The organism is Cellulomonas sp. P24 (genome assembly GCF_024704385.1).
Taxonomy (GTDB): domain Bacteria; phylum Actinomycetota; class Actinomycetes; order Actinomycetales; family Cellulomonadaceae; genus JAJDFX01.
The window spans coordinates 4,011,715-4,242,400 of sequence record NZ_JAJDFX010000002.1; the positions used below are offsets into that span (position 1 = coordinate 4,011,715).

The 230,686-nt window shown below is 70.0% G+C and carries 198 protein-coding genes, 4 tRNA genes, 9 pseudogenes, 3 riboswitches and 1 other annotated feature (2 of these 215 running past the window's edge); of the genes and pseudogenes, 149 read left to right on the forward strand and 62 right to left on the reverse strand.

Annotated elements, in window-relative coordinates:
* The 10 genes from LJB74_RS18725 to LJB74_RS18770 all read left to right on the forward strand — a co-directional run.
* Positions 1-411, forward strand: partial view of a response regulator transcription factor gene (locus tag LJB74_RS18725; protein WP_259309944.1) — the 3' portion only. 264 nt of this gene lie to the left of the window's left edge; only the last 411 of its 675 coding nucleotides appear in the window; the start codon falls outside the window, past its left edge; the stop codon is at positions 409-411.
* Positions 412-446: 35 nt separating this feature from the next.
* Positions 447-1,748, forward strand: a complete 1,302-nt coding sequence (locus LJB74_RS18730) for a cell wall metabolism sensor histidine kinase WalK (protein WP_259309945.1) — start codon at positions 447-449, stop codon at positions 1,746-1,748.
* 45 nt (positions 1,749-1,793) lie between these two features.
* A complete protein-coding gene (locus tag LJB74_RS18735) occupies positions 1,794-4,544 on the forward strand; it encodes a bifunctional lysylphosphatidylglycerol flippase/synthetase MprF (protein WP_259309946.1) in 2,751 nt (916 codons plus the stop codon).
* Positions 4,541-5,851, forward strand: coding sequence for an esterase family protein (locus LJB74_RS18740; protein WP_259309947.1), 1,311 nt, complete (start codon positions 4,541-4,543; stop codon positions 5,849-5,851). The genes LJB74_RS18735 and LJB74_RS18740 overlap by 4 nt, the downstream gene beginning before the upstream one ends.
* A 152-nt stretch (positions 5,852-6,003) precedes the next feature.
* Complete coding sequence (locus tag LJB74_RS18745) at positions 6,004-6,741, forward strand: ABC transporter ATP-binding protein (RefSeq protein ID WP_259309948.1); 738 nt, start codon at positions 6,004-6,006, stop codon at positions 6,739-6,741.
* A gap of 95 nt (positions 6,742-6,836) precedes the next feature.
* Positions 6,837-7,715 (forward strand): ABC transporter permease, encoded by an 879-nt coding sequence (locus LJB74_RS18750; protein WP_259309949.1) that lies wholly within the window; start codon positions 6,837-6,839, stop codon positions 7,713-7,715.
* Complete coding sequence (locus LJB74_RS18755) at positions 7,708-8,679, forward strand: ABC transporter permease (RefSeq protein WP_259309950.1); 972 nt, start codon at positions 7,708-7,710, stop codon at positions 8,677-8,679. The genes LJB74_RS18750 and LJB74_RS18755 overlap by 8 nt, the downstream gene beginning before the upstream one ends.
* Positions 8,676-9,224 carry a hypothetical protein gene (locus tag LJB74_RS18760; RefSeq protein ID WP_259309951.1) on the forward strand — a complete coding sequence of 183 codons (549 nt, stop codon included), beginning with the start codon at positions 8,676-8,678 and terminating at the stop codon, positions 9,222-9,224. Before LJB74_RS18755 ends, LJB74_RS18760 begins: the two co-directional genes overlap by 4 nt.
* A gap of 44 nt (positions 9,225-9,268) precedes the next feature.
* Complete coding sequence (locus tag LJB74_RS18765) at positions 9,269-9,949, forward strand: response regulator transcription factor (RefSeq protein WP_259309952.1); 681 nt, start codon at positions 9,269-9,271, stop codon at positions 9,947-9,949.
* Between the two features lie 2 nt (positions 9,950-9,951).
* A complete protein-coding gene (locus tag LJB74_RS18770; protein WP_259309953.1) occupies positions 9,952-10,911 on the forward strand; it encodes a HAMP domain-containing sensor histidine kinase in 960 nt (319 codons plus the stop codon).
* Positions 10,912-11,110: 199 nt separating this feature from the next.
* On the opposite strand, the gene LJB74_RS18775 is transcribed toward LJB74_RS18770, so the two are convergent.
* Positions 11,111-12,415 (reverse strand): ISL3 family transposase, encoded by a 1,305-nt coding sequence (locus LJB74_RS18775; protein ID WP_259310414.1) that lies wholly within the window; start codon positions 12,413-12,415, stop codon positions 11,111-11,113.
* A gap of 159 nt (positions 12,416-12,574) precedes the next feature.
* Here LJB74_RS18775 and LJB74_RS18780 point away from each other — a divergent pair, with 159 nt between their 5' ends.
* Complete coding sequence (locus LJB74_RS18780) at positions 12,575-12,877, forward strand: thioredoxin family protein (protein ID WP_259309954.1); 303 nt, start codon at positions 12,575-12,577, stop codon at positions 12,875-12,877.
* Positions 12,878-13,029: 152 nt separating this feature from the next.
* Here the strand turns inward: LJB74_RS18780 and LJB74_RS18785 are convergent, their stop codons facing one another.
* Positions 13,030-14,394 (reverse strand): ATP-binding protein, encoded by a 1,365-nt coding sequence (locus LJB74_RS18785; protein ID WP_259309955.1) that lies wholly within the window; start codon positions 14,392-14,394, stop codon positions 13,030-13,032.
* Positions 14,395-14,521: 127 nt separating this feature from the next.
* Entirely contained in the window at positions 14,522-15,172 is a 651-nt protein-coding gene (locus LJB74_RS18790) for a response regulator transcription factor (protein ID WP_259309956.1), read from the reverse strand.
* 419 nt (positions 15,173-15,591) lie between these two features.
* Here LJB74_RS18790 and LJB74_RS18795 point away from each other — a divergent pair, with 419 nt between their 5' ends.
* The 6 genes from LJB74_RS18795 to LJB74_RS18820 all read left to right on the forward strand — a co-directional run bounded on the left by LJB74_RS18795 (position 15,592) and on the right by LJB74_RS18820 (position 22,824).
* Positions 15,592-16,077: a hypothetical protein gene (locus LJB74_RS18795; RefSeq protein WP_259309957.1), complete on the forward strand. Its 486-nt coding sequence runs from the start codon at positions 15,592-15,594 to the stop codon at positions 16,075-16,077.
* A 46-nt stretch (positions 16,078-16,123) separates the two neighbouring features.
* The gene (locus tag LJB74_RS20945) at positions 16,124-16,966 is read left to right on the forward strand and encodes a 4Fe-4S dicluster domain-containing protein (protein WP_259309958.1); all 843 of its coding nucleotides are present in this window, start codon (positions 16,124-16,126) and stop codon (positions 16,964-16,966) included.
* Positions 16,967-16,983: 17 nt separating this feature from the next.
* Positions 16,984-18,927, forward strand: coding sequence for an NrfD/PsrC family molybdoenzyme membrane anchor subunit (gene nrfD / locus LJB74_RS18805; RefSeq protein WP_259309959.1), 1,944 nt, complete (start codon positions 16,984-16,986; stop codon positions 18,925-18,927).
* Positions 18,928-19,599: 672 nt separating this feature from the next.
* Positions 19,600-19,854, forward strand: a complete 255-nt coding sequence (locus LJB74_RS18810) for an SHOCT domain-containing protein (protein ID WP_259309960.1) — start codon at positions 19,600-19,602, stop codon at positions 19,852-19,854.
* The gene (locus LJB74_RS18815; protein ID WP_259309961.1) at positions 19,854-20,450 is read left to right on the forward strand and encodes a sulfocyanin-like copper-binding protein; all 597 of its coding nucleotides are present in this window, start codon (positions 19,854-19,856) and stop codon (positions 20,448-20,450) included. The genes LJB74_RS18810 and LJB74_RS18815 overlap by 1 nt, the downstream gene beginning before the upstream one ends.
* Before the next feature lie 1,654 nt (positions 20,451-22,104).
* Complete coding sequence (locus LJB74_RS18820) at positions 22,105-22,824, forward strand: PspA/IM30 family protein (RefSeq protein WP_259310415.1); 720 nt, start codon at positions 22,105-22,107, stop codon at positions 22,822-22,824.
* Between the two features lie 162 nt (positions 22,825-22,986).
* On the opposite strand, the gene LJB74_RS18825 is transcribed toward LJB74_RS18820, so the two are convergent.
* Positions 22,987-23,637, reverse strand: a complete 651-nt coding sequence (locus LJB74_RS18825; protein WP_259309962.1) for a DUF3105 domain-containing protein — start codon at positions 23,635-23,637, stop codon at positions 22,987-22,989.
* 822 nt (positions 23,638-24,459) lie between these two features.
* Between LJB74_RS18825 and LJB74_RS18830 the strand changes: the two genes are divergently transcribed.
* The 6 genes from LJB74_RS18830 to LJB74_RS18855 all read left to right on the forward strand — a co-directional run bounded on the left by LJB74_RS18830 (position 24,460) and on the right by LJB74_RS18855 (position 32,565).
* A complete protein-coding gene (locus tag LJB74_RS18830) occupies positions 24,460-26,205 on the forward strand; it encodes a permease (RefSeq protein WP_259309963.1) in 1,746 nt (581 codons plus the stop codon).
* A 235-nt stretch (positions 26,206-26,440) separates the two neighbouring features.
* The gene (locus LJB74_RS18835) at positions 26,441-27,178 is read left to right on the forward strand and encodes a response regulator transcription factor (protein WP_259309964.1); all 738 of its coding nucleotides are present in this window, start codon (positions 26,441-26,443) and stop codon (positions 27,176-27,178) included.
* A 53-nt stretch (positions 27,179-27,231) separates the two neighbouring features.
* On the forward strand, positions 27,232-28,317 hold the full coding sequence (locus LJB74_RS18840; RefSeq protein WP_259309965.1) for a cell wall metabolism sensor histidine kinase WalK: 1,086 nt from the start codon (positions 27,232-27,234) through the stop codon (positions 28,315-28,317).
* Between the two features lie 303 nt (positions 28,318-28,620).
* On the forward strand, positions 28,621-29,037 hold the full coding sequence (locus LJB74_RS18845; RefSeq protein ID WP_396125197.1) for an ArsR/SmtB family transcription factor: 417 nt from the start codon (positions 28,621-28,623) through the stop codon (positions 29,035-29,037).
* On the forward strand, positions 29,034-30,092 hold the full coding sequence (locus LJB74_RS18850; protein ID WP_259309966.1) for a cation diffusion facilitator family transporter: 1,059 nt from the start codon (positions 29,034-29,036) through the stop codon (positions 30,090-30,092). The genes LJB74_RS18845 and LJB74_RS18850 overlap by 4 nt, the downstream gene beginning before the upstream one ends.
* Positions 30,093-30,192: 100 nt before the next feature.
* The gene (locus tag LJB74_RS18855; protein WP_259309967.1) at positions 30,193-32,565 is read left to right on the forward strand and encodes a bifunctional diguanylate cyclase/phosphodiesterase; all 2,373 of its coding nucleotides are present in this window, start codon (positions 30,193-30,195) and stop codon (positions 32,563-32,565) included.
* Positions 32,566-32,773: 208 nt separating this feature from the next.
* Here the strand turns inward: LJB74_RS18855 and LJB74_RS18860 are convergent, their stop codons facing one another.
* The 6 genes from LJB74_RS18860 to thiC all read right to left on the reverse strand — a co-directional run bounded on the left by LJB74_RS18860 (position 32,774) and on the right by thiC (position 38,498).
* Positions 32,774-33,007 (reverse strand): hypothetical protein, encoded by a 234-nt coding sequence (locus LJB74_RS18860; RefSeq protein WP_259309968.1) that lies wholly within the window; start codon positions 33,005-33,007, stop codon positions 32,774-32,776.
* Complete coding sequence (locus LJB74_RS18865) at positions 33,004-34,407, reverse strand: MFS transporter (protein WP_259309969.1); 1,404 nt, start codon at positions 34,405-34,407, stop codon at positions 33,004-33,006. The genes LJB74_RS18860 and LJB74_RS18865 overlap by 4 nt, the downstream gene beginning before the upstream one ends.
* Before the next feature lie 124 nt (positions 34,408-34,531).
* Positions 34,532-35,341 (reverse strand): bifunctional hydroxymethylpyrimidine kinase/phosphomethylpyrimidine kinase, encoded by an 810-nt coding sequence (gene thiD / locus LJB74_RS18870; RefSeq protein WP_310650871.1) that lies wholly within the window; start codon positions 35,339-35,341, stop codon positions 34,532-34,534.
* A gap of 11 nt (positions 35,342-35,352) precedes the next feature.
* The gene (gene thiE, locus LJB74_RS18875) at positions 35,353-35,964 is read right to left on the reverse strand and encodes a thiamine phosphate synthase (RefSeq protein WP_259309971.1); all 612 of its coding nucleotides are present in this window, start codon (positions 35,962-35,964) and stop codon (positions 35,353-35,355) included.
* 21 nt (positions 35,965-35,985) lie between these two features.
* Positions 35,986-36,843, reverse strand: coding sequence for a hydroxyethylthiazole kinase (thiM, locus tag LJB74_RS18880; RefSeq protein WP_259309972.1), 858 nt, complete (start codon positions 36,841-36,843; stop codon positions 35,986-35,988).
* Positions 36,840-38,498, reverse strand: a complete 1,659-nt coding sequence (gene thiC, locus LJB74_RS18885; RefSeq protein ID WP_259309973.1) for a phosphomethylpyrimidine synthase ThiC — start codon at positions 38,496-38,498, stop codon at positions 36,840-36,842. The genes thiM and thiC overlap by 4 nt, the downstream gene beginning before the upstream one ends.
* Positions 38,491-38,599, reverse strand: a riboswitch (TPP riboswitch). Its footprint overlaps the gene before it by 8 nt.
* 195 nt (positions 38,600-38,794) lie before the next feature.
* On the opposite strand from thiC, the gene LJB74_RS18890 reads away from it, so the two are divergent.
* The 4 genes from LJB74_RS18890 (at position 38,795) to LJB74_RS18905 (ending at position 41,905) form a co-directional block, all read left to right on the forward strand.
* Entirely contained in the window at positions 38,795-39,340 is a 546-nt protein-coding gene (locus tag LJB74_RS18890) for a flavodoxin domain-containing protein (protein WP_259309974.1), read from the forward strand.
* 393 nt (positions 39,341-39,733) lie between these two features.
* Complete coding sequence (locus LJB74_RS18895) at positions 39,734-41,029, forward strand: NAD(P)/FAD-dependent oxidoreductase (protein ID WP_259309975.1); 1,296 nt, start codon at positions 39,734-39,736, stop codon at positions 41,027-41,029.
* A 15-nt stretch (positions 41,030-41,044) separates the two neighbouring features.
* On the forward strand, positions 41,045-41,359 hold the full coding sequence (locus LJB74_RS18900) for a TusE/DsrC/DsvC family sulfur relay protein (RefSeq protein WP_259309976.1): 315 nt from the start codon (positions 41,045-41,047) through the stop codon (positions 41,357-41,359).
* Between the two features lie 30 nt (positions 41,360-41,389).
* Complete coding sequence (locus LJB74_RS18905) at positions 41,390-41,905, forward strand: DsrE/DsrF/DrsH-like family protein (protein WP_259309977.1); 516 nt, start codon at positions 41,390-41,392, stop codon at positions 41,903-41,905.
* Positions 41,906-42,419: 514 nt separating this feature from the next.
* Here the strand turns inward: LJB74_RS18905 and LJB74_RS18910 are convergent.
* A complete protein-coding gene (locus LJB74_RS18910) occupies positions 42,420-45,395 on the reverse strand; it encodes an EAL domain-containing protein (protein ID WP_259309978.1) in 2,976 nt (991 codons plus the stop codon).
* On the opposite strand from LJB74_RS18910, the gene LJB74_RS18915 reads away from it, so the two are divergent.
* Positions 45,372-48,389 (forward strand): EAL domain-containing protein, encoded by a 3,018-nt coding sequence (locus LJB74_RS18915; protein WP_259309979.1) that lies wholly within the window; start codon positions 45,372-45,374, stop codon positions 48,387-48,389. The genes LJB74_RS18910 and LJB74_RS18915 overlap by 24 nt on opposite strands.
* Positions 48,390-48,423: 34 nt before the next feature.
* Here LJB74_RS18915 and LJB74_RS18920 read toward each other — a convergent pair whose 3' ends face one another.
* The 3 genes from LJB74_RS18920 to LJB74_RS18930 all read right to left on the reverse strand — a co-directional run bounded on the left by LJB74_RS18920 (position 48,424) and on the right by LJB74_RS18930 (position 52,232).
* Positions 48,424-49,857, reverse strand: coding sequence for a GGDEF domain-containing protein (locus LJB74_RS18920; protein WP_259309980.1), 1,434 nt, complete (start codon positions 49,855-49,857; stop codon positions 48,424-48,426).
* A 506-nt stretch (positions 49,858-50,363) separates the two neighbouring features.
* Positions 50,364-51,680 (reverse strand): hypothetical protein, encoded by a 1,317-nt coding sequence (locus LJB74_RS18925; RefSeq protein ID WP_259309981.1) that lies wholly within the window; start codon positions 51,678-51,680, stop codon positions 50,364-50,366.
* 126 nt (positions 51,681-51,806) lie between these two features.
* Positions 51,807-52,232, reverse strand: coding sequence for a hypothetical protein (locus LJB74_RS18930; RefSeq protein ID WP_259309982.1), 426 nt, complete (start codon positions 52,230-52,232; stop codon positions 51,807-51,809).
* Positions 52,233-52,590: 358 nt separating this feature from the next.
* Between LJB74_RS18930 and LJB74_RS18935 the strand changes: the two genes are divergently transcribed.
* From LJB74_RS18935 to LJB74_RS19000, 14 genes are all read left to right on the forward strand, one after another.
* On the forward strand, positions 52,591-53,379 hold the full coding sequence (locus LJB74_RS18935) for a nuclease-related domain-containing protein (RefSeq protein WP_259309983.1): 789 nt from the start codon (positions 52,591-52,593) through the stop codon (positions 53,377-53,379).
* Between the two features lie 450 nt (positions 53,380-53,829).
* Positions 53,830-55,038, forward strand: coding sequence for an SIR2 family protein (locus LJB74_RS18940; RefSeq protein ID WP_259309984.1), 1,209 nt, complete (start codon positions 53,830-53,832; stop codon positions 55,036-55,038).
* A 26-nt stretch (positions 55,039-55,064) separates the two neighbouring features.
* The gene (locus tag LJB74_RS18945) at positions 55,065-56,780 is read left to right on the forward strand and encodes an ATP-binding protein (RefSeq protein WP_259309985.1); all 1,716 of its coding nucleotides are present in this window, start codon (positions 55,065-55,067) and stop codon (positions 56,778-56,780) included.
* A 181-nt stretch (positions 56,781-56,961) separates the two neighbouring features.
* Positions 56,962-57,879, forward strand: a complete 918-nt coding sequence (locus LJB74_RS18950; RefSeq protein WP_259309986.1) for a hypothetical protein — start codon at positions 56,962-56,964, stop codon at positions 57,877-57,879.
* A 464-nt stretch (positions 57,880-58,343) separates the two neighbouring features.
* Positions 58,344-59,900, forward strand: a complete 1,557-nt coding sequence (gene mobF, locus LJB74_RS18955; RefSeq protein WP_259309987.1) for a MobF family relaxase — start codon at positions 58,344-58,346, stop codon at positions 59,898-59,900.
* Between the two features lie 65 nt (positions 59,901-59,965).
* Positions 59,966-61,951: an ATP-dependent RecD-like DNA helicase gene (locus tag LJB74_RS18960; RefSeq protein ID WP_396125239.1), complete on the forward strand. Its 1,986-nt coding sequence runs from the start codon at positions 59,966-59,968 to the stop codon at positions 61,949-61,951.
* On the forward strand, positions 61,948-62,334 hold the full coding sequence (locus LJB74_RS18965; protein WP_259309988.1) for a hypothetical protein: 387 nt from the start codon (positions 61,948-61,950) through the stop codon (positions 62,332-62,334). The genes LJB74_RS18960 and LJB74_RS18965 overlap by 4 nt, the downstream gene beginning before the upstream one ends.
* A 60-nt stretch (positions 62,335-62,394) precedes the next feature.
* On the forward strand, positions 62,395-62,670 hold the full coding sequence (locus tag LJB74_RS18970) for a hypothetical protein (protein ID WP_259309989.1): 276 nt from the start codon (positions 62,395-62,397) through the stop codon (positions 62,668-62,670).
* Positions 62,671-62,709: 39 nt separating this feature from the next.
* On the forward strand, positions 62,710-63,423 hold the full coding sequence (locus LJB74_RS18975) for an SOS response-associated peptidase (RefSeq protein WP_259309990.1): 714 nt from the start codon (positions 62,710-62,712) through the stop codon (positions 63,421-63,423).
* Positions 63,424-64,022: 599 nt separating this feature from the next.
* The gene (locus LJB74_RS18980; protein ID WP_259309991.1) at positions 64,023-64,301 is read left to right on the forward strand and encodes a hypothetical protein; all 279 of its coding nucleotides are present in this window, start codon (positions 64,023-64,025) and stop codon (positions 64,299-64,301) included.
* 699 nt (positions 64,302-65,000) lie between these two features.
* Positions 65,001-65,117: a sequence feature (AL1L pseudoknot), on the forward strand.
* A gap of 141 nt (positions 65,118-65,258) precedes the next feature.
* A complete protein-coding gene (locus LJB74_RS18985) occupies positions 65,259-65,489 on the forward strand; it encodes a DUF2188 domain-containing protein (RefSeq protein ID WP_259309992.1) in 231 nt (76 codons plus the stop codon).
* 6 nt (positions 65,490-65,495) lie between these two features.
* A complete protein-coding gene (locus tag LJB74_RS18990) occupies positions 65,496-66,056 on the forward strand; it encodes a hypothetical protein (RefSeq protein WP_259309993.1) in 561 nt (186 codons plus the stop codon).
* Entirely contained in the window at positions 66,049-67,413 is a 1,365-nt protein-coding gene (locus LJB74_RS18995) for a hypothetical protein (RefSeq protein ID WP_259309994.1), read from the forward strand. Before LJB74_RS18990 ends, LJB74_RS18995 begins: the two co-directional genes overlap by 8 nt.
* 110 nt (positions 67,414-67,523) lie before the next feature.
* The gene (locus tag LJB74_RS19000) at positions 67,524-68,267 is read left to right on the forward strand and encodes a hypothetical protein (protein ID WP_259309995.1); all 744 of its coding nucleotides are present in this window, start codon (positions 67,524-67,526) and stop codon (positions 68,265-68,267) included.
* A 57-nt stretch (positions 68,268-68,324) separates the two neighbouring features.
* Here the strand turns inward: LJB74_RS19000 and LJB74_RS20950 are convergent, their stop codons facing one another.
* Entirely contained in the window at positions 68,325-69,050 is a 726-nt protein-coding gene (locus tag LJB74_RS20950) for a hypothetical protein (protein WP_396125198.1), read from the reverse strand.
* On the opposite strand from LJB74_RS20950, the gene LJB74_RS20955 reads away from it, so the two are divergent.
* From LJB74_RS20955 to LJB74_RS19020, 3 genes are read left to right on the forward strand one after another with little or no spacing between them, the layout of a single operon-like run.
* The gene (locus LJB74_RS20955) at positions 68,997-70,199 is read left to right on the forward strand and encodes a tyrosine-type recombinase/integrase (protein ID WP_396125127.1); all 1,203 of its coding nucleotides are present in this window, start codon (positions 68,997-68,999) and stop codon (positions 70,197-70,199) included. The genes LJB74_RS20950 and LJB74_RS20955 overlap by 54 nt on opposite strands.
* On the forward strand, positions 70,196-72,403 hold the full coding sequence (locus tag LJB74_RS19015; protein ID WP_259309996.1) for a site-specific integrase: 2,208 nt from the start codon (positions 70,196-70,198) through the stop codon (positions 72,401-72,403). Before LJB74_RS20955 ends, LJB74_RS19015 begins: the two co-directional genes overlap by 4 nt.
* A 12-nt stretch (positions 72,404-72,415) precedes the next feature.
* Positions 72,416-72,937, forward strand: coding sequence for a plasmid pRiA4b ORF-3 family protein (locus LJB74_RS19020; RefSeq protein ID WP_259307742.1), 522 nt, complete (start codon positions 72,416-72,418; stop codon positions 72,935-72,937).
* A 210-nt stretch (positions 72,938-73,147) separates the two neighbouring features.
* On the opposite strand, the gene LJB74_RS19025 is transcribed toward LJB74_RS19020, so the two are convergent.
* Entirely contained in the window at positions 73,148-74,326 is a 1,179-nt protein-coding gene (locus tag LJB74_RS19025; protein ID WP_259307743.1) for a S1 family peptidase, read from the reverse strand.
* Positions 74,327-75,363: 1,037 nt separating this feature from the next.
* Entirely contained in the window at positions 75,364-76,527 is a 1,164-nt protein-coding gene (locus LJB74_RS20960; RefSeq protein ID WP_396125199.1) for an ArdC family protein, read from the reverse strand.
* A gap of 79 nt (positions 76,528-76,606) precedes the next feature.
* Between LJB74_RS20960 and LJB74_RS19030 the strand changes: the two genes are divergently transcribed.
* The 6 genes from LJB74_RS19030 (at position 76,607) to LJB74_RS19055 (ending at position 84,741) form a co-directional block, all read left to right on the forward strand.
* Positions 76,607-77,689, forward strand: coding sequence for a tyrosine-type recombinase/integrase (locus LJB74_RS19030; RefSeq protein ID WP_259309997.1), 1,083 nt, complete (start codon positions 76,607-76,609; stop codon positions 77,687-77,689).
* Positions 77,690-77,706: 17 nt separating this feature from the next.
* Positions 77,707-78,054: a helix-turn-helix transcriptional regulator gene (locus LJB74_RS19035; protein ID WP_259309998.1), complete on the forward strand. Its 348-nt coding sequence runs from the start codon at positions 77,707-77,709 to the stop codon at positions 78,052-78,054.
* A gap of 134 nt (positions 78,055-78,188) precedes the next feature.
* Positions 78,189-80,408 carry a hypothetical protein gene (locus LJB74_RS19040; protein WP_259309999.1) on the forward strand — a complete coding sequence of 740 codons (2,220 nt, stop codon included), beginning with the start codon at positions 78,189-78,191 and terminating at the stop codon, positions 80,406-80,408.
* 214 nt (positions 80,409-80,622) lie between these two features.
* Positions 80,623-80,793: riboswitch (M-box (ykoK) riboswitch) on the forward strand.
* 259 nt (positions 80,794-81,052) lie between these two features.
* Complete coding sequence (locus LJB74_RS19045; protein WP_259310000.1) at positions 81,053-82,696, forward strand: NRAMP family divalent metal transporter; 1,644 nt, start codon at positions 81,053-81,055, stop codon at positions 82,694-82,696.
* A 24-nt stretch (positions 82,697-82,720) separates the two neighbouring features.
* A complete protein-coding gene (locus LJB74_RS19050) occupies positions 82,721-84,034 on the forward strand; it encodes a magnesium transporter MgtE N-terminal domain-containing protein (RefSeq protein WP_259310001.1) in 1,314 nt (437 codons plus the stop codon).
* Positions 84,035-84,594: 560 nt separating this feature from the next.
* Entirely contained in the window at positions 84,595-84,741 is a 147-nt protein-coding gene (locus tag LJB74_RS19055) for a hypothetical protein (protein ID WP_259310002.1), read from the forward strand.
* Between the two features lie 121 nt (positions 84,742-84,862).
* On the opposite strand, the gene LJB74_RS19060 is transcribed toward LJB74_RS19055, so the two are convergent.
* The 3 genes from LJB74_RS19060 to LJB74_RS19070 form a co-directional block, all read right to left on the reverse strand.
* Positions 84,863-85,048, reverse strand: a complete 186-nt coding sequence (locus LJB74_RS19060; RefSeq protein WP_259310003.1) for a hypothetical protein — start codon at positions 85,046-85,048, stop codon at positions 84,863-84,865.
* Between the two features lie 407 nt (positions 85,049-85,455).
* The gene (locus LJB74_RS19065; RefSeq protein ID WP_259310004.1) at positions 85,456-85,914 is read right to left on the reverse strand and encodes a hypothetical protein; all 459 of its coding nucleotides are present in this window, start codon (positions 85,912-85,914) and stop codon (positions 85,456-85,458) included.
* Between the two features lie 446 nt (positions 85,915-86,360).
* The gene (locus LJB74_RS19070; RefSeq protein ID WP_259310005.1) at positions 86,361-87,191 is read right to left on the reverse strand and encodes a phosphatase PAP2 family protein; all 831 of its coding nucleotides are present in this window, start codon (positions 87,189-87,191) and stop codon (positions 86,361-86,363) included.
* A gap of 67 nt (positions 87,192-87,258) precedes the next feature.
* Here LJB74_RS19070 and LJB74_RS19075 point away from each other — a divergent pair, with 67 nt between their 5' ends.
* Together LJB74_RS19075 and LJB74_RS19080 are read left to right on the forward strand one after the other, a co-directional pair.
* Complete coding sequence (locus tag LJB74_RS19075; protein ID WP_259310006.1) at positions 87,259-89,868, forward strand: cation-translocating P-type ATPase; 2,610 nt, start codon at positions 87,259-87,261, stop codon at positions 89,866-89,868.
* 64 nt (positions 89,869-89,932) lie between these two features.
* Complete coding sequence (locus LJB74_RS19080; protein WP_259310007.1) at positions 89,933-90,517, forward strand: Chromate resistance protein ChrB; 585 nt, start codon at positions 89,933-89,935, stop codon at positions 90,515-90,517.
* Positions 90,518-90,878: 361 nt separating this feature from the next.
* Here the strand turns inward: LJB74_RS19080 and LJB74_RS19085 are convergent.
* The 8 genes and pseudogenes from LJB74_RS19085 to LJB74_RS19120 all read right to left on the reverse strand — a co-directional run.
* Positions 90,879-91,343 (reverse strand): annotated as a pseudogene (locus LJB74_RS19085) (IS30 family transposase); the annotation flags it as partial.
* 175 nt (positions 91,344-91,518) lie between these two features.
* Complete coding sequence (locus LJB74_RS19090; protein WP_259310008.1) at positions 91,519-92,778, reverse strand: transglycosylase SLT domain-containing protein; 1,260 nt, start codon at positions 92,776-92,778, stop codon at positions 91,519-91,521.
* Complete coding sequence (locus LJB74_RS19095; RefSeq protein ID WP_396125200.1) at positions 92,778-94,631, reverse strand: type IV secretory system conjugative DNA transfer family protein; 1,854 nt, start codon at positions 94,629-94,631, stop codon at positions 92,778-92,780. Before LJB74_RS19095 ends, LJB74_RS19090 begins: the two co-directional genes overlap by 1 nt.
* Positions 94,628-95,740 carry a DnaB-like helicase N-terminal domain-containing protein gene (locus LJB74_RS19100; RefSeq protein WP_259310010.1) on the reverse strand — a complete coding sequence of 371 codons (1,113 nt, stop codon included), beginning with the start codon at positions 95,738-95,740 and terminating at the stop codon, positions 94,628-94,630. The genes LJB74_RS19095 and LJB74_RS19100 overlap by 4 nt, the downstream gene beginning before the upstream one ends.
* The gene (locus LJB74_RS19105) at positions 95,740-97,089 is read right to left on the reverse strand and encodes an ATP-binding protein (protein WP_259310011.1); all 1,350 of its coding nucleotides are present in this window, start codon (positions 97,087-97,089) and stop codon (positions 95,740-95,742) included. Before LJB74_RS19105 ends, LJB74_RS19100 begins: the two co-directional genes overlap by 1 nt.
* On the reverse strand, positions 97,086-98,516 hold the full coding sequence (locus LJB74_RS19110; protein WP_259310012.1) for a valine--tRNA ligase: 1,431 nt from the start codon (positions 98,514-98,516) through the stop codon (positions 97,086-97,088). Before LJB74_RS19110 ends, LJB74_RS19105 begins: the two co-directional genes overlap by 4 nt.
* Complete coding sequence (locus LJB74_RS19115) at positions 98,513-99,670, reverse strand: hypothetical protein (protein WP_259310013.1); 1,158 nt, start codon at positions 99,668-99,670, stop codon at positions 98,513-98,515. The genes LJB74_RS19110 and LJB74_RS19115 overlap by 4 nt, the downstream gene beginning before the upstream one ends.
* A 1-nt stretch (position 99,671) precedes the next feature.
* Positions 99,672-99,983, reverse strand: a complete 312-nt coding sequence (locus LJB74_RS19120) for a DUF6112 family protein (RefSeq protein WP_259310014.1) — start codon at positions 99,981-99,983, stop codon at positions 99,672-99,674.
* Positions 99,984-100,342: 359 nt separating this feature from the next.
* Here LJB74_RS19120 and LJB74_RS19125 point away from each other — a divergent pair, with 359 nt between their 5' ends.
* The gene (locus tag LJB74_RS19125; protein ID WP_259310015.1) at positions 100,343-100,582 is read left to right on the forward strand and encodes a hypothetical protein; all 240 of its coding nucleotides are present in this window, start codon (positions 100,343-100,345) and stop codon (positions 100,580-100,582) included.
* A gap of 95 nt (positions 100,583-100,677) precedes the next feature.
* Here LJB74_RS19125 and LJB74_RS19130 read toward each other — a convergent pair whose 3' ends face one another.
* The 14 genes and pseudogenes from LJB74_RS19130 to LJB74_RS19190 form a co-directional block, all read right to left on the reverse strand.
* On the reverse strand, positions 100,678-102,972 hold the full coding sequence (locus LJB74_RS19130) for a BTAD domain-containing putative transcriptional regulator (protein ID WP_259310016.1): 2,295 nt from the start codon (positions 102,970-102,972) through the stop codon (positions 100,678-100,680).
* A gap of 96 nt (positions 102,973-103,068) precedes the next feature.
* Positions 103,069-103,794 (reverse strand): annotated as a pseudogene (locus LJB74_RS20965) (LysM peptidoglycan-binding domain-containing protein); the annotation flags it as partial.
* Positions 103,791-104,246 (reverse strand): pilus assembly protein TadG-related protein, encoded by a 456-nt coding sequence (locus tag LJB74_RS19135; protein ID WP_259310017.1) that lies wholly within the window; start codon positions 104,244-104,246, stop codon positions 103,791-103,793. The pseudogene LJB74_RS20965 and the gene LJB74_RS19135, both read right to left, overlap by 4 nt.
* Positions 104,243-104,683, reverse strand: a complete 441-nt coding sequence (locus LJB74_RS19140) for a TadE/TadG family type IV pilus assembly protein (RefSeq protein ID WP_259310018.1) — start codon at positions 104,681-104,683, stop codon at positions 104,243-104,245. The genes LJB74_RS19135 and LJB74_RS19140 overlap by 4 nt, the downstream gene beginning before the upstream one ends.
* A complete protein-coding gene (locus LJB74_RS19145) occupies positions 104,680-105,135 on the reverse strand; it encodes a TadE family protein (protein WP_259310019.1) in 456 nt (151 codons plus the stop codon). Before LJB74_RS19145 ends, LJB74_RS19140 begins: the two co-directional genes overlap by 4 nt.
* A 15-nt stretch (positions 105,136-105,150) precedes the next feature.
* Entirely contained in the window at positions 105,151-105,381 is a 231-nt protein-coding gene (locus LJB74_RS19150; protein WP_259310020.1) for a hypothetical protein, read from the reverse strand.
* 22 nt (positions 105,382-105,403) lie between these two features.
* Positions 105,404-106,312 carry a type II secretion system F family protein gene (locus LJB74_RS19155; protein ID WP_259310021.1) on the reverse strand — a complete coding sequence of 303 codons (909 nt, stop codon included), beginning with the start codon at positions 106,310-106,312 and terminating at the stop codon, positions 105,404-105,406.
* The gene (locus LJB74_RS19160; protein ID WP_259310022.1) at positions 106,309-107,130 is read right to left on the reverse strand and encodes a type II secretion system F family protein; all 822 of its coding nucleotides are present in this window, start codon (positions 107,128-107,130) and stop codon (positions 106,309-106,311) included. Before LJB74_RS19160 ends, LJB74_RS19155 begins: the two co-directional genes overlap by 4 nt.
* 90 nt (positions 107,131-107,220) lie before the next feature.
* Positions 107,221-108,795: a CpaF family protein gene (locus LJB74_RS19165; protein ID WP_259310023.1), complete on the reverse strand. Its 1,575-nt coding sequence runs from the start codon at positions 108,793-108,795 to the stop codon at positions 107,221-107,223.
* Positions 108,792-109,565: a hypothetical protein gene (locus LJB74_RS19170; RefSeq protein WP_259310024.1), complete on the reverse strand. Its 774-nt coding sequence runs from the start codon at positions 109,563-109,565 to the stop codon at positions 108,792-108,794. Before LJB74_RS19170 ends, LJB74_RS19165 begins: the two co-directional genes overlap by 4 nt.
* Positions 109,562-110,248 (reverse strand): SAF domain-containing protein, encoded by a 687-nt coding sequence (locus LJB74_RS19175; protein ID WP_259310025.1) that lies wholly within the window; start codon positions 110,246-110,248, stop codon positions 109,562-109,564. Before LJB74_RS19175 ends, LJB74_RS19170 begins: the two co-directional genes overlap by 4 nt.
* A gap of 29 nt (positions 110,249-110,277) precedes the next feature.
* The gene (locus LJB74_RS19180) at positions 110,278-110,976 is read right to left on the reverse strand and encodes a hypothetical protein (protein ID WP_259310026.1); all 699 of its coding nucleotides are present in this window, start codon (positions 110,974-110,976) and stop codon (positions 110,278-110,280) included.
* Positions 110,977-111,182: 206 nt separating this feature from the next.
* A complete protein-coding gene (locus LJB74_RS19185) occupies positions 111,183-111,776 on the reverse strand; it encodes a hypothetical protein (protein WP_259310027.1) in 594 nt (197 codons plus the stop codon).
* 233 nt (positions 111,777-112,009) lie between these two features.
* A complete protein-coding gene (locus LJB74_RS19190; RefSeq protein ID WP_259310028.1) occupies positions 112,010-112,885 on the reverse strand; it encodes a hypothetical protein in 876 nt (291 codons plus the stop codon).
* A 551-nt stretch (positions 112,886-113,436) separates the two neighbouring features.
* Here LJB74_RS19190 and LJB74_RS19195 point away from each other — a divergent pair.
* Together LJB74_RS19195 and LJB74_RS19200 are read left to right on the forward strand one after the other, a co-directional pair.
* Entirely contained in the window at positions 113,437-113,727 is a 291-nt protein-coding gene (locus LJB74_RS19195; protein ID WP_259310029.1) for a helix-turn-helix domain-containing protein, read from the forward strand.
* 125 nt (positions 113,728-113,852) lie between these two features.
* Positions 113,853-115,040: a site-specific integrase gene (locus LJB74_RS19200; RefSeq protein ID WP_259310030.1), complete on the forward strand. Its 1,188-nt coding sequence runs from the start codon at positions 113,853-113,855 to the stop codon at positions 115,038-115,040.
* A gap of 210 nt (positions 115,041-115,250) precedes the next feature.
* Here LJB74_RS19200 and LJB74_RS19205 read toward each other — a convergent pair.
* The 3 genes from LJB74_RS19205 to LJB74_RS19215 all read right to left on the reverse strand — a co-directional run bounded on the left by LJB74_RS19205 (position 115,251) and on the right by LJB74_RS19215 (position 115,530).
* Positions 115,251-115,325 (reverse strand) — tRNA-Val (locus tag LJB74_RS19205).
* Between the two features lie 13 nt (positions 115,326-115,338).
* Positions 115,339-115,409: transfer RNA gene (locus tag LJB74_RS19210), tRNA-Cys, on the reverse strand.
* Between the two features lie 49 nt (positions 115,410-115,458).
* Positions 115,459-115,530: transfer RNA gene (locus LJB74_RS19215), tRNA-Gly, on the reverse strand.
* Between the two features lie 146 nt (positions 115,531-115,676).
* Between LJB74_RS19215 and LJB74_RS19220 the strand changes: the two genes are divergently transcribed.
* Complete coding sequence (locus LJB74_RS19220) at positions 115,677-116,828, forward strand: chorismate-binding protein (protein WP_259310031.1); 1,152 nt, start codon at positions 115,677-115,679, stop codon at positions 116,826-116,828.
* Between the two features lie 58 nt (positions 116,829-116,886).
* Positions 116,887-117,756 carry an aminotransferase class IV gene (locus tag LJB74_RS19225; RefSeq protein ID WP_259310418.1) on the forward strand — a complete coding sequence of 290 codons (870 nt, stop codon included), beginning with the start codon at positions 116,887-116,889 and terminating at the stop codon, positions 117,754-117,756.
* 100 nt (positions 117,757-117,856) lie between these two features.
* Here the strand turns inward: LJB74_RS19225 and LJB74_RS19230 are convergent, their stop codons facing one another.
* Positions 117,857-118,285 carry an SsgA family sporulation/cell division regulator gene (locus LJB74_RS19230; protein ID WP_259310032.1) on the reverse strand — a complete coding sequence of 143 codons (429 nt, stop codon included), beginning with the start codon at positions 118,283-118,285 and terminating at the stop codon, positions 117,857-117,859.
* A gap of 175 nt (positions 118,286-118,460) precedes the next feature.
* Here LJB74_RS19230 and LJB74_RS19235 point away from each other — a divergent pair.
* From LJB74_RS19235 to LJB74_RS19330, 20 genes are all read left to right on the forward strand, one after another.
* Positions 118,461-118,532, forward strand: a tRNA-Val gene (locus LJB74_RS19235).
* A 268-nt stretch (positions 118,533-118,800) separates the two neighbouring features.
* Entirely contained in the window at positions 118,801-120,810 is a 2,010-nt protein-coding gene (gene thrS / locus LJB74_RS19240) for a threonine--tRNA ligase (protein WP_259310033.1), read from the forward strand.
* Between the two features lie 25 nt (positions 120,811-120,835).
* Positions 120,836-121,420: an HIT family protein gene (locus LJB74_RS19245; RefSeq protein ID WP_396125201.1), complete on the forward strand. Its 585-nt coding sequence runs from the start codon at positions 120,836-120,838 to the stop codon at positions 121,418-121,420.
* Positions 121,421-121,427: 7 nt separating this feature from the next.
* The gene (pgsA, locus tag LJB74_RS19250) at positions 121,428-122,060 is read left to right on the forward strand and encodes a phosphatidylinositol phosphate synthase (RefSeq protein WP_259310034.1); all 633 of its coding nucleotides are present in this window, start codon (positions 121,428-121,430) and stop codon (positions 122,058-122,060) included.
* Entirely contained in the window at positions 122,057-123,028 is a 972-nt protein-coding gene (locus tag LJB74_RS19255; RefSeq protein WP_259310035.1) for a phosphatidylinositol mannoside acyltransferase, read from the forward strand. Before pgsA ends, LJB74_RS19255 begins: the two co-directional genes overlap by 4 nt.
* Positions 123,025-124,242 carry a glycosyltransferase family 4 protein gene (locus LJB74_RS19260; protein ID WP_310650873.1) on the forward strand — a complete coding sequence of 406 codons (1,218 nt, stop codon included), beginning with the start codon at positions 123,025-123,027 and terminating at the stop codon, positions 124,240-124,242. Before LJB74_RS19255 ends, LJB74_RS19260 begins: the two co-directional genes overlap by 4 nt.
* Positions 124,239-124,916 (forward strand): hypothetical protein, encoded by a 678-nt coding sequence (locus LJB74_RS19265; RefSeq protein WP_259310036.1) that lies wholly within the window; start codon positions 124,239-124,241, stop codon positions 124,914-124,916. Before LJB74_RS19260 ends, LJB74_RS19265 begins: the two co-directional genes overlap by 4 nt.
* Before the next feature lie 69 nt (positions 124,917-124,985).
* Entirely contained in the window at positions 124,986-125,888 is a 903-nt protein-coding gene (gene pdxS, locus LJB74_RS19270) for a pyridoxal 5'-phosphate synthase lyase subunit PdxS (RefSeq protein WP_259310037.1), read from the forward strand.
* Positions 125,885-126,460, forward strand: a complete 576-nt coding sequence (locus LJB74_RS19275) for an NUDIX hydrolase (protein WP_259310038.1) — start codon at positions 125,885-125,887, stop codon at positions 126,458-126,460. Before pdxS ends, LJB74_RS19275 begins: the two co-directional genes overlap by 4 nt.
* 34 nt (positions 126,461-126,494) lie before the next feature.
* A complete protein-coding gene (locus LJB74_RS19280) occupies positions 126,495-127,688 on the forward strand; it encodes a pyridoxal phosphate-dependent aminotransferase (RefSeq protein WP_259310039.1) in 1,194 nt (397 codons plus the stop codon).
* A gap of 23 nt (positions 127,689-127,711) precedes the next feature.
* Positions 127,712-128,323, forward strand: a complete 612-nt coding sequence (gene pdxT, locus LJB74_RS19285) for a pyridoxal 5'-phosphate synthase glutaminase subunit PdxT (protein WP_259310040.1) — start codon at positions 127,712-127,714, stop codon at positions 128,321-128,323.
* 91 nt (positions 128,324-128,414) lie between these two features.
* Complete coding sequence (locus tag LJB74_RS19290; protein WP_259310041.1) at positions 128,415-129,173, forward strand: YebC/PmpR family DNA-binding transcriptional regulator; 759 nt, start codon at positions 128,415-128,417, stop codon at positions 129,171-129,173.
* 94 nt (positions 129,174-129,267) lie between these two features.
* A complete protein-coding gene (ruvC, locus tag LJB74_RS19295; protein ID WP_259310042.1) occupies positions 129,268-129,840 on the forward strand; it encodes a crossover junction endodeoxyribonuclease RuvC in 573 nt (190 codons plus the stop codon).
* A gap of 149 nt (positions 129,841-129,989) precedes the next feature.
* Positions 129,990-130,619: a Holliday junction branch migration protein RuvA gene (gene ruvA / locus LJB74_RS19300; protein WP_259310043.1), complete on the forward strand. Its 630-nt coding sequence runs from the start codon at positions 129,990-129,992 to the stop codon at positions 130,617-130,619.
* A 46-nt stretch (positions 130,620-130,665) separates the two neighbouring features.
* Positions 130,666-131,730 carry a Holliday junction branch migration DNA helicase RuvB gene (gene ruvB, locus LJB74_RS19305; protein WP_396125240.1) on the forward strand — a complete coding sequence of 355 codons (1,065 nt, stop codon included), beginning with the start codon at positions 130,666-130,668 and terminating at the stop codon, positions 131,728-131,730.
* A gap of 151 nt (positions 131,731-131,881) precedes the next feature.
* Positions 131,882-132,277, forward strand: a complete 396-nt coding sequence (yajC, locus tag LJB74_RS19310; RefSeq protein WP_259310044.1) for a preprotein translocase subunit YajC — start codon at positions 131,882-131,884, stop codon at positions 132,275-132,277.
* 95 nt (positions 132,278-132,372) lie between these two features.
* Entirely contained in the window at positions 132,373-134,214 is a 1,842-nt protein-coding gene (secD, locus tag LJB74_RS19315; RefSeq protein ID WP_259310045.1) for a protein translocase subunit SecD, read from the forward strand.
* Positions 134,214-135,305: a protein translocase subunit SecF gene (gene secF / locus LJB74_RS19320; RefSeq protein ID WP_259310046.1), complete on the forward strand. Its 1,092-nt coding sequence runs from the start codon at positions 134,214-134,216 to the stop codon at positions 135,303-135,305. The genes secD and secF overlap by 1 nt, the downstream gene beginning before the upstream one ends.
* 5 nt (positions 135,306-135,310) lie before the next feature.
* Entirely contained in the window at positions 135,311-135,841 is a 531-nt protein-coding gene (locus tag LJB74_RS19325; RefSeq protein ID WP_259310422.1) for an adenine phosphoribosyltransferase, read from the forward strand.
* 101 nt (positions 135,842-135,942) lie between these two features.
* Entirely contained in the window at positions 135,943-138,264 is a 2,322-nt protein-coding gene (locus tag LJB74_RS19330) for a bifunctional (p)ppGpp synthetase/guanosine-3',5'-bis(diphosphate) 3'-pyrophosphohydrolase (protein WP_259310047.1), read from the forward strand.
* On the opposite strand, the gene LJB74_RS19335 is transcribed toward LJB74_RS19330, so the two are convergent.
* The 3 genes from LJB74_RS19335 to LJB74_RS19345 all read right to left on the reverse strand — a co-directional run bounded on the left by LJB74_RS19335 (position 138,213) and on the right by LJB74_RS19345 (position 141,562).
* Positions 138,213-138,875 carry a hypothetical protein gene (locus LJB74_RS19335; protein ID WP_259310048.1) on the reverse strand — a complete coding sequence of 221 codons (663 nt, stop codon included), beginning with the start codon at positions 138,873-138,875 and terminating at the stop codon, positions 138,213-138,215. The two genes, LJB74_RS19330 and LJB74_RS19335, sit on opposite strands and share 52 nt — an antisense overlap.
* 159 nt (positions 138,876-139,034) lie before the next feature.
* On the reverse strand, positions 139,035-140,624 hold the full coding sequence (locus LJB74_RS19340) for a DUF349 domain-containing protein (RefSeq protein WP_259310423.1): 1,590 nt from the start codon (positions 140,622-140,624) through the stop codon (positions 139,035-139,037).
* A 167-nt stretch (positions 140,625-140,791) separates the two neighbouring features.
* Positions 140,792-141,562: a peptidylprolyl isomerase gene (locus LJB74_RS19345; RefSeq protein WP_259310049.1), complete on the reverse strand. Its 771-nt coding sequence runs from the start codon at positions 141,560-141,562 to the stop codon at positions 140,792-140,794.
* 184 nt (positions 141,563-141,746) lie between these two features.
* Between LJB74_RS19345 and LJB74_RS19350 the strand changes: the two genes are divergently transcribed.
* The 5 genes and pseudogenes from LJB74_RS19350 to LJB74_RS19370 all read left to right on the forward strand — a co-directional run bounded on the left by LJB74_RS19350 (position 141,747) and on the right by LJB74_RS19370 (position 148,323).
* The gene (locus LJB74_RS19350; protein ID WP_259310050.1) at positions 141,747-142,463 is read left to right on the forward strand and encodes an MBL fold metallo-hydrolase; all 717 of its coding nucleotides are present in this window, start codon (positions 141,747-141,749) and stop codon (positions 142,461-142,463) included.
* Positions 142,464-142,468: 5 nt separating this feature from the next.
* Positions 142,469-143,844: pseudogene (gene hisS / locus LJB74_RS19355) on the forward strand (histidine--tRNA ligase).
* 67 nt (positions 143,845-143,911) lie between these two features.
* Positions 143,912-145,645 (forward strand): FAD-dependent oxidoreductase, encoded by a 1,734-nt coding sequence (locus LJB74_RS19360; RefSeq protein WP_259310051.1) that lies wholly within the window; start codon positions 143,912-143,914, stop codon positions 145,643-145,645.
* Between the two features lie 51 nt (positions 145,646-145,696).
* Positions 145,697-147,508: an aspartate--tRNA ligase gene (gene aspS, locus LJB74_RS19365; protein WP_259310052.1), complete on the forward strand. Its 1,812-nt coding sequence runs from the start codon at positions 145,697-145,699 to the stop codon at positions 147,506-147,508.
* Entirely contained in the window at positions 147,505-148,323 is an 819-nt protein-coding gene (locus LJB74_RS19370; RefSeq protein WP_259310053.1) for a GNAT family N-acetyltransferase, read from the forward strand. Before aspS ends, LJB74_RS19370 begins: the two co-directional genes overlap by 4 nt.
* 3 nt (positions 148,324-148,326) lie before the next feature.
* Here the strand turns inward: LJB74_RS19370 and LJB74_RS19375 are convergent.
* The 4 genes and pseudogenes from LJB74_RS19375 to LJB74_RS19390 form a co-directional block, all read right to left on the reverse strand.
* A pseudogene (locus LJB74_RS19375) lies at positions 148,327-148,946 on the reverse strand (FMN reductase).
* Positions 148,943-150,124: an LLM class flavin-dependent oxidoreductase gene (locus LJB74_RS19380; RefSeq protein WP_259310054.1), complete on the reverse strand. Its 1,182-nt coding sequence runs from the start codon at positions 150,122-150,124 to the stop codon at positions 148,943-148,945. The pseudogene LJB74_RS19375 and the gene LJB74_RS19380 overlap by 4 nt, the downstream one beginning before the upstream one ends.
* Positions 150,125-150,237: 113 nt before the next feature.
* Positions 150,238-150,531 carry a hypothetical protein gene (locus LJB74_RS19385; RefSeq protein ID WP_259310055.1) on the reverse strand — a complete coding sequence of 98 codons (294 nt, stop codon included), beginning with the start codon at positions 150,529-150,531 and terminating at the stop codon, positions 150,238-150,240.
* 104 nt (positions 150,532-150,635) lie between these two features.
* Positions 150,636-152,870, reverse strand: a complete 2,235-nt coding sequence (locus LJB74_RS19390; RefSeq protein ID WP_310650875.1) for an MMPL family transporter — start codon at positions 152,868-152,870, stop codon at positions 150,636-150,638.
* A 63-nt stretch (positions 152,871-152,933) separates the two neighbouring features.
* Between LJB74_RS19390 and LJB74_RS19395 the strand changes: the two genes are divergently transcribed.
* From LJB74_RS19395 to nusB, 28 genes and pseudogenes are all read left to right on the forward strand, one after another.
* Complete coding sequence (locus LJB74_RS19395) at positions 152,934-154,316, forward strand: replication-associated recombination protein A (RefSeq protein WP_259310057.1); 1,383 nt, start codon at positions 152,934-152,936, stop codon at positions 154,314-154,316.
* Between the two features lie 243 nt (positions 154,317-154,559).
* On the forward strand, positions 154,560-155,186 hold the full coding sequence (rpsD, locus tag LJB74_RS19400; protein WP_259310058.1) for a 30S ribosomal protein S4: 627 nt from the start codon (positions 154,560-154,562) through the stop codon (positions 155,184-155,186).
* Between the two features lie 149 nt (positions 155,187-155,335).
* Positions 155,336-155,695, forward strand: a complete 360-nt coding sequence (locus LJB74_RS19405; RefSeq protein WP_259310059.1) for a DUF948 domain-containing protein — start codon at positions 155,336-155,338, stop codon at positions 155,693-155,695.
* Positions 155,692-155,949, forward strand: coding sequence for a hypothetical protein (locus LJB74_RS19410; RefSeq protein WP_259310060.1), 258 nt, complete (start codon positions 155,692-155,694; stop codon positions 155,947-155,949). Before LJB74_RS19405 ends, LJB74_RS19410 begins: the two co-directional genes overlap by 4 nt.
* A gap of 190 nt (positions 155,950-156,139) precedes the next feature.
* Positions 156,140-158,824 carry an alanine--tRNA ligase gene (gene alaS, locus LJB74_RS19415; protein ID WP_259310061.1) on the forward strand — a complete coding sequence of 895 codons (2,685 nt, stop codon included), beginning with the start codon at positions 156,140-156,142 and terminating at the stop codon, positions 158,822-158,824.
* A 19-nt stretch (positions 158,825-158,843) separates the two neighbouring features.
* A complete protein-coding gene (ruvX, locus tag LJB74_RS19420; RefSeq protein WP_259310062.1) occupies positions 158,844-159,440 on the forward strand; it encodes a Holliday junction resolvase RuvX in 597 nt (198 codons plus the stop codon).
* The gene (mltG, locus tag LJB74_RS19425; RefSeq protein WP_259310063.1) at positions 159,437-160,582 is read left to right on the forward strand and encodes an endolytic transglycosylase MltG; all 1,146 of its coding nucleotides are present in this window, start codon (positions 159,437-159,439) and stop codon (positions 160,580-160,582) included. Before ruvX ends, mltG begins: the two co-directional genes overlap by 4 nt.
* Positions 160,561-161,568 (forward strand): shikimate dehydrogenase, encoded by a 1,008-nt coding sequence (locus LJB74_RS19430; RefSeq protein WP_259310064.1) that lies wholly within the window; start codon positions 160,561-160,563, stop codon positions 161,566-161,568. The genes mltG and LJB74_RS19430 overlap by 22 nt, the downstream gene beginning before the upstream one ends.
* A 124-nt stretch (positions 161,569-161,692) precedes the next feature.
* Complete coding sequence (locus tag LJB74_RS19435) at positions 161,693-163,363, forward strand: GspE/PulE family protein (protein ID WP_259310065.1); 1,671 nt, start codon at positions 161,693-161,695, stop codon at positions 163,361-163,363.
* A 317-nt stretch (positions 163,364-163,680) separates the two neighbouring features.
* On the forward strand, positions 163,681-164,814 hold the full coding sequence (locus LJB74_RS19440; protein WP_396125241.1) for a type IV pilus twitching motility protein PilT: 1,134 nt from the start codon (positions 163,681-163,683) through the stop codon (positions 164,812-164,814).
* Positions 164,814-166,043, forward strand: a complete 1,230-nt coding sequence (locus tag LJB74_RS19445) for a type II secretion system F family protein (protein ID WP_259310067.1) — start codon at positions 164,814-164,816, stop codon at positions 166,041-166,043. The genes LJB74_RS19440 and LJB74_RS19445 overlap by 1 nt, the downstream gene beginning before the upstream one ends.
* Positions 166,044-166,108: 65 nt before the next feature.
* Complete coding sequence (locus LJB74_RS20715; RefSeq protein WP_310650876.1) at positions 166,109-166,546, forward strand: prepilin-type N-terminal cleavage/methylation domain-containing protein; 438 nt, start codon at positions 166,109-166,111, stop codon at positions 166,544-166,546.
* 216 nt (positions 166,547-166,762) lie between these two features.
* Positions 166,763-167,206: a prepilin-type N-terminal cleavage/methylation domain-containing protein gene (locus tag LJB74_RS20720; RefSeq protein WP_310650877.1), complete on the forward strand. Its 444-nt coding sequence runs from the start codon at positions 166,763-166,765 to the stop codon at positions 167,204-167,206.
* A gap of 193 nt (positions 167,207-167,399) precedes the next feature.
* Entirely contained in the window at positions 167,400-169,208 is a 1,809-nt protein-coding gene (locus LJB74_RS19460) for a hypothetical protein (RefSeq protein WP_259310068.1), read from the forward strand.
* A complete protein-coding gene (locus LJB74_RS19465) occupies positions 169,208-169,972 on the forward strand; it encodes a type II secretion system protein J (protein ID WP_259310424.1) in 765 nt (254 codons plus the stop codon). The genes LJB74_RS19460 and LJB74_RS19465 overlap by 1 nt, the downstream gene beginning before the upstream one ends.
* Entirely contained in the window at positions 169,969-171,858 is a 1,890-nt protein-coding gene (locus LJB74_RS19470) for a hypothetical protein (RefSeq protein WP_259310069.1), read from the forward strand. Before LJB74_RS19465 ends, LJB74_RS19470 begins: the two co-directional genes overlap by 4 nt.
* Entirely contained in the window at positions 171,855-172,646 is a 792-nt protein-coding gene (locus LJB74_RS19475) for an A24 family peptidase (RefSeq protein ID WP_259310070.1), read from the forward strand. The genes LJB74_RS19470 and LJB74_RS19475 overlap by 4 nt, the downstream gene beginning before the upstream one ends.
* 93 nt (positions 172,647-172,739) lie before the next feature.
* Complete coding sequence (gene pilM, locus LJB74_RS19480) at positions 172,740-173,798, forward strand: type IV pilus assembly protein PilM (RefSeq protein WP_259310071.1); 1,059 nt, start codon at positions 172,740-172,742, stop codon at positions 173,796-173,798.
* Positions 173,795-174,487, forward strand: a complete 693-nt coding sequence (locus LJB74_RS19485) for a fimbrial assembly protein (RefSeq protein WP_259310072.1) — start codon at positions 173,795-173,797, stop codon at positions 174,485-174,487. The genes pilM and LJB74_RS19485 overlap by 4 nt, the downstream gene beginning before the upstream one ends.
* Positions 174,487-175,275, forward strand: coding sequence for a hypothetical protein (locus tag LJB74_RS19490; RefSeq protein WP_259310073.1), 789 nt, complete (start codon positions 174,487-174,489; stop codon positions 175,273-175,275). The genes LJB74_RS19485 and LJB74_RS19490 overlap by 1 nt, the downstream gene beginning before the upstream one ends.
* Positions 175,276-175,413: 138 nt before the next feature.
* The gene (aroC, locus tag LJB74_RS19495; RefSeq protein WP_259310074.1) at positions 175,414-176,604 is read left to right on the forward strand and encodes a chorismate synthase; all 1,191 of its coding nucleotides are present in this window, start codon (positions 175,414-175,416) and stop codon (positions 176,602-176,604) included.
* A 218-nt stretch (positions 176,605-176,822) separates the two neighbouring features.
* Positions 176,823-177,302: pseudogene (locus LJB74_RS19500) on the forward strand (shikimate kinase); the annotation flags it as partial.
* Positions 177,299-178,440: pseudogene (gene aroB, locus LJB74_RS19505) on the forward strand (3-dehydroquinate synthase). The pseudogenes LJB74_RS19500 and aroB, both read left to right, overlap by 4 nt.
* A gap of 25 nt (positions 178,441-178,465) precedes the next feature.
* The gene (locus LJB74_RS19510; protein ID WP_259310075.1) at positions 178,466-178,906 is read left to right on the forward strand and encodes a type II 3-dehydroquinate dehydratase; all 441 of its coding nucleotides are present in this window, start codon (positions 178,466-178,468) and stop codon (positions 178,904-178,906) included.
* A 623-nt stretch (positions 178,907-179,529) separates the two neighbouring features.
* Positions 179,530-179,652: a hypothetical protein gene (locus LJB74_RS19515; protein WP_259310076.1), complete on the forward strand. Its 123-nt coding sequence runs from the start codon at positions 179,530-179,532 to the stop codon at positions 179,650-179,652.
* Between the two features lie 48 nt (positions 179,653-179,700).
* Entirely contained in the window at positions 179,701-180,114 is a 414-nt protein-coding gene (locus LJB74_RS19520) for a hypothetical protein (RefSeq protein WP_259310077.1), read from the forward strand.
* Between the two features lie 131 nt (positions 180,115-180,245).
* Positions 180,246-180,809, forward strand: coding sequence for an elongation factor P (gene efp, locus LJB74_RS19525; RefSeq protein WP_259310078.1), 564 nt, complete (start codon positions 180,246-180,248; stop codon positions 180,807-180,809).
* 1 nt (position 180,810) lies between these two features.
* Complete coding sequence (gene nusB, locus LJB74_RS19530) at positions 180,811-181,227, forward strand: transcription antitermination factor NusB (RefSeq protein WP_259310079.1); 417 nt, start codon at positions 180,811-180,813, stop codon at positions 181,225-181,227.
* A 7-nt stretch (positions 181,228-181,234) separates the two neighbouring features.
* On the opposite strand, the gene LJB74_RS19535 is transcribed toward nusB, so the two are convergent.
* On the reverse strand, positions 181,235-183,442 hold the full coding sequence (locus LJB74_RS19535; protein WP_259310080.1) for a bifunctional diguanylate cyclase/phosphodiesterase: 2,208 nt from the start codon (positions 183,440-183,442) through the stop codon (positions 181,235-181,237).
* Between the two features lie 72 nt (positions 183,443-183,514).
* Complete coding sequence (locus tag LJB74_RS19540; protein ID WP_259310081.1) at positions 183,515-185,428, reverse strand: DUF6541 family protein; 1,914 nt, start codon at positions 185,426-185,428, stop codon at positions 183,515-183,517.
* Between the two features lie 148 nt (positions 185,429-185,576).
* Here LJB74_RS19540 and pyrR point away from each other — a divergent pair, with 148 nt between their 5' ends.
* The 13 genes and pseudogenes from pyrR to LJB74_RS19605 all read left to right on the forward strand — a co-directional run.
* Positions 185,577-186,194 carry a bifunctional pyr operon transcriptional regulator/uracil phosphoribosyltransferase PyrR gene (gene pyrR / locus LJB74_RS19545; protein WP_396125202.1) on the forward strand — a complete coding sequence of 206 codons (618 nt, stop codon included), beginning with the start codon at positions 185,577-185,579 and terminating at the stop codon, positions 186,192-186,194.
* Positions 186,191-187,187, forward strand: a pseudogene (locus LJB74_RS19550) (aspartate carbamoyltransferase catalytic subunit). The gene pyrR and the pseudogene LJB74_RS19550 overlap by 4 nt, the downstream one beginning before the upstream one ends.
* Positions 187,184-188,491: a dihydroorotase gene (locus LJB74_RS19555; RefSeq protein WP_259310082.1), complete on the forward strand. Its 1,308-nt coding sequence runs from the start codon at positions 187,184-187,186 to the stop codon at positions 188,489-188,491. The pseudogene LJB74_RS19550 and the gene LJB74_RS19555 overlap by 4 nt, the downstream one beginning before the upstream one ends.
* A 186-nt stretch (positions 188,492-188,677) precedes the next feature.
* Positions 188,678-189,058, forward strand: a complete 381-nt coding sequence (locus LJB74_RS19560) for a hypothetical protein (protein ID WP_259310083.1) — start codon at positions 188,678-188,680, stop codon at positions 189,056-189,058.
* Positions 189,055-190,308 (forward strand): glutamine-hydrolyzing carbamoyl-phosphate synthase small subunit, encoded by a 1,254-nt coding sequence (gene carA / locus LJB74_RS19565; RefSeq protein ID WP_259310084.1) that lies wholly within the window; start codon positions 189,055-189,057, stop codon positions 190,306-190,308. The genes LJB74_RS19560 and carA overlap by 4 nt, the downstream gene beginning before the upstream one ends.
* A 3-nt stretch (positions 190,309-190,311) precedes the next feature.
* Entirely contained in the window at positions 190,312-193,659 is a 3,348-nt protein-coding gene (carB, locus tag LJB74_RS19570; RefSeq protein ID WP_259310085.1) for a carbamoyl-phosphate synthase large subunit, read from the forward strand.
* Positions 193,656-194,567: an orotidine-5'-phosphate decarboxylase gene (gene pyrF / locus LJB74_RS19575; protein ID WP_259310086.1), complete on the forward strand. Its 912-nt coding sequence runs from the start codon at positions 193,656-193,658 to the stop codon at positions 194,565-194,567. Before carB ends, pyrF begins: the two co-directional genes overlap by 4 nt.
* A 100-nt stretch (positions 194,568-194,667) precedes the next feature.
* Positions 194,668-194,979: an integration host factor, actinobacterial type gene (gene mihF, locus LJB74_RS19580; protein ID WP_259310087.1), complete on the forward strand. Its 312-nt coding sequence runs from the start codon at positions 194,668-194,670 to the stop codon at positions 194,977-194,979.
* 116 nt (positions 194,980-195,095) lie between these two features.
* The gene (gene gmk, locus LJB74_RS19585) at positions 195,096-195,662 is read left to right on the forward strand and encodes a guanylate kinase (RefSeq protein WP_259310088.1); all 567 of its coding nucleotides are present in this window, start codon (positions 195,096-195,098) and stop codon (positions 195,660-195,662) included.
* A gap of 102 nt (positions 195,663-195,764) precedes the next feature.
* Positions 195,765-196,037 (forward strand): DNA-directed RNA polymerase subunit omega, encoded by a 273-nt coding sequence (rpoZ, locus tag LJB74_RS19590; protein ID WP_259310089.1) that lies wholly within the window; start codon positions 195,765-195,767, stop codon positions 196,035-196,037.
* A 22-nt stretch (positions 196,038-196,059) separates the two neighbouring features.
* Complete coding sequence (gene coaBC / locus LJB74_RS19595) at positions 196,060-197,253, forward strand: bifunctional phosphopantothenoylcysteine decarboxylase/phosphopantothenate--cysteine ligase CoaBC (RefSeq protein WP_259310090.1); 1,194 nt, start codon at positions 196,060-196,062, stop codon at positions 197,251-197,253.
* A 97-nt stretch (positions 197,254-197,350) separates the two neighbouring features.
* Entirely contained in the window at positions 197,351-198,559 is a 1,209-nt protein-coding gene (gene metK, locus LJB74_RS19600) for a methionine adenosyltransferase (RefSeq protein WP_259310091.1), read from the forward strand.
* Positions 198,560-198,664: 105 nt separating this feature from the next.
* Positions 198,665-198,973 (forward strand): annotated as a pseudogene (locus tag LJB74_RS19605) (primosomal protein N'); the annotation flags it as partial.
* A 234-nt stretch (positions 198,974-199,207) separates the two neighbouring features.
* Here LJB74_RS19605 and LJB74_RS19610 read toward each other — a convergent pair.
* The gene (locus LJB74_RS19610; protein WP_259310441.1) at positions 199,208-199,867 is read right to left on the reverse strand and encodes a hypothetical protein; all 660 of its coding nucleotides are present in this window, start codon (positions 199,865-199,867) and stop codon (positions 199,208-199,210) included.
* A 308-nt stretch (positions 199,868-200,175) separates the two neighbouring features.
* Between LJB74_RS19610 and LJB74_RS19615 the strand changes: the two genes are divergently transcribed.
* From LJB74_RS19615 to LJB74_RS19670, 13 genes and pseudogenes are all read left to right on the forward strand, one after another.
* Positions 200,176-200,766, forward strand: coding sequence for a hypothetical protein (locus LJB74_RS19615; RefSeq protein WP_259310442.1), 591 nt, complete (start codon positions 200,176-200,178; stop codon positions 200,764-200,766).
* Positions 200,767-200,815: 49 nt separating this feature from the next.
* Positions 200,816-201,499, forward strand: coding sequence for an HAD family phosphatase (locus LJB74_RS19620; RefSeq protein ID WP_259310092.1), 684 nt, complete (start codon positions 200,816-200,818; stop codon positions 201,497-201,499).
* 10 nt (positions 201,500-201,509) lie between these two features.
* Complete coding sequence (gene fmt, locus LJB74_RS19625) at positions 201,510-202,457, forward strand: methionyl-tRNA formyltransferase (protein WP_259310093.1); 948 nt, start codon at positions 201,510-201,512, stop codon at positions 202,455-202,457.
* Positions 202,454-203,991 (forward strand): annotated as a pseudogene (locus tag LJB74_RS19630) (RsmB/NOP family class I SAM-dependent RNA methyltransferase). Before fmt ends, LJB74_RS19630 begins: the two are co-directional and overlap by 4 nt.
* Positions 203,992-204,026: 35 nt before the next feature.
* Positions 204,027-204,695: a ribulose-phosphate 3-epimerase gene (gene rpe / locus LJB74_RS19635; RefSeq protein ID WP_259310094.1), complete on the forward strand. Its 669-nt coding sequence runs from the start codon at positions 204,027-204,029 to the stop codon at positions 204,693-204,695.
* 145 nt (positions 204,696-204,840) lie between these two features.
* A riboswitch (FMN riboswitch) is annotated at positions 204,841-205,002 on the forward strand.
* A 146-nt stretch (positions 205,003-205,148) separates the two neighbouring features.
* On the forward strand, positions 205,149-205,589 hold the full coding sequence (locus LJB74_RS20725; RefSeq protein ID WP_310650898.1) for a deaminase: 441 nt from the start codon (positions 205,149-205,151) through the stop codon (positions 205,587-205,589).
* Positions 205,499-206,251 carry a RibD family protein gene (locus tag LJB74_RS19640; RefSeq protein ID WP_310650878.1) on the forward strand — a complete coding sequence of 251 codons (753 nt, stop codon included), beginning with the start codon at positions 205,499-205,501 and terminating at the stop codon, positions 206,249-206,251. Before LJB74_RS20725 ends, LJB74_RS19640 begins: the two co-directional genes overlap by 91 nt.
* Positions 206,251-206,922 carry a riboflavin synthase gene (locus LJB74_RS19645; RefSeq protein WP_259310095.1) on the forward strand — a complete coding sequence of 224 codons (672 nt, stop codon included), beginning with the start codon at positions 206,251-206,253 and terminating at the stop codon, positions 206,920-206,922. The genes LJB74_RS19640 and LJB74_RS19645 overlap by 1 nt, the downstream gene beginning before the upstream one ends.
* A complete protein-coding gene (gene ribA, locus LJB74_RS19650; RefSeq protein WP_259310096.1) occupies positions 206,919-208,253 on the forward strand; it encodes a GTP cyclohydrolase II in 1,335 nt (444 codons plus the stop codon). Before LJB74_RS19645 ends, ribA begins: the two co-directional genes overlap by 4 nt.
* On the forward strand, positions 208,250-208,717 hold the full coding sequence (ribH, locus tag LJB74_RS19655; RefSeq protein WP_259310097.1) for a 6,7-dimethyl-8-ribityllumazine synthase: 468 nt from the start codon (positions 208,250-208,252) through the stop codon (positions 208,715-208,717). Before ribA ends, ribH begins: the two co-directional genes overlap by 4 nt.
* A gap of 61 nt (positions 208,718-208,778) precedes the next feature.
* Positions 208,779-209,042 carry a phosphoribosyl-ATP diphosphatase gene (locus LJB74_RS19660; protein WP_259310098.1) on the forward strand — a complete coding sequence of 88 codons (264 nt, stop codon included), beginning with the start codon at positions 208,779-208,781 and terminating at the stop codon, positions 209,040-209,042.
* A 59-nt stretch (positions 209,043-209,101) separates the two neighbouring features.
* On the forward strand, positions 209,102-209,950 hold the full coding sequence (hisG, locus tag LJB74_RS19665; protein WP_259310099.1) for an ATP phosphoribosyltransferase: 849 nt from the start codon (positions 209,102-209,104) through the stop codon (positions 209,948-209,950).
* A 107-nt stretch (positions 209,951-210,057) separates the two neighbouring features.
* Positions 210,058-210,435, forward strand: a complete 378-nt coding sequence (locus LJB74_RS19670; RefSeq protein ID WP_259310100.1) for a PH domain-containing protein — start codon at positions 210,058-210,060, stop codon at positions 210,433-210,435.
* Between the two features lie 11 nt (positions 210,436-210,446).
* Here LJB74_RS19670 and LJB74_RS19675 read toward each other — a convergent pair whose 3' ends face one another.
* Entirely contained in the window at positions 210,447-211,622 is a 1,176-nt protein-coding gene (locus tag LJB74_RS19675; RefSeq protein WP_259310101.1) for a DUF3866 family protein, read from the reverse strand.
* A 106-nt stretch (positions 211,623-211,728) separates the two neighbouring features.
* Here LJB74_RS19675 and LJB74_RS19680 point away from each other — a divergent pair, with 106 nt between their 5' ends.
* From LJB74_RS19680 to lnt, 9 genes are all read left to right on the forward strand, one after another.
* Positions 211,729-212,715 (forward strand): YafY family protein, encoded by a 987-nt coding sequence (locus LJB74_RS19680; RefSeq protein ID WP_259310102.1) that lies wholly within the window; start codon positions 211,729-211,731, stop codon positions 212,713-212,715.
* Complete coding sequence (locus tag LJB74_RS19685; RefSeq protein ID WP_259310103.1) at positions 212,708-213,688, forward strand: YafY family protein; 981 nt, start codon at positions 212,708-212,710, stop codon at positions 213,686-213,688. The genes LJB74_RS19680 and LJB74_RS19685 overlap by 8 nt, the downstream gene beginning before the upstream one ends.
* Positions 213,689-213,712: 24 nt before the next feature.
* On the forward strand, positions 213,713-214,045 hold the full coding sequence (locus tag LJB74_RS19690) for a hypothetical protein (RefSeq protein WP_259310104.1): 333 nt from the start codon (positions 213,713-213,715) through the stop codon (positions 214,043-214,045).
* A gap of 97 nt (positions 214,046-214,142) precedes the next feature.
* Positions 214,143-214,463 carry a Sec-independent protein translocase subunit TatA gene (gene tatA / locus LJB74_RS19695; RefSeq protein WP_259310105.1) on the forward strand — a complete coding sequence of 107 codons (321 nt, stop codon included), beginning with the start codon at positions 214,143-214,145 and terminating at the stop codon, positions 214,461-214,463.
* Between the two features lie 45 nt (positions 214,464-214,508).
* Complete coding sequence (gene tatC / locus LJB74_RS19700; protein WP_259310106.1) at positions 214,509-215,330, forward strand: twin-arginine translocase subunit TatC; 822 nt, start codon at positions 214,509-214,511, stop codon at positions 215,328-215,330.
* Positions 215,327-216,238 carry a diacylglycerol kinase family protein gene (locus LJB74_RS19705; protein ID WP_259310107.1) on the forward strand — a complete coding sequence of 304 codons (912 nt, stop codon included), beginning with the start codon at positions 215,327-215,329 and terminating at the stop codon, positions 216,236-216,238. The genes tatC and LJB74_RS19705 overlap by 4 nt, the downstream gene beginning before the upstream one ends.
* 73 nt (positions 216,239-216,311) lie before the next feature.
* Positions 216,312-219,209 (forward strand): RNA helicase, encoded by a 2,898-nt coding sequence (locus LJB74_RS19710; RefSeq protein WP_259310108.1) that lies wholly within the window; start codon positions 216,312-216,314, stop codon positions 219,207-219,209.
* Positions 219,210-219,273: 64 nt separating this feature from the next.
* Positions 219,274-220,917, forward strand: coding sequence for an amidohydrolase (locus tag LJB74_RS19715; protein WP_259310109.1), 1,644 nt, complete (start codon positions 219,274-219,276; stop codon positions 220,915-220,917).
* 337 nt (positions 220,918-221,254) lie between these two features.
* Positions 221,255-222,817: an apolipoprotein N-acyltransferase gene (gene lnt / locus LJB74_RS19720; protein ID WP_259310110.1), complete on the forward strand. Its 1,563-nt coding sequence runs from the start codon at positions 221,255-221,257 to the stop codon at positions 222,815-222,817.
* A gap of 120 nt (positions 222,818-222,937) precedes the next feature.
* Here lnt and LJB74_RS19725 read toward each other — a convergent pair whose 3' ends face one another.
* The gene (locus tag LJB74_RS19725; protein WP_259310111.1) at positions 222,938-223,282 is read right to left on the reverse strand and encodes an RNA polymerase-binding protein RbpA; all 345 of its coding nucleotides are present in this window, start codon (positions 223,280-223,282) and stop codon (positions 222,938-222,940) included.
* 165 nt (positions 223,283-223,447) lie between these two features.
* On the opposite strand from LJB74_RS19725, the gene LJB74_RS19730 reads away from it, so the two are divergent.
* Together LJB74_RS19730 and LJB74_RS19735 are read left to right on the forward strand one after the other, a co-directional pair.
* Positions 223,448-224,434, forward strand: a complete 987-nt coding sequence (locus tag LJB74_RS19730) for an aldo/keto reductase (RefSeq protein WP_259310112.1) — start codon at positions 223,448-223,450, stop codon at positions 224,432-224,434.
* Between the two features lie 520 nt (positions 224,435-224,954).
* Positions 224,955-225,242, forward strand: coding sequence for a hypothetical protein (locus LJB74_RS19735; protein ID WP_259310113.1), 288 nt, complete (start codon positions 224,955-224,957; stop codon positions 225,240-225,242).
* On the opposite strand, the gene LJB74_RS19740 is transcribed toward LJB74_RS19735, so the two are convergent.
* The 3 genes from LJB74_RS19740 to LJB74_RS19750 all read right to left on the reverse strand — a co-directional run bounded on the left by LJB74_RS19740 (position 225,231) and on the right by LJB74_RS19750 (position 229,619).
* Entirely contained in the window at positions 225,231-225,404 is a 174-nt protein-coding gene (locus tag LJB74_RS19740; protein ID WP_259310114.1) for a hypothetical protein, read from the reverse strand. The genes LJB74_RS19735 and LJB74_RS19740 overlap by 12 nt on opposite strands.
* Positions 225,405-225,510: 106 nt before the next feature.
* On the reverse strand, positions 225,511-226,164 hold the full coding sequence (locus LJB74_RS19745) for an MBL fold metallo-hydrolase (protein ID WP_259310115.1): 654 nt from the start codon (positions 226,162-226,164) through the stop codon (positions 225,511-225,513).
* 53 nt (positions 226,165-226,217) lie between these two features.
* Entirely contained in the window at positions 226,218-229,619 is a 3,402-nt protein-coding gene (locus LJB74_RS19750; RefSeq protein WP_259310426.1) for a pyruvate carboxylase, read from the reverse strand.
* A 154-nt stretch (positions 229,620-229,773) separates the two neighbouring features.
* Here LJB74_RS19750 and LJB74_RS19755 point away from each other — a divergent pair, with 154 nt between their 5' ends.
* Positions 229,774-230,544 (forward strand): ParA family protein, encoded by a 771-nt coding sequence (locus LJB74_RS19755; protein WP_259310116.1) that lies wholly within the window; start codon positions 229,774-229,776, stop codon positions 230,542-230,544.
* 51 nt (positions 230,545-230,595) lie between these two features.
* On the opposite strand, the gene LJB74_RS19760 is transcribed toward LJB74_RS19755, so the two are convergent.
* Positions 230,596-230,686 carry the final stretch of a MerR family transcriptional regulator gene (locus tag LJB74_RS19760; RefSeq protein WP_310650879.1) on the reverse strand. It continues 506 nt past the right edge of the window, so 91 of the gene's 597 nt are visible here — the last part of the coding sequence; its start codon lies beyond the right edge, outside the window; it ends in the stop codon at positions 230,596-230,598.

A 230,686-nucleotide genomic window follows, 5' to 3' on the forward strand; every position in this document is an offset into this window, starting at 1 on the left:
GACGCACTGGACATCGGCGGCGACGACTTCATCACCAAGCCCTTCTCCCCGGTCGTCCTGGCCGCCCGGCTGCGGGCACTGCTGCGACGCGCCGGCGAAGGACCCGAGCCCTCCGTCGGCGTGGGGTCGTTGCGGCTGGAGCCTGCCAAGCAGCGGGCGTGGCTCGGCACCGACGAGCTGCGGCTGACCGCACGAGAGATGGCACTGGTCCGCTACCTCGTCCACCGGGCCGATCACGTCGTCAGCAAGACCGAGATCCTCGATCACGTCTGGGACCAGGCCTTCGAGGGCGACGCGAACGTCGTCGAGGTCTACATCGGGCGCCTGCGCCGCAAGCTCGCGCCGAGCCCCGACGTGGTGATCGAGACGGTCCGCGGACTCGGATACCGCTTGAGCGGGCGACCCTCGTGAGGGGTCCCCGCCCAGGGGTGCGTACCTCGACCACTATGTACGCGACCGCGGCCGTCGCGATCGTTCTCGCCCTCGCCGGTCTCGCGCTCGTCGCCCTGCTGCGCACAACCCTGACCACGGGTATCGACGCGTCTGTGCGCACGCGCGCCGACGAGATCGCTGCACTGGTGCAGGCAGGCACGTTGGCGACTGTTGTACCCGCGGCGCAGGACGAGGGCAGCGTGGTCCAGGTGCTCGACGGGACCGGTGCGGTGATCGCGGCCTCCGGCAACATCCAGGGTGAGCCGGCGCTGGTGGCGCCCTCGGTGGGGGGAGCCCTCCACACCGCGGCGGGCCTACCGATCGGTGCCGGCGACCGGTTCCGGGTCCTGACCACACAGGTCGGGACCGACACGGTCATCGTCGCTCAGTCCCTCGGCCCTGCCGACCGCGCGGTGACCAGTGCGGGCACGCTGCTGGTTGAGGTCCTCCCGGTCGTGCTGGCGCTGGTGGCACTGATCACCTGGCTAGGTGTGGGCAGAGCCCTGGCACCGCTCGAGCAGATCAGACGCAGGACCGCGACCATCGGCGCCGGCGAGGTCACCGCGCAGGTTCCTCTCCCACGGACCCGCGACGAGGTGTACCGCCTCGCCCAGACGATGAACGCCATGCTCGAACGCATCGGGGAGGCAAGCGCACGCCAACGCCGGTTCGTCGCCGACGCCTCCCACGAGCTGCGCAGCCCGCTGGCGACCATGCAGGCGGTGCTCGAGGTCGCCCAGGGACGCGACGAGCTGGCCATGTGGACCGTCGCCGGAACCGAGCTCCAGGCCGAGCAGGTCCGCATGCGCCGCCTGGTGGAGGACCTGCTGCTGCTGGCGCGCCTGGATGGGAACGCCCCGGTCGTCCGCAACGAGGTCGACCTTGACGACCTCGTTCACGAGGCAGCCGACGCCCTGCGCCGTACCGGCACGGTCCAGGTCGCTGTCGACCCGTTGCCGGCGCTGAGGGTGCGCGGGGACCGCGCCCAGCTCGCCCGTGTCCTGCAGAACCTCACCGACAACGCCCAACGGCACGCCACCTCCACCGTCCACCTCGCGCTGCTCCGCCGCGGTGACCGGGCCGTGGTCCAGGTCCGAGACGACGGACCTGGGGTCGCCCCGGTGGACCGCGAACGCATCTTCGAGCGTTTCACCCGACTGGACGAGGCCCGGGCCCGCGACCGTGGCGGCAGTGGCCTGGGTCTGGCGATCAGCCGCGAGATCGCCCGCTCGCACGGCGGATCGCTGCAGGTGCTCGACGGCGAGGCCGGCACCGGTGCGGTGTTCGAGGTCGACCTGCCGCTGTGGAACGGATGAGCTCTCTCACGCTCGTCTCAGGTCACCGCTTCTAGCGTTCACGGTGTGACTGGCGCGGCGATCAACCCCAGGCAGCCGCGCTTGTCCCCGGTCGGGGAGGCGCTGCGGCGCAGCCCGGTCAGTCTTGCGGCAACCGCAGTGTTCTTGCTGATCGGCGGGTTGACGGGGACGCTGCACCCGGGTCAACGCCACCCGAGCTCGATGATGCTGCTGCACGGCGCCCGCTCGCTCGACCACCCGCTGTCCGTGCTTTCCTCGCTGCTATGGGCACCGGGACTCCTTGAGCACCTGTGGGGCACCCTCACCCTGCTCACGCTCGGCGTCCTCGCCGAGCGGCGCCTCGGCTCCGCCCGGTACGCGCTCGCCGTGCTCAGCACGCACGTCGTGGCCGCGGGGGCGGTCGTCCTGGGCGCCTGGGTCATCGGGGGCTTCTTCCCGGCGTGGACCCGGGCGTTCCTCACGATGGCCTACGGCGGCCCCGTGCTCGGGGTGGTCGGCGCGGTGCTGGTGGCGAGCGCGACGCTGCCGACACTGTGGAGGCGCCGGGTCCGGGTGGGCAGTCTCGCACTGTTCGCCACGATGGTGCTGTTCTACGGGGGAGCCCTCGCGGTCCTGCTGCTGGCGGCCACGGTGGCAGGGCTGGTACTCGGGCACATCACGCACCCGGCCCGCCCGAGAGCAAGTCCGGTCGGCTCGGTCCACGAGGCGCGCGTGCTGGCGTCGGTCGTCGTCGCAGCAACCGGTCTCGGCCCCCTGCTTGCGACGCTCACCCCCGCCCCTGCCGGTCCGTTCGCGATGCTGGGCTACCTGGTGGCAGACGTGCGCCACGCGCGCCCGAGCGTGGTCGCGGCGTTGTGCCGCGATGCTCCGGGAACAGCCGGGTGTGCGATCGGCCACGCCACCCTGCACCCCAGCGTGGGCGCAACGCTCATGGCCATCCTGCCGGCGCTGCTGCTCCTGGTCTTCGCCGATGGCCTACGACTGGGCCGACGTATGGCGTGGGTCGGCGCGTTGGCCATGGAAGGAACTCTCGCAGGCGTCGCCGTCACCGACTACGTGCTGACCCTCACCGACGCCGGCCCGACGCTGCCCATCGCCTACCGCTTCGACGAGAGTCCTGTCCTGATGCTCACCCAGCTGGTCCTGCCCAGCCTCGTGCCGGTCACCGCGGTCGCCGTCATGCTCATCCTCCGGCGCGCCCTGTTCGCAGTCACCGCACCCCGCAGGGAAACCGCTCGGCTCGGCATCAGGCTGGCCGCGCTGGTGACCGCAACCGCCATCCTTTACGTGGGCGTGGGGCAGCTGGCAGCCGGCCAGTGGACCCTCGCCCCGACCCCCTGGTCCCTCGTGGCCGACTTCCCGCTGCGCCTGGTCCCCGCCGTGCTCACTGTCGGGGTATCTCCTGACCTCGTCCCGACCGGACCTGTCGCACAGGCACTGGGCGACTGGACCGGAGTCGTGCTGTGGGCGAGCCTCGCCGCCGTCATCCTGCGCTCGTTCCGATGGACCCCCACCGGCGCTGACCAGCGCGGCCGAGCGATGGCGATCCTCCTCGAGCACGGGGGCGGCTCTCTCGCGTGGATGGGACTGTGGGCGGGCAACACCTACTGGTTCAGCCCCGCCGGTCGCAGCTACGTCGCCTACCGCCTCGTGCGGGGGGTCGCCCTGACCCTTGCCGACCCCGTCGGCCCACCGTGCGAACGCGCCGACACCGTGCGTCAGTTCGCCGCATTCTGTGAGTCGATCGGCGCCATCCCGTGCTTCTACTCCGCCTCTGCCGAGCTGGAGAGCCTGTGCGCCGAGCGGGGCTGGCACAGTGTGCAGATCGCCGAGGAGACCATTCTTCCACTGGGGTCGCTGGCCTTCACGGGAAAGAAGTTCCAGGACCTACGCACCGCGCTCAACCGGGCGGACCGTGAGGCCGTGCACGTCGAGTGGCTCGACTACCGCACAGCTTCGCGAACCACGACCACCCAGATCCGGGCAATCTCCCACGACTGGGTCGCCCAGCAGTCGTTGCCCGAGATGGGCTTCACCCTCGGCGGGCTCGACCAGCTCGATGACCCGCACGTGCGCTGCGAGGTCGTGGTCGACGACGCCGGACTGGTGCACGCGGTCGCGTCGTGGTTGCCGATCTTCCAGGGCGGTGACGTGATCGGATGGACGCTGGACGTCATGCGGCGACGCACGGGCGCGTTCGCGCACAGCAGCGAGCTCCTCATCGCCCGCGCGGCCCTGGACCTCCAGCAGGAGGGATACACCATCCTGAGCCTGTCCGGTGCACCACTCGCGCGCGCCAACGAGCAAGCAACGACCGACCACTCGCGCGACGCGGACGCCCCACGCGGGGCCGGTGTGCTAGACCGGCTCCTGGACCGCGTCGGGACCCGCCTTGAGCCGGTATACGGATTCCGGTCACTGCTGCGGTTCAAGGCGAAGTTCACGCCGCAGTTCCGCCCCATGTACCTCATCTACGCCGACGCCGCCTCCCTGCCCACGATCGGCCGGGCGGTCGCTCGCGCCTACGTCCCGCACGCATCGCCCAGGATGCTGCTGCGCGTCGTGCGAACCATCGTGCTCGGACGCCCGCGCACCGCCCGACCCGCCTCGACACGCACCCGCCCGCCCGGCTCTACCGCGTCGACACGTCCGTGCACCCCACGGACTGCGACGGCCTCCACCCACGGCCAGCTCGACCCATGGGAGCACCCGATGACCGACCAGACCAGCACCCCGATCCCCGCTCCACAACCCTCTGCGACCCCAGGCGCGGCCGGAGAGGTCTTCCTTCGATGAGCGCATTGACCGGGTCGCTCCTGCGCCTTCCCGTCCTTGCACCCGGCGTGCTGGTCACCGCGTACTCGCTCAGCGCGCTCAGCGTCCTCTACCTGGCGGCTCGCCGCGCCCCGCGCTGGTGGGCACTTGCACCCGGAGCGCTAGCGGCCGGTGGGCTCACCGGCGCCCTCGTGCTGTGGGTCGTCGAAAAGCCGGTCGACATGTTCGGCACACCCCTGGGGTGGAGCACCCGCGCCTGGGTGGTCGCTTGCTTCGCCGTGCTCGGCCTCGTGTCGGTGAACCTGCGTCGCACGACGCTGCGCCGCAAGGCCGTTTCCCTGGCGGGTGCGATCACGGTAGTGCTCACCACGGTGCTCGGGGTGAACGCGATCTATGGACTCAACCCCACCGTGGGTGCGGTGCTCGGGCTCACCGCGGACCGGCCGGTGACGCTCCCAGCCGTCGCACGCGCCAACCTCTCGGCACCGTCGGCGTCACCGGCCCCGCTGTGGCAAAGCTGGCACGCCCCATCAGGCACCCCGACCCACGGCACGATCGGCACCGCGGTCATTCCCGGGACCGTCTCGGGATTCGCAGCACGCCCAGCCGGGATCTACCTCCCCCCTGCCGCGTTGACGACCAACCCCCCTGCTCTCCCTCTCGTCGTCCTGCTCATGGGGCAACCGGGTAACCCGGACCCGCACTCCATCGCCGCTACCCTCGACCGATACGCGGCGGTGAACCACGGACTTGCCCCGATCGTGATCGTCGCCGACCAGCTCGGCAGCCCGACCGTCGACACGCTGTGCTTGGACACCGCGCGCTATGGACACGTGGCGACGTACGCGAATACCGATGTCGTCGCCTGGGCGCGGACCCACCTGAACATCCGCACCGACCGGGCGAGCTGGACGATCGCGGGCTACTCCAACGGAGGCCAGTGCGCCATCTCCTTCGCCGCCTCACACCCCGAGCTGTGGGGCAACGTGCTCGACATCTCCGGTGAGGAGTACCCAGGCGCCGAGCATGCCTCCCGAACCCTGACGGAGATCTTCGCCGGCAACCAGGCCGCCTATGACGCCCACAAGCCGGTCGCGATCCTGTCCCACCACCACTACCCCGACACCACAGCGATCTTCACCGTGTCCACCGACGACACCTCCTACATCCCCGGAGTCAAACGGGTCGCCGCCGCCGCCAGTGCAGCCGGGATGAACGTCACCCTCCACGAGATCCTCAACGGAGGCCACGGCGCCGGTGCCCTCGACGGGGGCCTGGAGAAGGGATTCCGCGTCCTGTACCCGCGCCTGGGACTGAGCCACCCCTGACGGCCGGCGCCATCAGCGGGCACCTTCGCACGGCCAACCAGAACACACCGGACCGGACCTGCCATGAACGTCGCGCGCGCGGCGAACCCGCCCTGTGGAACCAATGAGCTCTCTCACGCTGGTCTCAGGTCACCGCTCCTAGCGTGGCGATCATGACTGACGCGGCGATCCACACTCAGGGACTGAGCAAGTCCTACGGCGACAAACCCGCCCTGCGCCACCTGGACCTCACGGTCGCCACGGGGGAGATCTTCGGACTGCTCGGGCACAACGGCGCCGGCAAGACGACCACCGTGAACCTGCTCACCACGCTGCTCGAGCCCACCGGAGGGGCCCTGCGCATCGGCGGGCTGGACGGTGCACGTGACCCTAACGGTGTCCGGCGCCTGATCGGGTACCTGCCAGAGAACGTGCAGTTCTACGACAACCTCACGACGGTGGAGAACCTGCGGTACTTCGCCCGGTTGTCCGGGCTGCGCCGACCGGACGGGCGCATCCGAGAGGTCCTGGAGTACCTGGACTTCACCGGCCACGACCACGAGCGCGTCGGCACGTTCAGCAAGGGGATGAGACAGCGGGTCGGGATCGCCCAGGCGATCGTGCACTCACCGCAGATCTTGTTCCTCGACGAACCGACGTCGGGCCTGGACCCGCAAGGAGTACGCAACCTGCGCGAGATCATCGTCGGGCTCAACCGCGACCTCGGCATGACGATCTTCATGAACACCCACCTGCTCGCCGAGGTCACGCGCACCTGCACCTCGATCGGGATCCTGAGCGCTGGAGAGCTCGCGTACCACGCGTCAATGGAGGAAACCACGCGCGCGTTCCCCGGGGAGGAGTCCCTGGAGGACATCTACCTGCAGATCGAGTCCCAGAGGGCCGCATGAGCGCCCCGGCCCCACCGGTGGCACCGAACCCACCTGCCACGCCGCGACCTTCGAGCGCAGCCCGCCGAGGGGGGGTGTCTGGGTCCTGGGGCGCGGTGATACGCCACGAGCTGGTCAGCTCACGGCGCGAACGGACGGTCCACACGCTGCTGGTGGTGTTCCTGGCCATGGTGTCGGTGTCGAGCCTGATCGGCTGGCTCACGAACCAGACCGTGACCCGCGTCTGGCAGCAGACCACCGACGCGGGTCTGACCCACGCACCGAATCCGTTCACCGGTGCACCACCCCTGGCCTATGCCAAGAACGTCGTGATCTACGTCATCCTGATCGGTGCGCTGCTGGCCATCGTCCTGGGAGCCACCTCGTTGCTGCGCAGTCGCCGGTCACACACGGTGGACCTGCTGCTCTCTCGGCCCGTAGACGTGCGCGTGTACCTCGCAGCGAAGGTGACCGGTCTCGCGGCGCTGCTCGGGACGATTCTGGCGGCTGCGGCGGCGGTGACCTGGGTCAGCATCGCCGTGATCCTTCACCACCCGCTCGGGGTCGGCCCCACGCTGCGCCTCGCCGGGTTCTACACCGTCGCCGGCATCCTGCTGATGGGCTTTGTCGTGATGGGGATGATCTCCGGGCTCTACGCCCGGACCCAGACCTCAGCGGTGCTGAGCCCGATCGTCGTGTGGAGCGTGATCGTGTTCGTCGTTCCCCAGCTCGGCACCGCCGCACTGCCGGTCTCCCTGCTGAACCCCGTGCCGTCGATCGTGACCACCGGTGGTGGGTTCTCGGTCGTGCACACCCTGCTCGGTCCGTTGTCGGTGACCGAGCAGTTCAAGACCATCTCCGGTGCCCTGCTCGGCACCAGCCCCACGGGGGGCGCCATCCCGGCGCTGGCCACCGTCATCGCCTTCCTCGCCCTGGGTCTCGCGGTGCTGCTGCGGACCCGGCGTGACGTCCTCAGGAGAGACCTCCGTGACTAGCACCCTCGTCGTCGCGCGCAAAGAGCTCCTGGACCTGCGCCGCAGCCGCCTCCTGCTCGTCCTGCTCGGATTCCTGGCCGTAGCCGCGACCGTTTCCGTGCTCGTCCAGGCGGCCCAGTTCCGCGTCAGCATCGACCAGTACCACCAATACGTCGCCGCGCTGCGTGCCTCCAGCAGCACCCTCACCGCCGCACCACCCCAGCTGTTCCCCCTGCAGCTGCTGCGCGGAAGCGTCGAGTACATCGAGGTCATCGGCGCCCTGTTCGCGATCGTCGCCGGGTACGGAGTCATCGCCAAGGAGAAGCAGCGCGCCACCATCGAGCTGCTGTTCACCCGCCCCGTGGGTCCCCACGCCGTCGCCGGAGGCAAGGTCCTCGCACTGGCGAGCGCATGGCTGGTCGCGGTCGGCGGCATCCTGGTCGCGGTCACCCTCGCGCTCGTGCTGGTCGGCAACGCACCCCTGCAACCGGTCGATCTCGCCCGACTGGCCCTGACAGGTGCAGCGGCCTGGTTCTACCTGGTGCTGTGGAGCTGCCTGGCGATGGCCATGGCATCGGTGACCCGCAGACCGACCACGGGACTGATCATCGTCTTGGTCCTGTGGCTGGTGGTCGTCCTCGTCGTCCCCCAGATCGGCGACACGATGGACCCCGACAACCAGGTCCCCGGCGGGCTCTTCAAGAGCCTGCAGATCGCCAAGGCCGACGAGCACGCCGTGATGGCGCACTTCGCCTCCTACGACGCGGTCCGCAACGGACTCGAGCTGTCCTCCGTCACCAAGCACGTCGAACGGCTCACGTTCGCCCTGCTCGGCATCAAGGACACCTTCAACCAGCTCCCCGTCGCCCAGGTCCTGACCAAGACCCTCGCGAACTCCCTGTCGCTGCTGGCCGGGTTCGCCCTGGCCACCGGCTTCGCCGTCCTCGCCACCACCCGTCGCACTCTCCTTCGGAGGCAGTCATGAACCGCACCGCCATCGTCGCCATCGCCACCCTCAGCGGTGCCCTGCTCCTGGCAGGGTGCGGATCCTCGCCCACACCACTGACGTTCACCTCGGGTCCTGCGTCGGTGGTGCTGCCGGTATCCAGCGACCCGATCGTGAACACCGCCACCGCACCCACCCTGTCGATCACCTACGCCGCAGCCGAGAACAACATCGACCAGACCACGAACAAGAACATCGCCGACCGCCTGGAGCTGACCCTAAAGAACACCGGCACGACCCCACTGACCGGGTTCGAGGTCTACTACACGATGACCGACACCAAGACCGGAAAGTCCGAGGCCTACTACGAGAAGCTCACCGGACTGATCCTGTCCGCCGGACAGTCTTCGACGGTGTACTTCGACAACAAGACCGACCCCGGGCACTACCCCGAGAACACCTTCAGCATCTACCGGACGTCGAACAATCAGGTCGACTTCGCCATCCAGGTCTCCGCCACCGGTGCCAAGATCGCCACCGCCACCGCCACGAAGTCCCCCGGAACCGGTGAGAAGGTCGACTGACCCATGACACCCGGGGAGCATCGCGCATCGAGGATGATGGCCGCATGAGGGTCCTGGTCGTCGAGGACGACGTCCGCCTGGCAGACGTCGTGCGCCGGGCGCTGGGCGAGGCCGGATACGCGGTCGACGTCGCCCATACCGGACCAACCGCCCTGGAGGCCTTCGAGATCGAGACCTACGACCTGGTCATCCTCGACCTGATGCTCCCCGGCACCCCGGGGGGCGGCATGGAGGTCTGCCGCCAGATCCGCACCACCAGCACCGACGTGCCCGTCCTGATGCTCACGGCACTGGACTCACCCCGCACCAAGGTCCAAGGCCTGGACGCCGGAGCCGACGACTACCTCGTCAAACCGTTCCACCTGGCCGAGCTCCTCGCCCGCGTACGGGCCCTGATGAGACGCGCACCCCGGGCAGACCCACCGGTCCTGCACGCCCAGGGCGTCGCCCTGGACCCCGCAACCCGCAGCGCCACCCGAGCCGGGCAGCGGATTCCCCTCACCGCCAAGGAGTACGCGGTCCTGGAGTACCTGCTGCGCAACGCCGGTCACGTGGTCAGCTCCACCCAGCTCATCGACCACGCCTGGGACGCGAACTACCAGGGGATGAGCAACGTCGTGCAGACCTACATCCGCTACCTGCGCGTCAAGCTCGCCCAACCCGGGCTGCCGGACGTCATCGAGACCCGGCGCGGCTACGGCTACCTGATCGCGGCCGACTCATGATCGTGCGCCGGACCGTCCTGCGACTCACCCTCACCTACACGGCGATCCAGCTCAGTTTGTACGCCCTGGTCGCCATCGGGGTGTACGCGTTCGTCACCGGCACGTTCGACTACGACTCCGTCCGCGGGGACGGGACCGCCGCCGTCACCGGGGTCGACGCCGGGTTCGCGCACCTGCGTACTGGGCTCGTCCTGTGCTTCGCCGTGCTCGCCGTCGTCGTCCCCTTCCTCAGCTACGCCATGGCCCGGCGCGCCCTGCGCCCACTGCAGGCCAGCTACACCGCCCAGCAACGGTTCGTCGATGACGCCTCACACGAGTTCCGCACCCCGTTGAGCATCCTGCAGGCCGAAATCGAGCTCGCACTGAGCCGCCCACGCACCCCCGCGGAGTACGTGCGAGTCCTGGACGACGCACTGGACGAAGTCGCCGGGCTCACCACCCTCACCGGGGACCTCCTGCTCCTCGCCCGCGGCTCATCGGCCGAGCTGTCCGAGGCGTTCGAGGTCCTCTCCCTCGCCTCCGTTGCCAGAGCGGCCCTCGCGCGAGCGGGTCAGAGCGGGCCCGACCGGCCCACCGCGACGATCCAGGACACCGACGACGTGCTCGTCACCGGCTCACACGAGCTCCTCGCCCGCGCCGTGGGAAACCTCATCGATAACGCCATCCGGCACACCCCGACCACCGGCACCATCACCATCACGCTCACCCACGGCCCCGACACCGCCACGATCCGCGTCACCGACACCGGAACCGGCATGTCGCCCGACGAGCAACGACGTGCCTTCGACCGGTTCTGGCGCGCCGACGAAGCCCGCTCCCAACCCGGGCACGGCCTCGGACTGCCCCTGGTCCAACAGATCGCCACCGCACACCGCGGCCACGCCACCCTCACCGACACCCCAGGCGGCGGAACCACCGCCTCCCTGGTCCTGCCCCGCCACACCCGACCGAATGAGCTGTAGCCTCTCCGGCGCTGACCGCTTCCGGCCGCAGACCCCGCCTCGATGCTCCGAATGCGACATCGGATAGCGCGATGCCACGACGACGAAGACGCTGTCCACACGCCACTCGCGACTGTCGAACCGAAGGGCGATCGCCGTGATCGCTCATGCGGTGGGCTTCGGACACGCAGCGATCTGCGGACCGCGGCAATCGGGCTCATCACGGACGAGGGTGAAATCGCGGTCCAGACCCGCCGGTCTCTAGCAGCGATCTGGCGATGTAGTTGGCGAGGTTGCGGAAGCCGAGGGCGGAGCCGCGCAGGTGGTCGAGGCGCCCGTTGATCGCCTCGGTCGGTCCGTTGCCGGTGCGGGGTCGGGCGACGTAGGCCAGGACGTCGGCCGCGCACTTCTTCAGGGTCCGGCCAAGGGCGATGAGTTCGGTGAGGGCAGCGCGGACGCCGCGGCTCAGCGGGTCGATGAGGTTGCTCGTGAGCTGCTGGCCCTCGGCGCGGTCGGGTTCGCGGTGGGCACCGATCATGCGCCGGTGGATGCCCCGGGTGGCCTCGACCTGGACATGCTCGTCGACGCCGAACAGGGCGTTCAGCCGCTGATGCTGATGCTGACGGTTGGTGAGCAGGTCGGCGCCGGTGTGCAGGGTCTGGCGGGCGTGGTGGAGCTGGTCACCGGCGCGGCCGCGGTGGCCGTGGAGGTCTTGCTGGACGCGGCGCCGGCAGCGGTCCAAGGCGTCGCCGGCGAGGCGGACGACGTGGAACGGGACCATGACCGCGGTCGCTTCGGGCAGTTCCTCTGTGGTGGCGGTCCTGAAGCAGGTGAACCCGGCCATCGCGACGACCTCCACGTCTTCGCGCCTGCTCGTAGGGCGGTCGGCGAGCCAGGTCATGAACGCCCGCTTGGAGCGGCCCGGGACCATGTCCAGCAGGCGGCAGGGTCCGGTGCCGTCGCGGATCGGGGTGAGATCGATGATCACGGTGACCTTGTCGCCGCGGCGGGTGTGGCGCCACACGTGCTCGTCGACCCCGATCACCGCGACGCCGCCCAAGCGCGCGGCGCCGTCGATCAGGCCCCGGCGGCCCTCGGCCAGGACCGCGTCGTTGGCTGTCTTCCACGAGACCGCTGACGCTTCGGCGATCCGGGCGACCATGAGGTGACCGACCACCAGCCCTTCAGACACCTGGCGAAGCGCCCGACGGGACCGCTTGGCGCGTGGATCGGCAGCCGCCGTGGTGTCCTGGCGCCAGACGTGACCGCACCCGGTGCACCGGTGGCGGCGGACCGTGACCAGCAGGGTCGTCGGGCGCCAGCCCAGCGGCTCGTGGGCCAGCTCGCGCGTGACCGTGTCCCGGACGCTGCCCTCGCAGCGACGGCGCCGGCACCACTGGTCCGGCTCGGTGACCCTGCAGGCCGGCGCCGCTCGGTCCGGCTCGAGGCGCTGCCCGAGGACCTCCGAGCCGAGCTCGTCCAGGCGGGCGAGCGTGGTCAGGTCAGGCCAGGCGAAGGTAGTCAGGCACGTCGAGGTCTTCCCGATGGGCAGTGTGAGAACTCCTACCCTCGGGAGACCTCGACCTCCACCTGGTGGCCGAGCCGCCGCCCCTCGATCGCGATGTGACGAAGAGCCGCGCCCTGGGATGACGGTGGCAGTGCCGCAACAGCGCAAGATGGAGGCATGCGCATCCAACTGCTCTACTTCGACGATTGCCCCAACTGGCAGGTAGCCGACACGCGCCTCCGCGAAGCGCTCGAGACCCTGGGCCGCCCAGTCGAGGTGGAGAAGGTCCTCGTGACCACCCCCGAGCAAGCCGAGCACTGGGGCTTCCACGGCTCCCCGTCAGTCCTCATCGACGGCGAGGACCCCTTCGCCCAGCCAGGCGCGTCGGTCGGACTCTCGTGCCGGCTCTACCGGACACCGCAGGGCGTCGGTGGCTCCCCCACGGTGGACCAGCTGGTCGAGGTCCTCTCCCGCGCATAGCGTCTCGTCGCAGCGACCGGTCAGAAGGCTCCGCCTCCACTTACACCCTCAACCGCGAAGAGCCGGCAATCGGTCGGCCTCGGACGAGACGCGCTGATCCGTGGACGCCACCGATTCGACCCCGTGGGGCCGTCAGCAGCACCACAGCCGGGCTACTCGCAGCCGTTCCACTCCCGCGCCCGTTGGCTCGTGCTCGCGGTACGGTCACCTGCGGATCCTGGGTCCTTCCGGCGCGCCGGGACTCGTGCGCTCACCACCGTTCCCCCAGTGGGTCCGGGTCGGACCGTGAAACTCCCGTCAAGAAGACTGAGGCGTTCGCGCATGCCCGGAATCCCGAGACCTCCGGTCTGGGTCGGCAACCGAGAGGTCGTGTCGACGCCGACACCGTCATCGATGACGCTCAGCGTGATGTCCGCCCCGAACCTCAGATGCACCACGGCGTGGTCTGCGTGCGCATGCCTCACGGAATTGCTCAACGCCTCTTGCGTGACTCGAAAGAGTGTCAGCTCTGTCTGTGCAGGCAGCCGGATCTCGGTGCCGTGGACGCGGACCTCGACGGGGAGCTTGCACCGTTCTTGCACCTCGGCCGCCAGGTGCTTGAGTGCCGCGACGATGCCCAGGTCGTCGAGCACGGGCGGTCGAAGCCCACGGATCACCTTGCGCAACGCCGCCACGACCGCATCGGCCAGCTCGCTGTCACGGCGTACCTGGGCTGCCGCGTCGGCAGGAAGACTCGCCGCATCAGCCAGCTCACCGAGCGACCGCACGAGGAACATCAGCGTCTGGAGCGGATCGTCATGCAGCTCCCGAGCCAGGCGACGTCGCTCCTCCTCCTGCACGGTCAGCAATCGCGCGGTGTAGTCACGCTGTTCCTCCTGCCGATGCCGTTCATGGGTCACGTCGGTGAGTTCGACCTGGGTGGTTTGCGTGTCCGTCGTCAACGAAACCAGGCGGGTGCTCTTGATGTACCAGTGCGGCACGCCGAGCGGATCGGTGAGCGAGAAGGGCTCTGTCGCCTCGGCCCCCGCCTGCTCGACGGCGGGCAGAGGTAGCTGTGTCAGCGCGCGACCACGGGTGTCACCGAACAACGCCCGGGCAGCCGCGTTCGCCTCGGAGACGATTCCCGAGCCGTCGACGATCAGCAGCGGGTCTCGCTGCTGCTCGAAGAGCGCGCGATAGCGCCTCTGAGCGATCTCGCTCGACCGCAGGGCAGCTTCGGCACGGCGACGGGCACGGAGCTCGCGCTCGACCCGTTGGCCGACGACGATCGCGACGGCATTGACCACGAGAAGGACGCTCACCTCGATCCACGCCTTGCGCAGATCGTCTGCATGTTCCATCGCGACGTCGGGGACCATCAGGAAGGTGGCCCACAGTGACGTGGCGACGGCGCCGCGCACACCAAAGTTCAAAGCCGCGTAGATGACGGGGACAAGAAGCAGAATGGCGGTGATCGACGGCGGATACCCCAGCGGAAGACGCGCTCGAAGATCGTCGAGAAAGCCGACGTGGAACACGGCAACCGCAGCGACACCCGCCTGGACGATCCAGAACTGCATCCGGTGAATAGGTGGCCGCAAGCCCCACAGCCGCCCGAGAACGCGTCGCCGCGTCACGGCCAACTTGCTGGTCAGCCGGATGGCGTCAGCCGCGGACATCGCCCACCGTCACCAGCTTCAGCGTCAGCGCGCGAACGATCGCCTCAGATCGTGAGCCCACGCCCAGCTTGGCGTAGAGGTTGTTGCAGTGGCGTTCAACGGTCCGAGGGCTGATGAACAGCCGCGTGGCGACCTCCTTGTTGTGCAGACCCGACACGAGTAGCGAGAGGACCTCCAGCTCCCGATCGGTGAGCTCGGATCGGGTGTCGACCCGGCGGCCACTGAGCACCCGCGCGGCCAGGCCCGCCTGAAGAACGGTCGCACCGTCGGCGACGGCACGGATGGCGTCGACGAGCTCCCGCCCCGGCGCGGTCTTGCGGATGTACCCGGTCGCGCCGGCCTCCAGAGCACCGCGCACGTACTCGTCTTCGTCATAGCCGGTCACCATGAGCACACGAACGTCCGGATGATGCGTGTGGATGCGTCGCGTCGATTCCACACCACTCATGCCGGGAAGCCCGATGTCCATGAGCACGACGTCGGGCCGCTGCTGGTTGACGATGCTCATCGCTACCTCGCCGGAGTGGGCCTCGCCGACGACGAGCAGATCGGTGTGCTGGGCGAGGATCTGACGCGTGCCGTCCCGGTGGAGCGCATGGTCGTCCACCACGACGACCCGGATCGGCGGCTGATGCACAGGTCGACGCTACGCCTCAGTCGCTCGACGGCGATGGCGGCAATCACCCATCCGCGTGGGTGGAAACCGCCATCGGGGTGCGCGAAGTGCACCGCCAACGTGCGTGGGAACGCCCTGGTGACGCCAACCGGGGCACCCGACCATGGTCCCGGACGCGGTGATCCCCCAGCGGGCTCACCGGGGTTGCCGATCGCTGAGCTGCGATCCTGACGAAACGGAGACGGACTGTGAGACTGGTTGGATCATCGGGAAGATCGGGTCGTGCCCGCCTGACGCGGGGCCTGCTCGTCGGAGCTGTCGCGGGAACCGTGGCCGTGACGACCGCAGCGTGCGGCGGCAGCGCCGCCGGTCAGACCGCGCCGGCCGCAACGTCGTCCGCCGCTGGTCATGCCCCCGCCGCCGCGTCGGCAAACGTGGCCATGACGCTGCAGCTCGATGCGGATTCAGGGCCCGACGGCTGGGTCACCCACAAGGCGGGTTGGCCGCGCTACGTCGCCGGTGACGGCACGAGCGTTCCGACCGACTTCAAGGGCAACTTCGCCCTGCCCGCGAACACCACCGTGACCCTCACGATCGCCGCGCACGACGACATGCTCAGTGCGCTTCCCGACGGCTCGACCTACAACACGGTCGCGGGCGGAACCGAGACGGTCGACGGCAAGACCGTCACCACCATCGCGAACACACAGATCGCCCACACGATCACGGTCCCGAGCCTCGGGATCAACATCCCGATCCCGATGGCGCCGGAGAAGGGGACGACCACGGTGACCTTCACCTTCAAGACCGGTGCCGCCGGCACCTACGCCTGGCGCTGCCTGACCCCGTGCGGTGACGGGACGGACGGCATGGGCGGCGCGATGGCGACCACCGGCTGGATGAAGGGCACGTTCACGGTCGCCTGAGCAGGCCGACCGCCGGACAGCTGGACAGCACCAGAAAGGAACGACCGTGGCGCGCACCAACAACCCGGAGGAGCAGGTTACTCCCGCTCCTCCGGGAGGGGACCAGGAGAGCCGGCCGACCTCGCTCAGCAGGCGTCAGCTCCTCACCAGGCTCGGAGCGCTGGGAATCGTGACAGCGGGGATCAGCGCCGGCTTCGACCTGCTGAGCTACCGCGACGACGCCGAGGCGGCAACTCTCCCGGCCGCCGAGCACGCCTGGGTCATGGTCATCGACCTGCGTCACTGCGACGGTTGCGAGAGCTGCACCATGGCATGCCAGCAACGACACCAGCTGCCGAAGGAACAGACCTGGATCAAGGTCTACCCGATGACCGACAGCGCCGGCGGCACATTCCACATGCCACGACCCTGCATGATGTGCGAGGACCCGCCATGCATGTACGTATGCCCCGTGGGCGCCACGTTCCGCACCGACACCGGTCTGGTCCTCGTCGACCAGAACGTCTGCATCGGCTGCCGGACCTGCATGGCCGCGTGCCCCTACGAGGCGCGGTACTTCAACTGGACCGAGCCGGCGCCGGTCAAGCGCTTGCCCTTCCCACCCACACCTGAGATGCCGGTACCGCAGAAGGTCGGCACCGTCGGCAAGTGCGTGTTCTGCGCCGACCGCCTCCCTCACGGAGAGCTTCCTGCCTGCGTGTCGGGCTGCCCGATGGGCGCCCTGTACATCGGAGATCTGGTCACCGACGTCGCCACCAACAGCGTGGGACAGACCGTGCAGCTGTCGACCTTCCTGAAGGACAACGACGCCGTCCGATTCAAGGAGGAACTCGGAACGAACCCTCGCGTGTACTACATCCTCGGCCACGGCCAATCCATCGGGGCGTGAACACGATGACACTCGACATGACGACCAACCGCGACACCACGCACGAGGGGGTCCAGGTTCGCGCTGATGTGCGTGAGGCCGCCTTGCGATCCCTGGGGCGCCCCGGGCGCGGGTACTGGATCCTGATCGCCGCCCTCAGCGCGGTCGTGGTGCTCGGCCTCGTCGCCTGGATCATTCAGCTACGCCGAGGTCTCGGCTCCGCCGGCTACAACGACGAGGCATTCTGGGGGATCTACATCGCCGACGTCGTCACGTTCGTCGGCGTCAGCTACGGCGGAGCGGTGGTGTCGGCGATCCTTCGGCTCACCGGAGCCGACTGGCGGGCGCCTTTGACACGCCTTGCCGAAGGGACGGCCGTCGTGACCGTCATCGTCGGTGGAGGATTCATCATTCCCCACCTCGGTCGACCCGAACGAATCTGGGAGCTTGTCACCCGACCGAACCTGTCGTCGCCGATCTTCTGGGACTTCATCGCCGTGTGCACCTACGCGGTGGGGTCGATCGTGTTCTTCGCGCTCCCGCTCGTGCCGGATACCGCGATCGCGCTGATCACGGACCGCATGCGGGTCGGTCGCCGAGCGCGGCTGTACAACGCGCTGTCTCGAGGATGGGTCGGATCGCCGAGACAGCGCCGAGTCCTGCACGGGGCTCTCCGGGTGGTCTCGATCATGATCATCCCGCTGGCGGTCTCCGTGCACTCAGTTCTCGCCTGGGCGTTCGCCCTCGTCAGCCGGCCCTGGTGGCACGAGAGCATCTGGGCGCCGTACTTCGTCGTGGCAGCCCTGTACTCGGGAGTCGCGCTCGTCATCCTCGTCGTGGCCGGGTTCCGTCGCGGATACCACCTCGAGGCCTTCATCCACGAGCGGCACTTCGTCCGACTCGGCTACATCCTCGCCGTCTTCTCGATGACCTACCTGTACCTGACGTTCGCCGACATCCTGCCCGGGGCATACGTCGGGGAACCCGGCACGAGTGCGGTCTTCCACGAGCTGCTCGTCGGCCACTTCGCGCTCTGGTTCTGGCTCTTCGTCGTCTGCGGGGGAATCGTCCCGCTCCTGCTCATCGCGCTGCCATGGACCCGCACCGTCCCGGGCCTAGTCGTCGCCGCCTCATTCGTCGCCCCATCCATGTGGCTCAAGCGCATGCTCATGGTGGTCGACCCTTCCACCTACGACCGTGTCGACGGCACGTTCGGCACGTTCCACTTCAGCTGGATCGCCATCTCGATGACCCTCGCCGGTGTGGCCGCCGTCCCCCTCCTCATCATGCTGCTCTTCCGCATCTTCCCCCTGCTGTCGATCGACGAGATGGAAGAGATCACCGGCGCGACCCAACCTGCACCTCGAGTCGAGCTCGACGTGCCAGCCACGTCGCATCCGAGGCGCCCAACCGTCCGAGTCGGCGCCGTGATCCTGATCCTACTCGGTGGAGGTGTGCTCGGCGTCGCCTCCGCGCGCCCTGCCCAAGCGGACACCGTCACCTCACCACCGGCGCTCAGCGTCAGCGCCAAGCTCACCGGCGACACCGTCGAGCTCGCAGCGACGGTCGTCGCGAGTGACGGCAGCCCGGGTGGCAACATGTCGGTCTCGTTCTACGTCGTCACCACAGAGTTCGGGCCCCAAGGCCAAGACGTTCCGATCGGTACGGTGGTGACCGATGCCTCCGGTGCGGCGCACCTCTCCTACCGTCCGACCCTCAGCGGCGCCGACACGTTCGTGGCAAGCGTCAACCCGGCGGGGAGCAAGGTCGTCACTGCCAAGACGACCGTCCACGTGACCCAGGCCGTATCCGCCTACACGCCTGCACCGACGAAGCCCTTCTCGACAGTAGGCAAGAACGTCGTCCTCGCCCTCCTGCTCATCGTGGCGGCCATCTGGATCGCCCTTGCCGCCCAAGTGGGCCGTGTGCGCCGAGCCTGCCGACGCGCGAGTCCGTCCGCGCCGTCTACACCCGCTGCCTGAGCGGCTCGCGAACCCGACGAACCGGCGAGGCACGGTGCGGTTGAGCGGCCGAGCACTTCCGCCGCCGTACGCGTGACACCTCCGACACGCCCGACCGAGGGGAGGCTGCCGTGCCCGCGTGGCTCCCGGCCGTCGCCGCCGCTGGAGGACTCCTCTGCGGCATCTTGACCTGGACCTCGCTTCTCTCGTCGATCGTGTGGGCCACCTGGCCGTCCGTCGGTGAACGTCGACCCGCTGTCGACGAGCCACCCCCACATCGTCAGATCAGCGGGGCGGAGAATCCTCTCGACTTCTTCGATCGCCGGTTCGCCGAGGGACACATCGACCTCGAGAGCTACGCAGCCCAGCGTGCCGTGCTCGTGCGCTTGTACGCGCACTACCTGGAGCGCCGCGATCCTCCAGGGAATAGGGACGCCCTCGGTCCGGGCGCACGCGACGAAGATACGCGGGGGTGAGGCGTCCCGTGCGATGCCGACCTCCCCGGAGGTTCGCAGTGCCGCTCGCGTCGCTCCTCCGCTCCCATGGCGGTTCGGCGGGCGTGCGCCGCGAACTTTGTCGAACCTTCGCCGTTCCACGCGGGGATCTATGTACTGCCCCGCGAGGCTGGAGTCATCGGTGGAATCGGGCCGCGAGCGAGGGAGTCTCGACATGATGGGCTGGTACGGAAGCGGCATGAGCGGTGGCCTGTGGGTCGTCATGGGGCTGTTCTGGATCGTCCTGATCACGGCGATCATCTGGCTCGTCGTGCGATTGCTGCCATCTGGCGCCCGCACCGGCGCTACGCCGGTCACAGCCTCAGGCCCGGTGAGTCCTCAGCTGCCGTCTCCGCTGGAGATCCTGGACGGGCGACTCGCTCACGGCGAGATCGACCTGGAGACCTACCAGGCCCATCGTGCGGCACTGGTCGCGGCCCGGGGAGGCCAGTGATGTCGGCCCCGGTTCGCCGCGGGCGGCTGATTGCGGCACTGGTCGGAGCGGTCACGCTGCTCCTCGGATCCGTCGTCGCCGTTGTTGCCGGGTCGGGTGCCCTTGGTGACAGTGCCGCGCCCAGCGCGTATGCGATGGTCCGCGGCTTGACGTCGGACTCCTCCACCCGGGTTCCCGAGCTCCCCGGAACGGTCGTGAACGTCTCTCTGGGAAACATGGGCGGCGCGATGATGGGCGGACGTTCCGGCATGGGGGGTGAGGCGATGTTCTTGAGCGTGGACCGGAGCGCGGTTCCTGCCGGGACGGTGTCGTTCGTCGCGACGAACATCGGGAGCATCGACCATGAGCTCGTCGTCCTGCCGCTCGCCGACGGCGTGGCGCCGGGTTCGCGGAGCATCGGGCCCGACAACAAGGTCGACGAGACGGCCAGCCTCGGTGAGGCCTCGAACTCCGGTGGCGCCGGCGCGGGGGAGGGGATCACTCCGGGTGCGTCGGGGTGGGTCCGCCTGACCCTTGCGCCCGGACGCTACGAGCTCGTGTGCAACATCGCCGGGCACTACGCCGACGGCATGTACACCGTGCTCACCGTCGGTTGAGGCGCCCTCCGTGGCACGCTCGATGAGGTGACCCCGGCCCTCCGCGCCCAAGGGGAGCGGGGAATCCCCTGGTCGTCGCGGGTCGAGGGCGAACCTTGCCGTCAGCAGGAGCGAGTGAGTTGTACGGAAGGGAGCACGCGTGAGCGATCAGCTCGGCACGATCGCGGTGATCGGTACCGGTGTCCTGTTGGCGATCCTTGGTGTGCTGGTCGGCATCTTCGTGGCCGTCGGGCGCAGGGACGCGCGGCGACGTCGCAGGGAGTTGCCCAGCGGCGCGAGTGACCGCGCCCGCGTCGAGCTCGACGCAGAGTCGACCGCTTCGCTGCGCAGTCGCGCGAACGCGTCTCTCGTCGCGATCGACGACGCGCTCAGGAACTGGGAGCAGGAGCTGGGCTTCGCCCAGGCGCAGTTCGGATCCCAGGCGGCCGCCCCGCTGGAGTCGGCCGTCGCGGCCGCGAAGGTGAGCGTGGCGCGTGCCTTCGCCCTGCGGGGCGAGCTTGATGACGCCGGGCCGTCGAGCGAACCTCGGACCCGGATGGTCGCGACCGAGATCATCCGCATCTGCCGTGAGGTCACCCACGATCTTGAAGCTCATGCGCACGACTTCGACGCCGAGCGCGCGGCCCAGGCCCGGGCCCCGGCCTTGCTCGACGAAGCTGCCCGGCAGGAGCGACTGCTCGGGGCGCGCAACGCTGCTGCCCGAACGAGCCTGCAGACGCTGGCGCGCTCGTACTCCGAGACCGCGCTCGCCCCGTTCAGCGCCCACCTCGAGCGTGCCGACACCCTTGCGGGTGAGGCTGCCGCGAGTCTCGTGACCGCGCGCGCAGCGCTCGCCCGCGATGACCGCACAGCTGCGGTCGCAGCCGTCCGGGCCGCACGGTCCGCCCTGGACGAGGCGGCCGGGCTTCTCGATGTGGTCGATCGACTGCCTGCCCAGCTCCAGGACGCGGCAAGCCACCTGGGCGACGCTGTCACGGCGCTGCGCGAGGAGATCGCCCAGGCCGAGCGGCTGGCACCGGCGGACCCCGCGGTCATCTCCGCAACGGCCGCGGCCACGACCGCGATCGCGATCGCGGCGGCGCAGCACGCCAGCAGTGGTACTGATCCCCTCGGTACGCTGCGCGTCCTGACAGAGCGGCAGGCCGAGCTCGCCGCAATCGTGACCCCATTGCGCCAGCGCGCGGCGACAGCCGAGGAGGCGCACGCGCGCCTCTCCGAGCTCCTCGGGCACACCGACGCCCAGATCGGCGCGGTGAGCGCCTACATCGACACGCACCGCGCCACCATCGGTGCAGAGGCTCGCACGCGACTGGCCGATGGCGTGCGCCACGCCCAACGGGCACAGGCTCTGGCAAGAAGCGAGCCCGAGGATGCGCTCACAGAGGCGCATCGCGCCGCGCAGCTCGTCCACGATGCCCAGGTTCTCGCGGAACGCGACGTGTCCCCCCTCCACGGAGCACGGACCGCAAGACCCCGGCGGAGCCTCGCCCAGCGCGTCTGGGACTGCCGAGATGATGCTCGGCGGAATTCTCATCGAGCAGATCCTGCGAGGCCGCGGTCGCGGCTTTCGCGGCCGGGGCTGCTGACCCGACCGCCAACCCCACGTCCCGATGCTCCTTGCGGGACGACGGCACCACCGACGAGAGGAACGACGATGGCAGAGAAGCAGACGGTGCTCGGTCGCATCACCCAGCTCGCGAAGGCGAACATCAACGCGCTGCTGGACCGCGCCGAGGACCCGGGCAAGATGATCGACCAGCTGATCCGCGACTACACGAACAACATCGCCGAGGCGGAGGACGCCGTCGCCCAGACGATCGGGAACCTGCGTCTGGCGGAGCAGGATCACGCGGCGGACGTCGCGGCGGCGGCGGACTGGGGGCGCAAGGCGCTCGCGGCGTCGACGCGTGCGGACGAGCTGCGGGCCGCGGGCAGCACGGCGGACGCCGACAAGTTCGACAACCTCGCCAAGGTCGCGATCGGCAAGCAGATCGCCGCGGAGCAGGAGGCCACCACGGCCGAGCCGATGATCGCCTCGCAGACCGAGGTCGTCGAGAAGCTCAAGTCGGGGCTCGCCGCGATGAAGGACAAGCTCGCCGACCTGAAGACCCGCCGTGACTCGCTGGTCGCCCGGCAGAAGAGCGCCGAGGCCCAGTCCAAGGTCCAGGGCGCGCTCTCGGCGATCAACGTGCTCGACCCGACGAGCGAGATCTCACGCTTCGAGGACAAGGTGCGGCGCGAGGAGGCCAAGGCCGCCGGTCAGGCCGAGGTCGCGGCGTCCTCGCTCGACGCGCAGTTCGAGGAGCTCGAGGTGTCCAGCGCCGCCGTGGAGGTCGAGGCGCGCCTCGCCGCCCTCAAGAACCCGACCTCCTGAGCCGACGGGCGACGAGCGGTCGGCGCACCGGATGTCGCGCCGGACTCGTTGTTCAGAGCGAGGTGCTTCATCGGCAGCCCCTCACGTCAGTTGCCCGTTCCCGTCCGGTCCGCCGATGCAACCGCACTCGCACGAGCAGCGACACGCCCAGGCGCGGCAGCGTCATGGTGCGTCGGGCGTCCCGGTTCCGCCGGAGCATGCGGCCCCCGGTTCGGGGGTCTGGGGGCCGTTCACGTACTCCTTCAGGAAGACGGGAAGTCGCGGATCCTCGGCCGAGGGAAGCTGGAGCTGGACTCCCCACGCGCTGGCGACCACCGGTGTGGGGAGCCCGGACCGCGGGCTCACCAGGACGTAGCTGTTCTTGGCCGCGAAGGCCCGCAGCGTGGCGAGCTGGGCCGCGGGCAAGTTCGGGTCGTGGGTGATCCACACGGCGCCGTGCTCCAGGGAGTGCACGGCGTTCTCGTCGGCGACCGGCTGGGAGTAGTACCCGCAGTTCTCGTCGATCGCGGAGTGGTCGCCGCCGACCGGGGGGTTCTGCGCGTAGGTGACCTTGCCCTCGACGTGGTTGCGCGACAGACCGGTGAACGTCTTGACGCCCTCGATGGGGGACTTGGCGGCCGCGTTGACGCTCGCGGTCTGCTGGTTCGCGTTCACCATCACGGCGATCGTCGTGCCTGTCAGCCCGAGGACCACGACCCCGGCGACCGCAGCGATGATCACGGTGCGCTTGCGCTCGGACCTCTTCTGGGTCTTCCTGATCTCGGCCACGCGTGCCTGGCGGTCGGTGAGCTCGGTTCGTTGTCTGCGGGTCATCGGTTCAATGCTCTCTGAGTGTGGGTGGCGCGGTCGGAACGTCCGCAGTGCTTGAGGCCAGGGGTGGGGGGTCGCCGGGTGTCCCGAAGGAGCCGCCCGGTGCCACGCCGCGATGATCGGGGTCTCCCGGGAAGATCCTCGCCACAGCCCATAGTCCGAAGGCGATGGACAGCATGACCACGCCAGCGAGAACGAGCCATCCGCTGGTTGCCACGTGGGCTCTCCCTTCTGGTCGTCGCCGCGTCAAGCATCGAGGGCGAACCCGATGTCGATGGTGCACGGCTGACGAAGATTCCCTGAAGAGGCACACGGCCAGGACTCTCGACCGGACACCGTCTCCACGCTCTGTCGCGGGCCGTCACCTGCTCCGACACCCTGCATCGCAGTCGGATCGCTCGTTGCGCGGATGCGGCACTGTCCTGCGGCGCGAGCGAGCTCCACCTGCTCTCCCGCCCGGATCCTCGACTTGCGGGAATACCCCTAGGGGGTATGGTGGTTCGTAATACACCGAAGCGTGTCGACATCGGGCCTGCGCTCGCACCGGCTCTTGCGGGTGCGCGACGAACGGGCCGTCGGCGGAATCGCGAAAGCACTCGTCGGTGAGGAGGTGCAGGCGCATGCCAGCTGCTGGGGATGGTTGTCCGGTCGACTCGGGGGTACCCGAGTGCGGGACGGGCCTGACGGGTCGTGTGCGTTTTGTCGTTTCTGAGCTGCGGGACGTCTGGCGTGAGCTGCGCGTTCACGTGCACCGCGCGCCCCGATCGGGAGAGGCGACACCGCACGACGACGGGCCACACCAAGGCACGCAAGGGAGAACGTGACATGGGGTTTCTGGGAACGATCGCCTCGAGCCTGGCCGAGGGCTTCTGGATGTTCTACGACACGCTGTGGGCGCTGGTGCTCGGGTTCGCCCTGTCCGGGGCCGTGCAGGCATTCGTGTCGAAACAGCAGATGCAGCGGGCCCTGGGTGATCACCGACCGAAGACGATCGTGCGGTCCAGCTTCTTCGGGATGGTCAGCTCCTCGTGCTCCTACGCGGCGAGCGCGTTGGCCAAGAGCTTGTTCGTTCGCGGTGCGGACTTCACGTCCTCGATGGTCTTCATGTTCGCCAGCACGAACCTGGTGCTCGAGCTGGGTGCCGTGCTCTGGTTGCTGATCGGCTGGCAGTTCGCCGTCGCGGAGTTCATCGGCGGGTTCATCATGATCGCGCTGCTGGCACTGATCCTGCCGCGCGTGATCGACGTCGCCGCCCTGGACGCCGCACGAGAGCGCCTGCGCACCGGCTCGGCGCGGAGCACCGCCCATGAGGAGCACGCCGGCGCCGGCGCCCACATGGCCACGCCCTGGCGCCGCCGGATCACCTCCCGGGCGGGCTGGTCGGACGCCTCGGGCTACACGATCAGCGACGTCACGATGCTGCGCAAGGAGCTTGTGATCGGCTTCGTCGTGGCGGGGTTCGCCTCTGTGGCCGTACCGACCGGTGTCTGGAAGGCCCTGTTCCTGACCGGGCACGGGATCTGGTCCGCGCTCGAGAACGTCATCGTCGGCCCGGTCCTGGCATTCATCAGCTTCGTCTGCTCAGTGGGCAACGTGCCCCTGGCCGCCGCACTGTGGAAGGGCGGCATCAGCTTCGGAGGCGTCATCGCCTTCGTGTTCGCCGACCTGCTCGCCCTGCCCCTGGTGCTCATCTACCGCAAGTTCTACGGCACCCGTCTTGCCCTGCGGCTCTCGCTGGTGTTCTGGGCGGTGATGAGCCTGGCCGGACTGATCACCGAGGGGATCTTCACTGCCCTGGGACTTGTCCCCGGCACCCTCATCGGTGACATCGCCACCGTCCACTTCGGCCCGAACTACACCACCATCCTCGACATCCTCGCCGTGATCGTCTTCGGGTACCTGTACTACCTGTACAAGAACGCGGCGAAGTTCGGAGGCGGCGGCGGGTACGCGAAGGACCCCGTGTGCGGCATGCAGGTGCGCACCGCCGACGCCCCGGCCCACACCGCCCACCAGGGCTACGACTACTACTTCTGCTCCGACAAGTGCCACGACACGTTCGAGGCCGACCCCGCCAAGTACACCGACGGCCAGCCCGCGCCGGTCGTGAGCCAGACGGCACCAGCCGGGGCGACGGGCGCTGATGCGGGCGCCATGGTGACGGACCCGGTGTGCGGGATGAGCATCGACCCGCACACGGCCGCCGGGCACGCGACGCACGACGGCGTCGACTACTCGTTCTGCTCGGACGGCTGCCGGAGGGACTTCGTCGCCGATCCCGCCCACTACCTGACGCCGACCGGCTCCAGCGGACCACGGGCCGACCCAGACGACGCCCGCACCCCCGCCACCGACCCGGTGGCCCGACTCGGGCGCAATGAGAACAAGGAGAACGACATGATGGAGAACTCCCAGAAGATGACCGATCCCGTGTGCGGCATGGGCGTCGACCCAGCCACGTCGGCCGCGAACTTCGAGCACGACGGCACCACCTACTACTTCTGCTCCACGGGCTGCGCCACCACATTCACAGCAGACCCGCACAAGTACGCCAGCGCCACGACGTCCTGACGCTCGCCCCGCCGGGGGAGGCCGGGAGGATGCGGTCACCCCGGCGGGGGCTTGGACCCGCGTGGGAGATGCAGCGCGCGGAGTCCGGCGGCAACTCGATCAACTCGGGTCTTCGCAGAGCGCCGGGGCAGCGGCACGGTGCATGCGATGTGCAGGTGATGAAGATTTGATGTTCGCCGAGGCCGGTAGCGGTTCAGGTGCCGCCTTCAGGCCTGACGGGCGCCACGATGGGGAGATGACATCCGCCGCCTCCGTGCCTGCCAGAGGCGCTACAGGACGCACACGGGTTCTCGTCGTCGACGACGAGCAACCACTCGTTCAGATCATCGCGTCGTACCTGGACCGCGACGGCTTCGAGACCAGGACAGCCGGTGACGGCGCAGAGGCGATCGCGCTAGCGCGCGAGTGGGACCCCGCCGTCGTCGTGCTCGACCTCGGGCTACCTCAGGTTGACGGAATCGAAGTCTGTCGCGCGGTGCGGACGTTCTCCGACTGCTACATCGTCATGCTCACCGCGCGCGTCGAGGAGGTCGACAAGCTCATCGGGCTCTCGGTCGGGGCCGACGACTACCTCACCAAGCCGTTCAGTCCGCGCGAGCTCGTCGCCCGGGTGCGCGCCATGCTCCGTCGGCCACGGCACCACACCACGTACGGCTCGCCCGCACCCCAGGTGTCAGTGTTCGGGTCGATGTCCATCGACGTCAGTGGGCGCGAGGTCCACGTCGAGGGTGTCGCGGTGGATCTCACCCGGACCGAGTTCGACGTCCTGGCTGCCCTGGCTGCGCGCCCACACATGGTCTTCTCGCGCGCCCAGATCGTCGAAGCCGTCTGGGGTGCAGGTTGGGTCGGCGACGAGCACCTCGTCGACGTCCACATCGGACACCTGCGACGCAAGCTCGGCCAGCCTTCGAGTCCGGCCGTCTTCATCCGCACGGTGCGAGGCGTCGGCTACCGGATCGGACCCGGGCGATGACTCGAACCGGGGGCAGGTGCCGGGGACCACGCGACCTCGGCACGCGTCTCCTCGTGGCGATCATCGTCGTGGTGCTCGTCGGCGCGGCCACCGCTTGGGTCGTGGCCTCCGCCGTCGGCCCTGTCGTGTTCCACGCGCACATGGCCCGCGCCGGAGCGACGAGTCCCGACGCCATCGTCCACGCCGAGCGGGCATTCCGCACGGCCTCGACACTCACGCTCGCGCTCGCGCTACTGACCGCCCTCGTTGCATCCGTTGTCGTCAGCATCTTCCTCACCCGGCGCATCACCCGTTCGCTGAACCCGGTCACCCGCGCCGCCGGGCAGATCGCCGCCGGTGACTACTCCGCCCGCGTCCCCGACGTCGACATGGGGATCGAGTTCGACGATCTCACCGACGCCTTCAACACGATGGCCGCCGACCTCGCCCGGATCGAGCGCGGTCGCTCCCAGATGCTCGGCGACCTCGCCCACGAGATGCGGACCCCGGTCAGCACGCTCGGCGCCTACCTCGAGGCGATCGCCGAAGGACACGAGACTGCCAGCCCGTCGACCGTGGCCATGCTGCGCGATCAGGTCACCCGGCTCGCCCGCCTGAGCGAGGACGTCGCCCTGGTCACCACCGCCGAGGAAGGCCGCCTCTCGATGCGACGGGCACCGGTCGCCGTTGCGCAGGTCGTTCGCGCGGCGACGGCTCAAGCCGCCGCAGGCTACGCCGACGATGGCATCGACCTCGCCCTACGCGTGGCACCGCTCGCGGAGGACGTGGTGGTCGACGCTGACGCCGACCGGCTCTCCCAGGTGCTGACGAATCTCCTCGACAACGCCCGCCGCTACACGCCGACTCACGGGCACGTCACCGTCACAGCAGACCGATCGTGCGACACAGCCGTCATCATCGTCTCGGACGACGGCGACGGCATCGCCGAAGAACACCTGCCGCACCTGTTCGACAGGTTCTACCGAGTCGACACCGCACGCGATCGAACCCACGGCGGCTCCGGAATCGGGCTGTCGATCGCCCGGGCCATCACCGAAGCGCACGGCGGTGCCATCACGGCCCACAGCGACGGACCGGGCCGCGGCGCACGCTTCACCGTCACACTCCCCACGGCGTCCACGCACTGCGCAGGCACATGACAGCCCGAAGATGCCGTCGCCCAGCCCCACACTCCGAATTCCGCTCTCCACCGCCCACCAGCCGCGTCGTATCCCTCCGTGCAGCGCGCCCACGGTCGCCCAGTGCCCCACAGGTGCCGGCCGCGGCACAGGCATCGCGCGGTCCGTTCTGCCGAATGCCTTGCTCCGCGGGTGCAAGTCCGGTGCCGGGCTGACGTCGGAGTCGGCGAGCTGAGAGGAGCACCTGCTCCGAGCGGCCCTGAACACCACGGCCCGCGCTGGTCACCCTCAAGCCAGACCTGAGACCGTCGACAACGCCGGCGCATGTTCTATCATCTGCGTATGGATGCAGGTATGCAGCATGAGCCGCTGGAGCACGAGCAGGCACTGCTGGCGGTCGAGGTGTTCCGGATGCTTGCCGATCCCACGCGGGTGCAGCTGCTGTGGGTGCTGATCGGTCGGGAGCTGGCGGTCAACGAGCTGGCGGCGCTGGTCGGCAAGCCGGGACCAGCCGTCTCTCAGCATCTGGCGAAGCTGCGGCTCGGGCGGTTGGTACAGACGCGGCGTGAGGGCACCAGCGTGTTCTACCGGATCGCCAACGAGCACATCGCCAGGCTGGTCACCGACGCTGTTCACAACGCCGAGCACGCCGCGACCGAGACCCCGGCGCACCACGGCGCGGTGTCAGTCCCGGCGCGGTCGGACGGGACGGACGCCCGTGCCTTGCGGGGTGTGCAGTGAGTCGCGACGACGGCACGCGCCACGACCATGCTCGCGCGGACGGGCACGGTCACGACCATTCGCACGATCACGGTCACGACCACACCCACGGGGTACGCGGGGTTCTGCATGGGCTGTTCTTCCCTCACAGCCATGATGCGGCGGACGCGATCGACGACGCTCTCGAAGGGAGCGTTCACGGCATCCGTGCGGTCAAGATCTCGTTGCTCGGACTCGGGCTGACGGCGCTGCTCCAGCTTGCGGTCGTGATGGTCTCCGGGTCGGTGGCGCTGCTCGCCGACACGGTGCACAACTTCTCCGACGCACTGACCGCCATCCCGCTGTGGATCGCGTTCGCGCTGACCCGGCGGCGCCCGAGTGCGAGATACACCTACGGCTACGGCCGCGCGGAGGATCTTGCCGGGCTGTTCATCGTTGCGATGATCGCCTTGTCGGCCGTCGTCGCAGGAGTGGAGTCGGCGCGCCGCCTGATCCAGCCGATGGCGGTGGCGAATCTCGGATGGGTTGGAGTGGCCGGTCTGGTGGGCTTCGCCGGCAACGAGCTCGTCGCGGTCTACCGGATCAGGGTCGGGCGCCGCATCGGCTCCGCGGCGTTGGTCGCCGATGGCATGCATGCGCGGGCCGACGGGCTGACCTCCCTCGCCGTGGTCGTGGGGGCGGCGGGTGTCGCGGCGGGAGTCCCACTCGCAGACCCGGTGATCGGGCTGCGGATCACCGTCGCCATCCTGGTGGTGCTGCGCGGTGCGCTGCGCGAGGTGTTCCGCCGGTTGATGGACGGTGTCGAGCCCGGCCTCATCCACCGCGCCGAGCATGCCCTCGCCGACGTCCCGGGCGTGATCGCCGTGCGCCGGGTCCGGATGCGGTGGATCGGGCACGGGTTGCACGCCGACGCGGTGCTGGACATCGACCCGGCGACATCGTTGGCCGACGCGCACCGGATCGCTCATGACGGCGAGCACGCGTTGACAGGGGCGTTGCCGAAGGTGGCGGAGGTCGCCGTCCACGCCTACCCCCACCCGAGTCTCGGTTCCGGGCACGGGCCGCACTTCACGTAGACGCGCGGAACCCGGCTCGTGACACCTCGCCCCGAGCGCCTCGCTCAGACCCGGTACGCGGTACTCCTCATGTTGGTCGCGCGTGCGTCGATGTAGTGGCGTGAACCTTCTGTGGCGTGCCTACCTTGTGGGCGGCGCTCTGGTCGTTGCCGTCTACCTCGCGGTGCCCGACGAGATCGAGCGCGACCTCGTGTACGTGGCGGTGGGTCTGTCCAGTGTGATGGCGATCGCCGTGGGGGTCCGGGGCAACCGACCCAGGCGGGCGTCGGCGTGGTACTGGATGGCGGCAGGCCAGCTGTGCTGGGTCGTGGGGGACGGGCTGTACTCCTGGTACCAGGATGTGGCAGGAACCACCCCGTTTCCGTCCCCGGCCGACGCCTTCTACCTGATCGCTTACCCGCTGATCGCGATCGGGCTGGTCGGCCTGATTCGTGTGCGTGAGCGTGGGCTCGACGTCGGCGGGGTGATCGACAGCAGCATCGTCACGGTCGCGTTGGGGCTGCTGTCCTGGGTCGTCCTTGCGGGTCCGATCGCGCGCGACGCCGGGCAGTCGATGACCGCACGCGTGATCGGCGTGGCCTACCCGGCAGCGGACATCCTGCTGCTCGCCTTCCTGGTGCGGCTCCTGGTCGGGCCCGGTGCCCGAACCGTGGCGTTCCGCCTGCTCACCGCGGCGACGGGACTGCTGCTGGTCGCCGACACCGCGTTCGCGGTGCTCAATGCCAACTCGTCCTACCAGGGTGGGGCAGTGGACCTGGCGTGGCTGGCCTCGTACGTCCTGTGGGGAACGGCCGCGCTGCACCCGTCGATGACGGCGATGTCCGAGCCCGGCCTGGCGCCCGCCCCGCTCACGGCGCGCCGGTTGGCGGCGCTGACCGCTGCCATCCTGATCGCCCCGTGCACGCTCGCGGTCGAGCTCGTCCGCGGAAGGCCCGTCGACGCCTGGCCGGTCACGCTGTGCTCGGTCGTGCTGTTCGCCCTGGTCGTCGCACGCATGCAGTTCGCGATGCGTGAGGTCCGCGCGTCGGCCAAGCAGCGTGACATCGCCCAGGACGACCTCGCCCACCAGGTCGCGCACGACTCGCTGACGCAGCTGGCGAACCGCTCCCACGCGGTCCAGATGATCGAAGCCGCCCTGAACCGGGCCCAGCGCTCCGGGAGCCTGGTCGGGCTGCTGTTCGTCGACCTGGACCACTTCAAGGCGGTCAACGACACCCACGGTCACGCCGCGGGGGACGACGTCCTGCGCGAGATCGCCCGGCGCATGCAGGGCAACGTGCGTGCGGGCGACACCGTCGGACGTCTCGGGGGTGACGAGTTCGTCGTCCTGGTCGAGGCCCCGGACACCGAGGCTGGCGTCGTCGACCTCGCCGAACGCCTCGTCAGAGCCATCTCCGCCCCGGTGCGCACCGTAGGACGTGAGGTGGTCGTCACGGCCAGCATCGGGATCGCGGTGGTCCGCGACGGCGGCACCGACGCGGACGTGCTGCTGTACGAGGCGGACGCGGCGGCCTACCGCGCGAAGTCTCAAGGACGCGGTCGCGCCGAGATCTTCGACGACGCGCTACGCCGCGAGCACCTGGCACGTGTCGAGCTGGAAGCCGCCATCCGGACCGGTCTGGACCAGGGGCAGTTCGTGCTCCACTACCAGCCCATCGTCGAGGTGCGGTCCCGCGGCACGACGAGCTACGAGGCGTTGGTGCGATGGAACCGTCCCGGCCACGGCCTGGTCGGTCCCGATGCGTTCATCCCGACCGCCGAGCTGTCGAACCTCATCTGCGACCTGGGCCGCTGGGTCCTGGGCGAAGCGACCCGACAGCTCGCCGCATGGAGCACGCCCCATCCGGGCGACCTGACCGTCGCCGTGAACATCTCCGGGCGACACCTCGCGAGCACGGAGATCCTCTCGGACGTCACCAGGGCACTTGACGCTGCCGGACTGCCGGCCGATCGCCTGGTGCTGGAGATCACCGAGACGGTGCTGGTCGACCAACCGGTGGCCCTGGCGCACCTGCGCGCCCTGCAGGAGCTCGGGGTCGGGATCAGCATCGACGACTTCGGCACCGGCTACACCTCCATCGGACAGATGCAGAACCTCTCCGTCGACAGCCTCAAGATCGATCGCAGCCTGGTCGCCTCCTCCACTCCCGGCGCCGATGAGCTCGTCCGCCTGGTCGTCCACGCAGCCCACGCCTTCGGGCTGACGGTCGTCGGGGAGGGCGTCGAGCTGCAGACCCAGCTCGACTCGCTCGAGCAGGCGCAGTGCGACCTCGCCCAAGGCTTCCTCTTCGCGCGCCCCCGACCAGCCGACGAGCTCACGATGCCCCCCAGCGTCACGATGAATCAGCGCACCGGACGCGGTAAACTCGGGCGCGAAGACCCGCTGCCGGCCCCCTGTGCAGCGGGTCTTCGCCTCGAGCGGTCGGTTTCGCAGCAGGGGGTCACGGCTACGGCCGAAGCAGTGCGCCGGTAGGCAACGCGGGGCCGCCCGACCGGACGGACTCGAACCGGGCGACGATCACCGAGGCTCGGGGCGCCGTTCGCCGCTCGTCACTCGCTGGACTCTCGTACGACCCGAAGGTGCCGGTCAGACTCCTGGCGCCGCGAAGCGACCGACAAGCTGCGCATTCGCCGGATGGCAGTTGGACATCGCAGAAGCTCCGTGCTGCCGACCCTGGCACTCACTGATCGAACGGCGCATCGTCGATCGTCGTGAGCAGGCGGTCTTCGATGTCGGCGACCAGTGCGGCGCGGGCATCGGCGAAGGCCGCCGCGGCGTTCTCGCCCAGCCGGTGCACGACCTCCGCGAGCTGTTCGTCGGGTGTGGCACCGGCCCAGGCCGGGTCACCCTGGACGTCGGCGATCGCGCGCGCCAGTTTAAGGTTGCTCAGGTCATGATCGCGGCTCGGGGTCATGGTTGCTCCTGGGGGTGTCGCAGGGTTAAGGACCCGATCTCCGGGGGCATTGCTGTTGGCGCCTGCTTGTTGGGCCGGGGTGAGCGTGAGGCGCCTGCGGCTCCGAGGGCGGTCAAGATCCCGGCGAGGGTGAGCAGTGCGGCGACGGCCGGTTCGGTGCCGAGGGCATGCTGGAGCACTGGGAGGTAGTACGGGTACAGGGCGGGGGCGACGATCGACATGCTGTAGGTGAGCCCGTAGCCGCTGGAGCGGACCGCGGGCGGGAAGTGCTCGGTGAGGTAGGCGGCGACGGGGCCGTAGACCGAGACGGTGGTGACCTCGAGCAGGACTACCAGCAGCACGAGCGAGCTCGGGGTGTGCTGGCGGAAGATGGCGAGGTAGGTCAATGGCGCGAGGACCGCGGAGATGACACCGAAGGTGATGAAGAAGGTCCGTCTCCCGGTGAAAGTCGACAGGTGCCCGCACGCCACCATGGCCAGGGCCGATGCGGCGGTTGCGCACAGCATGGTGAGGGTGACGTGTTGGTCGCTGAGGTGGGCGACGGTCTTGAGCTGGCCGGTGAGCACTGCGACGGCCATGTCGGTGAACAGCCACAGACCGGTCATCAGGACCAGCAGGTGGCGCAGGCTGCGCCCGTTGTGGCCCACCAGCACGAGAGAGAGCGGCCGGGATGCCCGAGCTGAGGGTGCGGCGTCGGGATTGTCCGTGACGTGCAGGTGGTAGAAGACGAGCATCGCCAGCGCCATCGCCGCGCCCATCGCGAACGGGATCCGCCAACCCCAGGTGCTGTACGTCTGGGGCCCGAGCAGGTTGAGCATGAGGAGGACGAGGGCGGCGATGGTGGCGTTCGCCCAGGGGGACATCCACATGATCAGGCCACTGACCAGCCCGCGCCGACGCTCAGGTGTCCACTCGATGGCCAGGGGGACGGCCGAGGTGTATCCGCCGCCGATGAACACACCGCTGAGGAAGCGAAGGCCCAGGATCGCGTAGAACGTGGCGGGCCCGAGGATCTCGCGGCCAGGGACCAGGGCGACGAGGGCCGTGGTGACGGCGACACCGGCCATGGTCACCTTCGTGGTGGCGGCTCGCCCGACTCGATCGGCCACGGGGCCGAAGATCGCCGAGCCGAGGGGGCGTCCGATGAGGGTTGCGACGAAGACCAGGCCGATGGCCGCGGTCAGATCTCCAGGCCCGTACAGGTGGGCTGCGGCCGGGGCCAGGGCGATCACGGGCAGGAAGATGTCGAACTGGTCGACGTAGTTGCCGAGCACACCGCCCCGAACCGCGCTACGGGCCGCACCCACCGGCGTGGGGGCGGCTCGTGACGGGGACGGCGGACCGCTCGGGTCCGTCGTCGCGGATGCGGGGGAGGCCGACGGCGTGGTGCGTGAGGACATCGGACGGTTGCCTTCCTTCGTGTTGCGGCCGGCGGCCCCGTGGTCGCCCCGGGTGGTGCGAGGCAGGCGGGGCCGGCAGCTCCGGTGTCAGTGCGGTGCCGGTGGGAGCACCAGGGCCATGGCGTCAGGGCGCTGTCGGGGGTGTCGTGGCCTGCGGCCACAGGGCGTGGAAGTGGTGCACGGGACCGGGGCCGTGGCCGACGTCGAGGGCCTCCGCCGCGCGCAGTGCCGCGGTCAGGTAGTCCTTGGCGTCGCCTATGGTGCTGGCCCAGTCGGGTCGGCCTGGGCGAAGGGCTGTGATCGCGGAGGAGAGCGTGCACCCGGTGCCGTGCGTGTTGCCGGTCACCACGCGCGGCGCCGCGAACCGGGTGATTGCCCCCTCGATACTCAACAGGTCGGTGCACTGCGGACCGTCGAGGTGGCCTCCTGTGAGCAGGACACCTGGGCACAGTCGTGTGAGCCTGCCGAGCTGGTCGACGGCGTCTGCGACGGTGACGGCCGGCGCCTCACCGAGCAGGTCGGCGGCCTCGGCGGTGTTCGGAGTGATCAGGTCGACGAGCGGCAGGAGCAGCTCACGCAGGGCATCGGTCGCCTCGAGACTGAGCAGCCTGTGCCCGCTGCTGGCCACCATGACGGGATCGAGCACCACGTAGCGAGGTCGGTGCCAGCGCAGCGCGCCGGCGACGGCTTCGACGACCTGTGTGGTGCCGAGCATCCCGATCTTGACCGCATCGATGCGCACGTCGGCGAACAGCGCCTCGAGCTGGGCGCTCACGAACGCCCCGGAGATCGGGTGGATCGCTGCCACGCCGCGGGTGTTCTGGGCGACCACGGCGGTGATGACGCTCGTGCCGTAGACGCCCAGGGCGGAGAACGTCTTCAGGTCGGCCTGGATGCCCGCACCACCGCTGGGGTCGGTGCCAGCGATGGTCAACGCGTTGACGATCATGGGCGGGCACGCCGCAACGTGGTGGCCACGGCACCGGGGTCAGGTGCGTCGCAGATCGCCGAGACTACCGCGAGCCCGTCGACCCCGGTCGCCCAGACCGACGGTGCGTTGCGGGTGTCGATGCCGCCGATCCCGACGCAGGCAAGGGCGGTGCAGGACCGCAGAGCCGCCAGCGTATCCAGCCCCAGCGCGGGCTGGGCGTCGGTCTTGGTGCGCGTGGGAAACACGGGGCCGATGCCGAGGTAGTCCACGGTCCCGCTGGGCAGTGCGTGCACGTCGGCGATCTCCTCGGGTCGGTGGACCGACTGCCCGATGAGGAACCCCGGTCCCGCCAACCGGCGCGCGTGGCGGGCGCCCAGGTCGCCCTGACCGAGGTGGACGCCTTGAGCACCGCACGCCAAGGCGATGTCGAGGCGGTCGTTGATCAGCAGCGGGACACCCGTGCCAGCCAGTACGTCGCGCAGCTCGGTGGCCAGCACCATCAGCTCGCGTGCGGACGCGTGCTTGTCGCGCAGCTGGACGGCGCTGACCCCGCCGGTCACCGCGGCACGGACCGTGGCCCCGATGTCGCGCCGGTGAGTGTTCTGCGCCCCGATGACCAAGTACACCGACAGGTCCACGGCCACCGTTCAGCCGACGTGGGTGCGCAGGGTGGGGGCGTCCAAGCCGTCCAGGGCATCGAGCAACGAGACGGCGAAGCTTCCAGGACCGGCGCTCGCCGCGGCGGCGACCTCTCCGGCCACGGTCAAGATCGTCGTTGCGGCGCCCGCAGCGATCAGCGGGGAGCTCTCCACGGCGCAGCAGGCCGCGACCAGGGCCCCCAGGGCGCACCCGACGCCGGTCACGCGGGTCATCATCGGGTGACCGGAGTGCACCTCCAGCACCTGGGTCCCGTCGGACAGGTAGTCCACGGCGCCACTGACGGCGACCGTGGTCCCCACCCGCCGGGCAAGCTCGGCCGCACGTTCCAGGGCATCCACCGAGGTGGTCGTCGAGTCCACCCCACGCCCCGCAGCACCGGCGGCACCGGCCAGGGACAAGATCTCCGAGGCGTTGCCGCGCACGACCGCCGGGCCCTGCGTCACGAGCTCGGCCGCGAACCGCGTCCGGTACCCGAGCGCACCGACGGCGACCGGGTCCAGGATCCAGGGGGTGCCGGCACGCTCCGCTGCGGCGACCGCTGCCCGCATCGCGGTGACCTTGTCGGGCGACAGCGTCCCGAGGTTGACCAGCACGGCGTCGGCCACCCGGGCGAACTCCGCGGACTCCTCGGAGTTCTCCACCATCGCCGGCGACGCACCGACGGCCAGCAGGACGTTCGCGGTGAATCCCGCCACCACGATGTTGGTCATGCAGTGCACCAGTGGCCCGCGCGTGCGGATCGCACCCAGGATGCGGATCGCGTCCTGGGCGGACGCGCGCGCACCGGTTGAGAGCGCGGCTCCGGAGGACGACGGGACGGTGGCGGGCTCGGGGACCGTGCTCATCGCCGCACCCCTTCGACGGGCACGTACACCGAGGTGCCCAACCGTGTGAACGCGGCGGACCTTTCGGCCATGCCCGCCTCGATCGCCTCCACGCTGGTCAGGCCGTTCTCGCGGGCGTAGGTGCGCACGTCGGCAGAGATACGCATCGAGCAGAACTTCGGACCGCACATCGAACAGAAGTGCGCGGTCTTCGCGGGCTCGGCCGGCAGCGTCTGGTCGTGGAACGCCCGTGCGGTGTCGGGGTCCAACGACAGCGCGAACTGGTCGTCCCAGCGGAACTCGAACCGGGCCCGGCTCAGCGCGTCGTCACGTTCCTGGGCGCGCGGGTGCGCCTTGGCCAGGTCTGCGGCGTGGGCCGCGATCTTGTAGGTGATGACCCCGGTCTTCACGTCGTCGCGGTCGGGGAGCCCGAGGTGCTCCTTGGGGGTGACGTAGCACAGCATCGCGGTCCCGGCCTGGGCGATCATCGCCGCGCCGATGGCCGAGGTGATGTGGTCGTAGGCAGGTGCGATGTCGGTCGCCAGCGGGCCGAGCGTGTAGAACGGCGCCTCCTCGCAGAGCTCCTCCTCGAGCCGGACGTTCTCGACGATCTTGTGCATCGGGACGTGACCGGGACCCTCGATCATCACCTGCACGCCGTGGGACTTCGCGACCCGGGTGAGCTCACCCAGGGTGCGCAGCTCGGCGAACTGGGCCTCGTCGTTCGCGTCCGCGATGGACCCGGGGCGCAGCCCGTCACCCAGGGAGAACGTGACGTCGTAGCGGCGCAGGATCTCGCAGAGCTCGACGAAGTGCGTGTACAGGAAGTTCTCCTGATGATGCGCCAGGCACCAGGCCGCCATGATCGACCCGCCTCGGGAGACGATCCCCGTCACGCGACCGGCGGTCAGGGGCACGTACCGCAGCAGCACCCCGGCGTGGACGGTCATGTAGTCCACGCCCTGCTCGCACTGCTCGATCACGGTGTCGCGGTAGACCTCCCAGGTCAGTGCAGCCGGATCACCCTTGACCGTCTCCAGCGCCTGGTAGAGCGGCACCGTCCCCACCGGCAGCGGCGAGTTCCGCAGGATCCACTCCCGGGTCAGGTGGATGTCCTTGCCGGTGGACAGGTCCATCAACGTGTCCGCGCCCCACCTGGCCGCCCACACCGTCTTCTCGACCTCCTCGGCAATCGAGGAGGTCACCGCCGAGTTCCCGATGTTCGCATTGACCTTCACCGCGAAGGCCTTGCCGATGATCATCGGCTCGCTCTCCGGGTGCCGATGATTGGCAGGGATCACCGCCCGCCCACGCGCGACCTCCTCGCGCACGAGCTCCGGCGCCAGGCCTTCACGCGCGGCCACGTATGCCATCTCCGCGGTGATGATCCCCGCCCTGGCCCAGGCCAGCTGCGTGGCGGCGCCGTCAACGGGCGCGGGACGATCCCACCGGTCACGGGTCCGCGGCAGGCCGGCCTCGAGGTCAATCTCGGCTGTCGCATCGGTGTAGGGGCCCGAGGTGTCGTACAGGTCCAGGTGCTCACCGTTGCTCAGGTTCACCCGCCGAACCGGCACCCGCATCCCCGCAAACTCCGGGACCTCGACGTGATGCTTGGTGCTGCCGTGGATCGGACCAACGGTCACCGTGGACACGGGTGCAGAACTGGTATGGCGCATCGTGACGCTCTCCCTACGCCGGCATGACCCGGACAGGTTCAACGGTCGACGGCCCTAGCCGTCCTCTCAGCCCGCTGGTGCGGACTCCCGTGGTGGACTAACGCGGCGAGACTACCTCACCCGCGACCGACCCGGCACAGCCTCACCCCACCAGGTCGTCCACGGCGATCGACACCACGATCGACTCGCACGGCAAGCGGTGGGCACCCCGCGTCCAGGGACCTCGGGCCCACCACTCGTCCGAGGGCCCGGTTGAGCATGAACGGTCAACCAGTCGCAGAGCGGAGGCGTGGGGCATGCAGGTCTTGGTCGCAATCGCCTCACGACACGGCGCCACGCGGGAGATCGGCTCGGTCATCGCTGACGCCCTGCGGGCCGGCGGACATGACGTCGTCGAGGCCGATCCGGCCGATGTGGCCCTGCTCGACCCCTACGCCGCCGTGGTGCTCGGTTCGGCCATCTACAACGGGCGCTGGCTGCCCGAGGCGCGCGAGCTCGCCCAGCGCACCGCGACGGCGCTGTCCCATCGCCCGGTCTGGTTGCTCTCCTCGGGCCTGGCCGCTGTACTTCCCTCTGGGGTGAGCTTCCCGACCGAGATGCGCGACCTGAGCGAGCGCATCGCCGCGCGCGGACACAGGAAGTTCGCCGGTCGACTCGACCGCTCCGTGCTGTCGTTCGCCGAACGGACCATCATCGCCGCCGCACGCGGACGCGACGGCGACTACCGCGACCTCGACGCAATACGTGCCTGGGCGGCTGAGATCGCCGCCCAGCTCGACGAGGCGTTCGCGCCGCCCGAGGCGGACACCCGTGCCCGCAGGCGCCGCGACGGTGACAGCTGAGCGGGTCCTCGGACCGGTCGAGTCGTCGACCGGTGGAGCGGCCATCCAGCACGTCGCACCGCACTCAGGGGTGGACCCTTCCGTGGCGTGACGAGCCGCCACACAGGGCTAGGACCAGCCTCGAGGCGCGGTCACCTCGCCACATGTCGGCCAGCCCCAGCGACCGTGAGAGTCGCGCGCCGACCCCGCCGTCGGCTGCGACGACTCGATCCCCGGGACCACCGGCACGCCACCCCAGGGGACTGCACCCGGCCACCGATCCGACTCGCACGCAGCGGGCGTTGATACCCCTGGGGGTAGGTAGGACCTTCGGACCGTGTTCGCGACCGCGTCCGTGAATAACGTGTCTAGTGCGAGCCCGGCAACCCAGCCGCATGGAACGAGGAGTCAGACGTGAAGCAGAGACTGTTGGTTCTAGGTGCCGGGACGGCCGGGACCATGATCGTCAACAAGCTCAGGAAGCACCTGGCCGCGAGCGAGTGGGACATCACGGTCGTGGACCGTGACGACATCCACCCCTACCAGCCCGGGTTCTTGTTCCTGCCGTTCGACATCTACTCCCCGGACCAGATCAACCGGCCCCGACACGCATTCCTCGCACACGGCGTCGACCTCGTGATCGGCGAGGTCGACCTGATCGACCCGGACGCCCAGACGGTCTCCCTCACCGACGGCCGGAACCTGGGATACGACTACCTCGTGATCGCCTCGGGCACCTCGCCGCGGCCCGACCAGACGCCGGGGATGCTCGACGAGGAGTGGCGCAAGAGCATCTTCGACTTCTACACGTTCGACGGCTCGGTCGCCCTGTCCCGGGCGCTGAAGGACTTCGACCACGGGCGCCTGGTCGTGCACATCACGGACATGCCGATCAAGTGCCCGGTCGCGCCGCTGGAGTTCACGTTCCTGGCCGACGCATGGTTGCGCGAGAAGGGACTGCGCGACCGCGTGGAGCTCGTCTACGTGACACCGTTGCCGGGAGTCTTCACCAAGCCCATCGCCTCCGAGGCGCTCGGCGCGATTCTCGCCGGCCGCAACATCACCGTCGAGTCGGACTTCCTGGTCGAGCACATCGACACCGAGACCAAGACGCTGGTCTCCTACGACGAGCGTGAGGTGCCATTCGATCTCCTGGTGACGATCCCCCTGAACATGGGGGCGGACTTCGTCGCCCGCTCGGGCCTCGGGAACGAGCTCAACTACGTGCCGGTGAACAAGCACACCCTGCAGTCCACCGCCCACGCGAACATCTTTGCGGTCGGCGACTCCTCGGACATCCCCGCATCCAAGGCCGGATCGGTCGCCCACTTCTCCGTGGAGATCTTCGTCGAGAACTTCCTGGAGCTGATCGCCGGCAAGCCCATGACCGGGGCGTTCGACGGCCACGCCAACTGCTTCATCGAGACCGGCGACCGCAAGGGCCTGCTGATCGACTTCAACTACGACACCGAGCCGCTGACCGGCAAGTTCCCCCTGCCGGTCGTGGGCCCGATGGACCTGCTCAAGGAGACCTGGGCCAACCACCTCGGCAAGCTCGCGTTCCGCTGGATCTACTGGAACATCCTGCTCCCCGGGCGCCGACTGCCGATCTCCTCCCACATGTCGATGCTCGGCAAGATTGTCCCGACCGCCTCCCGCACGTCCGCGGACAAGAACACCGCGTCCACCCCCACAAGCGCCAACCGCTAGACGAGAGGAACCGCCATGACTGTCACCACGCTCGGAGGCCGTCCGATCACCGTGAACGAGGAGGGCTTCCTCACCGACCCCTCGCAGTGGGACGCCGAACTCGCTCCGGTCCTCGCCGCCCAGATCGGCATCACACTCACCGACGCGCACTGGGCCGCACTGAACTTCCTCCGCAAGGACTTCGCCGCGCAAGGAGAGACCCCGACGCTGCGTCGGGTCTCGACCGTCGGGGGCATCCCGATCAAGGAGCTCTTCGCGCTCTTCCCCCAGAAGCCCGCCAAGAAGATGGCCTACATCGCCGGGCTGCCCAAGCCGCACGGCTGCGTCTGACCCGCCGTCGACCACGAGAAAGAGACCACGATGAGCACTCCAGACACGTCCCCGGCGATCGTCCCGAACTTCGACACGACCGGTGACAGCGGCCGCAAGCTCGCCATCATCTGCTCCAAGGGAAGCCTCGACATGGCCTACCCCGGACTGATCCTCGCCAACGCCGCCCTCGGTGAAGGGGTCGAGGTCCACCTGTTCTTCACCTTCTGGGGCTTCGACATGATCACCAAGAAGACCATGGGAAACCTCCAGTTCACGATGCTCGGCAACACCGCGACCCACATGCCGCAAGGCCTCGGCGGCCTGCCGGGAATGACCGCGATGGCGACCACCAAGCTGAAGAAGACGATCGCCGACCTCGACATCCCCGAGGTCCCCGACTTCCTCGAGCAGATCGTCGCCTCCGGTGGCCATCTGTGGGCGTGCCGGCTGTCCGCCGACATGAACAAGCTCACCGAGACCGACCTCTACGACGACGTCGAGGCCATCATCAGCGCCAGTGACTTCATCGAGATGACCGACGGCGCGCAGCTGCTGTTTATCTGACCGGACGAAGACGCCCTGCGGCCCGCGAGTGGTCGACCCACCTGCGACGCGCGTCACACCCTGAGCAGGGAGTGCATCGAAGAACCTGCAGAGGCACCGATGAGGGGTGCACAGCTGCCTTCGCGCGCGCCGACCACCATCGGCGCGCGCGTAGGCGTCGAAGCCGGTCGCAGCCTGCGGTGTGCCCGCGTCTCGTCGCCGGTGGCTCGGGCCCCACGGCCCAGGTCGCCGCCGATCGTGGTCGGACAGGCCCACCACATCAGACGAGCCACCGCCCTGGCGAATGCCAAACACGCCAACCGTTGCCCGGCGAGGCAGGCGGGGAAGGCGACGTGCACCGCCGACCAAGACTCCAAGGGCTTCCCAGTCCTGCCACGGACAGGGGCAGTCAAGTCGACGCGGGCAGCTCAACCGCCGTTGCAGCCGATGGCGTCTGCGCGCGGCGTGCGCCGATCGAGCGCCGCTGGCCCACTCCCGCGCAGTGCGCGTGGCTGGCCCCCAGGCTATGGGGCGTTCACGGCTCCACGGCGAGGGCCCTGGGCGCTTCGAGCTGGTCGGAGAGGTCGCGTTCGAGCAGGTCTTCAGCGTGATCGCTCGTCACTGCGGGCATGAAGAGGTACCCCTGTCCGGTTGCGCAGCCGATGCTTTGCAGGAAGGTGAGTTGGTCTCCGGTCTCGACGCCTTCGGCGACCACGGCCAGACCCAGGGACTTACCCAGTCCGACCAGCGCGGTGATGAGCTCGGTCGTGTGGTCGCCGCTCGCGAGGCTGCGCAGGAAGGAGCGGTCGATCTTGAAGGCGTCGACAGGGAATCGATGCAGCGTCTCCAGCGAGGAGTACCCGGTCCCGAAGTCGTCGATGTGCAGTCGCAACCCGGCCTGGTGCAGCTCGCGCATCATGCGCAGCGCCGTCTCGGGTCGGCGCATCAGCACGCCCTCGGTGACCTCGAGCGTGAGCCTGTCGGGCGCGAGCTGGTGGCGGTGTAGGGCTTCCAGGACGCGAGGCAGCAGGTCCCGGTGCCAGAACTCGCGGTCGGAGATGTTGATGGCCACGTTGACGACCCGCGGGCCCCAGTGCGCGAGCTGTTGGCAGACCTCCTCGAGGATCCAGTGGCCGAGCTGGATGATCAAACCGGTCTCTTCCATGGCGGGAAGGAACTCGTCGGGCATGACAAGGCCACGATCGGGGTGGCGCCAGCGGATGAGGGCCTCGAACCTGTCGGTGTGGCCTGAGGTGAGGTTGACGATCGGCTGGTAGAAGACCTCGAACTGGTGTTCCTCGAGGGCCCGATGGATCTCGGCGTGAAGGATCTGTTGGTGGACCGCGTGTGCACGCATCGCCTCGTCGAAGAAGGCGACCGTCCCTGGTTCGTCTCCCTTGGCCCGGTACATAGCGGTGTCCGCGTCGCGCAAGATGTCCTCGCCCGAGGCGTACTCCACGGAGCTGGTTGCGATTCCGATGCTCGCCCTGATAGCGACGTCGGGCCCGTCCAGGTCCAGGGGTCGTGCGAGGGCGGCCTGAACCCGGTGCGCGACCTGGAGCGCACCTGCGGGGTCGGTGTCGTGCAAGAGGACCGCGAACTCGTCGCCGCCGAACCGTGACCCGGTGTCCACCGCCCGGAGTTCGTGGCTGATCCGGTCACCGACGGCCGTCAGGACTTGGTCGCCCGTCTGGTGGCCGAGGGAGTCGTTGATCAGCTTGAAGCCGTCCAGGTCCAGGAACAAGACCGCGAAGGGTGTCCCGGATCTGTCTCTGCCGGCGATCGCCACGTTGAGGCGTTCGAGGAAGAGCCGGCGGTTGGGGAGCCCGGTGAGGGCGTCGTACAGCGCACTCCTGGTCACCTCCTGCTGGAGATGCTGCGACTTCAGGGCTGCACACAACAGCGCCGCCCAGTGTTGATAAGTCTCACGCTCGGACGTGGAGTCCACGGTCCCCACGACGGCCAGCAGGCCCCAGTCGCGTGCTGCGGTGCGGACTGGGACGACCACACAGATCTCACCCTCGGTGGCGGCGAGGAGATCGATGAGTGCCACTGGGGGGAATGCCTGGACGGTGGTGCGGCTCGCGACCAGGCCAGGGAGTGTGTTCCCGGGGTCGTACGTGCCGACGACGTCGAGGAGTCCGTCCGAGGGTTCGCCCTCCCACAAGGCCAGGACGGCGGCTTTGATGTGCGTACCGGCGAGCCATCCAAGATCGCGCGGATCGATGTTCTCGGTGTCAAGTAGCCCGGCGTCCACCACGTACTGCTCCGTGATCGCGGCTTCGGTGGCTTCGGCCCGGCTGAGGTATGCACCGGTCTGGGCCTTCCACAGTGCTGCGCTGACGCGAGCGGATGCTGAGGCGTGCACACCGGGGGCCACGACCCGCTCGGCGTAATCCGCAACGGCGTCGATGATCCGGCGCCGAGTCTCGGGGTGAGCGGTCAGACCCCGAAGTGCGACCGTCAGGGCCCGGATCCCGGACTCGGTCACCGGTTCTCCGGAGGTCACCAGGTGCTCGGCGTGCGCGAGGGCCGCAACGACTGCATCGTGAGCGGGTCCGGAGACGAGGTCGCCGCCGCTGAGCAGCTCGGTGAAAAGCACGTCCTGAAGCTCATCGCGCAGAAGATCGGGCGAGAGGGCGGGCGAACCATCGGCCGTCAGCAGCTCGCTGCGGTGCCCGCCGCCGGAGCACCCGCACGACGCGCGCACCGCCAGGACGACGGACTGCGGTGTAAAGACCGAGTTCGGCACCACCTCATCCCGCACCGCCGCCATCACCAAACGACCGGCGAGTGAGCCGACGTCGCCGAAGCGCTGGTTGACGCTCGTCAAAGGGGGAGAGCTGAACGCTCCTGCCTCGATGTTGTCGAACGCCGCGATCGCCAACTCGTCAGGAAGCACCATCCCAGCTCCGGTGAGCACGCCGAGGAGCCCGAGGGCGTTGCGGTCCGTAGCGACCATCATCGCTGTGGGGCGTCGAGCGCACGCGAGCAGGGCGAGGCCAGCGCTGCGCCCGCCAGATTCGCCGTTGTCTGGCGCCGCAAAGACGGTCGTAGGATCGAACTCCAGGTCGTACGTGTCCAGAGCCTGCCGGTACGCGTCGTACCTGGCTCGGATGTCCTGCTGGGCAAGGTTGCCGACGAACCCGATCCGGGTGTGGCCGTGCCCAATCAGGTGCTCGACCGCCGTGAAGGTCCCGCCGTGGTTGTCGGGCATCGCCACCGGTGCGTCGAAGTCGCCCATCAGAGTGCTCGACAGGACGACGGGTCGCCCGCCGTCGCGCAGCTGACGTAGGTACGGTGCGCCGACCGCCGTGGTGATGGAGACGACGCCGTCCACGTGCGACCACGCCACCGGGGTCGCGAAATCGCCCGGTGCGCCAGCCTCATCACGCGGTGCGGCCTCGGTGAGGGTCTCCACGACAACCAGGCGCCCACCGGTTCCGGCGACCTCCCGGGCCAGGCCGGCCAGCAGCTCTCCGAAGTAGTGCCCACCCAGGCTCGGGGTCAACACCAGCACTGTTGTCGGGTTGTTCACCATGAGCCCTTCCCGTGCACTGTCGGCGGCCGGCTCCACACCGAGCCTTGTTCCTCTATCGGCGCGTTGCGCTGCGCGCATGATCGCGTGCACGTCCAACGTCCGGCCGGGTGCGGTCGCGGCCTGAACCCTCACGTGTCTGCCGTCGCGGCGTCCAAGCTCTCGGGACACAACCGGACATCCGGGATGGTTCAGGATTCGCGCTCACTCTCGGCTCTCCGGCTGCCGATGACTGTCGAAGGGTCGTCGATGGCGATGCGGCCGAAGGCGCCGAGCCGGAGGCAGGAAGTGGGCCTGGTGGGCGGGAGTACGGTACGTCTGATCGATCGTCGACGGGTGCCCGGGCGAGCCCAAGACCCGCCACCCGGCACGGCGACACGTGACCGGTCCGTGCCCGGGCCGGGGAGTACGCGCACGTTCGTGGCATTCCTGGTGGCCGATGCCTGCGGTGTGCTCATCGTGCCGGCCGCACCAGACGGCGCATGGTTGTGGGCATACGTCGCAACGGGAGTTCTTGCACTGGCGGGGCTTTGGGTGGGAGTGCGCGTTCACCGCCCTGAGCACCGCGGCGCGTGGCACATGCTGTTCGCCGCAATGTCACTTTCCCTGGTCGGCGATGTGGCTTCCTCGCTGGTCGACGCGCACGGAGCCCTACTCACGGGTGCGAGCGTGCCTCTCGCCCTGGACCTTCTCGGCTATGTGGTCCTGACGTCGGCTGTGGTCGCGTTGACGTGGACGTCGGGCACCGTTGGCCTGATCACGCTCGCCGACGCCTGGATCGCGGCGATCGCTGCGGGCCTGTGCTTGTGGGCGGCGCTCCTGGTGTGGTTCCCCCAGACCCGCAATGCCGGTGGCGTCCTCATCTTGACAGGATTCGCCCTGGTGGCCGTCGTTGGACTTGCGGCGCTGTTCTCCCTGGTGTTCTCCGGGCGCACGCGGGTGTGGTCCGCCTGGCTGCTCATCGCCGGGGTGGCAGCGCTGATGGTCTCGGGAATGGCTGGTGGTGTCGCTCTGCTCGCCGGTGGCGACCAACTCGGCGGCTGGTACGGGGGAGGGCTACTTGCCGGATACGGACTGCTCGGTGCCGCCGCACTGCACCCCTCGATGACCTTGATAATCCGCAGGCCGAGCGACCTAGCCCGTGTGCGTGCGGGCAGCGGACTGCCCGAGGTCGTTCTGGTGGGACTGGCGTTGGCGATGCCTTCGATTCTTCAGCTGCTGGGCCTCTCACGCCCCACGGGTTTCTCCCCTGCTTCCGAGCGGTCTGTGGACCTGACCTTCGCCGCCGTCGAGGTAGCCCTGGTCGCCCTGGTCGCGCTACGCATGACGCTGGCCAGCCGTGATCGTCGGCGCGCGGAATCGGAACTGCTGCGCCTGGCCGTGGCAATCGAGCAGACCGGTGACGCCGTGTGGATCTGCGACGCCCGCAACCGTGTCCGGTATGCGAACCCCGCATTCACGGCGATGTCCGGGTGGCCAAACCAGGAGATACTCGGCCGCGACCAGCGCGTCGCGGACGGGGGCCAGCACCCACCAGAATTCTGGTCAGGAGTCGCCGACATCGTCCACGGCACCGGGATGTGGCGTGGGGCAGTGACCTACCGACGCCGCGACGGCCACCTTGTCGAGGTGGACGCAACCATCTCGGCGATCCACGGCGAGAACGGCACCATCACCGGGTACGTGCACACCGACCGCGATGTCACCCGCGAACGTGGACTGCAATCTCAAGTCGACAGAGAGACACGCGAACGTGCCGCAGTCAGGGCGTCTCTTGCGCACATCGAGAGCGATTCGAACGTGCATGACATCGCCGCTGCGGCATGCGCCGAGCTGCGCGCGCTCGACGGCGTCCAAGCCGCCGCCGTCATCGACCTTGCAGTGGGAGACGAGTCGATCCTGGCGATGTCAGGTGTCGACCCTCGGGCGTTCGAGCTGAACCCGACCGGGGTGAATGCACTGGGCGAGTACCTGCGCGCGAACCTTGCTGGTGGACCGTGCTTGCTGGCCTACTCCTCTCACCCCGGCTCACCCCACCCGCACGCGCATGAACCGGCAGAGGACCTGCCGCGGATGATTGCGTATGCCCCGCTCACCTCCGGGGGCCACGTCTTCGGCGCCCTGGCCATCTCCGCGAGCAGATCGAGCGCAGCACGTGACCTAGGGGCTCGGATACCGCTGCTGGAAACGCTCACATCCGCCCTGGCTCCGCTCCTGCGGCCCGGGCTTGACGACCTGCACGCCACCAACGACGCCGCCGCCGCAATCGGCTCGATCCTGGACCAGGGCTTGTTCAGCCCGGTCTTCCAGCCCATCGTCGAGGTCGCAACCGGCACAACGGTCGGCTTCGAAGCCCTGACCCGGTTCACCGGTGGGGTCCGCCCGGACATCGTGTTCGAGCGCGCCCACCGCGCTGGTCTGGGCATCGAGTTGGAGAGGGCCACGCTGAACGCGGCGCTGCACGCAGCACGCGACCTGCCTGTGGGTGCCTACCTCACGTTGAATATGTCGCCCGCGTTCGTGACGAGCGGAGAGCCTGCCGGTCTGCTGAAGGGCGTCACCCGGAGCCTGGTCATCGAGGTGACCGAGCACGAGGTCATCGAGGACTACGCCGCGTTGCGCGCCCACCTCGCCGCGCTGCGTCCTGGCGTGCGGCTGGCGATCGACGACGCCGGCGCGGGGTACGCGAGCCTGCGCCACATGCTCGAGCTCGAACCCGAGATCGTCAAGCTCGACATCGCCATCATTCGCGACGTCGACACCGACCCGGGCCGCAACGCACTCGTGGATGGCATGAAGTACTTCGCCGACAAGCGCCAGATCACGCTCATCGCCGAAGGCGTCGAGACAGCCGCCGAACTCGCCGCCCTGCGCGAGATCGGCATTCCTCACGCCCAGGGGTTCTTCCTCTCCCGCCCTGCCCCTGCGAATGTCCAGGCACGCGCATTCAGCCTCCCGAGGCCGTGAGTGGACGCCATGCCCGTCGCACAGGCCTAGGGGTTCACCAGGGTCGGTCCGCGTGCACGGCGCGGGTCAGCTCCTCGGGCACGGTGTGCTCGACGGCGAGGACAGTGCGGTCTCGGCCGGTCTGTTTGGCCCGGTACAGGGCGGCATCGGCGCGTGACATCATCGCTTCGATCGTCTCCGAACCGTCCCAGCAAGCCAGCCCCGCCGATACCGTCTGACCATCGGGAACCGACGCCCGCAGCCGTTCCAGGACCTCCAGTGCGCTCGGCAGGTCGCACCCGGGAAGGGCGAGGGCGAACTCCTCACCGCCCCAGCGCACCAAGAGGTCCTGCGGTCGAAGCTGCGAAGACCAGGACTTCGCCAGAGCGGCCAGCAACCTGTCCCCGGCGAGGTGACCACGAGTGTCGTTGTAGTCCTTGAAGGAGTCCAGGTCCAACACGGCGATGCACAGGACTTCGGGCCCGGCCATCATCTCGGGAAGCTCGGCGCGCCACACCCGACGGTTTGCCATCCCGGTCAGTGCGTCGGTGGTCGCCCGTCGGCGCAGCACCTCATACAGATCCGCTCGTTCCAGGGCTGAACCAAACTCATCGACGAGCATCTCGAGCGTATGAATGGTCTCGGCCCCAGCGGCCGGGCGTGGCTCGGACCAGGTGGCCACAACGACTCCGCTCACGACACCGCCGTGGCTGAACGGCTGAGCGAGAAGTGCCCGGGCGCCCGTCAAGGCGACCAGGCGGGGGTTGACCCGCGAGTCCCCATCCACGTCACCGATGTAGACGGGCTCGCCGGTCTGGAAGGCGAGCACCGACGCCGACGGTTCCGCCCGGCTCACCTGCACAGCCTGGAAGGGAACCCCGGCCGTCGCGGTGATTGTCAGGTGCTCTGGTCCGTCGGACTCGATGAGTAGAACGCAGGCCGCTCCGGACACGTTCATCACCGCCTCGCATGCGGACGATCGCGGGTCGGGGCTCTCGCGGATCTGACGTGCCGCACCTGCGATCGCGGCGATCGTCGCTTGACCGCGCTGGGCGGCGCGCTCACTTCGCGCCAGCTTCCCGACAAGCCGGGCCGTCGCCCAAGCGATCAGTACCGAGACAGCCAAGAAGACAGTGACCAGCCGCACGTCCTCGCGGACAAGGTGAGCAGTCGTGTCGGCCCGACGAAGCGTGAACGCGGCAATCGCCTCAAGCACAAGAGCACCGCCCACTTGCCTAGGCCGCTCATACAGCGCCATCCACACCACCGGGATCACCAGCGCGATCAGCCCCCCGGAATGCACCGAGCCCGTTCCCTGGACCAAGAGCATGAGCCCGGCGAAGGTGCCGGCCAGAACGCCCCACTCGACCCAGGCCGGAACCCGGCGAACCATCAGGACGACGACAGCCGGGAGCATTGCCGAGACCACCCCCAGACCGAGCGCGAGCGCACGTCCATCTGACACGTCGCCATTGGCCAGCGCCGTCAACGGCACCGAGGACGCGGCAAGTGCGAACGGAAGGACCTGCCTGATGGAACCGATGACCTGCCCGTCCGACCGGTCGTTCGCCTCGCGTGCAAGACCTCCTCGTACGAGCGACGCGACGGCCGAACGGCGCGTCGCGGTCCGTCGGGAACCTGGGCCGGTCTTCACAGCTCCAATACCTCCCCAGGCAGGTCAATCGGATCTGGCGTCGTTCAGCAGGCGCCAGCACGAGTATCGGCCCAATTCGGACCGAACCTGAGCAACGGCCCGCCCCCATGGACAGCGGCGTCCTGTGCCGGGTGGAACTTCGAGATGCTGTCGGCGACTGCTGCGCGGCCGACTTGTCTGGAAGTCGGGCGCTCGCATGTCGCCGATGACCGGACGACGCGGCGATGCGCACGCACGGCGGCGCGCTCAGCGCGCCAGCCGATCCGACCCAGTGGGCTTCCGTTGTCGGGCCGGGGGGCGGGTCTTCACTCGCGGGCGCCCCGCTAACTCCTCGGGGCGTGTCATCGAGCAGGTCCGTCTCCGATCTCGCGTCGGGCGATGGATGACTGGTCCTGGGTCCGGGCCTCGAGCCCTGCGCGGGGTGGCGTGTAGCCGGGCGCCATCGCGCGGATGGGGTGGTGCTGGACGACGTCGTACAGCTCGGTGATCCGGGACGTGGCTGACTCGGGTGGGGTGACGAGGCGTCCGGTGAGCTTGGCGGTGGTCAGGGTGGGGTCGTTTGTGACGTCGTCTCCGGTCAGGGCGCGGGCGGGGATGTGCAGTTGGCCGCTGTGGGCGAGGCGGGTGAAGGTCCGGGTGTTCCACTCGGCGATGTCGGCCATGACCTGGGCCGCACCGTTTAGTGCGGCCCCGGTAGGTCGCTCGCTGAGCCGGGTCGCCCCGCCTGCTGTCGGTCCGGTCAGGGGCGCAAGGGTCTGCAGGAGGTGCCCGATGGCGACGAGGTCGTCGCGCACGACGTCGTCGCAGGGGGCTGGAGTGATGAATGGGCGTAGGCGCACGGCGAGGTCCTGCCAGGTGCGGCCGTGTTCCAGGAGGCCATCGGTCGCTGGGTCCAGGACCCGGGACTGCGGGCCGTGGACGACGTCGGCGCCGTAGAACGCGGCCGCATGGGCGTGGATGGCAACACCGGCGGTGGCGAGGTCGCGCAGGGTCCCGATCGAGTGGTCGGGGTGGCTGACCAGTTCCCAGGACTTTCGCCGTAGTCGGAGGAGTCGGTCGCTGAGCTCGACGATCGGGTCACTGGTCCTGATCGGGTTGCCGAGTAGGCCGACGTCGTCGAGGCTCCCCGTCTCGACCGATGTGCCCCTTCCGGAGGCGGCGTCGCGGGCGTGGGTGCGGACACGTCCCATGCCGGGCAGTTGCCGGCGGACGTGGGTCCCTGGGATGCCGGCTTGAATGGCGCGCAACGCGAGAGTGTCCTCCATCGCGAGCATCGCGCGTGCGAGGTCGCCGACCCTGGCCAAGGCGGTGGCGCGGGGTCCGGGGTCCTCGATCAGGGCGGCATCGGGGGAGCGGGGGTGCCCGTTGGGGTCGTGGTGGACGGCGATGAGGTCACTGGCCGCGCGCACGAACTTCGCGGCCCGTGACCAGTGGCTGGTCAGCCCGGGCTGGCTGGTGAGGGTCGCGTCCCGCAAGAAGGGCAGCGGGCGCTCGTGTCCGGTGAGCTCGTCGATGGCGAGGGCCATGGACACGGCGGCGCGTTCGGTGGCCTCGGGGTGAATCGAGGCGAGGACTCCGGCGCGTCGGGCGGGTGTGACGAGGTGCCAGACGTGGTCGCCGAGGGCGTCGAGGGCGTCGCGGTAGTGGCCCAGGACCACGTGCGCGTCGGTGCGGTTGTTGAAGGGGGAGGCGTTGGACCAGGGCCGACCCGTCGTAGATGGCGCGGGCCGCCAGGTCCATCAGGTCCCCGTAGGTCGCCGGTCGGGCGATGGTGGTCGGGGTGGTCATGGCATCCGTCCGGTGACCTTGGCCCGCCCGGTGAACAGTTTGGGGGTGACCCGGGCCAGGCACAGCAGGTCCGGGACGTCCAGGTCGGTGGTCGCCAACGCGATGGCTCGGTGCAGGGCGGCGGTGGCGAGCTGGTCGATGATCAGTCGCGCCCGGGGTTCACCCTCGGTGGGGTCGAGCTGGCCGAGGTCAACCGCGGCGCATCGGGCGGGCAGATCGGGGTGGGCCCACTCGAGCTCGTCCTGGGCTTCGCGGAAGTCCATCGCCGCGTAGGCCAGGTCGACTGCCACGCCCAGGGGGACGGCGAGGCCGAGGTTGATGGCCGCGTGCCCGGCGGCGTAGGTCAGGGTCCAGATCCCTTCCCAGCCCGGGTCGGCTTGGTCGGTCAGGACTTCCGCCGGCGCGGTCCAGAGTCTTGTCATCGCCCACCACCTCCACGCTGTTCCCGGGTGGGCCCATGCCTGCCCGCTCCTGTCACGGTGAGGGCTGGTGTCCTTGCTGCGCCGGTGGGTCCCCGGATCTGTGGACGACGTGGCTCTCAACAACAGGTATGCGGATCCGACCGCAACACGCGAGGCGCACACCGCCCGAGGCCGTGGGAAGCACAAGGCGACGAGACCAGTGACGCTGACGACGCCGACAAGGCTCGACTCGTGGGGTGAACCGATGCCGCTGAACTTAGGGCTGACCGTCGTGATCGGGCGGTTGAGCGACGGGCCGAATGCCGCCGGGCCTCAATGCTCCCGTCGGGCAAGCCGATGACACGGTGTGCTCACGGCGATGAAGAAGCAGGTTGACGCAAGAAGTAACCGTCGGCGCGCAGGGGCGAGAGCCCGTCGGAAGTACGCCGCCCTGCGAAGGACTTGGCTGCGCCGTCACCGCAAGCTGTGGGCGTTGGCCACTCTGGCAGCCGTCGCCTTCTGGTTCGCGTTCTCATGGTTGATGAGACTGTTTCCCGGCGATCTGACGTGGGCAAGGGCCGCCTTCGCTGGTGCGCTCGGTGCGACGCTCATCGCGTTGCGCCAGTCCCCGCCGGTCTCGATCGCGAGCTGGCAGGAAGGCGCCTACGGCGAGGAAGCGACCGCGAAGCAGCTGCGAGTTCTGGAGAAGGAAGGCTGGGTCGTCCTACACGACCTGGTCAACGGCTCGGCGAACCTCGACCACGTCGTGCTTGGCCCTGGTGGAGCGTTCTGCCTGAACTCCAAGTGGTCGGGCTATCGGCTGGAGCAGACGGCCGAAGGGCGCTTCGTGGGGCGGCACCAGTACGACGAGGACCTGTACCGCGACGTCGAGTCGATGCTCCGCAAGGCTCGCGCGGAAGGCGCGGCGTTGAGCGGCCAGATCACGCAGCGGTGCGGTCAGAAAGTGTGGGTGCAGCCGGTCATCGTCTGGTGGGGAGACGTGGCAAGCGGCGGCAAGTCGCTTGACGGGGTCGGCGTCGTTCAAGGCAAGCACCTCGCTGATCGCCTTCGCGCGTTCAAGGGCGGTCGCCCCGTTCCGCAGTTCGACCAGGTCGTCGCCGCTCTTCAGCCGGGTCGCCACTCCCAGCGCCGTGTCGTCGTGACCTGATTGGCGGCGGGGTCCGAGCAGAGCCGCGGGCACAAGGTAGGTCCAGTCCGATCTGCGGAAGGCGATCGGGCCGGTCGTGGCCACCCCGGAGTCGAGCAAGTCGTCGCCGAAGCTGACTCGCCGCGCATGCACGTCCGTTTCGGCTCCCCAGAGGGCCGCGAGGAGCAAGCAGAGGCCGGGACACCTCTGGCACTCGTGGGCCAGTGTCTGCCCTCGCAAGGCAGCGGCTCCGTGTCTGGCCGCGATCCCGCGGCGTGCCCCTTCGCGCGGCACGGGGCGCACACGCATTCTCGAATATCCTGAGCGACGGTCTCGTCGCGAATTGGTGGCCGTACCCAATCCGGACACGGTTGGCCTGAGCTACGCTGACGGATGACGTTCGACCGGTCGCGGTGGTCGTAGCCACTAGGGCAACGTGTCGGAATGGCCCCGAGCCTAGGAGACCGAGAAGTGAGTGATCAGGCCAATGGAGTCGCGGGGCTCGTAGAGCTGCCTTCTGAGGTGCTTGGCCCCTTCACGCGCGCCTGGCAGTCGTTCGCTGTTGGCGAATCGGAGGATGATGCGGCCCAAGCATCGCGCGAAAACGCAGAGAGCGCAATGCGTGAGGAACTCGGCCTAATAGTAAATGCTGAGCACCTCGTAGTGTTGGCAGGCTCAGGTACATCGTTCAGTGTTACGCCAAAGAAGGGAGCGAACGCAAAAACGGCTCCGGGCATGGCGGACCTCTGGGCGACCGTAGAGGCGCTTCCCTCTTTCAAACACGCCGCAACAAAACTCAAGGCCGAAACCCTAGCAACCGAGAACCTTGAACTAGTGCTCTCAGAAGCGGCATCCCGCCTGTCATTCGAGAAGAGCGTTGACCTCCAGAGCTTTGTTGAAGCGGCCGAGATTGCCGTCTGGGAACAGTGCAACTTCGTTGACGACCATTCCGACCTGACGACCCATGAACTGTTCCTCCGAAAAGTCGCACGGCGCTCCACGCGGCTGCAACGGACTCAGGTATTCACCACGAACTATGATCTCGCTATTGAGACCGCCGCCCGCCGAGCACGATTCAACTTGATTGACGGCTTCGGTTATGGTGGACGCGAATTCGACGGCGGCTCGTTCGATCTGGACTATGTTCGTCGCCGACCGCATGAGCAATTGGCGCTCGAGCCGAGCGTATTCCATCTACTCAAGCTTCACGGTTCAGTTGACTGGGATGGCTCCGGTGGTGTTGTACGAAAGACTAGCGGGCGGCCGTCGAATCCCGTGCTCATCTATCCGTCCGTGGCCAAGTACCGACTTTCCTACCAGCAACCGTATCTGGAGTTCATGTCTCGGTTTCAAATTGCGTTGCGACAATCGGACGTTGGCCTGATTGTTGCCGGGTTTGGGTTCAACGACGAACACCTGGTGGCTCCGATCGAAGCCGCACTCAGGAGCAACATCGGCATGCGCGCCGTTTTTGTCACGCCGGGAGCGCGAGAGTCGGACCGATCAGAGACAATCGCGTGGATCGAAGACCTAATTCTCCGGGGCGATCGCCGCCTAACGCTCCTGCGCGCTACCTTCGCAGAACTGGTGAAGTGGCTCCCCGACGTCCCTCTACTCGAAGAGCGCGACGCGCACAACGAGCGCACTTCACAACGTCGACCGGTTGACATTCGGCCGTGAGACTCCACCCATTCACACCCGAGCGGATGATAGGCGTCGTCTTTCAAATCGAAGGGTCCTACGCGGACGTCAGCTTCGTCGCTGCGACACGACTCCCCAAGTCGCACTTTGGCGAGTATCTCGGGCGCGGTGAAGTTGGCGAGTTTGTCCTTATTGACGTAGGCGGCAGCGCGGCCTTTGGTCGCCTCCTTCGCGTTGGAGCCCCAACAACGAACGCTGATATCCTCAGCCAAAGCGAGCGCAGGCTTCCTGCCGACGGCCGCATTCAGCTCTTGAGCACGCTTCATCTCGACGGGCGATCGATTCGCGGAATTGTGAAGTACCCGAAGGTGGGTGACCCCGTCTATGCGGCCAGTGCCGAGGCGATTCTCTCGGTCCTAGGTGCTGTGAGCGGACCCTCGCGGCTTGTACTCGGCCGCCTGTCAGTGGATGAGTCGGTAGAAGTAGCGGTTCCGCTCTCTAGGCTGTTCGGCCGCCATTTGGCGATCGTGGGATCGACTGGGTCTGGAAAGAGTTGGACCATGGGACATATCGCCGAGAGTACCGCCCTCCTTGGCGGCAAGATGATCCTAATCGACGCTACCGGAGAGTTCCATACGCTCGGGAGCCGCGCAACGCATCTTGCTTTCGGTGCGCTTGACGATGAGCCAGACAGGACGAAGCTGGTCGGGATTCCGCACCATATGATGCGCGAGTCTGACCGTAGCGCTTTCTTGAACCCCTCCAGTGGGACCCAACTTCCCAAACTCCGCGAGGCAATCCGTACTCTCCGCCTTGCTCACGCCATTGCCAACGATGTCGGTGCAACCGGCGAGCACCGAGCTCTGGTCGCCGACGGGACGATTCGGAAGACGGGAATCAAGATTGCTACATTCGGTGGCGCAACCAGAAAATATGGCTCGACTATTGAGGATCCGCACGCTGCATTCGACATCAAACTGATCGGGACGCAGATTCAATGGGAGTGCGTCTGGCCAAGCGATAAGAATAGGCCCGACTGCTTCGGCTCGATGGATTATACGCAAATCGGGTATGTTAGCACCCTCGTGAGCCGGATTAACGACCTGCTGCAGACGCCGGAGGTCATGCAGGTCATAGATCCGCAGACCGGAACCTTGAACGTCATCGATGAGATCGCTTCGTGGATTGATAACCCCGGTGCCCACCTGCTCCGGCTGTCCCTACGTAACCTTACGTTCGCCAATCACCTCCGAGAGATTGTCGTGAATATTCTCGGGCAGGCGCTACTCGCTCGCGCGCGATCAGGTGCATTTCGAGTGAAGCCTCTTGTCGTCGCAGTCGACGAAGCGCATCAGTTTTTCGACGTTACTGTCGGTGATGAGTTCTCAAGTTCCAGGCTGAACGCGTTCGACTCAATTGCGAAAGAGGGGCGCAAGTATGGTCTGACAGTCTGCGTGGCGACACAGCGCCCCGGCGACCTGCCTGCTGGAGTCCTGAGTCAAGTTGGCATGACGATCGTCCACAGGCTTGCTGATGGTCGAGACCGCCAGCGCGTTGAACAAGCTGCCGCCGAACTCGATCACTCCGCAACGCGGCTTCTTCCTGGTCTCGTTCCCGGTGAGGCGATTCTCATGGGTGTAGATTTTCCGGTGCCCGTCAGTGTCCGGATCTCCCGTCCCGTTGCACCGCCCGCGTCTGACGGACCCCGATACTCGAGTTGGGGCCCTGGGGAAAGCGGCATCGGCGGAGACGGATCTGACGGGGAGCGGGACCGAGCCTGAATCTGACGGTTGGCGATTCCCTATGGGCCTCGTCGACCTGCGTTTCGTCGCTGAGTCCGGGGTTAGTCGGCCCAGAACGCCCTCAGCCGCCGCGTGGGCGGTGTCGCCTCATCGAGCCGGCTATGTCGCAGTGAGGTTGACCGTTCGCGTCCGTGTCGGCGGCTGGCCCTACTGTCTTGCCATGCCTGTTAGCGACGACGGAGAAGTCTCGACAGTCCGGTCGCGGGTCCCTGTAACGGCCGAGCAAGCGGAGCAGATCGAGGTACTCGCGCGGGCGGTGCTCCGATGGGCTCTTGGCAGGCCGAGCTCCGCGGACGATGCACCCGCCGAGGCGTCCCTGCCGCCGTCGAGGGTGCGACGAGTCGCCACCGTCGCTGGAAAGATCCTTGCGGGTGTGGCTGCGACCGTGGCCACGACCGCAACGACAGTCGCACGGATCGAAGCTCAGCGTCCCGAGAACTGGTCGGGCCTCGCCGGATACACCGAAGCCGTCCGGCTCGTCACTGACGGCTTCCCAGTTCTCTGGGTCCCCGACTGCGAGACGCTGGCCGCGCTTGCGTCAGCGCCCGACCGGCTGGCGCGTCAAGCGCTTCTTCTCTCCCGGCGGGACCAGGTTCTCGCTCACGCGCAAGCAGTTCTCGCGGAAGTCCACTCCAGCGATCTGGCAACTTCGCGTTTGCTTGCCGAGCAGGCCCTCGACTGCCTTCCATCCTTCCCGTACCCGGCCCAGTCGCTCGCGCTGCAGGTCGCGGCGATCGTAACCATGGGTGAGACCGGCTCGAAGACCTTCAAGCAACTTCAGGCGCGCCTAGATGAGGAGTTGTCGAAGCTCACCGCGCCCCGCGGCACCGCCCTCATCAGGGACCTCGGCGTAACGTTCATGCTCCTAGCGGCCGCCCCGGCCCTTGAGCAGTTCCGTGTGGACCGAGGGGACCGCGTTCCCTCGCGTCCGAACCGTCACGCCGTCGCGCACGTGTTGAGTCTCGAGCAGTACACCGAGGCGAATGCCCTGGAGTCGGTGCTCCTCGCCGTTAGTGTTCTCCGTCAGGCTGAGGCGTCGCGAACCGACCGGCTCGAGTCCGCGGCATACGAGTCGTGACGGTGTTGTCCGCCCGGGATAGGCCTGCCGCCCGACTACCTGCGCGAAAGCGGCAGGTGAGTCGCGTCTGGCGAGTTGTGACCTAGTCTTTTCGGCTCCGTTCGACGCGGAGGTGGTAGCCCGCCACTACTCCAAGATCAGCCGAGCATGTCGACTGCGTCAACGGACTTTGCGCACTTGCTCACGGCGGTCGTCACCACCCATTCCCATCACCGCAGGTCACGTGCCTCCGCCAACGGTTCCGCAAGGTTCCCATTTGGCTCGATTCCTTGGCGGAGGGCTCAACGCACACGGTGACGGTCAGCGTCGCGTCGCCGAGGTTCGTCTTGCTCCCGGAACGCTCCCAGTCCGCGCAGCCTCGCGTGTTGCGGCGCAATCCGCATACCTCGTTGTGTGAGGACCTGTCGTTTCGCCCGCCGCCGCCCGGTTTCGAGGTATCACGTGCCTGCGGGCGGTGGTCGGCGATGGTGATGACGATGCACCGGTTGTCGGCGGGTGCGGGCTTCCAGTACCTGCTCAAGCACACCGCCTCGGGGGACTGTGACCGCACGACGGCGTCGCCGTTGACGGCGTACTTCACCGACACGGGCAACCCGCCCGGGCGCTGGATCGGGGCGGGGCTGTCTGGAGTGGCAGATGGTGCCGGTCTGGCGGTGGGGAGCACGATCACTGAGCCGGCAATGGCGAACCTGTTCGGCACCGGCAAGGATCCCGTGACCGGGACAGCATTGGGGCGCGCGTACCCGGTCTTCACCCCGGTCGCCGAGCGCATCGCGGCCAAGGTCGCCGATCTCCCCGGCGCGATGACGACCGAGGCGCGGGCGAAGGCGGTGGAGACCGTCACCCGCGTGGAGCTGTCCAAGCCGCACGCAGGTGCGGTGGCGGGGTTCGATCTGACGTTCACGCCGCCGAAGTCGGTTTCGACGTTGTGGGCGGTGGCCGACGTCGCGACTGGGCGCGCGGTCCTGGCAGCGCACCAGGCAGCGGTAGAGGACGCGTTGGGGTTCGTCGAGCGGTCGGCTCTGTTCACTCGGACCGGCACGGGTGGGTGTGAGCAGCGCCCGACGCGTGGGGTGCTGGCGGCGGCGTTCGACCACTGGGACTCCCGGGCCGGAGATCCGAACCTGCACACCCATGTGGTGATCGCGAACAAGGTCCAGGGCGTCGACGGTCGGTGGTTGTCGGTGGACTCCCGGGCCCTGCACCACGCGGTCGTGACGGTCTCGGAGGTCTATGACGACCTATTCGCCGACCACCTGGCGGCCCGGTTGCCGGTGGCGTGGGGATGGCGTCATCGCGGCCCGCGCCGCTCGCCCGGGTTCGAACTGGACGGGGTCGATGAGGATCTGATGCGGGATTTCTCCACCCGCACCACCCAAATAGACGAAGCGATGACGGGCGCCGTCGCGAACTTCTACGCCGCCCGCGGGCGGGGTCCGAACCGCATTGAAGTCACCCGCCTGCGCCAGCAGGTCACCCGCGCCACCCGCCCGGGAAAGCACGTTCACCCGTTGCGCGACCTGCTGGAAACCTGGCGGGCGCGGGCGACAGCGCGCACCGGCAAGACCCCGGAGGAGCTCACGGCCGCGGTCCTGGTGGCCTCGCGCACGAGCGCAATCACGGCGGCGCAGGTGCCTGCCGGCGTCGTCGCCCACCTGGCCGAGCACACCACTGGGCAGGTGATGACGCGGCGTTCTACATGGACGAGGTGGAACGTGCTGGCCGAGGCGGCCCGGACCACGCGGGGTCTGCGGATGGCGACCGCGGCCGACCGCATCAGCTTGCTGGACCGGGTGGCCGACGCCGTGCTTGCGGGGTGTGTGAGCCTGGAACCCCCGAGCTGTTCACCGTTCCGCCCGAATACCAGCGCCCGGATGGCACGTCGGTGTTCACCCGCCCCGGGGAAGCCCGGTACACCCACACCCAAGTCCTGGAGGCCGAGGCCCGGCTCCTTGGCGCGGCCGAGGACGCTGCCGCTCCGGTCGCCCACGCCGTCGAGGCGGTCACCAGTCGGCCGTTGATCCGCACCGACGGGCGCACGGTCCACCTGGCCCCCGATCAGGTCGACGCCGTTACCGCGATCGCGATGTCGGGGCGGCGGGTTGACGTGCTGGTGGGTCCGGCCGGCACGGGCAAGACGACCACCCTGGCCGCGCTCAAGACGGTGTGGGAGCAGACCCACGGGCGGGGGACGGTCCTGGGGTTGGCGCCGTCGGCGACTGCCGCCGCCGAGCTCGCCGATGCCCTGGGGGTCGGGTGTGAGAACACCGCGAAGTGGTTGTACGAGTCCACCGGGCCCGGCGCCACCCTGCGGGCCGCGTACCTGCAGCGCCTGGCCATCGAGCGCACCCAGACCAAAGGTGCGTCGGGGCTGGGGAGACTGCGCACGATCGACACCGCGATCAACACCCTGCGTACTGAATCCGCCCGGTGGGCCATGCGCCCTGATCAGCTGATCATCCTGGACGAGGCGTCCCTGGCCGGGACCGCCACCGTGGACGCCCTGACCGCCCAGGCCACCAGGGCCGGGGCAAAGGTCCTGCTCGTGGGCGACCACGCCCAGCTGTCGGCCGTCGATGCCGGGGGAGCGTTCAACCTGCTCGCCGAACGCGGCCGACCGGCGCAATTGACGTCGTTGTGGAGGTTCACCCACCGGTGGGAAGCGGCCGCTACGCGAGGCCTGCGCACCGGGAACACTCGGGTCCTGGACGCGTACGCCGACCACGACCGGATCAGCGCCGGGGCCGCCGAGGCCATGTGCGAACAGGCCTACACCGCCTGGCAGACCGACACCGAGGCGGGCGTTCCCGCGATCCTGCTGGCCGCTGACGCGGCGACCGTGTCCGCGTTGAACACCCGGGCCCACAACGACCGCGTCACCGACGGTCTGGTCAGCGCGTCCGGGGTGACCACATCGGATGGGACGCTCATCGGGGTCGGGGACCAGGTCGTGACCCGGGCCAACAACCGGCGCCTGAAGACCCCGGGCGGGTACGTCCGCAACGGCGACCTGTGGCACGTCAACGCCTTCGGCGCCGACGGGTCGCTCACGGTCACCAGACTGGCCCGCGCCGGCACCCACGCCGGGCAATCAGCCAGCGACGAGCGGGCCGATGTGATCCTGCCCACGGACTACGTGAACGCGTACGTCGACCTCGGGTACGCCACCACCACCCACCGCGCCCAGGGCATCACCGTGGACCACGCCCACGTCCTGGCGGCCCCCGGCATGGTGCGCGAGAACCTGTATGTTGCGATGACCCGCGGGCGCGACAACAACCACGTCTACGTCGCGCTGGACGACACGGACCCGACGTGCGACTACCTGCCCGATACGCACGCAGCACCCGGTGGGGGCGAGGTCCTGGAGACCATCTTGGCCACCACCGGCGCCGAACGGTCCGCAACCCAGATGATCGCCGACCGCCAGAACCAGGCCGAGTCCCTCAAACGCCTCGAACCCATCCGCCACACCCTGCTCGCCGACGCCGCCGCCAGGCACTGGACCGCCGCCCTGCCCGCCGCGGGCCTGACGCCCGACCATGTCACCGCGGTGCTCGCCTCACCGGCCCGCGGGCCGCTGTTCACCGCCCTGGACCGCGGCACCGCCGCCGGTTACCCCATGACGAGTGTTCTGCGCGACCTGATCGACAGCCGGCCCCTGGACTCGGTCGAAGACCCGGCCCGGGACATCGCGGCCGTCCTGCATACCCGTGTCGCTGCCTGGCTGCACACCAAGGTCGCCGACCCCCGCGCCATCGTCGGCGTAGGGGAGTACGCCGAGATGTCGCCCGGCGCCGCAATGACCCTGGCCCAGGTCGACGAGCTCATCGCGGCGCGCCTCGACGCCCTGACCGAGCATGCGATCCGCACCGAGCCCGCCTGGATGGGACGCCTCGGACCCGAACCCGACGACGACGCCGCGAGAGCAGCCTGGCGCACGCAGGTAACCGCGATCGCGGCCCGTCACGACTACGTCGAGGGACCCACCCCGATGCCGGCACCCGAACCACCTCGACAGGTCGCCCCGGTGCTCACGCGCGACGCCAACGAATGGAGCAGGACATTGTGAACCCGATTACCTCGGACGCCGGGCGCGACCCGTTCTTCCCCGACCCGGTCCTGCATCAGCCCGGCGGCCCACCGCTGCCGATCCTGTGGGCCGCGCATACCCCCGAGAGCTGCCGCCACCTGTTCGAAGACCTCGAGCTGTGGGTCACCTGGCTCGTCGACCACTACTCCCTGGACCGCCGCTTCGTCCCCGAATGCTGGGCCCGGCACTGGGAACTCGTCGAAGAACTATCCGCTCTGCACCTGGCCTGGGAAGGGGCCTACGCCACCACCGCCCACGCCGACGCCGCCCTGACCTGGCACGAACGCCTCGCCCTCGCCCGCACCCGCCTCGCCGACTGGGTCGCACGCACCGGATGCCGACCCGGCGAACACCGCGGCTAACGGGCTCAGCGATGGCACTCGCACCGACGACCTGTCTGAGGCGCGTCGCACACTGTGCTGGTGGGTGAGGATCAGCGTCAGGAGACCTGGTACGCCCACTGTGACAGCTGGCAGCCGATCACCAACGCCCGCGCGATCCCCGACCGGCGCCGGCAGCACGAGCTCGCCACTCCGATCCCTGTCCGGGTCCGACTGATCTGGCAGCGGGACGGCACCGAGCTCCTCGACACGATCGCGGTCGGCTGGGCCGGTCAGCTGGTGCACGTGCAGGTTCGTGACGTGCGGGTGCGGATCGGGTTCGCCTGGGTGCACGCCGAGCACGTCGTGCGCCGTTGAACGCTGGCGGACCCGCGGCGGGGATGCGAACCTGGGCCGATGTGCGGAAGGTACGCGAGCTTCCGGCGTGACGACGAGATTGCCCGTGCCCTGATGGTCCAGCAGATCCTGGGTGAGGAACGCGACCCGTCGTGGAACGTCGCCCCCATGCAGGGCATCCGCGTGGTGCTCGAGCGCCCACCCCGGGAGGAGCCCGACGCCGCGCCGGTGCGCCAGATGCGCCGGGTCCGCTGGGGGCTCGTGCCGTCGTGGGCGAAGGACCCGAAGATCGGCTCGAGGATGATCAACGCGCGGTCCGAGACGCTCACCGACAAGCCGTCGTTCAAGGCCGCCGCGGCCCGCCGGCGCTGCCTGGTCCCGATGGACGGGTACTACGAGTGGATGAAGAACCCCGACGGCACCAAGACCCCGTACTTCCTGCACGCCGAAGACGAAGGTCTGCTGGCCGCCGCGGGACTGTACGAGCTGTGGCCGGACCCGGCCTTGGCGGAGGACGACCCGAAGAAGTGGATGTGGACCGCCACGATCGCGACCACCACAGCCACCGACGCCCTGGGGCACATCCACGACCGCACCCCCGTGTTCATCCCACCCGACCGGTACGACCAGTGGCTGGACACCCACCTGCAGGACACCACCGAGGTCGACGAGCTCCTGCGGTCCCTACCCGCGCCCGTCCTGCAGACCCGCCAAGTCGGCCCGGCCGTCGGGGCCGTCCGCAACAACGGACCCGAACTCATCGCCGCCGTCTGATCCGAACTCGCAATGCGGATTTCTGGCCGTTCACGGCGGCGCGAGCATTCTCGTCACGACATGAGTTCGAGTAGGGAGGCAGAGAGAGCCGCAGCCAGCTTCTCATCGTGCTCACGTTGACACTCTCTGCACTACCGAAGCAGTACACCGCGTAGCACCAGACCCGACTGCGGTAGATGCGGATGATCTGGAGTTTTGGAGGACGGGTCCGGTACCGAGCTCGAGCCCGAGTGCTTGAATGGCGCCGAGGCGACACGCCGATGGCGTGGCGCCGCCGGCGCTCCCCTCGGCCTTCGCCTGGCTCGGTGCCCATTTCAGTCGTCGTCGGTGGCATGGGGTCATCCGGCTCATCAGGGGGTTCTCATGACCGCGCCGGTTGCACCCACTTGCGGATCCCGTCGCGCCGCCCATGCCTGGCGTGACCTGTCGACGGGGGCCCGGGTTGTCGTCGCCGCGGTGCTCGCTCTCGTGGTGAACGGGCCGAGCTCGATCGATGGCACCCTGTCCGGTGGGTGCGTCAGCACCTCCGGTGCTGTCAGCGTCCGGCAGGGTGCACAGTGAGCGTGATCCCGCCAGGAAGGCCGGCGCCGCGTCGCGGTGTGCTGCATCTGATCTTGGCGCTTCCGCTCAGTGTCATAGGCGCTCTCCTCGCGCTGGGCTTCGCGTCGTTCCAGTGGTGCGGCCTCACCGAGTGCAGGTGGGGGGACCGGGTTTCGCCGATCGCCGTCGGGGTACTTGCCCTCGTTGCCGGGCTCGTCGTCGCGTCACCGTTCTGGCTGGTCCGCTGGACGCACCGCGCACCTGTCCGCGTCGCGGTCGGATTGATCCTGACGGCCGTGGTCGCCATCTTCGGGTACCTGGTAGTCACGCATCCGTGACGACAAGGCCGGAGGTGTGCGGGCGATCTCGTGAGTGGAGACGACACGCAAAGGAGCACGTCTGGACCCGGGTGTGATGGGTGCGTGGACCCCCAACGACCCCGACATACGCTGCGTGGTCTTGAAGTGGACCGGTTGTCTCGACGCGTCCATGGCGCCGCCGAACGACCAGGCGCAGCGGGCATCGGCTGTGGATCAGGGGCCTGCACGGTCTGGTTTGGCCGGGCATCGTCCATGACAGCGAACTCATCGCCGGACTGGAGCTGCAGAACCGCATCCATCCGATGCACAGCGCCTCGCTTTTCGATGGCCTCACGCACTACCTCCTTCTACTGAAGGAGTGCGTGGTTGAGGTGGTTGCCCGCGATCTGGCGGTTCACCGCGTTGAGCGCACAACGGTCGAGGCAGCGATCCGAGCCCGCGCCTGTCGGATCGACCGCTCATCGGGCATGTGCGAGCGTCGGCCCTCCGAGCATTTGAGCGACGCGGTCGCCCGGCCCGCGAAGTCGGAATGTCTGCAGCCACCTGGCTTCTGCCTCCGCGAGAGGAAGATGCGGCGCAGCCTGTGGTGGCATCACAGCAGCGCTCTGGCCCGGGCGCTCGTGTGTGGATTCGAGGGCCGCGAGTCGACGTCGGCTGAAGACTGACCCCCTGGCCCCGACGACACGGGGTTCACTTTCGGGCGACGTTGACACCGCGGGTCTCTTTGGGGGCGGAGGTCGATCGCCAACACAAGAGGTAGTCGCCTTCATCGACGCGAACCGTGACGAGCTCGGTGTCGAGATGCCCATCTGAAGCGTGCTGCAGGTGGCTCCGAGTACGTGATAAGCGGCCAAGACCCGCACCCCCTCGACACGGACGGGCCGCGACGGGATTCTTCGCCGGGCGCTGTCGGTGCCGGGTGGGATAGTCGACGTGTCCGAAACGCGTGGTGGCCAACATTGGGAGTTGAGACCAGTGGCAGCGAACCGAAACGTCGTACCGAACCGGGCCGGCGGCTGGGACGTGAAGGGCGGGGGCAAGCGCGCGTCCGCGCACACCGACACGCAGGCACAAGCAATTGCGCGGGCGAAGCAGATCGTCGCCAACCAGGGGGGCGGTGAGGTGACCATCAGCGGACGGAACGGCAGGTTCCGCGCGAAGGACACTATCGACCCGGGCAACGATCCGCGAAACCTCCCGGGCTGATCGGTCGTGGGCGAGACGTCAGCGCGCGAGGCTCGGCTCCGGGCGAAGCTACAACCGGCCGCTCTCCGCGCAACCCTCACATTCGCGGGCTTGTTTCAGCTCACGCACGAGATGATCAAGAGCATGGTCCTCGACGATGTGAAGGGGTTCTTCGGATTTGTCGCCGACGGCGTCTGGCTCCCCGCGTCTGGGGAAAGTGAGTATCGTCGCGAGGTCCTTGAGCTCGCGCTCGGCAAGCCGTTCGAGGCATCGCTGCTGTGGCTTCAGAGCATGGATGCCGTTACGAGCGAGCAGGCGAAGCGCCTCGATGACATCTACGCACACCGGCACCGGCTGACCCACGAGCTCGCGTCCTACCTGGCCGATCCCGACCTTGACCCCGATGTCGACCTGTTCGTGGATGCGCTCAAGACGCTCTCGGACATCGCGCGGTTCTGGACTCGGGTCGAAGCGGACCTTGGGAGTTTCGATCGCTTCCCGGAGGTTGACCTCGACGAGGTCGTCAATGGCCGTGTCGCCCTCCTCGGGCTCTGTATCCAGGCGTACAGCGGGGGTCTGGATGGTTGACCGGGCTGACCGCGACGCGGGCGGCGGCCACGCAGTCGACGGAGCGAGCGCACTTGTTGGCCTGCAGACACCCGATTCGCGGACGCTGGCCGTCACGCCGTGGGGACTCGGTCTGGGTGTTGCGATGCGAGCCGAGGACTCGGCATCGATGTGGGCCGAGGAGGCAGGGCGCCTGCGTCTCGCCGATGACGTCGCGGAGGGCACCAGACGGGCGTTCGCAGAGCTCGCCGGCCTCTTGCCGTATGGGCTGTTGCACTACTCCCTTTTCACGCTGATCCACGACCGCGTGTTGTTTGTCCTCGAACTGGCGCTGCGTGATCGGTTCGTCGAGCACCACCAACGCGAGCACGATGGCTACGTCGAGTTCCGGCGAAATGGGCGCGACTACCCCACTCGCGTCGACAAGTACGGCGATGTGGTTGCCCAGGCCCGGAGATTGGGAAGAGGGGCCGAGATTGCGGTCCAGCCGCCTGGCCGCGCCGAGAGCACAGTTCGGTTCAACGGATCGTTCAGCGCACTAATCGTGTGGGCTCGCGAGCTCGAGTTCCTGTTCGGGCAACGTAGCGCTGCAGCCGAAAACGTGATCAGGAAGCTACGCAACGACGTGGCGCACCCCGACGGGTATCGTCTCCTGTGGCCAGGGGACGTGTTGCTCACCCTTCGCGACCTCGCAGAGATCATCAACCACATGTGGGGCCACGTCACGCCAGGCGGCAGGCTCTATCCCGGACCAGTCGAACGACACACAGTCGCGTTGGCTTGGAGCGAGAACGGTGACTCGTGCGCGACCTTGGCCCGCAACCTCGCCGATCCAGGCGACTGGGACGGCTACTCGCAGTTCGCGTTGGTGATGGCCACGTGGCCCGGATCGGCGGACCTCCACGAGTACGACTCGCGGTTCGAAGTGACCGCTGCGCCAGTGGGCTACCTGTGGGGCCCTGGTAGCCGCGGCGCGGCGCTCGAGTACCTCGAGGCCAACCCACCGCGGCGCGATAGTGCCACGATGCTGGACCGGCGGTTCCTCGTTCGTGTCGACGCCGACCGCATCTGGCAACCGATGAGACCGGAGATCGCGGCGGCGCTCGCGGGGGAGGCCACGGGCGGCAACTGGCACCTCATCCGCGCGGACACACCCGCTGCGGCGCTTCGACACGTCCGCGCGCTCGTCTGTAAGGCGGAGTGCACGGACGCACGCACATGCCCCGTGTGCCACGCCGGCAACCTCGCCAGCGGCCCGCTCCAGTCGATGCTCTGCGACGCCGGCGAGGGTGCGCGTGTGCTCCCGCCGGACTTCCGTCTGCCGTCGCTCGTGAGCGGGTCGCGGTGGCTCTCCGTGGAGGCTGGCGCAGCCACCTGACGTGCCTACCGGCGTCTGCGGCGATCGCCCCTTCGACGACGCAAGCTGGATCTTGCCGTATTCCCTCCTACAGGCCCATCAATGTCGGTGATCGCGCAGATACTCGCCTCATGACTGATGTCGCCTACATGGTGCGCGAAGACTGGGCGCAGCACGGCACCGCGATGGTGCCCCAGAGTGCTCTCATCCGAGACTGGCTCGGCGACCTGCCGCTCCTGTTGGCGACGAACGACCTCAAGAAGTACAGGGACGAGCACAGCGCGGATCGCGAGTTCGTCGGGTACCTGCTCGGCAACACCCCTTCCCCCAAGATCGCGGCATTCGCGGACGTCGACCAGCTGCGCCGCCCGGGCGACGCCGTCAGGGGCTGCATGGTTGCTCTGCACCCGTACGGCGAGCAGAATTGCGAGACGCTCCGTGAGGTCATTGTGGCGGGGCGAATCTCGCGCGTCTTCGTGATGGTCTGGGCGCCCACCGAGGCGATTCGCACCATGCTGGACGGGCTTCGCGGGGTCGATCTACACACCGGCGTAGCAGCGCCGGCCCCGGACCCTGTCCAGTTTGAGGCCGCCAAGAGCATGGTGGCGGAGCAGTACAACGGGCTCGCTTCAGGCAACGGCAAGGACGCGGTAATTCAACTTGTCCGAGCGTTTACGGCCGAGGGCTACCCGCTCGATGTTGAGAGCTGGCTCCGCGCGTTCTTCGGCGCTGGCGGCGAGTTCGACGAGGCTCGGAAGGTCCAGAACCTCATCAAGGAGATGCAGAAGGGCGTTCGACACCGTGTTGAGCAGCGCTATCGCCCCGACATCGTGGACATCCTCCGGCGGCGCGCTGCGGAGAACTCGTCCGCCTAGAGCGCCCGCTCGCAACCACTGCCAGCCGTTCGGTGCGCTCGACGCTTTGGATGAGGTTCAGTTGATGCTTGCGGTGGCGTCAACGTCCACGCGGGCACAACAGGTGGCCGGCGCTCGCTCCATGTGGACGACCCGCGACTGGTCGAGCTTGGAATCCTCGTGATCCGCGCTCTGCTCGACGATGCGGCCCGCGGTGGCGATCGCGCGGGACGCCGCTTCGCGTAGTCGGCTGGCGTCGCCGTCTGCCCATCCGGCTACGTAGGGCACGGAGTATGCGGCGCTCTCTAGACCTGCGGAAGCGGTGACGAGGTAGGCGATGGACTCTGCTTCGACCTCGGCCTGTCCGCGGCACCGGTGGTTGATGGCGTAGTCCGGGAAGCGGTGTTCGTGGTCGGCGCGGATGTGGCCGAGTTCGTGGGCGAGGGTCTTGACGGCCTGCGCTGGGTCGACGTCGTCGCGGACCCGCACGACGCGTTGCCCGAACGACGTGTAGCCGTTGGCGCCGCCACACGGTCCACGCTCGAGGCCGAACCCGTCGGCGTTGGCGAGCGTGGCGAGGTGGTCCCAGAGGTGCTCCGGCGCGGGGCCGTGCAGGGGTTCGGTGGCGACGTCGGGTAGGGGTTGGCCGTCGGTCTGGGTGAGGTCTTCTCTCGAGATTTCGTGGTCTTGGTCTGAGGTTCCCGTGGACGCGGGGTTGTTCGTAGCGTCCGGCGTCGAGTAGGAACGGTCATGACCATCGAGTTCGGTGTACCGGCACAGGTTGTCGAGGAGTTCTTGGAGCATCTGGCCCGCCGGGGCCGCGGGTCGTACACGACCCGCGCGTACCGACTGGGCGTGCAGGACTTCGGTTGCTGGCTCGCTGAGCGTGAGCAGTCGCTGGAGGGTGTCTCCCGTGCAGATGTGGAGGTCTACGTCGATGCGTTCGCCCGCGGCTACCGCACCGGCGGGCGACCGCCACGCGAGCAGCGCACGTCGGTCGTCGAGCTGACGTCCAAGCAGCCCAGGGGTTCCGATGGACGGCGCGCGCCCCGCACGGTGAACCATCGGCTGAGCGTGTTGGGGTCGTTCTTCGGCTACCTGATCGACCGCGACACCGAGGCGGGTGAGGGCACCTGGGCTGACAGGGTCAGCCCGGTGCCGCAGGCCCCGGCTGTCGGTCCACGGCACGGGCGCCCGGGTGGCGGCGATGCACCGGTACGTGGTCGCGCTGAGCTGCGTCGGCGCGAGCCCCGCAAGTTGCCACGCGATCTGGACCCGGCGGACGTGCAACGACTGATCGACGCGGCGCCATCCGCGCGTGACCGGGCGTTGTTGATCCTGTTGTCGCGCACCGGTCAGCGGATCGGTGACTGGAGCCCCGAGCACGGCCGGCACGGCGTGCTCGGGATGACCCTGGCCGATCTGGACCGGCGCACCTCGACCGTGACCGTGCTGTTGAAGGGTGCGCGCGATGAGCATCGCGTTCCGGTCACCGCACCGTTCTGGGTCGCGTTCGACCGTTACCTGAGCGACGAGCGCGGCGATCCGCCCACTCAGGCGGTGTGGGTCGGTGCGCGACGTGGCCGTGGCCGGCCGTTGTCGTATGGGGCGTTCGAGGCCGGGCTGCGGCACCTGGCCGGCAAGGTCGGGATCCCGGTGACAGCGCACATGTTCCGTCACACCGTCGCGACTGCTCTGGTGGAGCATTCCGGTGTCGCGGTCGCCCAAGCCGTCCTGGGACATCGTCACGTCGGGACCACTGTCGATGTCTATGCCCACGTCGACCGCCACAGTCTCGTCGAGGCCGTGTCGGCGTTCGAGCAGCGGCCGGTGATCGATCGCGCGAGAACCCACGCAGGCCGCGAGAAGTACGCGTTCCATTACGACCTCCGCACGATTGAGGAACTCGACGCACTCGCCCATCCGCGACTGGTCAACAAGGAGCAGCGATGACCGGGCGCGCCGCGCAGCTGGCCGCCGCCCGGCAACTCGCGGTGGCTCCCTACGACCGCGCTGGCGTGCTCGCGCACCTGGGTGCGGAGGTCGCCGGCTACCGGTTTCGTCATCGGTCTCAGGGGCAGCGGATGCTGCGCGCGACCGGGTTCACCCTGGACGCGCTCGACCGGCTGCCCGGCGAGCGGCTGGCCGATCGCTGGGAGGCGTTCGAGGCGCAGGTTTGGCCGCGGTGGCTCACCGGTGACGGGAGGCCACCGGTGCACGACACCTGGACGTGGGGGATGTGGGCGTTGGTGACCTCGCGGCTGGTCCGACCGTCGTGGCCGTTCCTCACCTGGACCCGCACCACGCAGTGGGTCGCACGTCTTCCTTTCGACGACCCCATGACCAGCGCGCATGCGCAACTGGTGACCGCAACGGCGGCGTTGCCGTTCGGGACACCGATGTTCGCGATGAACGCGGTCAATCGCGGACTGCGGGCGCTGCTCCACTGCGGTGTTGATGAGCTGTCGGGGCTGAGCGAGGCGGATCTGCGCGCCGCCGGTCGGGGCAAAGGCGCCGACGTCCTGGACGCTGCGCTCTGCCAGCTCGGGGTGTTCACCCGGACCCCGCAGCGCGGCACCTTGCGCTGGAGAAGCGTTGGACGGCGCGAGCCAGCAGACCTTGCTGGTGTCGCGGGCGTCCCGGAGATGTTCCGGCAGGTCGCTGGTCTGTACTTGGAGCACTACTCCCGGCGACTGTCGGACAACTACGCGACGTTGCAGCACAAGGCCCGGGCCTTGGCGCACTTCTTCACATACCTGCAGGCCACCCATCCGCAGGTGACGTCGTGCGCGCAGATCACCCCGGCACACGCGCGTGGCTTCGTCGGCCATGCGGTGGAGCAGGCCAGGACCGTGCAACGCGGACGGCACAAGGGCAGCGGGGACACCACCAGCGCCCACGCCTGGCTGGTGGATGTCCGGTGCTTCTTCGCCGACCTGTGCACCTGGGCAACTGAAGCTGACTCGCCGTTCGCCGCGCACTGCCCGAGCGTGGTCCCGCTGACCCGCCACGACCTGCTCGACAGCGGCTTCACCGACGCCCGCAAGCGCACCGAAGCCCGCCTGACCAGGACCGTGCTGGACCTGGAACGGGAGATCCCGAACATCCGGGCGTTCGCACTGCGTCGCTGGCATGAGACCCAGCAGGCCCTGAGGATCGACGAGAGCGGCGAGGGGTTGCAGCGTGCGGAACGGATCGCGTTCTGGGACTGGGCGCTGCTGGAGTTGCTGCTGACCAGCGGGCTGCGGATCGAGGAGGCCTGCGAGCTGACCACCTTCGACATCCTCAAGCGGGCGTTGCCCGACGGCAGGTTGTACTACCTGCTGCACGTCAAACCCTCGAAGTTCGACCGGGCCCGGGTGATCCCGATCGGAGACCAGCTCGGCCGGGTGATCGCCGAGATCATCCGGCACGTGCGTGGCTTCTACGGCAGCGACCACGTCCCGGCCTGCGACCGCAGGGATGAGCACGAGAAGCGGGCACTGCCGTGCGCGCCCTACCTGCTGCAGGGCCGAACCCACCCGAGCACGCTGAACAGCCAGACCATCCGGGGCCGGTTGAGCGCCCTGTCGCTGGCCGCCGGCGCCACCCACAGCGACGGTCGGCCGCTGGCCCTGACCCCACACGACTGCCGGCGGGTGTTCGCCTCCGAACACCTCAATAGCAACACCCCGGTACACGTCATCCAGGCGCTGCTCGGACACGCCACGGTGAACACCGTGATGATCTACGCCAAGCTCTACCCGACCCAGCTCGTCGAGGAGTACCGCCGCGCGATGCGGGGCCTGTACGGCGATGTCTACGGACCTGCGGCCAACCGTGCGCCGACAGACCAGGAGTGGGCGGTGTTCACTGCGAACTGCTCGATGCGTGACATGGGCACCCACATGTGTGCGCTGCCGACCGGTGAGCACTGCCCCCGCGGGCTGGTCTGCCTAGGTTGCGGGCACGCCCAGCCCAAAAAGAGCGCCACCCCGATCTTCCGGCGGATGCTCCTGTCCCACACGCGCGCGCTCGAGCGGGCCCGCGAGGCCGGTGAACCCGCCGGACAGCTCGCTGCCCGCGAACTGGAGGTCGAGCGGATCAGCAGTGCGCTCCAGCGCGCCCAGGAGCTCACCGCAGACGCGGCTGCGGCGTTGGAAGCCGCCGCGGTCTGACACGATCAGAGCGTGAGCAGCACCTGGTTGTCGATCCGCGTCGACCTCGTATCCGGTCGCGCCGATGAGTTGTGGCCCCGACCGGGACGGATCTTCGCTGCCGCCCGCAGCCACACGTTCAACCAGCTCGCCACGGCGATCGATGACGCGTTCGCCCGCTGGGACCGCTCGCATCTGCACCAGTTCTACCTCGCCGACGGTCCCCGGATTGGTGACCCGGAGTGGGCTGACGACGTCGACGACGAGGTCCTCGACGGGGCACGGCTGACCCTCGGTCGGCTCAAGGCGGGCGATCAGTTCGTCTACGAGTTCGACCTCGGTGACAGCTGGCTGCACCTGTGCACCGTCGCCCCGCGGCGCATCGACCCGGCCGAGCAGCTCGGCATCGTCCCGACCCGGCCGTTGCCCTACTGGGGCTGGGGATCCATCCCCGACCAGTACGGCCGAGCCTGGGACGGGGACGACGGCGAAGACCCCACGCCCAAGAACACCAAGGGTGTCGACCTACCCAGCATCGGACCATGGCAGCGGTGAGAATTGAGCGGGGGTTACCTCCACGCACGCGGTGTGCTTCTTGTCGGCATCGCAGACGGCCAAATCGCTGCCGAGAGTGCCCTAGTCGCGCGTCAGACCTTGTGGGACCCAACCGGACCTCGGTAACACCTATCGTCCCAAGTCAGGAGGGCATTCACGACCGGCCGATGGTCACGACGGCATAAGCGGCCCAGGGGGTCATCGACGTGATCACGACGTCTTCACGGTGAGCCCGAAGACGCTATCAACGGTTCGCGCAGGCATGTACCAGCCACGCGAAGCATCGGACGTGAGCCTCGCCTCGACCATCCCAACAGCGATGGTCGATGAACTGCCGCTCGTTGCTTCCACAGGCCCTCCGCTGTCGCCAGCGCTGAATGCCGCCTGTGACCACGTCTGAAACGCGGACACGAGGCCAGTAATCGTCTGCCCGTCGTATGACACGCTCTGCCCGGTCGCCGAGATCCTGACACTACAGACCTCACGGTCAGTTGCGCCATCGGTACACAAGAGTGTTCCAACGGTGTCGGTGGAGGACACACCGGTCACGTGCCGCTGGGTTGAAGTCGGGTCGGACCACACGTAGCCCGAGGACGACGCGAAGATGAGTTCGCCGTCCATGTTCCCGCTGAACTGACGCACACCCACGCTTCCGACGGAGTTGCCGCCGTTTGTCCATGCGCCCGCTCCGCAGTGGCCGGCAGTCGGAACCACCGACGATCCCGCTCGGCTTGCGGAAAACCATGAAGTACAAGAACCAGACCCTTGATCAATCTTGTCGCCACCGAACCATGGGGCGGAGTCATTTGTGCGGCCAGCGCTTCCAGACGCATTTTGACTGCTCGCGTCCACCGTCACTGCGTCTCCGTAGCGAGCCGTGATAAGTGCGGCGTTGGCTGGGGAGTAGTTCGACAAGTGGACGACAACGGTGTTTGACGTGATGTCCGGCCCCCAACTTGACAGCACGATTCCTTCGGTCTTGAGTCGTGATTGATCCGTGTCAATCTGTCCCGTGATGCTGGCCATTTGGGCGAGGGTTCGCTTCACGAGGCGAACAACCACTGGAACTCGTCCGTCTGCTGGAGCGCCAGGAGCGGAAGTGAGCAGATTCGCCGCGACACCAGCCGATGCTGCTATGGCCTCGCTTACCTGTGTCGTCGGCGGGCCCACATGGTCAAGCTCGACACCGGTGTTTGTGATCTGAATTCCGGCAAACCCGGCCTCGCCCTGAACCTTCTCTGTGAGCGCCTCCGCGACGGCGCGCGCAGCGAAATTCAAGGAGTCACTTGTTGAGTAGTCCGGGCTGATCGACATGGCGTCCGCTGGCGCAACCCAAAGTCCGGAGCCAACGACCACGCCGAGCGCGGCGATCGATCCCCAAGAGCCCATCCACCTGCGCGTCATCCTTGGTCGCAACACTGTGCCCCCCTCAATGTGGCGGCGCCAGTCCACGAAGCAGGCGTCACCGTGGCGCGCCACCACGCGAGGTTGTCGATCGGCGGCTTCCCACGCTGGACCGCTGGTGGTGCTTGTCGTCAACGCTAGCGCCAGGTAACGTCGACCCGCAAGAGCCAATTCGGGACTCGACGTTGTCGCCATCTCGCGCGATGGGCGGCTGGGTATTGACGGCGAGGCCGGGCGTTCGCTCGCAGCCGTTCAGCTGTTTCGTAGACGGGCGGGGGTACATGGGGCGCTCATGGGGCCGAACGGCCATAGTCTTCTCAGTTGTGTTGGTCTTCCTCGCCGCGGGGATTGCGATCTATCGTCAGGTGAGCGAGAACAGCACGATCGCACGTTTCCCGCAAGGCGCGGTGATCGACCCGCAGAAAGCGGGCGATGTCCCAGAATGGGCATCGAGGCTCCCCGCGCCCACCGCTGTGCGGATCATAAGTCCCGGAAAGCGATCCGACCTGATAAGCATGCCATGGCGATTTGTTTCTATCGACAGTGGCGCAACGTCTCTGAATGTTCTGTACGTCGCCGGAGATGGAAGCTGCATTACACCGGTGGGATTTGAAGTCGAGGAGACCGCGTCGTACGTCGAGGTTTGGGCATGGAGTAGGTCAAATGGGGCACTCGCGTGCGGCGGCGGCGCGGTGCGTGCGGCGGGTATCGTGAATTTGCCGGAGCCAATTGGCACTCGAGCCCTGATTCATGCGCAAGTAGATCCAGCATGGAGAAGCCCCGGTTTTCTCGCAGACTAGTCTGGCGCACCCGAGATGACCTGCGGTGTTCGGCCTAAAGCGTGGCGAACACAGAATGATGAGGCTCGCCTGGCGGAACGACCGCGCCCTGACAGCACTGGGCAAGGCCCTCCGCGAACTGGAAGGAAGTGTCTCACCAACTCCGTGCGGCAGCGTCGCCGATAGTCGCTGTTATCGTCACAGCGCCGGGGATTCTTGGGGGAGACTTGTCGGGCGCCGCGCTTACGTCGCCCGGGCACGTACCGGCAGACGCACTCCGGCTGCGTCCATGAGATGAACCGCGTTCCGTAAGCCGTTGGGTTGCCCGGGAGGACGGGGTATGGCTGAGTGCTGATCGCCCCTGGCGGATTGGCCGCCCGGTCTTGCGGGGCGCCTCGGCGGCTGATTGAGATGCGCGGTTCGGTCGCTGTTGACAGATCTGTCGGCGGCGAGCCCTTCGGGCCACGAAGTTGATACCAGGGCGGATGAGCAGGAGATGCACCAGCGGCAAGGCCCGCGCGGGAGGGCGGGTGTCGATGTCGGAAGGGGGCACAGCTGAGTGTGCCTGATCAACGAGGCGGGCACGAAAGTGTGGTCGTCCAGGGTCGTCCAGGGTCGTCCAGGGTCGTCAGCGACGAGAGCGCCATTCTCGAACTGATCGGTGGGGTGCTCGCCCGCGCCCAACTTCGCCCGGCCGAGGCGCCCTGGTGCTGCTGGCCGGGTAGTAGACCCCGGCACGTACCGGAAACCCGTGCCCGCAAACTCGGCCACGCCTATCTGGACCTGGACATAGGCCACCGCGAGACAGCGCCTCTGGCCCTCGACCGGGTCGAAGGCAGGCGCCGGACTGGAACCGGCGAACCCGCCGGCCTGCCAATCCCGTTCTTCCGCAAGCCCCGTGCTCCTGAGACAATCGAGAGCACACTCGCCGATCCGATGGACGACAGACCTGGTCGGGCAATCTCGGGATAACGGGTCGAACACGTGGACAACCTTGAAGCCGCGCAATTCGCGCCGCGTGACGGACTCCTGGTCGCCGGTCGGTAACGGCTCGAGCCGTTGCGACTCGGTCGCCGGTGGAGGTGGAGTCTGACTGTCGGCGGTGTTGCCGGGTGCGGGGCGGTAGACGCAGGGGGCGAGGATGGCGATGCCGTGCTCGCCCTTCAGGACGCGCCGCCCGAGAGCATTCCAGGTGCGGATTCCTGCGACGCGGGTGGCGTCAGGTCGCTGGACGGCGATGAGCAGGACGTTCGAAGGTGACTGTGGCCAATCGCATCGACAGCGTGATTCACGGTCTTTGCACTGCGCTTCGGGCGTCGGTACCGGGGTGACAGCGGCGGACGGCGAAGGCCGCGATGTGGGCCGGACCGGGGCGTTGGAAGACGGGCGGCCCCCGCAATCCTGCATCTGATGAGTGATACGGTCATCGGACCACGACGGTCTGGGACGGAGTTGGATGCGAACTGATCGATCGGTTCGGGAGGTGGTGGCTGGCTCGGCGGCGTCGGTGATGGCCGCTGGCGTGTCGTTCCTCGCCCCGGAGGAGGCGGTCCTGGAGGCGATGTTGGCGGGTTGGGCCGCCCAGCAGACGTCGCGCCTCCTGGCGGCGACGACGATCGAGCAACGGTTGTTGTTGGTGCGTCGGCTGGTCTCGTTCACCAACGCCTACCCGTGGACATGGGCTCCGAGCGATGTCGAGGAGTGGACGACCGCGTTGGTCGGTCGGGGGTTGGCGCACTCGACGCTGCGCAACTATCAGATGTCGGTGCAGCTGTTCTGCGGGTACGTCACCGACCGCCGCTACGGCTGGGACGAGGTGTGCGAGCAGCGGTTCGGTACCCACCCGGTGCAGGTGTTCCACGAGTGGAACACCGCGGCGCACCGCGACCAGGGCGAGGCCCGGCCCGGGAACCGTCCACTCAGCCGCCAGGAGCTGCAGAGGTTCTTCGACTACTGCGACGAGCGGGTGGCCACGGTGGGCAGGTCCGGGCGCAAGGGCTGGCTGGCGGCGTTTCGTGACGCGGCCTTGTTCAAGACGGTGTACGCCTTCGGGCTGCGTCGCCGGGAGGTGGCGATGCTCGACCTGGCCGACCTGTCGGGCAACCCGCACGCCGAGCAGTTCGGCCGCTACGGCGCGGTCTCGGTGCGTTACGGCAAGGCGATGAAGGGCGGTACGCCGCGCCGGCGCACGGTACTGACCACGATGGGCTGGGCCGCCGGCACCCTCGCGGAGTGGGTCGAGGAGATCCGCCCGGGTTACGCCAGCGCGTCGACGACGTTGTGGCCGACCGAGCGGGGCGCGGCGATCTCGACTGATCACATCAACGCCCGGTTCGCCGCCTACCGCGACCAGTGCGGTCTGCCGCGCGACCTGGGACCGCACTGCCTGCGTCATTCGTACATCACGCACCTGATCGAGGACGGGTTCGACCACCTGTTCGTTCAGCAGCAGGTCGGCCACTCGTGGGGGTCGACCACCGCTGGGTACACGTCGGTCGGGTCGGACTACAAGAACCAGGCGCTGCGTCGGGCCCTGGGCCGGGCGTTCACCGATCCGGCTACGCCGTGACAGACAGGAGCATCGAGATGGCACCCGCCCGCAAGCTGGGATACGACTGGCACCTGAGACTGCGGATGGCCGAACGGGGCATGTTCGCCACCACCGACCTGGTGCCGCTGCTGGCCGAGCGTGGCGTGGTCCTGTCGGCCGCGCAGGTCTACCGCCTGGTCACCCAGACCCCCGAACGCCTGAGCCTGCGCACGCTGATGGCCCTGTGCGACATCCTGGCCTGCAGCCCCAACGATCTGATCGAACCGGTCGCGGCGGCCCGCCGGTCCCGGGCAACGGGCACTGGCGGAGGGGCAGTGCCCGCGCTCGGGGACGGTGGGCGGGGGCGGGTTCCGCGGCGAGCCGAGATCCACCGCGACCGGTGAGCGATCCGGCCTGTGCGGGGTGCGGTCGCCATGTCACGCTCAGGGGCGCCGGACCGCACGGGCGCATCTGCACCGCGTGCATGGCGCGCGCCCACCGGGGCCCGTGTGCCTCGTGCGGTCGGCATCGCAAGCTCGTGGGCCGCAACCCCGACGGCGCGCCGTGGTGCGACGCCTGCTACCGCACGGCGGACGCGGCCCGGCGGGCCGCCGGACGCCGCGCCCATATCCAGGCCGCCGTCGCGGCGGCCGAACCGGCGTTGGGCGAAGCCGCCGTCCTGCGGGCCATCGACCAGATGGCCGAAGGACGGCGGTTGGGTCAGCTCGTCGACCACCTGCGCGCTCATCCCGACGTCCTGGTCATCGGGCCGACCAGTCGGCCGCCGGTCCTGGACCGGTTCGTCGAAGCCCTGGTCGCGGCCGGTGCGAAGACGATCACGACGATCCACCCGACCTGTCTGGACTGCGGACGGACCCGTCCCGCACGCCAGCAGCTCCCCGGCGGGGCGGCGCTCTGCTCCGCCTGCTCCGCCCGACGGACCAGTACGCGGGTGTGTGCCGGGTGCGGTCGCCCCCGGCGCCCGTACGCGCGTGACGAAGCCGGTCACCCACGCTGCCACGCCTGCACGCAGCGGGCCCACACCGACGTGCAGCGCCACGAGCAGGTCGAGCGGCTCACGTCGGTGCTGTCCGCGCAGGTGGCGCTGGATCCCGCGCAGATCATCGACGTCGTGACGAGTCTCGCGCCCCGCCGGCACGACCTGCAGGTCCTGGCCGAACTACTCGGCGACCACCGCCTGACCGACTCCGGGGCCCCGTTCGTCGTGGCGCGGCTCGTCATCGCGCTGCGCGCCGCGGGGGCTGACCTGCCCTGCCCGCCGTGTCAGTCCTGCCGGGCTCCCGCCGGGACCGGCGCCAGCCTGTACGGGTCCCGGGTGCGATGCCGGGCCTGCGTTCGTCACTGCCCCGGATGCGCCAGGCCCGCCCGTGGGGAGGATGAACGCGTGTGCGGGCGGTGCCGCCGGGACGCTCATCGGCTGCGCGCGACCTGCACGACCTGCCAGGAACCCGACCGGCTCCTCGACGACAGGGGGTTGTGCCGGTGGTGTCGGGAGCGCGCGGCGCGCCGCTGCGCGCACTGCCACCACAACCGCACCCTGACCACGGTCGATGGCGAGCGACTGTGTGGCCCGTGCTCGCTGCGACGGACCGTCGACGGGTTGCTGGCCGACGATCCGCCCGGAGCCCTGCACGCCCTGCGGGCGCCGATCCTGGCCGCCGAGCCCATGACCACCCGCCGCTGGCTGCGCCGACCAGCGATCACCGCGCTGCTCACCTCGCTCGACTCGGGCCGCCTGGCGCTGACCCACACCACCCTGGACGCCCAACCCGCCAGCAGAGCGGTCGAGCATCTGCGCGACCTGCTCCTCGCCGCCGGTGCGCTGGGCTCCGACCCGGACCGGCTCATCGACCGGTTCGCGCACGACAGCAACCAGATGCTGGTGGAACTGGACGTCCACGATGCCCGGATCGTGCGCGCCTGGATGCGCTGGCAGGTCCTGCCGCGCCTGCGTCGCCATCATGAGGGGACCGCGGACATCAGCGCAGCAGTCACCAACGCGCGTCGCACCCTGCGCTCGGTCATCGCGTTCTTGAGCACCATCGAAGCCGCTCAGGCCACGCTGACCAGCGCAAGGCAGAGCGACATCGACCACTGGTTCGCCAGTCCCCGCGCCCGAGCCCACCAGGTGCGGCCGTTCCTGGCTTGGGCCCGGCGCACCCGAGTGCTCCCACCGTCGACGATGCTGCCGCCATCGGCCAGTGGGCGAAACGATCTGCACACCGACCCCGACCGGCGGTGGAACATCGCCCGCCGTCTGGTCCAGGACGACACCCTCGACACCGTCGACCGCGTCGCCGGCGCCCTCGTCGTCCTCTACGCCCAACCCCTCGTCCGCATCTGCGCTCTGACCACCGACGACGTCGCCGCCGACGGGGACGTCGTGACAGTTCGTCTCGGCGGCGACCTGCTCGAGCTCCCCGAACCCTTCGCGGCCCTGATCCAAGGACTACCTTCACCTCGACGCAAAGGCGTCGCCGAGCAGCTCCCCGGGGGTTGGCTGTTCCCGGGTCAGCGGGCCGGTCGCCACCTCGCTGCCGCGAGCCTGGGACGCCGGCTGCGTACCATCGGCATCGAACCGCGCCGGACCCGGCTGGCCGCCCTCGACCAGCTCAGCGCCGAGATCCCACCGGCCATGCTCGCCGGGGTCCTGGGCCTGAAAGCCTCCCAGGTGGTCCGGCACACCACACGCGCCGGCGGCGACTGGGCGCAGTACGCTGCCGACCGGGCAACCTGAACCGTCACGGGTGAGCGGGGGTGGTCACGAGTTCCATATGCGGAGCCATGCGGTGTGGATGCGCGCCGCAGGGCCGATGCCAGCCTGCCAGCCAACCCCAGGCCGGCCAGGAACCATTAGAGAAGACTGATCAGGGGTCGACGCCAGAGGGTCAGGATTCAGCCGACGTTGAGAGTGGTCGCCGGTGCGAAACTCGGGTAACCTGTGCGCGCAAGGTGCCAGTCGTTAGCTGAGGCTCCTTCGCGGAAACAAGCCAGCGACCCCGAACGTCCAGAGACGCCCCGGGTCAGGACAGGCTACCCCGACCTAAGGGGTAGTCCCGATTGGCTCCCGCTATGGCGGGTTGACGCCGCGAAGTGCCAAAGGTCTTACGAGGACGAGGAACCCCTGACCGTTCGGTCGGACCTCGCGCGTGCGCCCCGCGAAGCGAGGGGAGCGCGTCGATGAACGAAGGCCATAGTCCGCGTCTCCTGCTCAGTCCAGCCGCCCTCTAGGCGTGCCGGGCCTGTTGCCCCTGGGTTGTCGCTGCGACACTCGGCCATGTCGAGTTCGCAGGGACTTTCTGGCGCACGAACGCAGGAGAACCGCCAGCCCGCTTCACTTCCGTAGACCAATCCGCACACCAGCGCGGAGGGCAGGTTGAGATGACCAGCGACACGAGCCCCACACCAGCACAGCGGGAGACCGCGGTTCTTGACTCCGCGCACGTCGGCGACATCGAAGGCGCATTTGGAACGATCCGTCTAGGTGACGACGCTCCGCGTCCGCGGCTCTCGATGAAGCTGCGCACGCTGCTCGCGATCGTCGGCCCCGGGCTGATCGTCATGGTCGGTGACAACGACGCCGGAGCCTTCGGCACTTACACCGAAGCCGGTCAGAACTACGGGACGCGCCTGCTGTGGACCCTGCTCCTGCTGGTGCCGGTGCTCTACGTAAACCAGGAGATGGTGCTGCGCCTGGGCGCGGTCACCGGGGTTGGCCATGCGCGGTTGATCCTGGAGCGGTTCGGCAAGTTCTGGGGCGCGTTCAGCGTGATCGACCTGTTCATCCTCAACGCGCTCACGATCGTCACCGAGTTCATCGGCATCAGCCTGGGTCTGCGCTATCTGGGGATCGCCCAGGTCCCGGGGGTGATCATGGCTGCTGTCGTGGTCATCGCGGCGGTGAGCACCGGGTCGTTCAAGCGGTTCGAGCGCGTGAGCATGGTCCTGGTCGCCGGATCGCTGCTGCTGGTACCGATCTTCTTCATGGTGCACCCGGGCATGGGTCAGATCGCTCACGACGTCCTGATCCCCGGCATGCCACCGGGGGCCGAACTGTCGACCGTGATGCTGCTGATCATCGGGATCGTCGGCACCACGGTTGCCCCGTGGCAGCTGTTCTTCCAGCAGTCCTACGTCATCGACAAGCGGATCACACCTCGGTTCATGAGCTATGAGAAGGTCGATCTGTGGATCGGGATCGTCATGGTGATTGTCGGCGCCGGGGCGATCATGACGTTCACCTACACGACGTTCGCGGGACATCCCGAGTTCGGCGCCTTCACCGACGCGCTGGGGGTCGCGAAGGGACTGGGCACCTACGTGAGCCCCGTGGCCGGTGTCCTGTTCGCGATCGCGCTGATCGATGCGTCGATCATCGGGGCGGCTGCGGTCGGGCTCTCGACGTCGTACGCCCTTGGTGACGTGCTCGGGCTCAAGCACTCGCTGCACCGCAAGCCACGTGAGGCCAAGGGCTTCTACGCGGTTTTTGCTGGGTTGCTTGTGGTCGCCGCCACGGTCGTGCTGATCCCGGGCAGCCCGCTCGGCCTGCTCACCGTGGGTGTCCAGACCCTTGCTGGGGTGCTGCTTCCGTCTGCGACGGTGTTCCTGCTGCTTCTGTGCAACGACAAGCAGGTCCTCGGACCGTGGGTCAACGGCCGGTGGCTGAACCTGTTCACCGGGCTAGTCATCGCCGTGCTCGTGATGATGTCCATCGTGCTCACTGCGAGCGTCCTGTACCCGAACATCACGGCGGTGACGATTCTGTGGATACTAGGAGGTGGCAGCGCAATCGCCATCGCGGTCGGAGTCGGTCTCGCGGTTCACAGGCGTCGCCATCCGGCTGCGACGGTGGCACCGGTCGACAAGAGCCTTCGGGCCAGCTGGCGGATGCCCCCACTGAACCTCCTTGCGTTGCCGGAGCTCTCAGCAAGCAGGCGCGCGGGACTTTCCGTGCTGCGCACGTATCTGTTCATCGCGATGGCGCTCGTGGTCGTGAGGGTTGTGCAGCTCGCGCTCGGTCGCTGAGTGATCTCCCCCTACTCTCAACTCATGCGCGGCCCGCGCTCGCTACGTTCCGGAAAGGGTCTGGTCGTGAACAACATCGTCGTCGAGGACGCTGAGCTTCCCGTCGTCTACCTGTCGTCTTTGCTCAGGCACCCGGTGGTCGACATGAAGGGCAAGCCGCTCGGCAAGCTTGCCGATGCGATTGTCAGACTCAGAGCCGGTGAGTACCCCCAGGTCAGCGCGCTGGTCGTGCAGGTCTCTTCGGGCGTCGTCTACGTTCCGATTGCTGACGTCTCGGCGATGAGCGGGGAGAGGATCGAGCTCTCCACAGCGCGGTTGGACGTGCGTCCGTTCGAGCGCCGGGCCGGTGAGGTCCTGTTGCGAGCGGACGTGCTCGGCCACCGGTTGATCGACGTTGAGCACGCGGCTCTCGTGAGGGCCAACGACATTTTGCTGACCCGGGTCCAGGATCAGTGGGTCGTCACGGGTCTCGACGTACGCGGGAGGGCCTGGTGGGGCGGGGCGAAGAGCAACGGAAGTCACCACTCGCGTGACTGGCGCTCGTTCGAAGCCTTGATCGGGCATGAGCCTTCGGTGCTCGTACGATCCACGTTCGGTCAGCTGCAGCGCCTCAAAGCCGCCCAGATCGCCGACCTGATCGAGACGGCCTCGGTGAAGGAGCAGGACGAGCTCCTGACTCAGGTCCATGAGGACCCCGAGCTTGAGGCCGACGTCTTCGAGGAGCTCGACGAGGACCGGCTCACGCAGCTCTTGCGGACTCGCAGCGCAGCGGACGTTGCATCCGTCCTTGACCGCATGCGTGCCGATGACGCGGCCGATGCCGTCACGGACCTGCCCCAGGACCGCCGTCAAGCAGTCCTGGACCTGCTGAACGAGCCCCAACGCGTCAAGGTCATGAGTCTCCTCGGCTACCACGACGCCACGGCAGGTGGGCTGATGGGGGTGGAGTTCATTCGGATCTCCGAGAATGGGACCGTTGATGACGCGATCTCCCTCGTGCGCGCGGCGACCGGGCATCAGCCCGAGGCCCTGACCAGCATCTTCAGTGTGGATGACGAAGATCGACTGGTCGGCGCGATCAGCCTGGTTCGGGCGCTCCAGGTCCCCCCGAGCTCTCTGCTTCGCGATGTCGCGGAGTCCGACCCCGTGCACGCCGCGCCCCAGGATGACATCGTCGACGTGACGACCCGGATGGCCGACTTCAACCTCCTGGTGCTGCCCGTGGTTGACGACCGCGGACGCATCATCGGTGTCGTCACCGTCGACGACGCGCTCGAAGCGGCCCTGCCCCAAGACTGGCGCCGCAGGGAACCACAGTCACACGTGTCATCGACCTGAACCCGGACGACCGATCAGCAAGCAGCCCGACCCAATCGGTGAGTTCGCGCAACTTGTGGTGCATTCTGAAGGCACGTGGCAGTTTCACTGAGGGGGTGCGCATGTCTTCCACGTCGAAGCGTGTTGGGTCGCGACCGGCAACCGTCGCGGCCGGGGTGGTGGCGTTCGCTGACGTTGTGTTCACCGCGACCAGATCGGGGTCACTTGGCGGGTCGATGGCATGGGTGCCGCTCGTCGTGGCAGCCGGATGTTCGCTGACGCTGGCGTGGCAGGCGCATCTTGTTCGCGCGGCACAGCACCTGGGTCTCGTCGACCCCCAGGGGTCCGCAGCGCCACGAGACGCCGCCGACCAGTAGTCGAGGAGTTGTCAAGCAGCGGCGCAGGTAACATGTCATCAACACCAGCGGCAGACCCCACAGCGCCCCGCACACACCCGACGACGACCGTGCGCGCTCGGCGACCAGCCCCCCGCCCGTGCCACATGAAGGACCGAACGGTGAGGGCACCGATCGTGGGACGATATGGCACCGTAACCGGCGGCAGGCACTGCGCGTCAACGGGTGGTGGTGGTCAGGGACCTCACCGGGATCACTCTGGCCCTGGCCGCCTACAACCCCCTTGTCCCACCGGTCCTGGACCACCATGACCACCTCATCGCCGTGTTGACCATCGACGATGTCCCGGAAGCCGCCGTCGCGCCCGAGTGACGACGCAGGCGCGGCTAGCCCGACCCGACACATCACTCCGCCGTGAACGCCGCAGGCGGGTCGGGCCCCTTGCGTGGACGGTTGCGCTACCTCGCCCCGCGGTCGTGAACCCGCCATCTCACTACTTGACGGCCACCGCCGCCTGTCGCGCGTCGACCTCCAGCGCGAGCACGTAGCTCGCCATGGCAGCGTGGTAGATCGCGACGCTGAGGAGTTCGGCCCGGTCCGCCGGTTCGGGCGAGTCGATCGCTCGCCCGTACGCGGCCTCGGCTTGGACGAAATGGTCCTGATGTGTCGACTTGCCCATGACTGCATCATTCTCTGTTCGCATGCGCGGTCAACGAAACCCCGCTGGATGGTGCAGCGTGTTTCGCGTCGTGCACTGCGCTGGCGCGGGCTCTGCCGCGTGGCGGACGATGTCGTCGCTCGTCTCCGGATCGGTCCATCTTGGTGTGATCGCGGACGGGTCCGGTCGGGTGAGCTGGGGCTATGGCGGCCTCGGACCGGTAGCGGCGCTCGAAGGCCTGCGATTGGTGCGGGCCTCGAGCAGGACGCACAGCACGATGGCGGCCCCGTCAGGTACTGGAAGGGTGTCCGCCAGACCCAGATCGTCGCCCGCGCCGTCGTCGCCCACGGGCCCGAGACCGTCCACGCGGGCGACGCGGTCAAGTTCTGCGGCCGCTGGTGGGTGGTCGTGTCAACGCCGGGCCAGGGTCAGTTTTCACCGCGGCATCGACACACCAGGACGCGGTCGGCCACGGCGACCTCGTCGACCGAGATCTCGACCACACCCCCGTCCACGAGACGCCGCGCGGTGCGGGGCGCGCGCTCGAGGAGCAGGCTCAGCTCTCGCCGCGCGCGGACTGCCGCCCGATCCTCGAGCAGCTGACCCGTGGCGAGCATCACCGTGATCACTGCACCCGCGAACGGCTCGCCCACCCACAAGGCACCGGCGAGCGCGAGCAGGGCGATCACGTCGACGCTGAGCCGACCACCCCGGATCGCGATCGCCGTCCACGCCACCGAGAACACCAGCCCCAGCACTGTCCCGGCAACCCAGAGCGCCTCACCCCACTCGCCCGGTCCCACCAGCCAGAAGACCCCGCCGACGAGCAGCAGCCCGGTGGAAACGACAAACAGCAACAGCTCGACTCGTTCTCGTACCCACGTCATGAAGCCACCCTGACGACACCCCCCCGCCATGTGTCTACGCGCACGTCAGGGTGTGGCACGCCTCATCCTCCTTCGCTGCTGGGGATGGGCGGCGCGCGGCAGCGAGCCCAAGGCGCAACCTGACTGCCCATCGATCAGGACCGCGATCAGCGCGAGAGGCAGCGTGACGTTCTGCAACGTGGTGCGCCGAGCCTGTCTGGCGGCGATGCGATCCCGGCTCGAGCCGGTCGCCGAGGCATCGATGTGCCGCCGGAACGCGCACGAGCCGCGGATGGCCGACTTGCGGCTGAATCGAGACCGGATTCGCCGAGCAGCTCATCGGCACGGGGCGTCGAACGTCCGGATCTTTAGTGCCGGGTCGCGTGGTCCGGATCGGTCTGAGTCAGATATCGACCTGCTTGGTCAACCTCGACTTTTCGCCCGCGCCGGCGCGCTGCCGGGACCGACTACGGAGCGGGCACCAGCCAGCGGATGGCCGGCAGTGCGATTACCACACCGATCATCCAGCCGGCCACAGCATCGGAAAGCCAGTGGTAGCCGAGTACGACGGTGCACACCCCGACCACCGCGCTGCCGGCGCTCGCCGCACCGAACATCGCCCGCCCCCGCCGGCTGAGCACCTGGGCTGGCCCGGCTCCCAGCGCAACGCCCAGCAGCAGACACACCGTCGCAGTCGCTGCATGCCCGGACGGGAACGACATCCCACCGTCCAGGACCTCGTTGGCCCCCGAATGGGGCGCCGTTCGCCCCACCAGAACCTTCACGAGCCAAAGCGAGACGCTCATCGTCATGATTGCTGCGCCTGTCACGGCGGCCGGGCGCAGGTTGCGCGCCTGGATGCTGCGATAGACCGCCAGCAGCACGACCACGCTGCCGGCCAACCAGAACTGGCCGCCCATCACCAAGATCCGCGCCACCCCGTGCCCGATCTCGGTGTGGTCCAGCCAGGTGAACCACGGCAGGGTGCGGGCGTCGAATCGAAGGGTGGCACCGGTCATGACCACCACGGTCAGCACCACGGTTGCGGTCGTGACCAGCTTCCAGGCAACGGTGAGCACGCGCCTGCCCGGGCGCATGGCGGCCACCGCGCGCAGCAGCGCCCGCCGTCTGGCCGGGGCCGACCTGGCAGAGCGGCGGGGGCGAGGCGAAGCTGTCGGGTCCTTGATGAACTGCGCTAGCCGCAGTTCGGCGACGACTGCCGCGAACACCAGCGCCATAATCCCGCAGAAGGACAGCAGCAGGACCTCGCCGATGTCGTCGAATTCGGTCAGGTCCACTCCGCCAGCGTAGATCCCCGCTTGTCACAGCCGTAACAACACGGTGAGATGTTACGGTTGTTTCATCATGCGTACCGGCACTGGGGAACACGGCATCCGCGAACCGCGGACCTCCGCCATCGAAAGGGACCGCGCTGCGTGGCATGCGCTGCCACCAGGTGATGTCGCCACGATGCTCGGAGTCGACGACCAGGGTCTGAGCAGTGCCCGCGCCGAGCAGGTGGCCTTGGAGCACGGTCTCAACCTGGCCGCCCCACCCCGACGCGAGTCGTGGCTGAGGGCGCTCGTCGAGTCGTTCATCGAGCCGCTTCAGCTGTTGCTCGTCGCGGTCGCAGTGCTCAGCTTTGTCTTCGGCGAAGCGGTCGACGGGCTGGCCATCCTCGGCGTCATCGTGCTCAGCGCTGCCGTCGAGACCGCGTCCGAACTGCGAGCCGCCCGGTCCATCGAGGCCCTTCACGACCTGACCGCCCCGAGCGCGCACGTGCGCCGCGACGGGCGGCCCATCACCGTTCCGGCCACGCAGGTGGTCCCCGGGGACGTGCTGTTGCTGGAGCCTGGCGACATCGCTCCCGCCGACGCTCGCATTCTGGACGCCCACTCGCTGAGCGCCGCGGAGGCTTCGCTGACTGGCGAACCGGTCCCGGTGCACAAGAGCGTCCACCCCGTGCCCGCGGGTACACCGCTGGCCGAACGCTCCAGTGTTGTGCACGCCGGCAGTGTCATCACCTCCGGCACCGGCACCGCCGTGGTGTTCGCGACTGGGCAGAACAGCGAGCTCGGGCAGATCGCCGCGCTGGCCGCAGCCCAGCGCGAACCGGCCACTCCGCTGCAGATCGGAATGGGACAGTTGGCACGCATTGTCTTGGTCGCCGCCGTCGTGGTGTCGGTCGGTGTGCCCGCCCTCGGGCTGCTGCTGGGGCAACCGGTCAAGGAGATGCTACTGACTGGGCTGTCGATGGCGTTCGCGACAGTCCCAGAGGAACTGCCCATCTTGGTGACCGTCCTGCTCGCCGTCGGCGGCCGGGGACTGGCCCAACGCGGCGCACTGCTGCGCTGGCTTTCCGTGGGTGAGGCCATGGGCTCAGTGACCAGCCTGCTGACCGACAAGACCGGCACCCTGACCCGCAACGAGCTGAGCGTGGCCCGTATCGACGGCGGCATCGCCCCCGTCCTAGCGGTCGCCCTGGCCGCCCAGGGCACCAGCCACACCCGCGGCGCGCGGAGCCGCGAACCGCTGGAACAGGCCGTCGCCGCCAAGGCCGCCGAGCTCGGCATGGGCAGCGCCCTGGCCGGACCCGGCACCCGAGTGGTGGCGAGTTGGCCGTTCGATCAACACACCCGCCTGCGAGCCACCGCTTGGGCGGACATCGACGGGAACACCCAGGTTGCGGTCGCGGGGGCCCCCGAAGCTGTCCTGGCCGCGTGCGCCGCCGCCGACCAGGCGGCATGGCGGGAGCGGGTGGAGTCCGCGCTGCGGTCCGGTGAGCGCACCCTGGCGTATGCCACCGCCGCCTACGAGCCCGAAAGCCGGACCATCCCACGCGAGGTCGGGACCGATGGTGCGCCGATACCTGCGACCGGGCTGCAGCTGGTTGGCCTGGTCACGTTCGTCGACCCGGTCCGCGAGGGGGTGCCGGCGGCGGTGGCCGAACTTCACCGGGCCGGGATCGCCACGCTGGTGGTGACCGGAGACCACCCGGCCGCCGGCCGCGCCGCCGCCGCCGCCGCCGGGCTGCCCGAGGGGCACACCCTCACAGGTGGCGACGCCCTGGCAGCACGCAGCGACGACGACCTCGCCCCGGACCTGGTGCACGGGACCGTCATCGGTCGCTGCACCCCGGCCGACAAGCTGAGGCTGGTGCGGCTACTGCAGAGCCGCGGCGAGGTCGTGGCGGTCACCGGTGACGGTGTCAACGACGCGCCGGCGCTGTCCGCGGCCGACGTCGGCATCGCGATGGGGCGGCGCGGCACGCAGATGGCGCGGCAGGTGGCCGGCCTCGTGCTCACTGACGACGCGTATCCCACCGTCGCCGCGGCCGTGGAGACGGGGCGCAGCATCTTCTCCCAGCTCCGTCGCGCCGTGTCGTTCTACTTGGGCGCCAAGCTTGCACTGGTCGCGGCCATGGTCACCGCCATTGTTGCCGGGTTGCCGATCCCGTACGCGCCCGTGCAGATCGTGGTGCTTGAGCTGTTCATGGACATCGGCGCATCTATGGCGTTCGTGTCCGAGCCCGCGGCACCCGCCGCGATGCGGCGGCCGCCGCGGCCCCGGACCGCGTCCCTGGTCGACGGCGCGTTCGCCACGGCGACCATCTTGGTGGGCGCCGTGCTGGGCGCAGCAGCGACCGCCGCGTACCTGCTCGTGCACTCCGGTGGTGCCAGCACCGGGCAGGCACGGTGCGCCGCGCTGGTGGTGTGGCTGGCCGGGCACGTCGCTGTGGCCTGGTCGCTGCGGGCCCGCCCGGGGTTGTCGTGGCGCGCCAACCCCTACTTCCCGCTGTGGGCCGGCTCAGCCGTCGCCCTGGCAGCCGCCGCCGCCCTGACCCCCGCCGCCGTCCTGGTCAGGGTTGAACCGCTGGTCGGGGTGCAGGTCGTCATCGTCGGCGCGTGTGCGGCCGCATGCGCGCTGGTCGCGTGGCTCGCTCGACCCCTGCTTCGCATCGGCACGGCGCTCTAGCACGTGCCCGCTGTGTATGGTCACGCCATGGCCCCCCGCACGACCCCACTGGCTCCTGGTTGCCTTGTCCACCGCCGGCGCCCCCGCGTCGACCCGAGTGACCGCGTGGCGGCGACTTCGCTCGCTCGGAGCCCTGTACCTGCAGCAGTCCGTGTGCGTGCTCCCCGCGAGCACGCAGGCCCGCGCGGCGGTCGAGGCGCTGGCCGCCCGGGTCCGCGGCGAGGGCGGGTCGGTGCGCATCGTCGAGATCACGGTCACCGACCCGGCCGAGCACGATGCCCTGGTCGCCGAGCTGCAGGACGCGCGCAACACCGAGTACGGCGAGGTTCTCGAGCGGTTCGGTGCCTTCTTTGCCGAGCTCGAGCACGAGACCGCGCGTGGCCGCACCACCTATGAGGAGCTCGAGGAGAGCGAGGCCGACCTGGACCGGTTTCGCACCTGGCTCGCCAAGATCGAGGCTCGCGACTACTTTGCAGCAGCCCGTGGGGAAGCTGTTCGCGCGGAACTCGCCCAGGCAGAGCGCGCCCTGGCCAACTTCGCCGCCCTGACGATGGACGCCGAGGACGTCGGGGCCAGGCCACCGGCCTCCGAACCGCGCCAAACCAGCCGGCCAGACCTCGAACCAACACACGGCGCGGGCCGTGACTGACCCGGCGCCAAGCCGCCCACAACTGGAGCATGTCCGTCGGCCGCGGGCGGCACCGTCGCGGCTCGACCGCCGCCGGAAGAGTGATGGCGCTCCAGGCCACCTGCTCCACCCGCCCAAGACCGGTGTGGACCTGGCCAACGCGGTCAGGACCCGGGCGACGACCGCGACGAGCCGGCGCACATGCCGCAACCGGTGGGCCCGCAGATGCGCCCCGAAGTCGTGGGCGCCGGCGTCCCGCGCAGCAACCGATCCATGCCCTGTGGCTGAGCACGGCCGGGTCCTTGAAACTGTCCGCCCCGCGACCATCGCGGCGATCCCGCCCAGCGCATGCCCGCCCGCTGACCCGCGCACAGACGCTCAGGTCGGTGCCCTTGGGGAAGTACTGGCGCAGCAGTCCGTTGCTGTTCTCGTTGGTGCCGCGCTGCCACGGGGAGTGGGCGTCGCAGAAGCAGATCGGGGCACCCAGGTCGGCGGTGATGGTGCGGTGGCGGGCCATCTCGGTTCCCTGGTCCCAGGTGATCGAGCGCACGAGGTGGTTGGGCAGGTCGTTCATCCTCGCCAGGTCGGCCGCGTGCAGGGTGTCGGCGTCTCTGGCCGGCAGGTGCAGCAGTCGGATCGTGCGGGTCTGTCGTTCCACGAGGGTGCCGATCACCGAGCCCTGTGCCCGGCCCACGATCAGGTCACCTTCCCAGTGGCCACCCTCGGAGCGGTCGTCGGGGGCGAATGGGCGCTGGTGGATGGAGAGCATCGGCTGCTCGAACCGTGGTTGGGCCGGTGATGACCCGCACCCACGCAGCCGCGAACCTCGCGCCCGGTCAGTTGGCATCCACGGAATTCGAATACCCCAACTCCGCCACTTGAGTAGTCCGGGAACCGGGCGGCGACCTGCAGCATCCGCATCCACGCGTCGGAGGATGCGAGGTCCTCGACGGCCGTGACGAGCTTGTCGTGCAGGGCGGCGAGCCGCTCCTCCGGTGTGGGCCAGTCTGCACGCCGGCTGGTCATGGTCGTTCACCGCCCGCTCGCGGTGGGTTGGGCTGGGTGGCGCCGGGGGCCTGGAGGGCGCCGCGGCAGATGGGGTCGGACCAGCCGAGGTACCCGGCGCCGTGGACGAAGCCGGCGTTGATCTGGGCCAGGGAGATCAGGTAGACCCCGCCGTGGTTGCCGGTGGCGGAGTCGAAGACCTCGTTGGAGGTGACCAGGGTCTTAGCCGGGTCACAGCCCGGGTCGGCCTGCACCACGATCGAGGCGTGTCCGAAGGGGCGCCCGGTGGCCCAGAACACGAACGACCCCAGCGGTGGGCAGGTGTCGCCGGGGTGGGCGTGGCCGGTCAGGAGCATGGCGTCCCAGTGCGCCGCGGCGGAGGTGTACCCGGAGTTGGTGTACCCGTAGGCGCGGCACGCGAGCTTGTCGCACAACCCCGCCCACCCGGAGGTGGCCCCGACGTAGGACATCGCCGTCTGCACCGCGGCGGCCCTGTCGGCGGGTGTGCCGGGTGGGACGACGACGTCCCCGCTGGTCCCGAGGCCCGGCAGGCAGCCGGTCGCCGCGGCCGATGGCGATGGACCCGCGTCGGTTGCTGGGCTGGCGGTGGGCCCGGTGGTCGCGACCGGGCCCAGGGGTTCGCGTTGGGCGCCGGCCTGGTCGGGGATCGACCACGCGGCCACGCGCTGATCGACGGTGGTGATGAACCGGGCTGTGACGTCGGGGATGGCCGGGTAGGTACGGAGCCGGGATTCCCCGGCGTTGTGGGCGATGATCAGCGCGTCCAGGACCGGTAGCCGGGAGGACGCCCAGTCCGGGTGGGTGGCGCGGATCGCCCTGACGGCGTTCAGCCGGTTGCACAGGTATTGTCCGGCGACGCGGGCGTGGATGTCGGGGTCTTTGACGTCCCAGGTGCCGTCGTTGTTCAGGTCCGCCGACCACGGGTGAGCGTAGGTGGCGGCCCAGATGCTGGCGTTGAGCTGGAACAGCCCCCAGGTGCCGCCGTTGGCGTCGTTGGCATGCGCGTCGGGCCGAAACCCGGACTCTTGGGCCATGACGGCGGCGATCCACGTCTCGGGCAGGTCCGGGCACGCGGCCTTCGTCTCACCCACCCATGCCCGTGCGGCCGCGGGCACGGGTGCGGCCTGGGACAGGGCCCCGCCGGCGGAGGATTCGATGCACGCCACTGCGGGGCCGCCCACGTTCAAGGCCGCCAGGACCGCGATGACCGGCGCGGCCAGGAACCCGAGCCCGCTCGCGGCCAGGAGTGCTCTCATCATCGGAGCCCACCGCCGGTCGCCATGTCGTTTGGCGTGGCCACCCTGGCGGCGGCTGCGGTGGCCGCCTCGACGGCCAAGCGCCCATTGATCAGGTCTTGGGCGTCGGGCCGGTCGGGCCAGCGGCGCAGGTCGATGACCACGGGTCGGGTCTGGCGCAGCAGCAGGACCGCGGTGCCGAACGGAAGGGTCCGCAGTACCGAGGGCGGCATGACCGGGACCATGCGCATCGAGGTGGACGTGGACCTCTCGCCGCCGCGTCCGCGGTTGCGGGTTTCGGTGAGCTCGTCGATCTCCCCGAGCAGACGGGCGACGTCGTCCAGGTCCCGGTACTTCGCCAAGCCCCCCAGGATGATCTTGACGGTGGCGGCGTCCCAGATGGCGTCGGCGGCGTGGTCACCCCACCGGTTGCGGGCCTGGGCCAGAGACTGCAACACCGCCAACGTGGTGATCCCGGTGCCCCCGCCCTCGGCCATCAGCTGCGGCAGGGACGGCAGCGGGGTGAGGTTGGCGATCTCGTCCAACGCCAACAGCAACGGTGGGTCCAACCGGGCGCCCGGGGACCGGGCTGCCAGGCCCCGGGCGGTTTCGGTGATGTCTTCGACGAACGCGGCCACCAGCGGCGCGCACGACCCGGACGTCACGGCCGCGGCAAGCAGGTACAGGGTCCCGGACTCACGCAAGAACCGTGCCGGGTCGAACGTGTCGCGTGGTCCGGGGTCCACCGAGTCCAGGACGTCGGGGTCGGCCAGGGCGGCCAGGGACTGGCGGACCCCGAGCCACACGGAGTCCCGGGTCCGCGGGTCGGCGTGGACCGCGGCCTCCAACGCGTCCGCCCACCCGGACGCGGCACGCGAGTCCCGGTTGAGGATGGTCACGGCGTCTTCGGCGAGCACCGGGTTCAACGACCACCGGTACAGGTCCACCGCGCGGCGCCCGTCCAGGGCGGCGGCGTGCAGCAGGCACCGCAGGGCGGTCTCGGTCTGCCCGGCCCAGAAGTCCGAGTCCGACACGGTGCGCCCGAACCCGACCCCCGCGGCCAGGCCCCTTGCCCGGACCAGGGCGGTGCGCGGGGTCTCACACCCGCGCACCGGGGACCAGCGCAGCCCGCCGGGCAGCCCGGCCAGGCGTTGGGGGTCGAAGATCGCCACCGGGCCGTGATCCTCCCGGGCGGACATCGTCACCGCGAGGGTGTCGGGGCGGGTGGAGGTGGCCACGACGGGGCCGGGGGCGTCCAGGACCCACGGGATCACCACGTGCAGGCCCTTGCCCATCCGGGGCGGGCCGACCAGCAGCGCGGAGTCCTCCACCGAGCACCACAGCTCGCGGCCACCGGCCCGCCCGAGCAAGAACCCGACATCACCCGCCGTAGCGCCACCACCGGCTGAGGGCCGCACGACGTCGGCGCGGCGCAGCAGCGCCTTGCACCCGGCCGCCTTCTGCGCCTCGGCCGGGGTCGCTAGGCCTGGTAGGGCCCGCAGCCGGTTGCTGGTGGTTGTCCCATCCCCGGTGAGGGTGGACCGAAGGTGGACCGCGAGGGCGACGACACCGACCACCGCGGCGATCACTACCCCGGTGGCGGCCCAGTAGACGATCGGTCCCGGGAGATGGCTGGGCGCGGGCCACTCCGCCGCGGGGTCGGAGACCGCGCCGAGTGCCCGCAGCGCGGACAACGGCCCGCCGTCGGGGGCGCCCCGGCCGGTGACCAAGCATGCCAGTGCGGCACCGCACCACAGCACGACCCCGAAACCGAGCACGGCGCCACCGGCGATCAGTGCCCAGTCCGTTAGCTCGGGCGACGACGACCCAGGGCCCGCACCGTGCCGAGTGGGGCGGTGGGCCGGGGGTTTCATCGGGCCACCCGCCGTGGTGCGGCCTCCAGTGACCGGACCACCGCCAGGTCCGGGGCTGCGGGTTCGCCGAGGTGTTCGGGCAGCGCGCAGGCGATCTGGCGCAGGGCTCCGGTGATCAGCCGGCCGGCGTCGACGAGGTCCGGTGGGAGCAGCCCGGGATTGCGTGCACCGGCCAGGAGCTGGTGGGAGCCGGTCTCGGCCAGGCGTCGCAGCTGATCGGCCGCGACGACGGTGGCGGCGTGGTGGGGGACGGCGAAGCGCCCTGCGTCGACAACTTCGCGCAGGTCCGCCAGTGTCGGGCACTGTTGTTCGTGGTGGCTCAGTCGCATGGTGGCCCAGGTGACGGTGACCAGGTCGACCGGTTGGCCGAGCTCGGCGAGTTCGACGGTGGCCGCGTAGACGGTGCGCCAGATCGGTGTCGTGATGCGGGTGGGGGCCAGCCAGGCGGCGACGGCGGTGATCTCGTCAGGGTGGGCGATCAAGGCCCCGACCAGGGTCGCCTCGTGGGCCTGTTCGGCGACCTGGTCGCGGCCGGGGTGCACGCTCAGCAGCTTGTCGGCGCTCAGTCGCAGCCCGGGGTTTCGCAGCGCGGCCCGCAGCGGGACCGGCGCGTCTGCGGCCACGGGCGCCGGAATGCCGGTGGCCTGGGCCCACCGGTTGGCGACGGCGTCAAGGCCCGCGTCGACCAGGGCGCACGTGGCCGCCATCGGCACGGACTCACCGGACAGTGCGGACTGCAGGGCCCCGGCGCGCAGCAGCACCCCTTGGCCCGCGACCTCACGGCGCAGCGCGGCGTCGAGCACCATGCGCCCGTAGACCGCGGGCTCGGGGTGAGGTGGGGTGGATTCGAGCAGGTCGTGGATCTGCACGATGGCGGCCTGGCGTGCCCCGAGACGCTCGAGCAGGTGGGTGGCGATGGTTTGGGGGTCGACCGGTTGCCCGGCGATGTGCTGCTCGCGGATGAGGTTGTAGACCTGGGCGTGCCAGGGGTCGGTGAAGTCCGCCGGTCGCAGCCACCCCTGAACCCGGTCGATCTGGTGCGGGGCCAGGAGCAGGGCGCCGACGGTCGCTTGCTCGGCCAGGTGGATGCCACTGTCGGAGTCGATCATCACGCCACCTCCGTGGGGCGCGCCGGGGTGTCGCGCATGGCGGCGTCGGTGTCGAAGACGGCGAGCTCGGACGGGTGAAGGCGGTGGTGCGCGATGTGGGTGCGGCCGGGCATCTTCCACAGGCCGGTCCCGCGGGGCAGGGCGGGCAGCAGGTCCTGTTCGGGGCGGGTCAGCCCCAGGGCGGTGCCGGTGGCGGCGACCTGGTCGGCTTCCTGGCGGTAGATCACCCGGGTGGAGCAGTCGGCGAGCAGCCCTTCGGCCAGGGAGCGCGCTTCGGACCCGGCGCCGCCGACAGCACCGAGATCGCTCAGGCGGTGCAGGACGAGCAGGTTCGCGATGCCGTAGGCGCGCGAGAGCTTCCACTGGGCCTGCATGCGCCGGATTAGGGGGACGGATCGCAGCAACCGCCAGGCCTCGTCGTAGATGACCCACCGCCTGCCCCCACCGGCCGCCAGTGTGCCTTCGAGCCACCCGGACGCGCATGTCATCGCCAACGCGAGGGCGTCGTCGTTGGACCCGAGCCGGGACAGGTCCAGCACCACCATCGGGGCATTCGCGTCCAAGGCCTGGGTGGAGGGGCCGTCGAACAGGCCCGCGAGGTCGCCGCGGATCAGGCGCCGCAGCCCGTGGGCCAGGTCGCGCCCGTCGGTGACCCGTTCGGCGACGCTTGCCCCGTCTGCCCGGGCGGCCGCCCGGTCGGGTGCGGTCAGGGCGTCCACGACGTCGGGGATCGTCGGGACCGGACGGTGGCCGGCTTCGGTGAGGGCGGCGTCCAGGGCGCCGTGCTCGACGGCGTCCAGGTCTCGTCGCAGCGTGGTCTGCGCCAGCGCGGCCAGCAGTCGCAGACGTTGCCCGTGAGCGATGGCGGGTTCGGTGTGCCCGGTGTCCAGCGGGTTGAGCCGGGTCGCCAGGCCCGGGCCGAGGCGCACGACGACCCCGCCGACCGCGTCGGCGACCGGCGCCCATTCGCCCTTGGGGTCGCCGGGCACGTACACGCGCCGCCCGACCGCGATCGATCGCACCGCCAGTGACTTGGCCAGGGCGGACTTGCCCTGCCCGATCACCCCGGCGAGCACCATGTTGGGGTTGGTCAGCTCCCCGGCGCCGTACATCGCCCACGGGTCGAAGCAGAACGGGCCGCCGGTCAACGCATCGGTACCAACGAGTACCCCGGTTGTGGGCGGGGGCGCGACCAGGAACGGGTAGACGCCGGCCAAGGTGGCCGACGACGCCCGGTGCGCGGGCAGTCGCAGCGGCAGGCACGAAGTGAACCCGCCGGGGGAGCGGCGGTAGGCCGCCCCTCGCAGCGTCGTCGACCGCACCGCACGCGGCGCCCGAACGAGGTTCACAGGACACCCCTGGCAAGCGCCAGGGTCGCGGCGACGTGGGCCAGGCCCTGTTGACCGACCAGGCGCCGGATCTCGCACATAGACTGCGCCGCGGCGGACTCGGTCGCCGCACACGCCCCGTCCAGCTCCTCGAGCGTCGCCGCGGTGACGGTGATCAGCCCGGTGAAGCGCAGGTCCCCGTGCCCGGCGATGAGCTCCTGCTCTCGGCGGGCCAGGTCGGCGACCTGCGCCCTGATCAACTCGTCCTCAACGCGCCCGACCCGGGCCCGCTGCGCCGCGTCGGCCGCGTGCTCGACCTTCGCCCGACGGATCTCCCGCAACGCCTTGGCCGTCGGCAGCGGCTCGGCGATCAACGTCACGGTGCGAAGTCCGGTCGGAGCCAGCAGCAGCGGTTGCAGGAACGAGGGGTGGACCTCGTTGCGCGGCCACTGGGTCACCCAGTACGTCGCGTGCACCGCGCTGTCGGTCCGCAGGTACGACCAGTGCTCCTGGACACCCATCGGGCCCAGCAGCCGCTTGGTCGCCACCTCACCCGGGTCACCTGCGCGGGCCGCGCCAACAGGGTCATACGCAGGGCGCAGCGTCGCACCGAGGCGATCGAGGCTGACCCAGTGGTCCACGGTCAGCTCGGCGCCGCGCAGAGCATCGGTCAGGGCCACCAGCTCCTGCTCGAAGCGTTCGCCGCCGCGTGCCGTCAACCGTCGCCGGTGGCCTCGCGGGTCTCGCAGGGCGATCGCGACGAATGCGTCCTGGCGGCGGGCCGTGTAGTAGGCCTCGTCGATCAGGTCCGCGAGCAGGCCCGCCGCCCACGACGTTTCCGCCCGGGCGTTCTCTCGCCACCAGCGGCGTGCGCCAGCCGCCCCGTCCGGCACCGTGCGCAACACCAGCTGGACGCGCACCACCATGGGCTGCTGACACAAGGACGCCAGGACGCGTCCCCAGGCGGCGACCTTGTGCTCCTGGGCCGAAGCATCATCGAGCACGAACCCCTCGCCGCGCACGCCGGCGATCGCGGTGAGCGTCCCGGCGCGGCGATCGTGGATCAGTGCCGCCGCCAGGTTCGGCGTCTCGGTCACACGCAGGCTCCCCGGCACGCCCGGGATCTGCAGGTCCCGCGCCTGCGCGCCCACCCGGGTCACCAGCGTCGTCTTGCCCAGCAGACGGCGAGCGTGCCAGTGGGCGATCAGCGGCACCCACTCGACGACCGGGCGCCCGCGAACACTGGCCGTTCCCGCAATGGCGAGCGGCAGCCAGACGACAGCGCCCGCGACCAGGCCACTCAAACCGGCCGAGTACACCCCGCCGACAGCAATCACCATGGCGATCGTCAACAGCGCCAGCTGTGCGGCGCCCAAGCCCAGCAGGATCCCGCGGTGTTCCAGTCGCCCGAACCGGGTGGTCGTTGTCTGCACGCTCGGGGTGGTCATGACCGGCCACCTGCACCCGGTCGCGGTGCGGTCACACGCGCCGGAGCCGGGCGCAGCGCCGGTGCACCGGGACCGGAACCAGTGGCCCTGGTGCCTGCCGCAGCTGCGGTCTTGCCCGCAGCGGCGGCTGCGCCGGCCCCGCTCAGGATCGTGGAGGTGACGGCCTGCTGGGCGGCGTAGCGGGTCTGGGTCCCGGCCCCGCGCGCCCCGCGCAGGATCGGGTTGGCGGCCACCGCGGAGTTCATCACGGTGGCGGCTTCCATCCCGGACCAGTGCACGAAACGCCACGTCAACCACGGGGCGAACACCGCGATGGTCAACAGCAGCAACCCGACCAGGGCGTTGGACAAGGTTTCGGTGATCCCCGGAGTGGAACCTCCCGAGGGCTGGGCGGTGACGGGTCCGGTCCCGGTGAACGCGGAGGCGCCCACGACGAACACCACCACGATGACGACCTTGCAGAACACCAACGCGGCCACGATCTCCAGCCACCGCCGGGTCCACACGCGGGTCTGGTCCCACGCCGACCCGGCGAACGCGACCGGTGCGAACACCGCGATCAGCACCAGGGCGGCCTTGCGGAACAGCAGCACCCCCCACAGCAGCAAGAACCCCGCCGTCAGGGCCAGACCGATCAGGATCTGCAACGCCGGGGACAGCCCGGACAACAGGGCGGCGAACGCGAAGAACTCCCCGGCCGCCACGACGACCGGGACCCCGGCGGCCGCGGCGATGTAGGCGCAGACCTCGTCCACCGCGGTCAACGCCAGCTGGGTCAGGGCCAGAGCCACCCCCGCACCCAGCAGGGCCTTGGCGACCCCGACCACCGCGCGCACCAGGCCGCCCGGCTCGCGGCGCAGCACCGAGCCGATCACCTGCACCACGAACAACCCGACCAGCACCGGCAGGGTGATCGCGGCAATCACCGCGACGTTCGCCCGAAACCACGACGCCGTCAGGTCGATCGACGTCGTGGAGTCCAGGGCGCCCACGGCCATCTGCCCAACCTGGGCGGCGGCCCTGATGAACGCCGCACCGAGGCCGCCCAGCACGTAGTCCGAGGCCGTGGCCGACGCGGACCCGGCGGCGTTGCTCGTCAGGTCACAGACGAACGAAACCGGCCCCGGGCACGCTGCGAGCACGAGGGTGCCCATGTCAGATCCCCGCACCCAGACCGGAGAAGAACGCCACGATCGCGTTCGCCCCACCGATCAGCAGCGCCCCACCGGCCGCCACCATCACCCCGGTCTTGCCCGACGCCGCGTACTGGTAGTTGCCCTGGTGATGGCCCAGCGCCCACACGATGACCGAGACCACCAGGCCCGCCACGCACGCAACCAGGCCCCACGTCAGCAACGCCCCCACGATCGACCTCACGACCGGCAGACCCGGCAGACCGGTCTGGTTCGGACTGATCCCCGGATCCGCCATCGGCAGCACCCGCGCCGCCACCTGCGATGCCCACATGCCCCGTACCCCCGACCGAATCGGTCGGGCACCTGTCGCTGCTGACGAGGTGCCTCACTAGGAGGTATGCGGAACTGACTGCAACACGCGAGGCTCGTCGTCGCTGAGCGGGAATTCTTCGAGCCGAGTTCCCCGGTGGTGGGCCATGGTGGTTGCGAACGATCTGCACGCCAGCCCGGGCAATGCCTGGACCGAGTCGTTTTGGAACCCGCGGGCCACCGGCCACTGCGGAGACCTGACCACCAGCCCCAACCCTCGGCGTGAGCCAGGAACCTCTGGCTGCGGTGTCGCATCTCCCTCCTCGTGCTCGCCAGCCGTCGCCATGGAGTACAACGGAGAGGTCAGAGGGGAATCACGTCATGAAGCTGTTCCGGTACCGCCGACCCTCGTTGAACACTGTCCTGGGCGTCACCAAGGCCAAGCGGCGCGTGAAGCGGTCGCTTGGCATTTCGCAGGTTCAGGCGTGGACCAAGCCGAGCCGGGTCAAGCAGAAGGTGAAATCTCGCGCCGGTCTGTATTCCCCTGTTGCGCGCGCGGTTCGACAGACTTCCAGAGGCAAGGTGCCGACGCTGTTCGGGCTGTTCGGCCGCAAGCGGTAGCTGGCTTGGGTGTTGGCCCGGTACCGAGAGGTTGACCGTAGCGCTCGAATTCGCGGCCGACCTCGGGGTCAGCCGGTCGGTCGCAGACGAGCGAGTTACTGGCTGAATGCGTTGTTGTCGACGGTCTCGTCGTCGAAGTCGGGGTCGAGCTCGGCGAGCAGAGCGTGGCGGCGGGCAGTGAGCCGGTCCGCTTCTGCGTTGTCGCCGTGGGCGAGGGCAGCGGATATTGCGTCACGGTGGAGCAGGTCCGAACAGGGCTCGACCAAGAGACCCTTCGTGGCGGCCTCGATCGCTCCGCGGTGGTCTCCGGCCGCGCGGCGGAGTTGCGAGAGGACGTGGGCGACGTCGGTGATGGTCTCGATCATGTGTTGGATGTCGTTCTCGGCCCAGGTGTAGTCGCAGTCGCGGGTCCCGAGCAGGGGTCGGTTGCGCACAAGGTCCAGGGCTGCCTGGAGTTCCGCGGCTCCCGCAGTTCCGGCTGACAGCCCAGCACGGGCGAGGCGCTGGAATTCGGTCCAGTCCGATACGACGTCGGGGCCGAGGCGGTAGGTTCCGTCGGCGTCGACGACGGGGAGGTTGGCTTCTCCGAGGTGTTGGCGGGTTCGATAGATGAGGCTGTTGCGGGCTTGGTTGTCGACGCGTTTGCCGTGCCAGAGGGCTTCGACGAGCTCTGGTCCGTTGGCGCTGTGGCGCAGCGCGAGGTAGACGACGAGTTCGGTCCCGCGCTTGCTCAGCCGAGTGGCGGACCCGTGGGGGATGCCGTCGATCTGGATCGGTCCGAGCACGTTGACGCGGACGGCCTGTGGCGAGCGATCCAGACCCTGCGCCGGAGCCTGGGGATCGGGCGCGGGGCGCGCGGGTAGCGCGGCGAGGGCGTCGGCGATTTCGTTGTCGAACGGGCGGGGAGCGGTGAGAACGTCCAGGTCCGGGCTCCGGTGCGGTCCGTCGGCCGTGCGAAGCATCGACACGAGGGTGTCGAGATCGTTTCGCGAGAGCCGCTGGGGTCGCAAACGCAGCCCGAGGGGTTCGATCAGGGCACTCAAGTCGCTTTCGATCATGAGTGACCATCCGACGCCGTTGCTGGGTCCCGCGCCGATCACGGCGGTGCCGGACCACGGCGCACAGTGCTGGTGTGGCGTTTCGGCGTCGTTGGTCGCCACGTAGACGATCGGTAGCCAGACGTCGCCTACGGCGCGATCGGACCGGGCTTGGAGAGTGTCGTCGGCGCCGATGCCTCCCAGCGTGCTGGCGACCTGTTTGTTGCGGCTGGCGATCTGGCCGTTGACGGCGCCTGGGTCGGCGACGATTTGCAGGCGTGCCAGGTCGCAGACCTCCGCGAGGCCGGTGAAGGCCTCGCCTGCGATCAATCCGATGCGTCCGGTGAGGTCGCTTGTAGCGAGCTCAGCCACCACCGCTCGAAGGGTGGCGCCCGCGGCGTCGGGGTTTCCGGTCAGGGTGAGGGTTCCAGCGGCTTCGAGGTTGACGAACACGACGGCGTCATCGGTGTGCCCGAGGGTGACCAGAGCGGGGTACGGCTCGGGCCGATCCGGGTCGTCGTCGATCGTGGCGTCGGCTGTGATGGCGTCGTTCGGCGCGGACCAGGTTCGGGGTGAGGTGCTAGTGAACGGGGCGACCGGGGTGTAGTCGTCCACGGTGAGGTGCAGGTCGAGGGTGGTTTCTGTCAGGAGGATGGCTCCGACTCGTGGCAGGTCGCGTTCGGCGGCGTAGCTGCGAGACGCCAAGGTGAGCAAGGCGGCCTTGACCTGGGGGATGGTCAGCGGGCAGGTGGCGCTGCGAAGGGTGCGTTCGGCGGCGTCCTGCTGGGAGCCGGGCTGGGGCAGTGCGATGGGTTGTCCGACGCGTCGCCTGCGGTGCTGCAGGTGGCGGCGCCGGGAGAGCTCACCGATCACGCCGACGGCTGCCAAGGCGCTCAGGCCGAGGTAGAAGTCCTGCGCGAATGGTCGTTCAGCCGTTTCGTCATCGGTTTTGCTATTGGCGCCGCCGACCGTGACGGTTTCGTCATTGGCTCCGCGGCCCGCCGTTCCGGATCCGACCTGTTCGTCCTGTTCGGCTCCCGTAGGACGGAGCGAACGTGGTTCGACCAGGCCCGCTGGGCTCGTCGGCTCCGGTCGCGGCGCGGTCGAGAGGGTTTGCGGCGCGCTTGGCGCAGGGTGCTGAGCCGGTACGGCAGCCGGGGCGGGTGCGGCGGACGGGGTGGCAGGGGCGCTGGGGATGGTCAGGCGCCAGCCGGGGCGGATGACGTCAGGGTCGGTCAGGGTTTGTCCATCGGGTTGAAGTGTGTGGGCGCTCAGGTCGTAGATCTCTCGGTAGCGGGCACCGTCGCCGAGTTGCTGAGCGGCGATGTCCCACAGTGACTCGCCCGCGGTCACGTCGTGACTTCTGGCTTCCGTCGGTGCGGGGGTCGCCGTGCTGTTGGCGGTGGTGACGGGCGCGGGTAGCGCGGTCGCGTCGAAAGGCAGCCGCAGCTGCCAGCCGGGATAGACCCAGTGGTCGTCGGTCAGGGTGCGCCCATCGGGCTGGGGTCGGCCGAGGTTGAGGTCACGGATCTCGGCGTAGCGGGCGCCGTCGCCGAGGTGTCGTTCGGCCAGGGACCACAGGGTGTCACCGCGGGCGACGGTGATGACCGGATGACGGTCGACCGGCTCGGCCGTCGAGGAACTCGTCGCCGCCGACGTCGCCGGGGCTGTCGCCGCACCGCTTGCGGTGGCCGCTGTTGAGTTCCCGGCATCGGTGAAGGGGTGTTGGGGTGCGGTGTCGACCAGGACCGCTGCGCGGGCGGCCGGGGCGCCCAGAAGCGGGGCGGAGGTGACGACAAGGAGCCCGGCGGCGGTGATCAGGGTGGCGGCGGCGCGTTGGGTCAGCCCGAGCAGCGGGATCGAGGGGACGGTGATGTGCCGGGCGGCGGCTGCCAGCTCGGTCAGGACGCTGAGGGTGAAGGCGGCCCAAGCCCCCCAGGCGACCAGGGTGACCGCGCCGAAGAACAGGGTGCCGTCGTCGGGTCGACTCAGCGTGGTGAGAACGGTGTCCCAGGTGGGCCAGGTGCGCGGCCACCCCAGGGGCGCCACCACCACCAGGGCTGCGGGCACACCGAAGACGAAGCCGGCCAGGGCGACGATGGCGGCCAGGGCGCGGGCGACATCGCCCGTGGTGCGGGCACGCCGGGTGGGGGTGGGTGCGTGGGTGGGGTTCATGTGCCGCCTCCGGTGACGCCGTGGACAAGGTCGACCTGGGCATGGCCGGTCACGGTCAAGGTCGTGATGCCGATCAGGCCCAGGAAGACCGTCGGTGCGCTGGTGGTCACGGTGACCTGCAGGCTTTGCCCGTTCGGGGAGACGGCTGCGGTCCCGGTCGCACCCGCGGCGGTGAGGTAGGCGTTGGCCGCAGCGACGGCGCCCTGCCGGTCGACGCGGATGTTGCTGGAGGAGACGGCGGCGGGCAGGTCGATCACTTGACCGGCAGTGCGGGCGGCTTCAGCGGCGATGGCGTCGGCCCGTTGGGCCGCGCGCAGCTTCGCGCCGCCGTCCGCCACAAGTCCGACCAGGACCAGCAGGCCGACCATCGTGATCGCCACGAACACCGTCACCGACCCAGCCTCCCGATCGATGCCGGCGGGCGGGCGCAGCCGTGCGCGCAGAGTGGTCATCGGGTGCGCCACGAGTCGAGGGGCGAGGTGGCGTGGGCGGTGAGGGTGTGTGCTCCTGGCAGACCGGGTAGGGCCAGGTCGGCGAATGTCACGGTGCAGGTGATCGTGGCGGTGACCGTGGCGGGTTGCCCGACCGGAGTACCGAACCCTGAGGTGTCGATGACCACGGTGGTCGGTGCGCAGCGCAGGTTCTGGGCGGTCAGCTCCCGATCAGCGGCGAGGGTGCCGGTCATCTGGGCGGCGGCTGGGGTGCGGGCCAGGGACGCGTCGCGGGCTGCGACGGCGGCGGCGTGCTCGACGGCCCCGGCGGCGACCTGCACTCGCCCGGCCAGGACCACCAGGCCGAGCAGGAGCAGCAGGGCCGGGGCCAGGATCGCCAGCTCTAGGGTCGCCGAACCGCGCTGGCGGTCGGTGGTCAACTGCGCTAGGTGGTTCATGGTGCACCTGGCGTGGTGAAGCGTTCCCGGGGTCCGGTGGCGGACTGGGTGACGGTGGGGCCGGGCACACCGGGCAGGATTGACAGGGACCGGCCGGTGACCTGGACCCCGACCTGCCCGCCGCCGGGCGTGGTGGCGGTCACGGTCACGTCGGTCAGGGTGCCGGCGCCGTGGGCACTCAGGAACTGCCGGGCCCGGGCGGGTCCGGCGGCGGGTTCGGCGGTGTAGGTGCGGGCGGCGGTGACGCCTTCTTGGGCGGCGGCCAGGGCCAGGGAGCGGGCGTGGAACCACAGCCCGTACTGCACGATCGCGACGATCAGGGCCAGCAGCACCGGGAACAGGACTGCGATCTCCACGCTGACCGAGCCCGCGTCCCGCCTCGCCCACCCGGCGCGCCACCGTGCCCGGGCCTGCGGGGCCCGGGGGCAAGGTGCCAGCGTCGTCGTGGTCATCGGCTCGGGGTTGGGTTAGTTGACCTGGTTGACGCGGCGGGTGACGGCGGCGGTGATCGCCACGACAAGCAAGGTGGCGACCGCGATCAGCCCCAGGACGATGATGACCAGCTCCAACGTATTGGACCCCGCGTCGCCGGCACCGGCGCCGCCCGGTCCGGTGCGGATGCTGCGCGTGCGGTCTCCGATGAGTCGGCGGGTGGTGGCCAGGTACCCGGTCAGCAGGATCCAGGCGGTGGTGGGCATGGCGTGCTCCGATCTGATGGGGTTAGCCGAACAGGATGCGGGTGAAGGCGGGGTAGGCGATCAGGGCCATGAACGCGACCCCGAGCAGGGCGACGGGCACGACCATGTGCTCAGAGGCGGAGTTGGCCTTGGCGGTGGTGGCGGTCAACAGCTGGGTGCGCAGCGACGTGGCGCGGGCCCGCAGGGTCGCATAGACCGCGGCGCCGTCCTGTCCGGACAGGGCCATGATGTCCGCCAGGTCGCCCAGCTCGGGAACCCCGGTGGCCTCGGCGAGGTCGGTCAGGCCCTGCCAGGGTGGCAACCCGGCGAGCTCGGCGCGCAGCAGGGCGTCGCGGATGCGGTCGAACTCCCTCGAGCCGCCGATGGCCGCGGCGCGGTCCAGGGCCTCGGTGGTGCCCGCATCGGCCGCGCGTTCCAGGGCGACGAGCTCGAGGAACACGCACGCCGCCCGGCGCATCGACTCCCGGGCGAGGCCGACCCGCCGGCGCAGGTCGACGTCGGGCACCACGAACCCCGCCCCGGCCAACACGGCGGCGGCCGCGGCCGGGATCGCGACCGACGTGCCCACGCCCGCCGCAGCCGCAGCCAGGGCCAGCAGCGTGGGGGTGGCCAGGCCGAGCAGGGCGAAGGTGGTCTTGCGGGTGGCCAGGTCTTCCGTGGTCTGGTCGACCATGTGCAGGTCGGCTGTGTACCGGGCCAGGCCCAGGGACTCCACGAGCTGCGGGAGCACCCGGCGCCGGACACCCACCCACAGCTGCGGTCCCGGCGCCGTGGGGGTCGGGTCGGTGCGCGGCCCCGGGTCGGTGGCGCGCGGGTCCAGCCGGGCCAGGGCGGCGTGCAGGTTCGGGCGGGTCGGCACCAGCCCGGCGATCAGGACGCTGACGCCGGCGCCGACCATTGCGCCGGCGAGCAGGATCTGCCAGGTGATCACCGCTCCCACCCTCTCGAGTTCGCGACCCCGTCGCCTTCGGTATTGGTGAACCCATGTGAAACGGTGAGGAAGCGGGGTTCGGGTGGGGAAAGGGTCAGTGCCCGCATCCACGCCAGGCAGCCGATGAACCCGGTGGCGATGATGGCCAGGACGACCTGGCCGATCGGGTCGCCGTAGGGGGCGAGGTAGGTGCCGTTCAGGGCCCCGGCGCCCGCGACGCCCAGGGTGATCAGGGTCACCGCGCGGGCGGTGGTGCGGGGTTTGGCGCGTTCGGCCTCGACCTTGCGGCGCACGGCGACGTCGTCGGCGACCGAGTCCGCGACCGCGGTCAGCACCCGGGCCAGGCCCGGTCCCCGGCGCCGCGACGCCAGCACCAGTGCGGCGACCACGAGGTCGGCTTCGGCGTCGTCAAGGTCGTCGGCGAAGGCTCGCAACGCCTGTTCGGTGGGCCACCTGGCCGCCAGCCTTGCGACCAGGGCGGTGACCTCGAGGCTGATCGGTGGTGGGCAGGTGCGCAGGCTGGTGGTGATCCCTTGTTCCAGGCCCACCCCGGCCAGCAGGATGTCCGCCAGGCGCCTCGTCCATTCCTCGATGGCCTCAATCCGGTCGATGCCCCGGGCTGCGACCTGGGTGGTGCCCAGCAGGACCGGCAGCCCGATCAGCGTCGCGGACACGATCGCCCCGGCGACCGGCCACCGTGAGACCACCCACACCACCGCGCCCGCACCCAGGGCGACCGGCCAACGCCAGCGCGCCCACCCCGTGCGCAGCGCGACCGGTGTCGGCCTGGCGGGCCGACGCCGGCGCGGCCGTCTCACGGGCGGTGTCGTTGTGCGCCGGGCGCCCACCAGGATCGCCAGGACCCCCCACCGCCACGAGTGCGCCGGTGACCCCGACCAGCAGCGCGCTCACCGGAAGCCTCCCGTGTCCCGATGGCTGGGGGCGGTGCGGGGAGCGGGTGGGTTCAGTCGGGTGGTCCAGGTTCCGCCCGGGTGGTCCAGGAATGCGGCGTCAAACCCGGCCCGCACCAGGTCGGGCAGGCACTGCGGGCGGTGCAGCGGGACACCTCGACCGTCCGGGCCCGGGCCGAAGACGGCCGTGGTGGTGGGGCGGGAGCCTTCACCGAGGCCGTTGATCTCCACGACCTGGGACACGAACCGGTGCTTGGGCCCACCGGCAGCGGACTCGTCCACCAACGTCAAGTGCACCAGCAGGTCCACGGACCCGGCCAGGAGCCGGTAGGCGAACGTGTCGGTCATCCCCAGCCCGGTCGACAGGCACAACGTCACGATGCGGTCGATCGCGTGCTGGGCGGTGCGGGCGTGGATCGTGCACAAGGATCCGTCCCCGGTGGACATCGCCTCCAGCATCGGTAGGACCTCACCGCCGCGGACCTCCCCGACGATGATCCGGCGCAGGTTCATCCGCAGCGCGTCGGTGACCAGGTCCGTGAGGGTGATCTCCCCGGCGCGGTGCCCGCCGGGACCGGTCTCCGCCGAGCCCTCGCGGGCTTCCATGGCCACCACTCGCGGGTGGCGGACGGGCAGGTCGTGCAGGTGCAGCTCGTACTCCTTCTCGATCGTGGCGAAGCGCTCCAGGGGGGCGAACTCGTTCGCCAGGGCGCGGATCAGGGTGGTCTTGCCGGCGTTCTGCAGTCCGGTGACCACGATGTTCTTGCCCGCACCGATCGCCGCCCGCAGGAACCCGGCCAACGCGGTATCCAAGGTGCCTAGATCCACGAGGTCGTCCAGGTCGACGTCGCGGACCCGGTGGCGGCGGATCACGACGTGGGGCTTGGGGGTGGTCCAGGCCATCGCGGCCAGGCGCGACCCGTCATCCAGGCGCAGGTGCAACGCCGGGTGGGCGGAGGAGAACATCCGCTCCGATGTCCCGGTGCGCGCGGCCAGCAACTGGAGGATCTCGATGAGCTCCTCGTCGGAGTCCGCGACCGGTGGGCCCTGGCGGTCGTGGCCGTCGGCGTAGGAGATCCACACCCGGTCGTGCCCGTCGACCTCGATGTTCTCCACCCCCGGGTCATCAACCAACGGCTGCAACCGGCCCAACCCGAACAAGGCCGCCATCACCGCCCCGGCGACCGCCATCTCGTGCTCGACCGGCCACGGGTCCAACCCCGCCCGCACCCGCGCACCGGAACGGTCCGCGAGCTCTTGTGCCACCAGGGCCCGGGCCAGCTCCCGGCGGGCCGGCGCACCGGAAACCGGGGCGCCCTGCAACCGGGTCGCCAGGTGCGCGGCCACCACCTTGCGCACCTCGCGCACCAGCGACGGGTCCACCACCGCCGGACCAGGCAAGACCTCCACGCCAGGCGAGGCCGCAGTCAGTGTCTCGGGCACTTCAGCCGGGAAGCGGCCGCCGGAACGGTCGAGGTGCACGGCCGGAGCCGGCGCCAGAAAGGTCTGCCCGTTTGCCGTGTGCCCGTCGGAGAGGTGCAGCGATGCGAGGGTCGGGTCGGCGGCGTTCATGAACCCGCCCCCGGGACCAGGACGTCCACACCTGCCATGAGGCCGGTCGCCAGCGCGCGGGCGCTGCGCAGCAGCGCGGAGCGTTCGAACCGCCACCCCAGACCCCCACCGGTGGACAGCACACCGGCCGCCCAGGTGTCATGCGCCACGACCGGCAGATGCTGAAGACTTAGCTCGCGGGCGATCTCACCCGGGGTGTACGGGTCGGATCGGCCCACCACGACCGCGCCTGTCGAGGGACCGGGCCCGCGGGTGTCCCTCAACGCCCGCAACCCCGAGACTGCCCCGGAGACCGACGCCAAGGTTGAGCCCAGCACGACGGCGACCACGTCGGCCTGCTCCACCAGCAGGGTGGGCTCGTGGCGGTGACCCAGGCGTCCAAGGTCGACCAGCACATCCACACCGGACGCCCCCAGGTCGCGGGCGGCCTCCACAAGACCGGACCACACCGGCCACAACGCCCGCGCCTGCGCAGGGTCCGTGATCCCCGTTAGAACCAGCCGGTCCTCGCTGGGGTCCAGGGCGACACAGTGCTCGAGCACGGCGTCGGGGGTGATCGGGGCCCGCTCGGCCGCCAACCCCAGCACGCCCATACCCGCGGGCACACCGGCCTGCAGGTACCCGGGCAGGATGCCCGACCCGGCGACGTCGGCGTCCACCACCAGCACCCGCCGGGCCGGAAAGACCAACGGCCACACCCACCCCAACGCCAACACCGTGGTTGTGACCCCGGGGGCGCCGGTCGCTGAGCACAACACGATCAGGCTCACGACGTCCCCCCGCGTGCCTGGACGACCAGGGCGAAGCGTCCGGTCGCCGCGCGCGCCGCCACGCCCGGCCCGTCGCCGTCCTGGGCGATGACGTCGATGACCACGACTCCGTTCAGGTCGGGTGCGCCCACGCGCGCCACCGTCACCCCGATCGTGTGCAAGGCGCCCGCGGGCGGGTCCGCATCCGCTGGTGGGGTGTCCACGATCAACAACCGGTCACCGGCCAACAGCCCACCGGCGGGGACCTTCTTGGCAGCCACAGCAAGGGGGACGAGCACCTCGCCGGGACCGGGCGGCCCCGCAGTGGTCACCTGGCCCGGCGCGAGCAGCGACCCGGCCACCAGGTCGGTCGCCGCGACCTTCCCCACCAGGCCCGCCGAGTCCCCGGCCGGCACCGTGGCCACCGACGAGTCGACAGACACGGCCGCCCGGGTGAGGTCCGCGGCGGTAATGACCGTCCCGTACGGGACATCACGGGCCACGGCCACCACGGGGGTCCGGTTACCCGCCGCGGTCACCAGCCACACCGCGACCAGCGCCCCCAGCATCACCAACCCGACACCAGCGGTGATCAGACCTGGGCGGCGCCGGCCCCGGGGAACCACCAGCGTCGGGGCCGCGAGCGGCCCGCGCCCGCGAGCGTTCAGGGTGAAGGTCCTGGTCGTGTCGTTCGTCGTCGTCATGGCGGTTCTCCACCCACGCTCGAGGTCGATCAGCCAGTCACGAGCACCTGCAGCTCGCCGATGCGCACGGTCGTCGACGAGGAACGGGTGACCGTCAACGTCCCCGAAGTCCCACCCCCGGTCCAGGTCACCTCCCACGTCGCCGTCGCCGTCACGCGGAACGCGTCATTCGGCTGACCCGCCGAAGACGCCACATAGACGTGCTCACACGTGGGCGAATGAACCCCGCCCGCGACATACGCGGTCCCCGGCCCCTTGCAGACCTTCACGGTCCCATCGCCCATGTCCCACGCGATCTGCGTGGCCCGCGCGGTCGCCGTCACCGACAGCCCTGGGACCGACGCGGTCGCCGTGTTCGGGCCCCACGTCGTCGGGCTCACCGCCGTCCACAACCACACCGGCACACCCACCAGCCCTGTCTTGTCCGGGGTGACCGTGATCCCGATCGCCGGACCAACCAGCGCCATCTGGTCAACCGCCCGCGCCGCCACGTCGCCCGGCGTCGTCGCGGTTGCCCCGAAGCCCTCCGGCGCGGACGCCAACCACGTCCAGCCGCCGCTCGTGGCCGGGCCATTCGTGGGGTCGAGGCATGAAACGTCGTACACCGCGCCGTCGGGGTAATGCCCTGCCCACACGGCTTCGGTGGGAGCAGGTTGCGGGTCGCGGAGCCGGTAGTAGCAGCCGTCGTGATTGCTGAACCATCCCCAGTTCGCGTCGAAACACGGCACTGCCACACCCGTCCGCGCGATCACACACACGCGCGCTCCAGACGTCGCAGCAACCGGTGTCGTCGGGGACTGTGCGGGTGTGCCGGGTGTTTCCACCGTGACGACGCACGCTGGCAGGTCGGGCGGGCAGCTGACCGACCCGGTCGCATAGGCGGGAGTCGCACCGATCATTGCCAGCCCCAGGACAGCCGTGCCCAGGGCCCGTCTCAGCATGTCTGATCCCGGTGCACGAGCGACGTCCGAATGAGCCAGCGGCCCTCCGCCACGAATGCCGTCGACTCCGTGACCACCCGCATGGGTTGGCCCGGTGCGGCGGCACTCTTCCCCGTCGCGGTGTAGATCGGTTGCCAGCCCGTAGCGTCGACGCAGTCGGTGATCTTCGCGGTTGCGGACGCGCCGAGCTGGACCTCTGAGACCACAGGCGAGAGCTCGGGTTGGCCCGGGATCGAGATGCCGTTGCTGCGGAGAGTGAAGATCGTCGACTGTGCGTCCGCAAGTGCGGTGTCATCAGCGAAGCGCGCGAGGTTCGGGTCCTGCGCCTTCGTCGGGTCCGAGTACGAGACGACCTTGGCGGCCCAGTACCCGCGGTATGCCTCCAGAATCGCCGCCTCGGCTTGCGCGACCGCCGGGTCGACGCTCGGTGTGGAGGTCCGCGACGGGGTCAGGTTTGGCGACGACGCTGTGACACTCGGGAATGGCGACGGGTCGCTGTTGGTCGATGTGCACGCGGCGAGGCTCGCACCGAGCGCGACGCAGGCTACCAACGTCGTCACTCGGGCGAAGAAGTATCGAGTTCTCATCGGCGATCACCCGTTCCCCAACGGATCGCGCGCCACCCCTGACCGCTGCCGCTAGGCGGCAAGTGGACCCATTGGACACCCATCGAGTGAATGGCGACAACCGAAAGCCAGTCCGGATCTCCGAGCGTCCTTGCCCGCGCGTCGGGCACTGTGGAGTGAATTGACCTCATGCCAACAGGTATGCGGCTGTGGGTACAACACGCGAGGCAACCCTGGGGCTTCGGTGGAGAACTTCAGCTCGCGGCACGCTGTGGACGGTCCTCGATGGCCCGGGTCGCGCGCTGGGCGGCCAGGACGGGGGAGCGGTGCGAGCGGTATCGGGTCGCCAGCAGCGCGCTGCGCATCCCGACGTCGTCCACCAGGTCGAGGTCGTCGGTCAGCAGCCGGGCCAGCAGGCCCGGCCATTGGTCGGTGCCGCGCAGCGCGACGGTCAAGCGGCGCGCCTGCCAGGCCGGCAGGTCCAGGGCACTGGACAGGGACCGCCAACCCAGAACCGTGCTGCGTGGGTCGTCGGTCGGATCGGTGAGCGTCATCACCGCAGCGACGATGGCGTCGGCCTCCGATGTCTCCCAGCCGACGGCCACCAGTGCGTCTCGGGCCAGGGTGCAGACGTCGTGCATGATCAGCTGGGCAGCTTGGTCGGGCGTGTCACTCGGTGGGTCCCATCCGCGGCTAACGAGAGCCTCGAGGCTCAGCGGGACACGGACCGCGCCGTCGCGTGCGACCAACGCCAGTTCCCAGGCGCGACGGTCGTTGGTGGCGAATCGGGATGTGAGGATCTCAGTGATCACGGCGCGACGGGCGGATTGCCACAGCACACCCCACGGGGAGCGCGCGGCGCGCAGGCTCGGGTTGCACAGAGCGATCCACACGGCCTCCCATCCGGAGGCCTCGGCCTGGGAGGCCATCGCACCGCGCAGGCCGACGTCGATCGTCAGGGGTCGCACCATCGTGGCGCGCAGCTCGTGAAGGAGAGCCGAGCCCGTGGGGCCGTTCCAGCCCTCGCGGTCAATACGAGTGAGTGCCTCGAGGAGTCGTCCGCGGTCGCGGTCGGCACCGCGTCGGCGTCGCTTCTCGGCGTCGGGTACTTCTTGTCGGGTGTCTTCCATGGCGGCCTCCCGGTGTCGTTCGGACACCGGAGACGCTGCTCGGAGGCGATAGTAGGCACGATGACGGTCGCGTTCTCGCAGGTCGGAAGTCTGCCGGGGCAGAGAGCGGCGGCGAGCGTCATCGGGTTTCGTCATCGCGTAGCTGGCTTGCCGCGAAATCGTCATCGCGCGCACGGCGTTCACCGGTCATGGGCGAGGCCGCCGTCATCGGTTCTGCTATCGACATTCTCGGTGCGGACGTACTCCAAGGGCGCGGTTGCAGTGGGCCCTCCCAAACTTCGGAGTCGATCACAGCGAGGGCTTCAGGTGGACCCTTGAACCGCCTCTTCCCGGCTCATGATCGATAGCTGGAGGGATGACGCAAAGAGAACGTGCAGATCAGACCACGCGATGACGCGCTGACCGACAGATCGCGTCATCGGTTCGGCGCAGGTGACGGGCGGACCCGCCTTCGGAAGTTCGACAGCGTGCGTCGAGCGCGGGCAGACCGTCATCGTTCCGGCTATCGGCTCCAGACATCGTGGCCAGCATCCGTCCGTCAGGAGGTCACCATGTCTACTGGCACGCAGTTCCGCCTGGCTGTTCCGGTTCCGGAGAACCGCATTCTGCGCTCTGGCGCGACCGACGAGCAGATCATCAATGTCACCGTCAATACCGAAGACAAGCTCTTGCTCACGGTGATGGAGGCCGCACGTCGGCTCGGAATCGGGCGCACGCTCATGTACGAACTGCTCGACGCCGGTGAAATCTTGTCCGTCCACATCGGCAGACTGCATCGCGTGCCGGCGGAGGCGCTTGATGACTTCGTCTCCCGACACCGCACTCGACGAAATGAACTCTAGCCGCCGAGCGTCGCCCACAACGCGGTGTGGTCGCGCGATGTCCACAGGCTGCCTGACCCCCGGCGGCGAGGATCGCGACAGGTCCGATCATGAGGGACCGCTCGCGCCACGGAGGGGGTGAAGACATGGGCAAACGCGCCAACGACGAAGGCTCGATCTACCGGCGTCGCAGCGACGGGCGCTACGTCTCCGCAGTGACGTGGACCGATCCGAACACGGGAGCGCGCCGGCGTACGACCTACTACGGGGATACCCGTTCGGAAGTTCGAGCCAAGCTCGACGCTGCCATGGATCGTCGGCGTCAGGACCTTCCGGTCAAGGACGCGACGATGACCCTCGCCTCCTGGGCGCAGCACTGGATGGAGACGACACTGCCCGCCAGCCCGCGCAAGGCGACGACGAAGGAGTTGTACGTGAGCCTCATCCGCTCGCACATCCTCACGAGCGCCATCGCCAAGCGTGGCCTCGACCAAGTTCGGGCCTCCCATATCGACGCCTTCGTGATGGAGCTCGCGCGCAAGCCGAAGCCAGGTACCCGGCGACGCGGATCAGCGATCAACGCCCCTGTGCTTGCCGACGCGAGCGTCCAGCGAGTCTTCTACGTGCTGCGCCAGATCCTGGACGGCGCGGTGCGTGATGGGCTGATCGCGAGGAACCCCGCGAGCGGCGTCAAGCCCCCGGCTATTGCGGCGAAGGAGGCCCGCTTCTTGTCCTCGGCGGACGTTGCCCGTCTGCTCAATGCGGCGCGCGGCTCTCGGTATGCGGCCATCTTGACGTTCATCGCCGCCACGGGTGCGCGCAAAGGAGAGGCGATGGCCCTCGCGTGGAAGGACCTGGACTTCGATCGTGCCGAGATCCGAATCGTCAGCACGCTCTCGCGCATCGGCGGGCGCCTGGTGGTCACCTCGCCCAAGACCGCGAGATCCCGCCGAGTGCTCCCGTTGAGCGAGGGTATGGCCGAGATGCTGCGCGAGCTGCAGGCTCAGCAGCTGCGCGAGCGCAAAGCCGCCCGTGACCTGTGGCAGGAGTCCGGGCTCGTTTTCACGTCAGAGAGCGGGGCGCCCCTGGACCCGCGCAACGTCCTGCGAGCGATGACCACGGCCGCGAGGAAGGTCGGCCTCGAGGGAGTGACAGTCCACACCCTGCGCCACTCCGCGGCCACCGCAATGCTCGAGGCCGGCATCCACATCAAGGCGGTCTCCGAGCTTCTGGGGCACTCCGACATCCGCATCACCGGCGATGTCTACGGGCACGTCAGCACCGAGACCGCCAAGGCGGCGATGGACTCGCTGTCCGGGCGCCTGGGCATCTGACCCGCCAGTGCTCTGAGCAGCGTCGACGCGCACCGGCCGCAAACCTATGTACACGGGCGAGAGTCCACGCGCCGGGATCTTGGACTCCATCAGGCGCTGCCGGGACCGCGCTTCAACCGCGTTGCTACACGCGTTGCTACATTTCATCCCATGACTGCCGAGAAGGCCGCTTCGGATTCCTCCGAAACGGCCTCTGACCTGCCCAATCGCTGGTGGGCGATACTGGGATCGAACCAGTGACCTCTTCCGTGTCAGGGAAGCGCGCTACCGCTGCGCCAATCGCCCATGCTGCCTTGCGAGGTGGAGATGGGATTCGAACCCACGTATACGGCTTTGCAGGCCGCTGCCTAGCCACTCGGCCACTCCACCGCGAGAACCTTGTCTGCGGGGCCGAGGCCCTGCAGGAAGGAGATCTCCGAGCGGACGACGGGATTCGAACCCGCGACCCTCACCTTGGCAAGGTGATGCTCTACCACTGAGCCACGTCCGCGCGGCACATCGCGCGGGTTCCCGTTTCCGGTTCCCCGTGCTTGGTGCGCGTCCCAGACTGTAGCCGACCGAATCCGGGTGAGTCCAACCGGCTCGCGCGGGCGGTGCGTGCGCGAGCCGGACCGGGCGGCTGGGTAGCGTGTGGGGGTGACGACGGGTACCGGGACGGCCGATGCGACCGACATCGCAGGTCAGGCATGGTTCGCCGGACGTCGTGCGTCGACGGTGGTCGAGTGCGTCGATCTTCGGGTCGATGCGGCACGGGTCGCTGCCGGAGGTTTCTGGGCGGTGGTCGGGGACTTCTCGGGCGCGGTGCGCGCGTGGCGGTTCGGTTCCGTCGAGCGCGAGGCCGCCGGCGGCCGCGGATCGGACGGGGCGGCCGCGCCAAGCTGGCAGGGCCCGCAGCCCGACGCCTGGTCGAGCTCGCTCGACCGGTCCTCCTACGTGGCTGCCGTCGACGAGGTCCGCGCGGCGATCAGGGACGGCGACGTCTACCAGGCGAACATCTGCCGCGTGCTGTCGGCACGGCTCGCCGTCGCCGCGGACGGCACCGAACCGTCGGCGGAGGGGCTCGCTGCCGTGCTGGCTGCCGGCAACCCGGCTCCGTACGCCGGCGGCGTCCACGTGCCTGCCGCGAGCAGGTTCCCGCCGGTCTGGGTCGTCACGGCGTCCCCCGAGCTGTTCGTGCGGCTCGACCACGGCTTCCTCACGTCGGGCCCGATCAAGGGGACCGCGACGACACCCGAGGGGCTCACCGAGAAGGACGAGGCCGAGAACGTCATGATCACCGACCTGGTTCGCAACGATCTTCAGCGCGTGTGCGTGCCGGGCACGGTGGAGGTGGTCGACCTGCTCGCCCGTGAGCAGCATCCGGGGATGGTGCACCTGGTCTCGCGCGTGCGAGGTCGCCTCTCCGGGTGGGTGGCGGCATCGCCGGAGCTCTGGGCGCACGTCCTGGACGCCACGTACCCGCCGGCCTCGGTGTCCGGAGCCCCGAAGCACGCCGCGCTGGAGATCATCGAGAGGCTCGAACCCGTCGACCGGGGGCCGTACTGCGGTGTGGTCGGGTGGATCGACTCCGATGCGGGGCGCGCAGAGCTGGCGGTGGGCATCAGGACGTTCTGGTGGGAGGGGCCGTCGGGCAGTGCGAGCGGCACCCTTCGCTTCGGCACCGGGGCGGGGATCACGTGGGGGAGCGAGGCCGGTGCCGAGTGGGCGGAGACCGAGCTGAAGGCCCGCCGACTCGTCGCACTGGCGTCCGGCGCACCGGTCGCCGATGCAGGAGACTGGCGGTCGTGACGGACCAGCAGATCAGGCTCGCGTCGTGCGAGCGTCGGAGCGAGGCGGAGGCGAGCTGATGTCGGCGGGTGTGGTGATCTGGTCCGGTGGGCGACTGGTCGACCCGAGAGAGGCCGTGGTGACCGCGGTCGACCACGGCCTCACGGTCGGCGACGGGGTGTTCGAGACCTGCACGGTGCTGCGGGGTCAGGCGTTCGCGCTGACGCGGCACCTGCGGCGACTCCAGCGATCGGCGTCCGGGCTGGGCCTTCCAGCCCCGGACGAGGACCTCATCCGGGACGGGGTCCGTGCGGTCCTCGCCGCTGCCGGCGACGGCGCGGGTCGGGTCAGGGTCACGGTGACGGCCGGTCCGGGCCCGGTGGGATCGAATCGGGCGGCGCCCGGGCAGGAACGGCCGACGGTGGTCGTCGTGGCGGCACCGGCGGCCCGTCCGGTGCGGGCCCGGGTCGCCCGGGTGCGCTGGGTGCGGAACGAGCGGTCGGCCGTCGCCGGGCTCAAGACGACGTCGTACGCGGAGAACGTGGTGGCGCTCGCCGCTGCGGTGACGCACGGTGCCGACGAGGCGATCATGGCCAACACGGTCGGCGACCTCTGCGAAGGCACCGGCTCCAACGTGGTCGTCGAGGTGGGCGGGGAGCTGATCACCCCGGCGTTGTCGAGCGGCTGCCTTGCCGGGATCACCCGTGAGCTGCTTCTCGAGTGGGCTCCGGAGGCCGGCATCGTGGTGCGTGAGGCCGGGCCGGGCGAGCTGCCGTTCGCGGTGCTCGACGACGTCCTCGCGGGGCGGGCGCAGCTGGCCCTGACCTCCAGCACGCGCGAGGTCGAGCCGGTTGCCTGGCTCGACGGCTCCGACGTCCTGCCTGGGCCGGTGAGCATCGAGGCGCAGGCGGCGTTCCGGGCGCGGGCGGAGGACGACCTCGACCCGTGACCGGGCGGGGCGCGAGACGTGCTGGCGGCCCGCGCCTGGCGCGCCGACGTGACGTGGCGAGGACCCCGACCGGATCCGGTCGGGGCCCTCGCCAGTGGTGTCAGGCCGTGAGGAGAGCGGCGATCAGCGCGCTGATCTCCGGGTCCATCTGATCGCTCTCGTTGCCGAACGGCACGAGCGCCTCGGTCTTGGTGATGAAGCGCTCGAGCGGCTCGGCGGGTGCCGCGAGGAGGGCGTTGCCCTCGACGCCGTTGAGCGAGATGAGCACGTAGCTGCGGTCCTCGTCGCGCCACACCTGGACGTCGCCGGTGCCGGCGCACGAGTCCTGGTCGGCCTCGAGCCCCTGGGCGATCAGCTCGCGGCCGAGCAGCCAGGTCGACATGGTGTGTGAACCCGTGAAGACCGCCCGGACCGTGTAGGGGTCGCAGACCCGGTAGGAGAGTTCTGCCAGGACCGGCATGACGCTCTCGTCGGGGCCGATCAGCTGCATGGTGATGACGTCGACGATGTCGGGTGCCCCAGTGGTCATGTCCGGCGTCCTCCTCACGGTCGAAACATCATGCCAGCAACACGGTGGATCGGCGACGGGACCTGCTCGCACGATCGGTTGAGCCGGGCGGACGCCTGCTCGGTTCGGAATATCGGCCCTGCTTCTGTAACATCCTCAGAAGCGTCGTCCCGGTGAGCCTCTCGCCGGAACAGACGGGCGATTGGCTCAGTGGTAGAGCGCCTCGTTCACACCGAGGAGGTCACTGGTTCGAACCCAGTATCGCCCACGTACACGACTCCCGGCCAGTGCTCTGGCGGGGAGTCGTCGCCGTTTCCGGGGTGAAGTTGTCCGGCGAATGCGCTGGTCAGCAGCCAGGTTTGCCCCGCTGCATCCCGGTTTGTCCGGATGTTGCCGCGGTGAAGTCCACCCATTCGGGCGTATGACGTGCGCAGCAGTTCGCCCGAGCAGGCGACGCGAGCCGACGGCGGCCGGACCTCGGTAGCATCGACCTGCGTGCCGGCCGGTGCGTTCACGATCACGAGGAGGCCATCGACGTGCCCGCACCGGAGCAGCTGACCATCACGGTCGAGGGGACCAGCACCCAGGTGGCACCGGGGACGACGTCCGCGGACCTCTTCGCGACTCGGCGCGAGGTCGTCGTCGCCCGGGTCGACGGCGTACTGACGGACCTCTCCGCGCCGCTCCCTGACGGTGCCGTGGTCGAGCCGGTCACGATCGACTCCCCGGACGGCCTGCAGGTCCTCCGGCACTCGACCGCGCACGTGCTCGCCCAGGCCGTCCAGCAGGTGAACCCGGACGCGAGGCTCGGGATCGGGCCGCCGATCACCGATGGCTTCTACTACGACTTCGACGTCGAGACCCCGTTCACCCCGGAGGACCTCAAGGCGCTCGACAAGGCGATGGTCCGGATCATCAAGGAGGGGCAGACCTTCCGCCGCTGGGACGTCACCGAGGACGAGGCGCGCGAGGCCCTCGCATCCGAGCCCTACAAGCTGGAGCTCATCGGCCTCAAGGGCACCCCCGGTGCGCAGGACGACGGCGCAGGTGTCGAGGTCGGACTCGGCGGGCTGAGCATCTACCAGAACGTGCGTCGTGGTGGCGAGGTCGCCTGGCAGGACCTGTGCCGCGGCCCGCACCTGCCCAGCACCCGGCTGATCGGCAACGGCTTCCAGCTCATGCGGTCCGCGGCGGCGTACTGGCGCGGTTCCGAGAAGAACCCTCAGCTCCAGCGCATCTACGGCACCGCCTGGGCGACGAAGGACGCGCTCCACGCCTACCTGGACCGTCTGGTCGAGGCGGAGCGTCGCGACCACCGTCGGCTGGGGAGTGAGCTGGACCTCTTCTCGTTCCCGGACGAGATCGGGTCGGGGCTCGCGGTGTTCCACCCCAAGGGCGGGATCGTGCGGATGGAGATGGAGGACTACTCCCGGCGCAAGCACGTCGAGGCGGGGTACTCGTTCGTCACCACCCCGCACATCACCAAGGCCAAGCTCTTCGAGACGTCCAAGCACCTCGACTGGTACGCCGACGGCATGTACCCGCCGATGCGGCTGGACGCCGAGTACCACGAGGACGGCACGCTCAAGCGTGAGGGGCAGGACTACTACCTCAAGCCGATGAACTGCCCGATGCACAACCTGGTGTTCTCCTCGAGGGGACGCTCGTACCGGGAGCTGCCGCTGCGGCTGTTCGAGTTCGGCACGGTGTACCGCTACGAGAAGTCGGGTGTCGTGCACGGGATGACCCGCGCGCGCGGTTTCACCCAGGACGACGCCCACATCTACTGCACGCGCGAGCAGATGCGCGACGAGCTCGGGTCGCTGCTGACCTTCGTGCTCGACCTCCTGCGCGACTACGGGCTCGGCGAGTTCTACCTGGAGCTGTCGACGCGGGACCCGAAGAAGTCGGTCGGCGACGACGCGACCTGGGACGAGGCCACCGAGACGCTGCGTGAGGTGGCGACCGCCTCCGGTCTCGAGCTGGTCGACGACCCGGGCGGGGCGGCCTTCTACGGGCCGAAGATCTCGGTGCAGGCGAAGGACGCGATCGGCCGCACCTGGCAGCTCTCGACGATCCAGCTCGACTTCTTCGAGCCGGAGCTGTTCGAGCTCGAGTACACCGCGGCCGACGGCAGCAGGCAGCGACCGGTGATGATCCACCGCGCGCTGTTCGGGTCGATCGAGCGGTTCTTCGCGATCCTCGTCGAGCACTACGCGGGGGCGTTCCCCGCCTGGCTCGCGCCCGTCCAGGTCGTCGCGGTCCCGGTCGCCGAGCCGTTCAACGACTACCTCGCGGACGTCGTCGCGCAGCTCCGGGCCGCGGGCATCCGTGCGGAGCTGGACCTCAGCGACGACCGGTTCGGCAAGAAGATCCGCAACGCGAGCACGCAGAAGGTGCCGTTCGTCCTCATCGCCGGTGGTGAGGACGTCGAGGCCGGCGCGGTCTCGTTCCGCTACCGCGACGGTCATCAGGACAACGCGGTCCCGGTCGCCGAGGCGGTGGAGCGGATCGTGGCGGTCGTGCGCGACCGGGTCCAGGTATGACGCGTCTGACGACCGGTACCTGATCGTGGCCGCGCAGGAGCCGCTCCTCGAGAGCGCAGGCGGTCTCGCCGGCGACCCGGACGGGTACGAGCGCCTGTGGACGCCGCACCGGATGGTGTACATCGGAGGACAGGACAAGCCCACCGACGACGCTCCTGGTGACGGCTGCCCGTTCTGCCGCATCCCGGGGCTCTCCGACGAGGAGGGTCTCGTGGTCGCGCGCGGGACGCTCGCGTACGTCGTGATGAACCTGTACCCGTACAACTCCGGTCACGTGCTCGTGTGCCCCTACCGGCACGTCGCGGACTACACCGAGCTGTCGCTCGAGGAGACCCTCGAGCTCGCCGAGCTCACCCGGACGGCGATGCGGGTCATCAGGGACGTGTCCGCCCCCGCCGGCTTCAACATCGGCATGAACCAGGGAGCGGTGGCGGGCGCCGGCATCGCCGCGCACCTCCATCAGCACATCGTGCCGCGGTGGGGTGGTGACTCGAACTTCCTGCCGATCGTCGCCCGGTCACGGGCGCTGCCCGAGCTTCTCGCGGACACGCGCGACGCTCTGGCGGGCGCGTGGCCGGTCCCACCGCAGCACGACTCCACGAGAGGATGATCGAGACGTGCTGAAGCGATTGCGCGCGGTCATGACGAGGCTCTGGACCCCGCTCGCCGATCTGCTGATCCGGCGCGGCGTCTCGCCGGACGCGGTGACGATCACCGGGACGGTGGCGGTCGTCGTCGCTGCGCTCTGGCTCTACCCGACCGGGCACCTGCTCGCCGGCAGCCTCGTGATCGCCCTGTTCGCCCTCACGGACTCGCTCGACGGCGTCATGGCCCGCAGGTCCGGACGCGCGGGGAGCTGGGGGGCGTTCCTCGACTCGACGCTCGACCGGTTCGGTGACGGTGCGATCTTCGCCGGCCTCGTGCTCTGGTACACGGGCGGCGGGAACGACCGGACGACGGCCGTCCTCGCCCTCGCGTGCCTCGTGATCGGGTCGATCGTCCCGTATGCGCGAGCGCGCGCCGAGGGCCTCGGGATGACCGCCGCCGTCGGGATCGCGGAACGCGCCGACCGTCTCGTCGTGGTCCTGACCGCGGCCGCGCTCGTCGGGATGGGCCTGCCGCGGGTCGTCATGACGGTGGCGCTCGGTCTCCTCGCCATCGCCGGTCTGATCACGGTGGTCCAGCGGATGCAGACGGTCCGGGCGCAGGTGGCCGCAGCCGGCGGCACCCGGGGACAGGCCGACGCATGAGCGGCGGATCGTCGCTGACCCTCGCGTGGCGGATCGGCGCGCACGTCCCTGGCGGCGTGGTGCGCGCGGCGGGCGCCCTCGTCGCCGACGCGGCCTGGGTCCGTCGCGGGAAGGGCGTCCGCCAGCTCGAGCGGAACCTCCGTCGGCTTCGCCCCGATGTCTCGCGCCGCGAGCTGCGGGCGCTCTCCCGGGCGGGGATGAGGTCGTACATGCGCTATTACGGCGAGGCGTTCACGTTGTCGACGCTGACCGAGGCGCAGATCGCCGCGCGGGTGCGGACCGTGGGCGAGGAGCACGTCAGGCTCGTCCTCGCGCGCGGGGAGAGGATCGTGGTCGCACTCGGGCACCAGGGGAACTGGGACCTCGCCGGCGCGTGGGCGACCGCGAACCTCGCCCCGGTGACGACCGTGGCCGAGCGGCTCGAGCCGGAGGAGCTGTTCCAGGAGTTCCTGGCGTTCCGGGAGGGTCTCGGGATGACGATCCTCCCGCTCACGGGCGGCCCCGACGTGTTCCGCGAGCTGCTCCGCGTCGTGGGCGGCGGGTCGGGGGCCGGCCTGGTCCCGCTGGTGGCCGACCGTGACCTCACGCACCGCGGCATCGAGGTCGATCTTCTCGGGCACCTGGCGCGGGTCGCGGCGGGGCCGGCGGCTCTCGCGGTCTCGACCGGGGCGCCGCTGTTCGCCGCCTCGATCTGGTACGAGCGTCTCACCGGTGAGCGGCGCCGCCGTGCCGGGTCGCCGTGGGGCATCGTGGTCGAGTTCCTCCCCGTCGCCACGGCCTCGGACGGTGTCCCGCGCGCCGAGCGGGTCGCCGTGACCACCCAGGCCTGGGTCGACGCGATCGCCACCGGCATCGCCGCGCACCCGGCGGACTGGCACATGCTCCAGAAGGTGTTCGTCGCCGACCTCGACCCGGCACGCGATGCCGAGGTCGCGGCGACGGCCGAGACCCGTGGCGGCACGGCATGACGGCCGACCAGCGCCGGCTGCGCATCGGGATCGTGTGCCCGTACTCGTTCGACGTGCCGGGCGGTGTGCAGTTCCACGTGCGGGACCTGGCGGAGTCGTTGATCGAGCGCGGACACGAGGTCTCCGTCCTCGCCCCGGCCGACGACGACACCCCGATCCCCGACTACATGACGTCCGCCGGGCGCGCGGTACCGGTCCGGTACAACGGGTCGGTCGCCCGGATGACCTTCGGCCCGCTCACGGCCGCCCGGGTCCGGCGATGGCTCGCGGCCGGCGAGTTCGACGTGCTGCACCTCCACGAGCCGGTGACGCCGAGCCTCGGGATGCTTGCGCTGTGGATCGCCGACGGGCCGATCGTCGCGACGTTCCACACCGCGCTCATCCGGTCCCGCCCGCTGCAGATGGCCTACCCGTTGGTCCGCCAGAGCATGGAGAAGATCTCGGCCCGTATCGCGGTGTCGGAGGACGCTCGGCGGACGTTGATCGAGCACCTGGGCGGCGATGCGGTGGTCATCCCGAACGGGGTGAACGTGGCGAGCTTCCGGGACGCCGTCGCGGACCCGCGCTGGACGGGCACGGCCGACGCACCGACGATCGCGTTCCTCGGCCGCCTCGACGAACCACGCAAGGGGCTCCCGGTCCTGCTGGGGGCCGTCCCCGAGGTGCTCCGTCACCATCCCGGCGCGCGGTTCCTGATCGCCGGGCGCGGCGACACCGGTCCCGAGGAGGCCCGGGAGCTGCTCGGCGACGACGCGCGCGCGGTCGAGTTCCTCGGGCCGCTCACGGACGCGGAGAAGGCAGCCCTGCTGAGCTCGGTGACCGTGTACTGCGGGCCGCAGACGGGTGGCGAGAGCTTCGGGATCGTCCTCGTGGAGGCGATGAGCGCGGGGGCCTGCGTGGTGGCGAGCGACCTGGGTGCGTTCCGTCGCGTCCTCGAGGACGGCGCGTCCGGTGTGCTGTTCACCACCGGCGACAGCCACTCCCTCGCGCAGACGCTCAGTGCGACGCTCAGCGACCCGGCGGCTCGTGCCACGGTGGTCGCCCGGGCCGGCGAGGCGGTCATCCGCTACGACTGGTCCTCCGTGACGACCGAGGTGCTCACGGTCTACGAGATGGCGGTCGCGGTCCAGGGCGCGACGAGCGTGCGTGAGGACCCGACGTCCGTCCGCGGCTCGCGTGGCCTCGGCGCGGTCACCCGAGGGGTCCGCCGATGACGACCTCCGACGTCGGGCTTCTTCTCGTCGCGCTGGTCGCGCTGCTCGCCTGGTCGGCCTGGGTCGCGGCGTCCCGGCTGGACCGGCTGCACCGGAAGGTCGCCGCGCTCCGCGCCGTCCTCGACACCCAGCTGGTCCGGCGTGCGTCGGCGGCAGCGGAGCTGGCGGCCTCGGGACTGCTCGACCCGGTCAGCGCGGTCCTGGTGGGGGAGTCCGCGTGGGCGGTGCTCGCGGCCGGTGGCCTCGACGACGGCGAGCTGGCACGGCTGCTGCCGGACCACGGCGGGGACGACGCCCGCGCGATGCTGGTGTCGGCGTCCGACGGCCCGGTGCTCGACCGTGGTCTCGCGGAGAGCGAGCTCTCGGCGACCCTGCGGGCCGCTCTCGGGGATCCTGACGAGGTCGCCGTCCTCTGGGCGGAACCGGGCGGCCACGAGCTCCTCGGCTCGCTGTCGGCCGCCTGGTACCGCGTCCAGCTGTCACGTCGGTTCCACAACGAGGCCGTGGCGCAGGCGCAACGCATGCGTCGCACGTTCATGGCACGTGTGCTGCGCCTCGCCGGCCATGCGCCGGTGCCGCAGACGGTCGAGCTCGACGACGGCTGGCCGGACGCCCTCGGCCGGCCCGGTTCCGGCATCCAGGCAGGCGGGTCCGAGGCGCAGACGCCGGTCTAGGATGGCCGCACCGGGCCGCTGAGGTCTCAGGCGCGGGACACCCCTCCTCTTCGATCAGTGAGGTCTGCAGTGAGCAGCGAGAACACCGAGTCCGTCGTCGGCACAGCCAAGGTCAAGCGCGGCATGGCCGAGATGCTCAAGGGCGGCGTCATCATGGACGTCGTCACGCCCGAGCAGGCGAAGATCGCCGAAGACGCGGGCGCCGTCGCGGTCATGGCTCTCGAGCGGGTACCGGCGGACATCCGCGCGCAGGGTGGGGTCGCGCGGATGAGCGACCCGGACCTGATCGACGGCATCATCGCGCAGGTCTCGATCCCGGTGATGGCGAAGGCCCGGATCGGCCACTTCGTCGAGGCCCAGGTGCTGCAGTCGCTCGGTGTCGACTACGTCGACGAGTCCGAGGTCCTCACCCCGGCCGACTACGCCCACCACATCGACAAGTGGCGCTTCACGGTGCCGTTCGTGTGCGGTGCGACGAACCTCGGCGAGGCGTTGCGCCGCATCACCGAGGGCGCTGCGATGATCCGCTCCAAGGGTGAGGCCGGCACGGGTGACGTGTCGAACGCCACGACGCACATGCGCACCCTCCGTGACGAGATCCGCCGCCTGACGACCCTTCCGGAGGACGAGCTCTACCTTGCGGCCAAGGAGCTCCAGGCGCCGTACGAGCTGGTCAAGGAGGTCGCCGTGGCCGGGAAGCTGCCGGTCGTGCTGTTCACGGCCGGCGGCATCGCGACCCCCGCGGACGCGGCGATGATGATGCAGCTCGGCGCCGAGGGTGTGTTCGTCGGGTCGGGGATCTTCAAGTCCGGCAACCCTGAGCAGCGCGCCGCGGCCATCGTCAAGGCGACCACGTTCTACGACGACCCCGACGTGATCGCGAGCGTCTCGCGCGGCCTCGGCGAGGCGATGGTCGGGATCAACGTGGACGACGTGCCGGTCCCGCACCGGCTGGCCGACCGGGGCTGGTGACGGCGGCGGCGCCGAGCCCGGCGCACGGTCTGGGCCCGGACTGGGTTCCGGGCCCGGACGGGCTGCCGTTCCGGCGCGCGGCGCGCGTGATCCTGGTCGACGCGTCCGACCGGGTGCTGCTGATGCGCGGTCACGACGTCGACCAGCCGTCGCGCTCGTGGTGGTTCACGGTGGGTGGCGGCATCGACCCGGGGGAGGACGCGAGGTCGGCTGCGGTCCGCGAGCTCCGCGAGGAGACCGGGCTCGAGGTCGACGTCGCGTCGCTCGTCGGACCGGTGGTGACCCGGTCGGCGGTCTTCGACTTCCTTGCGGTGACGTGCCGGCAGGACGAGGAGATCTTCCTCGCACGGCTCGACGAGCACGGTACGCACGAGGACGACCTCAGCCGCGACGGCTGGACCGACGTCGAGAGACGGATCCTCGACGAGCTGCGCTGGTGGCCGCTCGACGCCCTCGCGGGCGTGACCGAGGAGGTCTTCCCAGAAGGGCTCGTCGACCTCGTCCGCGGCCTGCTCGCGGGGTGGGACGGCGTGACCCGGCACCTCGGCGGGACGGACCGTACCGGTCGGTAACCTGCGTGTCATCTGGGCCGGGTAGCGTCGAGACGTGCCTCTCTCCACATCTCCCGTCGTCCACATGCAGCGTTCCGGCATCCGTACTCTCATGGAGCTGGCCATGAGAGATCCCGAGTGCCTGCGCCTCGAGATCGGCGAGCCCGACGTGCCCACACCGGCGCACGTCGTCGAGGCCGCGGCGGCCGACGCGCGTGCGGGGTACACGCACTACACGTCGAGCGTCGGGGCACCTGAGCTCCGCGCCGCCCTGGCGGCCCGGGTGACGGCGACGACCGGTATCCCGGTCGAGCCGAGCGAGGTCGTCGTGACCCACGGGGCGATGCACGGGCTCGCGATGGCGATCAACGCGACGATGGGCCCCGGCGACGAGATCCTGCTCCCCGACCCGGAGTTCCCGAACTGGCGGATGGCCGCCGTCGCCGCGGGTGTGGACGTGGCGACGTACCCGGCCCGTGCGGCGAACGGTTTCGTGCCGACGCTCGAGGACATCGAGGCCGCGATCACCGCGCGGACGAAGGTGATCCTCGTCAACTCGCCGAACAACCCGACCGGCGCCGTCTACCCCGCGGAGCTCCTGGCGGGCATCGTCGAGATCGCGCGCCGGCACGACCTGTGGGTGTTCTCCGACGAGTGCTACGAGGCGATCACCTTCGAGGTCCCGCACGTGAGCCCGGCGGCCTTCGACACGGACGCACGGGTGCTCGCGTTCCACAGCTTCTCGAAGACGTACGCGATGACCGGCTGGCGCCTGGGGTACGTGGTGACCCATGACCCGGTCGTGGCGGGTCTGCTCGGGCAGGTGGCCGAGGCGACGATCGCCTGCCCGTCGTCGATCAGCCAGCGGGCTGCACTGGCGGCGCTCACGGGGCCGCAGGACGCGGTGCACGCCGCCGTGGCCTCGTACCGCGAACGTCGTGATGCCGCGATCGCGCTGCTGACGGCGCGCGGCATCCCGTGCGCCCGGCCGCAGGGCGCGTTCTACCTGATGGTCGACGTGTCCGCCGCCACCGCGGACGGTCACGCGTTCGCGCTGCGCCTGATCAGGGACGCGCACGTCGCGGTGTCGCCCGGTGAGGCCTTCGGACCGGGTGGCGCCGGCATGGTCCGGGTCTCGCTCGCGAGCGAGCGCACGATCCTGCTGGAGGGGCTGACCCGGCTCGCCGACCTGGTCGACGCGTGGCGTGCGGAGGCCGATCGCGGTGCGGTCGTCGGTGCCGACGCGTGACGGCTTGTTCGTAGGATGACCCGGTGAATCCGACGATCGGTGTGCTGGCGCTGCAGGGTGATGTCCGTGAGCACGTGGCGGCGCTGGAGGCGAGCGGGGCGAGCACCGTGCTCGTGCGCCGGGAGCGCGAGCTCAAGGACCTCGACGGGATCGTGCTGCCGGGCGGCGAGTCGACGACGATCGACAAGCTGCTGCGCGCGTTCGACCTCGCGGAGCCGCTGCGCGGGCGGATCGCGGAGGGGTTGCCGGCCTACGGCTCGTGCGCCGGGATGATCCTGCTCGCGGACCGGTTGCTCGACGGCATCCCCGGTCAGCAGACGCTCGGCGGGCTCGACATCACGGTCCGACGCAACGCGTTCGGGCGGCAGGTCGACTCGTTCGAGACCGACCTGACGATCGAGGGCATCGACGACAGCGCGACCCGTCCGATGCACGGCGTCTTCATCCGTGCCCCCTGGGTCGAGGAGGTCGGACCGGCCGCGACGGTGCTGGGCGCGGTCGCGACGGGTCCCGCCGCCGGTAGGATCGTCGCGGTGCGCCACGGTCGACTCCTGGCGACCTCCTTCCACCCGGAGGTCACCGGCGACACGCGCGTGCACCGAATGTTCGTGCGGATCGTCCGCGAGAGCCTCTGAGTCTGTCCAGGCGGACCTGCAGCTGACCTGCAGGTCGTCCACCTGGCGCTGCGTCGGGTCTCGACTGGGCGCGGATGAAGGAGATCGAGCGATGTCGGGTCACTCCAAGTGGGCCACCACCAAGCACAAGAAGGCTGTCGTCGACGCCAAGCGGAGCAAGCTCTTCGCCAAGCTCATCAAGAACATCGAGGTGGCGGCGCGGACCGGCGGCGGTGACCTCGCCGGCAACCCGACGCTCTTCGACGCGGTGCAGAAGGCCAAGAAGTCCTCCGTGCCGATCGACAACATCAACCGCGCGGTGAAGCGCGGGTCCGGCCAGGAAGCCGGCGGTGCCGACTACCAGTCGATCACCTACGAGGGCTACGGCCCGGGCGGTATCGCGGTCCTCGTGGAGTGCCTGACCGACAACAGGAACCGTGCCGCGTCGGACGTCCGGGTGGCGTTCACGCGCAACGGCGGTCAGATGGCCGACCCGGGGTCGGTGTCCTACCTGTTCACCCGCAAGGGTGTCGTCGTCGTGCCGAAGGAGGGCGCACTCACCGAGGACGACATCCTCATGGCGGTCCTGGACGCGGGGGCGGAGGAGGTCAACGACCTCGGCGACGTGTTCGAGGTGATCTCCGAGGCGACCGACATGGTGCCGGTGCGCACCGCGCTGCAGGCGGCGGGGATCGAGTACGACTCGGCGGACAGCCAGTTCGTCCCGGCCACCCAGATCGAGGTGGACGTCGACGGGGCACGCAAGATCCTGCGCCTGATCGACGCGCTCGAGGACAGCGACGACGTCCAGAACGTGTTCGCGAACTTCGACGCCTCCGACGAGGTCCTCGCCGCGCTCGACGAGGAGTGACTCGCCGGTCGCGCCGGACGGTGGTCACCGCGTCGTCGGCCGGCTGGCTGTGTCGCAGTCGTCGGCGCGACGATCGGCCTGAGATGCTGACGGCGTGCGCGTCCTCGGAGTCGACCCAGGCCTGACCCGGTGCGGTCTGGGTGTCGTCGACGGTCTGCCGGCCCGGAAGGTGCGGCTCGTCGACGTCGGGGTGGCCCGGTCGGACCCGGGGGCCGACATCGACCAGCGGCTGCTCGCCATCGCGACAGAGCTCGATCGATGGATCGAGGAGCACGCGCCCGACGCGGTCGCGGTCGAGCGGGTGTTCGCGCAGCACAACCTGAGCACGGTGACGGGGACCGCACAGGTGGCGGGGGTGGCGATGCTCGCCGCCGCACGGCACCGGATCCCGGTCGCACTGCACACGCCGAGCGAGGTGAAGGCGGCGGTGACCGGCTCGGGGCGTGCGGGCAAGAGCCAGGTGCAGACGATGGTCGCGCGGATCCTCGGGCTCGACGAGCGCCCGGAGCCGGCGGACGCGGCCGACGCCCTTGCACTGGCGATCTGCCACCTGTGGCGCCCGGCCGGCGCGGTCGGGGCGCCGCAGCGGGCCCCGGGTTCTCTGACGTCGGCACAGCGCGCGTGGGCGGCGGCCGAGCAGGCGGCGCGTCGTGGGTCGCGTGCCTGAGGGCGGTTGCTAGCCTTGGCGGCGTTCGTACAGGTGTTCGGGAGTCGGTGGCGACCAGGGCTCTGCCGGTCGCAGCTGTTGCCCGGCACGGTCGTGTCGGCCGTGGCACCGGCACCTGTCGTGCTCGACGCTCATGGTGAGGAGAACCGATGATCGCCTCGGTCCGCGGAACGGTGCAGGCGGTCCGTCTCGACGGTGCGGTGGTCGAGGTGGGCGGCGTGGGCCTGCTGGTGCATGCGACGCCGGCGACGCTCGCGACCCTCAGGGTCGGTGCCACGGCCTTCCTGGCGACCTCGCTGCTGGTTCGTGAGGACGCGCTGACGCTGTTCGGGTTCGCCGATCCCGACGAGCGCGAGGTCTTCGAGACGGTGCAGACCGTGAGCGGGGTGGGGCCTCGGCTGGCGCTGGCGATGCTCGCGGTCCACAGCCCGGACGCGCTGAGGCGTGCCGTCCAGGACGAGGACCTCGCCGCGTTGAAGCGCGTGCCCGGCATCGGGCACAAGGGGGCGCAGCGGATCGTCCTCGAGCTCGCCGGCCGACTCGGTGCGCCGTCGACCTCGGCGTCCGACGGCGGTGCGCGGCCTGACGCCTCCGACACCACCGGCGCACGGCCGCGCGAGCAGGTGACGGAGGCGCTCGTCGGGCTCGGCTGGACCGCGAAGGCCGCGCAGGACGCCGTCACGGGTGTCGCCGACGCCGTGGAGGCCTCAGGCGAGATCCTCGAGGTCGCGTCGCTCCTGCGGGCGACGTTGCGGGCGCTCGGCGGCGGTCGTGGCTGAGGGAGCCGGGCGGGACCTGACCGGTGTCGAGGGCGCAGGTTCGCTCGTGCCGAGGACGTTCGAGCGGGCGGAGCGTGAGGAGATCGTCACCGAACGCGTGGTCCGGCCCGGTGCGGACGACGTCGAGCGTGCGGCGGAGGCCGCCCTCCGCCCGCGCAGCCTCGACGAGTTCGTCGGCCAGCGCGTCGTGCGCGACCAGCTGTCGCTGGTCCTCCACGCCGCCCTCGGGCGGGGGAAGGCGCCGGACCACGTCCTGCTGTCCGGCCCTCCGGGTCTCGGCAAGACGACTCTGGCGATGATCATCGCCGCGGAGCTCGGAACCTCTTTGCGGGTCACCTCCGGCCCGGCGATCCAGCACGCGGGTGACCTCGCCGCGGTGCTGTCCTCCCTCGAGGAGGGCGAGGTGCTGTTCCTCGACGAGATCCACCGGATCGCACGCCCGGCGGAGGAGCTGCTGTACGTCGCGATGGAGGACTTCCGGGTCGACGTCGTCGTCGGCAAGGGTGCGGGGGCCAGCGCCATCCCGCTCGCGCTGCCGCCGTTCACGGTGGTCGGGGCGACCACGCGGGCGGGGCTCCTCCCGGCACCGTTGCGTGACCGGTTCGGGTTCACGGGGCACCTCGACTTCTACGCCGACGACGAGCTCGAGCGTGTCCTGGTGCGATCGGCGGGGCTGCTCGGTATCCACCTCGACGCCGACGCGGCGGCCGAGATCGCCTCACGCTCCCGGGGGACGCCGCGGATCGCCAACCGCCTGCTGCGCCGGGTGCGGGACTGGGCCCAGGTCCGTGGTGACGGTCGGCTCTCGCTGTCGGCGGCCCATGCGGCTCTCGAGGTCTACGAGGTCGACGTGCTCGGCCTGGATCGGCTCGATCGTGCGGTGCTGACGGCGCTGTGCACCCGGTTCGGCGGTGGACCTGTGGGTCTGACCACGCTCGCGGTGGCCGTCGGCGAGGAGCCGGAGACGGTCGAGACGGTTGCCGAGCCCTTCCTGGTGCGCGAGGGGCTGATCGGTCGCACCCCACGGGGGAGGGTCGCCATGCCGGCGGCGTGGGAGCACCTCGGGCTCGAGGTGCCACCGTCCGCAGGCCTCGGGACCCTGTTCGGCTGAGTCGTCGGGACGGGGCCGGTCGCTCGCGACGGGTGAACACGGCCCAGCCGTCGGCGTCGGGTGCCGCGCCGCCGGGCCCCGCGCGTTAAGGTACGCAGGGTCCGCCACCGCGACGGCGGCCGCCACCACACGAGATCCGGAGTGCGACACCGTGGGAAGCAACACCAGCCTGTTCCTGATCCTCATCCTGGGCGTCGGCGCCATGTTCCTGATGTCCCGGAACCAGCGGAAGCAGCAGAAGGCCCAGCAGGCGTTCCGCGCCAACCTCGCCGTCGGTCAGCAGGTCATGACGGGCTCCGGGATGTTCGGCGAGGTCGTGGGTGTCGACGGTGACGAGATCACGATCGAGTCGACGCCGGGCAACCGCAGCCGCTGGCTCCGCGCCGCGATCGCGAAGGTCGTCGAGCCGCCGGTGGACGACGAGGAGCTCGAGGACGACGAGGACGAGGAGCTCGACGACGACATCGAGGTCCCCGACGACCTGTCCTCGCTCGACGACGGCCCCACGACGCCCGAGTCCGACACGGAGGATCCCGGACACAAGTAGGCTGGCCCGGGCCCGCCGTCGAGCGTCGGGCACCGTCTGGACCTCCCACGGTTCCCCTGATCGGGAGCCGTGCGCGCACGAGAGAAGAAGATCTGTTGGCTGCCAATTCCCGTGGTTCCCGTCCGGTCCGGACGTTGGTGACCCTCGGAGTCCTGATCGTCGCCCTGTTCGCCGCCCTGTTCGCCGGCGTGCAGTGGTCGACCGCGACGGCGACACCGAAGCTCGCCCTCGACCTCGAGGGTGGCACGCAGATCATCCTGACCCCGACGACGACAGACGCGTCCAAGGTCACGAGCTCGACGATCACCCAGGCGATCGACATCATCCGGCAGCGGGTCGACTCCTCCGGTGTCTCCGAGGCGCAGATCACCAGCCAGGGTGGCAACAACATCGTGGTGGCCCTTCCGGGCAAGCCCAGCGAGGCGACGCTGAACCTCGTGCGCGAGTCCGCACAGATGCGGTTCCGCCCCGTCCTGATGACCGGCGCGCCGACGCCGACAGCGAGCTCGACCCCGGGATCGGGCCCGACGGTCGCACCGACCCTCAGCAGCACCCCGCCCGCCGCAGGCACCGACCCGAGCGACCTCTCCTGGGTGACGCCGGCCCTCAAGGCGGAGTATGACGCGCTCGACTGCACCAAGCCCTCGAACCTCGTCGGCGGTGGCGGTGACAACCCCGACGTCGGGCTGGTCGCATGCGCCAAGGACGGCTCGGCGAAGTACGCGCTGGGTCCGGTCGAGATCGAGGGCACCGAGATCACGAACGCGAGCTCCGGCCTGAAGACCGGTGCGAACGGTGTCGTGACGAACGAGTGGGTCGTCAACATGACGTTCAACTCGGCCGGGGCGACGCAGTTCGCGAAGACGACGGCACGGCTCGCGAAGCTCACGTCGCCGTTGAACAGGTTTGCGATGGTCCTCGACAGGCTCGTGATCTCGGCACCGTCGGTGAACGAGACCATCCCGGACGGCCGCGCCGAGATCTCGGGCAGCTTCACCCGCGCGACAGCCGCGACGCTGGCGAACCAGCTGAACTTCGGTGCACTGCCGTTGACGTTCACGGTGCAGAGCGAGAACCAGGTGTCGGCGACTCTCGGGACCGAGCAGCTCCAGAAGGGCCTGCTCGCCGGGCTGATCGGCCTCGTCCTGGTCGTCGGCTACTCGCTGCTCCAGTACCGGACCCTCGGCCTCGTGACCGTCGCCTCGCTGGCCCTCGCTGCCGTGATCTCCTACGGCGTCATCACCCTGCTGTCCTGGACGCAGGGCTACCGCCTCAGCCTTCCGGGTGTCGCCGGTCTGATCGTGGCGATCGGTATCACCGCTGACTCCTTCATCGTGTACTTCGAGCGCGTCCGTGACGAGCTGCGTGACGGCCGGACCCTGGTCGGCGCGGTCGACAAGGGCTGGAACCGCGCACGTCGGACCATCCTCGCCTCGGACGCCGTGAACTTCCTCGCCGCGGCGGTCCTCTACGTGCTCGCGGTCGGCGGTGTGCGTGGGTTCGCCTTCACGCTCGGCCTCACCACCCTGATCGACCTGCTGATCGTCTTCACGTTCACGCACCCGGTGATGATGCTGCTCGCGAAGACCTCGTTCTTCGGAGACGGGCACCCGGCGTCAGGTCTCGACCCTCGTCGCCTCGGCGTGCGCGGTGCGCGGTACGTCGGGCGGGGTCGCGTGGTCATGGGGGAGACCGCGTCGAGTGCGGTCCCCGACGACGCCCCGGTGGTGTCGAGCCTGCGCGCCGCTGCGCCCACGCTGACGATCGCCGAGCGGCGCAAGGCCGCAGCCGACGCCGCAGCGGCCGCGCAGGCCGCGCTCGCCGAGGGCGCTGACGGCACCTCGGGCGCTGTCGATCCTGAGGATGCCGCGGGCTCCGGGGGAACACCGGACGGAGAACCGGCGCAGTCCAGCTCGACCGAGAGGAACGAGTCCTGATGGCCGCCGGATTCGCCCAGTGGGGCAACGACCTCTACACCGGACGACGGTCGTACGACATCGTCGGCCGACGCAAGATCTGGTTCACGATCGCGGCGCTCCTCGTCGCGGTGTCGGCGGTCCTGCTCGTCGTGCCGGGGCTCAACCCGGGGATCGACTTCCGTGGCGGTTCGGAGTTCACGATCTCCGGCGTCGCGACCTCGAACCGACAGGCGGCGATCGACGCCGTCGCCTCGGTGGCCCCGAAGGAGGTCCCGCTCGTGTCCGCGGTGGGGACCAGCTCGATCCGGGTGCAGACCACGAACCTGGCCAACACGCAGGTCGAGCAGGTGCGTCTGGCCCTCGCCGACGCGTACAAGGTGTCCAAGGACGCCGTCGCAAGCTCGTTCGTCGGCCCCTCGTGGGGTGCGGACGTCTCGAGCAAGGCGATCCGAGGCATCGTCGTCTTCCTGATCCTCGTCACCGTCGTCATGGCGCTGTACTTCCGTGCCTGGCGCATGGCCGTGGCCGCGCTGGTGGCCCTCGGGCACGACCTCGTCGTGACCGTGGGGTTGTACGCGGGGATCGGCTGGGAGGTCACGCCGGCCACGGTGATCGGGTTCCTCACGATCCTCGGGTACTCGATCTACGACACGGTCGTCGTGTTCGACAAGGTGCGCGAGAACACCCAGGGAGTGCTCGACCAGACCCGGTTCACGTATGCGGAACAGGCGAACCTCGCGGTGAACCAGACGCTCGTGCGCTCGATCAACACGACCGTCGTCGCCCTGCTCCCGGTCGGATCGATCCTGTTCATCGGGGCGTTCATCCTCGGGGCCGGGACGCTGCGAGACATCGCTCTCGCGCTGTTCGTGGGTCTCGTCGTCGGCGCCTTCTCGTCGATCTTCCTGGCCACCCCGCTCGAGGTCGCGCTGCGGATGCGCGAGCCGGCGATCGCCGCGCACGACGCCAAGGTCCTGGCCGCACGGGCGGCGTCCGGCGACGAGGGTGGCGTGGCGGTGGGTGCACCGTCCCATGCCGTCCAGCTGCTGCCGGGCGGGCATCTGGGCAACCAGGCGCAGCCGCGACGGCGCAAGCAGGGACGGCGGTGACGACGATGGCCGGAGATCTCGCAGCTCGGTGCGCGGCGCTCGTCCGCGACGTTCCCGACTACCCCACGGACGGGGTGATGTTCAAGGACATCACCCCCCTCCTCGCAGATGGTCCGATGTTCGCCGAGGTGGTCGAGCACATCGCGTCCTACGTGCAGGGGCGCGTGGACCTGGTCGCCGGGATGGAGGCGCGTGGGTTCATCCTCGGTGCACCGGTCGCGGTGGCGCTCGGCGCCGGGTTCATCGCGGTGCGCAAGGCCGGCAAGCTTCCCGGGCCGACGCTCGCGGCCGAGTACGAGCTCGAGTACGGATCGGCGACCGTGGAGCTGCACCCGTCGACGATCCGTCCCGGGGACCGGGTCCTCATCGTCGACGACGTCCTCGCGACGGGCGGTACCGCCGCAGCGACCGTGAAGCTGCTCGAGTCGGCCGGCGCGGAGGTCGTCGGCCTCGCATTCCTGCTCGAGCTGGACGCGCTCGGTGGCCGGGAGCGGCTCGCCGGGGTGCAGCTCGACTCGCTGCTCCACGTGGGCTGACCGCCGCGCACCGTAGACTAGGTCGGATCAGCCCATGACTCCGACGGCGCGGACGCACCTCTGACCTGGGCACGGTCGATGATCCAGCGGGGGAGGCGCGCATGAGCGAGAACACGATCACTCCGAACGAGACCGACGCGCGCACCGAACCGCCGGCGACAACGGGCCGAGTCCGGTCACGACTTGTGCGCTTCGGAGCGCGCGGAACCGCGGGCTCGCCGGTCCTCGAGCCACTGCTCCAGGTCATCAGGGCGAACCACCCCAAGGCCGACCTCACGGTGATCGAGCGTGCGTACGCCGTGGCCGAGCAGGCGCACCGGGGCCAGCTCCGCAAGAGCGGTGACCCGTACATCACCCACCCCGTCGCGGTGGCGACGATCCTCGCCGAGCTCGGCATGACGCCGTCGACGCTGGTCGCGGCACTGCTGCATGACACGGTCGAGGACACGGACTACTCGCTCGAGACGCTCCGGGCCGACTTCGGGCCTGAGGTCGCGATGCTCGTCGACGGGGTCACGAAGCTCGACAAGGTGACGTTCGGTGATGCTGCGCAGGCCGAGACCGTGCGCAAGATGGTCGTCGCGATGTCGCGCGACATCCGGGTCCTCGTGATCAAGCTGGCGGACCGGCTCCACAACGCACGGACGTGGAAGTTCGTGCCGGCGGAGTCGGCGCAGCGCAAGGCCCGCGAGACCCTCGAGATCTACGCCCCGCTGGCCCACCGACTCGGCATGAACACGATCAAGTGGGAGCTCGAGGACCTCTCCTTCGCGATGCTCTACCCGAAGGTGTACGACGAGATCGTCCACCTCGTCTCCGAGCGTGCGCCGGCGCGCGAGGAGTACCTCGCGGTCGTCCGTGAACAGGTGTCCGCTGACCTGCGCAATGCGAAGATCAAGGCCGTCGTCACCGGACGCCCGAAGCACTACTACTCGATCTACCAGAAGATGATCGTGCGGGGTCGCGACTTCGCGGACATCTACGACCTCGTCGGTGTCCGGGTGCTCGTGGACAGCGTCCGCGACTGCTACGCCGCCCTCGGATCCCTGCACGCGCGATGGAACCCGGTTCCCGGCCGGTTCAAGGACTACATCGCGATGCCCAAGTTCAACCTCTACCAGTCCCTGCACACCACGGTGATCGGTCCCGGCGGCAAGCCGGTAGAGATCCAGATCCGCACCCACGACATGCACCGGCGCGCCGAGTACGGTGTCGCGGCGCACTGGAAGTACAAGGAGAGCGCCAAGGGGCACCCTGCGGTCACCGACTCGGCCGGGAACGACATGACGTGGCTGCGGCAGCTCGTCGACTGGCAGAAGGAGACGGCGGACCCGAGCGAGTTCCTCGACTCGCTCCGGTTCGAGATCGCAGGTGCCGAGGTCTACGTGTTCACCCCCAAGGGCGACGTGATCGCCCTCCCGGCCGGGTCGACTCCGGTCGACTTCGCCTACGCGGTGCATACCGAGGTCGGTCACCGGACGATGGGTGCGCGGGTCAACGGGCGCCTCGTCCCCCTCGACTCGACCCTGGAGAACGGCGACGTCGTGGACGTGTTCACGTCCAAGTCCGAGAACGCGGGTCCGAGCCGCGACTGGATGACCTTCGTCAAGAGCCCCCGTGCCCGGAACAAGATCCGGCAGTGGTTCTCGAAGGAACGCCGTGAAGAGGCGATCGAGCACGGCAAGGACGCGATCGCGAAGGCGATGCGCAAGCAGAACCTGCCGATCCAGAGGCTGCTCTCCCACGAGGCTCTCGTCGCCCTCGCCAACGAGATGCGGTACGCGGACGTGTCGGCGCTGTACGCCGCGATCGGCGAGGGCCAGGTGTCGGCCACAACCGTCGTGCAGCGGCTCGTGCAGTCGATGGGGGGCGAGCCGGCAGCCGAGGAGGACCTCGCCGAGGTCGCGCGACCGGGCCGCACGAGTCGGCGCGTGCGCACCGGCGATCCGGGCGTGGTCGTCAAGGGAGTCGACGACCTGTGGGTCAAGCTGTCGAAGTGCTGCACCCCGGTTCCCGGAGACGACATCATCGGCTTCGTCACGCGGGGGAACGGGGTGAGCGTTCACCGGACCGACTGCGTGAACGTGGAAGCGCTGCGTTCGCAGCCGGAGCGCATCGTCGAGGTCGCTTGGACCTCGGGTGGCTCGTCGCTGTTCCTCGTCCAGATCCAGGTCGAGGCGCTGGACCGGAGCCGGCTGCTCTCGGACGTCACGAGGGTGCTGTCCGACCATCACGTCAACATCCTCTCGGCGACGGTCTCCACCTCGCGCGACAGGGTCGCGATGTCACGCTTCGTGTTCGAGATGGCCGAGCCGTCCCACCTCGCGTCGGTGCTCGCCGCCGTGCGCAAGGTCGAGGGTGTGTTCGACGTCTACCGGATCACCGGTTCCCGTAACGCTGACGAGCCCGCCATCCGGGTGTGAGACCGCCGCGCCGACGGTGACCCGGTCGGCAGAGCGTGTCGTTCGACGAGGAGCTGGAGAGTCTCGCGTGCGGCCCGAAGGCCCCGCTGCCCGCTGAGGCCGTCGAGCTCGTCGAGCGCGGTGCGTGGGTCGAAGCCGAGATCGAGCAGGGCCGCGATCTCGGCCAGGAGCTCGGGGTCGGACGGCGCTCCCCACCGGGCGAGGTCGAGCCCGGTCCGCTGGACCGAGGTGACCCGGACGTCGCTGACGGTGTCGATGTCGGCCTCCGGCAGCGGGCACTCGCGTGTTCGGCGCGCAGGATCGGGTGAGAGCCTGCGGCGGCCTGGTTCGACGAGCAGGTCGAGAGTCGTCGGTGGGGTGCGGCCGGTGTGCACCCACGCTGCCGCCATCCGTCCCACGACCGCGCGGGCCGGGACGTGAGGGGCGAGGGCGATAGCGCGCTCGGCGCGACCCGAAGGATGGTTGGCGGGAATCGCGACCTCTCCCCAGACGTGGTCGAGGGCGCCGTCGCGCAGGAGCACCTGCCAGCCGATCGGACCGACGTCGTCGAGTCGGACGACCGTGGAAGGGTCGCGGCGGGCGGGGAGCAACCAGTCCAGGGGAGACGTCATGGCCCCAGCATCGAGGCCGGTCAGGGGTCCGAACGACGGCGCAGCTGACCGGTGGACAGGCGTTGCGCCCAGCGGACCTGGGGACAGGGTCGCCGGCTGCGGGGCACGGTTCGCTGAGCGAGGGGCTCGCTGAGCGAGGGGCACGCCCCGCAGCTGCGGTCAGGACTCCCGTGCGGCGCGCTCGACCTGCTCGAGCCACGACCGTCGGGCGTCGAGTGCCGCCTGGGCCTCGGCCGTCTTGCGGGCGTTGCCAGAAGCCTTCGCCTTCGCCAGGTCGGCCTCGAGCCCGGCGATTGCGGCCTGGAGCTGCGCGGCCGCACCCTCGGCGCGGGCGCGTGTCTCCGGGTTGCTCCGGGTCCACACCGCCTGGTCGGCTTCGCGGATGGCCGTCTCGACCGCCCGCAGGCGTGCCTCGATTCGCTGGAGGTCGCCGCGTGGCACCTTCCCGGCGGCATCCCACCTGTCCTGGATCGTCCGGAGCGCACGCTTGGCCGCGCCGAGGTCGGTGACCGGCAGGAGCCGCTCGGCCTCGACGAGCAGGGCCTCCTTGACGTCGAGGTTCGCCCGGAACTCGGCATCGGTGACCGTCGCGGCGTTGTCGCGCGCGGCGAAGAACGTGTCCTGGGCGGCACGGAATCGTGCCCAGAGCGCGTCGTCGTCGTGCCGGCTGGCGCGCCCGGCGCCCTTCCAGGCAGTCATGAGGTCTCGGTAGGCGCCTGCCGTCGCCGCCCAGTCGGTCGAGGAGCTGAGGGCCTCCGCCTGGGCGACGAGCCCTTCCTTGACCGTCTTCGCCTGAGAGTTGCGCTGCTCGAGCTCGGCGAAGAAGTGCCGGCGCTCACGGTCGAACGTCGTCCGGGCGTGGCTGAAACGCTTCCAGAGCGACTCTTCGATCGGCCGGTCGAGGCGCGGGCCGGTGCGCTGCGACTCCTTCCACTGCTCGAGGAGGACTCGGAGCTGCTCACCGGCCGGCCGCCACTGGATCCGCTCGGGATCTGTCCCGGAGATGCGCTCGGCCGCCTCGACGATCTCGGTGCGCACCTTGAGCGCGGCCTCCTTCGCGGCTGCGCGCTCGGCGTCCGCGATGGCGCGGCGTTCCTGTGCGATCGGCCGGAGCGCGTCGAGCCGGGCCCGGAGCGCGTCGAGGTCCCCGACCGCAGCGGGTTCGGCGAGCTCCTCGGTCAGCTTGGCGAGAGTCTGGTCGATCTCCTTGACGGCAAGGTCGGTCGCGGCGAGACGCGTCTCGAACACGACGACCTTCGCCTGCAGGTCGAGGAAGCGACGCACGTAGAGCGCCAGCGCCTCGTCGCTCGAGGCGCCGGGGAACTGCCCAACGGCGCGTTCGGCCGTCCCCTCGCGCACGTAGACCGTCCCGTCGTCGTCCACGCGGCCGAAGGTCGCTGCGAGAGCTGCCTCGGCCGCGTCCGACGGCGCGGGCACCGCCGCGGCCGGCCCGCCGGTCGCAGTCGTCGACCGGGCTGGAGGGATCGACGCCGGGGTGATCGACGGCGGCCGGGGGACTGCCCGAGGGATCGGGCGCGGGATCGGGCGAGGACTGGGGGCGGGCAGAGGCGTGACGGCGGGCTCGGGTTCGGCAACGGGCTCGGGCTCGGCGACGGCCTCGGGTGCGGTCTCGGTAGCCGGTTCGGCCTCGGCGACGGCCTCGGGTGCGGTCTCGGTAGCCGGTTCGGCCTCGGCGACGGCCTCGGGTGCGGTCTCGGTAGCCGGCTCGGGCTCGGCGGCCTCGGCCATGACCGACGGGTCAGGAGACGACGAGGGCGTGGCGACCGAATCCTCTGCGGCGGGATCGGGGGTCGAGGGGTCGCCGACCTGGGCCGGAGCCTCAGGAGCTTCGGTCGACTCGTCCGGAGCCGGGTCCGCGACCGTGGGCTCGGTCGGGGTGGTGGCGTCGTTCTCGGTCACTTGACCTCAACTCCTTCGATGGTGACAGCGGTTGCGGGGGCGCCGTCAGAGCCGCCACCCTTCACGCCCGCGGCCGCGACTGCCTGGACGACGTCCAGACCAGATGTGATGTGGCCGAACACGGTGTAGCCACCGGCGGAGTCCGCCGGGATCGTGGAGTCCTTGTAGACGAGGAAGAACTGGCTGCCCATCGACGAGCCGTTGCCGGAGGCCCTGGCCATCGCGATGGTCCCGGCTGGGTAGATGTTGTTCGCCGGCGCGTTCTCGATCGGACCCCACGTGTAGCCGGGTCCGCCGGTGCCGGTGCCGGTGGGGTCGCCGCACTGGAGCACGAAGATGCCCGCCGTCGTCAACCGGTGGCACGGCGTGGAGGCGAAGAACCCGTGCTGCGCGAGCGAGACGAAGTTCGCGACCGCCTGCGGGGCCGCGGCACCGTCGAGCGAGATGCCGATCGCGCCGGCCGATGTCGTGATGGTCCCGGTCCACAGCCGAGCCTCGGCGAGTGAGGGGGACGGCAACGTGTAGGTGGCGGTCGGGCTCGGCGTGGCGCCGGGAGCGGTCACGTTCGACGTGGGTGGCGTCGACGGCGTGCCGTTCGTGGCGCTCGAGATCGCGGCTGCGGCACCGAGCGCGACGACCAGGACCCCGACGACGGAGCCGGCGACGATCTGCTGGCGACGCTTCCGTGCGTGAGCCGCCGCCTTGCGCCGCTGCCACTCCTCGTAGCGGCGTCGTGCGTACTCCCGCTCACGCTTGTTCGGGGACACCCGGTCTCCTCCTCGTCGACAGCCGCGGCGTTCGGCGATGGGCCGCGTGCTCGACCCCCGCGGGGCCGAGCACAGTCTAGGCAAACGCGAGCCGCTGACCGCGCCGATCACCTGTTCCGGAGGTACCGATGACGTCACGGTCGCTGCCTCCGGAGGGCAGTCGCTGCATCGATAGGGTGGGTGCGTGGCCTCACCTCTCGTCCTGCACACCGTCGTCGCGCCCGTGTTCGGGACCAACTGCTACGTCCTGGCGTCCGCCGGTGGGGAGTGCGTGGTCGTCGACGCCGGCGCCGGGACCGCCCAGGCCGTCGCGACCGTCGTCCACGGTCACGGACTCGCGCCGATCGCCGTGCTCGCGACGCACGGGCACGTCGACCACACCTGGGATGCCGCCGCTGTGTGCGACGAGTTCGACGTCCCGCTGCTCCTGCACGAGGCCGACGCGTACCGGATCGACGACCCCTTCGGCTCGCTCGGGCTCGGGACAGCCGACGGGTCCACGTCCGGACCGTTGGCGCAGGCGCTCCGGGGGATGGGGATCGATCCGCGCAGCTACCGCGCACCCGGCCGGGTCGTGACGTTCGCGACCCGCCCCGGCGTGGTCGGCGACCTCGGCCTGCGCAGCCTCGAGATCGGCCTGCTGCACGCTCCGGGCCACACCGAGGGCTCGACGTTCTACCTCGTCGCGCTCGAGGGCGGTCCAGCGGTGCTGACCGGCGACGTGCTGTTCGCCGGCACCATCGGTCGCACCGACCTGCCCGGTGGCGACGCCGGGCTGATGGCGCGCACGCTGCGCGACGTCGTGCCCCTCGTCGACGCGGACGCGCGCGTGCTCCCTGGCCACGGCCCGGCGACGAGCATCGCCGCTGAACGTCGGTCCAACCCGTTCCTGGCAGGATGACGCCCATGGCCCGCCCCACCCCGCTGTCCGGATTCCCCGAGTGGCTGCCCGCCGGCCGCCTCGTGGAGCACCACATCATCGAGACGCTCCGACGCACGTTCGAGCTGCACGGCTTCGCCGGCATCGAGACGCGCGCCGTCGAGCCGCTCGACCAGCTCCTGCGCAAGGGGGAGACCTCTAAGGAGGTCTACGTCCTGCGCCGGCTCCAGGAGGAGTCCGGTGCTGCGGAGGAGCGCGCGGGTCAGCTCGCGCTGCACTTCGACCTCACGGTGCCGTTCGCGCGCTACGTGCTCGAGAACGCCGGCCACCTGTCCTTCCCGTTCAAGCGCTACCAGATCCAGAAGGTCTGGCGGGGGAGCGACCGCAGGACGGCCGTTTCCGCGAGTTCGTGCAGGCGGACATCGACGTCGTGGGCGCAGGTGAGCTGCCGTACCACTTCGAGGTCGAGCTGCCGCTCGTCATGGCCGAGGCCTTCGCGGCGCTCGCGCCCATCGGTATGCCGCCGGTGCGGATCCTCGTGAACAACCGCAAGGTCGTCGAGGGCTTCGCGCGGGGGCTGGGGCTCACGGATGTCGAGGCCGTGCTGCGATCGGTCGACAAGCTCGACAAGATCGGGCCTGCTGCGGTAGCCGAGCTCCTGGTCACGGACGCCGGCGCGACCGACGCGCAGGCGTCGGCGGTGCTGGAGCTGGCGTCGGTGCACGGCGAGGACGTGACCGTCGTCGACCGGGTGCGCGCGCTGGCGGTCGCGCACGGCGCGTCGACAGAGCTCCTGACGGCAGGGTTGGCGGAGCTCGGTGCGCTGATCGGCGCGGCGAGCGAGCGTGCCCCCGGGGTCGTCGTCGCGGACCTGAAGATCGCCCGCGGTCTCGACTACTACACGGGCTCGGTCTACGAGACGGTCCTGGTGGGCCACGAGCAGCTCGGGTCGATCTGCTCGGGCGGACGCTACGACACGCTCGCGTCGGACGGCTCGACGACGTACCCGGGCGTCGGCCTGTCCGTCGGGGTGTCGCGCCTGGTGTCCCGCCTGCTGTCCGTGCCGCTCGTCCGTGCCTCCCGGGCCGTGCCGAGCGCCGTGGTCGTCGCGGTGACCTCCGAGGACACCCGCGCGCAGAGCGAGCAGGTGGCGACCGCGCTGCGTGCCCGCGGCATCCCGGTCGAGGTCGCGCCGACGGCGGCGAAGTTCGGCAAGCAGATCCGGTACGCCGACCGCCGCGGCATCCCGTTCGTCTGGTTCCCGGCCGCCGCGGCCGACGAGGCCGAACCCGACCAGGTCAAGGACATCCGCTCGGGCGAGCAGGTCCCGGCAGATGCCGCGACGTGGGCGCCGCCGGGTGAGGACCTCTGGCCGCGCGTGCTCCCGGTGGCGTCGTCCTGACGAACCGCGGTGACGGTACCGACGACGGCGCCGACACCGGGGCGCCCGGGCGTGCCACCATGCGCACATGGACACAGCTGCCCCCGATGACCACGACGTCGACGTCCTCGTCATCGGTTCCGGCTTCGGAGGGTCGGTCGCGGCCCTGCGCCTCACCGAGAAGGGCTATCGGGTCGCGGTCCTGGAGGCCGGACGACGCTTCGCCGACGACGAGTTCCGGACGTCGTGGCACCTTTGGACGTTCCTCTGGGCGCCGGCGATCGGGTGCTACGGCATCCAGCGGATCCAGCTGCTGCGCGACTCGCTGATCCTCGCCGGCGCGGGCGTCGGGGGTGGCTCCCTCGTGTACGCGAACACGCTCTACCGGCCGCTCGCGCCGTTCTTCGCCGACCCGCAGTGGGCGCACCTGACGGACTGGGAGGCCGAGCTGTCCCCGCACTACGACCAGGCCCGTCGGATGCTGGGGGTGGTGCCGAACCCGTCGACGACCCCGGCCGACCGGCTCATGCTCACGGTGGCGACCCGGATGGGCTGCGCCGAGACGTTCCGCACGGCCGACGTCGGGGTGTTCTTCGACGAGCCCGGCCGCACGGTGCCGGATCCGTTCTTCGGCGGCACGGGACCTGCGCGCACCGGGTGCACCGAGTGCGGCGGGTGCATGACGGGATGTCGCGTCGGTGCGAAGAACACGTTGGTGAAGAACTACCTGCACCTCGCCGAGGCGGCGGGGGCTCGCGTCCACCCCATGACGACGGCGACGGAGCTGCACGCGCAGGCGGACGGCAGCTGGATCGTGCGGAGCCGGGGGACCGGACCCGGTGGCGCGCGCCGGACCGCCGTGTGGCGGGCGCGTGAGGTCGTGCTCGCCGCCGGCGCGCTCGGGACCCAGACCTTGCTGCACCGCAACGTCCGGGCCGGCCGGCTCCCACGGCTGTCACGACGGCTCGGGGAGCTGACCCGGACGAACTCCGAGGCGCTGCTCGGCGCGAGCGCCCCGCGCGTCGACCCGGACCGGGACCTGTCGCACGGCGTCGCGATCACGTCGTCGTTCTTCACCGACCCGCACACGCACATCGAACCTGTCCGGTACGGACCCGGGTCCAACGCGATGGCGCTGCTGCAGACGGTCCTGACGCGGGGCGCGCCGCGCTGGCGGCGATGGACCTTGGTCGTGTCCGGGTACGCGCGTGAGCTCGCGCGGAGACCGGTGACCACGGTACGTGCGCTGTCCCCGTACCGGTGGAGCGAGCGGACGACGATCGCCCTGGTCATGCAGGCGCGGGACAACTCGCTGACGACGCGCTGGGTGCGGGGACCGTGGGGCGGCCACCTGTCGAGCCGCCAGGGGCCCGGCGAGCCGAACCCGACGTGGATCCCCGACGGTCACCGTGCCGCGACCCTCCTGGCGGAGGAGCTCGGCAGCGTTCCGGGCGGGAGCTGGGGTGATCTCGTCAACATGCCGATGACCGCGCACTTCCTCGGCGGGTGCCCGATCGGCGCGACCGCGGACGAGGGAGTGATCGACCCGTACCAGCGGGTGCACGGCTACCCGACGTTGCACGTGCTGGACGGTGCCGCGGTGACGGCCAATCCCGGGGTGAACCCGTCCCTCACGATCACGGCACAGGCCGAACGGGCCTGCGCCCTCTGGCCGAACGCGTCCGACGTCGACCCGCGCCCGGCGCAGGGCCAGGCCTACGCCCGCCTCGCCCCTGTTGCACCGGTGCACCCGGTGGTCCCGGCCCAGGCGACCGGGGCGTTGCGGTGGGGGACGGACGGCCGAGGGAGCGGCGGCCACTAGGATCGACGGGGCGCCTCCCCGGCGTCGCACCGATCCCGGAAGGACTTCTCCGTGCTGCGCACCCACACGGCCGGCTCACTGCGAGCCGAGCACATCGGCCAGACCGTCACCCTCACGGGTTGGGTCGACCGGCGCCGTGATCACGGCGGTGTCGCGTTCATCGACCTCCGTGACGCGTCGGGGATCGCACAGGTCGTCATCCGTGACGAGGCGGTCGCGCACGGGCTGCGCAACGAGTACGTCCTGCAGGTGACCGGCACGGTCGGAGCCCGTCCCGAGGGAAACGCGAACGAGCACCTCGCGACGGGTGCCGTCGAGCTCGTCGCGAGCGACGTGGTGGTGCTCAACGAGTCCGCCCCGCTCCCGTTCCAGGTCTCCTCGGCGCTCGACGAGCACGTCGGCGAGGAGGCGCGGCTGAAGTTCCGCTACCTGGACCTGCGCCGACCGGCGCCCGCGGCCGCACTGCGCCTGCGATCGAAGGCGAACGCGGCAGCTCGTCGGGTCCTCGACACGCACGAGTTCGTCGAGATCGAGACCCCGACCTTGACGCACTCGACCCCCGAGGGTGCGCGCGACTTCGTCGTCCCTGCGCGCCTGTCGCCCGGCTCGTGGTACGCGCTCCCGCAGTCGCCCCAGCTGTTCAAGCAGCTGCTCATGGTGGCCGGGATGGAGAGGTACTACCAGATCGCCCGCTGCTACCGGGACGAGGACTTCCGTGCCGACCGGCAGCCGGAGTTCACCCAGCTCGACATCGAGATGAGCTTCGTCGAGCAGGACGACGTCATCCAGGTCGGCGAGGAGGTGCTCGTCGCTCTCTGGGAGCTGATCGGGTACACGATCCCGACGCCGATCCCACGGATGACGTTCGCCGACGCGATGGCGCGGTTCGGGTCCGACAAGCCGGACCTGCGGTTCGGTCTCGAGCTCGTCGACCTCACGGAGTACTTCGCCGACACGACGTTCCGGGTGTTCCAGGCGCCGTACGTCGGTGCTGTGGTGCAGCCGGGCGGCGCCGCGACCCCTCGTCGCGGCTTCGACGCGTGGCAGGAGTGGGCGAAGCAGCGGGGCGCGAAGGGCCTCGCCTACGTGACCGTCGGCGAGGACGGCACCCTCGGCGGACCGGTCGCGAAGAACCTGTCGGACGCCGAGCGTGACGGGCTCGTCGCGGCGGTCGACGCCTCGCCGGGAGACGCGGTCTTCTTCGCCGCGGGCAAGACGAGCGACGCCCGCGCGCTGCTCGGTGCGGCGCGGCTCGAGATCGGCAAGCGTGGCGGGCTGATCGACGAGAGCCAGTGGTCCTTCGTGTGGATCGTCGACGCCCCGCTGTTCAAGCCGACCGGCGAGGACGACGACGTCGCGGTCGGCGGCGGGTCGTGGACCGCGGTGCACCACGCGTTCACCTCGCCGACCCCGGAGTGGATCGGTCGGTTCGAGGAGGACCCGGGCGCCGCACTCGCGTACGCGTACGACATCGTCTGCAACGGGAACGAGATCGGCGGTGGGTCCATCCGTATCCACCGTCGCGACGTCCAGGAGCGAGTCTTTGCCGTGATGGGCATCGGCGAGGAGGAGGCTCAGGAGAAGTTCGGGTTCCTCCTTGACGCCTTCGCGTTCGGTGCGCCGCCCCACGGCGGGATCGCCTTCGGCTGGGACCGCATCCTCACGCTGCTGACCGGCTCTGCGTCGATCCGCGACGTGATCGCCTTCCCGAAGTCGGGTGGCGGCTACGACCCGTTGACCGGGGCTCCGGCGCCGATCAGCGCGGCGCAGCGTCGCGAGGCCGGCGTCGATGCCGTGGTGAAGCCCGCTCCGTCCGGTGCCGACGCACCCGCCGCAAGCGGGTCGGCGCCGCACGGGGAGTGAGCCCGAAGCCCGGCTCGTGGTGGCACGCCGCCGCGACCCGGGTCGTCGACCTTCCTGCGCCGTGGCCGGGCGACCCGTACCTGCTGGGCGAGCATGCTCTCGCCACGGTGGTCGTGGCGTGGGGGACCGGGACCGCCGTGGTTGCCGTCATGGAAGGGCTGGGTCGTGACCGGGGGGTGTTCGGCGTCGGGCGCGCCGAGGACGTCGCGGAGGTGCTCACCTCGATCGTGAAGCACGGTGAGCTCGCCGGGACCGGCGTCCGCTACGCGACCGTCTCGCGAGGTGCCGTCGAGCTGCTCGCTCCCGACGCTCGCGGTGCGCTCGGCCTCGAGGGGACCGGCTCGTCCTGGGACTGGATGTGGACTGACGCCCTGCTGCGCGTCGACGACCACTCCGCGGCGGAACGCCTTCCGCTCGGGCCACCGATCACCGACGAGGTCAGAGTGTTCCTGTCTCGCGGGCACCCGACCGCCAGCACCGCCCCGGACGACCCGCGCCTGATCGGCTGGTGGGGCGTGCGCGAGGCAGGCAGCCTGCACGCGGCGGTCGGGGCCATCCAGCTCGCGCCAGGGATGGCCCCGCACCTCGTGTCCCTCGGCGTCGACCCGGGGGTACGCGGTCGAGGGCTCGCCGGCGTGGTGCTCGCCGCCGCGGTCGCGGACTGCTTGGAGGTCCGGCCGGTTCACGGCCCGCCGTCGGTCAGCCTCGGGCTCTACGCCGACAACGAGGTGGCTCGTCGGGTGTACCTCCGGCTGGGGTTCGAGCTGCACCGACGTTTCACGTCGTGGCGCCTCGACGGACCGTCGAGCGGGTAGCCGTCAGGGGGTGTTGTCGAGCAGGTCGGCGAAGGACGGGGAAGCGGCGAAGGGGTCGGCAGGCCCGGGGTTCGTCCGGGCTGAGATCTTCTCCGCCAGCTCGCTCGCGGCTCGCACGATGCGCGCCGGCAACGGGGTGACGGTGTCCGCACCGCCTGCCCAGTCGTCGGTGGCTGCGAAGACCGAGGTGGCCACGGTGTCCGCCCGCAGGTAGGCGAACAGCGGGCGGACCGAGTACTCGAGCGCGAGGGAGTGCCGGGGGTCCCCCCGGTGGCCCCGAGGAGCACCGGCATGCCGCTCAGCGCGTCCGTGTCGAGGATGTCGACGAACGACTTGAACAGGCCCGAGTACGTCGTCGTGAACAGCGGCGTGACCGCGATGAGCCCGTCCGCACCGGTGACCGCGTCGAGGACCTTCCGCAGGGGGTCCGAGGGGAACCCGGTCAGCATCGCGTTGATCACGTCATGGGCGACGTCCCGCAGCTCGAACGTCTCGACCGTGGCCGTGATGCCGGCGTGGTCGAGCTCGTCGACGGTGGCCTGGGCGAGGCGGTCGGCGAGAAGTCGCGTCGAGGACGGCTTCCCGAGGCCCGCGGTGACGACGGCGATCCTGCGTGCGGTCATGCCGACTCTCCGGACGCGGCGTCCGCCGCTGTGAGGTCGTCCTCGGCCGTCCGCCCGGTCCAGCGGTCCTGTGCGGGTGCGGCGTGCTCGGTGGCCGGACCGGTTGCCCGTGCAGCGGCGACCCGCGCGGCGTGCGTGGGGGCGTCCGGGACCGTGGCCGGCCGGTCGGAGGCCATCTCGGCACGGAGCGCCGGCACGACCTCGCCCCCGAGGATGTCGAGCTGTTCGAGGACGGTGCGCAGCGGCAACCCGGCATGATCCATGAGGAAGAGCTGACGCTGGTAGTGGCCGACCTCGTGGCGCATCGCGGCGTACCTGTCGATCACCTGCTGCGGGCTGCCCACAGTGAGTGGGGTCTGGGCGGTGAACTCCTCGAGGGACGGGCCGTGCCCGTACACGGGGGCCTCGTCGAAGTACGGACGGAACTCCCGCACCGCGTCCTGGGACCGAGGCCGCATGAAGACCTGACCGCCGAGGCCGACGATCGCCTGCTCGGCGGTGCCGTGCCCGTAGTGCTCGAACCGCTGGCGGTAGTAGCGCACCATCGACCGGGTGTGCTCCATCGGCCAGAAGATGTTGTTGTGGAAGAAGCCGTCGCCGTAGTAGGCGGCCTGCTCGGCGATCTCGGGGCTCCGGATGGAGCCGTGCCACACGAACGGTGCGACGCCGTCGAGTGGGCGCGGGGTCGAGGTGAAGCCCTGCAACGGTGTGCGGAAGCGGCCCTCCCAGTCGACGATCTCCTCGTCCCACAGCCGGCGGAGCAGGGCGTAGTTCTCGACCGCGAGCGGGATCCCCTGACGGATGTCCTTGCCGAACCACGGGTAGACAGGTCCGGTGTTGCCTCGACCCATCATGAGGTCGACGCGGCCGTCGGCGATGATCTGGAGCATCGCGTAGTCCTCGGCGATCTTGACCGGGTCGTTGGTGGTGATGAGGGTGGTCGCGGTCGAGAGCTGGATCGTCGAGGTCGTCGCGGCGATGTAGCCGAGCATCGTCGTGGGGGAGGAGGGGACGAACGGCGGGTTGTGGTGCTCGCCGGTGGCGAAGACGTCGAGGCCGACGTCCTCCGCGTGCTTCGCGATCGTCAGCATGGCCTTGATCCGCTCGGCCTCGGTCGGGGTGCGACCGGTGGTCGGGTCGGTGGTGACGTCGCCGACGGTGAAGATGCCGAACTGCATGTCAGGTACCTCGTCCTAGTCGATGCGTTTGCATGTACAGCCGCCCCAACAGACACCCCGGTCCGGCTATTCCCGGGGGACGGCGAGCATGCAGCGTCTGCGCGCGGGGCTCGTCACCACCGGGCCGGTGGGCCGATCTCCCCGGTCAGGCTCCGGTGCGGGCGCGGCGGTTGGTCGAGCTCCGGGACGCCGATCAGCGCCCCTGGACCGGCGTCGGCGGACAGCACCACCGGCCGTGCGGCGCGTGAGCGTCGCCACATGCCTCGAAGGGTCCACCAGGCGGTGACGCCGAGTCCGCAGAGCAGGAGGTACGGCACGATCGCCATGCGGGAGTCGGACAACCCGACCAGGACGACGAGCACGTAGACGAGCCACGTGGCGACGAGCGCGAAGCCGAGCGAAGCCAACCGAGCCCGACGGCGCAAGCGCCGATAGGCGACGAAGTCGACAGGGACGCGGACGACGACCTCCGGGACCGGTCCGGACGTACCGACGTGCTCCTGAGCGATGCTCAGTGGGTGATCGCGAGCCTGTCGTAGATCCTGGTCAGGAACTTCGGGGCCCACCAGTTCCACCTCCCCAAGAGGGTCATCGTCGCCGGGACGAGCAGGAGCCGCACGAGGCTCGCATCGATCAAGACTGCCACCGCGAGAGCGAAACCGACCTCCTTGATGACGAGCATCTTGCCGGCGACGAAGCCGGCGAACACCACGATGATGATGGCGGCCGCCGAGGTGATGATGCGCCCCGAACGCTGCAACCCGAGCCGCACGGCCTCGTCGTCCGCCACCCCGGCGTCGTGCAGCTCTTTGATCCGGGACAGCAGGAACACCTCGTAGTCCATCGCGAGGCCGAACGCGAACGCGATGACCAGGGCGAGGACGTACGTCTCCACCCCGCCCGTCGAGATGAAGTCGAGGAGACCGGAGAGGTGACCGTCCTGGAACACCCAGACCAGGACGCCGAGCGCTGCGGACAAGGAGATCGCGTTGGCGAGGAGCGCCTTGAGCGGGATCACGACGGAACCGGTCATGAGGAACAGCAGCACGAAGGTCGCGAGGACCACGATCCCGATCGCCCAGGGCGCACGATCCACCAGCGCGTTCGTGAAGTCGATCTGCACCGCCGCCTGACCGGCCACCCAGGTCGGGAAGGGGTGCGGGAGGGCGCGGAGCGCGTGCACGACGTCGCGGGCGACCGCGCCACCCGGGTCGGCCGTGTCTGCCCGCACGCCGATCACCACGTAGCCACCCTGCGCCGTCGGTGCGTCGACGGAGGTGACGTGCGGGACGCTCGCGAGCGTGGTCGCCCAGGTCTGTGCCTCGGCGAGCGAGGTCTGCGCCACGACGGTGACGGTCGGGGACGACGAGGCAGGGTACTGGTCCGCCAGGGCCGACAGGTACGCGCGCTGGGTGCTCCCGGCGGGCAGGAGCTCGGTCATCGAGTTCCGGAGCTCCATCTGGCCGAGCGGGAGCGCGAGGACGGCGAGGACGACGAGCACGCCCCCGAGCACCCACCACGGTCGGCGCTGCACGCGACCCGCCAGCGCGGAGAACGCGCCCTCCTCCGACTGCACGTCGGCGGTCCGGGCGAGCGCGGCACGCAGCCCGGGGATCCTGCTGATGAGCCCCGGTCGTGCCAGGCGGCGCCCGGTCATCGTCAGGAGTGCCGGCACCAGCGTGAGCGCGGTGGCCACGGCGATGACGATCACGGTGACACCGGCGGCCCCGAAGGTGCGCAGGAGGTCGGGTCGGAACACCATGAGCCCCGCGATGGAGACTCCGACGGTCACCGCCGAGAACGCGACCGTCCGGCCCGCGGTGGACATCGTGCGGACGATCGCCTCGGTGACGGCGCCGTCGCCGCGTCGACGGCGGGGTCGTCTCCCGGACTCTGCGTCCAGCGCCTTGTGCAGCTCCTCACGGTAGCGCGAGACGATCAGCAGCCCGTAGTCGATCGACAGCCCGAGTCCGAGGATCGTGACGACGTTGACGACGGACGCGTCCATGCTGATGACGTACGAGTAGAACAGGAGGCTGCCGAGCCCACCGCCGATCGACGCGATCGCCCCGACCATGGGCATCGAGGCGGCGAGGAAGCCGCCGAAGACCAGCACCATGATCGCGAGCGCCACGGGCAGGGCGATTGCCTCACCGGTGCGCAGGTCCTCCTCGACCTGGTGGGTGATCGCGGCGGTGATCAGGCTGGATCCGCCGACGATCCCGGTCGCCGCCGGTGCCGCGGCGGTGAGCTCGCCGGTCACCTGGGTCAGGCGCGCCTCGACCTTGGTGAGGGCTTCCGTGTTGGCGTCCTTCGACAGCGACGGGTCGAGGTCGACGACGACGAGGAAGCCGTCCCCCGAGCGTCCGAGGAGCGGGGTCGCCGCAGCATTCGTCACCCCGCCAGGGACGACGTACGGGTCGAAGACCGACGTGACACCGGGGATGGCCGCGAGCTCGGTGTTGACCGTGGACATCGTCGTCGCGACGTCGGCGGACGCCGGGTCGAGACCCCGCACGAGCAACGAGAGAGAGGAACCCGAGGTCGACGTCCGGGCCAGGATGTCCTGCGCGGTCTGGCTCTCGGACCCGGGAACCCCCGGTGCACCCGCGCTCAACCGGTCGAACAGCGACTGACCCTGCACCCCGAACGACGCCAGCGCGAAACCGAGGACGGTGATGACCACCCACACGAGGACGAACCAGCGCGGGTGACGCGCGACGCGGCGACCGAGGGATGCGAACACGCTGGTCAGCATCGCAGGTTGCGGCCAGGGTTTCCACGCGGTCCCGGTGCGTAGGCTCAGGGCATGGACCTGTTCGACTCCGTGACGTCGACCGCGCAGGGGACGGCGGTCGCCGGGCCGAATGCGCCGCTCGCCGTCCGGATGCGGCCGCGCACGCTGGAGGAGGTGGCCGGCCAGGGGCATCTGCTGGCCGCGGGCTCGCCGCTGCGTCGCCTGGTCGAACCGGCCGATGAGCGGTCGCGGCGTGCGGCACCGTCCTCGGTGATCCTCTGGGGACCGCCCGGCACCGGCAAGACCACACTGGCGTACCTCATCGCGGCGACCTCGGGTCGCCGGTTCGTCGAGCTCTCCGCGGTCACGGCGGGGGTCAAGGACGTACGGCTGGTCATCGACGACGCTCGCCGACGGCTCGCGACCGGCGATGGCGAGACGGTGCTGTTCATCGACGAGGTCCACCGGTTCACCAAGGCCCAGCAGGACGCGCTGCTGCCGAGCGTCGAGAACCGATGGGTGACGCTGGTCGCCGCGACCACCGAGAACCCGAGCTTCTCCGTCAACTCACCTCTGCTGTCCCGGTCGCTGCTCCTCACGCTGCGGCCTCTCGAGACGGAGCACGTGCGTGAGCTGCTGCGGCGCGCCCTGACGGACGAGCGGGGGCTCGGGGGTGCGGTCGCCCTCGACGAGGACGCCGAGGAGCACGTGCTGCGCCTGGCGGGTGGTGACGCGCGCAAGGCGCTGACGATCCTCGAGGCGGCGGCGGGCGCCGCCCTGGACGACGGCGACCCGAGCAGCCGCAGTGGCGCGTCGGCGGTGGTCGACCTGGCGACCGTCGAGCACGCGATCGACGTGGCGGCGGTCCGGTACGACCGGGACGGCGACCAGCACTACGACGTCATCAGCGCCTTCATCAAGTCGGTCCGCGGGTCCGACGTCGACGCCGCACTGCACTACCTCGCGCGGATGATCGCGGCGGGCGAGGACCCGCGCTTCATCGCACGGCGGATCGTGATCTCCGCCGCCGAGGACATCGGCATGGCGGACCCGAGCGCGCTGCAGACCGCAGTGGCCGCGGCCCAGGCCGTCGCCCTGATCGGCATGCCCGAGGCGCGGATCATCCTCGCCGAGGCCGTCGTGCACCTGGCGACGGCACCGAAGTCGAACGCCGCCTATCTCGGGATCGACGCGGCGCTCGCCGATGTGCGCGCCGGCCGCATCGGCACGGTCCCGGCTCATCTGCGCGACGCGCACTACGCCGGTGCTCAAGGACTCGGCCACGGGTCGGGGTACCAGTACGCGCACGACGCGCCGCACGCCGTCGCCGCGCAGCAGTACCTCCCGGACGAGCTGGTCGGTACCCGGTACTACCAGCCGAACGATCGCGGGTTCGAGAGAGAGGTGGCTGCGCGCCTCGAGAGGATCCAGGCGATCCTGCACCCGCGCACCTGAGCGGGCGGTGCCCGTCCGCGGCTCTGCTCGTCCACGCGCTGCTCGTCGGCACCGCGGCGGTGGGGTAGGATCGACGGGTTCTGAAGGGTCTCGACCGATCAGGACGTATCGCACCACTCAGCAGAACCTGGGGCCTTAGCCGCCAGTCCGGACAGGTACGGACAGGCATCATGGTCGGCCCCACGCCCGCCGGAACATCTCCGTCAGCGGGTGTGACGTCACCTCTACACGACAGGATGAACTGTGTCTTCAGTTACGCGCTCGCGCCGCCAGGTGCGGCTCTCGCGGGCCCTCGGCCTCGCGCTGACCCCCAAGGCCGTCAAGCACTTCGAGAAGCGCCCCTACCCGCCCGGCGAGCACGGCCGCGCCCGCCGTCGGACCGAGTCCGACTACGCGGTGCGCCTTCGCGAGAAGCAGCGTCTGCGCGCCCAGTACGGTCTGCGCGAGAAGCAGATGGCACGGGCGTTCGAGGAGGCCCGCAAGGACCAGGGTCTGACCGGTGAGGCGCTCGTCGAGCTCCTCGAGAGCCGTCTCGACGCCCTGGTGCTGCGCTCGGGCTTCGCCCGCACCATCCTGCAGGCGCGCCAGACCGTCGTGCACCGCCACGTGCTCGTCGACGGCAAGATCGTCGACCGCCCGTCGTTCCGGGTGAAGCCCGGCCAGACCATCCAGATCAAGCCGAAGAGCCAGGCCACCGTGCCGTTCCAGGTCGCCGCCGCCGGCGCCCACCGGGACGTCCTGCCGGCTGTCCCGGGCTACCTGGACGTCCAGCTCGAGAAGCTCTCCGCGGTGCTCACCCGTCGGCCGAAGCGTGCCGAGGTCCCGGTGACCTGCGAGGTCCAGCTCGTCGTCGAGTTCTACGCCCGCTGATCGTCCGGACCTCCACGGTCCGTCCGAAGGCCCTGCTCGCGCCCCTGGTGCGAGCAGGGCCTTCGGACGTTCCGGGTAAGGTTCGCTGCAGGGCTGCATCCGGGTGCAGCCCGACCGCACAGCACCGTCCGCACGGGGAGAGGAGCGCCATGTCGCTCGGGGATGTCGCAGGACTCATCAGCGCGCTCGCCTTCGTCGCGCTCGTGATCCTGCTTGCGCGACCGCTGCTGCGGCTCGGCGGGGTGTTCGACGAGACCCGCGAGTCGGTGCGCCAGCTCACGGAGCACACGGTCCCCGTGCTCGACGAGACCGCCGCCACGGTCGCCTCCGCCAACGCCCAGCTCGCACGGGTGGACACGATCACGTCGTCGGTCGCCGACGTCACGCAGAACGTGTCCGCCCTCACCTCGTTGTTCGCGGCGACCGTCGGTTCGCCGTTGATCAAGGTGGCGGCCTTCTCCTACGGCGCCAGGCGTGCGCTGGCGGGGATCTTCCGGAGCCGACGGTGACGGGCAGTCGACCTGAGCATCGCCCGTGGTACACGTTCGTGCCGGGTCTGGCCCACGTGCGGTCCGACTTCCTCGAGGCGTACCACGAGCGGGAGGACCTGCTCCGTCGTGAGCTCGTCGGGGACGTGGACGTGGCCGAGCTGAGGGCCGACAGGGCCGCTCGAGCGGCGCGCGGTCCACGGTCGACCTCTCCCGGCCGTGAGTCGACGGCCGACCGGGACGACGACGGAGAGCTCCCGTACTCCTTCTACTGACCAGGGGGTTCGTGTCCCCCGGAACACGTCGCCCGGTCGGCGTCGTTGTTCTGACCAGCACCACCCGAGCACAGAGCTGCGGTTCCGCACGGGCCGCATCGTGGAACTGATCGCCCCGAGGGCGTGCGCCACGGCCCAGCACTGTGCCGGACCCGTTCCCCATCACCGAGACAGGACTCCCGAGGACGACATGCGCACCGCCGAGATCCGCCAGCGTTGGCTCGACTTCTTCTCCGCACGAGGTCACGCCGTCGTCCCGTCTGCCTCCCTGATCTCTCAGGACCCGACGTTGCTGTTCACCGTGGCCGGGATGGTGCCGTTCATCCCGTACATGCTCGGTGAGCAGACCCCACCGTGGCAGCGTGCGACGAGCGTGCAGAAGTGCGTGCGGACGCTCGACATCGACGAGGTCGGCAAGACCACGCGCCACGGGACGTTCTTCCAGATGAACGGCAACTTCTCCTTCGGCGACTACTTCAAGGAGGGGGCGATCACCTACGCGTGGGAGCTGATCACCGGCTCCGTCGCGGAGGGTGGCTACGGTTTCGACCCGGAGACGATCTGGGTCACGGTGTACCACGACGACGACGAGGCCGCTCTGCTGTGGAAGCGGATCGCCGGTCTCCCCGACGAGCGGATCCAGCGTCGCGGGATGAAGGACAACTTCTGGTCCACCGGGCAGCCCGGCCCGGCCGGTCCGTGCTCGGAGATCTACGTCGACCGTGGGCCGGAGTTCGGCGCCGAAGGTGGTCCGGTCGTCGATGAGGACCGCTACCTGGAGATCTGGAACCTCGTCTTCATGCAGTACGAGCGCGGTGCCGGTGGCGGCAAGGAGAACTTCCCGCTCCTCGGCGAGCTCAAGCAGAAGAACATCGACACCGGCATGGGTCTCGAGCGCGTGGCGTACCTGCTCCAGGGCAAGGACAACATGTACGAGATCGACGAGGTCTTCCCGGTGATCGAGGCCGCGCAGGAGCTCTCGGGACGCCGCTACGGCGACGTGCACGAGGACGACGTACGGATGCGCGTCGTCGCCGACCACGTGCGGTCCTCGCTCATGCTGATCGGTGACGGGGTCACCCCGTCGAACGAGGGCCGCGGTTACGTGCTGCGGCGCCTGCTGCGACGCAGCGTGCGCGCGATGCGCCTGCTGGGCGTCGACGGTCTGGCTCTGCCGTCCCTGCTGCCGGTGAGCAAGGACGCGATGGCCCCGTCCTACCCGTACCTCGAAGCGGACTTCGAGCGGATCGCGCAGGTCGCCTATGCCGAGGAGGAGGCGTTCCGGCGCACGCTGGTCGCCGGGACGACGATCCTCGACACGGCGGTGCGCCAGGCGAAGGGCGCCGGGAACGGCACGACGCCGGTGATCTCCGGCGACCAGGCGTTCGCGCTGCACGACACGTACGGCTTCCCGATCGACCTCACCCTCGAGATGGCCGCCGAGCAGGGTGTCGAGGTCGACGAGACGGCGTTCCGCTCGCTCATGCAGGAGCAGCGGACCCGCGCCCGTGCCGATGCGCTCGCCAAGCGGGCCGGTCACGTCGACACCGGTGTCTACCAGCAGGTGCAGAGCGACCTCGGCGGGCCGGTGCAGTTCCTCGGCTACACCGAGCAGACCGCACGCGTGCAGGTGGCGGCGCTGCTGGTCGACGGCATCCCGCAGCCCGCCGCGACGGCGCCCGCGGACGTCGAGGTCATCCTGGACCGGACACCCTTCTACGCCGAGGCCGGCGGACAGCTCGCCGACCAGGGCACGATCGTCATGGAGAACGGCGCCACCGTCGAGGTCGACGACGTCCAGGCACCCACCAAGGGACTCTCGGTGCACCGGGGCCGTCTGGTGGACGGCACGGTGACGGTGGGCCAACCCGGCACCGCACGCATCGATGTCGAGCGCCGCAAGGCGATCAGTCGCGCGCACACGGCGACCCACATGGTGCACAAGGCGCTCCGCGAGTCCTTGGGCGAGACGGCGACCCAGGCCGGATCGGAGAACGCTCCGAGCCGGGTGCGGTTCGACTTCCGTCTCCCGTCCGCGATGCCGGGTGGTGCGCTGGCGGAGATCGAGGAGCGGGTCAACACGCAGCTCGCCGAGGACCTCGAGGTCACTGAGAAGATCATGCCCATCGATCAGGCCCGTGCGCTGGGTGCGATGGCACTGTTCGGTGAGAAGTACGGCAACGAGGTGCGGGTCGTCTCGATCGGAGGGGACTGGTCGCGCGAGCTGTGCGCGGGAACCCACGTCAAGCGCTCCGGCCAGCTCGGTCTGGTGACCCTGCTGGGGGAGTCCTCGATCGGGTCCGGCGTCCGGCGCGTCGACGCCCTCGTCGGCGAGGGTGCGTTCGGGTTCCAGGCCAAGGAGCACGCGCTGGTCGGCCAGCTGACGGGACTGCTCGGAGCCCGACCGGACGAGCTCCACGACCGCGTCAGCACCCTGGTGACGCGCCTCCGCGACGCGGAGAAGGAGCTCGCGGCCGTCCGGCAGGCACAGGTGCTCGCCATGGCCGGGACTCTCGCATCGACGGCCTCCGACGTGGCCGGGGTGCGCGTCGTGGCCCACGACGCGGGCGAGGTCGCCTCGGCCGACGACCTGCGTGCACTGGCGCTGGACGTCCGTGGACGCCTCGGCGACGCGACCCCCACCGTGGTCGCGGTCGGAGGCGTGTCGAAGGACCGACCGCTGGTCGTCGTGGTCACCAACGCGGGGGCGCGTGAGAAGGGCGTCCGCGCAGGTGCACTCGTGCGGACCGCTTCGACGGTCCTCGGTGGCGGTGGCGGCGGCAAGGACGACATGGCGCAGGGCGGTGGCACCCGGGCCGACCAGCTCGACGCCGCACTCGCGGCGATCGAGCGCCAGGTCGGCGACGCGGCGTGAGGTGACAGGACAACCTGAGGTGACGGAGGGACCCGACGGCACGGCTGCCGATCGTGCGACGGTGTCGCTGCCGCGTGGTGTGCGCCTCGGGGTGGACGTCGGGACGGTGCGCGTCGGTCTCGCGGTGAGCGATCCGGACGGGGTGATCGCGACCCCGGTCGAGACGCTCGCCCGGGGGAACGTCCGGGGCAGCGAGGAGGGCCCGCCGTCCGATCTCCGACGGATCGCCGCAGAGGTCGCCGAACGTTCGGCGGGAGTGGTGTACGTCGGGCTGCCACGGCATCTCTCGGGCGCCGAGGGCGCGGCCGCCGCCGCGGTGCGCGCGTACGCTGGTGACCTGGCCGAGGTGGTCGCTCCGGTTCCGGTGAGGCTCGTTGACGAGCGGATGAGCACCGTGACGGCCCACCAGGCGCTGCATGCGTCGGGCAGAGCCGGCCGCCGCCATCGCAGCGTCGTCGACCAGGTCGCTGCCGTCGTGATCCTGCAGTCCGCTCTCGAGGCGGAACGCGCCCGGGGGAGGCGTGCGGGGGAGCGGGTGGCGGTTCCGGGTCTCGACCCGGCGTCGGGTACGGTCGTGGACGATGTCGGGGGGCACGAGGAAGGACGGCGAGAATGAGTGACCTCTTTCTCGGTTCCCCCACCGGGACCGACGAGCAGCTCGACCTGCCCGGCTCCGAGCGATCGCGTCGTCGGCCCGACCGACGAGGTGGCCGTCGTCGCCACCGCCGCCGCAGTACTGTCGCGCTCGTCGTGGCGTTCGTGCTCGTCGCGACTGCCGGGTACTTCCTCATGGAGACGGTCTGGCCGTCGCTGGTCGGCAGCACGTCGGCCTCGGTCAGCGACTACCCCGGACCCGGGCACGGGTCGGTGCAGATCGTCGTGAAGCCCGGGGACACCGGCGCGGCCATCGCCGCGACCCTCGTCGAGAACGGGGTCGTCGCGACCCGCTCGGCCTTCACGGACGCGTTCAAGGCCAACCCGAAGGCCGGGTCGATCCAGCCGGGCACGTACACCCTCATGCTCGAGATGAAGGCGCAGGAGGCCGTCTCGAGCCTGCTCGACCCCGCCAGCCGGGTCTCGTACAAGGTGACGATCCCCGAGGGGCTCACCGCGGCGCAGATCTACGACCGGATCTCCTCCGTCACGACCGTGCCCGTCGCGACGATCGCGGCGGCAGCGGCCGACCCGGCGAGCATCGGACTGCCGGCCGAGGCGGGCGGGCACGTCGAAGGCTGGCTGTACCCGGCGACCTACGAGTTCGAGCCGGGCGCGACCGCCGCGCAGATGCTCGGCACCATGGTGAAGAAGACCATCTCGGTGCTCGACGGTCTGGGCGTCGCCGCGGATCAGCGCGAGTCGGTGCTGACCGTCGCGTCGATCGCCGAGAAGGAGGTCAAGTTCCCGGACCAGTACGCGAAGGTCACGCGGGTGATCGACAACAGGATCGCTCGGCAGATCCCGCTCGGGATGGACACGATCAACGCCTACGGACTGAACAAGGCGGCGATCGACCTGACGGCGTCCGACCTCAAGGCGGACAACCCGTACAACTCGCGCCTGCACCTCGGTCTCCCGCCCACGCCGATCTCCAACCCGGGCCAGGCGACGATCGAGGCAGCCCTCAACCCGACGCCAGGCGACTGGATCTACTTCGTCACCGTCAACCTCGACACCGGGGAGACGATCTTCACCAACAACTATGACGAGTTCCTCGCCGGGTCGGCGCAGTACCAGCAGTGGCTGAAGTCGAAGGGCTGAGTGTGCGGCGGGCGGCCGTGCTCGGTCACCCGATCGCGCACTCGCTGTCACCGGTGCTGCACAGCGCCGCCTACCGGGCGCTCGGCCTGGACGCCTGGCAGTACGGGCTCCTGGACGTCCAGGAGTCGGAGCTTCCCGGGGTCATCGCGTCGCTGGACCACACCTGGGCCGGGCTGAGCCTGACGATGCCCCTCAAGCAGGCCGTCCTGCCGCTGCTCGACCACGTGGAGCCTCTCGCCGAGGTCGTGGGTGCGGTGAACACGGTGCTGGTCCAGGGGCGGCCGGCACGGCTGGGTGAGCCGGCGCCGACCGCGCGTCCGGCACTCGTGGGCGCGAACACCGACGTCTACGGCATCGTTGCCGCCGTGCAGGAGGCGGTCGGCGCGGTCGGCCGATCCTTGCCGGCGCACCCGCGAGCCGTCGTCCTCGGTGCCGGTGCGACAGCAGCGTCGGCGCTCGCCGCGCTGGGACAGCTGGGGTGCACGACCCCGACGGTGCACCTGCGGTCCGTCGGCCGTAGCGGAGCTCTGCTGCGGGCCGCACACCGCATGGGGGTCGAGCCGACCTACCTCGCCCTCGACGAGGCGGTCGCGAGCATGGTGCGTGCCGACGTCGTCATCTCGACGCTTCCGGCGCACGCGGCGGACGGCCTCGCCGCGACGCTCGCGGCGCTGCTCGGTGGTCCCGACGCCGAGGTGGTCGCGATCCCCGGTGGGGAGGACCCGGGCTCCACGAGCGACTGGACGGCCACGAGCCCGAGAGTGCTCCTGGACGTCGTGTACGACCCGCGTCCGACGGCACTCTCGACGGCCTGGGCGCACGCCGGAGGGGTCGTGGCACACGGGGAGCGGATGCTCTTGCACCAGGCGGCCGAGCAGGTCAGGCTCATGACGGGTCGACCCGCCCCGCTCGCCGCGATGGATACGGCCCTCGCGGCGGCGCTCGACCGTGGCGAGGGCGCGCCCGAGCAGGAATCCGGTCGCTGACATCTCAGGTGCGCGGGTGCGTCTGCCGATGAAGGTGGAGACGGTAGGTGTCGATCGCCGTGCGCGGGAACGTCGCCGCTCCTGAGGGGCGACGCGCGCAGCATCCATGACGAGGAGCGGGCCTGTGAAGCAGCTGGGAGAGATCCTTCTCGACGAAGGTCTCGTCACTGAGGGACAGCTCATGGCGGCGATCGACGAGCAGCTTGCGCGGGGACAGTCCCTGGGGCGCACGCTCGTCGAGAACGGCGTCCTCACGGAGGCGCAGCTGGTCGCCGCGCTGGCCCGCCAGGTCGGGATGGACTTCATCGACCTCGACGACTACGCGGTCGACCGTCATGCGGTCTCGCTGGTGCCCGCCGCGCTGTGCCGGCGGTACGTGGTGCTGCCGATCGGGATCGAGAACGGTGTCCTGATCCTGGCGACGGCGGACCCCGGCAACGTGGTGGCGGTGGACGACGTCCGCACGATGTCCGGGCGCCAGGTGCGTCCCGTCGTGACGACCTACGACCACCTCATGCGGGCGATCGACCGCTTCTGTCGCGCAGACGGGGAGATGGAGGACCTGTCGTCGGCGTTCGAGGAGTCCTCGGAGCAGGAGGACGACCTCTCGCGGGTCGGTGACTTCGTCGACGACGACGCGCCGATCGTGCGATTCGTCAACCTTCTGGTGACGCAGGCGATCACCGACCGTGCGTCGGACATCCACATCGAGCCGGCGGAGAAGGACCTGCGCGTCAGGTATCGCATCGATGGGGTGCTGCACGAGACCCAGCGTGCGCCGAAGCAGATCCAAGGTGGTGTGATCTCGCGCGTGAAGATCATGAGCGACATCGACATCGCCGAACGGCGCAAGCCGCAGGACGGGCGCATGTCCGTGACCCACCACGGACGCAAGATCGATCTTCGTGTCGCGACGCTGCCGACGGTGTGGGGCGAGAAGATCGTCATGAGAATCCTCGACAACTCCACGGCGAGCCTCGATCTGCGGGACCTGTCGTTCCTGGACGAGAACTACGAGACGTACCGCGACTCGTACATGAAGCCGTACGGCATGATCCTCGTCACCGGCCCGACCGGCTCCGGCAAGTCGACGACGCTGTATGCGACGCTCAATGCCGTCTCGCGACCGGAGATCAACGTCATCACGGTCGAGGACCCGGTCGAGTACCGGCTCGCGGGCATCAACCAGGTGCAGGTGAACCCGAAGGCGGGGTTGACCTTCGCCGGCGCTCTGCGGTCGATCCTTCGCTCTGACCCCGACGTGGTGCTGCTCGGCGAGATCCGCGACCACGAGACGGCACAGATCGCCATCGAAGCCGCCCTCACCGGGCACCTCGTCCTGTCCACCCTGCACACCAACGACGCCCCGAGCGCGATCACGCGTCTGATCGAGATGGGGATCGAGCCGTTCCTCGTCGGATCGGCACTCGACGCGGTCGTCGCCCAGCGGCTGGCGCGCAAGCTCTGCGACAAGTGCAAGGAGCCCTACGAGCCGAGCGACGTCGAGCTGCTCGGGGCCCGCTTCCCGTGGCTCGAGGGCGAGGAGGTCCCCGTCCTGTATCGAGCGGTCGGCTGCGCCGCGTGCTCCAAGACCGGGTACCACGGCCGTATCGCGCTTCACGAGGTCATGCGGGTCACGGAGGACATCGAGCGGCATGCTGTCGCCAACTCCTCTGCAGCCGACATCGGCAAGACCGCGAGATCACAGGGAATGATCCCGCTGCGGGACGACGGCTGGCGCAAGGTCGCACTCGGGCTGACGTCGATCGAGGAGATCCTGCGCGTCGTGGTGTAGCGCCGCGACGAGTCGCGGTCGCTGCTCAAGGGCGGCGGTTCGCAGGCCGATAGGACCAGATGAGGGCTGCGCCTGGTGCGTCGCTCGACCCAGAACGTGGAGGCGATCCGATGAGCGAGGCGTATCCGATCGGTGGCGAACCGATGCGGCCGTTGCCGCCGTACCGGCCGGCCGGACCGCAGACCGACCCCGCACAACCCGTGGGCAACGGCAGGCAGCCGTACACACCTGCCCCACCGGCGGGCTCGGTGCCCACTGGCCCTGCGCGGCGCGATCGGGCGCGGGTGGGGATGGCGCAGGAGTCACAGCCTGACGACATCGACCTCGACGCCACGCTGCGACGGATGCTCGCGATGGGCGCGTCCGACCTGCACCTCACCTCGGGAGCCGCGCCGACCGTCCGGATCGACGGCGCTCTTCGCCCGCTGGACGACTATCCGTCGCTGTCCGCCGACAGCATCAAGCGCAGTCTCTTCGCGGTGCTTTCTCAGAAGCAGCGCGAGGCGTTCGAGGCGAACCTCGAGCTCGACTTCTCGTACTCGGTGCGTGGCGCGGCCCGGTTCCGCGTCAATCTCTACCAGCAGCGCGATGCCGTCGGTGCCGCGATGCGGGTGATCCCCTACGACATCAAGTCGCTCGAGGAGCTCGGGGTCCCTGGCGTCGTGGCGAGCTTCGCCGGGCTCCCACGTGGCCTGGTCCTCGTGACCGGCCCGACCGGCTCGGGCAAGTCCACGACGCTCGCGTCCGTGATCGACCTCGCCAACCGGACGAGACCCGATCACATCATGACGATCGAGGACCCGATCGAGTTCCTGCACCGCCACAAGCGAGCGCTGGTCAACCAGCGTGAGGTCGGGACGGACACCCACTCCTTCGCCTCGGCGATGAAGCACGTGCTCCGGCAGGACCCGGACATCATCCTGGTCGGCGAGATGCGTGACCTCGAGACGATCTCCGTCGCCCTGACCGCCGCCGAGACCGGCCACCTGGTGTTCGCGACGTTGCACACGCAAGATGCAGCCCAGACGATCGACCGCATCGTCGATGTGTTCCCGGCGCATCAGCAGAACCAGGTACGCAGCCAGCTTGCCAGTGCGCTGCAGGGCGTGGTCTGCCAGACCCTGTGCAAGAGGTCGTCCGGGAAGGGACGTGTGGTGGCTACCGAGGTCCTCGTCGCTACGCCGGCGGTGCGCAACCTGATCCGCGAGGGCAAGACCCACCAGATCTACTCGACCATGCAGGCGGGGGCCCAGCTGGGTATGCACACGCTCGACCAGCACCTGGCGGACCTGGTGCGCATGAGCAAGATCAGCTACGAGGTCGGCCTCGAGAAGTGCCTGCACGTCGAGGACTACAACAGGCTCACGGGTCGCACCACGCGGATGAACCAAGGCGCCGCAGCGCTGAACTCGGTCGGCAACGCGAGCGCCACCGCGGGTGGGGCAATCTGATGGCCACGACGGCGAGAACCTACGAGTACGTCGTCCGGGATCACACCGGCAAGACGGTCAAGGCACGCATCGAGGCCCAGAACCAGGCTGCGGTGGCCAACCGTCTCAAGACGATGGGCATCGCACCGCTGTCGATCTCCGAGGTGCAGAACACGGGGCTCCATCGGGAGATCTCGATCGCCGGATTCGGCGCCTCGGTCAAGACCAAGGACCTCGCGATCATGGCGCGCCAGCTCGCGACGATGATCTCCGCGGGGCTGAGCATCTTGCGTGCGCTGACGATCCTGGCAGAGCAGACAGAGAACCAGGCGCTGGCGAAGATCCTCGCGCAGGTGCGGGGTGACGTCGAGACCGGTATCGCGCTCTCCGACGCGATGGGTCGGCACAAAGAGGTCTTCCCGCCGATCATGCTCAACATGATCAAGGCCGGTGAGGTCGGCGGCTTCCTCGAAGGTGTCCTCATCTCGTTGGCCGACAACTTCGAGGCCGAGGTTCGGCTTCGCTCGAAGATCAAGTCGGCCATGACGTATCCGGTCGTGGTGTTCATCATTGCGATCATCGCGGTGATCGGGATGCTGCTGTTCATCGTCCCGATCTTCGCGGGGATGTTCGCCAATCTCGGTGGACAGCTGCCGGCGCCGACTCGGTTCCTCGTGTTTCTCTCCACGGTCATGAAGTGGATCGCTATTCCGCTCCTCGTGGTGGTGATCGGCGGCACGTTCTGGTGGGGCCGGCACAAGAACGACCTTGCGGTACGGGAGCGGATCGACCCCATGCGGCTGAAGCTTCCCATCTTCGGCACGCTGTTCCAGAAGGTTGCGATCGCGCGATTCACCCGGAACTTCGGCACCATGCTGCGTTCCGGCGTGCCGATCCTTCAGGCCCTGGACATCGTCGGAGACACCAGCGGAAACGTGGTCGTGACCCACGCCGTGAAGGACGTCGAGGATGCTGTTCGGACGGGGCAGTCGCTCACCGGGCCCCTCGCGCGTCACAAGGTCTTCCCGTCGATGGTCGTGCAGATGATGGCCGTCGGTGAGGACACCGGGGCGCTCGACGAGATGCTCGACAAGATCGCCGAGTTCTACGACCAGGAGGTCGAGGCGACGACGGAGCAGCTGACGTCGCTCATCGAGCCGCTCATGATCGTCGTCCTCGGATCGATCATCGGCGGCATGATCGTCGCCCTGTACATGCCGATCTTCAGCATCTTCGACCTGATCAAGTAGCCCCCGTCGTCTCCGCGCACCGACGGCTCGACACCTGTCGACATGACCGAAAGGAGGAGCGTCCGATGATTGCTCGTCTGCGCACGTTCAACGAAGAGAGAGACATGGGCTTCACGCTCATCGAGCTCCTCGTCGTCATGATCATCATCGGTGTCCTCGCCGCGATCGCCATCCCGGCCTTCGTGAACCAGCGTGCCAAGGCGCACGACACCGCGACCAAGGCCGACCTTGCCACGCTGGGGAAGGAGGTCGCCTCGTACCACGTCGATGGCACCGGCACGCTCACCCTCACGGTGACGAAGGGGGTGAAGGCTGTCCTTGCGGATGATGGCGCCTTCACGACCGACGTCAGGCTGAGCACGGGTACGGACGGGGGTGCTCCCGCCGCGAAGAACCTCAGCGATGCCACGTCGTGGTGCGTCGCGTTGACGAACGTGGAAGGCCTCGACAAGACCTTCCACTACTCGGCTGCAAATGGCTTGGAGAAGGGCGCGTGCGCGTGATCTCACCGCTGAACGGTCGAGGGTGGCGGCGCGATCTCCTGACCCGGACCTGCGCGCCGGAGCCCGTCCGGGTGAAGATTCCGAACTCGCCGGACTCGCGCCTCAAGTTCTGTGCGACTCGGCCGATAGCACCTGTGTAGTAGTCGGGCCGGTTTGCGCCGGTCATTGAAGTCGAAGATTCAACCATCGTCCGCACGACCCGAAGGGGAGCATCTCATGATTGCTCGTTTCCGCAAGTCCATCGACGAGAAGGACAAGGGCTTCACGCTCATCGAGCTCCTCGTCGTCATGATCATCATCGGCATCCTTGCCGCGATCGCCATCCCGGTCTTCCTGAACCAGCGCGCGAAGGCGCGCGACACGTCCACCAAGGCCGACGTGTCCACCGTCGGCAAGGAGATCGCGACGTACTTCGTCGACGGCACGGGCACCCTGACGGTCACCAATGGGTCGGCCGGCTACGTTCTCGTCAAGGACGGGGCTGGCTACACGGCCAACATCAAGATCAGCGACGGCACGGCGATCCCGGTTTCGCCGGACGTCCCCTCGGCCAACCTCGGCTCGTCGACCGGCTGGTGCGTCGCTCTCACGAACCCGGACGGCGTCCAGAAGATCTACCACTACTCCGCAGCAGACGGCCTCAAGGCTGGCGGCTGCTGAGTAGTAGTCGCCTGCACTCCACAGCGACGCCGTGGGGTGACACCGGTGGGGCGGAAGGGAGCAGTCTCCTCCGCCCCACCGGCACAGCACGTGAGGCAAGATGCGGTCCGGACCACATAGCGGCGGGTGGGTGAGCATGAACGAGCGGAGCGGGTCGCGGCGCTCTCGGCCACGTGCGGGCGACGACCGTGGCATGAGCCTCATCGAGGTCGTCGTCGCCGCGGTCCTTCTGGGAATCCTCTCGTCCGCGGTGCTCGCGATCATCCTGCAGACCCAGACGGCCGGAGTCTCGAACCGTGCGCGGATCGCCGCCGCGAGCCTCGCTGCGCGTGAGATCGACATGGTGCGTGACCAGTTCACCCGCACCGACACCGCGCCGATCGCCATCGCCGACGCCGGTACCGTGACGAATCCGGACCCACGCGCCGGACAGACCGCCGGAGACCCGTTCGTGATCGACGGCACCTCCTACACGGTGGTGCGATCGGTGCACTGGAACATCACCGGAGACGGGGCCTCGGCCTGCACCGGTGGATCGCTCGTGGTCTATCCGACTCTTGGCGTCACGGTGATCGTGACGTGGCCGAACATGGGATCGGTCCACCCGGTGGTCTCAACCGCCTCCTTCGCGCCCGCGAAGGGCAACGGGATCCCCGGCACGGCGTCGTTCGTGGCCGTGTCGGTCGTTGACGACAAAGGGAACCCGAATGTCGGACGTACGGTGACGGTGACCGGAGGCACGGAGACCAAGACCGGGCTCACGGACGCCTCAGGATGCGCCGTGATCCAGGTCAGCCCCGCTGCTGGTCTCGGCACGAGCTACACGGCGCAAGTGAGCGATCCCGGCTACGTCAACATTTCGGGGGACACCGCACCGAGCCTTCCGGTTGGCACCGTGACGCAGGGCCAGCTGAACAACAACGTGAAGTTCGCCTATGCGAAGGCCGCGCACCTCGTGCTCCGGCTGGTCGACGGCGCAGGCAATCCTCTCCCCGCCGGGCCGTTGGGAACCGGGGCCGGTACCGTCACGGTGGTCGCCTCCGAGTCGTCGACGGCGAGCAGCTCGTTCAGCGTTCCGGTCAGCGGCGTGCCGATCCCGACGATCGACAACCTGTGGCCGACGCAGTACGGCGCGTACTTCGGGACGACGGCACCGGCAGCGGGGTACACCTCGATCAGCATCGGTGCAGGAGAGACCGGCACTCTTGACGTGCCACTCGAGATGGCGACGGGCTCGCTCTCCGGCGTGCCCGCCGGGACGACGTCGGTGAAGGCCATTCCGGTCGGCGCATCGGGGGACTGCTCCGCGACCGGCGCGATCACGGTCGATCCGTCGGCGCTGTCTCTGCTCCCGGGCGACTGGTCGTTCTTCGCCACGGGGCCGACCTTCACCTGCTCAGCAGGCCCGTCAGCATCTCTTCAGCCAGGGGCGAACGCGCCGGTGGTCTGGGGCGCCACGACACTCCAGGTGAATGACGCCCCCGCCGGGAAGCTGTGGGCGGTTGACGCGTCGAAGGTGTCGGGGACGCTGACGACCTGTCCCGGCTCGACCTATGCCGGGGTTGCCCTGAGCATCGATGGAGCGCTCGGCGCACCTCTGTCCATCCCCGCTGGTGACTGGTACGTGTACGTGACGTCCGGCGCGGCCGACGGGCCCTGCGTGGGGATCCCTGCGGGGAACTACCCCAAGGCGGTCGCGTACGACGGGGCCAGCACCATCATCTGGAGCTACCCGGTCCCAGACGCGCGAGTCTCGGTGACGGCCGGCAACTACGTCAGTCTTGTCGCGTCTCCGTCGAGCTCGACCTGCCGCCCGACTGGTGCGGTGTATCTGAACGGGTGGCAGAGCCCCTACACAGCGACCTTGCCCGCAGGCACCTGGTACATCTGGTCCACCAGCTGGCGGGGCTGCGGGTCTCTGGGGGGCACGGTGATCGTGGGTGGGGCGACCTCGTACTCGCTGACCTTCAGCTCCTCGCATCCGCCGGTGGTGGGACCGTGATGCGGCGCCTGCTGGGCCGGCCCGGTGCCGACGAGCGTGGAACCACGTTGTCCGAGCTCGTCGTCGTCATGCTCATCCTCGGAATCGTCACGGCGGCGACGGCGGCACTGACGATCGGGTTCCAGCGGACCAACGCCCAGAACATCACCCGCCAGGACCAGATCGACGTGGCGCGGACGGCGGTGGAGCGGATGAGCAAGACGATCCGGACGGCGGTCAAGCCCAGCCAGCTGCTGGCCAACTGCTCGGGCGGATGCTCGATCGATGCATTCGTGAGGGCAGAGGCCTTCTCGGTGCAGTTCTATGCGAACCTCGACAACCCGGGTAACTCGGTCGGGCCCAGCCGGATCGTCTACTCGGTTGCGGCAACCGGACCCGACGCGGGTGTGCTCATCGAGAAGGTGCAGCGACCCGACACCAACCCGCCCGTCACCTCCGCGGGATATACCTACTGCGATGCCGAGGCTGCCGGTGCCACGACGGAGTGCCAGAGCCGCCTGACCGTTCAGAGGCTCGCCGTCGGAGTGGTCACCTCCGCCGCGAGCCCGCTGTTCTCCTACTACGACTCGAACGGCTCAGTCATGACGCCTGTCAGCGGAGGAAGCCTGACCGCTTCCCAGCTGGAGAAGGTGCTGTCGATCGAGATCGACGTGAATGTCGAGACACCGAATGCCACACGTGCCGCACCGACGCAGTACATCCAGCGTGTGACGCTGCCCAACTCGCAAGCAGTGCTCCGATCAGGACAGGATCCGACGCCATGACCTCGTGGAGGAAGTCGCCGCGGGCCGCGAGCCCTCGTGGGTTGTTCATGTCCCGGCTCGGCCGTCCTGCGGGAGCTGACGACGGCGTGGCACTGGTCGTGGTGGTCGGTTCGATGCTCGTGCTGGCGATGCTGGCGATGACGGCGCTCGCCTACACGTTGAGCAGCCAGAAGTTCGCCCGACACGACCAGGACTACCTTGCGGCGATGACCGCAGCGCAGTCCGGTGTCGAGGACGTGATCAGCCGGCTCAATCGCGACGACACCTTCGGCACCGTCCTCGACTGCAGCGACACAGCCTGGAAAGGCCCGACCACAGAGACGAACACGTGCGGATGGACCACGAGTACCGCTCCAGGCTGGCTTCCGGTCAAGCCGGGGGAGACGGATCCCGCGGCGGCATGGTTCCACTACTCGATCGATGCGTCGACGGCCGGGACGCAAGGAACGATCACGGTGACCTCGACCGGACGGGTGAACGGGGTCTACCGCACCGTGCAGACGGCGGTCGGCAAGGGGGGCTCGACGGACTACGTCTACTACACCAACTTCGAAGATGCCGACCCGTCGAACGTCCAGGCGTACCCGCCGGACGGGGCGACCACGGCGGTGTGCGGAGGGGGTACCTCTCCCGCCCCGAAGTACTGGTACCAGGGGCGGAGCGGCTGCCAAGAGATCACCTTCATCTCGGGTGATGAGCTCGATGGCGCAGTGTTCACGAACGACTCGATCCTGAGTAGCGGGGCGAGCTTCCTCAAGGGGGTCGAGTCGGCCAACCCGGGCTGCTCGAGCGTCAATCCAGCAGACCCCACGACGTGGAACAGCTGCTTGCGGCCTGGGAGCACGGCGAACTTCAACGGGATCGCGCCGAAGCTCGCGGACCCCAAGTACCTCGACGACAACTCGGCTGCTTTCGCCACGAACCCCGGGTGCCACTACTACGGATCGACGCGCGTCATCTTCTCGTCGAACGGCAAGATGACGGTCTGGAACAAGACGTCGAACAACGATGGCAGGCTGCCGACGTCGATCGCGCCGCCCGGGGGGACGGCGCCGAACTGCGGGACCAGCCTCAGCGACCTCGACAACGGTGTCACACTCGACGTGCCGGACAACATGGTGATCTACGTGGCACCGTCGACCGTGTCCAAGCGCCAGTGCTTCGGCGGGGAGATCGGCGGGCCGAGCGGTCGCGAGCTCCCTCTCGGGGACTACTCGTCTGCCGACCTCACTCCGACGAGCGGCACGAAGTACACCTTCGACACGAACATGACCGAGGTGGACAAGTTCTGTGGCGAGGGCAACCTCTATGTCGAAGGGACGCTCAAGGGGCGAGTGACGGTGTCGGCCGCGCAGTCGGTCATCGCCACCGGTGACATCGTGCTTGCCGGCGGGATGAACGGGTCCGACATGCTCGGCCTCGTCGCCACCAACTCGGTCGAGATCTTCCACCCGCGGCTGGAAGAGCTCACCTACACCTACAGCCACGGCGTCTACCGGTGGATCGTCAGTGCGGGTGAGTCAGAGGTGTCAGGGTGGCCCACTCGCTACACGGACCCGACGACGGGCACGAAGAACCCGAGCACGGGCATACAGATCGCCGGCTCGATCCAGACTCTCCAGCACTCGTTCCTCGTGCAGAAGTACAACGTCGGCGGAGATGCGGGCACCCTCCTGGTCAACGGATCGATCGCGCAGAAGTGGCGTGGCATCGTCGGCCAAGGCAGCGGGTGGTACCAGAACGGCTACACCAAGCTGTACCGCTACGACACCCGTCTCCAGTACTCGACGCCGCCGTACTTCCCGCGGTGGGCCAACTCGCAGTGGTCGCTGAGATACAGCGGTGAGATCACGACCCCTGGCGGCGTGCGAAACTCGTCGCCGTGACCTGGTACCTCCTGTCCGTTGCGGGGGCTTTCGGCCTCGTCATCGGATCCTTCGTCAACGTGGTCGTCTGGCGGGTGCCACGGGGCGAGTCGGTGGTGCGACCGCCGAGCGCGTGCCCGGTGTGCCACGCGTCGATCCGCGCGTGGGACAACGTGCCCGTGGTGTCGTGGGTGCTGCTGCGGGGCAGGTGCCGAGACTGCGGCACGCGGATCTCGCGGAGGTACCCGCTTGTCGAGGCGACCACAGGCGTGCTGTTCGTCCTGGTCGCGATTCGGTTCCTGGATGCGGGTGATCTGGCGTGGGCTGCTCCGGCTTACCTCTACCTTGCAGCAGTTGCCGTCGCCCTGGCGTTGATCGACATCGACACGCATCGACTCCCCAACGCGATCGTGCTGCCCTCGATCCCGGTGATGCTGCTGCTGCTCGGTGCCGCATCCGCAGTCACGGGAGACTGGTCCCGGCTCGGCACGTCGGTCCTCGGTGGCGTCGTGCTGTTCGCGCTCTATGCGGCCATGGTCGTGGCATATCCGCGAGGGATGGGCCTCGGTGACGTCAAGCTTGCCGCCGTGATCGGAGTGGCGCTCGGTTGGCTCGGATGGGGTCCGTTGGCGGTCGGAGCATTTGCGGCCTTCCTGCTCGGAGGCGGCTTCTCGGTCACCCTCCTCGCGCTTCGGCGCGCGAACCGCAAGACCGCGCTCCCATTCGGGCCGTGGATGCTGGCCGGCGCCGGGGTCGGCATCGCCGCGGGTGCGCCACTCTGGTCCGCGTATCTCGGCCTGTTCGCCTGACCGCTCGGCGTTCCCACGAGACTTCTCAAGTGTCGTGGCCTGTCACCCGATAGAGGTCACGGGAGAGTTTCGTAGGAGCCGAGAGGGGTTCACGTGTCCAAGACCCGGGTCATCGGTCTCGACATCGGTACGACGCACGTGCGTGCGGCCGAGGTCGAGTTCGGAAGCGGAGGTCCGGCCGGGAAGGGCGTGCCGGAGCTCGTGCGGTTCGGTCAGATCCCGCTCCCGAGCGGGGCTGTCCGCGACGGTGAGGTCGCTGAACCGCAGACGGTCGCGTCAGCGTTGCGGCAGCTCTGGGCGCAGAACAAGTTCGGCTCGAAGGATGTGATCATCGGCGTCGGCAACCAACGGGTGCTCGTCCGAGATCTGGATCTCCCGGCGATGCCGCTGCCGGAGCTGCGCACCTCGCTCGCGTTCCAGGTCCAGGACCTGATCCCGGTCGCCGTCGATGACGCACTGCTGGACTACTACCCGTCGAGCACGGCAGACGGTCCGCACGGCCCCGTGTACCGCGGGCTCCTGGTGGCAGCGACCAAGGAGACGGTCAAGGCCAACACGGCGGCGGTCGAGCTCGCCGGGCTCCGACCCATGATGGTCGATCTCAACGCCTTCGCCCTGGCCCGCGTGCAGGCACGTGGCGATCTCTCGGAGGGCACGATCGCTCTCGTCGACATCGGCGCTCGGGTGACGAACGTCGTGATCGTCGCGTCCGGACGTCCACGGTTCGTACGCATCCTTCCGTCCGGCGGGCAGGACGTGACCGACGCGGTGGCGCACGCGTTGAACATCCCGATCGAGCAGGCTGAGGGGCTCAAGCGCGAGATCGGCGTCGGGTACGCCGTCGTACCCGAGCTCGAGCCTGCCAAGGAGGCCATCAACGACGTGACGGGATCGCTCATCGAGGCGATCCGCAACACGCTCGTGTACTACGCCAGCAGCAACCCGGGCGGTGCGGTGACGCAGGTCTACATCTCCGGTGGTGGGACGTTCCTCCCGGGCCTCGGGCAGTTCCTCTCGAGCGCCAGCCGCGTGCCTGTCGCTCTCGGCCAGCCGTTGTCCACATTGCGTGTCGCCAGCAGCGCCGCAGGCCTCAGCGAGGTCCAGTCGGTCCTCGCGGTGTCCGTCGGCCTCGCGTTTGGAGTCGCAGCATGACCGTCACGAACAGCGCACCCGCCGGTCCGGCGCTCGCGTTCACTCCGACAGGGTTGTGGCCGCAGGTCGACCTCATGCCGCCGGAGGTCCGGGCCGGTCGACGACTCAAGCACGTCAAGCGGATCCTTGCGCTCGTCCTGCTCGGCGTCGTCGCGGTGAGTGCGGTTGGCTACGCCGGTGCGCTCGTCGCGGCGAACTCGGCCGCGGCAGACCTCGAGAGCGTCCAGCAGGAGACTGCTCGGTTGACCGCTGAGCAAGCGAAGTACGCCGAGGTTCCGAAGGTCCTGGGGGACATCTCCCAGGTCGAGACCGCGCGACGCCTCGGCACCTCGACGGAGATTCTCTGGACGCCCTACGTGAACGCGCTCCGGGCTGTGACGCCCGCGGGAGTGAGCATCGACAACTTGGTCGCTGTGGGGTCCGACCCGCTGCGTCAGGCTCCGGCAGCGGCGAACGCGCTGGCGGGACCGAGCATCGGGTCCATCCAGTTCACCGCCAAGTCGCTGACCATGATCGACACCTCGGACTGGCTCGACGCGCTCGATGGTGTCCCCGGGCTCGGTGACGCATGGTTCTCGACAGAGACGATCAGTGACGCCGGCGGCGTCACGTTCTACCAGGTGAGCGCGACCGTACAGATCACCACGACAGCGCTCGCCAACCGCTTCGCTTCGACGGAGGGCAACTGATGGGCACCACCCGGTCGACCCCCTGGATCGTCGCCGCGGCCTTTGGATCGCTGGTGATCCTCGCGCTCACCTGGCTCCTGGCGATCTCCCCTGAGCTGGCCGCGGCGGACGACTCGCGGAGTCAGGCGACGGCGCAGCAGTCCCAGAACGTGATCTTGAAGGCGAAGATCGTGAAGCTCGCGGATCAGTTCACCCACCTCGACGAGTACAAGGCGACCCTCGCGACACTCCGTGAGCAGATACCGGAGAAGATCGACCTCACCGCGGTCAACCGGGGTCTGTCGACGCTCGCCGCGACATCGGGTGTGACGATCTTCTCGGTGACCACGACGACGCCTACAGGCTTCGCACCCGTGCAGGGCGCGGCGGCACCGACGGCTGCGCCGGCCACGGACTCGGCGGGCAGCGCGGCCAGCGGCGCTTCGGGGTCGTCTACCGCGACCTCGGCGACCCAGGCATCGGCCGTGCCGAAGGGCTTCTACGCAGTGCCGTTGACGATCACGCTGGGCGGTACCTACGACCAGACAACGGCCTTCCTCTCGTCCTTCCAGACCGGCTCAGGACGGATCTTCCTCGCCACGGGAATCACGGCGACGTCCCAGCAGGCGGCCGGAGCGTCGAGTGGGCGCCCCGCCGTCGCCGCCGGTGATCTCTCGCTGACGATCACGGGATACGCCTATGTGCTCCTGGGTCCGACCGCGACGACCGCAACCCCGGCACCGTCGACCACCGCACCGACGCTCCCTGCGCCGTCGGGCCAGAAGAACCCGTTCCAGTCGGTCTCCTGATCTGACGAGCTGCGTGAGTGTTGGCGAGCACCTGCCTCTCAGTGGCTGCCGCCCCACCTCGTGCAGGTGGGGCGGCAGCATCGTTCCACGGACCGGTCGGGCCGAAGAACCCGTGGGCGAGCGTGGGAGGATCACGCCATGCTGCGTTGGTTGACATCCGGTGAGTCGCACGGTGAGGCGTTGGTCGGGATCCTCGAGGGTCTGCCGGCCGGGGTCGAGGTCGGGACTGCGGATGTCCGCGCCGCCCTGGCGCGTCGCAGGCTCGGGTACGGGCGCGGGGCGCGGATGGCGTTCGAGCAGGACGAGGTGCGGATCCTCGGCGGTGTGCGCCTCGGCGTGAGCCAGGGTGGACCTGTCGCGATCGAGATCGGCAACACCGAGTGGCCCAAGTGGGTCGACGTGATGTCCGCCGACCCCGTGGACGACCCGGAGAAGCTCAACCGCGCTCGCAACGCGCCGTTGACGCGCCCGCGGCCCGGGCACGCGGATCTCGTCGGGATGCGCAAGTACGCGTTCGACGACGCCCGTCCGGTGCTCGAGCGTGCCTCGGCGCGGGAGACGGCGACCCGTGTCGCTCTCGGTACGGTCGCCGCGCGCTTCCTCGCGCAGGCCGCCGGCATCCGCCTCGTCTCGCACGTGGTGGCGATCGGGCCGGTTGCGGTTCCTGATGACGCGGGGCTCCCGACGCCCGACGACGTGGCGGCGCTCGACGCCGACCCGGTTCGGTGCCACCACCCCGAGAGCTCCGCGGCCATGGTCGAGGAGATCGACGACTGCCATCGGGCCGGCGACACGCTCGGGGGAGTCGTCGAGGTCCTCGCCTACGGGTTGCCGTCCGGTCTCGGCTCCTACGTCCACGCGGATCGCAGGCTCGACGCCCGGCTCGCCGGTGCGCTCATGGGCATCCAGGCGATCAAGGGCGTCGAGGTCGGAGACGGGTTCCGGACCGCGACCCGTCGCGGCTCGCAGGCGCACGACGAGATGGAACGCAACGCCGACGGTGTCATCACGCGCCGCAGCAACCGTGCCGGTGGCCTCGAGGGCGGCATGACCAACGGCGAGACCCTTCGGGTGCGCGCGGCCATGAAGCCGATCTCGACGGTGCCCCGGGCGCTCGCCACCGTCGACACCGCGACCGGCGAGCCGGCGCAGGCCCAGCACCAACGCTCGGACGTCTGCGCTGTCCCTCCGGCGGCCGTCGTCGCCGAGGCGATGGTGGCGCTCGTGCTCGCCGATGCGCTGATCGAGAAGGTCGGCGGCGACTCGGTGAGCGAGGTTCGACGGAACCTCGCCGGCTACGTCGCGGCGATCCCGGAGCTGCAGCGCTGATGTCGGTGCGGTCGTGGCGTGCGCCGGTCCTGGACCGGCGGGCGGGCGATCGGTCCGGGCGGGTACGGTTCGGCTGTGCCTGATCTGACCCCTCCCGCCCCGCCGCCGGTCCCCGAGGGTGCGCGCGTGCCGGCGCCTCGTGTCGTTCTCGTGGGCCCCCGGGGGCGGGCAAGTCCACGGTCGCTGCGGCTCTCGCACGCCATTGGGGTGCGGCGGTCCGAGACACCGACACCGACGTCGAGGTCGCGGCGGGCAAGCCGATCAGCGAGATCTTCGTCGACGACGGCGAGTCGGTGTTTCGTGCCTGGGAGCAGGACGCCGTCGCTCGTGCTCTGAGCGAGCACGACGGAGTCCTGGCTCTCGGCGGGGGAGCCGTTCTCGACCCGCAGACCCAGGCGCGTCTGACCGAGTACCGATCGCGTGGTGGCGTCGTGGTGTTCCTTGACGTGAGTCTGCGCCACGCCGCACCCCGGGTCGGGTTCGCCACCTCGAGGCCGTTGCTGCTCGGGAACCCGCGCGCCCAGTGGCAGCAGCTGATGGATGCGCGGCGCGGGGTGTACGAGGCCGTCAGCGACATGCGCCTGCTGACGGACGGGCAGACCCCTGAGGAGGTCGCCGCCCAGATCGAGGCGGAGCTCGATGCTCGTGACCACGGGCTCGTCACCCGGCCGACCGACACCGACAAGGACCCCGCATGAGTGCGACGACGCCCGCGCCTTCGAGCACCGTTCGGGTCGAGGGGGACGCACCGTACGACGTCGTGATCGGCTCCCACCTGCTCGGGGAGCTGCCCCGGCTGCTCGGCGACTCGACCACGAAGGTGCTGATCATCAGTCCGGCTGCCCTCGCGGCGTCGGCAGCGGCGATCCGCGACGACCTCGTCGCGGTGGGCTACACCGTCGTGCTCGCCGAGATCCCGGACGCCGAGGCCGCGAAGTCCATCGAGGTGGCGTCGTTCTGCTGGCAGGTGCTCGGACAGGCCGAGTTCACCCGCTCCGACGTGATCGTGTCTCTTGGCGGCGGCGCGACGACGGACCTCGCGGGGTTCGTGGCATCGACGTGGCTGCGCGGGGTGCGGGTGATCCACATCGCCACCACGCTGCTCGCGATGGTCGACGCCGCCGTCGGGGGAAGACGGGTATCAACACGGCCGAGGGCAAGAACCTGGTCGGCACGTTTCACCCGCCGGTCGGGGTGCTGTGCGACCTCGCTTCTCTCGAGACGTTGCCGCGATACGACTACGTCGCCGGGCTTGCCGAGGTGATCAAGTGCGGGCTGATCGCCGACCCCGAGATCCTCACGCTCGTCGAGCGTGATCCGGAGGGGCTTGCGGATCCGGTCACGGCGACCGGCGCGCACCTGCCCGTCCTGCACGAGCTCATCGAGCGGGCGGTCGCGGTGAAGGCACGCGTCGTGGGGGAGGACCTGCGGGAGTCCGGTCTTCGCGAGATCCTCAACTACGGTCACACGTTTGCCCACGCGATCGAGCTGACCGAGCGGTACGCGTGGCGACACGGTGCGGCGGTCTCGGTCGGCATGGTGTTCGCGGCCGAGCTCGCGCGGTTGGCGGGGCGGCTCGGCGACGACGAGGTCGCGCGGCACCGGTCGGTCCTGACCTCGGTGGGGCTGCCGGTCACCTACCGGCCGGACCGGTGGGACCAGCTGTACACCGCGATGCGGCGCGACAAGAAGGCGCGGGGTGACCTGCTCAGGTTCGTGGTGCTGGACGGCATCGGGCGTCCGTCGCGCCTGGAGGGGCCGGATCCGTCGTTGCTCCTGGCGGCGTATGCCGAGGTCGGGGGCGAGGCGCCGTCGGGACGTGCGATCTCGCTGTGAAAGGCGCGGCCGCTAGGCTCGTGGCATGACGCGCGTGCTCGTTCTCAACGGCCCCAACCTTGGTCGCCTCGGCTCCCGTGAACCCGAGGTCTACGGGTCGGCGTCGTACGCGGACCTTGTCGACGCCGGGGCGCGATGGGGCGCAGAGCTGGGGCTCGAGGTCGAGGTTCGGCAGACGGACGATGAGTCCGTGCTGGTCTCGTGGCTTCACGAGGCGGTGGACGCACGGGTGCACGTGGTGCTCAATCCGGCGGCGTTCACCCACTACTCCTATGCGCTGCGGGATGCCGCCGCTCAGGTGACGTCCGGCGGACTGACGCTCGTCGAGGTTCATCTGTCCAACCCGTACGCGCGTGAGGCGTTCCGGCGCACCTCGGTCATCGGTGCCGTCGCCACCGGGACCATCGCCGGGTTCGGGTTCGAGTCCTACGAGCTGGCTCTCCGCGCGGTGGCGTCACGTCGCTAGGTGGACGGACCCGTTGCGTTGTTGACGCGGTCGATGGCCCCTTAGTCGACAAGCCTATGGGCTTGTGTGGATGGTTACAAGAGTCTAGCCTTGTCTTATGTTCGTCCTGACGATCGACCAGCAGGGGAGTCGCGCGCACGGCGACCGCGTCCCTGACCTGCTGTCCACACTCGCCGCACACCCGGCCCTCACGCGCCCCGGCCTGGTACGACCGTTCGAACGGACGGTCGGGGACGAGGTCCAGGCAGTGGCCGACTCATCGGGCGTGGTGCTCGAGATCGTGCTCGACATCCTCCGGTGGGGAGGGTGGAGCATCGGGATCGGCGCCGGTCCTGTCGACCTTCCGCTGCCCACGAGCACGCGGGCGGGAGCGGGACAGGCCTTCGTCCTGGCGCGTGACGCCGTCGAGGCCGCCAAGAGCCGTCAGCGTACGGTCCCGCTCGTCGTGCGAGGAACGGATCCGGACCGCGCCCGGGACGCAGAGAGCCTGCTGGTGCTGATCGCGACGCTACGCGGCCGGCGCACCGATGCGGGCTGGGTCGTGGTCGACGAGATGCGCGCGGGGGGGGACATCCGCACGGCAGGAGGCGCTCGCCGCACGCCTCGGGATCAGCCAGCAGGCGGTGAGCCAGCGGTTGCGGACCGCCCTGTGGTCCGAGGAGCAGGCCGTGCTCCCGCTGGCGGCACGCCTCCTCGACGAGGCGGACGCCGTCGGACACGATGGACCCGCACACGCGGAGAACTGACGTTCCCCGCTACCTGGGCCGTTGCGCCCCCGACGATCGAGGTGCTCGATGACCACGGCCACGACCATCGCCGTCGGCGCGCTGTCGATGCTCGTCAGCATCATGCTCGGGTGGCCAGTCACCCGCGGCATCCTGCGACTCGCCTCCCGCTCGTCCGATGCCGGCGAGCGTGCTTCCGACACTGCCGATGCCGCGGTCTCCGACGGGCCGGACGGTGCCCGGGCCCGGGCCTCGCTGCGTGGCGGCGCCTGGATCGGAATCCTCGAGCGCGCCGCGATCACCGGCTCCGTCCTGACGGGGTTCCCGACCGCGATCGCCTTCGTGATCGCTGTCAAGGGCCTTGGCCGCTATCCCGAGCTCAAGGAGAACCCCGGCGCGTCGGAACGGTTCGTCATCGGGACGCTCGCCTCGATGCTCTGGGCCGCCGCCATCGGGCTGCTCGGTCGTGCCGTCCTGGGCTGATGTACCGGACGGCGGATCGCGCCGACAGTGCCAGGGGCACCGACGCGGTAGGATCATCGCCGGTCTGTTGACCGCCCGGACATCACGGCGGTCGGGACGGACATCCTCACCCTCGACAGGAAGCAGCAATCGTGGCGACCACGAACGACCTGAAGAACGGCATCGTGCTGAAGATCGACGGCCAGCTCTGGACCGTCATCGAGTTCCAGCACGTCAAGCCCGGAAAGGGCGGCGCGTTCGTCCGGACCAAGCTCAAGAGCGTGCTGTCGGGCAAGGTCGTCGACAAGACGTTCAACGCAGGTCTGAAGGTCGAGACGGCGAACGTCGACAAGCGTGACATGCAGTACCTGTACAAGGACGGCACCGACTTCATCTTCATGGACACCTCGACGTTCGACCAGCTCCCGGTGCCCGAGGCGACGGTGGGCGACGCGGCGAACTTCCTGCTCGAGAACCAGAACGCGCTCGTCGCGACCAACGAGGGCGTGCCGCTGTACGTCGAGCTGCCGCCGTCGGTCGTCCTCGAGATCACGTACACCGAGCCCGGACTCCAGGGTGACCGCTCCACCGGCGGGACGAAGCCGGCCACCGTCGAGACGGGCTACGAGATCCAGGTGCCGTTGTTCATCGAGGCAGGCACGCGGGTCAAGGTCGACACCCGTGACGGCTCGTACCTGGGCCGCGTGAACGACTGACGTGGGTGCCCGGACCAAGGCTCGCAAACGCGCCCTCGACGTCCTGTTCGAGGCGGAGCAGCGGGACCTCGCGCCGCTGACGCTGCTCGCGGAGCGCGTGGTCACGTCGGGGTCCGAGGCGGCACTGCCGCAGTACTCGGTGGAGATCGTCGAGGGCGTCTTCGCTCACCTCGAGCGGATCGACGAGCTGATCGCGTCGCATGCGCACGGCTGGACGATCGGCCGGATGCCGGCTGTCGACCGCGCTCTGCTTCGTATCGGTACGTGGGAGATCCTCTTCAACGACGACGTGCCCGACGCGGTGGCCGTCGACGAGGCCGTCGACCTGGCGCGGAGCCTCTCGACCGACGAGTCGCCGACCTTCGTCAACGGTCTCCTCGGCCGGATCGTGGACCTCAAGCCGACGCTGCTGGCCTGAGCGCGCCTCAGGCCGACTCCTCGCACGCGTCGACCGGCGGCGCGGCCCTGCCCGTCAGGAATCCCTGGACCTCCATCCGGCCCAGGTCGGCGAGCGCAGCGAGCTCGTCCTCGGTCTCGACGCCCTCGGCGATGACGTCGAGGCCGTACGCGTCCGCGAGCGCGAGGATCGCACGGACGACCGCCCGACCGCGAGTCGTCCGCACCTCGGCCACGAACGCGCGATCGATCTTCAGGACGTCGATCGGCAGTCCGCCGAGTCGTGCGATCGAGCTGTAGCCGGTCCCGAAGTCGTCCAGCGCCACCCGGACGCCCAGCGCGCGCAGGTGGGTCAGTGCCTCCTCCGCCCGGCGGAGGTCGTCCACGAGGGCGCTCTCGGTGATCTCGAGGATCAGGCGGTCCCAGTCGTCGCACCCCCACGCGCGCATGACCTCGGCGACGAACTGGGGCTCCATGAGCTGCCTCGGGGCTACGTTCACCGCGACCGGGAGCCCGGTGACGTCGCTGTGCTGCCTGGCCTGCCGGATCATCTCGAGCCCGATCCGGACGATCAGTCCGCTCGACTCCGCGCGGGGCAGCCAGTCACCAGGCAGGCGCCACGTGTTCCCATGCCGCCAGCGCGCGAGTGCCTCGTAGCTCCTGATCTCGCGGGTGGTCATGTCGACCACGGGCTGGAAGTGGGCCTCGATCTCGTCGGCCTCGACACCTCGTGCGAGAGCGTCCTGGGCTTCGATCTCGGTCAGGAGGCTGTCCCGCAGCGACTGGTCGAACATCAGCACCCCGTCACGGTCGGCCTTCGCGCCGTACATCGCAGTGTCCGCGTCGCGTAGCAGGCGATGTGGGTCCCGGTCCTCCCCAGGGCTCCAGAGGGCGATCCCGACGGAGAGCGCAGGGGCGTCCGTCGGTCGCGGCGTTCCCGACTCGAGGCTCAGGCGCAGCAGACGCGCGGTTCCGAGGATCTCCTCGTCGGTACCGGCGTCGGGGAGGACGACGACGAACTCGTCACCGCCGAACCTCGCGACGTACGCGCTCTCTCCGGCGATCTCGCGGAACCGGCCGGCGACCTCGACGAGGATGGCATCGCCTCGAGGGTGGCCGTGCTCGTCGTTGATCTTCTTGAAGTCGTCTATGTCGCAGAAGATCACGGCCACGCGAGACTGGCTCTCATCAGCCCGGGCAAGGGCGTCATACAGGTGGGCCTCGAGCGCGGACCGGTTCGGCAGCTTCGTGAGCCGGTCCGTCAGGGCGGCGTGCCGCATGTCGGCCGCGAGAGCGTGCTGATCTGCAGACGTCGTGACGATCCGGGTCAGCGCGTCGAGGTAGCCCGCGTCGAGCCCCACCACGGGAACCGTCGCGCTCGGGTACAGACCGACGACGTGGCTGCCTCGTGACAGGCGACGGATGCTGCCGGTCAGCCCGGGGTCGTCGAGCATCGTCTGTGCCATCGCGACGGCGAGGTCGAGCATCGCCTCTGGTCCTTGCTGGAACCACACCGCATTGCTCAGTGCGACCTGGTCGGCGCGCATCTTGGCCTCGCGGCGCTCCTTCTCCAGTCTCAGGCGGGTCTTCCGGAAGGCGAGGACGACGAGCAGCACGACCAGCGGGAGGGTCCAGATGATCGGTGCTGGTACCGCGCTGCCGTCACGCACGACGACGTGGAGGAGAAGGATCAGTGCCACGCTGCTCGACGCCGAGATCGCGAGAAGTGCACGGAAGCGCGAGCGCGGGGTGCGCGCCAAGGCCAGGGTCGTGTAGGACGCGACGACGGTCAGCGGCACGAGGAAGGTCGGGGCGTAGAGCGGCCCGTGGTTCGACACGTCCGTCGACGCGACCTGGTGGGTGACGACGAGATCCGAGCCGAGCCACAGTGCCGCGCGAGCAAGGAACAGGCCGCCGGCGGCGACCATCGCGATCCGGACGCGGGGCCCGTTCGTGAGCGCCCTGATGGCCGGGGCCGCGATCAGCACAACGCCCGCGAGCCCCTGGGCACGCACGAACAGAAGGGCCTCGGTGACGCCCGAGGGTTCAGCCACCCCGAGCGCTGCGTTCACCGTCGCCAGTACCGCAAGGTTCGCGGACCACGCCGCGAGCCACCGGCTGCCGATGTCGCGGTCCTCGGCACGACTCCAGTTGGCGAAGAGCAGTGCCAACCCGACGAGGAGTCCAGCGACGACCCCTTGGGCGATCAGCACCCATGGATCTCCACCGTCGGTCATGCCGTGAGTATCGGCGGCAGGGTCGATGTCATGAGTGCGTCGGCGTACCGGCGCGACAGTGGTGTGCTCACGTCACCGGCACGCCGTGACGTCGTACACGGCTGCCGATCCGCCACTGTCGACGAGGGCGACTCCCGCGGGAGGCGGCTCCAGGAAGCTCTGCGCCCCCGCGCCGAGCGGGCTCGGCCTGCTGTCGACGTAGAGGTAGCGGATGTTCTCGGAGCTGAGCGCCGCACACAGGTGCGGATCTGTGCCGAGGTCCGCGAGATGTGCGCTGATGTAGCGGATGGCCGCGTCGGGCTCGCTGTAGTGGTTGCGAAGCGACACCCGCTGCCCGATGAGTCCGTAGAGATGTGCCGCACCTGCGTACGTCGATCCAAGGACCGCCTTGGTTGGATCGATCTCCCGCGGCAGCCTGTCGATCATTCTCTGCTCGTCGGTGCTGATGTAGGGGCTGTCGGCAAGGGAGCCGGAGAGGGCATGAGCCGCGAGGCGTCTCGATCCGCTGAAGGTCGGGACGCCAACGGCGACGATGCAGACGGCGGCGACGAGCGGTACGGCAAGCTGAGGTCGGGATCCTGCGTCCATCCGCCCGGAGGCCACGAGCCGGCGCGTGCCCTCGGTGATCCCGTGGGACGCGAGGCTGACGATCAACGCCCACGCCACCGGGGCCAGACGCGAGATGTCCGAGTACCAGGGCCGAAGGAGCACCTCGGCGAAGCCGAGACGAGCATCGGCGACGATGGGGAGCAGCAGAAGGATCGCGCCGCCGAGCACCACAGCGCGACGTCGACGATCGGCCCAGCCAAGGCGAATGCCTACCCCGGCCGCAACGACGACGACGACGCCGCTCGAGACGGTCTCGCCCTGGGAGCCGTTGACGACGTCGAAGATGCTCCACGGCCATCCGGACGACGCTGCCCCACGCAGGCCCAGGACGAAGCCCAGGGCGGTGTGGCGGAGCGCAAGCACCAGAGCCGCAGCGGTCACAACGGCACCGACGGCTACGAGCACACGGCCGCGCGCGTGACGCATCTGGCGTCTCATGAACGCGAGCCCGGCAGGGCCGGACACCGGGATGCTCGCGACCGCGAGTGCGATCACGGGACCGGGGTGCGCGAGACCGAGCCCGATGACGCACGCCACCGCGAGACCGGTGTCGAGAGGTGACCGGCTCCGCCAGGCCGTGATCACTGTCGCTGCCGCCGCGGGAGCCAGTGCAAGGGCCCAGGCGTTGGCGACCACTCCGAGCGTCGACATCACGTAGACCGGGACTGCCCCCGTTGCAGCCAAGAGGGGGGCGAGCACCGCGGCAGACGGGTTCTCGGGGAAGACGGATCGGGTCAGGAGAGCGAGCCCGGCGGACCACGCCAGCGCGAGGGGGAGATAGGCGGCCACGGTGAAGACGACGGCTCTGGACGGCCACACCGGGATCAGCGCCGCGATCGAGTGCCAACCGGTGGGGTACACCCCCTGATGGGGGCCGTTTCCCAACATGGCGAGGATGTCGAGCGGAGACGCACGCCCGGTCTCACGGATGTACTCGAGCGCGTCCAGGTGGAACGGCGCATCCCACGCGTTGAGGGATCGCTCGGGTGAGCCCATCCCGATCGCGAACGGCAGCAGGATCGTGAGGGCACCGGCCGTCACGGAGGCAACCACCCGCAGGCCCAGCCTGTGGCGTGACGCGTCGTTCGCGTCGTTCGCGGCGATCGCCGAGGTGGTGCGCGGAAGGTGGTTCTGCGACCGTCGCCATGCCAGTCGTGCGACGCCGATGGCAGCGACACAGGTGACGACCATGGACAGCAGGTTCCACCGCACATGGAGCATGCTGGTGACGACGGCGCCGATCCCGCACAGGAAGGTCGTCACCAACGGGGCGAGCGCGAAGCGACGCAGCCCGTCGATCCGGAGGACGCCGAGTCCCCACCAGCCCGGTAGCCAGAAGACCAGCAACGTGAGAGCGGCAGTCGCGGTCGTCGACACCCAGATCACTCGATCCCCATCGACCCCGTTCGGCTTCTCCTTGAGCGACCGGGCCCTGGCACGCGAGCTCCCACGTCGTCGCGCTAGACTCTGCCCCTGACAGAGAGTCCTTTAAGGCCCGTCCTGTGAGGCGGGGAAGGAGCACGACATGTCAGCTGGCCCTGCTGCACCCATGCAGCCCCCTGAGTCCCCCGAGAGTGCGGGTTCCGCGCCGGGGACGACCGCCACCGAAGTGCTCGGCCCGCTCGAGATCGGGCGCGCGCTGACCCGGATCGCGCACGAGATCCTCGAACGCAACAAGGGTGCTGCCGAGCTCGTGCTGCTCGGCATCCCGACCCGCGGGCTGCCCTTGGCGCACCGGCTCGCGGCGCGCCTCGCCGAGGTCGAGCCGACGGTCGACCCCGCGGCCCTCGTCGGCAGCCTCGACATCACGATGTACCGGGACGACCTGCGGCGTCACCCGACCCGCACGATCGGCGCCACGGTGCTCCCACCCGGCGGGATCGACGGACGTGTGGTCGTCCTCGTCGACGACGTCCTGTTCTCGGGCCGGACGATCCGCGCGGCTCTCGACGCGCTCAACGACCTCGGGCGCCCTCGGGTGGTCCAGCTCGCCGCACTGGTGGATCGCGGTCACCGCGAGCTGCCGATCCGGCCCGACTACGTCGGGAAGAACCTCCCGACGTCGACGGCGGAGCGGGTGCGCGTCCTGCTGACCGAGACCGACGGCACCGACGCCGTGCTGATCGACGGGGGTGCGCGATGAAGCACCTGCTCTCCACCGCCGACCTGTCGCGGGACGAGGCCGTGCTGATCCTGGACACTGCGGCGCAGATGGCGGCGACCCAGGCACGCGAGATCAAGAAGCTCCCGACGCTGCGGGGGCGGACCGTCGTCAACCTGTTCTACGAGGACTCGACCCGGACGCGCATCTCGTTCGAGACGGCGGCCAAGCGGCTCTCCGCCGACGTCATCAACTTCTCGGCGAAGGGCTCGAGCGTCTCCAAGGGCGAGTCGCTCAAGGACACGGCCCTCACCCTCCAGGCGATGGGGGGCGGACGCGGTCGTGATCCGCCACCCCGCGTCCGGCGCGCCGCACACGCTCGCGACGTCCGGCTGGACCCAGGGTGCGGTGCTGAACGCCGGCGACGGCACGCACCAGCACCCGACGCAGGCGCTCCTCGACGCGTACACGATGCGGCGCCACCTGGTCGGGGAGGGTGCGACGGCCGACGTCACCGGTCGTGATCTCGCGGGCCTGCGGGTGGCGATCGTGGGCGACGTGCTGCACTCGCGCGTCGCGCGGTCGAACGTCGACCTCCTGCACACCCTCGGCGCCGAGGTCACGCTGGTGGCGCCGCCGACGCTCCTGCCGGTGGGCATCGGGCCGTGGCCGTGCCGGGTGTCCTACGACCTGGACGCCGTCATCGCCGACGACCGTCCGGACGCCATCATGATGCTGCGGGTGCAGCGCGAGCGGATGAGCACCGCGGGCGGGGGCTTCTTCCCGAGCGCGGTCGAGTACACGCGGCGCTACGGGCTCGACGGCCAGCGCATGGCGCGTCTGCCGGAGCATGCGATCGTGATGCACCCCGGGCCGATGAACCGTGGCCTGGAGATCTCCGCGACCGCGGCAGACTCGCCGCGCGCGGTGATCGTCGAGCAGGTCGCCAACGGCGTCGCCGTCCGGATGGCGGCGTTGTACCTCCTCCTCGCGCAGGAGACCCCGAGCAGCACCCTCCAGGAGGACGCACGATGACCACGTACCTGATCCGCGGTGGACGGCTCTACGGCGAGGACGTCACCGACGTCCTGGTCCGCGACGGACTGGTGGCTGCCCTCGGCTCCGATGCCGCGGCGGCGGCCGACGAGGCGTTGGTCGTCGAGGCGGACGGTTGCGTCGTGCTGCCGGGGCTGGTCGACCTCCACACGCACCTGCGTGAACCCGGTCGTGAGGACGCCGAGACGATCGAGACCGGGACGCGTGCGGCGGCGCTCGGCGGGTTCACGGCGGTCCACGCGATGGCCAACACCTCACCCGTGGCCGACACCGCCGGAGTGGTCGAGCAGGTCTGGCGGATCGGCCGGGACAGCGGCTGGGTCGACGTGCACCCGGTCGGTGCGGTGAGCGTCGGACTCGCGGGGGAGCACCTCGCCGAGCTCGGGGCGATGGCCGACTCCGCCGCGCACGTGCGGGTGTTCTCCGACGACGGCAAGTGCGTGCACGACCCGGTGCTCATGCGCCGCGCGCTCGAGTACGTCAAGGCCTTCGACGGCGTCATCGCGCAGCACTCGCAGGACCCGCGGCTGACCGAGGGCTCACAGATGCACGAGGGCGAGGTCTCCGCGCAGCTCGGGCTGGCCGGCTGGCCGTCCGTGGCGGAGGAGGCGATCATCGCGCGCGACGTCCTGCTCGCCGACCACGTCGGGTCGCGGCTGCACGTGTGCCACCTCTCGACGGCCGGCTCGGTCGAGATCATCCGGTGGGCGAAGGCGCGGGGCATCGACGTCACCGCCGAGGCGACACCGCACCACCTCGGCCTCACCGACGACCTCGTGCGCGGCTACGACCCGATCTTCAAGGTCAACCCTCCGCTGCGGACGTCCGCTGACGTCGAGGCGGTCCGGGCGGGTGTGGCCGACGGCACGATCGACATCGTCGCGACCGACCACGCCCCGCACACCGTCGAGGACAAGGACTGCGAGTGGGCTGCGGCGGCCTTCGGCATGACGGGTCTCGAGACGGCGCTGCCGGTGGTGCAGCTGACGCTCGTGGACACCGGCCGCCTGACCTGGCGCGACGTGGCCCGGACGATGTCCGAGGCTCCGGCGCGCATCGGGCGGGTTGCGGACCAGGGACGACCGGTGGCCGTGGGGGAGCCGGCGAACCTCCTCGTCTGGGACCCGCGCAGCACCCGGGTGGTCGACCCGGCGGCACACGCGACGATGTCGACGAACTCCCCGTTCCGCGGACGCGAGCTGCCCGGGCACACCGTCGCCACCTTCCTGCGCGGGCGGCCCACGGTCCTGGACGGTCGACTCGTCCCGGCAGCGGCCCACTGATGCCGCCGGCGATCAGCAGCGTCCTGGTCCTCGGGCTCGGGGCGCTCGGGCTGTGGGGGGATGTGGCGGGGGTGGCAGCACCGGACCCGACGCACGGGCGCCCTCGTCCCCGCGTTGCCGACCGTGCCCGCTGACGGTTCTGCGGACCTCGGGCGGCCTCGCACCGACCCGGTCGAGGCGACGTACGTGTCCACGACCGTGGCCGGTGACTGGCTCGACCGCGTCACCGCGCACGATCTCGGGCTCCGGGGACCGGCGGTCACCCAGGTGTTCGACGGCGGGGTGAGGATCCTGCGTCCAGGGGCGACCGACCTGTTCATCCCCGCCACGGCGCTCCGCGCAGCCGGCACCGCGCCCGGCATCGCCGGCAAGGTGGTCGGAGGGGACGGGATCGTCCTGCTGACCTGGCGAGCGCCGGGCGAGCCAGCCGGGGAGGGGATCCTCCTCGACACCGGGCTCCACACGCGGCACAGAGCCGACCGTCCGAGGCTCGTCGAGGCGATCGCGACACTGGCGCGGGCCGACGACCGAGCCGTCACGTCCCACCTGCAGGAAGAGGAATCATGAGCACCGAGACCACCGGCCGGCCCGTCGCCGCCCTCTCGCACGGCGCGGCACTGCTGGTCCTCGAGGACGGACGGACGTTCACCGGCCGCGCCTACGGGGCACGCGGCGCGACGTTCGGCGAGATCGTCTTCAACACCGGGATGTCCGGGTACCAGGAGACGCTGACCGACCCGTCGTACCACCGTCAGATCGTCGTGATGACCGCCCCCCACATCGGCAACACCGGTGTCAACGACGAGGACGGCGAGTCGCGTCGCATCTGGGTGAGCGGCTACGTCGTGCGGGACCCCGCCCGGCGGGCGTCGAGCTGGCGGGCGGACGGTCCGCTCGACGAGGCCCTGGTCGACCAGGGGATCGTCGGGATCAGCGCGATCGACACGCGTGCGCTCACGCGCCACCTCCGGAACGCGGGTGTCATGCGTGCGGGGATCTTCTCCGGGGACGCGCTCACGGACCGAGGAGAGCCGCGTCCCGTGGACGACCTCGTGGCGGACGTGCGCGCGGTTCCGCCGATGGCCGGCGCGGACCTCGCCGGCGAGGTGACGACGTCGGAGACGTACGTCGTCGAGCCGTGCGGTGAGTTCGCCGGTGCCGAGCCGACGGCGACGGTCGTCGCCCTCGACCTCGGGATCAAGTCCATGACGCCGCACCGGCTCGCCGAGCGCGGGATGCGGGTGCACGTGGTGCCGAGCAGCATCGGGATCGACGAGGTCCTCGCTCTCGAGCCGGACGGGGTGTTCTTCTCGAACGGCCCCGGCGACCCGGCCGCCTCGACGCACGAGGTCGACCTGCTCCGTGAGGTCCTCGATCGGAGGATCCCGTACTTCGGCATCTGCTACGGCAACCAGATCCTCGGACGGGCCCTGGGCTTCGGCACCTACAAGCTGGCCTTCGGGCATCGCGGCATCAACCAGCCGGTGATGGACCTCAGCACCAGACGGGTCGAGATCACCTCCCAGAACCACGGCTTCGCGGTCGACGCACCGCGTGGCGCGGAGACGACCGCGCCGTACGGTGACGGTCGCTACGGTCGCGTCGTCGTCTCGCACGTCGGACTGAACGACGACGTCGTCGAGGGTCTTCGGTGCCTCGACATCCCGGCCTTCTCGGTCCAGTACCACCCGGAGGCCGCCGCCGGTCCGCACGACGCGGCCTACCTCTTCGACCGCTTCCTCGATCTCATGACCTCCGGCGACGGTACCGGGACGACCGAGTCGTCGACCGGGTCCGCGCCCAGCAAGGAGAACTGACCCGTGCCGCGCAGAACAGACCTCACCAGCATCCTGGTGATCGGCTCCGGCCCGATCGTGATCGGGCAGGCGTGCGAGTTCGACTACTCCGGCACGCAGGCCTGCCGTGTGCTGAAGGACGAGGGCCTGCGGGTCATCCTCGTCAACTCCAACCCGGCGACGATCATGACCGACCCGGAATTCGCCGACGCCACCTACGTCGAGCCGCTGACGACCGAGGTGCTGACCTCGATCATCGCCAAGGAGCGACCAGACGCGCTGCTCGCGACCCTCGGCGGCCAGACGGCGCTCAACGCCGCGATCGCCCTCGACGAGGCCGGTGTGCTCGAGCAGTACGGCGTCGAGCTGATCGGCGCGAGCATCGCGGCGATCCAGAAGGGCGAGGACCGGCAGCAGTTCAAGCAGGTCGTCGCCACGTGCGGCGGGGAGAGCGCGCGCTCGGAGATCATCCACACGATCGACGAGGCCCTCGCGGCGGCGGACGTCCTCGGGTATCCGATGGTCGTGCGACCGTCGTTCACCATGGGCGGTCTCGGTTCCGGGCTGGCGTACGACGAGGCCGACCTGCGGCGGATCGTCGGCCAGGGGCTGCACTACTCGCCGACCACCGAGGTGCTTCTCGAGGAGTCGATCCTCGGCTGGAAGGAGTACGAGCTCGAGCTGATGCGCGACAAGCACGACAACGTCGTGGTCGTGTGCTCGATCGAGAACGTCGACCCCGTCGGCGTCCACACCGGCGACTCCGTGACGGTGGCCCCGGCCCTCACGCTCACCGACCGCGAGTACCAGCGCCTGCGGGACATCGGCATCGCGGTCATCCGTGAGGTCGGGGTCGACACCGGTGGCTGCAACATCCAGTTCGCGGTGCACCCGGACACCGGTCGCGTCGTCGTGATCGAGATGAACCCCCGGGTGTCCCGATCGTCGGCCCTGGCCTCGAAGGCCACCGGGTTCCCCATCGCGAAGATCGCCGCACGCCTCGCGATCGGCTACACGCTCGACGAGATCCCGAACGACATCACCGGCTCGACGCCGGCGTCGTTCGAGCCGACGCTCGACTACGTGGTCGTCAAGGTTCCGCGGTTCGCCTTCGAGAAGTTCCCGGCGGCCGACGACACGCTGACGACGACCATGAAGTCGGTCGGCGAGGCGATGGCCCTCGGCCGCAACTTCACCGAGGCGCTCGGCAAGGCGATGCGCTCGATCGACAAGAAGGGCTCGGTCTTCCACTGGGAGGGTCCCGTGCCCTCCGGAGCCGAGCTCGACGCGCTGCTCACCGCGATCACCCGGCCCACGGAGGGGCGGCTCATCCAGGTGCAGCAGGTCCTGCGTGCAGCGGCCGACGAGCGCGCCGGTGTCGACGCGGTGTACCGGGCGACCGGGATCGACCCGTGGTTCCTCGACCAGGTCCTCCTCGTGAACGAGGTCGCGGCCGAGACGGCGGCGGCGCCGGTGCTCGACCGTGAGGTGCTCCGGCACGCGAAGCGGCACGGGCTCTCGGACGCCCAGATCGCCCAGCTGCGGGGGACGAGCGAGGACGCCGTGCGCCAGGCGCGCCAGGCGTTGCGGGTGCGCCCGGTCTTCAAGACGGTCGACACCTGCGCGGCGGAGTTCGAGGCCCGTACCCCGTACCACTACTCGACCTACGACGAGGAGACCGAGGTGATGCCGCGCGAGCGGCCCGCGGTCCTCATCCTCGGGTCGGGGCCGAACCGGATCGGTCAGGGCATCGAGTTCGACTACTCGTGCGTGCACGCGGCGCTCGCCCTGCGCGGCGAGTTCGAGACCGTGATGGTCAACTGCAACCCGGAGACCGTGTCGACCGACTACGACACGTCGGACCGGCTGTACTTCGAGCCGCTCACGTTCGAGGACGTCCTCGAGGTGTACCAGGCCGAGCTCGCCGTCGGCCCGGTCGAGGGGATCATCGTCCAGCTCGGCGGGCAGACCCCGCTCGCGCTCGCGCAGCGCCTCGCCGACGCCGGACTGCCGATCCTCGGCACGCCTCCCGAGGCGATCAACGCGGCCGAGGACCGCCGGGCGTTCGGTGAGGTGCTCGCCGTCGCGGGTCTGCCCGCACCGGCCTTCGGCACGGCGACGACGCTCGAGCAGGCGCGCGACGTCGCGCGGGGCATCGGGTTCCCGGTGCTCGTCCGTCCGTCGTACGTCCTCGGTGGGCGGGGGATGGAGATCGTCTACGACGAGCCGCAGCTCGCCGAGTACGTCGGGCGCGCGATCCATGAGGCGGCAGACCTCGGGGCGCGGGAGATGCCACCGCTCCTGATCGACCGGTTCCTCGACGACGCGATCGAGATCGACGTCGACGCGCTCTACGACGGCGAGGAGCTGTTCCTCGGCGGGGTGATGGAGCACATCGAGGAGGCCGGCATCCACTCGGGCGACTCGGCCTGCGTGCTCCCTCCGGTGACGCTGTCGACGACCGAGCTCGAGCGGATCCGGACCTCGACCGAGGCGATCGCACGGGGGGTCGGCGTGCGCGGGCTCCTCAACATCCAGTTCGCGCTCGTGTCCGACGTCCTGTACGTCCTGGAGGCCAACCCGCGGGCGTCGCGCACCGTGCCGTTCGTCTCGAAGGCGACCGGTGTGTCGCTGGCCAAGGCGGCGGCGCTGGTCATGACGGGCCACTCGATCGCCGACCTTCGCGAGCGCGGGATCCTCCCGCTGGTCGACGCCGCCGTCCTCGACCTCGCGTCCCCGATCGCCGTGAAGGAGGCCGTCCTGCCGTTCCGGCGGTTCCGGACCGCCGCCGGTCTCGTCGTCGACACGGTCCTCGGGCCGGAGATGCGGTCGACGGGGGAGGTCATGGGGATCGACGTGGACTTCCCGACGGCCTTCGCGAAGTCCCAGGCCGCGGCGTTCGGCGGCCTGCCGACGTCCGGGCGGGTGTTCATCTCCGTCGCCGACCGCGACAAGCGTCAGATCGTGTTCCCGGTGCGGCGGCTCGCCGAGCTCGGTTTCGAGATCCTGGCGACCGAGGGCACGGCCACCGTGCTGCACCGGTCGGGGATCGCCTCACGGGTCGTGCGCAAGCAGTCGCAGGGCCGTGGGCCGGGTGGCGAGCCGACGATCGTCGACCTCATCAGCGAGGGCGAGGTCGACATGGTCGTCAACACGCCGTCAGGTCAGGGTGCCCGCGCGGACGGGTACGAGATCCGGGCGGCGACGACTGCGGCCGACAAGGCGATCGTGACGACCACTCAGCAGCTGGCTGCGGCGGTGCAGGGGATCGAGGCGGTGAGGTCCGGACCATTCGCGGTGACGAGCCTCCAGGAGCACGACGCCGCGGCGTCCCGGCGTCGCGCCGAGGCCGTGGCGGGGAGATCCGCATGAGCTCCGCGACCCGGTCTGCCGAGGCACCGGACGGGCGTGCGCCGTTCGGCGCCCGCCTCGCAGCGGCGATGTCCGCCCATGGACCGCTGTGCGTGGGGATCGACCCGCATCCGGCGCTGCTGTCGGCCTGGGGCCTCGCGGACGACCCGGAGGGGCTGCGGCGGTTCGTGCTGACGGTGCTCGAGGCGGTCTCCGGGCACGTCGCCGCCGTCAAGCCGCAGTCGGCCCTCTTCGAGAGGCACGGCTCGCGTGGCGTGGCGGTTCTCGAGGAGATCGTCGCCGCAGGTCGGGAGTCCGGCACGCTCGTGATCGTCGACGCGAAGCGCGGGGACATCGGCTCGACGATGGACGGCTACGCCGACGCGTACCTGCGCGACGGCTCCTCGCTCGCGGGCGACGCGCTCACGGTGTCCCCGTTCCTCGGGTTCGGGTCGCTCGCGCCGGCTGTCGAGGCAGCGCGCGCGAGCGGGCGGGGCCTGTTCGTGCTGGCGCTCACGTCCAACCCCGAGGGCGCGCAGGTGCAGCACGCGACCGAACCGGACGGGACGTCCGTCGCCGCGAGGATCGCCCACGAGGTCGGGCTGCTCAACGGCGCGGACCTGGTCGGCCGGGACGACGAGGACGCCAGCCGAGTGCTCGGGTCGTTCGGCCTCGTCGTCGGCGCGACGACGGGTGACGCCGCGCACCGGCTGGGCATCGACCTGTCGGCGGTGCGGGGTCCGCTCCTGGCGCCCGGTGTGGGCGCCCAGGGGGCCGGGGCGGCGGAGCTCGCGCAGGTCTTCGGGTCGGCGCGTGGGGCCGTGCTGGCGTCGTCGTCACGCGCGGTGCTCGGTGCCGGGCCCGCGGTCGCCGCGGTCCGGGACGCAGCCCGCCGGGCCGGGGACGACGCCGCGACGGCGCTGACCTGACGGAAGGCGCGAATCGCCGGTTGCTGAGAGCATTGCTGTGAGCGCTGGACCTCGCTAGGTTCAGTGTCGATCCGACCTAGTGACGAGAAGGTGAACTCGCGTGGCTCTTCCTCCGTTGACACCCGAACAACGCGCGGCCGCGCTCGAGAAGGCAGCCGCGGCTCGGCAGGCACGTGCCGAGATCAAGAACCGGTTGAAGTACTCCCAGGGCTCGCTCTCGGAGGTGATCGCGCAGGGGCAGCAGGACGACGTCATCGGCAAGCTGAAGGTCGTCGCGCTGCTCGAGTCCTTGCCGGGCGTCGGCAAGGTCAAGGCGCGCGCGATCATGTCCGAGGTGGGGATCTCGGAGACTCGGCGGGTCCGGGGTCTCGGCCCTCACCAGGTCAAGGCCCTGGTGGAGCGATTCGGCTGAACGCGCCGCGTGCAGGAGAATGATCTCCTGCGTGCAACGGTCGCGTCCTGCTGCCGTTCCCGTGGCGAACGCCTGCCCCGGCGCGGTCCACCGACCCACCCCAGGAGCCCGACCCCGTGACGACGCCAGCCCGGCTCACCGTTCTCGCCGGACCGACCGCCGTGGGGAAGGGCACCGTCTCGGCGGACATCCGCGCCCGGTACCCGGAGGTCTGGCTCTCGGTCTCGGCGACGACGCGTGCGCCACGACCCGGCGAGGTCGACGGTGTGCACTACCACTTCGTCACCGACGACGAGTTCGACCGCATGGTTGCGGACGGGCAGCTCCTGGAGTGGGCCGTCGTCCACGGGCGGAACCGCTACGGCACGCCGCGAGCACCCGTCGAGGCTCGGCTCGCGAAGGGGGAGCCCGCCCTCCTGGAGATCGACCTCCAGGGCGCACGTCAGGTGCGCGCCTCCATGCCGGACGCGCGGTTCGTCTTCCTCGCGCCGCCGTCGTTCGAGGAGCTCGAGCGTCGGCTCGTGGGCCGGGGCACGGAGGGTCCGGAGGAGCGTGAGCGCCGGCTCGCGACGGCTCGGATCGAGCTGGCGGCGGAGGCGGAGTTCGACCACGTGATCGTGAACGACGACGTCGCGCGGGCGACGGACGAGCTGATCGCGACCATGGGACTGCCGACCCGCTAGACTCCAGGTAGTCCGGTGCTGGGCCTGCGTGATGCCACCTGCGTGACGCTCGCGGCCGCGGCACCCTCGATGCCCATCATTCGTCCCTGTGCAGGAGTGTCCGTGTCTGGAACCGTCGCCGCCCCCATCGGCATCACCGACCCGCCCATCGACCGGTTGCTCGACCGTGCCGACTCGAAGTACGCGCTGGTGACCTTCGCCGCCAAGCGTGCGCGTCAGATCAACGCGTACTACTCGCAGCTCAACGAGGGGCTCCTCGAGTTCGTCGGCCCGCTCGTCGAGACGCGCCCGCAGGAGAAGCCGCTGTCGATCGCGATGCGGGAGATCGACGCGGGGCTTCTGTCGCTGGAGACCGGCGAGCCCGCGGCCTCCTGACCGACCACCATCGGGTCACGCCGTGCGTATCGTCCTCGGGGTCGCCGGAGGGATCGCGGCCTACAAGGCCGTCCTGCTGCTGCGGCTGCTGCGTGAGTCCGGGCACGACGTCCGGGTCGTGCCGACCCGGTCGGCGCTGCAGTTCGTGGGTCGTGCGACCTGGGAGGCGCTGTCCGGCGAGCCGGTGACGACGGACGTGTTCGACGACGTCGACGAGGTCGCGCACGTCGCTATCGGCCGCGCGGCCGACCTCGTGGTGGTCGCTCCCGCGACGGCGGACCTGCTGGCGCGTGCGGCGTCGGGCCGGGCGGACGACCTCCTGACCGCGACGCTCCTGACCTGCGGCTGCCCGGTGCTCTTCGCACCGGCGATGCACACGGAGATGTGGTCGCACGCCGCGACCCGCGCGAACGTCGCGACCCTGCGATCGCGAGGTGTGCACGTGCTCGAGCCCGACTCGGGTCGTCTCACGGGCTCCGACAGCGGCCCGGGGCGGCTTCCCGAGCCCGAGTCGCTCCTGGCGGCCGCGCTCGCGCTCGTGCCGGCCCGTCCGGAGGACCTGAGTGGTCGCCGGGTGGTGATCTCGACGGGGGGGACCCGTGAACCGCTCGACCCCGTGCGCTACCTCGGGAACCGGTCCTCCGGTCGTCAGGGGTACGCCCTCGCGGCGGCAGCCGTGGCGCGCGGGGCGGAGGTGCTGGTCGTCGCGGCGAACGTGACGTTGCCGCCTCCGGCCGGGGTGCACCTCGTCGACGTCGAGACGGCTTCCGAGCTGCGCGACGCCGTGCGTCAGGCCGCCGGTGCGGCCGACGCCGTGGTCATGGCCGCCGCGGTCGCGGACTTCCGGCCGGCGCAGGCCGCGGCCGCCAAGATCAAAAAGAACGTCGGGATGCCGCAGCTGAGCGTCGACCTCGTCGAGACCGTCGACATCCTGGCCGAGCTCGTCGCCGAACGTCGCCCCGGACAGGTTGTCGTCGGCTTCGCGGCCGAGACGGGTGACGCGGACGCGGACGTCCTCGAGCACGGTCGGGCGAAGGCCCGGCGCAAGGGTGCCGACCTGCTGGCCGTGAACCCCGTCGGCCATGGACGAGGATTCGGGTCGCTCGACAACGACGTGACGCTCGTCGACGCCCACGGCGCGGTGGTCGGGACGGTGACCGGCTCGAAGCTCGATGTCGCGCACGCGGTCTGGGACGCCGTGCTGCGCGCGTGGTGAGTGGCACCGGTCGAGGAACGGGCGGTGAGCGCAGCGGCATCAGTCGCACCTCGGACGGATTCCTGCTCCGCTGCCGTGACGCCCTAGGCTGTGCCGCATGACGTCGTCCGGGCTGCGCCTCTTCACATCCGAGTCGGTGACCGAAGGGCATCCCGACAAGATCTGCGACCAGATCTCCGACGCGATCCTGGACGCGATGCTCGAGCAGGATCCCGCTGCGCGCGTCGCGGTCGAGACGATGGTGACCACCGGCCTGGTGCACGTGGCCGGTGAGGTCAGCACGACGGCCTACGTCGAGATCCCGCAGGTGGTGCGTCAGGTCGTCCGGGGGATCGGGTACACGTCGTCGAAGATCGGGTTCGACGGAGACTCGTGCGGGGTCTCGGTCTCGATCGGCCAGCAGTCTCCCGACATCGCGCAGGGCGTCGACAAGGCCTGGGAGGTCCGGAACGACGCCGCAGACGTCGACCCTCTCGACGCCCAGGGCGCCGGTGACCAGGGGCTCATGTTCGGGTACGCGAGCAACGACACGCCGTCGCTGCTTCCGCTCCCGATCTGGCTCGCGCACCGGCTCGCCGAGAGACTTGCGCTGGTCCGCAAGCAGGGCGTGATCTCCGGGCTCCGTCCCGACGGGAAGACGCAGGTGACGATCGGCTACGACGGCCATCGTGCGGTACGTCTGGACACGCTGGTGCTCTCGACCCAGCACGACCCGGACGTGCAGCTCGAGAGGCACCTCACCCCGGCCGTGCGGGAGCTCGTGGTCGCTCCGGTGCTGGACGAGCTCGGTCTCGACCTCGACATCAGCGACTACCAGCTGCTGGTCAACCCGACGGGCACGTTCGTCGTGGGAGGGCCTCAGGGCGACGCCGGACTCACCGGCCGCAAGATCATCGTCGACACCTACGGCGGCATGGCCCGTCACGGTGGCGGGGCGTTCTCGGGCAAGGATCCGTCGAAGGTCGACCGCTCGGCGGCCTACGCGACCCGTTGGGTCGCGAAGAACGTCGTGGCTGCCGGTCTTGCCGAACGGTGCGAGGTGCAGGTCGCGTACGCGATCGGGAAGGCCCAGCCGGTCGGACTGTACGTCGAGACCTTCGGCACCGGCACGGTCCCGATCGACAGGTTGACGGGCGCGATCCGTGAGGTCTTCGACCTGCGTCCGGCGGCGATCATCCGTGACCTCGACCTGCTCCGGCCGATCTACCAGCGGACTGCGGCGTACGGGCACTTCGGGCGTGAGCTCGAGGATTTCACCTGGGAACGGACCGATCGGGTGGCCGACCTCCGGTCGGCGTTGTCCTGAGGCGATCCCCAGCCCGGCTGCGGCGGCACGGCGGGAGTCGGTCGTCGGTGGTGGGATGGTTCCGTGACAGATGAGGCAACCGGCGAGCAGCTGACCCTCGCCGGCATGCCGACGGCCCGCCGGCGCCGGTCCACGTCGGCCATCGGCGAGGTGGCTGACGATCGTCCGGTCGCGCAGGTCTACGTGGACCTGCCCCCGCTGCATCTGGACCACACGTTCGAGTACGTGGTACCGGCCTCGATGGCTGTCGCTGCGCAACCCGGGACGCGGGTCAAGGTGCGCTTCGGCGCGCAGGACGTCGACGGCTTCCTGGTCGCCCGGACGCAGGAGGCCGAGTACGACGGGAAGCTCACCCCGTTGCGTCGGGTGGTGTCGCCCGTCCCCGTGCTCACGCCGGGCGTGCTGCGTCTCGCGCGCCGGCTCGCCGACAGGTACGCGGGATCGCTGGTCGACGTGCTACGGCTCGCGATCCCGCCCCGGCATGCGCGGGTCGAGGCGGAGGTCGTGTCACGTGCCTCGTCCGACGAGGGCGTGAGTGCGGCGGATCGCGAGACCCGGGTGGCGGCGGGTGGCGTGGCGTTGTCCTCGTCGGCGTGGGCGGACTACCGCGGGGGAGCTGCGTTCCTCCAGCATCTCGTCGCGGGGCGCTCACCCCGTGCCGTGTGGACGGCGCTGCCCGGCACCGGCACCGATCGGTGGGCGTCGGCGATCGCTCAGGCGGTGGCCGCCGCAGTCGTCGGAGGGCGAGGTGCGCTCGTCGTGCTCCCGTCGGCTCGCGACGTGGACGAGATGGCAGGTGCGCTGGCCGAGGTCGGCATCGCGCCGTGGTCGGCGTCGGCGTCGCCCGACGTGCCGGGTCACGTCCGACTGGTCGCGGACGACGGCCCGGCTCCCCGGTACCGGGCGTTCCTCGCGGCGCTTCGGGGAGACGCCCGCGTGGTGATCGGGACGCGGGCGGCGGCGTTCGCACCGGTGCAGGACCTCGGCCTTGCCGTCTGCTGGGACGACCGGGACGAGCTCCATCAGGAGCCGCGAGCGCCCTACGTGCATGCCCGCGAGGTCGTCGTCGGGCGCGGTGAGGTCGATGGCTGCGCCGTCCTTCTCGGTTCGGTGACCCGCTCGACGGCTGCCCAGCAGCTCGTCGAGCGCGGGTGGGCCCACGCTGTCGAGGCAGACCGGGACAAGGTCCGCCGACGCACCCCTCGGGTACGGGCACTGACCTCCGTCGAGCTCGCGCGGGAGGGACCGGCGGCGGCCGCACGCCTTCCTGGCGAGGTGTGGCGCACGCTGCGGAGCGGGTTGGAGCATGGTCCTGTCCTCGTTCAGGTGCCGCGTGCCGGGTATCTGCCCGTGGTCGCCTGCGGCACGTGTCGCACGGTCGCGCGCTGCTCGACGTGTCATGGCCCGCTCGGGGTCCGGCGGACGCGGGGTGGAGTTCCCGAGTGCCGGTGGTGCGGCCGTCTGGCCTCGGCGTGGCGATGCGCCGCGTGCGGTTCTGGTGCGCTGCGTGCCGTCACGGTCGGCTCCGAGCGCACCGCCGAGGAGCTCGGTCGCGCGTTCCCCGGGGTACCGGTGCGGCTGTCCGGGGCAGGTGCTCCGGGGGAGTCCTCGCCGAGGTGCCCGACCGACCGGCGCTGGTCGTGGCCACGATCGGCGCCGAGCCGCGCTGTGCGTCCGGGTACCACGTCGCGGCACTCCTGGACGCGGCGATCTCGACGTCACGTCCGTCGCTGCAGGTCGGGGAGCAGGCTCTGCACCGGTGGCTGTCGGCCGCCTCGCTCGTGCGGCCGGCGAGCGACGGGGGAGTCGTCGTCCTCGTCGGTGATGCAGCCCCGGGGCCCACCCAGGCGCTCGTGCGGTGGGACCCGGCGGGCTTCGCCGCACGTGAGCTCGTCGAGCGCCGAGAGCTCGGGCTCCCGCCTGCGGTACGCGTCGCTGCGCTCACGGGTTCGCGCGATGCGGTCGAGGCGGTCGTGGCCCGGATCGATCTCCCCGACGGTGCGGAGGTCCTCGGTCCGGTCGCCGTCGACGGGCCGGCGACGATGGAGCTGAGCCCCCTCGCGCAGGAGGTCCGCGCGGTCGTCCGCGCCCCGCTCGCCGTCGCGGACGCGTTGTCGAGAGCCGTCAAGGTGTCGATGGCGACCCGTAGCGCGCGGCGCGAGGGGGGCACGGTCCGGGTCCAGATCGACCCCGTGGAGCTGTTGTAGCGACATCGTTCGGTGGCGCACAGGGTGATCGAGAGGATGGGGCGACCGCATGGCGGATGCAGCGGCAGGACGACGGATCGACACGGTCGTGTTCGACCTCGGGAACGTGCTGATCAGATGGGATCCCCGTGCACCTTTCGTCGGCCGGATGGACCCGGTCGACGTGACGCGCTTCTTCACCGAGGTGGACTTCGCGTCGTTCAACCACGAGCAGGACCGCGGACGGTCCTGGGCCGATGCCCGGGAGTGGCTGGCGGCCAGGCATCCGGGACACCTGCGGGCACTCGACCTGTACATCACGCACTTCCGTGACTCGCTGCGCGGCCCCGTCCCGGGCTCGGACGACCTCGTGCGCGATGTCCGCGCCGCCGGTCGTCGTGTGCTCGGGCTGACGAACTGGTCGGCCGAGACGTTTCCTCTTGCGGAGACCGTCGCGCCGGCGATCTCGCTCCTCGAGGGGGTGCTCGTGTCGGGCGAGGTGGGCGTCGCGAAGCCTGACCCCACGATCTTCGCGCTGCTCGGCGACCGGTTCGGGCTCGACCCCGCCAGGACGGTGGTCGCCGACGACTCCCTCGCCAACGTCGAGGCGGCGCGGACGGCTGGGTACGTGGGCCTGCTGTTCGAGGACGCCGACACGCTCCGGCGCGACCTCGTGGCCGTGGGGGGTCCTCCCGTGACGGTCAGACGTCGGCGTCCCCGGTCGACGGCGAGGGACGAGCCGTCCGGCGCCTAGGATCGACGCCATGCGTCTGCTCTTCGCCGGCACCCCCGCGGTCGCCGTTCCCGTCCTCGAGGCCCTGCTCGACTCGGAGCACGAGGTCGTGGCGGTGCTCACCCGTCCCGATGCGGCGAGCGGTCGTGGCCGCACGGTCTCGGCGAGCCCCGTGAAGCAGCGCGCGCTCGAGGCCGGGATCGAGGTGCTGACCCCCACGTCGCTGCGCGCCCCCGAGGTCCGCGAGCGACTGGTGGCCCTCGACCTGGACTGTGCACCGGTCGTCGCGTACGGCGCCCTCCTCCCCGCTGACCTTCTCGACGTCCCCCGGTTCGGGTGGGTCAACCTGCACTTCTCGGTCCTCCCGGCCTGGCGGGGCGCGGCGCCGGTGCAGCACGCGGTGATCGCCGGCGACGAGGTGACCGGCGCGACGACCTTCCGGATCGAGAAGGGCCTCGACACCGGTCCGGTGTTCGGGATGCTCACGGAGCTGATCCGCCCGCGTGACACGACGGGCGACCTGTTGGCGCGCTTGTCCACCGCCGGCGCCGGACTCATGGTGGCGACCCTCGACGCGATCGCGGACGGAAGCGCCCAGCCGGTCCCGCAGACCTCGGACGGGTTGTCCTTCGCCCCGCGGCTCGAGGTGGAGGACGCGCGCGTGCGCTGGTCGCACCCGGCCTACGCAGTCGACCGACGCGTGCGCGGCTGCACGCCGAACCCGGGCGCCTGGACGACGACCCCGGACGGCGCACGCTTCAAGCTCGCCCCCGTCCTGCCGCGGCCGGACGTCACCGACCTCGCACCCGGAGAGATCAGGGTCACGAAGGAGGCCGTCCTGGTGGGCACTGGCAGCCATGCGGTCGAGCTCACCGAGGTCGCACCGGCAGGGCGTCGCCTCATGGCGGCGACCGCCTGGGCCCGTGGTGCCCGGCCGACGGAGGGAACGGTTCTCGGCGAGAGGCTGTCGCAGTCGTGAGGCGCGAGGGCTCGTCGGGCGCAGGTCAGGACGGCGGCGGCGCCGGGCGCCGCGACCGGGCCGGGCACGAGCGCGGACGTGCGCGTGCCGCCGGGACGTCGACGCGATCGTCCACGGCGCCTGCCGAGCGTCGGCGCTCCGCCGACGCGTCGCGCACCGTCGCCTTCGACGTCCTGCGGGCTGTGGACGGCAGCGACTCGTACGCCAACCTGGTGCTCCCTCCGTTGCTGCGCGAGCGGGGATCCGCGGGCGGGACGCCGGGTTCGCGACCGAGCTCACCTACGGAACCCTCCGGATGCGGGGGCGCTACGACGCGATCCTCGCGCAGTGCACGCAGGATCGGCCCCTGGACCGCATCGACCCGCCGGTGCTCGACCTGCTGCGGCTCGGCGCACATCAGCTGCTCGGGATGCGGGTCCCGGCCCACGCGGCAGTCTCGGAAACCGTCGGACTGGCGCGTTCGCGGGTGGGTGCGGGCAGCGCGCAGTTCGTGAACGCCGTGCTTCGTGCGGTGTCGGCCATCCCGCTCGAGGACTGGCTGGTGCGGATCGGGGATGCCGCTGACCCGAGCGGGGACGACGTCGTCTCACGACTGTCGGCCACGGAGAGTCATCCGGCTTGGATCACGCGGGCGCTGCGCGAGGCGTTGGTCGGGAACGGGCGGTCGGTGACCGAGCTGACCGAGCTCCTCACGGCGGACAACGCGGCCCCACTGGTCACGGTCGTCGCACGGCCCGGTCTCGTGGACGTCGCGACGGTGCTCGACCAGGCGCGTGGAGGTGCCGAGCCCGGTCGCTGGACGCCGACGGCAGTGGTGCTGCCGAGCGGGGACCCGGGCGCGCTCGAGGCGGTCCGCGACGGACGCGCCGGAGTCCAGGACGAGGGCAGCCAGCTGGTCGCCCAGGCGCTGGCCGCGGTCCCGCTCGAGGGCCGCGACGAGCGCTGGCTGGACCTGTGCGCAGGCCCGGGCGGGAAGGCCGCCCTGCTCGGAGCTCTCGCGGTCGGGCGTGGTGCGCGCATCGTCGCCAACGAGGTCGCACCGCACCGCGCCCGACTCGTGCGTGGCGCCCTCGGCACGTTGCCCCCGGGCGCCGTCGAGGAGGTGCGCACCGGCGACGGCCGGGCGGTCGGGGAGCATGAGCCCGGTTCGTACGACCGCGTTCTCGTGGACGCGCCGTGCACCGGGCTCGGCGCGCTGCGGCGGCGACCCGAGGCACGGTGGCGTCGCACCCCGGCGGATCTCGCCCCGCTCGGCGGGCTCCAGCGGGAGCTCCTCGCCTCGGCGCTCGACGCGGTGCGCCCGGGTGGGGTGGTCGCCTACGTGACGTGCTCGCCGCACCTCGCGGAGACACAGCTCGTGGTGACCGACGTGCTGCGCAAGCGCGACGACGTCGAGGTGCTTGACGCCCGGGTCGCGGTGCGGGCGGTTGCCGGCGCCGACATCCCCCTCGCGGACCGGTTCGACGTCCAGCTCTGGCCGCACGTGCACGGCACGGACGCGATGCACCTGACGCTGCTGCGTCGCCGCGCCTGACCGGGACGCGCGGCATGCCTGACTAGGCTGGCCGGGTGGGCATCCTGATCAACCCGAGCATCCTGTCTGCCGACTTCGCGAACCTCGAGAGAGATCTCGGCGCGATCGCCCGGGCGGACTACGCCCACGTGGACGTCATGGACAACCACTTCGTCCCGAACCTCACGATCGGTCTACCGGTCGTCACGCGGCTCGCCGAGGTCTCGCCGGTGCCGCTGGACGTGCATCTGATGATCGACGACGCGGACCGCTGGGCCCCGGCGTTCGCCGAGGCCGGGGCCGCGTCGGTGACGTTCCACCTCGAGGCCGCGAGCGCCCCGGTGCGGTTGGCGCGCGAGCTGCGCCGGATCGGCGTGAAGGTCGGGGTGGCGCTGCGTCCCGGCACGGCGGTCGAGCCGCTCGTCGACCTCCTCCCCGAGTTCGACATGGTGCTCGTCATGACGGTCGAACCGGGGTTCGGCGGGCAGTCGTTCATCGAGGGGACGCTGCCGAAGATCCGCCGCACGCGCGCGGCGATCACGGCCTCCGGGGCCCCGGTGCGGGTCCAGGTGGACGGAGGGGTCTCGCGCGCGACGATCGGGACGATCGCGGCGGCGGGTGCGGACGTCTTCGTCGCCGGGTCGGCGGTGTACGGGGCCCCGGACATCCCGGCCGAGATCGACGCGCTCCGGGCGCTGGCCGAGGCGGCGAGCCGGTCGTCCTGATCCGGGCGATGACGTCGTCGTGACCCGAGTGGCGACCTCGTCAGATCCTGGCCGTGATCGCGAGACCGACGGGTGCCGTGTCGGCACGGACTGCGGTGTCGGTGGGGGAATGCCAGGTGTGGCATCATCGTTGGCGAGAACACATACACGTGCTCCGGGGTCGGTGCAATTCCGAGCCGGCGGTGACAGTCCGCGACCCGAGTCGTGACGGTGTCCGCACCTGACGGTGCGGAGGCGGTCGCGGCGCGGTTGACCTGGTGGAACTCCAGGACCGACGGTGAAAGTCCGGATGGGAGGCAGTACGTGGCGGTGCGTTCGGCGTGAGCCGGACGGGCCGTGGTTCGCGACGCGGCAGATGCGGCGTTGCCGACCTCACCCCGGAGCGCGACGGCTGCCCGGGAGGTGGGGATGATGACGCGCGGAGATGCGGTGACGCCGGTCGAGTCGGCGGCGATGCACCGCGCGCTGTCGTTGGCCGCCCAGGGGCCGTCCCACGGGCCCAACCCGCAGGTCGGCTGCGTTCTCCTGAGTACCTCCGGGACCGTGGTCGGCGAAGGGTGGCACCGGGGCGCCGGGACGGCGCATGCCGAGGTCGCTGCCCTGGACGACGCTCGTGCGCGGGGGCTCGACGTGCGTGGAGGCACGGCCGTGGTCACCCTGGAACCCTGCAACCACACCGGGCGCACGGGTCCGTGCGCGGTCGCCCTCGCCGACGCAGGGGTCTCGCGTGTCGTCTACGCCGTTCCCGACCCGAACGGTGCCGCGGCGGGAGGCGCCGCCTCGCTCCGTGCGCGGGGGTCGACGTGGTCGGCGGCTACCTTCGCACCGACGGTGAGCAGCTCCTGCGTGTCTGGCTGCATGCTGTCAGGTCCGGGCGACCGTTCGTCACGCTGAAGCTCGCCAGCAGCCTGGACGGTCGGGTCGCGGCGGCCGACGGATCCAGCCGGTGGATCACGTCGGAGGAGGCGCGTGCGCACGCCCACGCGGTTCGGGAGCGCGTCGACGCGATCGCCGTCGGGACCGGCACGGCGCTCGAGGACGACCCGTCGCTGACCGCACGGGCACCGTCGGGTGCGCTCCTCGAGCACCAGCCGCTGCGCGTGGTCGTCGGGCACCGCGACGTCGCGGGTGCGGCGCGGCTCCATGGCCCCGGTGGAGAGCTCGTCGTCCTGCGCACCCACGACGTGGCGGAGGTCATGGCGTCCCTGGCGGCGCGCGAGGTGCGTCACCTCCTGGTCGAGGGAGGTCCGACCCTGGCCACCGCGTTCCTGCGCTCGGGCGTCGTCGACGAGCTCCACGCGTACGTCGCGCCGGTGCTGCTGGGTGCCGGCGCAACCAGCGTGCTCGATCTCGGGATCGGCACGATCGCCGAGGCGATCCGGTTGAGCCCGCAGCACCTGATGTCGCTCGGGCCCGACGTGCTGATCGTCGCCACGCCCACGTCATCGGCCACGCCCGGATCGACGGCGACCGGCGCATCGGTCACGTCGCTCGCGGCCGGATCGTCACCGGCAACCATGTCGTCCGCCACCACCGTCCACCAGGAGGAGCACTGATGTTCACCGGGATCGTCGAAGAGGTCGGAGAGGTCGTGGAGATCGTCCACCCGGGCGGACCGGAGGACGACGCCCGGCTGACGTTGAGGGGGCCACGCGTGACGTCCGACGTCCACCGCGGCGACTCGATCTGCGTCTCGGGCGTGTGCCTGACGGTGACCGAGCTGCCGGGGGACGGGGTGTTCGTCGCGGACGTGATGCCCGAGACGCTACGGCGCACTGCGCTCGGCGATCTGCAGCCAGGCTCGCCGGTGAACCTCGAGCGCGCCGTGAGGGCGGATGCGCGGCTCGGCGGGCATGTCGTGCAGGGGCACGTGGACGGCGTGGGCGTGATCACCCGGCGTTCTCCTGGTCCACGGTGGGACGACGTCGAGATCACGATCCCAGCAGACCTGGCACGCTACGTGGCCGAGAAGGGCTCGGTGACCGTGAGCGGCGTGTCGCTGACCGTGACGTCGGTGGGGTCGGACGTCTTCGGCGTGTCGCTCATCCCGACCACTCTGAGCGAGACGACTCTCGGCGGTCTCGGGATCGGCGGTCGGGTCAACATCGAGGTGGACGTGATCGCGAAGTACGTCGAACGGCTCCTGGCGGCGGGTGCACCGCCGCGCACGGGGCAGGACAGCAGCACGGAACCGACCGACAGTCAGAGGGATCAGGACGCACGATGAGCACCGACACGGCACCGACACCCATCCGGACCGGCACGGTGGAGGAGGCGCTTGACGCCCTGCGCGCGGGTCGACCGGTGCTCGTCGCCGACTCCCCGGACCGCGAGAACGAGGCCGACGTGATCCTCGCGGCACAGTCGGCGACACCGGAGTGGGTCGCATGGACGATCCGCCACTCGTCGGGATATCTGTGCGCCCCGATGCCGGCGGCCCGCGCGGACGCCCTGGACCTTCCGCTCATGGTGCCGCACAGCCAGGATCCGCGACGAACCGCGTACACCGTGACGGTCGACGCGGCGCGTGGGGTGACCACCGGCATCTCCGCGGCGGACCGGGCGTCCACGCTGCGGGTGCTGGCCGATCCGGCGTCGGGCCCGGAGAGCCTCATCCGGCCGGGGCACGTGCTGCCGCTCCGGGCGGTTCCCGGCGGCGTCCTCCACCGTTCGGGCCACACCGAGGCAGCGGTGGACCTCTGCCGGCTCGCGGGGCTCGAACCCGTCGGTGCGATCGCCGAGCTCGTGAACGACGACGGCACGATGACTCGCCTCGGCCAGGCGTCCGCCGTCGCGCAGGCGAACGGGCTCGTCCTGCTGACGATCGCCGACCTGATCGCCTGGCGGACCTCCCACGGCGACCTGCCGGTGCGCGAGAGCGCGCCGGACGGCACCGGGACCGGCACAGCACTGCGCCCACGCGTCCACGAGACCGGGACGGCCGCGCTGCCGACCCGGCACGGTGTGTTCCGGATCCACGGGTACCGCGACCTGCGGACGGGGTCGGAGCACGTCGCGATGGTCTCCGAGCGAGCGGCGAGTGGCGTCCCGGTCGTGCGCGTGCACTCCGAGTGCCTGACCGGCGACGCGTTCGCGTCCGCACGGTGCGACTGCGGCCCGCAGCTCGACGCCGCCCTGGCGACCGCGGCGAGCGAGGGCGGCGCGGTCGTGTACCTGCGCGGCCACGAGGGGCGCGGGATCGGCCTCCTGGCGAAGATCTCGGCCTACGCCCTCCAGGACGAGGGCCGTGACACCGTCGAGGCGAACATCGACCTCGGGTGGCCGGCGGACCGGCGGGAGTACGGTGCGGCGGCGGCGATCCTGCATGAGCTCGGTCTGGACCGGATCCAGCTGCTGACGAACAACCCGGCCAAGGTCGCGGGGCTCACCGCGCACGGGATCGACGTCGTCGAGGTGCGGCCGATCGAGGTCGGGCGCACCCCGCACAACGCGCGGTACCTGAAGACCAAGGCTCAGCTGATGGGCCATCTGCTGAGCGACGTGCCGGTCGGGCCCGTCGACTCGGCCCCGACCACCGACGACGAGGAGACGGCGTGAGCGGCGCAGGAGCACCGAGAGTCACCACCGACGGCACCGGGCTGCGGGTCGCCGTGATCGCGGCGAGCTGGCACACCCAGATCATGGACGGTCTGCTCGGCGGTGCCGAGCGGGCGTTGGAGGCGGCAGGCGTCACGGACGTGACGATCGTGCGGGTGCCCGGGTCGTTCGAGCTGCCGGTGGCGGCGGCACGTGCCGCTCAGCAGGGCTTCGACGCCGTCGTGGCCCTCGGTGTCGTGATCCGCGGTGGGACGCCGCACTTCGAGTACGTCTGCTCGGCGGCGACCATGGGTCTGACCGACGTCGCGGTCCGGACCGGTGTGCCGATCGGTTTCGGAGTCCTCACGTGCGACAACGAGGTGCAGGCCTTCGAGCGCGCCGGTCTTCCCGGGTCGCGTGAGGACAAGGGAGCCGAGGCGGCGGAGGCGGCCGTCGCGACCGCGGTCGCGCTCCGCGCGCTGTGACCCCCGCCCGGTCGCTGGACGCGGCACCTGGTCGGACCACGGTCCGTCTAGGCTCACTCCTGTGAAGACGTTCGAGTCCCTGTTCACCGAGCTGGCCGAGAAGGCCGCCACCCGCCCGACCGGATCGGGCACGGTCGCCGAGCTCGACGCCGGTGTCCACGCGATCGGCAAGAAGATCGTCGAGGAGGCGGCCGAGGTCTGGATGGCCGCCGAGCACGAGGGGGAGACGCGCACCGCGGAGGAGATCTCTCAGCTCCTCTACCATCTGCAGGTGCTGATGCTCGCGCGCGGTCTCACGCTCGACGACGTGTACACGCACCTCTGACCTGTTGGCTCCCTGCGGGGTCGCGCCCGACTCCCGCCCGTCCTGAACCCGAGGGCCCCGTGCTGAGAATTGCCGTCCCGAACAAGGGCTCCCTGTCGGAGCCGGCCAGCGAGATGCTCCGAGAGGCGGGGTACCGCCAGCGGCGGGACTCCCGCGAGCTCGTCCTCGCCGACCCGGCCAACGACGTCGAGTTCTTCTTCCTGCGTCCGCGTGACATCGCGCTGTACGTGGGCGCGGGCACCGTCGACGCCGGGATCACCGGCCGCGACCTGCTGCTCGACTCCGGCGCTGCTGCGGAGGAGCACCTGGAGCTCGGCTTCGCGCGCTCGACGTTCCGGTTCGCCGCGCCGGCAGGTGAGATGTCGGAGATCGCCCAGATCTCCGGCAAGCGCGTCGCGACGTCCTACCCGGTTCTCGTCGCCGATCACCTGAGCCGGCGCGGGATCCCGATCGCCGGCGTCGTGCGGCTGGACGGCGCGGTCGAGACGGCCGTCAAGCTCGGTGTCGCGGACGTGATCGCGGACGTCGTCGAGACCGGTACGACGCTCCGTGCGGCCGGCCTCGAGATCTTCGGCGAGCCGATCCTCCGCTCGGAGGCGGTGCTCGTCCGTCGCTCCGACCGCGCGGTGCCCGCGGGCCTCGAGGTGCTCACGCGCCGGCTCCAGGGTGTGCTCACCGCACGGCAGTACGTGCTGATGGACTACGACATCCCGTTGACGAAGGTCGAGGCCGCCGTCGCGATCACCCCAGGTCTCGAGTCCCCGACCGTGTCACCCCTGCACGACCGCGACTGGGCCGCGGTCCGGGCCATGGTCCGCCGTGACGAGACGAACGCGGTGATGGATGCGCTGTACGACGTGGGAGCTCGCGCGATCCTGGTGACGTCCATCCACGCGTGCCGGTTGTGACCGTGCCGCGCGGCGACAGATCGGGTTCCGGGTCGCAGGACTCCCTGCACGCCCCGTTCCGGCCTCGTCTCGCGCGTGCGGTCTCGTTGTCGTTCGCAGTCGCAGTGGTGGTCCTCACCCCCGTCCTTGCGATCGCCCTCCCGACCGACGGGTCGAACGCGTTCGCCCTGCCGGACCGCCTCGGCATCCTCGCGGTCGGAGCGGCGATCGTCGCGTTCCTGTGGCGGCAGGCCTCGGTCAGCGCCGTGCCGGATGCGGATGGCCTGACGGTGCGGAACCTCGTGTTCACGCGGCGGCTCGCCTGGGCGGAGATCGTGTCGGTCCGGTTCGGGTCAGGGCGTCCGTGGGTGCAGCTCGACCTCGCGGACGGCGACACGCTCGCCGTCATGGGTGTGCAGGAGTCCGACGGCGCGCGCGCCGTCGACGAGTCACGGCGCCTCGCGACGCTCGTCGCGCTGCACACGCACGTCGAGCGCGACAGCTGACGCGGCGCCGTTCAGCGGACGGCGACCGCCTCCGCGTGGACCCCGGCCACTGCGGCGGCGAGGAACGCGGCCGGGTCGTCGTCGAGACCACGGCCCATGGTCGACAGCGGGATCGGGGTGCCGGCAAGGGCGTCGCGCAGATCCGAGCCCGCGGCCACCCGGACGAGGCGGTGCCGTCCGGCGGGTGCGCCGAGCTCAGCGGCCTGAACGGTGATCCTGTCGCCGAGGGCAGCGAGCGGGGACTCGGCGGGGAACACCGGGACGACGACGTCGGCAGACGCGAGGGCCACCTGCCCGTACGCCGTGAGCGAGTGGTGGGACACACCGTGATGACGAGGGCGCGCGTCGGCCCCCGAGACGCGGAGCGAAGCGATCGGGCGACCGTGCAGGGTGGCCGCGGCGTTGATCGCCTCGCCGGCCGACACTCCGGAGAACCCCCAGCGGGTGCCGGTGCCGAGATTGCCCGGACCTTGTGCGACGACGACCAGGTCCGCCTCGACCACGAGGCGCGCGGCGAGAAGCCCCATGTGGACGGTGACAGCCTCGAGATCACCGCCGAAGGCCTGACCGACGGTCACGCACGACGCGAGCCATCCGGCTGCGCGGAGCTCCGCCACGGTGCGGGAGAACCCGGCCGGCAGCGCGCCGCCGTCCGTCATGACGTACGCGACCCGAGGTGCGGGGCGACCGGACAGAGCGGCCGAGTGGCGCGCACCGGCGACGATCGCCGGGACGGCCGAGTGGAGGTCGGCCACGACGACCGGCATCCCCCCGAGGTCCTCCGCGTCGCGCAGCACGTCGTGGTGGTCGGACTCCTGGTCGTCGACGCCGAGCACCATCGTCTGGAGCGGGGTGTATCGCGCCTTGACGAGATGGCCCGGTGCAGGTGCCGGATCCGCGGGCAGGCGATCGGTGCGGGCGACGACGAGCGCGTAGCCGCCCGTCCCGAGCCCCCGGTCGAGCGCGGTCACGTTCATCAGGACGCGCGCACCGCGCTCCATCGGACCGACGAGATCGGGGTAGGCGAGGGCCCGCACGCACGCCGGACCGGGACCGGGTCGAGCAGCCGTTCCTCCGGCTGGGTCGGACGCTGTCCCTGGCGCGCCGTCCACCTCGACGACGAGCTCGAGGGCTCCGCGCCAGGCCGGTCCGAACGACACCACGGTCCCTGCGCGCCACGTGATCACGGCATCACGCTACCGGGCTACTACCGTGGTGCCGTGGCCGACCCGATCCCTCCAGCCGAACGGCTGCTCAACCTCGTCATCGCCCTGGTCAACACGGGGGAGTCGGATGTCGAAGGAGCAGATCCGCAGCACGGTCGCGGGATACGGTGACGCGACGTCGGACGACGCCTTCGAACGAATGTTCGAGAGGGACAAGGATGCGCTCCGCGACCTCGGCATCCCGATCGTGACGGTGACGGGACGAGGGCACGGCGACGACATCGGCTACCGGGTCGACCAGGACGCGTACGCCATGCCGCAGGTCGACCTCACGGCGGCGGAGCTCGGTGTGCTGTCGCTCGCGGCTCAGTTCTGGCAGGACCGTTCCCTCCGCACGGATGCGACGCGCGCCTTGACGAAGCTGCGCGCGGTCGGTTCGGGGCCCGAGGCGGGGGACCTCGTCGCCGGGCTCGCCCCACGTGTCCCTGCGGCCGGCGCGGCTCTCGGGCCGCTGCTGGACGCCGTGCACGCGCACCAGGCGGTCACCTTCAGCTATCGAGCGGCGAGCACCGGCGAGGTGCGCACGCGGGTGCTCGAACCCTGGCGGCTGCTCGTTCGCGAAGGCGGCTGGTACGTGGTCGGCTTCGACCGTGACCGGGCGGCGCCCCGGTCGTTCCGGCTCAGTCGGGTCGAGGGCGCGGTGAGAGCGACCGGGCCGGCTGGGTCGTTCGTGGTGCCGGCGGGGGTCGACCCTGCGACGGTGCTCGACTCGCGGCGCGCGGACACGTCGGCCGTCGCCCGCCTGGCGGTGCGTCCGGAACGGGCGAGCGCCCTGAGATCCCGTGCGGTGAGCGTCCCGGACGCTGACACGTCCGCTCCCGACGATCGGTCGGCCGCGACGCCGTCCGATCGCGACCTGATCCACGTGCCCTACACGTCGATCACGGCGTTCGTCGACGAGGTGGTGGGCTACGGCGACGCCGTCGTGGTGCTCGAGCCGCAAGAGCTCAGGCAGCAGGTCGTCGCGCGTCTGCAGACCGCGGCCGCCCTCGACCGGGGAGTGCGCGGCGCGGCCGCGAGCGGGGACATCGTCTCGGAGGCTGACCATGGCTGAGCGTGCACCCGACCGACTGGTCCGGCTGCTCGGGATGATCGCCTACCTCGAGCGTCACGGTGGGGTGCCTGTCGAGGAGCTGGCCGAGCAGTTCCAGGTGCCGCGTCGGCAGGTCATCGACGACATCGACACGCTGTGGCTCACGGGAACCCCCGGGTACTGGCCGCACGACCTGATCGACTTCGACGCCGCCGCGCTCGAGCAGGGCGTCGTGCGGGTCACGCAGAGCCGCGGGATGACCCGGCCGCTCCGCCTCGGGACGCGCGAGGCCATCGCCCTGGTGGCTGCGCTGCGCGCGATGCGCGAGTCGTTGGTCGCCGGTCTCGACGCGGATCGACTCGCCGTCCTCGAATCGGTCCTCACGAAGCTCACGGCGGCGACGGGCGAGGCGGCGACCGTGGTCGACGTCCGGCTCGCCACTGACGGCGTGCCTGCGGTCAACGCGGCCGTCGGTGCGGCGCTCCAGTCCGGTCGACGGCTCCGGTTGCGCTACGTGACCTCGGCTGACGTCGTGGGGGAGCGCGAGGTCGACCCGATTCGGCTCGTCACGGGTGAGCGGCGCACCTACCTGGTCGCCTGGTGCTGGCGGGCCCGGGCGGAGCGCCTGTTCCGGATGGACCGGGTGCTGTCGGCGGAGATGCTCGACGTGCCGGTCGTCGACCACCCGAGGTCCGACCACGAGGACGCGTTCCACCCGGACCAGGACGCCGAGCTGGTCACGCTCGAGCTCGAGAGCAGGGCGCGGTGGGTGGCCGAGACCGTGCCGGTCGAGAGCGTCCGGAACCGCCCCGACGGGTCGTTCGAGGTGGACCTGAGGGTCGTCGACCCGTCCTGGCTCCGGCACCTTCTGCTGCAGATCGCGGGCGACGTCCGCTCGGTGCGGCCGGCGACTGTCGCTGCCGAGGTGGCGCAGGTCGCGAGAGACGCGCTGAGCGCGTACGCGGCGACGCCGGTCGACCGGGCCTCGAGCTGAGCCTGGACGGATACGCTGACGTCCATGCTGTGGTTCACCGTCTGGACGGGGCTCGTGCTCGGGACGCTGGTGGGCGCGTTCTTCCTGGCGCGTGACCTGTGGCGCAAGGCGCGTGCGCTGGCCGAGGAGCTCGGGCGTGCGGCCGAGGTGTTCGGCGAGCTGTCCGTGCAGGCGACCGCACTCGCAGAGGCCGCGGAGGCGCTCGAGGCGGCTCGTGCGGCGCGCGACCCGTTCGCGGACCCGGTGGTGGCCCGGCGGGCACGCGCCGAGGTCCGCCACCGCACCGAGCAGCGCCGGGCCGGCCGCGAGGAGCGGCGGCAGGCCACGGCAGAGAGCTGGCGACGCTTCACGCACTGACGTCCACCGGTCGGTGAGCAGCACCGTCCGCGCCGGGGGCGCTGTGCGGTCGGTGGCCTAGCATGAACCGCACGACAGGTTCCTACGGAGGGGTCCGATGTTCCGCAACGGTCTGCAGCTCAGCCATGTGATCGTGGTGCTGATCATCGTGGTGCTCCTGTTCGGTGCCAGGCGGCTCCCCGACGCGGCGAAGAGCATCGGTCAGTCACTGAAGATCTTCAAGAACGAGATCAAGGACCTCAAGGCCGACGACACCGCGCCCGTGCCGCCGTCGGCGCCGGCACCCGCCGAGCAGCCGTCACCTTCTCCGGCTGCACCACCGGACTCGTCGCCCGCTGGTGCGGAGCCGCCCACGACGCCACCGGTGTCCCCGGGCCCCGATCAGGCGCCGCCCCCCGGCTCCGCACCCCAGGCCTGATCCTCGATGGCCCCAGGTCCGGACCGCTCCTCGACGGGCGGTCGAATGCCGTTGCGCGCTCACCTGATCGAGCTGCGCAAACGACTGGTCCTCGCCGTGATCGGCCTCGTGGTCGGTGGAGTGATCGGGTGGATCCTCTACGACCCGGTGTTCGGTGCGTTGCAGGAGCCGCTCCTCAAGGCGGGGGCGGCACGCCACGGCGTGGTCGCCCTGAACTTCTCCGGCGTCGCGACGTCGTTCGACATGAAGATCAAGGTGTCGCTGTTCCTCGGGGTGCTCGTGACCAGCCCGTGGTGGATCTACCAGCTCTGGGCCTTCATCACGCCCGGGCTGACCCGTAAGGAACGCCTGTACGCCGTGGGCTTCCTGTCCGCCTCTGTCCCGTTGTTCCTGGTGGGCTCGTATCTCGCGTGGTGGGCGCTGCCGAACGCCGTCGCCCTGCTGACCGAGTTCACGCCGAAGAACGCCGTCAACTACATCGACGCGCAGACGTACCTGAGCTTCGTCATGCGCCTGATCCTCGCGTTCGGGCTGGCCTTCCTGCTTCCGGTCGTGATGGTGGCCGTGAACTTCGCGGGCCTCGTGCAGGCCCGGACCTGGGCCAAGGGCTGGCGCTGGGCGGTGATGGCGGCGTTCGTCTTCTCGGCCGTGATGACCCCGACGCCTGATGCCGTGACGATGATCGTGCTGGCCCTCCCGATCTGCTTCCTCTACTTCGCAGCGGTGGGCATCGGCATGCTGCATGACCGTCGCGTGGACCGCGATCGACTCGCGCAGGGCCTGCCGCGTCTCGACGGGACCTACCCAGAGGATGCGGACACCACGCCACCGGGGGAGTCCACACGCTCGGCTGAGAGCGGTCGGTGAGCCGGCTCGGCGTCGTCGTCAACCCGACCGCCGGACGGGGTCGAGGGACAGGGCTCGGCTCGCACGCGACGAGTCTGCTGCGGTCGCGCGGGCACGACGTGATCGATCTGTCCGCCGGGACGATCGCCGAGGCGACCCGCAACGCGCGCCGCGAGATCCTCGCCGGGGTCGATGCCCTCGTCGTCGTCGGCGGAGACGGGATGGTCCACCTGGGCGCCAACGTCGTCGCCGGAACCGCGCTCCCGCTCGGCATCGTCGCTGGGGGGACCGGGAACGACATCGCACGGTCCCTCGGGCTCCCACGACACGAGGTGCGTGCCTCGGTGCAGGCCATCGAGCACGGTCTCGTGCACGGGGCCCGTCCGATCGACGCTGTGCACGTGAGTACCCCCGAGGGGGACGGCGTCGAGTGGTATCTCGGCGCGCTCTCGTGCGGGGTCGACGCTGCCGTGAACGCGAGGGCGAACGAGCTCACGTGGCCGCAGGGCGGTGGGCGCTACGTGCGGGCTCTCGGGTCGGTCCTGAGGTCGCTCCGGCCGTACGGCTTCCGGGTCACGCACGACGCGGGGGTGTGGGAATCGGCCGGCACCGTCGTCGCGGTCGCGAACGCCCCGCTCTTCGGTGGGGGGATGCGGATCGCTCCGGACGCGTCGATGGACGACGGGTTGATCGACGTGGTGGTCGCCGGGCCGCTCTCGCGGTCGGGTGTCGTACGTGTCTTCCCACGGATCTACAGCGGTCGGCACGTGGAGCACCCGGCGGTCCAGGTGTTCCGGACACGATCCGTCCTGATCGAGCCCACCGGGCTCGGGGCCGCACCGCCTCTGGCGTTCGCCGACGGCGAGCCGGTCGCGATGCTGCCGCTGCGGGCCGACGTGCGCGCCGGAGCCGTGCACGTGCTGGCCTGAGGGATCCGTCCCGGCGATCGGACGCCGTGCCGCGTCGCGACGGAGTGACGCCGACTGACCGTAGGCTGACGACATGGCCAGCACCGCGCGGTCCCGGTCCGCCGTCTCGTCGCCGGCTTCGGCGGGTTCCTCCGTCACCGGTGCGTCAGCGGACTCGCACAGTCCGGCCGAGAGGTATGCGGCGGCGCGACAGCGGGCTGCCGAGTCCCGGACCTCGCTGGCCCAGTTCCGGACGACCGTGGGCTTCGAGCTCGACGACTTCCAGGTCGAGGCGTGCCGGGCGGTCGAGGACGGCCGCGGGGTGCTCGTCGCCGCCCCGACGGGCGCAGGGAAGACGATCGTCGGCGAGTTCGCGGTGCACCTGGCACTCGCGACCGGTCGCAAGGCGTTCTACACGACTCCGATCAAGGCGTTGTCGAACCAGAAGTACGCGGACCTGGTGCGCCAGCACGGTGCGGACCGGATCGGTCTCCTCACCGGAGACACGACGGTCAACGGCGAGGCGCCGGTGGTCGTCATGACCACCGAGGTGCTGCGCAACATGCTCTACGCCGGGTCCGCGACGCTCGATGGCCTGGGCTACGTGGTGATGGACGAGGTGCACTACCTTGCCGACCGGTTCCGCGGACCGGTCTGGGAGGAGGTGATCATCCACCTGGCCCCGGACGTCCAGCTGGTCTCGCTGTCGGCCACGGTGTCCAACGCCGAGGAGTTCGGGGACTGGCTCGAGATGGTTCGGGGCGACACGGCCGTGGTCGTGACCGAGCACCGTCCGGTCCCGCTCGGCCAGCACGTGCTCGTCCGCGGTGACCTGCACGACCTGTACGCGGGCCATGTGGATCCGACCGCGCCGGGGGTGAACCCCCCGATCAACCCCGAGCTGGCCGCGCTGCTCCGGCGCCGGTCGTCCGACGAGACTCCGCGAGGTGGCGGCCCGGGCCGACGGGGCGATCGTGGCTATCGGGGACCCGGCGGCATGCGCCCCGGCGGTGGGCACCGTCCGACCTCGCGGTTCGCGGTGGTGGACCTGCTGGAAGAGGCCCACCTGCTCCCGTCGATCTACTTCATCTTCTCGCGCGCGGGTTGCCAGGGCGCGGTCGCGCAGTGCGTCGCTGCGGGTCTGCGGTTGACGACGCCCGCGCAGGAGGCCGAGATCCGCCGCATCGTCGAGGAGCGGTGCGCGACGATTCCCGCCGAGGACCTCGACGTCCTCGGGTACTGGGAGTGGAGCGACGCGCTGGCCCGCGGGATCGCCGCCCATCACGCGGGCATGCTGCCCCTGTTCAAGGAGACTGTCGAGGACCTGTTCTCCCGCGGGCTCGTGCGCGTCGTGTTCGCGACGGAGACGCTGGCCCTCGGGATCAACATGCCGGCGCGTTCCGTCGTGCTCGAGAAGCTCGTGAAGTGGGACGGCCGCAGTCATGTCGACATGACGCCGGGGGAGTACACCCAGCTGACCGGTCGTGCGGGCCGCCGGGGGATCGACACGGAGGGGCACGCGGTGGTCGTCGACCATCCCGGCCTGGACCCCGTCGCGCTGGCCGGGCTCGCGTCGAAGCGGCTGTACCCGCTGCGCTCGAGCTTCCGCCCGACGTACAACATGGCGGTCAACCTCGTGGCACAGGTCGGCAGGGAACGGGCCCGAGAGGTCCTGGAGACGTCCTTCGCGCAGTTCCAGGCCGACCGGGGTGTCGTGGGCCTGGCACGGCAGGCCCAGGCCCACACCGAGGCGTTGGAGGGGTATGCCGAGGCCATGCGCTGCGACCGGGGGGACTTCGCGGAGTATGCCGCCCTGCGACGGGCGATCACCGACCGTGAGCACGCGCTGAGTCGTCAGGCGGGCGCGGCGCGTCGGGCCGAGATCGCGGCCACGCTGACCGGTCTCCGTGCAGGTGATGTCCTGGCGATCCCGTCGGGTCGGCGGACCGTGCATGCCGTCGTCCTCGACCCGGGTGCCGATGGCGAGTTCGACGGCCCGCACCCGGTCGTCCTGACGACGGAGCGACAGGTGCGGACACTGACCACGTCGGACGTCGGTGACGGCGCGCGCCAGGTCGGCTACCTGCGGGTTCCGCGTGACCTCTCGCCGCGGAACGCTGCGGGCCGCCGAGACCTCGCTGCGCGCCTGCGGGCGGCCATCGACTCGGGACGGGTCGGCGGCCGCGACGCGTCACGCGATCACGGCGGGCCAGCGGGAGGCAGGCATCCACGGAAGCGGCACCGCACGGACGGCGGGGACGACGCCGAGGTGCAGCGTCTGAGGCGCGAGCTGCGCGCCCACCCGTGCCACGGTTGCCCGGACCGGGAGACGCATGCGCGATGGGCGGAGCGCTGGTGGCGCCTTCAGCACGAGCACGACGCGCTCGTGGCGCGCATCGAAGGCCGGACGAGCTCGATCGCGCGGGTCTTCGACCGCATCTGCGACGTGCTCACCGGTCTGGGCTACCTCGACGGCACCGTCACGCCCGAGGGGCAGTGGCTCCGTCGGCTGTACGCCGAGAACGACCTGCTGGTCGCGGAGTGCCTCCGCCGCGGCGTGTGGGACGAGCTCGACGCACCCGGGCTCGCCGCGGCGGTCTCGACGCTCGTGTACTCCGCGCGGCGGGACGACCGTGACGAGGACCCACGCATCCCCGGTGGCCCGCAGAGTCGCCTCGGGATCGCGCTCGGAGAGACGCTCCGGATCTGGTCGGAGCTCGACGACCTCGAGACGTCCCACCGGATCGAGGCGACCGGGTCCCTCGATCTCGGTCTGGTCGAGTCGGTGCACCGGTGGGCCAACGGGAGGAGCCTCGATGCCGTCCTCCGAGGCAGCGAGCTGGCTGCGGGCGACTTCGTCCGGTGGTGCAAGCAGGTGATCGACCTCCTCGACCAGATCGCCGACGCGGCGCCGCACGACCACGTACGGCTGACGGCGCATCGCGCGGTGCAGTCGCTGCGTCGAGGCGTCGTGGCCTACTCGTCCGTGTAGCGGAGTGGGCCCTCCTGGGGCCCGGGTGGGTGGGAGAGGCGCGCCTGCCCTATCGTCAGACCACGTGAGCAGCACTCTGTACCGCAACGGCGTGGTCCACTCGGCGTCCGACCCGTTCGCCGAGGCGGTCCTGGTGGCCGACGGCGTCGTCGTGTGGCTCGGCTCGGACGACACCGCGAGCGGCCTGGTCGACTCCGCCGACGAGGTCGTCGACCTCGACGGTGCGCTCGTCGCGCCGGCGTTCGTCGACGCGCACGCGCACGTTCTGGAGACGGCCTTCGTCCTCGAGGGCGTGGACCTCACCGAGCGTGGTGGGGTGCGAAGCCTCGGGGACGCCCTGGACCGGGTCGCGCGCGCCGCTGCCGGGCTGGCGCCTGGTGCCACGCTGATCGGGCACGGCTGGGACGAGACCTCGTGGCCGGAGGGTCGCGGCCCCACGGGTGAGGAGCTCGACCGCGCGTCCGGAGGTGCGCGCGTCTACCTGGCGCGGGTGGACGTGCACTCGGGCGTCGTGTCGCCTGCGCTCGCGTCGACCGTCGGCCTGGAGGCCGAGGCGGGATGGTCCTCCGACGGTCGGGTGGTGGGCGCGGCGCACCACGCCGCCCGCATGTTCGCCCGGTCGGTCGACACCCGTCGCCGCGACGACCTCTACGGACGCGCCCTGGCCGAGGCTGCTGCCCACGGCATCGCCTCCGTGCACGAGCACAGCGCTCCGTACATCGACACCAGGGAGGGTCTTCGTGCCCTGCTGGACATGACGCGGGAGCCCGGGGCGCGCTTGCCGCTGGTGGTCGGATACCGTGCCGAGCTCTGCGTGACAGCGGACGACGCCTTGGAGCTCCTTGCGGAGATCCCCGGCCTGACCGGGATCGGTGGCGACCTGAACGTCGACGGGTCGTTCCGCTCCCGTACGGCGGCACTGCGGACGCCCTACCAGGACCTCTCCGCGGACGGCGTCGCATCGACGGGCGACCTGTACCTGACGGGGGAGCAGATCTCCAACCACGTGGGCGCGGCGACCCGTGCCGGGCTCCAGGCGAGCCTCCACGTCACCGGTGACCTGGCGATGGACGAGCTCCTCGTGGGTGTGCGCGCCGCCGCAGAGGTCGAGGGCATCGGCGCGATCCGTGCGGCGGGGCATCGTGCGGAGTCGGCCGCGATGATCGATGCGCCTCACCTGGCGGCACTCGTCCTGCTGGGTGTGCGCCTGAGCATGCAACCCGCCTTCGACGCGACCTGGGGTGGCGCGGACGGGATGTTCGCGGCCCGGCTGGGCGCGGTGCGTGCGGCCGCGCTGCACCCGTTCGCCGACATCGCCGCCGCGGGTATCCCGCTGGCCTTCGGCTCCGACTCGCCCATCACGCCGTTCGACCCGTGGGCGGGCGTGCGTGCGGCGGTGTGGCACCACCAGGCGGACCAACGCATCTCCGCCCGCGCGGCGTTCCGCGCGCACACGCGGGCCGGGTGGCGGCTGGCGGGCCTGGACGACACCGGGGCGGGGCAGATCCGGGTCGGTGCTCCCGCCCATCTCGCCATCTGGCGTGCGGAGCATCTTGCCGTCCAAGGTGGCGACGGCACGGTCTCGGCGTGGAGCACGGATGCGCGCGCGGGTACCCCGCTCCTTCCGGATCTGGATCCGGGGGCACCAGACCCGGTGTGCTTGCGGACCCTTCGCGACGGCGTCGTCCTGTTCGACGAGATGGGTTGAGCAGGCGGGCAGCGTGCCGGTGCCCCGAGGCCGACACGCCGTGCGACACGCCAGCTCTCGTCGGGGATCGGTCGACACCACTAGGGAGTTGACCTGCAGCGATGTTCATCACCTGGGCAAATGCCACCTTGACAGCAGTCGCAAGATGAGTAACTTCTCAGATGTTCCACACCGCAGCTGCGGAGGTGGACGCAGGGGATCCTGACGGTTGCCCACACCGGCTGGGCCCGCGTGTTCAGTAGACAACGGACGGTGCCCATCGAGGGCGCGCCCGGCACGAAGGACACGCGGGCCTTCCCGGAGTTCCCCTTCCAGCGACCTGGCGTACGCTTCGGCGGTGCCTGTGCGAGAACCGACCCGGTGGTGGTCCGTCGTCCTCGCCGTAGCAGGTGGTCTCCTGACCGAGGCTGCGTTCCCCGATCTCGGATGGTGGGGATGCGCCTTCCTCGGGATCGCCGCCCTGTTCCTGGCGATGGGCCGTGACAGCGCTCGGTGGAACGCTCTCGTCGGTCTGGCGTGGGGACTGGCCTTCTTCGCCCCGCAGATCAACTGGGCGGACTACGCCGTCGGACGAGTGCCGTGGCTCGCCCTCACGGTGTTCGAGGCCTGCTACATCGCCGTGTTCGGCGCGGTGTGGTCATGGGCGCGGCGTGGCGCCGTGATCTGGCGGAGTGCCCCGCTGCAGACAGGCGCGTTCGTCATCCTCTGGGTTGCCGTCGAGGACCTCCGCTCGAGTGTTCCGTTCGGCGGGTTCCCGTGGGGGCGCCTGGCGTTCTCCCAGTCCGACTCTCCCTTGCTGGCGCTGGCGTGGCTCGGCGGTGCACCGCTTGTCTCCGCGGCCGTGTGCCTGATCGGTGTCGCGACGGCGCTGGCCCTGACGGCAACCCGCACGTTGCGGCTCGGCCGTGCGCTCGGCGCGATCGGTGTGGTCGTCGTCGTGGTCGTCGCCCCGTTGCTCATCCCGCTCGACACCCAGGCGGAGGACGGCACACTCCGTGTCGGCGCGGTGCAGGGCAACGTCCCGACGCCGGGGCTCGATGCGTTCGCGCAGGCGGGGAAGGTTCTCGACAACCACCTCGCCGGGACGCGGGCGCTCCTCGACCAGGTGAAGCCCGGGTACCTCGACGTCGTCCTCTGGCCGGAGAACGGCACCGACATCGACCCCGAGGCGAACGCGGCGGCTGCAGCGGCCATCGACGCTGCCGCGCGGGCGGTTGGCGCTCCTCTTCTCGTCGGCACGGTCCAGTACCCGAAGACCGGAGGACGGTACAACACCGCCGTGCTCTGGGAGCCGGGTGTGGGCGTGGTCGCCAGCTACACCAAGCAGCACCCGGCGCCGTTCGCGGAGTACATCCCGCTGCGCAGCCTGCTGCGCCCGTTCTCGTCGGCGGTGGACCTCGTGCAGGTGGACATGCTTCCGGGAACGAAGGTCGGCGTCGTGCCGTTGGCCTCGCCGCGGCTCGGACGAACGGTGAAGCTCGGCGACGTGATCTGCTTCGAGGTCGCGTACGACGAGCTGCCTCGTGCGGCGGTCCGTGCCGGTGCCGAGGTGCTCGTGGTGCAGACGAACAACGCGTCGTTCGGCTTCACGGCAGAGTCGACGCAGCAGCTCGCGATGTCTCGGCTCCGTGCGGTGGAGCTGGGGCGCGCCACGGTGCAGATCTCGACCGTGGGCGTCAGCGCGGTGATCGCACCCAACGGTGTCGTCAGTGATCGCACCGGTCTGTTCACGCCGGCCCAGCTGGTGGCTCAGCTTCCTCTTCGGCACTCGCTCACTCCGGCCGCGGTGCTGGGAGCGTGGCCGGTACGGGTGGCCGACCTGCTGGCGGCCATCGTCCTCCTTGCCGGGTGCACCGGCGCCGCACGGATCAGACGCGGGGTGCGGGCGACCGCAAGCTGAACGTACCCGGCACACGAGGGTGCGTGACCGCCGACGCCACATGACGGCCCTCGTCACGACAGAGCAGGAGCCGGCGCGATGCGCCGGCTCCTGCTCTGTCGTGACCCGTCGGTGTCTGACTCAGGCGCTGCGGCGCAGCTTCCCTGCCCGCAGGAGCGCGAGACGCTCGTCCAGCAGGTCCTCGAGTTCCTTGATGGTGCGACGCTCGAGGAGCATGTCCCAGTGCGTGCGCGCAGGCTTGGTCGCCTTCGGCTGCGGCTGCTCCGCTCCCCGGAGAAGAGCCTCCCGGCCACCCGGAAGCTCCCAGGTCAGCGGGACATCGGCCTCGATCGAGAACGGGACCGTGACAGTCTCACCATCCGGGCCGTCGTAGTGGGCGAGGATGCGTGGAGCGAACTCGACGCCGTCCTCCGTCTCCATGCTCTGGGAACCGATACGCATACCGCGCAATGAGCGGTTCGCCATGTGGACCTCCGTGGTGCTCTGTAGCCATGGGCATGAGTCGTACGTCTTAACGAACTGCGTACCGCCGGTGTTCCGAACTCACGTGAAGGTCCGGTGAACAGTAGGCGGTCGCCTCGGAACGAGGGTGGTGCTTGCGGCCGCACGAAACTCGATACGGTGGGGTGCATGAGCGTTGAGATCGCCGGGCACGAAATTTCATCATACCGCCAACTCGGCTCTTCAGGGTTGACGGTGTCCGTCGCCGGTCTCGGCTGCAACACGTTCGGCGCCACGGCGGCGCCCGAGACTGTCGACGGGATCGTCGCAGCTGCGCTCGACGAGGGGATCACGTTCTTCGACACCGCAGATGTGTACGGCTCGGTGCCAGGGCAGAGCGAGGAGCTCCTCGGTGCTGCTCTCGGCACCCATCGCGACGAGATCGTGCTCGCGACGAAGTTCGGCATGGCCGTCGGCGACCTCAACGGTCCGGACTGGGAAGCGCGCGGCTCTCGGCGCTACATCAGGCGCGCCATCGAGGGGTCGCTCCGGCGGCTCCGCACCGATCACGTCGACCTGTACCAGCTGCACGCGCCCGATCCCCGGACACCCGTGGCCGAGACGCTGCAGGCTCTCGACGAGCTCGTCACGGAGGGGAAGGTGCGCTACGTCGGGTCCTCGAACCTCTCGGCGTGGCAGGTGGCCGACGCCGACTGGACCGCGCGCGACCAGGGGACGGTCAGGTTCATCTCGGCGCAGAACGAGTACAACCTGCTGAGGCGTGGCGCGGAGACCGACCTCTTCCCGGCGGCGCGTCGGTTCGGTGTCGGAGTGCTCCCGTACTACCCGTTGGCCTCGGGGCTGCTGACGGGCAAGTACGGGCGGGGTGCGCAGGCGCCGGCCGGTACCCGTCTCGAGCGTTATCCGGACCGCCTGAAGACGGCCGACTTCGACACGATCGGTGTGTTGACGGCGCTGGCGGGGGAGTGGGGCGTCACGCTGCTCTCGCTGGCGATCGGTGCGCTGTCGTCGCGGCCGGAGGTCGCTTCCGTGATCGCGGGAGCCCGAACTCCGGATCAGGTCCGCGCCAACGCTGCGGCCGGGCGCTGGTCGCCGACCGTCGATCAGCTTCGCCGGATCGATAGGGCGACCAGCCCCGATCGAACGAATAGTTGACATATAAAGTATTGTCTGGGGGAGTCCGCCGCGATGGCATGCGCCCGCGCGGTGCCACGCCTGCCTCGTGTGCCGTCCGGAGGCTTCCACCGTCGACGCGCGGCTGACCGGATGTACATCGAGGCGGCGTGCGGCGGCACCCCGGCGCAGACCGCACCCGTCACGCGCGATCGGGCGCCGGCAGCTTCACGCGCTCGACCGGTTGTGCGAACGAGTCGTGGTGGACGACGACGTGCGAATCCCTGCGGGCGCTGCGACGTGTCGGGGCTGTCGGGCTGCACGTGCGAACTCACGTCGTGCGCGCACGTGACGTGGTGGATCGAGGCGGGTCGCGCTGTCCGCCCGCCGAGCCAGATCGCGACGAGAGGTCAATCGGCGCCTCTTCCCGATATCACCGATAAGGCACATTATGACATTATGGCGACGAGAAGCCGACGGAGCTGACACCACCGCCAGCGCCCGTGCACTGCAGCCGCTCCCCTGGCGCCGGGCCGCGCGCCGGTCATGACATCCTGGTGACATGCCAGACGAACCCGCACGACCTGATGACTCCGACGCGACGGAGCTCGACACGACGGAGCTCCAGCCGGCGGACGAGAACGCGTCGATCCTGCTGCAGGACCGGTGGTGGTGGTCCTCGACCCTGAGCCTCGTGCTCGGCGGGGTCATCACGGTGATGCAGGTGCAGGCGCTCCAGAACGGTGGCGTCTGGCTGAACTGGTTGGTGGCAGCCGTCGGTACTGCGGTCGCCGGCTCCGGTCTGGTCAGGCTGCTCCGCGCGTACGCGAAGGTCCGCTCACAGGGCTGACGGCGGCGCAACCCCGTGGCCGTGGACGTCCGGGGCGGAGCGCGCCACGTCGGCCACCTCCTCCTCTGGCCGCGGCGGGACGGTCTCGTCGATCTCGAGGACCGCGAGCTCGTCGAACACCTGCGGGGTGACATCGGGGTTCTGGGGCGTAGGGACGGACACGGTGCCTCCGAGGGTCGGCGTCACCTCTCACGCTAGACCCGTGGCGACCCGCGCGGCACGGAGCGTCGCCGCAGCACGTCGCTGACGTCCTCAGGGAACAGTGTCCTCAGGGAACGGTGATCGTCTCGCCGACCGCCAGACGCCGGTACGGTGCGTGGCCCATGCCGCCGACGAGCCGATCCACCAGCGCGTTCCCGACCTCGCTCAGCACCGCGCTGTGGATGGGGATGACGAGCTCCGGCCCGACGGTGCGGACGAAGTCGATCACCTCGCCGACGGCGAGCCACGGCGCCGCGACCGGAGCGAGGAGCACGCGGATCGACTCCCCCGCGCCGGGGCCGGTGAACGAGTCGCCCGGGTGGAGGATGGCGCCGTCGATCACGTACGCAACGTTGGCGACCCGTGGGACGTCGGCATGGATGAGGGCATGGACCTCACCGGTCGCCGCGACATCGAAGCCCGCTGCGACGAAGCGGTCGCCGGCCGAGACCGTGTGCACCCGCTCCCCCGGTGCACCGGCGGCGACGAGCGTGCTGATCACGCCGGCAGGAGCCCATACCTCAAGATGAGAACGATTCCGAAGAGCGTCGACGAGCTCGCCGGTGACCACATGGTCAGCGTGCTCGTGCGTCACCAGGACCGCGTCGGCCGATGCGAGTGGCGTCCTGTCGCTGAACGATCCCGGATCGATCACCACGGTGCGCCCCGTGCGCTCGAGCTGCACGCACGCGTGCCCCCAGAAGGTCAGAGTCGTCTCCATCGCCCCATCCTCCTCCCCCGCGCTGACGACTACCTGGGTGTGTGGACGGACGCTCAGCCGATGATCATGACGAGGTCGCCGCCCTCGAGCTGCTGGACCGCTCCGATCGCGACCCGCCGGACGCGCCCGCCGACCGGGGTGGTGATCGCGGCTTCCATCTTCATCGCCTCGACCGTCGCAACGGTCTGCCCCGGTTGCACGGTCTGCCCCTCCTGCACCACGGGTGTCACCGCACCGGCGAACGGTGCGGCGATCTGGCCGGCGTGCCCAGGGTCGGCCTTCTCGGCAGTGACGACGTCCACGTCGATCGCCCGGTCTCGTACCTGGAGCGGACGGAGCTGCCCGTTCAGGGTGAACATCACGGTGCGCAGACCGCGTTCGTCAGGTTCCCCGATCGCCTCGAGGCCGACCAGCAGCCGCACCCCCTTCTCCAGCTCGATCTCGACCTCCTCCCCCGGGTTCATCCCGTAGAGGTGGTGGAGGGTGCTCAGCACACTGACGTGACCGTACGACGCACGTGTGGCCTCGTACTCCTTGGTCGGGCCGGGGAACAGCAGGTGGTTGAGCCGGTCACGGCGAGACGTCGATCCACCGGCCAGGTCGCGCTCGTCCTGCTCGGTGAGCGGGGTGACGCCCGGGCGCGCCACTCGGCCGGCGAGGGCACGCGAGCGGAACGGCTCGGGCCACCCGCCTGGCGGGACACCGAGCTCACCGGCCAGGAACCCCACGACGCTCGCCGGGAGGTCCGTGCCCTCAGGCTGCGCCTCGAATGTCGCCGGGTCGGCACCGCGGGCGACCAGGTGGAGCGCGAGGTCACCGACCACCTTCGACGACGGCGTCACCTTGACCGGCCGGCCGAGGATCCGGTCGGCTGCCGCGTACATGAGCTCGATCTCCTCGAACCGCGCGCCGAGGCCCAGAGCGATTGCCTGCTGCTTGAGGTTCGAGAGCTGACCGCCGGGGATCTCGTGGTCGTACACCCGGCCCGTCGGACCGGGGAGACCGGCTTCGAAGGGGCGGTAGAGCCGCCGCACGGCTTCCCAGTACGGTTCGAGGTCGCACGCCGCCCGGAGGCTCAGACCGGTGTCTCTCGGGGTGTGCTCCAGAGCCGCGACGAGGGCCGACATCGACGGCTGGCTCGTCGTCCCTGCCATGGCCGCGTTGGCGACGTCGACCGCGTCGACCCCTGCCGCCGCGGCAGCCAGCAAGGTCGCCACCTGGCCGCCGGCCGTGTCGTGCGTGTGCAGGTGGACCGGCACGTCGAACCGCTCACGCAAGGCCGTGACGAGGGTGGTCGCGGCCGAGGGGCGCAGGAGCCCGGCCATGTCCTTGATCGCGAGGACGTGCGCACCGGCCTGGACGATGCGCTCGGCAAGAGCGAGGTAGTAGTCGAGGGTGTAGAGGTCCTCGGCCGGGTCGCTGAGGTTGCCGGTGTAGCACAGCGCGACCTCCGCAACGGCGGTGCCCGTCGACCGCACGGCGTCGATCGCCGGACGCATCTGCGTGACGTCGTTCAGGGCGTCGAAGATGCGGAAGATGTCGATCCCCGTCGTCGCTGCCTCCTGCACGAACGCCTCGGTGACCCTCGCCGGGTACGGCGTGTAGCCGACGGTGTTCCGTCCGCGCAGCAGCATCTGCAGTGCGAGGGTCGGCACGGCGTCACGAAGGGCCGCGAGACGCTCCCACGGGTCCTCCCCGAGGAACCGCAGCGCGACGTCGTACGTGGCACCGCCCCACACCTCGAGGCTGAGCAGTCCCGGGAGGAGCCGTGCCGTGTACGGCGCCGCAGCGACCAGGTCGGACGTGCGCACCCGGGTGGCGAGGAGGGACTGATGGGCATCGCGGAACGTCGTGTCCGTCACGGCGAGGGCCGTCCGGCCGCGGAGCTCTGCCGCGAACCGTTCAGGGCCGAGCGCGCGGAGCTGCTGTCGAGACCCGTCCGGCGGCGCGGCACCGAGGTCGAGCTCGGGCAGCTTGGACCGCGGTTCGACGGAGTCGGTCGGCCGCGGTCCGTGCGGACGGTTGACCGTCACGTCACCGAGGTAGCTCAGCAGCCGGGTACCGCGGTCCGCGCTCGTCCGTGTCTCGAGGAGCACGGGGCGCTCGTCGATGAAGCTGGTCGACAGCTGACCCCCGACGAACCCCGGATCGGCGAGGACCGCCTGCAGGAATGCGATGTTGGTGCGGACGCCACGGATGCGGAACTCCGCCAGTGCGCGCCGCGCGCGGGCCACCGCCGTCGGGAGGTCACGGCCACGGCACGTGAGCTTGACCAGCATCGAGTCGAAGTGCCCGCTGACCTCCGACCCGGCCGACGCGGTTGCGCCGTCGAGCCGCACTCCTGCGCCGCCCGGAGACCGGTACGCGATGATCCGTCCGGTGTCGGGTCGGAAGCCGTTCGACGGGTCCTCGGTCGTGATGCGTGCTTGCAGCGCGACCCCGTTGACGCGGACGGACTGCTGACTGATGCCGAGATCCGCCAGGCTCTCACCAGCGGCGATGCGCATCTGGGCCTGGACGAGGTCGATGTCGGTGACCTCCTCGGTCACGGTGTGCTCGACCTGGATCCGCGGGTTCATCTCGATGAAGACGTGCTGCCCCGCTCGCTCACCGACCGTGTCGACGAGGAACTCGACCGTGCCGGCGTTCTGGTAGCGGATGCTCCGCGCGAATGTCACCGCGTCGCGGCACAGCAGGTCCCTCAGCGCCGGGTCGAGATCGGGGGCAGGGGCGATCTCGATCACCTTCTGGTGACGGCGCTGCACCGAGCAGTCCCGCTCGAACAGGTGGACGACCTCGCCGGAGGCGTCCGCCAGGATCTGGACCTCGATGTGTCGCGGACGGAGGACCGCGCGTTCGAGGAACACGGTCGGGTCGCCGAACGCGCCATCCGCCTCCCGCATCGCGGCGGCGAGCGCACCGGGCAGGTCCGCGGGAGTCTCCACACGGCGCATCCCGCGACCGCCGCCACCCGCCACCGCCTTGACGAACAGCGGGAACCCCACCGTCTCCGCCGCCCCGAGCAGAGTCGTCACGTCGGCAGACGGCGCACTGGACGGAAGGACGGGGATCCCCGCGGCGCGCGCCGCCTCGAGGGCCTGCACCTTGTGGCCGGCGAGCTCGAGCACGTCAGCCGGAGGACCGATGAACGTGAGTCCGGCGGCGACGCACGCACGGGCGAGCGAGGGGTTCTCCGAGAGGAACCCGTAGCCGGGATACACCGCATCGGCACCGGAGTGAAGGGCGACACGGACGATCTCGTCGATGTCGAGGTACGCGCGGACGGGATGTCCAGGTGTGCCGATCGGGTACGACTCGTCCGCCTTGAGACGGTGGACGGAGTTCCGGTCCTCGTGCGGGAACACGGCGACCGTCCGGGTGCCGAGCTCGTACGCCGCACGGAACGCCCGCACCGCGATCTCGGCGCGGTTGGCGACAAGCACCTTCGAGAACACGTTCCACCCACTCTCGGTCATCGAGATCACCCACGCTAGCGGCGGGTGCGGCGACGGCACCGAACGGTCCGGACCGTGGGCGTCGGCCCGTCGCGGTTCCGGTACCGTCGCGTTGATTGTGCTCGGTCCCGCCGTGCGCGACTACGGTGTACCCGTGCTGGTCCTCGGTGTGTGCAGCCTCAAGGGTGGCGTGGGCAAGACGTCGGTCACGCTCGGGCTGGCCTCGTCCGCCCTCGCCCATGGCATCAGCACCCTCGTGGTCGACCTCGATCCGCAGGGTGACTGCACGATGGCTCTCGGTGTCCCCCAGTTCGGGATCCCGGACGTGGCAGGTGTTCTCGCGGACCCGTCGCCGGAGACGGTCCGTGGCACCGTCGTGGCGAGCGGATGGGCGCCGCACGGGCTCGACGTCCTCCCGGGCTCGGCTCGGTCGGCCCTGCATGACGGTCCGGACGACGACAGCCAGGAGCTCGACCGCCTCTCGTACGCGCTCTCGTGGCTCTCCGGCTACGAGCTCGTGCTGGTGGACTGCCCGCCGTCGCTCGGTGGGCTCACGCGCGCGGGACTGCGGGCATGCGACCGGGCGGCGGTCGTGACCGAGCCCGGGTTGTTCTCGGTGATGGCGGTCGGCCGTGCACTCCGGACCATCGACGACCTGAGACGTGGACCGGCGCCCGCGCTCCAGCCCCTCGGGATCGTGGTCAACCGCGTGCAGGCCCGGTCGAGCGAGCAGAGCTACCGGCTTGAGGAGCTCCGCAACCTCTACGGGCCACTGGTGCTCACGCCGAGCGTCCCCGAGCGGGCGGCGCTCCAGCAGGCGCAGGGTGCGGCGCAGCCGGTGCACACCTGGCCGAGCCGCGCATCCGCGAACCTCGCCGCGGTGTTCGACGCTCTCCTCGAGCGTGCACTCCGGGCGCCTCGCTGACGTGGCAGAAGCCGCGCTCGAGGCAGACATCGACCCCCAGGGGTCGTGGCCTCAGCCCGCCGTGCGCGCCTGACGACGAAGACTCAGCTCGTCCTGGGCCGTCTCGCTCGCCGAGGCGCCGGCACCGTCGTTGTCGGCACGT

Coding starts and splice junctions, on each gene's coding strand:
- LJB74_RS20950 (WP_396125198.1), bottom strand. CDS start 69,050: ATGCTCCAAGAACTCCTCGACAACCTGTGCCGGTACACCGAACTCGAT.
- LJB74_RS19535 (WP_259310080.1), bottom strand. CDS start 183,442: ATGACCGACGGTGGAGATCCATGGGTGCTGATCGCCCAAGGGGTCGTC.
- LJB74_RS19620 (WP_259310092.1), top strand. CDS start 200,816: ATGGCGGATGCAGCGGCAGGACGACGGATCGACACGGTCGTGTTCGAC.
- LJB74_RS19395 (WP_259310057.1), top strand. CDS start 152,934: ATGGACCTGTTCGACTCCGTGACGTCGACCGCGCAGGGGACGGCGGTC.
- LJB74_RS19075 (WP_259310006.1), top strand. CDS start 87,259: ATGCGTACCGGCACTGGGGAACACGGCATCCGCGAACCGCGGACCTCC.
- LJB74_RS19050 (WP_259310001.1), top strand. CDS start 82,721: ATGCGCGGCCCGCGCTCGCTACGTTCCGGAAAGGGTCTGGTCGTGAAC.
- LJB74_RS19260 (WP_310650873.1), top strand. CDS start 123,025: ATGACGGCCGACCAGCGCCGGCTGCGCATCGGGATCGTGTGCCCGTAC.
- LJB74_RS19735 (WP_259310113.1), top strand. CDS start 224,955: ATGCCAGACGAACCCGCACGACCTGATGACTCCGACGCGACGGAGCTC.
- LJB74_RS19060 (WP_259310003.1), bottom strand. CDS start 85,048: ATGGGCAAGTCGACACATCAGGACCATTTCGTCCAAGCCGAGGCCGCG.
- LJB74_RS19015 (WP_259309996.1), top strand. CDS start 70,196: ATGACCGGGCGCGCCGCGCAGCTGGCCGCCGCCCGGCAACTCGCGGTG.
- LJB74_RS18945 (WP_259309985.1), top strand. CDS start 55,065: ATGATAGGCGTCGTCTTTCAAATCGAAGGGTCCTACGCGGACGTCAGC.
- LJB74_RS18820 (WP_259310415.1), top strand. CDS start 22,105: ATGGCAGAGAAGCAGACGGTGCTCGGTCGCATCACCCAGCTCGCGAAG.
- LJB74_RS18935 (WP_259309983.1), top strand. CDS start 52,591: ATGAAGAAGCAGGTTGACGCAAGAAGTAACCGTCGGCGCGCAGGGGCG.
- LJB74_RS19000 (WP_259309995.1), top strand. CDS start 67,524: ATGACTGATGTCGCCTACATGGTGCGCGAAGACTGGGCGCAGCACGGC.
- LJB74_RS19690 (WP_259310104.1), top strand. CDS start 213,713: ATGCTGTGGTTCACCGTCTGGACGGGGCTCGTGCTCGGGACGCTGGTG.
- LJB74_RS19190 (WP_259310028.1), bottom strand. CDS start 112,885: ATGGAAGACACCCGACAAGAAGTACCCGACGCCGAGAAGCGACGCCGA.
- LJB74_RS19100 (WP_259310010.1), bottom strand. CDS start 95,740: ATGATCGACTCCGACAGTGGCATCCACCTGGCCGAGCAAGCGACCGTC.
- LJB74_RS18815 (WP_259309961.1), top strand. CDS start 19,854: ATGTCGGCCCCGGTTCGCCGCGGGCGGCTGATTGCGGCACTGGTCGGA.
- LJB74_RS18835 (WP_259309964.1), top strand. CDS start 26,441: ATGACATCCGCCGCCTCCGTGCCTGCCAGAGGCGCTACAGGACGCACA.
- LJB74_RS19110 (WP_259310012.1), bottom strand. CDS start 98,516: ATGACCACCCCGAGCGTGCAGACAACGACCACCCGGTTCGGGCGACTG.
- LJB74_RS20725 (WP_310650898.1), top strand. CDS start 205,149: ATGCACCGCGCGCTGTCGTTGGCCGCCCAGGGGCCGTCCCACGGGCCC.
- LJB74_RS18975 (WP_259309990.1), top strand. CDS start 62,710: ATGTGCGGAAGGTACGCGAGCTTCCGGCGTGACGACGAGATTGCCCGT.
- ruvA (WP_259310043.1), top strand. CDS start 129,990: ATGATCGCCTCGGTCCGCGGAACGGTGCAGGCGGTCCGTCTCGACGGT.
- LJB74_RS19335 (WP_259310048.1), bottom strand. CDS start 138,875: ATGACGTCTCCCCTGGACTGGTTGCTCCCCGCCCGCCGCGACCCTTCC.
- LJB74_RS19380 (WP_259310054.1), bottom strand. CDS start 150,124: ATGCAGTTCGGCATCTTCACCGTCGGCGACGTCACCACCGACCCGACC.
- LJB74_RS18760 (WP_259309951.1), top strand. CDS start 8,676: ATGAACCGCACCGCCATCGTCGCCATCGCCACCCTCAGCGGTGCCCTG.
- LJB74_RS19325 (WP_259310422.1), top strand. CDS start 135,311: ATGGCCGGAGATCTCGCAGCTCGGTGCGCGGCGCTCGTCCGCGACGTT.
- LJB74_RS19135 (WP_259310017.1), bottom strand. CDS start 104,246: ATGACCACTCTGCGCGCACGGCTGCGCCCGCCCGCCGGCATCGATCGG.
- LJB74_RS19265 (WP_259310036.1), top strand. CDS start 124,239: ATGACGACCTCCGACGTCGGGCTTCTTCTCGTCGCGCTGGTCGCGCTG.
- LJB74_RS19255 (WP_259310035.1), top strand. CDS start 122,057: ATGAGCGGCGGATCGTCGCTGACCCTCGCGTGGCGGATCGGCGCGCAC.
- tatA (WP_259310105.1), top strand. CDS start 214,143: ATGTTCCGCAACGGTCTGCAGCTCAGCCATGTGATCGTGGTGCTGATC.
- LJB74_RS19185 (WP_259310027.1), bottom strand. CDS start 111,776: ATGAGAACTCGATACTTCTTCGCCCGAGTGACGACGTTGGTAGCCTGC.
- LJB74_RS20715 (WP_310650876.1), top strand. CDS start 166,109: ATGATTGCTCGTCTGCGCACGTTCAACGAAGAGAGAGACATGGGCTTC.
- thiM (WP_259309972.1), bottom strand. CDS start 36,843: ATGAGCACGGTCCCCGAGCCCGCCACCGTCCCGTCGTCCTCCGGAGCC.
- LJB74_RS18890 (WP_259309974.1), top strand. CDS start 38,795: ATGCAGGTCTTGGTCGCAATCGCCTCACGACACGGCGCCACGCGGGAG.
- LJB74_RS19645 (WP_259310095.1), top strand. CDS start 206,251: ATGTTCACCGGGATCGTCGAAGAGGTCGGAGAGGTCGTGGAGATCGTC.
- LJB74_RS18825 (WP_259309962.1), bottom strand. CDS start 23,637: ATGACCCGCAGACAACGAACCGAGCTCACCGACCGCCAGGCACGCGTG.
- LJB74_RS19330 (WP_259310047.1), top strand. CDS start 135,943: ATGAGCGAGAACACGATCACTCCGAACGAGACCGACGCGCGCACCGAA.
- LJB74_RS19460 (WP_259310068.1), top strand. CDS start 167,400: ATGAGCCTCATCGAGGTCGTCGTCGCCGCGGTCCTTCTGGGAATCCTC.
- LJB74_RS19115 (WP_259310013.1), bottom strand. CDS start 99,670: ATGGGCACCCTCGTGCTCGCAGCGTGCCCGGGGCCGGTTTCGTTCGTC.
- LJB74_RS18865 (WP_259309969.1), bottom strand. CDS start 34,407: ATGTCCTCACGCACCACGCCGTCGGCCTCCCCCGCATCCGCGACGACG.
- mobF (WP_259309987.1), top strand. CDS start 58,344: ATGGTGATGACGATGCACCGGTTGTCGGCGGGTGCGGGCTTCCAGTAC.
- pyrR (WP_396125202.1), top strand. CDS start 185,577: ATGTCAGCTGGCCCTGCTGCACCCATGCAGCCCCCTGAGTCCCCCGAG.
- aroC (WP_259310074.1), top strand. CDS start 175,414: ATGCTGCGTTGGTTGACATCCGGTGAGTCGCACGGTGAGGCGTTGGTC.
- LJB74_RS18765 (WP_259309952.1), top strand. CDS start 9,269: ATGAGGGTCCTGGTCGTCGAGGACGACGTCCGCCTGGCAGACGTCGTG.
- ribA (WP_259310096.1), top strand. CDS start 206,919: ATGAGCACCGACACGGCACCGACACCCATCCGGACCGGCACGGTGGAG.
- LJB74_RS19710 (WP_259310108.1), top strand. CDS start 216,312: ATGGCCAGCACCGCGCGGTCCCGGTCCGCCGTCTCGTCGCCGGCTTCG.
- LJB74_RS19230 (WP_259310032.1), bottom strand. CDS start 118,285: ATGACCACTGGGGCACCCGACATCGTCGACGTCATCACCATGCAGCTG.
- LJB74_RS19065 (WP_259310004.1), bottom strand. CDS start 85,914: ATGACGTGGGTACGAGAACGAGTCGAGCTGTTGCTGTTTGTCGTTTCC.
- LJB74_RS19725 (WP_259310111.1), bottom strand. CDS start 223,282: ATGGCGAACCGCTCATTGCGCGGTATGCGTATCGGTTCCCAGAGCATG.
- LJB74_RS19125 (WP_259310015.1), top strand. CDS start 100,343: ATGAAGCTGTTCCGGTACCGCCGACCCTCGTTGAACACTGTCCTGGGC.
- LJB74_RS19360 (WP_259310051.1), top strand. CDS start 143,912: ATGGACACAGCTGCCCCCGATGACCACGACGTCGACGTCCTCGTCATC.
- LJB74_RS19445 (WP_259310067.1), top strand. CDS start 164,814: ATGGCCACGACGGCGAGAACCTACGAGTACGTCGTCCGGGATCACACC.
- pyrF (WP_259310086.1), top strand. CDS start 193,656: ATGAGCTCCGCGACCCGGTCTGCCGAGGCACCGGACGGGCGTGCGCCG.
- LJB74_RS19555 (WP_259310082.1), top strand. CDS start 187,184: ATGACCACGTACCTGATCCGCGGTGGACGGCTCTACGGCGAGGACGTC.
- LJB74_RS18900 (WP_259309976.1), top strand. CDS start 41,045: ATGACTGTCACCACGCTCGGAGGCCGTCCGATCACCGTGAACGAGGAG.
- LJB74_RS19520 (WP_259310077.1), top strand. CDS start 179,701: ATGACCACGGCCACGACCATCGCCGTCGGCGCGCTGTCGATGCTCGTC.
- metK (WP_259310091.1), top strand. CDS start 197,351: ATGACGTCGTCCGGGCTGCGCCTCTTCACATCCGAGTCGGTGACCGAA.
- LJB74_RS19340 (WP_259310423.1), bottom strand. CDS start 140,624: ATGGCCGAGGCCGCCGAGCCCGAGCCGGCTACCGAGACCGCACCCGAG.
- LJB74_RS19095 (WP_396125200.1), bottom strand. CDS start 94,631: ATGAAACCCCCGGCCCACCGCCCCACTCGGCACGGTGCGGGCCCTGGG.
- LJB74_RS19225 (WP_259310418.1), top strand. CDS start 116,887: ATGTCGGCGGGTGTGGTGATCTGGTCCGGTGGGCGACTGGTCGACCCG.
- nrfD (WP_259309959.1), top strand. CDS start 16,984: ATGACGACCAACCGCGACACCACGCACGAGGGGGTCCAGGTTCGCGCT.
- LJB74_RS19745 (WP_259310115.1), bottom strand. CDS start 226,164: ATGGAGACGACTCTGACCTTCTGGGGGCACGCGTGCGTGCAGCTCGAG.
- LJB74_RS19290 (WP_259310041.1), top strand. CDS start 128,415: ATGTCGGGTCACTCCAAGTGGGCCACCACCAAGCACAAGAAGGCTGTC.
- LJB74_RS19150 (WP_259310020.1), bottom strand. CDS start 105,381: ATGCCCACCACCGCCTGGATCCTGCTGACCGGGTACCTGGCCACCACC.
- LJB74_RS19685 (WP_259310103.1), top strand. CDS start 212,708: ATGGCTGAGCGTGCACCCGACCGACTGGTCCGGCTGCTCGGGATGATC.
- LJB74_RS19120 (WP_259310014.1), bottom strand. CDS start 99,983: ATGTGGGCATCGCAGGTGGCGGCGCGGGTGCTGCCGATGGCGGATCCG.
- LJB74_RS18740 (WP_259309947.1), top strand. CDS start 4,541: ATGAGCGCATTGACCGGGTCGCTCCTGCGCCTTCCCGTCCTTGCACCC.
- secF (WP_259310046.1), top strand. CDS start 134,214: ATGGCCGCCGGATTCGCCCAGTGGGGCAACGACCTCTACACCGGACGA.
- LJB74_RS18995 (WP_259309994.1), top strand. CDS start 66,049: ATGGTTGACCGGGCTGACCGCGACGCGGGCGGCGGCCACGCAGTCGAC.
- LJB74_RS18795 (WP_259309957.1), top strand. CDS start 15,592: ATGACGCTGCAGCTCGATGCGGATTCAGGGCCCGACGGCTGGGTCACC.
- LJB74_RS19035 (WP_259309998.1), top strand. CDS start 77,707: ATGGCACCCGCCCGCAAGCTGGGATACGACTGGCACCTGAGACTGCGG.
- LJB74_RS19175 (WP_259310025.1), bottom strand. CDS start 110,248: ATGACGACGACGAACGACACGACCAGGACCTTCACCCTGAACGCTCGC.
- LJB74_RS18950 (WP_259309986.1), top strand. CDS start 56,962: ATGCCTGTTAGCGACGACGGAGAAGTCTCGACAGTCCGGTCGCGGGTC.
- LJB74_RS19485 (WP_259310072.1), top strand. CDS start 173,795: ATGACCGTCACGAACAGCGCACCCGCCGGTCCGGCGCTCGCGTTCACT.
- LJB74_RS19730 (WP_259310112.1), top strand. CDS start 223,448: ATGAGCGTTGAGATCGCCGGGCACGAAATTTCATCATACCGCCAACTC.
- LJB74_RS20960 (WP_396125199.1), bottom strand. CDS start 76,527: ATGCAGGATTGCGGGGGCCGCCCGTCTTCCAACGCCCCGGTCCGGCCC.
- LJB74_RS19470 (WP_259310069.1), top strand. CDS start 169,969: ATGACCTCGTGGAGGAAGTCGCCGCGGGCCGCGAGCCCTCGTGGGTTG.
- LJB74_RS18745 (WP_259309948.1), top strand. CDS start 6,004: ATGACTGACGCGGCGATCCACACTCAGGGACTGAGCAAGTCCTACGGC.
- thiC (WP_259309973.1), bottom strand. CDS start 38,498: ATGCGCCATACCAGTTCTGCACCCGTGTCCACGGTGACCGTTGGTCCG.
- LJB74_RS18810 (WP_259309960.1), top strand. CDS start 19,600: ATGAGCGGTGGCCTGTGGGTCGTCATGGGGCTGTTCTGGATCGTCCTG.
- LJB74_RS18845 (WP_396125197.1), top strand. CDS start 28,621: ATGTTCTATCATCTGCGTATGGATGCAGGTATGCAGCATGAGCCGCTG.
- LJB74_RS19165 (WP_259310023.1), bottom strand. CDS start 108,795: ATGAACGCCGCCGACCCGACCCTCGCATCGCTGCACCTCTCCGACGGG.
- LJB74_RS20720 (WP_310650877.1), top strand. CDS start 166,763: ATGATTGCTCGTTTCCGCAAGTCCATCGACGAGAAGGACAAGGGCTTC.
- LJB74_RS20955 (WP_396125127.1), top strand. CDS start 68,997: ATGACCATCGAGTTCGGTGTACCGGCACAGGTTGTCGAGGAGTTCTTG.
- carA (WP_259310084.1), top strand. CDS start 189,055: ATGAGCACCGAGACCACCGGCCGGCCCGTCGCCGCCCTCTCGCACGGC.
- mltG (WP_259310063.1), top strand. CDS start 159,437: ATGAGTGACCTCTTTCTCGGTTCCCCCACCGGGACCGACGAGCAGCTC.
- fmt (WP_259310093.1), top strand. CDS start 201,510: ATGCGTCTGCTCTTCGCCGGCACCCCCGCGGTCGCCGTTCCCGTCCTC.
- LJB74_RS18960 (WP_396125239.1), top strand. CDS start 59,966: ATGTCGGGGCGGCGGGTTGACGTGCTGGTGGGTCCGGCCGGCACGGGC.
- LJB74_RS18830 (WP_259309963.1), top strand. CDS start 24,460: ATGGGGTTTCTGGGAACGATCGCCTCGAGCCTGGCCGAGGGCTTCTGG.
- alaS (WP_259310061.1), top strand. CDS start 156,140: ATGCGCACCGCCGAGATCCGCCAGCGTTGGCTCGACTTCTTCTCCGCA.
- LJB74_RS19200 (WP_259310030.1), top strand. CDS start 113,853: ATGGGCAAACGCGCCAACGACGAAGGCTCGATCTACCGGCGTCGCAGC.
- LJB74_RS19510 (WP_259310075.1), top strand. CDS start 178,466: ATGACGCGCGTGCTCGTTCTCAACGGCCCCAACCTTGGTCGCCTCGGC.
- LJB74_RS18730 (WP_259309945.1), top strand. CDS start 447: ATGTACGCGACCGCGGCCGTCGCGATCGTTCTCGCCCTCGCCGGTCTC.
- LJB74_RS18905 (WP_259309977.1), top strand. CDS start 41,390: ATGAGCACTCCAGACACGTCCCCGGCGATCGTCCCGAACTTCGACACG.
- LJB74_RS19090 (WP_259310008.1), bottom strand. CDS start 92,778: ATGAGAGCACTCCTGGCCGCGAGCGGGCTCGGGTTCCTGGCCGCGCCG.
- LJB74_RS19025 (WP_259307743.1), bottom strand. CDS start 74,326: ATGGGCTCTTGGGGATCGATCGCCGCGCTCGGCGTGGTCGTTGGCTCC.
- LJB74_RS19045 (WP_259310000.1), top strand. CDS start 81,053: ATGACCAGCGACACGAGCCCCACACCAGCACAGCGGGAGACCGCGGTT.
- LJB74_RS19140 (WP_259310018.1), bottom strand. CDS start 104,683: ATGAACCACCTAGCGCAGTTGACCACCGACCGCCAGCGCGGTTCGGCG.
- LJB74_RS19490 (WP_259310073.1), top strand. CDS start 174,487: ATGGGCACCACCCGGTCGACCCCCTGGATCGTCGCCGCGGCCTTTGGA.
- LJB74_RS18860 (WP_259309968.1), bottom strand. CDS start 33,007: ATGACCCCGAGCCGCGATCATGACCTGAGCAACCTTAAACTGGCGCGC.
- tatC (WP_259310106.1), top strand. CDS start 214,509: ATGCCGTTGCGCGCTCACCTGATCGAGCTGCGCAAACGACTGGTCCTC.
- LJB74_RS19465 (WP_259310424.1), top strand. CDS start 169,208: ATGCGGCGCCTGCTGGGCCGGCCCGGTGCCGACGAGCGTGGAACCACG.
- LJB74_RS19680 (WP_259310102.1), top strand. CDS start 211,729: ATGTCGAAGGAGCAGATCCGCAGCACGGTCGCGGGATACGGTGACGCG.
- LJB74_RS19405 (WP_259310059.1), top strand. CDS start 155,336: ATGTCGCTCGGGGATGTCGCAGGACTCATCAGCGCGCTCGCCTTCGTC.
- LJB74_RS19145 (WP_259310019.1), bottom strand. CDS start 105,135: ATGACCACGACGACGCTGGCACCTTGCCCCCGGGCCCCGCAGGCCCGG.
- LJB74_RS18780 (WP_259309954.1), top strand. CDS start 12,575: ATGCGCATCCAACTGCTCTACTTCGACGATTGCCCCAACTGGCAGGTA.
- LJB74_RS19195 (WP_259310029.1), top strand. CDS start 113,437: ATGTCTACTGGCACGCAGTTCCGCCTGGCTGTTCCGGTTCCGGAGAAC.
- LJB74_RS18930 (WP_259309982.1), bottom strand. CDS start 52,232: ATGACAAGACTCTGGACCGCGCCGGCGGAAGTCCTGACCGACCAAGCC.
- LJB74_RS19610 (WP_259310441.1), bottom strand. CDS start 199,867: ATGCTCCAACCCGCTCCGCAGCGTGCGCCACACCTCGCCAGGAAGGCG.